Genomic DNA, 230,686 nt, shown 5'->3' on the forward strand with positions numbered 1-230,686 from the left:
ATGATTTTTAGTCGCTGCTGGAAAAACTAAAATAGCCTCTTGATGTTTTTTAATTGCTGCTCTTGTAATCCGTGAGATATTAGGGTTTTTAATGTCAAAGAAAAATTGCGTTAATTCTTCATATAGTTGTTCTTTTGGTGTTGCAGAGGATGGCACTAAATCGTGAATAGCAATTCCTTCCTCTGGCTTAGCAACACGGATAGATTTAATACGCAATTGATTCTTTCCTCTATAGTCATGAATCTCTCCGCCAACACGTACAATGGCTTCCGCATGGTACATCTTTTCATGATCCTCATTCGTATCCCATAGCTTTGCCTCTATATCCCCACTCTTATCTTGTAATATTAGCGACATAAATGGCTTCCCAACGGTTGTAACCCCTTTTGTCGCTTGTTTTATTAATAAAAATTGATCAACTACTTCTCCAACTTGGAGCGTCGTAATCCCTTTCATGTTGACGCCACTCCCCTTTCATTTGCTAATGCTCCTATATCGACAATCTGCTCTTTCTTCCAATAGTTGAGCATTGTGTCATGACAAGTAAAATACAAAATTTGACGTTCATATCCTACTTCTTTCATTAATTGTACCATTTTGTCTGTGCGGTTTCGATCAAAATGGACAAAAGGATCGTCCATAATCATTGGAAATGGAGCAGCGCTCACTAGGGTTTTTGCTAGAGCCATTCGCAATGCAATATAAGCTTGCTCTTTGGTAGCCTGTGACAACTCCACCATTTGATAACGTATTCCTGCAGCATCCTGTGCTACAAAATAACCATCCTCATGAATCGAAATTTTGTCATAGTTTCCTCCTGTTAGTAAACGGAATATAGCATTTACCTCTTCAAGGACATGAGGTAATTTTTCTTCACGAAGACGGAATAGGGTTTCATGAATAGCTGTCGCCACAGCTTTTTTAGTTGCCCACTGCTCAATTAACTGCTGCAATTCCGTTTTCTCCTGCTCAAACTGTTGAAGTAATTGACCATACTTTTCATCATTTAATAGCTGTTCTTTTTCCATTAGCAAAGCAGCACGTTGTTCCAGACATTGATCAATTTCTAGTTGCAATGATTGCTGCTCTTGTTCTAAAGCACATATGCGTTCGCTAACAGAGTCCTCAATCAGATTTTCCTTCTGTTGAAGATCGAGTGAAGATATTTGAGCCTGGACGGTTTGCAATTCAGTCTCAATTTTTCTTCTCTGTTCAAATTGCTCATGCATTTCATAATAAGCCTCTTCATTTTGGATCTTTGCTTCTTTGAATAGCTCGTACATTTCAGCAGTATAACGATCCATTCTTGATTGTCCACCTTCTATTTTTATTTGGACGCTGGCTAGCTGATCTTTTGCATGCTGTGCTTGCTGCTGTTGCTGTTGTGCTTCAAGGTAAGCTGTTCGTAAATGCATATAAATTTCATGTTCATTATAGGCTCCCTCTAAAACCCGTTGAAGCTGCTCATAAATGTTGTTCTTTTCTACCTGCGTTTCTTGCAACAGACTTGAGATACTGTTTCTTTTAGCTGCTAATTCTTGTACACCACGAATACGCATAAATAATTCGGGCATTAGCGATCTGGCTATCGTTCCTTGTAAGCGATAACGCTTTAAAAAATGTTGGAGCGTTTGAGTGGCCTCTTCACTCTCTACCTCCGTTAGTTGAATTTTATATTCAAGAGAAGTATATTGCTGCTCCTTCTCTTTCTGCTGTTCATTGATGTGCAACCAGCGATCTTCATATCTTTGCTTCTTTGCAAGAACTGCTTGTACTGTCAATTCCTCTTGCTCTAACTCCCGTAGGAGGATGTTATGCTCTTTATTAGTAGGTTCATTTGCTTGCTTAACATATCGAATAAACAAAAAAGTTAGCAATGATAAAACTGCTCCAATTAGAATTACAACTATGTTTTTTTCAAATACACCATAAGCAAACGACATGAAGCAAATCAGTAGTACAAGCCAGATAAAGTCATGAGGCTGCTTCTGCTTACTGCGTTGCGATTTGGCAGAACGTAGTTGCTCAAGCCTCCGCTTTTGTTGAGGCCATTGTGCTAAAATATGTTCTTCCTCACTTGTTAATGACTCACGCATTAGCTGTTGCTTTTGTTTGGCTATTGCATCTAATTCTAGGTGTACTTGCTCTAGTGAACGTAGATGAAATTTTAGCTCTTCCTCCGCCTCGTCTAATTTACTTAATTGAAGCTGAAATTGTTGCTCCTGTTGGAGTGAAACTGTTTCGTTCAAAAGATTTTCTTGTGCTTCTTTCTCTGTTACACCTAGTAAACGAAACTGTGCTTCAATTTCTTGTTCGAGCAAAAATAGATCATCCTGTAAATTTTGCTCTTTCACCATTAGCTGATGCCACGTTGCCTCTTTTTGCATAAGGTAAGCCATTTCATTGACCTTTTGCTCATCCACTGTTGCAAGTATTTTCTCCTGCAATATTTGATGCTGCTCCTTTAATTGCATCAGTTGCTGACTTTCATGTAACAGACGATCCTTTACCTGCTCATACCGTCTGATACCCTCTGATGGAAACTGAACATGTTGAAAATTGGTCATTGTCTGTTGCAATGTCTGTTGCTGCTTGAGGAGAGGGAGTGCTTGCTTTTGAATAGTTAATTGCTGCCATTGTTGCTGTTGCCGTTTTTGCGTACCAAATAGCTGTTCTAAATTTTGTTCAAGTAATTGTAATTGCTGTAATTTATCCTCAAAGGTTTGAATCTTCCCCTGTTCCTGTTTAATTGTCCGCTCAAGCTGCTTTAGTTGTTCAATCTTTTGATTAATCAATGGCACTTTACCTGTCTTTTTAAACAGCTCACTAGCCTCTTTATCCATTTTCTTTTCAAGTGCGGATAAATACTGAATACCTGTTGTACCTGAGGCAAGTAGCAAATGGGTTAGCTCCTCTTCAGACATTTTTTCAATACCTTGTAGTTCATGCAGCGAAAAAGAAAAAATGGCTTCAAAGGATACCCTAGAATATCCATATAAAAGCTTTACTAACAACTCATCATGCCCCGTCGTTCCATCCTCTAGGTAGACAGTAACATCACCAGCAGCCTTTCCTTTCACACGTTCAACTGTACATTGACCATAAATAGGGTGTAAAAGTGTCAGCTGACCTCCATATTTCGTTGAAATTTTCGGCTCATATTTGCACTGTATCTGCTGCCTTGTTGGGAAACCAAAAAGCATTTGTAGTATAAACTGCTGTATCGTCGTTTTTCCTGCTTCATTTAATCCATAAAAAATAGTGACACCATCATTTAACGAAATGGAGATATTTTCATGCTTACCAAAGCCATAAATTTGGATTTTCTGTATTGTCAGCATGTAATCACGCCCTTTGAATTTCTTCTGCTAATAATGTCTGTGCACGATGGGTTAAGTTCTCAATATCCTTTTCACTAAGTGGCTCTATCAGCCTCGCACCACCAGCATATTGGTACAAATCTTTTAGAATATCCTTCCATTCATTACTGTTCCATTGTTCCATTAAGCTCACAACGGATTGAGTTGTTGCTGTATGCTCATAAAATCTCGCTGCCTTTTGCAACACCATTTTTTGTACCCAACACATTGGGTCAATACCTTCCTCAGCCTCTCGAATAGTCTCTAACCACGCATCTACTGTTGCATGTTCAAATAAAGCTTCCGTTTGTTCGTCAATATTTTGCAAATGAAGCTCTACTACCGATGCGCCATACTTCTTCCTATTAGCTGTAATAGCTTCTGCACATCTCTTCAATAATTCATTGGCGTGTACCACATTCGTACAATCCACCTCAATGGTGCTATAAACAACAGCAGAGGTAGAGATAAAATCAAGCTCAGTCGATGTTTTGGATAGCGTCACATCATAAAAGCCTTTCATTCCTTGTTCTTTACGATGTCGACTTTGAATATTGCCTGGATAAACAATTGGAGGGTTTTGATGTAAAAGCTGTCGTTTATGAATATGGCCAAGCGCCCAATAATGATAGTTCTTTTCAAGTAACTGTTGTTTTGTAAAAGGGGCATACACATTGTGTGTTGTATTGCCTGCCTCACTGCCATGAAGCATACCAATATGAATGGCATGCTGATCATGTGCAGTTGGATAGCTTTCAATAACGGATTCCTTTAAATGACGTTCAGGATAGCTAAAACCATATATATTCACTTGTTGACCCCGTATTTTTAATTGAACTACACTCGTTTCAGCTGGTAATTCATAGACATTACTTGGTAAAGAAAAGCGTGTCCATGTACCATTTAAATGATCATGATTTCCGTAGCTCACAATGACAGGGATATTGTGTTGAAAAAGCTTCTCCATTGCATCTTGAAATCTTCGTTGTGCTTGCAAGCTACGATTTTCACCATCATAAATATCCCCAACAATTAGTAAAAAATCAGGTTTTTCCTGAATCGCTTTAAGGATAATTTTATCAAACGCTTCAAAAGTGCTTGACCGTATTTTCTTTAAAATGGGTTCGGGTAGACCAAATAAGCCCTTAAATGGACTATCTAAATGTAAATCTGCCATATGGAAAAAACGAATTGCTGACATCCAATCACCTCAAATAGTAGATAATTCTCTCTTTAGTACAAAACCAAAGTAATAATATGTTGTTTATTCAGAACCGAATATTTGTTCTATTTTATCATAACTCATGTTTGATGAAAAATGCTATTACGGAAAAAAACAACATTGCCTTACTTTTTCCACAATTTTCGTAATTTATCAAAAAATTCACTAGTTTTACCGTGAAGTTTATAAATCTTCTATGTATAATAGAAATATATTCAAGTAAAAGGGTGGGGTCTGTATGGAGAATTATCGTTTTACAGCTTTTGAAAAAACAGGGGAAACATTGTTTGATGAAACTTGGACTTTTGAAAATGATGAGGCTGCTAAACTAAATGGACAACAACAAATTGAGGAAAAAGGTGTTGCCGATAAAACTCATCGTCTTGTAAACGCTTCAGGTAAATTAATTTTATTCCATGTTTAGTGGCTAATAAAAGGCACGTAGTCAATGGTTTGCTACGCGCCTTTTATTAATTTTATTTGCCTACAAAGACAGGCGTTCTTTTCTCTACAAATGCATGAATGCCCTCGACATGATCTGTTGTTTTACGCATTGCAGACTGGCCCTCAGCCTCTAATGCTAAGATATTTTCTAGCTGTGGCATATTTTGTGCATGTAGAATTTTTTTCGTTGTAATCATGGAAGAAATCGGGGATGCAAGCATTTTCCCCACCACCTGATCTGCCATTGCAAATACAGTGCCCTCTGGTGCAATATAATCAATTAACCCTGCATCTAATGCTTCTTTTGCTGTTAATACCTTTCCCTCCCATATCATTTGTTTCGCTTTAACAGTACCTACACGCTCCTTCATGAAGAAATGACCGCCCCCATCTGGAATCAGTCCAATTCCAATGAAATTCATAGCAAGTTTACTATTTTCACAGGCTACAATAATATCTGCCCCTAGTGTTAGACTAAATCCTAAACCTGCTGATGCACCATGAACCGCTGCAATCACAATCATTGGTAGCTGATAATATGCCTTCACGATACGTGTCAGATAAACCATTGCCTCATCAATATTCAGTGGTTTGCTTTCATCTAGCATTGCTTTTATATCACCACCCGCAGAAAAGACCTTTCCTTCTCCACGAATAACAAGCACCTGAATATCTTTTTCCTGCTGTAGAGCCTCAAAGCATTCTGCAAGTTCACGCATCATGACATCATCCATTGCATTCATCGCCTGTGGACGATTCAATGTTAAGGTTGCTCGACGCTCTAATTTTTCTAATGTAATCGTTGAAAATTCCATCTCTATAACCCCCAAATATGAATAGTCATTCACTATGTATAATTCGTGTTTTTTTAGAAAACTCCTTCTCTCTAAGCAAAATTGCTCCTGTTATGCTATATTAAAGGACGAATATCGAGATAAAGGTGGTAATGTATTTTGACACAAAAAGACTATCGTGTATTACTTTATTATAAATATATTACGATTGAAGATCCTGAAGCGTTCGCAGAAGAACATTTAGCATTGTGTAAAGAGATAGGGCTTCTTGGTCGTATTTTAGTAGGTTACGAAGGTATTAACGGAACTGTATCAGGTACCATTGAGCAAACAGATGCTTACATGAATCATATGAAGGCAGATGCTCGTTTTAGCGATATGATGTGGAAAATTGATGAGACTGAAGGGCATACCTTTAGAAAAATGCATGTACGTCCTCGTCGAGAAATTGTTCACCTCGGTTTAGAACAGGATATCAATCCGTTAGAAATCACAGGTGATTATTTAACACCTAAAGAATTTATGGAACAGATGCAAGATGACAACACCGTGGTTATCGATGCCCGTAATGACTATGAATATGATCTCGGTCATTTCCGAGGGGCTGTTCGACCAGATATTGAAAACTTCCGTGACCTACCTGCTTGGATGGAGGCGCATAAAGAAGATTTTGCAGATAAAAAAATCTTAACTTATTGTACAGGTGGTATTCGCTGCGAAAAATTCTCTGGTTGGCTAAAACGCGAGGGCTATGGTAAGAGCGTAGGTCAATTACACGGCGGTATTGCTACATATGCGAAGGATCCTGAGGTAAAAGGTCAATTATGGGATGGTCAAATGTTTGTTTTTGACCGCCGTCGAAGTGTACCGATTAATCAGGTGGAACATGTTATTGTTGGGAAGGATTATTTCACCGGGGAGCCTTCTGAACGATACACAAACTGTGCAAACCCAGCGTGTCATAAGTTAATGCTTTGTGAAGAAAAACATGAGGCATTTTACATGCGAAGCTGTTCAGATGATTGTCGCCGTGCAGAACGCAACTTTTTCGTGGAGGAAAACGGTTGGACAAAGGAACAGGTTGAAGAACAAATTGCTAAGATTGCAGAGGTCCAACAATCAAATTGTTAATCCATTTCATAATTTAATCAAGGTGCGCATTGCTGTTGGATTTCTGCTCAAAACTTCAGCATAGTGATCTACTCCAACATTATCAATCCATTTAAAAAGAGCATCGTTCATCAAAACGATGCTCTTCATTCATTTATGCACTTTATCCTTGCCCTAAATAACGCCCTACCTGGCGTCCACTAAATAAACAACCACCAACAAATGTCCCTTCTAAAGCGCGGTAGCCATGGACGCCACCGCCACCGAAACCACTTACTTCACCAGCAGCAAATAACCCAGGAATTGGCTGACCGTCCATGCCCAAAACAGCGCCATTTAAATTTGTTTGTAAGCCACCTAAAGTTTTCCTTGTTAGAATGTTTAAGCGAACAGCAATTAAAGGCCAATTTTTGGTATCTAAAATTTTATGTGGCTTGGCAACACGCACCCATTTATCCCCAATATAATTTCTTGCTCCATGAATAGCGTTTACTTGCAAATCCTTTGTAAACTTATTGTCCATTTCCCGATCTCTTGCCAAGATTTGCTCTTTAATCTTCATGAAATCAAGTAGCTCATTCCCAGCAAGTTTATTCATTCCATCTACAAGTTCCTTTAGATCATGTGCAATCACAAAATCCTCTCCGTGATTTTTAAAAGCTTGGATAGGAGCAGGTGGGCCTGGTAAAATGCGTTTTAGAACATCGCCAATGCTTTTGTTTGTTAAATCTGGGTTTTGCTCCGAGCCAGATAAAGCAAATTCTTTCTCAATAATTTTCTCCGTTAAAATAAACCAGGAATAGTCATAACCTGTTTTTTGAATCGCCTCTAACGTACTGAGTGTATCAAACCCTGGAAAGTTGGGTGCATGAAAACGATTCCCCTCTGCGTCAAACCACAGGGAGGAGGGACCAGGCAATATCCGAATTCCATGGTTGGGCCATATTGGATCCCAATTTCTTAAACCCTCTGTGTAATGCCACATGCGATCACGGTTTACAATGCGTCCCCCAGCATGTTCCGTGATCTCTAGCATTCTTCCGTCAACGTAAGCTGGTACACCACATACCATATTTTTGGGAGGGGTTCCTAATCGAGCCGGCCAATTTTTTCTCACTAAATCAAAATTTGCCCCAATACCACCACTTGCCACAATCACAGCTTTAGCTTCGTAGGAAAATTCACCGATTCCTAATCTCGAACTTTTTTCACCTCGGTTAATAAAGGTTTCAGCTAGCACCGTTCCGCTAATTCCTATAATCTTCCCTTCTTGCTGCACAAATTCATCCACACGATGTCTTGGCTTGAAGTCAATGAATCCTTCTTTCATAGCCTGTTTTACTTTATCTACAAATGGCTTTACAATGCCAGGGCCTGTTCCCCAGACAATATGAAATCTAGGTACTGAATTGCCATGCCCTCCTGCCAATGAGCCTCCCCGCTCTGCCCATCCAACAACAGGAAAAAACTTTATACCTTTTGACTTTAACCAGTCGTATTTTTCACCTGCTGCAAAATCGACATATGCTCTTGCCCATTTATACGCCCAGGAATCCTCATCTTCTAAACGATCAAAGCCTGCAGTTCCTTGCCAATCCTGCCATGAAAGCTCCTTACTATCTTTAATTCCAAGCCTTCTTTGCTCTGGAGAATTTACTAAAAATATTCCTCCAAAAGACCAATATGCCTGTCCTCCAATTGAATTTTCAGGCTCTTGATCTACTAAAAGAACTTTTTTCTTTGCATCGATTAATTCACAAGCTGCGACTAATCCTGCAAGACCAGCACCGACTACTGCAACATCGTACTTCATTCTTACACCCCCAAATCAATCATCCTTAACTAACATTCTTCTCTCACAGTCTGTTTACCTTCTACTTTTTATATTTTTGTCTAAAATGTGACAAACAAAAACGTTCGCTTTCTTAGAACAAATCCATGGATAATTAGCATAAACCCTCTATTTTATTCCATTTAATTCCCATATAATTTTTCATGCTAAAACTACACAGAAACCTGATACTATCGGACTTTTCAAATATCGTTAGCGCTTTCATTGTATTCCCCAAAAAGACGAACGATATAAAAGATTTATATAAATAATATTCGTTTTTAGTTATTTTTCAGACTTTTGAAGTCAGTATTTTTAAAGTTTTTAAGAAATATCGTTGACAAAGGTGAACAATAGGGATTATGATGTTAACAAATTTAATCACAAAAAATATAACGACGGAGACACACTAGTCGCAAGAAAATCCAAAGAGAGCTGATGGTTGGTGCAAATCAGTGATTTCTACGATAATAGTTCCACTCCTGAATAGATAGGCTGAACAACTTAAAAGTAAGCTTATCCGTCTCATGCACGTTACGCATATAGCTAAGACTGCCAGAATAAATTTTCCAGCAGTGATTAAGGGTGGTACCGCGAACCAAAGTTTATACAGCCTTTCGCCCCTTACAACACACTAACTGTGTTTGTAAGGCGTGGAAGGCTTTTTATATTGTCTTCGATTTAGAAAGGAGATTGTTTGTATGCTGTAAGATGTTCGAATTTTACAAATTTCAGACTATCGTAGATAAAGCCATAGCCAATAATGATAAAAAAGGAGCTAATTATAATGACTACTGCAACAAAAACAAGAACTATTAATGTATTTATCGCTGATCCACTAAGTGAGGATGGTATTTTCCCATTACGCCAGGAACAAGATTTAGATTTAAACATTATTGTAGACACAGGTTTAGCACCAGAAGAATTAATCGCTAAAATTGCTGATGTAGATGTATTACTTGTTCGTTCTCAAACAACGGTAACACGTGAAGTAATTGAAGCAGCAAAAAGCTTAAAATTAATTGGTCGTGCTGGTGTTGGTGTCGATAATATTGACCTTGCTGCTGCTACAGAACACGGCATTATCGTGGTAAACGCACCAGATGGTAATACTAATTCAGCTGCCGAACATACAATTGCGATGATGACTTCACTTGCCCGTCATATTCCACAAGCATTTAATACATTAAAAAATGGCAAATGGGATCGCAAATCTTTTGTTGGCGTGGAGCTAAAAAATAAAACTTTAGGCGTTGTAGGTTTTGGTCGAATTGGTGTTGAAGTAGCTTATCGTGCTAAGGGTCAACGTATGAATGTTATGGCATACGATCCTTTCCTAACAGATGAACGTGCCAAAGAATTAGGTGTAACAAAAGCAACGGTTGAAGAAATCTGTGTAGCTGCAGATTTCATTACAGTTCATACACCACTTCTACCTGAAACTCGCAACCTTATTAATAAAGATAAATTTGCGATGATGAAAGATGGCGTACGTATTATTAACTGTGCACGTGGCGGTATCATCAATGAAGACGATTTATATGATGCAATCGTAGCAGGTAAAGTGGCTGGAGCAGCTCTTGATGTATTTGTTTCTGAACCAGCAACAGATCATAAGCTACTGACTTTACCACAAGTTATCGCAACGCCTCACTTAGGAGCATCTACAATCGAGGCACAAGAATCTGTAGCGGTTGATGTATCAAATGACATCATTAAATTTTACAAAACAGGTACTGTAACAAATCCAGTAAACATGCCATCTATACCTAAAGAGCTTCTTGCACAAGTTGAGCCTTTCTTTGAATTAGCTGAAAAACTTGGTTCATTCCTATCACAAGTGACAACAGAGCCAGTCAAAGAAATCAACCTATCTTATGCTGGAGAAGTAGCAAACTATGATGTTCGTCCATTAACTTCAAATGCGTTAAAAGGTTTACTGTCTAAAAATCACGGTAATCATGTCAATGATGTGAATGCTCGTTACTTATCTGAACGTATTGGTATGAAAATTAATGAGCACAAAACAACAACAGCAAAAGGCTTTACTAGCTTAATTACTATTGAAATTATTACTGCTAACGAAACACACACTGTAGCGGGTACACTATTAAACGGTTTAGGTGCACGTATTGTAAAAGTAGAGCACTATGTTGTAGATGTCATTCCACAAGGCCACCTTCTTTACATTAAAAATACTGACAAACCAGGTGCAATTGGCCGTGTAGCAACAAAGCTTGCAGAAAAAGAAATCAATATCGCAACAATGCAGGTTGGTCGTGCGCAGGTTGGTGGTACAGCGGTTATGATGTTAACGGTTGATAATGTTGTAACAGAAGAAGATTTAGTTTTTGTGGCACAGCTTGAAAACATTGATGAGGTAAAAGCCATTAACCTATAATTAATAATAACAAGAAGCAGGGAGTCTCTACTCTCTGCTTTTTATTTTGGGAAAATGATACTTTTCTATGAGTTCTTCGTCTTTAAAGAAAAGGAGGTGTTCAGCTTGAACATAGAAGAAATATTTTACTTACATAATCACACCATTTTTAAATACTTATATTACTTACTAAATGATGAAAAATTAGCGGAGGATTATACACAGGAAACCTTTGTCCGTTATTTGAACCATCACCAAACAATAAAAGAAGGAGCCGATCTCGCTTGGTTGCGGTGCACTGCACGTAACCTTGCCTATGATCATTATCGTCGGAAAAGGATTATTCAGTTTGTCCCTTTTTTACAACAGCATGAAGAACAAGCGTCACCTTCTCCTCATCAATGGCTGATGCAACGAGAAGATGCCAAGATACTGTATCTTGCAATTCGAAAACTAAAAATTACCTATCGTGATGTGATTATTCTGCGCAAAATAGAGGGGCTTTCCATCGAAGAAACCTGCGCTATTCTTGGCTGGAATGAGGGGAAAGTAAAAAACACATTAAAACGAGCACTCATCGCATTAAAAAAACAGCTAGGAGGTGAGATGGATGAAGAATGATAAGAAGACATGGCAACACTTAGATGATTTAATGTTATCTGATCAGCAGGAGAAAAAAATATTACGCAATATGATAGAGCCTTCAGTAATTAATAAACAATTATCAAAAAGTAAATGGAAAATCCCTTCTGTAACATTGCTATTTATAGTAGTTCTTTCTTTATTAATTTTAACTTATGTTCAACGTTCGACTGATTCTTCTACGACAATGGATTCCTCCAAAGCCATCCAACGAGTCTACTTAAAGGAGAATTTGAACAAGGAAACCTTTATAGCAAAGGATTCTTGCCTTTATGTTCCTCAGCAATGCTATGCTCATTCAAAGGCTATCACACAGCTACAACAGAATTGGGACAACGCTTCTCCTATAACAATATCCGCTAGTCAATGGAAAAGTGGTACTATCTATGATATTTTGATTCTCTATAATGACCGTACACAAGAGAAATGGAAGGTACTCAATAACAAGATTTTCTTCAATGTTGAAACCCAGCAAGCCTTTCTGATTGAGGAATCAATTGACTCTCTACGCTATTTTTATGATGAGAAGCGGTCGACGAAACTTATTTTAGGGAACATTTTCATCCTACTTATGCATTTCATCCTATGGATTGCTAAAAAAAGAATGCCTTATACAGAACGTCGCTTTTTCGCTGCAACAGTTGAGCATGCTATTGCCAATGCCATCATGCTCGTGTTGTTTGGAGGTATTTCATTTGGTATCTATCTTGTCCACCATACAATTCATGCAACAATTATTTATGGCCTTTTCTCACTCTACTCCTTTATGCAAATCTATTATCGTAAAAAGGCTGGTGAACCTAAGGGTTACTTAATTGCTAGCGCTCTTGTTCAGCTTTGTATAGCGATAGCTTTTACATGTTTATACCTTGGACTGAATGTCTATTTTTAATAAAAAAATGTACTGACTCCATGAAGGGTCAGTACATTTTTATACTATAGCTTATTTACAAGCTCCAACAACGCTGTCAAAGAGTCCACCTCATAGGTAGGTGTCACAGCCCCGTTGGCGATATTGTTTTCACGATTAATCCATACATTGCGCATTCCCACACGAGATGATCCTAAAATATCAGTATTAAGATTGTCGCCAACCATAATTGCCTCGTCCGCTGTAATACCTGCTTTCTCCATCACATACTCAAAAATAGATGCGTCCGGCTTACCTTTACCAAAGTCACCTGAAATAATAATATGATCAAAATATGGGGCAATTTTTGGTGTGATTTCTAGCTTTAAATTTTGCAAACTTGGTGCGCCATTTGTAAGCAATACAAGCTGATATTTTCCTTTTAATTCATCTAACACTGCAAAAGTATCTTCGTATAAAAATGGCGCTACTTTACGCTCGGCTACAAACCGCTCTCCTAGCTCCTCTCCAAACGCTGTATCTTCAATACCAAGAGCAGCTAACCCTTTTGTCCAAGCCGCTGCACGATAGCTAGGAACAATTTCCTTCATTTTTTGGAAGGAGTCCGTCGAGTCGTCAAACGTTCCCCAAAGTCCTTCAAATGGATTGATACCAATTAATACCGTATAATCATATGTTTCATAACTCTCATATAAAGCACGTGCCTCTCTGCGAACAGCTTCCTCTAGCTCAGTAGGATTCACATTATGTACTGTTGCTGCATAGTCACATGTTTTTTCAAATGCAGTTTTGACTGATTTTTTATCCCATAGTAGTGTATCATCTAAATCAAAAATAATTGTATTTATCGACATTTTTGTCCGCTCCTAGCTCCCGATTAATACTACTATTTTAGCATATTTTCAAAATATTTAGGATAACAATTTAAGTACAATTCCTGTATCTAAAAACAAGCTGTACGTCAAATCTTCACAGCTTGTCATGTATTAATTATTTTTATTTCGTAAACGATTCATTAAACTCTGAAGGTCTGCTCTTTTTTGCTGTGTTTCTTCTTTTAAAATTTCAATATGGTAAATACCATCTTTTTCTTCTATCTGAACACGATCACCTACTTGCACAGGCTTGTTCATGGCTGACTGTGAAATAATGAGTTGTTCCTCTTCTGCTGGAAACTTTAAGAAAACCGCATAGCCATCTTCAATACGGTCCAATGTGTATTTACTCAAGCTCACTTACAAGTTCCCCTTTCTCATTCCGTAATTGCGCAGCATCTCCAGCATTTAACCAAATTTGTTTAGTTGTCCATTTCAAATAATTTTGCCCTTCCCGTGCATTGGTTCCACTAGTAATATAAATCGTTTTCCCTGGCTGTAAAGAAAGATTAGGGAAGTTATAAACTTGATGCCCTTCAATTGAAATAAGCTGCCAATCTTTTAAAGATACTGCGTGTTGTCCACTATTTTTAATTCCTACAATTTCAGTAACAAGATCCTTGCTAACGATTTCAATAGCTGTTGTCGGTTCTTCTTTAGATAGTATATTACCAGTTTCTACACTAGAAGTTTCCTTACCGTTCACCGTATAGTTTACCCCATCTGTGGACACCGTAATCGTTCCTAAATCCGCGGTGGCATATATTTTACTACCAATAGCCTGCAAACGGTCCACAATTTCTGCATGTGGATGTCCATACTTATTATCCTCTCCATAACTTAATATCGTGACCTCTGGTTTTACAGCCTGAATGAACTCCTCTGAGCTACTTGTGTTAGAGCCATGATGTCCAGCTTTTAAAACTGTTGCTTTCACATCATACTGCAACATTTCCTTTTCTAATGCCACTCCCGCATCTCCTGTCAATAAAAAAGAGACATTCCCATAAGTCATTTTTAAGACAATGGAGGCATCGTTATTGTCTGTAGCCTGATCATTGGCATTTAAAACTTTCACATTTACATCCTTATCAAATTCGATATCATCGCCGATTTTTGGCACATGATAAGGAATATTTTTTTCATCGATACGTGTCAGCATCTCTTCAAAGGTTTGCGATGTATGTACTTTTCCCGAATCATAAAATTGCTCAATCGTCATGTTATCTAATACAGGAATAAGCCCTCCAATATGATCAGCATCTGGGTGTGTTGCTACTACAATATCAAGCTTATTTATCCCAAGTTCTTTTAAATAAGAGACAATCTGTTGCCCTGCGCCCTTCACTCCCCCATCTATAAGCATCGTTTTACCACTTGGTGATTCGATCAGTATAGAATCCCCTTGTCCTACATCAATAAAATGAACCTGCATTTCATGACCAGCTGTTACAGGAATTTTCTCTGTCTTGACTGCCTCGTTACAGCCGGCTAATAAAAAAAGACAAAGGAGTAATACCTTTATTATTTTTTTCATCTACTAACTTCCTTTCTATTTTCCTATTATACAAAAAGAGAGCTAGCCATGGGCTGCTCTCCTTTTACTTTAAACAAATATCCACCATAAAATCATCGTAATAATAATAGTCACAAGCCCTTGAAGTAATGTGGCCACCGTTTGGGCTTTATAGGCTTGTGTTACTTCCATACCACTATACTGCGTAATCACCCAAAAGAAGCTATCATTCACATGGCTAACTGTCATTGCTCCTGCACCTATTGCCATCACCACTAATGCTAATGGTACCGCTCCATCAATTCCCAATGTCACAAGCATTGGGGCTACTAAAGTAGATGTAATCACAAGAGCTGTTGTAGAAGAACCTTGAGCCGTTTTCAACGCTGCTGCTACTATAAACGGCACAAGAAGGAATAATGTACCTGAGGCAAACATACCTAAATCCATTTCTTGAAGCATTTCTCCAACACCAGCATTTTTTATAACAGTTCCAAACGAACCACCAGCCCCTGTTATAAGTAAAATTGGTGCTGCTTCTTTTAGACTTTCGCCAATCCAACCTGTTAATGTCGTTTCATTGATTTCAGGTAATAATAAAAAGGCTGCTGCTACACCTAAAAATAAGGCCACTGTTGGAGAACCTAAGAATTTAAAGATGGTATTGAAAGTCGCTTCCGTATCACCAACTAATGCTGCTATAGAACCCAAACCAATTAACACAATCGGCAGAACGATTGGTAAAAATGCTTTAAATGTTGAGGGCATTTTACCAAAGGATTTAATGACTTCCTCATAATCTAATGCCTCTACCTCATCTTCAGGAACGCGAATTTTTGTCGCAACTTTTACTGACCATAGATAACCTACGAATGTCGCTGGTATCGCGACTAATAAACCAATGACAATGACTGTTCCTAAATAATCTGCTGCGCCAATATTTCCTGCTGCTGCAATAGGACCTGGAGTTGGTGGTACTAATACATGCGTCGCAAATAAGCCAGTTGCTAAAGCTACTGCCATAGATGCAATCGTAACATTTGCTCGCTTTGCTAATGATTTTTGCAAGCTGGATAAAATAATAAAGCCAGAATCACAAAATACTGGTATGGATACGATATAGCCAATTAAAGACATCGCTAATTGTGGACGTTTAGGTCCTACAATTCTTAACACTACTTCTGCCATTCGATAAGCAGCACCTGATTTTTCTAATATTAAGCCTATAATAGTACCAGCAATAATGACTAAACCAATACTTGTCATTAAGCCTCCAAATCCAGTATTAATGCTTTCCACTACTGTCAACAATGGCATACCTGAAGCAATTCCAACGAAGAAAGCACTGATTAATAAAGCTAAAAACGGATGAAGCTTTAACTTAGCTGTTCCTAAGACAACAAATAATACCCCTATTAATATAATAATGAACAACATCTAGACATCCCCTTTTGTAAGTAACGCTCTATCATTCTTTTAGTTTTTAACCGAATAAAGTGTGCAGGTTCTTGCATTGCCTGCTGCACATCAATCTCCTCATCTACCAATGACTCAACAACTGTAAAATACGCTTGTAATGCTGCATTTGCCTTGGTATCAATTCCTCCAGACAGCAGCATCGCCTCTACATTCGCTTGCTTTGCAGCTTTTGCTACACCTAATGGTGCCTTACCATGTAATGTTTGAAGATCAGATTTTCCTTCACCCGTTATCACTAACTGTGCTTCTGCTAAATGAGCCTGAAGTTGTACAGCGTCCAGCACAAGGTCAATTCCTGCATGGAAGGTTCCTTTTAAAAAAGCGATTAATGCGCCCCCCATTCCCCCAGCGGCTCCAGCACCTTTATAGTCATGTAATCGTATAGCAAATTGAGCTTCAACAATATCTGCAAAATGCTTTAAACAACGATCAAATTCAGCGACCTGGTGTTTTTGAACACCCTTTTGTGGACCAAAGATGGCAGTGGCTCCTCGTTCACCAATAAGCGGATTATCCACATCACAGGCAATCGTAAATGTTGCTTCTGCTAATCTAGTATCTAGTAGACTCATATCTATGACATCTAATTGCATAAGGTTAGAAACACCAGCCTCAAGTTCCACCCCTTCCGCTGATAATAACCGCACACCTAATGCTTGTAACATACCAGTACCCGCATCATTTGTAGCACTCCCACCAATGCCAATAATAAATTTTCTAAAACCTTGATCAAGTGCGGCTTTAATTAATTGTCCTGTGCCATAAGATGTAGCAAGTTCAGGATTTTTCTCATTTTCTTGTAACAGCATAATACCAGATGCTTGAGCCATCTCTATTACACAGGTTACTTGATCGCCCAGTACACCATATTGAGCCTGGATAGCTCTTCCCAATGGATCAAGCACAGTTGCTGAGCAATATCGGCCATCTGTAGAGGCAATAAGTGAGTGCAGTGTACCTTCACCACCATCTGCCACTGGTAGTATAATTGTTTCAATTGAATGATCCACATCTAAGATTCCTTTTTGCATTGCCTTTGCTACTTCAACTGCTGACAGAGTACCCTTGTAGGAATCTGGACTAATGATAACTTTCATGATATACCTCCACTTATGTCGTCCATTGACATTTACGTAAATTTTCATATCCCTAAGTTAAGCGCTTACAATTTATTATAATGACAATAAATTCAGAAAACATTATAATAGGTGTACAATTTATCTGTCATATAACAGGCTGTTTTTTATGCGAGGTGTATAAACATGTTGACAAAAAAGTTAGCAGAAGACATCGTCCATCAAACGATGTTGCGCTTGCGTCACAATATTAATGTTATCAGCCCAAGTGGAGTCATTTTAGCTTCTGGGGATAAAATGAGGGTGGAAAATATTCATGAAGGTGCACTATACGTAGCACAGACAAAAGAGACTCTAATTATAAATGAGGAAAATATAGCACTTTATCCAAACACAAAACCAGGCATCAATATGCCAATTATGTACCAAGATGAGGTTGTAGGTGTTATAGGTATTACAGGAGATTCAGAGGATATGCTTGAAATTGCTAATCTCGTTCAACTCACAACAGAGATTATGGCCCATCAAGCGATTGTTGAATCTAAAAGCGAATGGCAACGAAAGAATAACGATTACATATTTGAAGCACTCGTTCATGGAAGTAAGCTAGACGGAACCTTAACTGAACGGATTCAGAAATTACCATTTGCTCTTTCTGGCCCTTTTCAGGTGATTTTAGTGAGCTTAAATGAAGCATCCTACGCAGAAAATACAATACCCTTCTTTTTTGAGGATCTATTTTACAAACAGCCTATTCTTGCTGGTCATAGCCAATTACAGGAATACTATATCCTACTAACAAGTTGTATGGAGCAAAATTGCCGTCCTATTATAAAAGCACTGCGTAAGCAGAAGCAGAAACTTCCCTCCCTTCAAATTGGTGTAGGGCCTGTGGTTCAACATTTATCTCAGCTTCCCTATAGCTACCAAGGTGCCAAAACAGCTCTAAAATTTGCTGCAATCAATAATGAATTGACTTTTTTTGAAGATGTCGAGTTATATTCCCTTTTTAAACATCGTGAATCGGAGGAGGTACAAGCATTTTACCGTCGTGTACTCAAAAATTTAGACGCTAAACAATTGGAAACATTACAATCGTTTTTTGATTGTAATTTACAGCTAAAGCATTGTGCTCAGCAATTGAATATTCATCGACATACACTTACTTATCGTTTAAATAAAATAAGGGAATTAACAGGCTATGATCCGCAATACTTTGAGGATGCTGTTCTGCTAAAAATGGCCTGTACATTACGAACACTACAAACAATGAAGGCAATCTGAACAGATCAGATTGCCTTCATCATTAAGCCTTATATAATTCATTTAAAAATTCTATTTTCTTCCCAATAGCCTCTTCAAAGGTCATGATATAGGCAGCAGGATCTTTCGGATTATGGAATTGTGTAATTCTCCCTGTTTCGGGATGAACAAATTTTGAGGATGCCCCACAGCCAATTCCTAAGATTGTCTGCACTTCTTCCATAATAACGATATTATAAATACTTTCTTCTCCCGCTTTACTATAGCCGACATTTTCTAAATTACCTAAAATATTTTTCTGACGATATAAATAGTATGGAACATAATCATTTTCTTTTGTCCAAATTCGTGCCATTTCCATCATTTCAGCTACCGTATCACGGTCGGCTACTTTGTATTTATCCTTATTACGCGTCATCTCTGAAGCACGTTTAAATGATAGCGTATGAACAGTTAAAGACTCTGGCTGCATTTTTGCCGATTCCTCTAATGAATGTTGGAATTCTTCAATCCCTTCATTCGGTAGCCCAATTATAAGATCCATATTGATATTGTTCATACCTGATTCTCTTGCAAGCCAAAACTTATCAATGGTTTCCTGGACTGTGTGATGACGACCAATTGCTTTTAATGTTTCATCAGTATAAGATTGTGGATTTACACTAATACGATCAATACCCCATTTTTTTAGTACTTCTAATTTTTCTGGTGTGATGGTATCAGGTCTTCCTGCTTCAACTGTCACCTCTCGAATTGTTTCAGGGTTAGGGAATGATTCATACATCGTTTGATATAAGGCATCCATTTCATCGGCCTCAATTGAAGTCGGTGTACCACCACCCCAATAAATGGAGGTGATTTTCATATCATTGTCCTTCAGCCATTTGCCCATTTCGCGCAATTCAATATGCAAGCCATCTAAAAAAGTCGTAACACGCCCTTGCTTACGATTACTACCAATCGCATAGGCTGGGAAAGTGCAATATGCACATTTGGTAGGGCAGAATGGAATACCAATATAAACACTGATTTCTTGTCCAATGGCATCAAGATCAGGAATGGTCACTAGTTGTCGGTCCACAATTTCCTTTAATAGTCCAACTTTTTCCTTTGATAAGCGGAAATCTCGAATTAATAGATCAGCAATTTCTTGCTCACTTTTACCTTCTTTTCTAAATTTATGATACAGCTTTGTTGGGCGTACACCCGTTAAAATCCCCCATTGCTGATGCACTCCAGTATGCTGTTCAAGAACATCTAAAAATACATGTGACAATGCACGTTTTATGCGAATATTTAGCTCACGATCTGTTGCTGGGGACTCATATTGAATACTGTACTCATTCGTGTATTGCTTACCATCTACAATCAAGTTTGCTTTTGTAGAAATGGAAAAATCGTCTCCAGTCTGATAGTCAAATGTAGCAGACATATCTGCTCCCATTGGTTCAACCTTCAGCTTGGAATCCTCAAAAAATAAATTCGCAATATGATTTAATACGCGAATCCAATCTTCAGGATATTTTTGATCTATATGAATAATTTTCATTTCGTTTCGCTCTCTTCTTTTATATATTGCAGATTTAAGTTTAACAAATTTTTATGACTATAAGCAAAATAACAATTAGAATCTATAAAATAACAGAATATTCAGTTTAAATATAGACAAACTATTTTTTTGTCATTATAATTTTCAGAAAAGGTGGTGTCGAGAATGTTTATTTTAAAAAATGACAATTATACATCTGTTTCGAGCTTTATTCACCAAGTAGAAGTAGCATTCCACCATTTTGATTTAGAGCGCTGTGACGAAAAAACATTATATGTCACGGTAAAACTTAATTACGGCACACATAAAGTACTATGTGATTTTATTTATATTATTGATCAACAAGAAATCTACGGCGCTATTTCAATTAACAAGCATTATGAAAAGACAAGGGTATTTATTCAACAGCATTTTCAGCAATTTTTATTGTATTCAGATGAAATGGTATTAGCTAAAAACTTCATGAGTACAATATCCTTTAAACAATGTCTCCAACAATTTGCGAAAAAGTATCCAGCCTTTATTTCCTCAAAGAACCATTACGCTCTAGCAATGGCTGAGTAACCACAAATAAAAATAGTATGCCAAGCATTGTTGGCATACTATTTTCTTAATTATTTTAAATATTCATCCACAAATTCAACAGGTACATATGTCTTTGTATTTTTTAAAGTCGGTGCGACTGTTAGTGTACGTAATGCCTTATTATAGCCAAATGTTTTTTCACCGCGAGTAATTGTGTAAGACATATTCCCTTTTGAAAGGATTGCCCCCTTGCCTGTAGAATCCACTTTGAAGCCAAGCTTTTCAGCGATCACACGTAATGGCACCATTTTTGTGCCAGCTACTTCATAAGAATCTGATGCGATAATATTATCAATTTCTTCATTTATTGAATTCTTAGTAGTTGAGGAATCATCGTCCAGTACAATTACTTTAGATGGTGTTGTTTGAGCTGGGATACTTTTAGTAGAGGCCGTATAGAAAACAATCAGATGCTTCTCTGCTAAATCTTTAGCGTCCACCTTTTCACCTTTTTCATTGAATAGCTCTGTTTCTTTCCCAATATTTAATTTTAAAATATCATACGTATTAGTTAAATCTTCAAAGAAATAATCCACTTCTACAAAACCAACTTCTGCTGTTTCAACGATGACAACCTCTGGATTGAATTGTGGTGGATAAATATATTTTTGCGGTTTGTTAGCAAAGGTATAAGCTAATACTTTATCACCCTTTTGTAGCTCCACTTTCTTCCCAGTATTGTCGAACACGAGAGTATCTTTAGTAATTTCTAATACATTTGTTTGCTCGCCTTCTTTTACTGTGTAATATGTAATATTTTCCCCAACACGAACATCTTCCACAGTACCACGAGTATCATTAAAAATGTGTACGGGATCAATTTGTATTTGTGGTACCTCTGCTTCTGTAGATTGCTGCTCATTTGCTGAAGCTACCGGTACAAGGGCACTTCCAAATAATAATGCAGACATAGCTGCAGGTGCTATTTTTTTCATGTTCATAAAATCTCTCCTTATTGTTTGGATTCATAGTAGTAGTAGTTTTAAAATGGAAAAAGTTTCAGTGCAAACCGAGGATTTTATGAGAAAGAGGTGGCAGTATCTACTGCCACCTCTTATTCCTATTCTTTAACAATCTCGCTCAAACCAGTAATATCGATGCCATTTAAAGCTTGAGTAGCAAGGCGATCCGCTTCCGAATTATCCTTACGTGAAACAAGCTGGTATTCGGCTTGAATGTGAAGTTGCTCCAGCTTAGCATCAATTTTATCTGCCCAGCTTGCTAGTTCTTTTTCTAATGCTGGCCATTCCCCATTCAGCTGATTGATGACCACTTGTGAATCTCCTATAATACGCACAGGCAAATGGTGGACATTTAAAAGTTCTAGCTCTACTAAGGCTAAATAAAGCGCTGCATACTCTGCCTCGTTATTTGATTTCAATTCAGACGAAAAGGCATTCCTTCTCAATCGTAAAGGTTTACCATTTTGTTCATAATAAATGGCGCAGCCTAGTCCTGCTTGCCTTGTCCCACGATCAAAACCTCCATCAAAATAGAGCGTAATATTATGAGGCTCTGTATCAATTTCCTTTAAATATGCTTTTAGCTCTTTAAGTGACCAATTTGTATCTTGCCGATCAATACAATGTAGCGATTTTACCCTTCCCGTTCTTTCCATATCCTCTGCAAGTAAAAGTGCTTGAGCTGCAGGCATTTCAGCGGAACGTAAAACTGTTGTTGCTCCTTTTGGTGTTTTATAGGTCCATTCAATGATGACATGCATATTCATAACCTCCCATACTCTTTAACTGGTACATAAAGCAAAAACGTGTACCGACCAATAGCGGATACACGTTTTCCTCTCACTTGTTATATGTGCAATTCCTAGAAAAATTATTCCTTTTTAAATTGCGATTATCACCTATTATTGAATTCCTTCATATAAACCTTGGATAGGTTTTATTAAAATGCGATTTACTTCTTCGATTACTTTACTTACCTTCATTTCTGCCTCAAGCATCGTTGAAATTTTTTCATTTTGCTGTGCAAGCTGTGCCGCTTTTTGTGCATAGACAAGCTCATCCTCCAAAATATCCTCACCAGCTAATTGCTTTTTCTGTAATTCGATTTGGATTTTACGGAAGTTTTTAAAGACATTTAATGCATCTTCGTCATTTTTAACAACTTCAACAGCAGCTTTTAACGCTTCAAATTCTGGAATCTTACGGAAAGTTGCTTCTAGCGCATTAATGTCATTATAAATATTAATCATTCATACAATCTCCTTTTAAATAAAGTAAACAATCAAGCCTTGCACAATCCCAATCAATCCACCAAGCACTGCACCTAATACAGTAATCATTTTAAACTCACGTTTTGAAATACCTAATACAAGCTCCTCTAATTTCTCTACTGGGAATGAATCAACCTGCTCTCGCACAACCTCTTGTAAGTTTAAACGTTTTAGTACATCCTCAAGTTTTTCCTCTGCCTTCACAAAAGCTTTTTCTATAGCTTGTGGAATTACGGTATACTTTGCCCAGTCATTTCCTTCTGGCCAATAATAAGAAATCGGTTGATTTAAACGTTCAGAGATTGCTAATTGTTCTTTCACGTACACTTGTAATTTCGATAAAATGGGGTCAAATTGAACATCTTGCAAAAAGTCCATAGCTGGTCGATCTTTAAGTTTTTCCCATTCCTGTGAAAATATTTTTGTTAGTAATGTTGTTGTTCCTGGTGCTTGTAAAAACTTCACAAGCTCACGTTGAACTTTCCCAACTAATGAAGAGGAATCACCTAAGAACATATTGATCATGCCGCCTAGAGACCCTTTTGATGATAAAAAATCATCAATCATTGCCTTAATCGTCATTTCACCTTCTGGTGATAAAAAATAATCCTCGCCTTTTTCTAAAATGTGCTGAACTGCTACTGGAATTTTAGCATCAATTGTATTTTGGATATCATCTGATAGCAGCGTACGAATTGATTTTGTTGATAGTGTATTCTTTACCGACGAAAATTGTCCCTCAACAATTGCTTCAACCTTCTGTTCAATGGTAGTAGGTAGATGAGCAAACCCAGCTAAGTTTAGCCAATCCTGAATTGTTTTGTCGTTTGTAAAGATTGTTTCTTCAACTTTTGTTTGCACAAAGTGTTCTACTTTGTCTTGAATATCCTTAGAGAAAAACTTTTTTCTAAATGTTTCAGGCGTTAGTAAATAATTAACTACTGTAAGACCCAGCTGTTTAGCTAATTCATCACGTCGTTTGGGTATAAGGCCTGGTGTAAACGGTACACGCCAATTTTTAATATATATCGCTTTATATGGACGAAAAAGCATTTTAATGGCTAAGTGATTTGTAACGCCCCCAATTGCAGCCCCAATGATAGCCATAAAAAGTAATGTCACTATAAAATTATCCATTAGTATCCTCTCATTTCAATTGTATTCAAGATTGGCGTATTTTGTCGCCTTCTGCACTCATTATAGCAGAGCAATGATTTTCAACGAAAGAAATACCCCTTTAGAATTTCAATCTCATCCTATTTACTTCTAGGAAAAGTGAATAGTTGCAAAAATACCTTTATACTTGAATAATATGACTACATACTATAAGAAGCGAGGTTTGATGATGATTCAACATTTCAGTTTTAAACCACTATTTGAAAACACGCAACTACCTGGGTGGTCTATTTCATTTTTTTATCAACGAGAACGATACCAAGCGGAATATTTAAAGGATGGTACGATTGAGTGGATAGGAGCCATTCCATCAGACGAGGAGGTTGTTAAAAAAATGATACATGAACTTATGCTGTTTCATGTATACGATTGAATTTGATAGTCAATTTTTCGTTGTGATCCCGTATAAAAATACCTATATTTACTATTAATAGCACGCCATTTAAGCTAATTATGTTGAATCCTGTTGAAATTTGTATATTTTTCTTATACATTTATGATATCAGCTTAATAGTAAATGTTTTTTATGCAGGGGGCCATTTCAATGAGTAAAGTCACACTTTCGGATGACTTAAATAGCTATAATTCAAAAGCGTTAATTCGTGTAAAAGTAAAAGAATTTTTTTCAGAATTTTCCGCTAAAATATTCGAATTAGTGGATGAAGCGGGTGCTGCTAATAGTAAGAAATTCGAGGAACTTTCTGGCTATAAAAGCGACTTTTACAATGAGTATTGCAGTCAACTAAAGGGCTTCTTTGATTCTTCTACTAGCTCTTTCGGCAAGAAATCGATTAAAACGTTCTATTTAACGTATAATAATAAGAACTATGTTTTAACACAGCAAGGCATAACGGAAAAAGCACCTGTATCTATCGCTCTGTTTACAGGTGAAATACCTTTAAAGGAAACGGTTCATGATGTTGAAAAAGCGTGTTTAAAATTACGCTTCCAGCAAGAATAAATAGGTCAAACATTTAGAAAGGGGGAGTCTCAAATGATGATTGAGACTCCCCCTTTCTATAAAAAATAATTCATTTAAAAAAATCCGCAAGCTAAAGCACTCTTGAGATTTTTGACGTGTCGTATTATATGAGATGCAAAATGCTTATTTCCCTAAACAAACTATCTTTGATCTTTCTAAAGTTAGCATATAGCCATGGTAATTACAATCTTTTGGTATTTGAATCTAGTTGCATTTTTTCAAAAGATCCATGAAAAACAAGTGAAAAAGTTGTTGTCAATATTTGTGTTTTTCTTTTAAATAATTTATGATTGAAACATCCAACAATTTTTTAAATCATAGGAGGTGTACACTTTGTTTACTTCCCTCATTCGGGCGGGAACAAAGGAATTATTTGGACGGAGACATATTGGAGATAACCATTAGGTTGGCGGCATTCGCCCTACTAATTATAATGACTGGATTTTTCGTTGCAACTGAATTTGCAATCGTAAAAGTGAGATCTACCCGCATTGATCAATTGCTCGCGGAAGGGCATAAAAAAGCGAAAAATGCAAAACGTGTTGTTTCAGATTTAGATGAGTACTTATCTGCATGCCAGTTAGGTATTACCATCACTGCACTTGGTTTAGGTTGGTTAGGTGAACCTACATTTGAAATCATTTTACACCCAGTGTTTGAATTTCTAAATTTGAATGGTAGTATTACATCTATCCTTTCATTCATACTTGCATTCTCAATCGTTACGTTTATGCATGTTGTTATTGGGGAATTGGCGCCAAAAACATTAGCCATCCAAAAAGCAGAATTTGTCACATTAAACTTTTCTGGCCCATTAATTATCTTCCACAATATTACGTATCCCATCATTAAGCTATTAAATGGCTCTGCCCGTGGTTTAACAGGTCTTTTCGGCTTAAAAATGATGTCAGAATCAGAAGTTGCTCATACAGAGGAAGAGCTGCGTATGATTTTGTCGGATAGTTTAAAAGGTGGAGAAATTAATAACTCAGAATATGAATATGTTAACAGTATTTTCGAGTTCTCTGATCGTCTTGCAAAAGAAATTATGGTTCCTCGAACTGAAATTGTCGGCATAGAAAAAGAGCTAACAATTAAAGAAGTGTTTGATTTAATGGGTGTTGAGCAATATACTCGTTATCCAATTCTGGATGGAGATAAAGATCATATTATTGGATTAGTTAACATGAAGCATTTATTAACCGCTTACATTAAAGATCCTAAAAATGGTGATAAGCCAGTCATTGATTATATGCAACCTATTATTCGAGTGATGGAAACAACGCAAATTAACGATCTATTACTAAAAATTCAACGTGAACGTATTCATATGGCCATTTTAATGGATGAATATGGCGGAACATCTGGTTTAGTGACGATTGAAGATATTATTGAGGAAATTGTCGGCGATATTCAAGATGAATTTGATGAAGACGAAATCCCGGAAGTACAAGAAATTGCAGAAAATCATTTTATTTTAGATGCTAAGATGCTTCTTGAAAATGTAAATGATATGCTTGGTACTGACATAGAAGATGATGATATTGATACTATCGGTGGTTGGTTCATGACGAAGCGTTTTGATGCAGTCGAAGGTGACAGTATTGAAGAGCAAGGTTTTGAATTTATCGCAAAAGAATTAGATGGTCACCATATTTTATACTTAGAAGTTCTGAAATTACCTAACAGTGATTTATCAAATGAATATGACGCAGTCATTGACTAAAATTGAATTGATTTACCATACTTGTCGTGGTACTATTAGAAGCACGCTTGTATAATCTAGGCTATAAATATGGTCTTTTTTTCACACCTTATATAGGTGGGAGCAACGACTGTAATAAATAGATGAAACGACTCCCTTTTTAAAAGGGGGTCGTTTTCTAATGTCCGAAAGTTTTGCGAGGAGGAAACAAAATGGAGCTCTATACAAATTTACGTCAAGGGGAAAAAGGTGCATGGCTATCCATTGGTACATATCTAATACTAAGCTCTGCTAAGCTTATAATAGGCTACATTGGTACATCTGAGGCCCTAAAAGCAGACGGTTTAAATAACACAACTGATATCATTGCTTCCATCGCGGTACTGGTTGGTTTACGCATTGCCCAAAGGCCACCTGATTCCAACCACCAATACGGACATTTACGAGCTGAGACTGTTGCCTCTTTAGTCGCATCGTTCATTATGCTTGTTGTCGGTCTCCAAGTATTAGTTAGTTCCCTAAAAAGCTTGTGGGAGCCCACTGGTACAACACCTTCACTATTAACAGCCTATGTAGCAATAGGTAGTGCAGTTGTCATGTATTTGGTTTATCGCTATAATTTGGCACTATCAAAGAAAATTAAGAGTGCCGCTGTTAAAGCTGCTGCCTTTGACAATCGCTCTGATGCACTTGTCAGCATCGGTACAGCCATTGGTATTTTTGGAGCCATTTTCGGCTTTCCGATCATTGATTCACTTACAGCTCTCATTGTTGCCTTTTTAATTATTAAAACAGCAGTAGAAATTTTTTGGGAAGCTGTTCAAAGTCTTACAGATGCATTTGATATTGATGAAGTTGAAACGTTATCGGTCTTAATCCGTAACGTGGACGGGGTAATGGAGCTTTTAGACTTTAAAGGACGTGCCCATGGCAATATGTATTTCATCGACGTAACTGTCACAGTAGATCCTTATTTAAATGTCTTTGAAAGTCATCGCATAACCGAAGAAATCGAACATACCATTATGCGTGAAAATCGCTTTTGTCAGGTTCTTGTGCATATTGAGCCATATATCATTCCTCCGCAAAACGAAGAAAAGTCTCCTACCAATTGATTGGTAGGAGACTTTTCTTATTTAATAGCTATATAAATATCCACTTGTGATTCATGTGGATTAGCGCATCGTTCATCATACAGTTCAAAGTCGCCTGTATATGTTCGTTCAACTTTAGAATTTGCAAACCATGCCCAAATCTCTTGCCAAGTTTGGATGACAACTTCAGGCATCGTGCCTTTATCTGATGTAAATACTAGATACTTAGCTGCTGGAATCATTTTAACTACTAAATCTGTTGGAATGTCATCATTATTTACTTCTACTCCTAGTGTAAGAGTATAATTACCATTCACATCCGTTTCATAGTCTGAATACAAACCAAAGACATGGCCATTTTTTCGTTCGGCTATTTGGTCCGTAATATTTTGCTGATAAAAGTGATCCCATAATTGCGGAATTTTAGCTTGCTCTGTTATTTCATTGGCATTACTTGTTTGAGTTGAAATACCCACGATGTTAAATGAGTTTAATTCAACTACTTTTGGTTCTCGCCACTCACATTTTCTCCATCGCTTTAAATTTGGCAAAAAGGAAGTCAGCATATTACGTGCTTCATTTTCTGGCATACCACCTTCCATAAGATGCGGTACACAAATTTCAATCATTTCGTCTACTGTTAACTGGGGTTGTTTAAACTCGCCCCCCTCGTAACAATATGTACAATAATCCTGACTTTTTTCCCCTTCTTTTTCAGTACCCAATAATGCCTCTTCTACTAAAGGCATACCGCAGCTTTGACAATAGCTTTGCATCGTCATTCCACCTTTCGCTTTATTTGTACTTACTATAGCAAAGGAAACCTGACAACTGTCTGTCATCAATTATTTAGATTTTTATATAATTGAACAATTTCTAAAGCTCGTTTTTGAATAATATCTCTTATATAAAGTGGTTCCATAATTTTAATGCGATGCCCAAAGCTTAACAAGAAACCATAAAGCCATTCATCTTCGGGTATAGATATATAAATCATGGATTGTTCATGGTCTATATGTTCTGCACCAAAGGATTCCTCCACTAATGTTGTAATGTCTTTATCAAAAGAAATGACTAAATCGACTACGTTTTGTGGTCGATGCCATTCTTTACCCCAAGGGAGTTCACTTAAATTCACTTCCTTACGCTCAAAGGTAGAATCAGCTTGAAGCAAATGTTTCATTCGCGCAAGCTTAAATAAACGAAAGTCCTTTCTTAATGTACAATAGCCATACAAATACCATATCTTCCCTTTTTGAACAATTGTATGTGGTTCGACTATTCGGCTTGTTTGTTCACCATAAGTAGTAGAATAATGAAAGCTTATGCAACGATTATTCTCTATAGCTGTCTTGAGCGTCGTAATAAGCTCTTTAAAGAGAGCGTTTGGTCCCCATGGACTAAGATCAACAAATAGATGGTCCATCGATTGTTTTACATGATCATCAGCAATACTCGTTATTTTCTCGAGCACGGCTTCAGCGTGGGAATCTTCATAGGTAGTCAAAGCACTTTTAATCGCAATAGAAAGTGACGTGAGCTCATCCTTCGTCAACACTTGCCTATCAACACGATAACCATCGATTAAACTAATGCCACCATTTACACCTTGCTGACTAATAACAGGTACACCAGCACAGCTCAATGTTTCAATATCTCGATAAATGGTACGAATCGAAACATTAAATAACTCTGCTAATTCCTGTGCCTTAACCTTTTTACGGTTGATTAATATCATCGTCATGGTTAGAAGCCTTTCTAATTTCATGGTAAAATCTCCTTTCTTGCCATCCCATTTTTCCTATATATACTTCTATTTTAATTAATAACCTATCTTTTTAAGTATTTTTTAAGTACTTTTTGAGTATTTTTTAAGACAAATGTACTATAATAACGCCTAATTATTGTTACAACAATTATACTATTTTAACAATAAAAGAAAAAACAAGGCTTATTGCCATATGCAACTTTCATTAACAATACTATGTTGTTTCATTTTTGTATAAGAATAGTTTGATTTTAACGCCTAAGCAATTATTTCAATTCTCTTAACACAAACTAAAAAACTTTTTTCTTCTATATAATGAACGGCGAAATTTTCTTTGAATGGATTTGACGCGATGTGATAAACACATCGGGATTCATTGACTCTCACCCGTGAAAGAACTACACCATAAATTGCTTTTTTCTGGCATCAAATTTTTAATAGAAAAGTTGAGTGATTTTCACTTTTCTTGCCCTTCACTATATATAGGAAGCCTTTTCACCCAAAATGAACTAGAGTTTAATGTTTTTAATTTAATTGTATAAAGGAGAGTTTGATGTGATTCGAGCCGTTTTAATAGACAATGAACCGTTAGCTTTACACTATTTTCAAAATAAACTACATGCCTTTCAACAAATACAGGTGATGCAAACCTTTACAAGCGTAGAAGTATTTCTGAATGAACTACCAACTATGGAATTTGAGGCTATCTTTTTAGAAGTAAAACTTCAAGAATTATCAGGACTTGAAGTTGCTGATATTATCAAAACGGAACGTCCGCAAGTCAGTGTAATTTTCATTACCGCCTATCATGAATTTGCATTACAAGCCTATGAAATTGGCAGTCTCGACTATGTATTAAAGCCTATCAGTCATGCCCGTTTAGAAAAAACTGTAGCCCGTATTGAGCATGAATTTTCAATTCAGCAAATGCTTCAACAGGCTACACAAACTGTCTTAACTGTACAATGCTTCGATCAATTTGCCGTCTATAGTAACAATAGTTTAGTGGCATTTAAAACAGAAAAGACAAAAGAATTGTTTGCTTATTTTATTTTGCATCCAAATATACCGATTCATCGAGATTATTTAATTGAAATTCTATGGCCAGATTTAGATTATGTACGAGCCAAATCAAATCTTCATACAGCTCTATCTTATTTAAGGAAAACTCTAAATACAATTGGCTACGAAAACTGTATTGTCTTTTCAAATAAATACTATATCTTCGAAAAGCCAAATATCGTATGTGATTTATACGATTTTCAAAAACTTCATGAGGATTTTTCAAGACTTGAATTTCCTTCTATTTCTTTGATTAATCAATGTCTTTCTATTTATAAGAATGGCTTATTTATTTTTGATGATTATGAATGGTCAACTGCCTATAAAGATAAATTAATGAAATCATACATAGAGCTATTAGAAAAAGGGTTTCAAACAACGGTCTTTTCAGATACTGAAAGAGCTATGGAATTTTTACATGCATTAATAGAGTATGATCCCTATAATGAACAAAAACTTGAGCACTATTTATATACGTTAATACAGGCAGGGCTTCATGAACAGGCACTCAAAATTTTCCAAACATATACGCAAAGACTAGAGGAAGATTTAGCACTAACACCTAGCTCTACATTATTAGAGATATCTAAAAAATTATTTGTTCAACATAAATAATGTAAAAAACGGCGAGTGCTTCTAAGTGAGTAGAAGCTCGCCGTTTATTTATATCCCACTACCTTCAGTTAGCCCGTGCTTAACAGCATACAGTGCTGCCTGTGTACGGTCTTGTACCTGTAGCTTTGTAAAAATATTCGAAATATGGGTTTTCACCGTCTTTTCTGTGACAAATAGTGAGGATGCAATTTCCCGATTACTCTTTCCTTTTGTAAGCTCTGCTAGCACATCCTGCTCACGAGGTGTCAGCGGATTTAATAAATGGGGTGCATTCTGAGACTCCTGGCGATCCATTTCAAGCGTTGACGTTGCTTCAGGATGTAGAGTGTTTTCACCACGCATAATACGACGAATGGATAAGACCAATTCATCTGGCTCAATATCTTTTAACTGATAGCCTGCCGCTCCTGCCTCCATTGCTGGAACCACATGATCTCGATCAGAAAAGCTAGTGAGCATTAAAATTTCTATTTGTGGAAACTTCGCTTTGATGCGTTTAGTCGCCTGGATGCCATCCATTTCAGGCATGACTAAATCCATTAAGATAATATCTGGTTGAATGCTTTCTGCTAATGCAACAGCTTCGTGCCCATTTTTGGCCTCTCCAACAACCTCAATATCCTTTTGTGTCTTTAAGAAAAACAGTAGTCCTCTACGCACCACGTGATGATCGTCTGCAATTAATACACGTATCATGTCCTCTCCCCCTTAATATGGCAAGCGGATTAGCAGCTCCGTACCTTTGCCAATTTCACTTACCCAGTCGGCAGTTCCACCAACTGATTTTGCACGATCCTTGATAGATTGTAAGCCCATTGAAAGCAACTTTGTATTGTTGTCAATGACAAAGCCCCGTCCCTCATCACGAATAACCAACAAAATATCTGTTGATGTAACAGTAATATACAATGCTGCCTCTAATACACCTGCATGGCGACGTACATTATTTAACGCCTCTTGGGCTACGCGAAATAATGTTTCTTCAATACGTGAGGGAAATTGCAATACGCCTGAAACCGTAACATGTAGTTTTAAGCCAAGCATTTCAGCGTATACTTTCATGGCCTCAAGTAAACCATTTTCCAATCCTTTAGGTCGCAATTGCCAAATTAACGCACGCATCTCTGTAAGTGCATCTTGTGTTAAATGCTGAATCTCTTTAAATGTTTCTTTCACTTCGCAATCATCCGTCATTTCAATGCCAGCCCTAGCTGTTAACGTAACCGAGAATAGTAGTTGATTAACTGAATCGTGTAAATCACGAGCTAGGCGATTACGTTCCTTCACAAGCGCCATTTCCTGCTCCTGCTTTGTCAGTAAAATTCGCTTAATAGCTGAACCCATCTGAAAGGCAACTGATTCTAATAAAGCAAGCTCCTCCTCTGAAAAGCGTACTGTATCCTTAGATGCAACATTTAATACGCCAAAACGTTCTTGTCCAGATTGAAGAGGTACTGTCGCATGATGCGTGATTCCTTCATGATCCCCAACATTTGCAGCTATGGCACTTTCAATACGCTGACACTCGATAATATTGGAGGCTTTTTTTAGCTCTTCATTACGATAACGCGATACACACCAACAACCGCCCTTTTTTAAATAATGGCAATTGTTATATTCCAATGCCTCTGGTAGATTTTCATGGACAACTAGTTCTGAACGCCCCTTTGCATCAATAAAAAAAATCCAGCCTGTTTCAAAATTGGTGCCATTTAAAAATTTGATGAGCGCACCTTTTAGCATTGTGACAATTTCAGTTTCTTCATTTAATAGTTCAGCAATCTCTTTTAAAATACTGATATTGGAATGCTCATTCTCCCTCACGAAAACACCTCTTCTTTAGCATTACTATTGTTAATGATACCATTAAGCTATTGAAAGCGTCTGCTTCCACCGTTCATACTTTAGACTGAAATTCATCACATACCTTATTTTGTGTAAGTTGATTTACATATAAAACTAGAACCACTATAATCGAACAAGGACATGGTTTTATGAAGGGAAGATTGAATATGTCTAAAAAAGAAGAAAATGGCTTATTATTTATTTGGATTGTTTCTGCTATAGCAACACTAGGTTCGTTATATTTTTCTGAGATTCGTCATTATGAACCTTGTAAATTATGTTGGATTCAACGTATTTTTATGTACCCAATTGTTATAATGACGACAGTAGCATTTATACAAAAAAATGCACGTATTGCTGTCACAACAGCTGTATTTTCTGTGGTTGGCGGCTGTATTTCACTTTACCATTACGGAATTCAAAAGCTTAGCTATTTAGCTGAAAATGCTCCTTCCTGTGGCGCAGTTTCTTGTACAGGACAATATATTAATTGGTTAGGCTTTATTACTATTCCGTTTTTAGCATTAACTGCATTTATTTTAATCGCAGGGGCAAGCTTTTATTTAATCAAAGCTTCTAAAGCTGCAAAATAATCGGAAGACCGTGTTCTACCTTTGGAATACGGTTTTTTCTACGGAGGAAGATCTATGTTTCATTATGAAATTGCTGAAGATAACTTAAGTGTGGAAGAATTGCTACGTAATCATTGGCGACTCGGTAAAAAACTCGTTCATGAATTGCGTATGGCCAAATCCATCACATTGGCAAATGATGAGCTGGTTCAATGGAATACACCTTTACAAACTGGGACAGTAATCAAATTTACGTTTCCTGTTCCAACTTCTAGCTACAAACCAACACCTGTATGTGCTATTGATGTAGTCTATGAGGATGACCATTGTTTAATCGTATCAAAGCCAAAAGGTATGGCAACACATCCTAATGATGCTCGTGATACACATACATGTATGAACCATGTCATGGCACATATCAAAGAACAGGGTGGCATTTATGCTGAACATGTTCATCGTCTTGATAAAGGGACACAGGGCTTATTACTAGTAGCAAAGCACCCTTTAGCAAAGTCCATTTTCGATCGAATGATTGAGGAAAAAACCATTATTCGTACGTATGCAGCAGAGGTGCAAGGTAATTTACGAACGTCTTCTGGAACGATTGCTGAACCAATTGGCAAAGACAGGCACCATGCCACAAGACGTGTTGTATCCAAAACTGGACAGCATGCTGTAACACACTATGAAGTGGTGGCGCGTTACAAAAATTCCTGTGTCGTTCATCTCATACTTGAGACTGGGCGAACACATCAGATCCGTGTGCATTTAGCCTATATTGGCCATCCAATTATTGGGGATACAATGTATGGTGCACGAGAAACAGTAAGTGATGACTACGAACTACATGCCATTCAATTAGAATTTGACCATCCTTTTTTAAATAAACGTATTATCGTCAAGGACGAGCAATAAGAAAAATCCCGCCTCTATAGGAGTGCGGGATTTATTCTTTTTTTAAAAATCAAATTTAAAATGATCAGGATCTTGTCCAAATCGTTGGTTACGATTTAATGTTGCCATTTTCTCCATTTGATCTTTGGTTAATTCAAAATCAAAAATCTGTGCGTTTTCCTCAATTCGGCTCGGTGTTACGGATTTGGGAATAACGAGTGTATCATTTTGTAAATGCCAACGCAGTACTACCTGAGCAGGGGTTTTATCGATTTCTTTCCCAATCTCAATAATGGTAGGATCAGCAAGTACACCACCACGTCCTAGTGGAGACCATGCAGTAACAGCAATTTGGTGTTTATTACAAAATGCGCTTAATGGCTGCTGTTGCCAATATGGATGTACCTCCACTTGATTCACCATTGGTGCAGTATTTGCCTTAGCCAATATTTTTTCTAAATGATGCTCATGATGATTCGATACACCTGTTGCGCGAATTAATTTTTCATCGTAAAGACGCTCAATAGCTCGATATGTTTCTTCAAATGTTTCAGGGACAGCCCAATGTGTTAAATATAAATCTAGGTAATCCATATTTAAATTCTTTAGCGAAACCTCAAAAGCACGTAATGTTGCATCATATCCTTGGTCATTATTCCATACTTTTGTTGTAACAAAAATATCTTCACGACGAATGCCTGAATGACGAATAGCTTCTCCTACTTCTACCTCATTCCCATATAAGGATGCTGTATCAATAGCTCGATAACCGTATTGAAGTGCTTTATCAATAGCCTGTAATGTTTCCTCACGTTCTGTCATTTTGTAAACACCTAAGCCAAAACGAGGCATTTCTACACCATTTGATAATGTTTTCGTTGATTGTAAATTCAAAAAGCACAACCCCTTTCTTATCCTCGTTCCATTATACAAAAAATTGGATTTAAGAAAAATAAAGCGGCTGGTTTATATACTACTTTTTCTTCTGTTCAACATCTTCCAATTGAATTGGATCAGCGATTCGCTCATCCTCCGCAAGCTCTAGACCATCACGTAAATGCTCCATCTGCTTGCCCAAATCTTTTAATTCTTTCATATCTCTCACCATTGTCCCATTTTCAATATTTGGCACCTTTTTTTCCATACTAATCACCTCACTTTTAGTTTTCCCGATATCAAGCTGTTTGAACCATTTCTGACATATTTTATTCTGCTATGTCGTTTCATTTTTAAAGTAGATAGGCTATACTAAAAAGAGATTTCTTTATAACATGAGGAGGGTTACTTCCATGAAATTATTATTAATCATTGGTGTAACAGTTGCTTTCTTAACAGCTATTTTCACTGCTGGATACGAAGGCGACTACAAAGCTGACAAATAATATCTCAAGAAAATCACTAAGCTTTTCGAAAAGCTTAGTGATTTTCTTTTTTTGTGGAACAATAGAAATACTTGACTTTCCTTTATTTTTAAAATAAACTAACTTACATAAAGTAACTTAATGAAAAAAGATAACTATTTGGAGGTATTCAAAATGCATTTTCATGAAAAACCAAACACCTATGTAACGAATGTTGAAATAAAAGTGAGTGATTTACACCGCTCTTTAACCTTTTATCAAGAAATTATTGGCTTTAAAGTGTTACAACAAGATTCACATAAAGCTATGTTAACTGCCGATGGAGAAACAGCTCTATTAACTCTTGTTCAGCCTAAAACCGTAGAAGATAAGCTTAGCATGACGACAGGACTTTATCACTTCGCCCTATTATTACCTAGTCGACGTGACTTAGCTAATGTTATTTCTCATTTTCACGAAAAAGGTGTGTACCTTGGGGCTTCTGATCATGCTGTAAGTGAAGCACTCTATTTAAATGATCCTGATCATAATGGAATCGAGATTTATGCAGATCGTCCTGAAAGTGAATGGACATGGCATAACAATCAGGTGCATATGGTGACAGAACCACTCAATATTCGTTCTATTTTAGAAGAGGGCGATGGCAACTGGCTTGGTCTGCCTGCTGGCACAGTAATGGGCCATATTCATTTATCGGTCTCTAACTTGGCTGAAGCCGAGCAATTTTATACAAAGGGATTAGGTTATGATATTGTCACACGCTACGGGTCCCAAGCATTATTTATTTCTACAGGCCGTTACCATCATCATATCGGCTTAAATACTTGGCACTCAGAGAATGCACCAAAGCTTGGAAAAAATCAAGTTGGCTTAAAAACGTTCTCATTGCGTTTAGATAACGAAGAACAAGCGGCAACTATGAAAGATAATCTTCGTGGTATAGGTGCACCCGTTACGGAAATCGTCGGAGGGTTCCAAACAGAGGATCCTGCGGGGAATGTTGTGTTATTAAAGTTTTAATATTAAAAAGCAGTTCTCACAAGCGGAGAACTGCTTTTTAATGTAACCCTGGATATCCTTGTTGACGTAATGCCTCATAAATAACAATTGCAGCCGTATTGGACAAATTAAGTGATCGCACATGATCACTTTGTGGAATACGTAAACACATATCTCGGCGTTCATAAGCAAAGTCCTTCGGCAAACCTGTAGTTTCTTTTCCGAACATAAAATAAATATCTCGGTCTTGATCACTAAAATCATTTTTCGTAAACGGCTCATCACTGTATGTTTCGATTAAATAAACATCTCCATTTTTAGAGTACTCTATAAAATCCTCAAGTGAATTATGATAGACAATATTTACACTATGCCAATAATCTAAGCCCGCCCGTTTCAGCATTTTATCATCCGTTGAAAAACCTAGCGGACGAATTAAATGGAGCGATGTATTAGTACCCGCACAGGTACGTGCAATATTCCCCGTATTGGCTGGTATTTCTGGTTGATATAAAACGATATGCAATGGCATAACGACACACTTCCTTATTAAAAAATTCTTTAAGATGACTCTTTAAAAAGTTAACGAAGCCTTCCTCTTTTGGAGCGGATCCGCTCTCAATCATAGGAACTCCAAGCAATTGATTTCATCCCTACATTAAACTGTAGTTAGTCAATTGCTTCTACATCCAATACTACTTAAAAAACTGCAACCCTTTATAAATTTCACTTCGCACTTCTTCGTCCTGCTCTGTAGCTTCTGCTTCATGTAAGGCAGTTTGTGCAGTATCCCCGCCAATCTTACCCAAAGCCCATGCGGCTGTGCCTCGAATGACAGGACGGTCATCTTTATGAAGTAGAGCAATCAAATCTGGTATGGCGGCTTCCTCTTTAAAATGAGCAAGTGCCAAGATGGCATTACGCTGGATAGGCTTTTTTCCACGCCATGAGCCTGAAACATGACCAAATCTCCCCTTAAATTCCCGATTAGTAATCGTTAAAAGCGGTGTCAATAATGGTTTGGCTAGCTCTGGATCTGGTATAAATTCTTCATGAATCCAATTAATTTTCCCTTTATTTTTAGGACATACTGTCTGGCATGTATCACAGCCATAGAGTCGATTACCGATATGACTACGAAACTCATCTGGTAATGTACCCTTCGTTTGAGTCAGAAAAGCAATACAACGCTGTGCATCCAATTGTCCACCTTGAATTAAGGCTCCTGTTGGACAAACATCCAAGCACAGTCGACAATCTCCGCATTCATCCTCCATTGGCTTATCTGGCGCAAATGGAATATTTGTAATGAGCTCTCCTAAATACACATAGGAACCAAATTCAGGCGTTATAATCGAGCAATTTTTTCCGCTCCACCCAATGCCTGCACGTTCAGCTACTGCCCGATCTACAAGGGCTCCTGTATCAACCATTGATTCAATACGTACACCTTTGACATGTTCCTCAAGCCAAGTGGATAATAGCTTTAAACGCTCACGTAATGCTGTATGATAATCGACACCCCATGAAGCACGGCAGAAAATTCCACGTCGCGCACCCCTTTTACCAATTGGTGCATTTTGCATACGTGAAGGGTAAGCCACAGCTATCGCTACAATACTCTCTGCTTCATCTAGTAATTGAAGGGGTTCTGTACGTTTTTGAATATCACTTTCTTCAAATCCAGACTGATAGCCAAGCTCCTGCTGGCGACGCAATCTGTTTTTTAATTCTGTAAAGGGAGCTGCTGTTGTAAAACCTATTTTATCAACACCAATGGACATCGCATATGCCACAAAATCACGTTGTAGGTCGTGTATGTTCATTTTATTTCCAACTCCTTACATGGTACAATATTAGAAATAGATAAAGTAGGTGATGTTCATTGGAAATTTCCATTAACCCAACTCTATTAACACAACATCCCGAGCTAAAAATCGGCATTATTCATTATACCAAAATTGTTGTAGCAGAATCCCCTCAAATGATTAAAGGGCGTATGCAATTGTATCAGGAAAATCTTTTTCTTGAAATGCAGGAACTTCCTGTAACACAGCGTGAGGGGATCGCAGAATGGCGACAAATTTGGAAAAAGCTTGGTGCTGATCCAAATCGCTATCGTCACTCAGCAGAAAGCCTTATGCGTCGAATTAGTAAGCAGAACTATTTAACGCCAATTCATTCAGGTGTTGATTTAAATAATTTCTTTTCACTTCAATATGAAATGCCAATTGGGCTATATGATGTTGCTCAAATCAAAGGGTTTGTAACAATTGATCTTGGTCATGACGAGATTGGTTATGAAGGTTTGAATGGGCGCTTTAACACATTAGAAAATATTCTGTATAGTCGTGATGAGATAGGAGCATTTGGCTCACCTTTTGTTGATTCTAAACGCACAGCTGTCACAGAGGAAACAACTGATGCGTTACATATTTTTTATTTCCGCCCTTCCTTAACAAATGATGCAGCGAATGAACTGCTAGCGTCAGCTGGGAAAATGTTTAATCAAATTCATGGCGGACATTATCAAATCGCAATTATATCAAATGATGTACCATCTATAACACTATAAAAAGGACGTGTTTTCGTGATTAATCTTGCAGAAGCTGTTAAACTAAAAAGTATTTTAGGAAAGAAAACTCAAGAGCTAGTAAACGAACTACATCGCAGTGCCTTTGTAACAGTTGAAAAGGGACAAGCCCCTAAAACAAGTAATCGAGCACTCCCCCTTATTGAAGCTGACTTAGCCCAAGTTCGTCTAGATACTCGTACATTAGACCGCCTCGTTTACGAAGCAAACATCCAAAACACAGTAGACTTTAAAGGTCAAAAGCTAGCACTAGTAGAAGCCATCGAACTAGCAACACAACTTCGTGCCGAGGCTGATATGTGTAAAGATTTCAGTATGCGAGAAAAAGAGAGTGTAAGATTTGGCTATGGCGAAAATACAATGTTATATGAAATTGCTTTGTATGAGCCAGATGAATATAGAGAACGAGCTACAAAGCTTGAAAAAGATGCACATAAGCTATCTAATCTTATTAATTCAAAAAATTACAGTATTCAAATTAACTTTGACGATTCCCGTTATTTCTAGACTCGGGACGGTGAGACTCCAACCCGAGTTGGATGTGCTGTTTTCAAATCTAGCTTTTCAGCTAATTAGTTAAAAACCAATAACAAGTTACCTGTTACTGTATGACCGATGACTAATGACCAACTATAAGCAATGGCCATACTCAAAACAACTTGATTCCATTTGAAAACGCCATCCAGGGCTCTCCTACATTTATGTATGGAGAGCTTTTTTAAGTAGTTCAAAGGGATAATTTGGATGACTAGTTTGCCCCTTTCAAGGACAAAATGGAAGTATCTATAGGAAAGGGGTCATACTATGACACAGCAAGATGATGCAACACATGAGCAAGATATGACATTGACCAACAGACAGGGACATCCAATTACCAACAATCAAAATTTGCGAACAGTCGGTAATCGAGGTCCTGCAACATTGGAAAATTATGATTTTCTAGAAAAAATGAGTCATTTTGACAGAGAGCGAGTTCCAGAACGGGTTGTGCATGCTCGTGGAGCTGGAGCACATGGGTATTTTGAAACCTATGGTGTTGTTGGCAATGAACCTATCTCTAAGTATACACGTGCAAAAGTCTTTCAGGATAAAGGGAAAAAAACACCTGTCTTTGTGCGTTTTTCAACTGTTATACATGGTGGTCACTCCCCAGAAACATTGCGTGATCCCCGCGGTTTTGCAGTAAAGTTTTATACAGAGGATGGCAATTGGGATTTAGTAGGCAATAATTTAAAGATCTTCTTTATTCGTGATGCGCTCAAATTTCCAGATATGATTCATGCTTTTAAGCCTGATCCCATTACTAATATTCAAAACGTTGAACGTTTTTTTGATTTTTGTGCTAGCTCACCAGAAACCTTCCATATGGTAACATTCGTTTACTCTCCTTGGGGGATTCCAGCAAATTATCGTATGATGCAGGGCTCTGGGGTTAATACGTACAAGTGGGTGAATAGTGAAGGCAAGGCAGTCCTTGTCAAATATCATTGGGAACCGCTACAAGGTATTAAAAATTTAACACAAAAAGAAGCAGAGGAAATCCAACAGAAAAATTTCAATCATGCTACACAAGATTTATATGATGCTATCGAACGTGGAGACTTCCCCGAATGGGAGCTACATGTTCAAATTATGGAGGATGGTTCACACCCTGAGCTTGATTTTGATCCATTGGATGATACAAAGCTTTGGCCAAACGATCAATTTCCATGGTATCCAGTTGGCAAAATGGTGTTAAACAAAAACCCTGAAGACTATTTTGCGGAGGTGGAACAGGCTACTTTCGGGACAGGGGTGCTTGTTGATGGCTTAGACTTCTCTGATGATAAAATGTTGCAAGGTCGTACTTTCTCTTATTCTGATACACAACGCCATCGTGTAGGCGCCAACTACTTACAGCTTCCAATTAATGCACCAAAAAAACGTGTAGCGACCAATCAACATGGTGGGCAAATGATGTATAAGCGTGATTTGGCACCTGGACAAAATCCACATATTAATTATGAGCCATCCATGCTGAATGGATTAAAGGAAGCAACACAAGCTGGTAAAGAATATACACCATACATTGAAGGGAACCTTGTTCGTGAATCGATTGATCGTCAAAGTAATACGAAACAGGCTGGTGAAACTTATCGTAACTTTGAACAGTGGGAACGCGAAGAACTTCTTGAAAATTTAATACGTGATCTATCGGTCTGTCATGAGGATATTCAAAATGCCATGATTGCTTTGGCACAAGAAGCCGACGAAGAATATGGTCGCTTACTCAAGGAAGGTTTGCACAACGCTAAAAAAGATTCCTCTGCATCAAAACCACTTGGCAATATCCATGGTGATCAAGCACCTCAAGATGCCATGAATAAAGGACACGACGCTGAGCCATATTGACGAAGCTAAAAAAGACATTACATTTTTTGTAATGTCTTTTACTTTATTGTTCATATGCCTTATACCAATGATAAGGTTGAATTTCCTTTAATGATTTAAATACCAATTCTCCATCTGCATTCGTAATCGCTGCCTTAACATTTTCTCCCCAATAAAAAAGTCTTTCCTGACAGACTCCACAGGGTGTCAGCACTACAAATTTAGATGTTTCATCTTCCCTAGCAACACAAATCGAATGCGTTACTTTTGTATTCAATTTATGTGCCTCTAAAATAGCACCTGTTTCCATACATAATTCAGTAGCAGCATTCATTACCTCGGGTGCGACACTTGTTAAAATTTTCCCATCCGCGGTATATAAGGCTGCAGCTCCTCCCCATCCAGTGGGATATCTTTTTTCTGCTAGTGCAACCGCAGCTTCATACAGTACTTTTTCAATATCCATATTTCCTCTCCCTATCATACATGCACACCTGGTAATATTTTCAACACCTTTTCCTGTGCGTCTAAAATTGCCTCTGTTCCTAATGGAATGGCTATATTCGTTGTTTCATGTCCGAACTTAAAACCTGCCACGACTGGTATTCCTAAATCTGTAAAATACTCCTTCATTAACGAATGAAGTGCTTCTTCATCAGATCCTGTCTGTGTAAATGAACCAATGACGACTCCTGCTAATTGCTCAAATTTCCTTGCTTGTTTTAAATGCTGAAGCATTGAGTCAATAACTGGAATTGTTTCATTTACATCCTCTATTAATAAAATCCTACCTTCAGTTCTTACTTCAAATTTGGTACCTAGTGTGCTGACAAGACGATAGAGATTTCCTCCGATCATTTCACCACGTGTGATGCCCCCAGCAATCGTTGTTAGCGGAGAAATTGCCTCTGTATATTGAATTTCCATAGGGGAAAATAGCTGTAAAAACATTTTTTTTGATAAATCATCCATCTTATTAGCTGACATCAGCATTGGCCCATGAAATGTTACCATATTGGCATACTCATTAATCGCACAATGTAAATATGTAACATCAGAAAAGCCCCAGAAAATCTTAGGATTTTCTTCTATTAAAGCATAATCAATTTTATCAGCAATTCTGGCAGAGCCATAGCCTCCCTTTACACAAAAGATTGCTTTCACTTCTGGGTTTTTTACCATCTCATTAAAATCGGCTAGTCTGATTTCATCACTTCCTGCCAAATATTCATGTTTTGCATGAATCGTATCACCCAGAATATAGCGAAGACCCAATTCGTCCAAAAAAGCTACTGCTTCTCCTAGTTTTTCAGGCTCTACAAGACTTGAAAGTGCAACAACACCGACTAAATCTCCCTTTTGTAAACATGGTACGGTACTTTTCACAGTTATTCCTCCTCTTGTTGTCCTTATTTTAGCATAGCAAAACTTCAGAGGCATTGATTATTGCTATACTGACTGCCTATAATTAACTTTACTATTCAATTAATAAAGGGGTTAAAGCATCTTGAAAATTCCACCATATCTATTATTAGTACTCGCAACTCTTTTATGGGGTGGTAATTTTGTTATTGGACGTGCCGTTAGTGAAGATATTCCTCCCCTAACACTTGCCTTTTTACGCTGGTGCGTCGCATTTATTATCTTTTTTCCCATTGCATTTCACCAATTAAAACGTGAATGGCGGTTACTGAAAAGACATTGGTTTATTGTCATCATTCTTTCATTAACAGGTGTTACAGCATTTAACACACTTGTTTACATTGGATTACATTACACAACGTCCATTAATGCATCTTTAATGAACTCTTCTACGCCCATAATGATTTACATACTTTCCTTTATTTTTTTGAAGGAAAAACTATCAAAATATCAGTTAATAGGGACCGTTCTATCACTGAGTGGAGTTGCCTTTATTATAATGGGTGGCTCTTTTACAAGGATTGTCGATTTTACTTTCAACAAAGGGGATTTAATTGTAATCGCAGCAGTATTATGTTGGAGCATATATTCATTACTCATTAAACAATATGCAACTCGCTTACCAGGGCAGTCTACCTTTCTAGTGACGATTGGACTTGGGGCTATGATGTTATTTCCTTTTTCTCTCTATGAAACACTGTCTAGTGCAACAGCAATTCATTGGGAATGGTCAACCTTTGCTGCTATTTTATATGTTGGTATTTTTGCCTCTATCATTGCTTTTCTCTGCTGGAACAGTGGTGTTATACAGCTGGGAGCGAACAAAGCAAGTATTTATTTAAATTTCATTCCTGTTTTTGCCTCCATTTTCGCTGTTCTTTTTCTAAGTGAAAGATTGCACTCTTTTCAGCTTATAGGTGGACTAGCCGTTGTAGCAGGGGTTATTTTATCAGGAAAAATAAATAAGCAAAGACTTCAATCCTAAGAAGTCTTTGCTTATTTTTGCTAATTCGTACCACCATAAATTACTGTAACATTAGGATGGTTTAATAATTGGCTTGCTGGGAATTCTTCTGTAATATGACCACTTTTCAATTTCTCAATCGCCGCGAGCTTTTTTTCACCAAAGGCAATGAGAACGATTTCCTTTGCTTTCATTATGGAGTGGATGCCCATTGTAATGGCATGTGTTGGTACTTCAGATGGATCATCAAAATAAATAGCATTTTCTGTTCTTGTTGACTCTGTTAGCTCCACAATATTCGTCTTGGCATCAAACGATGCGCCTGGTTCATTAAAAGCAATATGTCCATTTACACCGATTCCTAGAAGCTGTAAATCAATGCCTCCTGCTTCTTCAATGCGCTTATCATATGCAGCACATTCTTCAGCTAAATTGGCTGCCTGTCCATTTGGCAAATAGACATTTTTCGGCTGTATATCCACAAAATTAAATAAATTCTTATGCATAAATGTAAAGTAGCTTGCTGGACTTGATTGCTCAATGCCAACATACTCATCCAAGTTAAAAGTTTGTACTTCCTTAAAAGATAAATGGCCAGCTTGGTGTCGTGCCACTAATTCTTTATACATGCCTACAGGTGATCCACCAGTTGCTAAACCTAAAACACTATCAGGTTTCTCTTGTATTTGTTTTGAGAAAATAGTAGCTGCCACTTCACTCATTTCCTCATATGTATTCACTTCTATCCATTTCATTCTTTATACGATACCTACCTTACCATTAATATTATTAACTAATATGTAAAATATTTCACTTTATAGTAGCTAATATATTAATCTTACTAGTTATTTAGCTATTTTTCTATCATTTCCTACTTCAGTTTATGCGTGTAATCTAAGACTATTTCGGTTATGTTATTAATAAGGAAGTGAGGCGATTTTATGAATGAACAGATTCAGCACTATTTACAGTATATTCAATTTCAAGGAACGTTAGAGCCATCTATTCAACTACTTGGACAACTACAAACTAAACATCTATTAACCATTCCCTATGAAAATTTAGATGTTGCCTTGAATCGTGGTATCTCCTTCGCTATTCCTGATATATTTAAGAAAATAATTATTGATAAACGTGGTGGCAATTGTTTTGAATTAAATATCTTATTCAGCTGGCTTCTACGAGAGCTTGGCTTTTCTGTCACCAATCGTTATGCCCAGTTTTGGCGCAACGTAGCGGAAAATACCCCTCCAGAGGAAATTCCTATGCATCAATTATTACTAGTAAATATGAGTGGACAATACTATATCTCGGATGTAGGTGTCGGTGCATTAGCACCCTGTAAACCAGTGCCACTGATTGCTGGCTATCAACACCGTGAAGGTAAAGAGTTATATAAAATAGATTATGATGAAGCGAATGGTTGGATGCTGTTGGAACAAGCTAAACATAGTTGGCGTTTGCTTTATAGTTTTCACGACGATGCCAATGATGCAAAATTTGCACCACGACTTTCCAAGCAAAAAAATAAAATTGCTATGATTCGAACCATTGGTGGCCGTCATACCATGATGAACAACGAATTTAGAATTTATGAAGGACAATCCTTAACTACTTATACAACAAACACTGAGAAGGAATGGCTGCAAGCTCTACAGCGTTTTTTTCATATCTCTATACAATAATAAGGAAAGCAAGTCCATCGGTGGCTTGCTTTCCTTTCACATTATTCCATTGTCCTATTGAGCAATTCAAACACAACTATGTCATTGTGTAGCTCTTTAACTAAACCTATATCATCTACAAAGTAATAAGTTTTCACTACATCACTAAATTCCGACCTTTTCTCGACTATAACCACGCCCGTATATTGCACATCACCAGCTTGTACCGTACCATCAGTAGATTTTACAGTTACTCGTTCCCCTGCTGAAACCCCTGGATCATCTTCATGTAAAACAACGCCTATTCTAAGCGGGAGTTCTATATATAAATCATAATGTGTGTTAGCTTCACTAGCAATGGCTTGTCCGTATGCACGATCATGACCATATAAAAGCTCATCAGAGATAGTTTGTCCTGTACTTACATTTTTGACTGTCCATACATCATTTTTACCGTCGTGTTGCTGATATTGATAGTTTAAAGTATAACGCTTATTGTCACTTAAAGAATAAAAGGCATACGTATATTCAAATGCGGGATCCCTTAGCAAGTTAGGTTTAGAAAGAGTCATTGCTCTCGCTAAAAACGCTGAGAAATGGGCGCGTGTAACAGGGTCATTAGGTTTAAACGAACCATTCTCATAGCCCCTTACTAAATGATTATGGGCCAGTGTTAAAATTTCTTTATAACCTGGTGTCTGCTTACTCACATCTGTAAAATAATAAGGATCTGAACCTTTTAATTGAAAGGCCCTATTTAGCACAATCGCCATTTCCCCCCTAGTAAGCGGTGCATCTGGATGAAATTTATGGGCAGTATCAAATATACCTTTATTTTGCACAGCCGCAATTTCTTTATAAAATTTATGAGTGGTTGTGACATCTTGATAGTTTGGATTTTGCACATGGATCGTGTTTAATCCTAAAGCACGTGTTAGCATTACAGCTACTTGTGCTTTCGTAATAAAATCATTCGGCTTGAACAAGTTATTCGAATACCCTTTCGCAATATCCTGTTCTACTAAATAATGAATTTCCGTCGTTAATGTATCATCCGTTAGATCGATAAAGCTGGCTGCCTGCACTTCCTTCGGTAATATACCAATTGTTATCAGGATCAAACATACTAGCTTCAATATGTTCTTCACATTATCCCTCCTCCTTCGATTCTATACCCATAAAGACGTACCCATATGCTTAAAATGAAAAAAGCCTCTATTAAAAGAGACTTTATTCGTTATTTTTATATTGAATTAATCCAATCCCTATTCCAGTCGGATCGACCAAATAAGCTAGATAGAAATCATCAAACGCCATTTTGTCACGCAAAATAGTAGCACCATTGTGTTTTGCCTGTGCAATGAATTCGTCAATTGCATCCACTTCAATTTGAATTCTTGTACCATGCGGAAAATCGCTTGGTCCTTTACCAATGCCACCATTAATTCCAGCTTTGTCTTCATTCCCAGTCATAACTGCCCAATAATCCCACTTTGGAGCTGCCACCTCCCAGCCAAACACTTTACTATAAAAAGCTGCCGCTTTCTCCGGTTCCTGACTATTTAATTCAAAGCCAATCACTTTTCCCATACATATACCCCCTCATTTTTAGCATAACAAATAATTCAACAATTAATTGGAATTCCCTTCCTGCAACTTTAGAAATTTGACAATATTCCAACTAAAAAATTTATGTATTTAATTAGTTAGAAAATTATGTATAATCAAATTAGAACGATTGTTCAAATCATTAAAGGAGTACAACATTGAGTAAAAGACGCTATGACAGTGACAAGGCAAAGATTGAGATTATCAAACATGCCATCCAATTATTTTCTCAACATGGCTATAATCAGACATCTGTTGGTGATATTTCGAAAGCCTCTGGTTATAGTAAAGGACATATTTATTATCATTTCGAAAATAAAGAAAAGTTATTTGTGCTTTTGGCGCAGCAATCGATGAAAAATTGGCATGACAAATGGTTGCAACAAGAATCTTCATACACCACATCCACAGATAAATTGTATGGTATGGCCATGCATGTCCTCTATGAGTATCAAACACCCTTACTAAAGTCAGGTCAGGAACTGGCATCTAATCCCAAATCAAGTCCTGATTCAATACAACAGTTATACAATTTAGCTATTACGCCAATGAATACTTATCGAGCAATTCTTCAAGAGGGCATCGACCAAAACGAATTTGTTCATGGCAATGTAGATACATGGACCGTCTTACTTGGCACATGGCTAGGTGGATTATGTCAGCTGACCAATACTCATAACTTGAAATCATTAGAACCACTCTTTCAACAGGCAATAACGATTTTCTTAAAAGAAATTAAAAAAGGTGGGGTTTAAATGAAAGTAGGTTTAATAGGTGATAGCTTAACAGAAGGTCGTCCAGGCGTTTCATTTTATGATCTCTTGAAACATCAATATCCTCATATTTCATTCGATAATCTTGGAAATCCAGGCGAGACGATTAAAAGTTTATTTACTCGCTTGGAAAAAATGCCGCTCCAATCTTCCTATGATCTCCTTATTCTTTGGATAGGCGTCAATGACGTCTATTCAAAATTATTAAAGGTGCAAGCACAGCCTGTGGCGAAGGATCACTTTGAATTCGAAGAGTACTGCCTTAAGGTATTAGAGAAAGCACATGACGCTTCCAAAAATGTTGTATTAGTATCTCCAGCATTAGTAGGAGAAGATCTTCAAAATCCCTCTAACAAAGAAATAACACAATTAACGTCTGTTATGGAGTCTATTTCATTGAAATCTGGCAATGTTTATTTTGTAAATATGCAAAATCTCTTTAAAGAGCATTTAGAACATTTGGAGTGCTCAGGCTTTATTAATACGAATGTAATAAGAGTCCTACTGGATGTTTTATTTTACAAAAGTCCTTTACGTATCGATAAATTATCTCAAAAAAGAGGGCTACATGTAACTTTAGATGGTGTTCATTTGAATAGTAAAGGTGCTGATTTAGTGGCACAGCAATATAGCTCTATCATTGAACTTTATAAAGTCGAAGGAGACAAAATCGGGAGGTCCTAAAGATGAGGAAGATTGCTGTTGTTACTGGCGGTGTTTCAGGGATAGGAAAGGCTATTTGCCAAGAATTAATTGCTCGAGAAATATTTGTCATTATTGCTGATATTCAAGATCATGAGGGTCGTGTGTTAGAAGCAGAGTTAAATAAGGATATCGCCCATGTAAAATTTGTACATTTAAATGTAACCGATTATAAAAATGTAGCTTCTGTCATTCATGATGTATTTGAAGAATTTCACCGTATAGATTACCTGTTTAATAATGCTGGTATCGCTATGTATGGGGAGATGGGTGAAATGACTATTGAGGATTGGAAGGAAATTATGGCCATTAATTTATGGGGTGTCATTTATGGGACTCAAATAGGCTACCCACTTATGAAAAAACAAGGTTTTGGTCATATCGTCAATACCTCCTCTGCTGCAGGGTTAGGACCTTCTCCTTTTTCTACTGCATACGCTACTACCAAACATGCTGTTATAGGACTAACAACCTCTCTACACTATGAGGCTGAGGAATTCGGGATTAAGGTGAGTACTTTATGTCCAACGTTTGTGGATACACCAATTTTCGATAATGCAAAGGCGATTCATATGGATAAATCAATTATCACCAAACAATTAAAGCAGCAAAAAATGATCTCACCTCAGCGAATTGCAAAAATGGCTATAGAGGGTGTTCATCAAAATAAGCCTATCATTTGTCCAATGCCAATGCGCAAAACACTGGATGTTGTTTTTACTATTTTTCCTTTTTTACACAAAGCGTTAATGAGAATGGTTTGTAAAGTGAGTCGTAATGCACGTTTAACCTAATGTTTCACAAGGCTCCCTACTAATGGGAGCCTTGCTTATTTTATAATACGACACCATCGCTCATTTTAATAATACGATCTGTATATGCCAACATTTCTTCGTCATGCGTCACTAATAATGTTGTTATATTTAAAGTTTTTGTTAATGTTCTTAATAACAACATAATCTCTTTAGAGCGCTGTGAATCTAAACTAGCCGTTGGTTCATCAGCAAACAATACTTTCGGTTGATGAATAATAGCACGTGCAATTGCTACACGTTGCTTCTCTCCCCCTGACAAGGAGGAAGGATAGGCAGTTTTACGATGTTCCATTCCAACTAACTCCAATAGCCGATTGACTTCATATTTCTGTTCATTCTTTTTTAATGGAGATTCAGCTACATCTAGCATTAATAGCAATTGTTCCTCCACTGTCAAAAATGGAACAAGGTGAGCAAATTGAAAAACAAAACCGAATTTACTTGCACGTAATTTTCGTACCTGGTCGGTTTTCATCGTCGTAAGATTCTGCTCTTCAAATAACACTTGCCCATCTGTTGCTGGTTGTAGTCCTGCAGCGATCGTTAATAATGTACTTTTCCCAGAGCCAGAAGCACCTACCAATGCTGTAATCTCTCCTTCATTTAAAGAAAGATTGATGCCCTTTAAGATCTCTTCCTCGACTTCACCATTCTTAAACGTTTTTCGTACTTCATCAATTGTAAATAACGTCATGATTAAGCCTCCCCTTGCTGTATTGCTTGTAACGGTTCAATTTTTTTAATTTGCATTCCTGACAAGGTCGCACCAATAAAGCCTATGAGGAGGAATACAACGGATAACTGTGTTGTAGTGCCTATTGTTAAAGTGAATGGCATCCCCTTAGGAGCAACTATATTAAATAGCTGGCTAAGACTGACAGATACCACAAGTGAAAAGATTGTAATAATAGCCATCTGTGTCCAGATCATTTTAAATAGCTTACTTGTTTTTAATCCAATCGCTTTTAAAATGCCATACAAGCCAATTTTTTGCACATTCATCATATAGAAGAAAATAGCAAACAACATCCCACTAATGACAACTAAGAACCATATAATCATATTTAAAGATAATTGCTCCGCATTATAACTAGGGATAGTATTGAGAAACTCTTTATTGCTATATGCTTGCAATCCCTTAATATCATTTGGCTCACTATTTGGTACAAAAATTAATTGTTTATCAGCTACCCGATACATCTCCTGATAAGCCTCTTCACTAATATAAGCAACGGGAGCATGGCTATATTTTTTTTGCTCTACAAAACCTTTTACAATGAACTTTCCACTGTATTGATTATTCGTTAATATATCTCCAACTTGTATTCCTTTATCTTGTAGTGAGCTATCCAAAAGCACCTCGTCTTGATGCACATTGCTAAAAAGTGTAGATTCCGTTGATGTCACAAAGGCTACACTTTGTTGTTTATCATCCTGATCATTTAAAAAGCCCATCTGGATCGAAAAAGCTACTGCCTCTTTTTCTTTACTTATGACTTTCTGTTGCAGGTCGCTATCGATTCTTGAAAGATTAAACGTGCCATCCGCATCCTCAGCCATATAAAATTGTCCCTTCGGTAAATCCTTAATTAAAGCTGCATTATCCTGTGACAGACCATTTGCTAAACCCGAGATAATAAACGTTAAAAAACTAACTAGGAAGATAATGGAGCCCAAGATTAAAAACCGTACTTTATTCTTCTTCATTTCTTTCCAGGCAAGATTCATCACTAACCCCTCCATTTCTTTGATTACTCCTAGCTTAAAATTGTTAAATGAACAGAGCATGAACTAATTGTTAAAATGTAGTGATTATATAAAAAGCCACTCTATAAAGGCATTTTTATCCCATAGAGTGGCATCTTTTTTGAATCTTATTTATCTTTACTTACTAAAATCCCTCGCCTTGAATGAATTGATATTTTTGATTTCTAATCAAGGTCTTAATATTTTATACGAACTGTGAATTTCAATTGTAGTATGAATATAAGATCTAAAAAAACTCTTAAAGAATTTCAATACCTTTTCATCTTCATTTCTTACATCAAAACAAGCATACGGTATATTTAGTTGAATTTGATTTTTAATAACCTCGCCCAGTAAAGGTCTTAAAATATAATGATTTCTTCTATCTTCTTTAATAAAGAGGGAAGTAATAAATAAATGTTCATTATTCACATTTGTACTTAATATCCACCCGATGATTTCCTCTTTGTAGTAAACCAAAAAACTCGTTTGTGGACTAGCTTCACCAAATTGAAAATCCTCTAAGGGTGATAAATGCTTAGGATACCAATCAACATTGCGTAACGACTCCAGTTCCGCTTCATGAATTTGATTCAACGCTTTAACAGAGATGTCTTCTGGAAATGTGTTTTTTTCGATCCATTTTTCTTTGCTCATATCTTTCACATTAATCATAAAGTGAGTTTTGTCTAAAATTGGTGGAGTCCACGATTGCTTTCTTAATGTGTATTTTACATTCGGACTAGTTTCAGGAAAAACATTTGTATATAAAACATTTGCGCCTTTTGCTTTTAGTTCTTTTTCGGCAAACTTTAGTAGTTTTTCTTCTATGTTTTTATTTTTAAACTTATCTCTAACATTTACTGAGTAGACGACGCCCATTCTATCTAACTCTTTGTATTCCGCCAATATTGCTCCGAGAACTTCACTATTTTTATCAACTGAAACGCCTAGGACAAACGAGTCATTGTTTAGGTCATTAAATAAAAAGTCACCTTTAATATTTTTAAAATGCAGTAATACTTCATTAACTTGGGTTTCATTTATTCTTTGGATTAGCATGATTTTTACCTTCTTAATGAAAATAGTCTATTTTATTTGAGGTTTAGTAAAAAAGGGAATGGATCACCTCGATAAGTGATCCATTCCAACTAAGGATTTACTTAAGGTCCCTCATTTCCAGTACCTTTAACACTTTTTATATAAGACGCTGGCTTTTCTGCGGTGGCTTTTATACGAATATGAATATATTGCGAAGTATTAGCTGGAATCTCAATATAAGTAACACCAGTTTTAGTTGTAGCAGTTGACCATTCTGCTGCATTATCTGCTGCATTTGGGTTGCTATCTACAAAATACTCATATGTCTCTTGAGTTTGTAAATTTGATAATTTGGTATACCCAGCAACACCAACCGCTACTGTAGGTTCAGGTGCAGCAGCAGGTTTGATATCATTTAACTCGATTTGCGCTAAATCTTGCACATCATTTGCTGGTTGCCCTCCTGCTGAAGCTATACGAATATGCACAAATTGACCCGCATTTATCGAAATATTATCAATTTCTGTTGTTCCTGATAGGGGTATTAATGTTGCGCCTGCCCAGTCTGTGCTAATAGATGTCGTAGCATTACTATCTATTATATATTCATACGTAACACCATCTGTTAATCCTGTCAGTTTCATTGTTCCTGCATTCGTTCCTTGTGCTTTCATTGCATTAGGTGCAGTAATTGGATTTACAATTGTTAATGGTATATTCGTTATATTTATTGTTTTTGCATCAGAATAGACTGTTTCATTCACAAATTCTTTTTGAGGCTTCGCTTTATTCAAAGCAGCGTCTTTTAAAGAAATATCGTTACCATTTGCACTCATCGTGATGGTTGTATTTTGTTCAATTTTTGATACGGTTGTTGCACCTAACGTGACAGTTACGGTATTTCCTAAAAGTTCAAAGGTATCATCATTAGCAAAAGCAAACGTAGAATTTGTTTGATTACTTAAAGTAAAATCATTCGCTAAATCAATTAGATTAGCCAAACCAAGATTTACATCCTCTGAGAAGATAATCGTTAACTGATCCCCTACATCTACACCGTTAGAACCCTTATCTATGAAGCCTGAACTAATAATAACTGGTGCAGCCTGATCAACTGCTGTCACATGAATCCCAGCTATATTCACTCCATTGATATCTATGATAGATTCATTTGGATTTTGAATAACCTCTGGTGTGAAGTGAGTACCAACCATTGGTTCCACTCTAATTGTAATATATTTGTTTTCACCTTGTGTATATAATGGATTAGGATTACCATTGCTAAGCAGTGGCGTTCTTCCATTTTTGTCTGTTACTTTTATAGATTCTACAGTAAAGCCAGGGACTGTAAATGAATCCTTAGTTACTGTCGTTGGATCAATATTTGCTGAAAATTTTAGGCGAATGGTTTCCATTTTTCCATCTTGTGAGCTGACCCCATCTTTACCATCTATCGTAACCGTTTCTAGCAATGGGTTATTTACTATTGTATTAGCAACTACTTGTCCAATCTTTTTAGCGAGTTTACCTGCTGACGTTCTTTCTACTACAACAACTACCTTACCAGCAGCTGATGAAATTTTACCATCAGGCGGAAGTGTTTCCCAAGAAGATACATCAGCATTTAATGATGGCTTTCCAGCGTCTGCTGCATTCGCATCATCAAAAACTTTAAAAGCAAACTCATTACCTAAATCTACAGGTTCACCAACTGTAATATTTATTTTATCGTTACTGAATGGATCATCCACTGCCGTAACAGCTAATGGGCTTAAAGATCCGATGCTAACTCGTGTTCTTAAACTCTCTGCATATTGAGTACCATTGTCTGTTACTTTTATAATCGCTACATCAATTTCAGACATCCCATTAGCAAAACCAGAGGAAATCGCAATTGATTTTTCACCATTTCCGTCAGGAAGTATACCCCATTCTAATTGATTGCCTGAAACATCGTATACAGAAATCATATAATCACCTATTGGGGAAGGTAGTTTAACTGTCACTTTGTCTGCCCCAGTAGCATTGTCAGTAACAGTAATATCACTAACTGCTGGTGCATTCGGGAAAGTCGTTGGTACTCCTTTTTCGACTCTTGTGCTTTCAGTTTTTCCGTTTTCTGTAACTGTTACATAGACTTTATCAAGTCCTAGAGGAAATCCTCCTAGAATCTCTACTATACTAAGTGCAGTTGACGTTGTTACTGAAAAGCTTCCAAGGATATTTCCATTTGTACTTGCATCATACACTTTAATTAATGAGCCTACTGGTAATGAAGGTAAAGCAATCATATCCTTGCCTGCTGTCGCGTAATTAACCAATTGTATGTGTGAAGGAGCTTGTGATTGATTTGAACTTTGAACATATACCGTCGTTGAAAAACTTGCTGGTATGTTCCCACTTGCTGCATACCGTACTTCATAGTTTCCTGCACCTAAGCCAATAATTTCTGTTGCTAATAAAGGTACATTCGTCCAACTTGTGTCTGTAACTAGTTTATATTGATATTTCTTACTTGCATTTAAACCTGTAATCTTACCATCATTTCCTACTAAAGTTGGAGACACCCCTTGTAAACCCTTTGGTGCTGATGGTGCTACGGGAACTGTTGTATCAATAGACCCGCTACCTGAGTTATCAGATGACGTATCGGATAAATCTGGGTTTTTTGTTCCAGCAATTCGTTCGACATTGCCTTTTACAGAATTATAATTTTGAATTATATCAGCAGGTTTTGAACCTGTTGGAATAACAAGGTTGCCAATTTTGGTTTCTGTTCCTATTGTAACTTTTGTTTCTCTATTAAGTGTTTCAAGATTACTTACTCGACCGATTGTTTGCAGATTTACATTTGCACTTGTCATAAGAGATAGATTAACAATGTCACTTTTACCAGATAATTTAACCTCACCTGTAGTTGTTACTTGTAAAGAAGTTACATTTGAGTTAATGACAACGTCAGTAGCTCCCTGGACAATCAATACTTTAGGAAGCACCACTGAACTTCCAGCAGTTAATATTGCATTGCTATTAACAACAATCTCTCCTACTGTAGATGCTCCAGATGTTTTCGATAGGAAAATAACATCAGCATTTTTATCCACACCCACATCACCCAATTGAAATTCACTGAAAACTACTCTTCCTCTTACTTTAGTTTCATTCGCAGCTATAGGTAAGTTATTCATAGATGCAACCTTTGCTCCAAAAGATTTATATGCATTAGTTTGATTTGCTAGTTGCAAAGTATCATCAATCGTCGTTTTACCTTCCACTTTCAAGAATTCAGAGTAGAAAGAATTCTCAACGCCTTTACCAACATGTAAATCGCCTTTAATGGTGATATTCTTCATTGTGATGTAATCGCTATTTACAATGACAGTAGAATCGATAGTTGCACCTTTTCCATCAAAGACAGCATGATTTACATAGGGGTTATTAGTATCAGTACTTGGTGTACCTTTTGCAGTTAATTCAATAGATTGTATTTGTTCAATTTTATTCTCTTTTATAGTTAGTTTTAAGTTGGCACCTTTTAATGTCGCTAGATTACTCGGATTAATCCATTTCTTTTGATCATCTGAAAGTGTGTATGTACCTTCAGAAGTCACCAGTGTCTCATCTGTAATATTGGAGATCGTCTCATTCAAATGAACAGGAACAGGTGTTATTTTGTTTTCACTACGGTAAATGAACGCTGCTAGTTGTCCACGAGTCACACTTTTATTAGGCGAAAATGTTGTTGGGGTTGTTCCGGATGTGACTTCATTTTCAATCAATACCCCAACATAATTATTAAACCAATCATCTTGACTCACATCTGTAAAGTTTATTTTTTGTTGAGAATTTTCTGATTTTAAATCATAGGCTAATGAGATGATTTTTGCCATCTGTGCTCGATTCACAGGATCATTCGGTCTGTATTCACCTTCAGATCCCACAATAATTCCTTTATCGGCTAATGCAGCAATATATTTATAGAAACTATGCTTTTCAGAGACATCTTTAAATCCTGGGTTCTTAATATTAGTTGTATCTAAATCTAATGCAAGTGCGATGATTTTTGCAGCATGGGCGCGAGTTAAAGGTTCGTTTGGACGGAAAGTACCATCTTCATAGCCACTTATAATATTACGTGCATGTAAACTATTTACTGCTTCATAAAAGTATGCATTTGACTGTACATCTTTGAATTTAGTTGCAGCTGCGTTAGCATTTGGTATCACTGTCACTAAACTACCTACCACAACAGATGCTGTAACTGTAGATGCTATTATCTTGTTAAAATTTTTATTCTTTTTTTTCATAATCTCACATTCTTTCCCTCATTATTGATGGTGACTTATTTACTAATAAATAGTAATTTGCGATATATCTTTTTGTATGTTTTTTTAAATTGGAATATCTCCCTTTCTTATTATAATTCCACAATGGTTTTTGGGTAGTTATTACCAAATATTTTAGATATATCCTTTTTTACTTTCCATTTTAGAGAAATTAGTCTACCTATCATACAAATGTGGTAAAAATATTTTATAATAAATAGTAAAATTAATATATATAAATTTTCAATTAATAGAACAAAAATTTTAGTTCAACTTCATGCATGACCCATACGTTGTGATTGATGTTTTCATGTTTCATTGATACAAAACATTTCTTAATGCCACTTGTTTCTAAGTGAAGGAAGAAACTAAACTCTGTCTTGTCATTTTTTGCTTTTAAGAGGGAAGTACACATTAATTTATCAGTTAACGTTACCATAATGAACCTAGATTATATTAAATAACTTAAGTTTGCTAATACAGCGCAAAATATAGCTGCTGTAAAGGCAAAATATGACCCATTCAGTCCTCCGCTCCTTTATCTATGTTTATATACTTTCTATAATTTTTTACAACAAAAAAAGAACCCCTGATATATCAAGGATTCTTCGTTGTAATTGATACCGGTGGTCGGGGTCGAACCGACACTCCAAAGGAACACGATTTTGAGTCGTGCGCGTCTGCCAATTCCGCCACACCGGCATAATGGAGATAAAAAAAATCGGATAAACCGATTAACAGTTAAAATATGGAGGCGGCAACCGGATTTGAACCGGTGATAAGGGTGTTGCAGACCCGTGCCTTACCACTTGGCTATGCCGCCGTCATACATGGAGCGGAAGACGAGGTTCGAACTCGCGACCCCCACCTTGGCAAGGTGGTGTTCTACCACTGAACTACTTCCGCAAAAATGGCTGGGGTACTAGGATTCGAACCTAGGCATGACGGAATCAAAATCCGTTGCCTTACCGCTTGGCTATACCCCAACAATGGGGCGACTGATGGGAATCGAACCCACGAATGCCGGAACCACAATCCGGTGCGTTAACCACTTCGCCACAATCGCCATTGTATTATGATGTTTATTAATTTTATATGTGATGGGGCGACTGATGGGAATCGAACCCACGAATGCCGGAACCACAATCCGGTGCGTTAACCACTTCGCCACAATCGCCATAAAATTAATTGGCAGGGGCAGTAGGAATCGAACCCACACCAAAGGTTTTGGAGACCTCTATTCTACCGTTGAACTATGCCCCTAAAATAATAAAACTGGTGGAGGGGGACGGATTCGAACCGCCGAACCCTAAGGAGCGGATTTACAGTCCGCCGCGTTTAGCCACTTCGCTACCCCTCCGGGAAAATCTGGTGCCGGCTATAGGAATCGAACCCACGACCTACTGATTACAAGTCAGTTGCTCTACCTGCTGAGCTAAACCGGCAAAAAAACAAGATGGGTCAGGACGGAATCGAACCGCCGACACTTAGAGCTTCAATCTAATGCTCTACCAACTGAGCTACTGACCCATATTTTAAAGTAAATGGCGGTCCCGACCGGGATCGAACCGGCGATCTCCTGCGTGACAGGCAGGCATGTTAACCGCTACACCACGGGACCATTTGGTTGCGGGGGCTGGATTTGAACCAACGACCTTCGGGTTATGAGCCCGACGAGCTACCACTGCTCCACCCCGCGATAATACTATAATGTTGTAAAAATAATGGTGGAGGATGACGGGCTCGAACCGCCGACCCTCTGCTTGTAAGGCAGATGCTCTCCCAGCTGAGCTAATCCTCCATCTGGGTATTGAATTGGTGACCCCTACGGGATTCGAACCCGTGTTACCGCCGTGAAAGGGCGGTGTCTTAACCACTTGACCAAGGGGCCATCGTTTGGAACACATCAAAGTGCTGGCGGAGAGTAAGGGATTTGAACCCTTGAGACAGTGTTAACCGCCTACACGATTTCCAATCGTGCTCCTTCGGCCACTCGGACAACTCTCCAAGAATGGCTCCGAAGGCAGGACTCGAACCTGCGACAACCTGATTAACAGTCAGGTGCTACTACCAACTGAGCTACTTCGGAATAATTTTAGTATATAGCCTAGCGACGTCCTACTCTCACAGGGGGAAGCCCCCAACTACCATCGGCGCTAAAGAGCTTAACTTCCGTGTTCGGTATGGGAACGGGTGTGACCTCTTTGCCATCATCACTAGACTATTTGAAAGACAATACTTATTATAACATATCTTATAAAAATTACAAGTATATTCTAATATTTTATTCTTTCAAAACTGGATAAACGGTGCATTGAATGTTTCAAACTTTTTTGGTTAAGTCCTCGATCGATTAGTATTCGTCAGCTCCATGTGTCACCACACTTCCACCTCGAACCTATCTACCTCATCGTCTTTGAGGGATCTTACTTACTTGCGTAATGGGAAATCTCATCTTGAGGGGGGCTTCATGCTTAGATGCTTTCAGCACTTATCCCGTCCACACATAGCTACCCAGCGATGCCTTTGGCAAGACAACTGGTACACCAGCGGTGTGTCCATCCCGGTCCTCTCGTACTAAGGACAGCTCCTCTCAAATTTCCTACGCCCACGACGGATAGGGACCGAACTGTCTCACGACGTTCTGAACCCAGCTCGCGTACCGCTTTAATGGGCGAACAGCCCAACCCTTGGGACCGACTACAGCCCCAGGATGCGATGAGCCGACATCGAGGTGCCAAACCTCCCCGTCGATGTGGACTCTTGGGGGAGATAAGCCTGTTATCCCCGGGGTAGCTTTTATCCGTTGAGCGATGGCCCTTCCATGCGGAACCACCGGATCACTAAGCCCGTCTTTCGACCCTGCTCGACTTGTAGGTCTCGCAGTCAAGCTCCCTTGTGCCTTTACACTCTACGAATGATTTCCAACCATTCTGAGGGAACCTTTGGGCGCCTCCGTTACCTTTTAGGAGGCGACCGCCCCAGTCAAACTGTCCGCCTGACACTGTCTCCTGCCCCGCTAAGGGGCATGGGTTAGAATTTCAATACAACCAGGGTAGTATCCCACCGACGCCTCCTTCGAAGCTGGCGCTCCGAGATCTCTGGCTCCTACCTATCCTGTACAAGTTGTACCAAAATTCAATATCAGGCTACAGTAAAGCTCCACGGGGTCTTTCCGTCCTGTCGCGGGTAACCTGCATCTTCACAGGTACTATAATTTCACCGAGTCTCTCGTTGAGACAGTGCCCAGATCGTTACGCCTTTCGTGCGGGTCGGAACTTACCCGACAAGGAATTTCGCTACCTTAGGACCGTTATAGTTACGGCCGCCGTTTACTGGGGCTTCAATTCGCAGCTTCGCTTGCGCTAACCACTCCTCTTAACCTTCCAGCACCGGGCAGGCGTCAGCCCCTATACGTCACCTTACGGTTTTGCAGAGACCTGTGTTTTTGCTAAACAGTCGCCTGGGCCTATTCACTGCGGCTCTCATGCGCTTGCACGCTCAAGAGCACCCCTTCTCCCGAAGTTACGGGGTCATTTTGCCGAGTTCCTTAACGAGAGTTCTCTCGCACACCTTAGGATTCTCTCCTCGACTACCTGTGTCGGTTTGCGGTACGGGCACCTCTCACCTCGATAGAGGCTTTTCTTGGCAGTGTGAAATCAGGAACTTCGTCCATACGGACTCGCCATCACAGCTCAACGTTATAGTGTGCGGATTTGCCTACACACACGCCTTACTGCTTGGACGCGCACAACCAACGGCGCGCTTACCCTATCCTACTGCGTCCCCCCATTTCTCAAACGGTGAGGAGGTGGTACAGGAATATCAACCTGTTGTCCATCGCCTACGCCTATCGGCCTCGGCTTAGGTCCCGACTAACCCTGAGCGGACGAGCCTTCCTCAGGAAACCTTAGTCATACGGTGGACGGGATTCTCACCCGTCTTTCGCTACTCATACCGGCATTCTCACTTCTAAGCGCTCCACCAGTCCTTCCGATCTGACTTCAACGCACTTAGAACGCTCTCCTACCACTGACATCGTAGATGTCAATCCACAGCTTCGGTGAATCGTTTAGCCCCGATACATTTTCGGCGCAGCGTCACTCGACCAGTGAGCTATTACGCACTCTTTAAATGATGGCTGCTTCTAAGCCAACATCCTGGTTGTCTGTGCAACGCCACATCCTTTTCCACTTAACGATTACTTTGGGACCTTAGCTGGTGGTCTGGGCTGTTTCCCTTTTGACTGCGGATCTTATCACTCGCAGTCTGACTCCCGTGTATAAATATCTGGCATTCGGAGTTTGTCTGAATTCGGTAAACCGGGATGGCCCCCTAGTCCAAACAGTGCTCTACCTCCAGTATTCTCATCACGAGGCTAGCCCTAAAGCTATTTCGGAGAGAACCAGCTATCTCCAAGTTCGATTGGAATTTCTCCGCTACCCACACCTCATCCCCGCACTTTTCAACGTGCGTGGGTTCGGGCCTCCAGTAAGTGTTACCTCACCTTCACCCTGGACATGGGTAGATCACCTGGTTTCGGGTCTACGACCACGTACTATTTCGCCCTATTCAGACTCGCTTTCGCTGCGGCTCCGCCTTCTAAAGCTTAACCTCGCACGTAATCGTAACTCGCCGGTTCATTCTACAAAAGGCACGCTATCACCCATTAACGGGCTCTAACTACTTGTAGGCACACGGTTTCAGGATCTCTTTCACTCCCCTTCCGGGGTGCTTTTCACCTTTCCCTCACGGTACTGGTTCACTATCGGTCACTAGGTAGTATTTAGCCTTGGGAGATGGTCCTCCCGGATTCCGACGGAATTTCACGTGTTCCGCCGTACTCAGGATCCACTCAGGAGAGAACGAACTTTCGACTACAGGGCTTTTACCTGCTCTGGCGGACCTTTCCAAGTCGCTTCATCTAACTCGCTCTTTTGTAACTCCGTATAGAGTGTCCTACAACCCCAAGAGGCAAGCCTCTTGGTTTGGGCTCTTCCCGTTTCGCTCGCCGCTACTCAGGGAATCGATTTTTCTTTCTCTTCCTCCAGGTACTTAGATGTTTCAGTTCCCTGGGTCTGCCTTCAAGACGCTATGTATTCACGTCAAGATACTACGCGATTAAACGTAGTGGGTTCCCCCATTCGGAAATCTCCGGATCAAAGCTCACTTACAGCTCCCCGAAGCATATCGGTGTTAGTGCCGTCCTTCTTCGGCTCCTAGTGCCAAGGCATTCGCCGTGCGCCCTTAATAACTTAACCAAGTTATTAAGCCTATAAAAAACTTAAAAAATAAATGTGTTTGTTACAATTTCAATGTCGTTTTATCCAGTTTTCAAAGAACAAGTTTTGAAGTGTTTCATTCAGATAGAATGAACCTTCAAAACTGAACGCAAAACGTAATCTTACAAACCCAAGGTTTGTATTCCGAAATAATCCTTAGAAAGGAGGTGATCCAGCCGCACCTTCCGATACGGCTACCTTGTTACGACTTCACCCCAATCATCTATCCCACCTTCGGCGGCTGGCTCCAAAAGGTTACCTCACCGACTTCGGGTGTTACAAACTCTCGTGGTGTGACGGGCGGTGTGTACAAGGCCCGGGAACGTATTCACCGCGGCATGCTGATCCGCGATTACTAGCGATTCCGGCTTCATGTAGGCGAGTTGCAGCCTACAATCCGAACTGAGAACGACTTTATCGGATTAGCTCCCTCTCGCGAGTTGGCAACCGTTTGTATCGTCCATTGTAGCACGTGTGTAGCCCAGGTCATAAGGGGCATGATGATTTGACGTCATCCCCACCTTCCTCCGGTTTGTCACCGGCAGTCACCTTAGAGTGCCCAACTAAATGATGGCAACTAAGATCAAGGGTTGCGCTCGTTGCGGGACTTAACCCAACATCTCACGACACGAGCTGACGACAACCATGCACCACCTGTCACCGTTGCCCCCGAAGGGGAAACTATATCTCTACAGTGGTCAACGGGATGTCAAGACCTGGTAAGGTTCTTCGCGTTGCTTCGAATTAAACCACATGCTCCACCGCTTGTGCGGGCCCCCGTCAATTCCTTTGAGTTTCAGTCTTGCGACCGTACTCCCCAGGCGGAGTGCTTAATGCGTTAGCTGCAGCACTAAGGGGCGGAAACCCCCTAACACTTAGCACTCATCGTTTACGGCGTGGACTACCAGGGTATCTAATCCTGTTTGCTCCCCACGCTTTCGCGCCTCAGCGTCAGTTACAGACCAGAAAGTCGCCTTCGCCACTGGTGTTCCTCCAAATCTCTACGCATTTCACCGCTACACTTGGAATTCCACTTTCCTCTTCTGCACTCAAGTCCCCCAGTTTCCAATGACCCTCCACGGTTGAGCCGTGGGCTTTCACATCAGACTTAAAGGACCGCCTGCGCGCGCTTTACGCCCAATAATTCCGGACAACGCTTGCCACCTACGTATTACCGCGGCTGCTGGCACGTAGTTAGCCGTGGCTTTCTAATAAGGTACCGTCAAGGTACAGCCAGTTACTACTGTACTTGTTCTTCCCTTACAACAGAGTTTTACGATCCGAAAACCTTCTTCACTCACGCGGCGTTGCTCCATCAGGCTTTCGCCCATTGTGGAAGATTCCCTACTGCTGCCTCCCGTAGGAGTCTGGGCCGTGTCTCAGTCCCAGTGTGGCCGATCACCCTCTCAGGTCGGCTACGCATCGTCGCCTTGGTGAGCCGTTACCTCACCAACTAGCTAATGCGCCGCGGGCCCATCCTATAGCGACAGCCGAAACCGTCTTTCAGTCTTTTGCCATGAAGCAAAAGAGATTATTCGGTATTAGCCCCGGTTTCCCGGAGTTATCCCAAACTATAGGGTAGGTTGCCCACGTGTTACTCACCCGTCCGCCGCTAACGTCAAAGGAGCAAGCTCCTTTTCTGTTCGCTCGACTTGCATGTATTAGGCACGCCGCCAGCGTTCGTCCTGAGCCAGGATCAAACTCTCCATAAAAGAAATTTGATTAGCTCAAATTGTTTTGCTGGCATCATGTTTGATGTCCAAAATTTTCGTTTTGTTCACTAGCAAAACTAGCTACTTAAAACTTTATTGATTACGTTTTGCTTGTTCAGTTTTCAAGGTTCATTATTTAAGTCGTTTTTCAGCGACTTCTTTATATTAACATCTCACTCAAAACATGTCAACAACTTTTTAAAAAAGTTTTTTGTGTTTTACTGAGTTATTCGTTTATGTCTTAGCGACAATTAATATAATACAATACTAAGATATTATTCGTCAACTACTTTTCTAAAAAAATATCGAGGTATTTTTTAGATACCTCGATTACAAGCATACTACAGTCATTGTCCCATTTCTAGAGCATCTTTATTTACCTTGTAATGACGGTGAAATATCCTATCATTTTTCGCTGCAATGGGTTCAATTTGAATATAGCCTTTATCCACTAGATACTCAACAAACACTTCTAAATCCACTGAGTAGTTAACAAGTTCATGATGATCATGTAATTCCTGAATAGTCCACATTTCTTTTGTTTGCATGACTTCTAATATATGCTGTGCCCCATCTCGTGTACGAGAGTGGATTAAAAACTCACTTGCTAAAAACAACAATTCTAAGCGCTTTTCTATTGGCTCATTACTTGTCACTAGCTCTTCATACAGCTTATAGATGGCTGGCTCGATTTTTTTCACCTGTGCCCAAACAGTTACTTCAGGATACAGGCCACTATCGATAATAGATAGGCGGCCTAGATGATGTAGGGAATCCACAACGTGATTATAAGCATCTAAGTAACTTCCTTTATCAAAGTATTCTTTCCCCTCCAAATAGCGACGAATTAACTTTGAAAATTGAATACCTGTTTTAATTTTACGACCACTATACGGAAATTCCTGCAATTCTATTTTTAGTTTATGCAGAAATTCATTCCGATCAAATAATACTCTACCGAAGAATATCCAATCAACAACCTTTCTATTTGAACCGATGAGTAACCATTTTCGAATTAATTTCTCCGTAACAGTATGTAGAGCGATTTTATTTCCTTCATATAAGTAATGTTTTGAAAAGACTGGTTGCTCTGCTTCTTTTACGATAATGAGTAAAACCGTATCAAATGTATCTGTAACGTTACTTTGTTCTTCACGCTTTTCCACTAAAATTACGCCTAATGTATTCGACTGACTCGCACGTTCTTGATATATCGGACGCAGTACTTGCTCCATGTTCAGCCCTCCTTTATTTATATAGGTTGTTTTGTTCCGTTAAAAATTCGACATACTCTAAAAGTATTCCTTCTTTCATTCAGTTCAAAGCTAAAATACTTTGCCCTTATATGTTATAGTAGATTTTAGATTGGGAGGCAAGATGAAATATGAAACCTTATAAAAGTAAAATTAATAAAATTCGTTCATTCGCATTAGCACTAATCTTTTTTGGTTTTATTGTCATGTACGGAGGCATTTTCTTTAAAAACAGCCCGATATTAGTTTTAATTTTCATGTCACTAGGTGTTCTTTGTATTATCGGTAGCACAGTTGTATATGCGTGGATCGGATTACTGTCAACAAGAGCTATTCAAGTAGAGTGTCCTAATTGCCATAAACATACAAAGGTTTTAGGCCGAGTAGATATGTGCATGTACTGCAATGAGCCATTAACACTTGATCCTACTCTAGAAGGTAAAGAGTTCGATCAATCCTATAATAAAACAAAAAAATCCTAGCCCTTTTTAAGAGCTAGGATTTTTATTGTACTTTAGCAGTAGCAACTTTACATGATGGACAAGTGCCGTATATCTCTAAGCGATGCGAATGCACATCAAAGCCTGTTACCTGTGATGCAAAATGCTCTATTTCGTCGAGTCCAGGATAATGGAAATCGACGATCTTACCACAGCATTCACAAATCATATGGTAATGATCGTTTGTCACGAAATCAAAGCGACTTGAAGCATCCCCGTAAGTTAGCTCTTTCACAAGACCTACTTCACGAAATACACGCAGGTTGTTATAAACAGTCGCTACACTCATATTAGGGAACTTACCCTCAAGAGCTTTATAAATTTCATCGGCAGTAGGATGTGCCATTGATTGAATTAGATATTCCAAAATAGCATGACGCTGAGGAGTAATACGTACACCAGTTGTTTTCAACGTGTCCAGTGCATCTTGTAAATGCGTTGCAGACATCGTCATGCACCTCTTCCATAAGTATTATTAATTTATAATTGTTATAAATAGTGTATCCAATTCGTACTACTTCGTCAACAATCACACATTGCTTATCCTCAATAAATCAATGGTTTTTTCCTTAATATCCTCTTGATAAATCCATAACATTTTCTAAATCCGTGTCACCCTTTAGCCATTTTGTTAGGCTTGGCTTGAAAATTTCTAAGCTACGCTCAACATAACGAGAAGAATGACTGGATACATGAGGTGATACTATAACATTTGGTAATGTCCATAATGGATTGTCGGATGTCAGAGGCTCCTCTTCAAATACATCTAAAACTGCGTGTCCTATTTGCTTTCTTTCAATCGCTTGAATGAGTACGTTTTCATCAACTAAATTACCTCGACCAAAATTCATGAAGATCGCATTGTTTTTCATCGCAACAAAATGCTCTTCTTTTAATAAATTGGTCGTTTCTGTTGTTTTTGGTAATACAGAAATAACGATATCTGCAAGAGGTAGTGCTTCTTTCAAATTGGTAAAACTAATCATCGTATTCATATAGGCCGCTTCTTTACCAGAGCGATTACAGCCAATTGTTGTAACACCAAAAGCTTGCAATAAACGCCCAACTTCCGAACCAATGGCACCTGGCCCCAAAATAAGTGCCGTACTATCTCGTAATTCCGTTTGTTGCGTTTTTTTCGACCATTCATTTTTCTTTTGCTGCTCATACATCCAAGGCAAAGCTCGTTTAATGGCTAAAATATGAGCAAGAATCGATTCAGCCATGGGCGTTTTATGAATGCCACGAACATTTGAAACTAGAATCCTGCGTTCAATAATAGCCTGAGCTGGCATTTTTTCTATACCTGCCGATGCAACAAAAATCCATTTTAGCTTTGTCGCAGATTGAATACTCTCTTCTGTTAAATCTTCACCATATGTAACTAATACATCCGCTTGTTGAAGCTCTTCATTTGATATGCTCTTTTCAAAGATAAATTCAAGCTGTGGAAATTCTGCTACTAATGGTTCTCGTAAATCTGGTCTAGGTTCAAATGTAAAATAGATTCTCATTGTTTTGCCTCCTGTTCTGCTAAATAAGCATATACTTCTTCAATATGATTTTTCACTCGAACTTTGCGCCAAGCTTTTACAAGCTTCCCCTCAGCATCAATTAAAAACGTTGAACGCTCTATGCCCATATATTCACGTCCATACATTTTCTTTAAAACCCATACATCATAAGCTTCAGCAATAGCATGGTCCTCATCCACTAATAATGAAAATGGCAAACTATGCTTATCAATAAATTTTGTATGCTTGCTTGCGTTATCTGGGCTAACACCCAGAACAACAGCATTTAAATGACTGAAGTCCTCAAACTTATCGCGAAAATCACATGCCTCCGTCGTGCAGCCTGGTGTCATATCCTTTGGGTAAAAGTATAAAATAACATTTTTTCCTTTAAAATCAGCTAAATGCACCATCTCGCCCTTTTCGTTCAATAGAGAAAAATCCGGCGCCTTTTGTCCTTCTAGTAATGTCATACAATCTCCTCCTCTGTAGGTCCTATTTTACTCTAAGTAACAAATCAAGTCATATCCCTTAATTTCTTTGGATTTCTTACACCGATAGGTCTACAATAGATTACGTATAAAAAGTTAGGAGGCAATTCTATGAATCATGCAAAATCTGAAGCAATACATGAAGAGGCATTACAGCATATTGTTGGTGGTGTAAACAGCCCTTCTCGTTCATATAAAGCAGTAGGTGGCGGTTCTCCTGTATCCATGGCGCGAGGAAAAGGCGCTTATTTTTGGGATGTAGATGGCAATCGTTATATCGACTATCTAGCAGCATATGGTCCAATCGTTACTGGTCATGGTCATCCTCATATTGCAAAGGCCATTACGCACGCAGCTGAAAATGGTACATTGTTTGGGACGCCGACTGAATATGAAGTTACTTTCGCAAAAATGTTAAAGGAAGCCATTCCGTCGATGGATAAAGTACGTTTTAACAACTCTGGTACAGAAGCTGTTATGACAACGATTCGTGTGGCACGTGCCTATACAGGACGTACAAAAATCATGAAATTTGCTGGTTGCTACCACGGGCACTTTGATTTAGTATTAGTGGCTGCCGGATCAGGTCCAGCAACATTAGGAACACCAGATTCAGCGGGCGTGACAACTTCGACTGCTGAAGAAGTTATTACTGTACCTTTTAATAACCCTGAAGCCTTTACAGAAGCCATGGATAAATGGGGCGAGGAGATTGCAGCTATTTTAATCGAGCCAATAGTAGGAAACTTCGGTATCGTTGAACCAAAGCCAGGCTTTCTTGAATTAGTACATGCTACAGCAAAGGAAAAAGGGGCCCTAACGATTTATGATGAGGTCATCACGGCCTTCCGCTTCCACTATGGTGGCGCTCAAAATTTACTTGGCCTAACACCTGATCTAACTGCACTTGGTAAAGTTATTGGTGGTGGTTTACCAATCGGTGCATATGGCGGACGTAAAGAGATTATGGATACTGTTGCACCACTCGGCCCAGCATACCAAGCGGGTACGATGGCTGGAAATCCTGCATCTATGCAAGCGGGTATTGCTTGCCTAGAAGTACTACAAACACCAGGTATATATGAGGAAATGGATAGATTAGGCGCAATTTTAGAAGAAGGTATTTTAGCTGCTGCTAAAAAACATGGTGTAACCATCACGTTAAATCGACTTAAAGGAGCGCTTACTATTTACTTTACAGATGTGAAGGTAGAAAACTATGAGCAAGCTGAAAGCTCTGATGGTGAAATATTTGGACGCTTCTTTAAACACATGCTTGAGCAAGGTATTAATCTAGCTCCTTCTAAATATGAAGCATGGTTCTTAACAACTGAGCATACAGAAGCAGATATTCAGGAAACAATTGAAGCAGTAGATATTGCGTTTTCTCAATTATAATCTTGACAAGAAAAAGGCGACTTGCAAGTAGAAGTCGCCTTTTTCTTATTCATCCATGCAAATCTATGTATTTTATGAGCACTTCCTTCTATAATGTAAAGAAGCTAAAAAATATTAGACAGAAAGGACATCTTTATGAAATTAGGTGCCCGTGTATTTAAAACTGGTGTAGCTATCGTATTTGCATTATTTATTGCAGAGTTGTTGAAACTACCTTCACCTGTTTTTGCTGGAATTGCAGCTATTTTTGCTATTCAGCCTTCTATTTATCGTTCTTACCAAACCATTGTGGAGCAAGTACAAGCGAATATTATAGGTGCGACAATTGCCGTCATTTTTGGCTTGCTTTTTGGACACCATGTCGTTGCCATTGGTATAGCTGTCATAATAGCTATCGGTTTAATGTTAAAGTTTAGACTCGAAAAATCACTTTCGCTAGCGTTGGTTTCAGTTGTAGCTATTATGGAATTTCAAGGGGATGACTTTTTAACATTTGGTTTGATACGCTTTGTTACGATATTAGTTGGGGTATTAGCAGCATTTGTCGTAAATCTTGTGTTCTTACCACCTAAATACGAGGTAAAACTATTTCGCAAAATTTATATTTTACAAGATGATATTATTCGTTGGACACGACTGGCTGTACGGCAAGCTTCTGAGCATACATCCACAAAAACAGCATTAAGTAAGTTTAAAAACCGTATGCTACGAGTGGATACGCTGTATGATTTATATAAGGAAGAGCGTAATTACTTTAAAAATAAAAAATATGTCAAAGCTCGCAAACTAGTAGTCTATCGTCAAATGATTTTAACTTCCAAGAAAAGCTTGGAATTGCTACAGCGTTTGCATAATCACGAAAATGAATTAGCTCAGCTCCCTACCCAATTTCATTTAATGATTCAGGAGAGACTTGATTCCTTGCTAACGTACCATGAGCAATTGCTCTTAAAATATACAGGGAAGCTAAAGCCTGAGCATTCGGAGTGGAGTAAAAGCATTGACTATGTCCAACGTAATGAGCTGATGGAAATTTTCATCAAGCAAATCAACTTTGCTCGTGAAGAAGGCGATACGGAGTTTTCTAGCTATCACCTACTCTATATTTTATCGCGTATTTTAGATTATGAGGAAAACTTAGAACATCTTGATACACTTATTGTTTCTTACCAAAGCTATCATGGACATGAAATCAATGTAGAATTTGAAGAAGAATTCATATAGCTAACATTTTGGCGACAGATTACCTTGATTCAGGGGGATTTTGATCACCCATTGAATAAGATAAGTCTGTCGGCTTTTTTTATACAAAAAACCTCCAAGTAGTAATCTACTTAGAGGAAAGGAGCTAAGAACGCAATGTTAGCAATTGTTGCTCTGCTTGTTGGCGTTTGACCGTTTGTTCAGCACGTAAATGCTGATAATTGGCAATGCCTGATACAATAGTATCCCACATTTCTTCAAGAGTCTTGGTAGTGTTGGATTGTTGAGCCATGGCAGTACTTAATTGCACCGCTTCCTTGCTAGCTCCCCCAAATTGCCTCATACGATCTTCAAAGGCAGAGGCTGATTGACTTTGTAATTGTTGACGTCTTTCATTAACTGCATTCATCAAACCCATTTTAAAAACAGGAATGGTTTTAACAAAAGCCCCATTAATTTGTTCCATCAATTCACTGTTACCATTACGTAGCATATCGATTTGAGGGGCTGTGATAATAGCCACCATACGCGATTTTTCTAAATCATCTATTTTTTGCTGGAGCATCTCTGCAATACCTTGCAAACGATTTAGCTCCATTTTCGCCAGCTGATTTCCTGCTTCACTCTGTTTTTCATACATCGGAATCAATGTTGTTTGGACCTCATGAAGCTTCATGTCAGTTGCTACGATATACTTTTCTAGCTCAAGATAGTACATGAGGTCTTCTTGATATAAGCGTGCAAGTACTCGGTTATCCTTTGCTAATTCCTCTTCCATCAGTACAAATTGATAATGGATTTTCTCAATATCTCTCCCCAGTCCATTATATTTCGTAAATAAATCGCCATCATTTTTGGTCTTACGTGCAAACAGCTTTTTAAAAAAGCCCTTTTGCTCTGTAAAATCTTGTTTGTCGAATGTCTGCATAAGGGCTTCAAGCTGCTTAAATAATTCATTTGATTCGAAAGTTGTTGACTGGGTGATGATGGCTAAAATTTGATCTGCAAAAGTAGCTAATTTTGTAGACGGCTCTTTTCCCAAAGCTAATAGCTCTATCTGATTTTTTATATTGATTTGATTGGCAATTTGCCGTACCTCTGCATGATCCCTTAACTGTTCTTTGAAGGCTTCTGCTGTTTCCAGTGTCAGCTGCTTCAGCGTCAACGAGTTATTCGACATTCGTGCCGCCTCCTTCCTATAATCAGAAAAAACGATTAAAGAGTTTTTTTATGATTTTGTCGGGTGCAGTTTTCTGTGGCTTTGGTTCTTCATAGTGCAAGTCAAACAGCATATGCTCTAAACGGTGTACATCATAACTATCCTCTTGCAAATGCTTTTCTAAATCTAGTTGTCCTGTCGGATTATAAAAAACAATATCCACACCAAATCGATTTAAAAAGGCCAATAACGCTATATCTTCACGTGATAAAGCTGGTTGTTGAGGTGCTTGGTATAATACCAGCTTCGGTACCTCTTGGGAATAGTCAAAGCTTTGTAGTAATCTTAGGATCTCCTGTGGAATCATCGACATTTGTTTAAATAAAAATAACTGTAAATCATATAAGGTCTCATTTGGCTGCTGTTTCAACATGGGCTGCTCACAGGAAGTTTTTATCGTGTGTGCAATCGCACGCTGTAGCTCCAATGTTAACTCACCGTATTGCCACCAATCACTTTGCATAATACGCTCTACTGATAGTTCTCCATTTACTAGGCAATGCTTATAGTGAAAGTGAAAATTGGCTCTACTCGTTGGTGCATAGGGGAATTTTTGGACAAAAACAGTTTGCGGATTTGCTAATAACTGATGCATATAATACCAGTATTCTTCCCGTCTGCTCGAAACCCCACTAATTTTGGCAAATATGACTGGAATGACAATCTCATCCCCAATTACTTCAAACTGTGGTCGAACCAAAGCTTTCTCTTTTGCATAAATAAAAATATCATCATATGTCATCCGTAATGTTAAGGAGCGTGGCATAAAATCTTTAAACTGCCAAGGCTTATAGACACCTGATTGCTGATCATGCATTAATTGCTCAAAATGCTGACTAGATCGATATCCAACCGTTGCCTGCCGGTCACGCAACTTATCAGGAAATGGCTGTAAAGTTGTTTGATTGGCATACGCATATGTGATAGAGAAAGTATCATTAGGATCAATCTCAGCAAATTCATCTATTTTAGCTGGATGAAAAATTAACACATCACAACCGAGCTCCATTAATAACAATAAGAAATAGCGCTGACTTAGAGTTGCTTCCCCATACCAAACTACTTTAGGAAAATCGTCTGTTGGTTTCATGGATTTTGTCCATAGAATCCAATGGTTTTTTAGCCATTTCACCATATCAATTAAAAAACGGCGAAAGTCATTTGCTAGTAAACCTAACGATTGCTGTTTTTGAAAGAGCTCTACTACTTTAATGGTTGCTAACTGTAAATGGCGATTCATTACACTGTCATCATGCTTAGGAATTAATTGATAACCATACATCATTGCCACTAAACGATTAATAGATAGACCTTGTGGAGTTTGTTGATGCTGCGAAAGGATTGTTTGTATTGCCTGAAAGTCTTTTGGTTCAATATGTTTATTTAATTCTTCACTTAAAATATGGATGTTAGTGTTCTGTGACAATGTAAATAACGAATTGAAATAATCATCTTCTTCGATTGGTACGCCCAATACACGAACAGCAATTCTACTAAAGCTCACTTGCTGCTCTGTTGTTTCATAAAATGCACGATCCTTTGGTGAATCTTGAAACGCCTGTAGCCAATCATCAGGATGACGCTCCAACACTGATTTAATTGTGATTGTTTGCATACAAACGCACCTCCTAAAAATCATCCTCAGCCTATGCTAAAGCATTCATTTGTCATAGGACGTCTCACCTAATGACAACAAAAATATTTGAACATCTATACGATCGTTTGTTGTGATGCCATCTGTAAAACTGTTTCCAATAAATTCTTTGTAAATGCTTCACCATTGTGAGGCGAGTAAGTTGTATTTTGTAAAAACTTTGGCTGTTTATCCTTTAAGTCTCCATGATTTGGTGTAAAACCTAAATCAGCCATTGCAAGCATGCCATAATCCATAATAGAATCACCTGCTGCTATATGCACATCGTATGTACAGAACTCTTTTATATATTCTATAGCCGCTTCCTTTGTCAGCACCTTGGGCATAAAATACAATTTTTTCCCTTGTAGCAGAACATGCCAACCATGCATATCAAACTCTTGAATCATCGCTTGTAATTCATCGTATGGTAAAATATCAATATCTACATGATGTACATAAAAAAGATCATCTATATAAAGAGATCGTTGTAGCCATGTATCAGATTTAATCGTCTGAAATAGCTTTAGCATATCCATACGAGGGATCGAGGAATCTTCAATACGTCTAGATAATGTTTGTGTCCATTTTTCATATGGCTGACCCTTTTCTACTATTGTACCCCCATTGCTTGTAATTGCAAAAGCAGGGCATAAATCATGAATAAAATGGATTCTTTGATATTGATGTAAAGCTCTTGTCGTAACAGGAACAAATAAAGTATGTTGGTGTACCTGTTGCAATAGGGGTGCTGTTGCCTGTGTCATCATACTCATTGCTGTTTCGTCCTTGTGTTCAACGACGATTGTCTCTGTAGCTGGCGGAAACATCTCCATCATGCGTTTAGAATAAATAAGGGTTCTATCTAAATCAGATGTAAATAATATCATCATATTCTCCTCTATAATTCTTTGATCAAACCACAACATGCATAGGACATATTCGAATACTCTTCAATCAATACATTTTTTTCCTGCGCTAATAATAAAATATGTTTCAATTCATGCATGTACTGTGGATTAATTAAAATCTTCCAAGGTATCCTTCTCAGCAAAACTCTTGTCGTTTCCCCAACACCTGGCTTAATGAAATGTATATTATCAATACCAAAATCTCGTTGAATTATTTGCACGGACTTCATACCCTCCCATGTAATTGGAGAGATTTCTTGCTCTTGAATTTGTTGCACAATTTTACTCTGTACTTGTTCAAAACATGTGACGATACGCTCTATGTACAGATTGGAGACATCTATTGCCTCTAATTCTTTGTAGTATTTTGCACCATGAAAATCGTTTGCATCCATAAACTGCAAATTTAATACCGTTCTACTTACTAATCCAGATACAGTGGAATTTAAACAAGCAGATGGTATTAAAAAATCCTCACGAGTTCCATAAATAGCTGCACAATGGCCAGGATCAGCCAAAACAGCTAAATCGGCACTTAACTGTTCTTGATATCGTAAATTAAACTTTTGGCAGGATTGAATTAATTCATTGGTAATTGCCCCTTTTCCTGTCCAACCATCAATAAATTGCAGACTTCCTAGAGGATGCTGTGTCAAAATATAACGAATTGCCGCTTCATCAAACCCACGACCTCGCAGTATAGAAATGGAGTAATGTGGAACATTCACATGATAATGCATGGCTATATACCGTTTGATTAAAATACCAATGGGTGTACCTGCACGAGCTAAACTCACAAGAATTAAATTTTCTAATCCTCTATTTTCAACGATTTGCTCTGCCACTACTCCAACGGCGATTGCTATTCTTTCTGCATGAACATCTAGCGCTTTGTAAAAAAGATTCATGTAGGTATCCGATGGTTGCTTCTCCACTGGCAGCATTTCCGAATAATGTATACCCGATTGAATGAGTTGTTCACGTTTCTCATTATCCATTTCAAGGAATGCACTTCCAATATCACGCAATAAAAAAATAACGTCCTCTGGTGCATAACTCCCCATTTTATCTGGCCGCAAAGTCGATATCATCGTTCTACCTCCAATTCATGCATACTAATTACATATACTTTGGCGTTAGTGGCTTCTTGTAATGCCTTTACCACACGAGCAACTACCTCTTTACTTGCTATACGTTCCACTATGAAAAAAAGTTCCGTGTAAGACTGGCTTTGAAGATTGTATAAAAAATTAGTGACCCCGTTATTTTCTGGACTTTCAAAGGCTATTTTATCGTTAATCGTATATCCTAAATCATCCGTACAATAGATTGGACTACGAGTAGTTGACTGAAAATAAACATCATTTCCTAAATAAGAGGCAATTTGCATAGGAACATACATGAACTCACCCGTGCCAATAACAAGCGCTGGTCCATTTGTTCTTAGCTCTTGTAATTGCATAGCAATAGCTTGTATCGTTTGCTTTTGGTCAACATGCTGTTTTGACGTGAGCATAAATCTCCCTGTTGCTAGTAAATAGGGGTACTTATTTATTAATCCATTCTCCGCAACAGAACGATAGAATTTGCGATCAACAGATACTTGAATCGGACAAATGTCCATATCTCGTGCAACCTGTGTTAGTAAGTTTGGTTGTGTACTGGTTAAGCTTGGAATGCCTGAACAGCTAAAATTCCCACACATAATGGAGATGAATTCTATAGAGATACCCCATTGTACTTCTAATTGCTTAAAGATTGTTTGCTGCTGTTGGGAACGCCAATCTAAAATAGATAGTACCGCATATTGTCTCACTAAAGGAAATTTCTGTATTAAAGTCTCAATAATATTAATGACCGTATTTCCAGTAGTAATCTCATCATCAATTAACACAATGCGCTTAGCTTGCAGTAAAAATTCTGGTTCCTCCGTATAAATTCTATGGCTTGTCGCATGTGAATGTTCTTCCTCAAACGTAACAAATGGCTCAAAATCGGGCAACACTTCACGTGTTGTGTGGATATACATAGCATTCGAGTGAAAGGCATTAAATACTGCGTGTCCAAGTGCTGTTGCTGTCTCAGCAAAGCCAATAAACAATGTTTCATCCGTTAATTCTAGGGTTCCTTCTATGGATTTTTGTACTACATCCAAATTAGCTCCGTCTTTTAAAGCTTTAACGATAGACGAAGCCATTACCTTTTGTCCCGTAAGTTGCTGCTGATACATCATTGCTAAAAGAGTTCCTGTCAGTAAAGGGATTTGCGGACGGACAGCCAAATGTTTGCCTAGTACCGTGCTTACAAACAAAAATTGTCTCTTCTTATTAATCCGAGCCGCCATTCTAAACAAATCGGTTAGCGCAAAATTATACGGATTGTAGGTAATTTCAATATCAATTGAATAATTCGGTAAAATGCTTAATTTACTCATTTGTTGTTGCATATACACTACCACCTATTTCAGACTGTAATAAAAGTGAGGCAAAATCGACAGATTCATGATAAACACCATAGACATGAGCCTGTTTTAAAATCCGTTGTGCCCATCTCATATGTGGCTTAATTTCATTCATTTTATTAGCATAGTGACTTTTCATAACACCTTTTTGTCCATCATTATTTTCTATAATACTTAGCGCATCTAAGTATTCCTCATACGAAATAGCATACAGGGCATGCACAACACGGATATGGCTCGGATGAATAATTGTTTTTCCCACTATGCCATTTTGTTTATCCATTAAAACTTCTTTCATTAATCCATCTAAACAATCGTCTAATAACGCTTTCCTTGTATCAAGCGCGCCTTTCTCACTAAATGGTGTCACTCTAAGTGCGGGCTTTAATACACGCTGATTATTAAAATACTCCCACACAGGCCCAGAAATAATAAAACCATCTTCCTCACGACCTAAGATATTGACAATATCTGCAATACAATCTCGTATGACACTAATATCATAAATGGTAGAATCCATACGCCTGCGAATTCCGTAAATACCACAAAAATCGGTAGCACCAATTCGTACATTTAATACACGGGCTTTGTATTGATGTAGAACCGCTTTAATGTCTAATAACGCTTCCATGCGAGATTCCTTATATAGTACCTCACGACTTTCTAAAATTGGCATACCATATAAAATTAAATCATTTTCTAAAATGGTTTGTTCAAGCAACTCGAAATAACGGGCACCCTGTTCTGCTGTAAACTTTGGAAAGACATAGCCAGTTAATATTTCTTGCTTTTTCCCTAAAACAGTTGTTAGCCTTTGAAATTGCTCAACATGACGTACTCGAACAAAAAGTAAAGGGAGCTCCTGAAGTAATAGCTGTTTTTGCTGATAGAGTGCATATAATTCACTAATATCCTCTATCAGCTTAGCTTCACAATCTACTAACTCTGCATCTCCAACTGCATCCTCCAAATCAATGACAAGTGATGTGAGTTCCTTATATTTTTGTGATCGGATCAAGCTCACAATCGTAGGCATGGAAGCTGGCATATACAAAGTCGCACCTAGGGCATATGACAAAATATCCGCCGTTTCCCATTTTGTAAACGGCTGTGGCTTCTTATAAAAAATCATCTCTGCTTCTGTTGCAAAATGTTGCATCTAATCCTCTCCCCAGTAACTATGCCTTTTGTGAAAAAAGCACTGTATCAGCCTGTTCCATACAGACTAATACAGTGCCTTGTTTACACTGCTGTTTTCTTCTTCAACTTGTAAATAACAAATGTCAATAAGAATGCAGCTATTAAAATAATAACGAAAATTTCATGCGAAGGATGGTAGCCCCAATATACTAACACACATTTTCAGTGCATTACGATAAGCCCCTGTTACATCTGCTAGTTTAAAAACTGTGCATATGTATTTAATATCTCATTTAATACATCCACATCAGATCCTCCACCATGCACCTACGTCCCATAGTTACTGTAGGCCATATGCATTGATTAAAGCAGCTAGTCCACCCTGGTAACCTGAACCTACTGCAGCAAATTTCCACTCACCATTATGTCGGTACAGCTCACAAAATACTACAGCCGTTTCAATACTGAAATCTTCACCTAAATCGTAACGCAATACTTCTGATCCCGACTCTTCGTTCGTCAATCGTACATAGGCATTTAAGACTTGCCCGAAGTTTTGATGACGTCCCTCGGCATCGTAAATAGTAACCGTCACTACAATTTTTTCTATTTGAGGTGATACTTGCTTTAAGTTGACAAGAATTTTTTCATCATCCCCATCCCCTGCACCTGTACGATTATCTCCCGTATGGACAACAGACTGGTCTGGGCTGGCTAGATTATTATAGAAAATAAAGTCCTGTTCATTACGACATTTACCTGAAGCATCTAGTAAAAATACAGATGCATCCAGGTCAAAGTCTTGTCCACCATCAAATTGCTTTACATCCCATCCTAAACCAATGCCAATGCTATTTAAGCCTGGATCTTGCTTTGTTAAATCAATACGTTGCCCTTTACTTAATTGTATAGCCATTCAAAAATCTCCCTTTCTGTCCAAAGATGAAATTTTAGTTTACACTTAAGCCATAATCATTACATAAAGCAGCTAAGCCACCTTGATAGCCTGCACCAATCGCATTAAATTTCCATTCTCCGTTATGACGATATAATTCCCCTACAACAATAGCTGTTTCAATACTGAAGTCCTCGCCTAAATCATAGCGAATAATTTCTTCGTTGGAAGCAGCATTCATAATACGAATATAGGCATTAGACACCATACCGAAGTTTTGACTGCGAGACTCTGCATCATGAATGGTTACTGTGAAGGCTAGTCGCTGAACATGAGCAGGTACTTGAGTTAATGCCACTTTCACCACTTCATCGTCACCTTCGCCTACACCTGTTAAATTATCGCCTGAATGCTCAACTGAACCATTGCCACCTGTAGTGTTGTTATAAAAAATAAAATCATTTTGATCTGCAACTTTACCTGTATCAGCAAGTAAAAACACAGAGGAGTCTAAGTCAAAATCATGACCACCATCATATTTATTTGTATCCCAGCCTAAACCTACAACCACATTCGTTAGTCCTGGATTTGTTTTAGTTAAATCTACCTTTTGACCTTTTTGTAGTGAAATGCCCATAATTTTTATTCCTCCTATTTAGTCAATTATTTATTGATATCTTCGAACAACGTCGCCAAGCTTTATGTCATTTGTTCCCGTACCAACCGCAGCAAATTTCCATTCGTTATTATGACGGTAAATTTCTCCACATACTAACGTCGTTAAATTCGAATAATTATCAGTTAAATTATAGCGAATTAGTTCGCTTCCTGTCCTGTCATCATACACACGAATATATGCATTATGAATCATACCAAAGTGTTGATTGCGACCTGCCGCATCATAAATGTTTACAACAAACACAAGCTTGTTATATTGCGAAGGTACAGACGATAATTCAATTGTAATTACCTCATCATCACCATCACCATCACCTGTTAAATTATCACCTGAATGTCGAACAGAACCGCAGCTACTTGTTAATTTTCCGAAATAAACAACATCGTCACCCGCTACAACCTTATCATCTTGTAACATTAATACCGAAGCATCACAGTCGATACTTCTGCCACTGCCACTATTTCTGCTAGAAAATAAACCACCTAAAAAGCCGCCACTTTTCTCTTGGCCTACAGGGTCCCACCCTAAACCAACTTTAATTTTATTTAATCCTGCGTTACCCTTTGTTAAATCAACTCTTTGTCCTTTTTGTAAATTAATCCCCAATTCTAACACCCTCCTAAAATATGTATTTCAGTCGAAAGATTTTATGGTAAGCAATAATCTACTAAGCTAAAAGATTTCTACTTAAATCAAGTCTAAAATAACGTGACAAAAAATTCAATTAATGGCTCCGAAAAGGTGTTTTCTCTTATTTTTGAAAGCCCCTCACGTCTTTTTCTATACTATAGAACGTTTTTGTAGTAAAAATGTTCCTTTTATATCCAATGGTCCAAGCAGCTAAAAAAACCTTCTAACTTGTAGAAGGCTATTGTCTTATTTACTAGCTTTTCATTTTTGGATCAAGTGCATCTCGTAGTCCATCACCCATTAGATTAAAGCCTAAAACTGTTAACATAATAGCTAAACCAGGGAAAATCATCGTCCACGGAGCATTTAATAAAAACTTCCGTGCATCCGCTAACATTTTTCCCCATTCTGGTGCTGGAGCTTGAGCCCCTAGCCCAAGGAAACCTAATGCTGCCGCTTCAATAATGGCTGTCGCAATTGCTAGTGTTCCCTGTACAATTATTGGGGTTATGGAATTCGGCAAAATATGGGAAAATAGAATTCGTGCATCACGCATACCAATTGCTTTTGCCGCTACTATATATTCCTCTTCCTTGACACTTAAAACTTTAGAACGGATTAAGCGTCCAAAATTCGGTACGTTAATAATAGCAATAGCGATTAATGCATTTTGTAAAGATGGACCCAGTACTGATACTACTGCAATCGCTAGTAGCATACTAGGGAAAGCTAGCATAATATCAAAAATACGTGAAATTATCGTATCGATCCATTTTCCATAATAACCTGCAATGATGCCAAGTAAACTACCAATTATCACGGACAAAATAACAGAGAAAAAGCCTACCCATAGCGAAATCCTTGCACCGTGAATGATCCTCGAAAAAATATCCCGTCCAAAATCATCAGTTCCAAACCAATGATCAGCGGATGGTGCCAGTAAACGCTTCGTTAAATCTTGTTCATTGATGCCCTGTGGTGCAATGAACGGACCAATGACAGCTAGTATAATAAAAAATATAACAATTCCTGCTCCAACAAGGGATACTTTACTCTTTTTAAAACTACGCCACCCTTCGAGCCATGGACCTACTGCCTTTTCTCGAACTGGTGATACTTCTTTTTTTATATCGATTGCTCCAGTCATCATTGCAACTCCCTTCTATTTGTATTTAATCCGTGGGTCGACTACTGTGTACAGTAAATCCACAATTAAGTTAATCATGATGAAAATAAATGCAACAACGAGAATACCTGATTGAATAACGGGATAATCCCTGAAGCCAATCGCATCATAAATATAACGACCAATTCCTGGCCAACTAAAAATCGTCTCTGTTAAAATGGCACCACCTAGCAGTAATCCAGTTTGTAGACCAATTACCGTTAACACAGGAATAACTGCATTCTTTAATGCATGCTTATAAACAACAATAAACATTTTTTGCCCTTTTGCTCTTGCAGTCCTTACATAATCTGAACGCATAACTTCCAGCATGGAGGACCTTGTGATTCTGGCAATTATAGCCATCGGAATCGTTGCAAGTGCTGCTCCTGGTAATATTAATCGCTTTATGACTTCGATGAATTGATCAAAGCGGCCTTGAATGAGCGTATCCAATAAATAGAAATGGGTTATGGCGGTAATTGGATTTCGCACATCTTCTCGACCAGATGTAGGCAGCCACCCAAGCTTACTACTAAATGTCCATTGCTCCATCAATCCAAGCCAGAACACGGGTACAGATACACCGATTAACGCTATAATCATTGCTGTATAATCAAACCAAGAATTTTGGAACCACGCAGAAATAATGCCAGCATTCACACCAATAACAATCGCAATGATCATTGCAAATAGTGCAAGTTCGGCTGTTGCTGCTAAGTATGGGAAAATTTCTTCTGATACAGGTAGTTTCGTACGTAGGGAGACTCCTAAATCTCCCTGAAAAATACCTGCTAAGTAACTAAAATATTGTGTATACCACGGCTTATCTAATCCTAAACTTGCGTTTAACGCCTCGACCGCCTCTTTTGTTGCCTGTTGTCCTAAAATAACTTGTGCTGGATTTCCAGGAATTGCCCGTATCAACATAAAGACGATAAAAGTCATTCCAAGCAAAACTGGGATTAGTTGAAGTAAACGTCTCCCCATATAGTGAAGCATTTTCATCACCTCTCTATGATTTTCATAATCTACTGTGAAGTCTTTATATACTGTTGAAAGGTTGATCCTTCACTAAACGGTTTTGAATGTTTAGTTGAATTCTTTCATACAGGAAATAATCATTATCTTTACTTGAAAAGAATCTGCGAGATTTCCACGGCTTACCCGCAGAAAAGCAAGCAGATTCATCACATTCCTTTGTTCAATTAAAAATGATGCAATTTACTATTGAATATCTACTGCATCTAAACGGTCAGAGCCAGTAGGATGCGCAATGTAATTTGTAACTTTCTTGTTAGCAGCTAAAATTGGAATAGAGTGAGCAAGTGGAACCCATGGAGCATCCTCAGAAATAATTACTTGAGCTTGCTTATAAAGTTCATTACGCTTGTCTTCATCGATCTCAGTTTGAGCAGCTGTTAATATCTTGTGTAATTCTGGATTATCATAGAACGTATAGTTATTAGAACCAATATTATCGGCGTCTAATAACGTGTATAGGAAGTTATCCGCATCCCCATTATCGCCTGTCCAGCCAAGTAGGAATGCATCCGCTTCACCATTTTGAGCTTTTTCTAAATACGTAGCCCATTCAAATGACACAATTTTAGATTTAATACCTACGTCTTCTAAGTTCTTTTGAATCGCTTCAGCAACTTTTTGTCCGTCTGGCATGTATGGACGTGGTACTGGCATTGCCCATAGCTCAATTTCCTTGCCATCGTAACCTGCTTCAGCAAGTAATGCTTTCGCTTTTTCAGGATCATACGTATAGCCTGTCACTTCATCGTTATAACCAGAAATTACTGGTGGCATTGGGTTTTTCGCTGGCTCAGCTAGCCCTTCATAAAACGCATCCACTAATGCTTGTTTATCAATTGCATAGTTGACTGCTTGACGTACTTTTACATTATCAAAAGGTGGACGTGTAACAGTTAAACCAAGGTAACCAACGTTCATAGATGGACGTTCGATTAACTGTAAATTTGCATCGCCTTCAATTGTTGCTTTATCAGATGGGCTTAAGCCATCAGCTACATCAATATTGCCTGCTAATAAATCATTTAAACGTGCTGAGTTTTCTGGAATAGAACGATAAATTACTTTATCTAATTTAGGATAGCCATCAATATAATAATCCGGGTTTTTCTCAATTGTGATTGCATCATTACGTACCCAGCTAACAAATTTGAATGGACCTGTTCCTACAGGATTTGCAGATAAACCTTCTTCATCTGCTTCAAATGCTGTTGGAGAAGCAATCGCAAATGGAGACATTGCTAAATTCTTCAGGAATGGTGCTTGAGGTTGACTTAACTTAAAGACAACTGTGTAGTCTCCCTCTGCAGTTACTGATTCAATTACTTGCTTGTCACCAACGACAAATTGCGAACTAAAGTAAGGGTGTTTATCTGCACCTGTTTTCCAACGCTCAATATTTTTAACAACAGCCTCAGCATTGAAATCTGTGCCATCATGGAATTTCACACCTTCTTGTAGCTGGAAAGTATACGTTAAACCATCCTCTGATGCCTCCCATGATTTGGCTAAGCCTGGTTGAATTGTTACATCTTGCTCTCCGAAGTTTACAAGTGTTTCATAAATATTAGCTGTCACCGTGAAGGATTCACCGTCTGTAACAACAGCAGGGTCAAGTGCTACAGAATCTCCACCACGACCATACACTAAAATTTTTGGTTCTCCACTGCTAGCTGTATCGCCACCAGTTGAAGTATCTTTACTACCCGTATCCTTAGTATCTGAGCCGCCACAAGCTGCTAAGATTGTCGAGAGAATAAGGAGTAGCATTACACCTAAAGTCCAAAACTTCTTTTTCTTCATCGAATTTCCCCCTATGAGTTTTTATATCATTTAATGTTGGAGTGCCTCGTAAAGATGGCAAGCAACATAATGACCTGGTTTCACTTCTTGCATTTTAGGTACTACCTGTGAGCACTGATCCTTTTTAAACGGACATCTCGTATGGAAAGTACAACCGCTTGGCGGGTTTGATGCACTTGGAATATCTCCAGAAATGATGATCTGTTCCCGTTCAAACGTAGGATCTGGAACAGGAACCGAAGATAAAAGTGCTTGTGTATATGGATGAAGCGGTTCAGCATATAAATCCTCACTCGCTGTCAGCTCAACTAATTTACCTAAATACATAACGCCAACTCGATTACTAATATGACGCACAACCCCTAAATCATGGGAAATAAAAATATAAGTTAGCCTTAAATCCTTTTGCAGCTTTTGCAATAAATTCAAAACCTGTGCCTGGATGGATACATCAAGTGCAGATACTGGCTCGTCCGCAATAATTAAGCGTGGATTGGTCATCAGGGCTCTAGCAATGCCAATACGTTGCCTTTGCCCTCCACTAAATTGATGCGGATAGCGTTTGATATGATATTCATTCAATCCAACAATCTCAAGTAGCTCCAACACTTTTTGTTTTCGCTCTTTGGCATTACCTATCCCATGAACAATAAGAGGCTCCTCTAAAATTTTGCCGATGTTATGGCGAGGATTTAGTGAGGCATAGGGATCCTGAAAAATCATTTGAATATCTCTACGTGCCTTCCTCATTTCATTATTGGATAATTCTGAAATCATTTTGCCTGCGAATTCTATCTTGCCTCCAGTGGGCTCTAGTAAACGCATTAATAAGCGACCCGTTGTGGATTTACCACAGCCTGATTCGCCAACAATTCCTAATGTTTCTCCTTCAAATACTTCAAAGGAAACATCATCTACAGCCTTTACATCCCCGGCATGTGAATTAAGGACTCCTTTTCGAATCGGAAAATATTTTTTTAACCCCTCAACCTTTAATAACGCTTTCGACACGTTGCTCCACCTCCTGCTTTTCTAGTAAAAAACATCTCGATTTATGATTCTCTGCTGCTTCAAATAAAGGTGGTGTTTCCTGTAAACAACGTTCCATTGCATATTGACAGCGTGCTGCAAAACGACAGCCTACCTGAATACTTCCTGGTTTCGGTACACTTCCAGGAATGGAGTATAAATTTTCCTTTTTATAACGCATGTCAGGTACTGATTGAATAAGCCCTTGTGTATAGGGATGTTTAGGATTAGTGAAAATTTCATGAATCGGCGCCTCTTCCACTATTTGTCCTGCATACATAACAATCACTCGCTCACAGGTTTCCGCGACAACCCCCAGATCATGTGTAATTAACAACACAGCTGTATTCAATCGTTTATTTAAGTCTTTCATAAGCTGTAAAATTTGGGCTTGTATTGTAACATCCAATGCAGTTGTAGGCTCATCCGCAATCAATACTTGAGGGTCACAGACAAGTGCCATAGCAATCATCACACGTTGACGCATACCGCCAGACAGCTGATGTGGGTAGTCCTTTAGCAAATCCTCAGCACGTGGTAGACCTACCAATTTCATAATTTCAACCGCTCTTGCAAACGCTTCCTTTTTTGACCATTTTGGATTATGGATTAATATAGCTTCCTTTAACTGGTCACCAATCGTGAACAAAGGGTTTAGCGAAGTCATCGGCTCTTGGAAAATCATTGCAATGTCTTTTCCACGTATTTTTTGCATTTGTTTGTCTGTACATTTAGCAATATTTTTGCCATCTAGCAAAATTTCTCCACCCGTTATTTTACCTGGTGGTGATGGAATTAATCCCATGATGGACAGCGACGTAACACTTTTACCACTTCCCGATTCTCCTACAATCCCTAAAATTTCTCCTTCATGGACAGAAAAATCGATATCGTCTACAGCAGGAATTTGCCCATTATCTGTGAAAAAGGTTGTTTTCAAACCTTTTATTTCTAGTAGTTTTTTCCTCATGTGTAACGCCCCACCCTACCTATATTTTACTTAAATGTATAATAATATTAATAGAATACTATAACTTTCGTTAAATTCCTTATTTTCAGATAATTCTAACTAAAATTCCTTACTCTTTCAATCATTAATATTCTGCAAATTACATAGAATTTCTACAATAATCGCCTTCCATAATAATAAAATCTTATAAAGAGATAATTTTTTACTTTTTTCAAAAAAAAATAGCCTTCCATTTTCGAATAAATGAAAGACTTTTTTTGAAAAAATTTCTTAAACCGTTTAATTTTCGGAAAATTTTAATCTAAGTGCTGTACTTGGAATAAATTATAATATGTCCCTTGACTGTCCATTAACTGTTCATGTGTTCCACTTTCGATTAATTGACCATGATCGATGACGAAAATCTTGTCAGCATGGGTAATTGTAGAAAGACGGTGCGCAATAATAATAGTTGTTCGTTCATGAGCAAGCTTGTCTAATGATTCTTGAATCAGTGCCTCACTTTCCAAATCTAATGCAGAAGTAGCCTCATCCAGGATTAGAATCGGTGGATTTTTTAAAAATACACGCGCAATAGCAACTCGTTGTTTTTGTCCGCCAGAAAGCTTTACTCCTCTTTCTCCAACCTTTGTGTCATAACCATTAGGTAGACTCATAATAAAGTCATGGGCATTTGCCGCTTTCGCGGCTTCGATGACTTGTGCATCTGTTGCATCTGGTCTCCCCATTAAGATATTCTCTTTGACAGAATCACTAAAAAGTATATTATCTTGCAGGACAATACCAATTTGAGATCGTAAAGAATGTAAAGTGACATCCCGTACATCTTTTCCATCAATGGTCACTTGCCCGCTTGTTGTATCATAAAAGCGAGGAATTAAACTGATAATCGTTGACTTACCACCACCACTCATCCCTACAAAGGCAACAGTCTCCCCAGGATTTATCGTTAAATCGATAGCATCTATAATAGGTGAGCCAGTTTCTTCATATTGGAAGGATACATTGTGAAAGCGAACCTGCCCATTTGCACGTGGGAGTTCACCAGCATAGTCCTTATCCTTGACTTCATAAGGCTCGTCTATTAAATCGAACATTCGATCCATTGAAGCGATTGACTGTGTTAAAGTTGTGGACGAGCTAACAAGTCGACGAAGTGGGCCATATAAACGTTCAATATAAGCAATAAAAGCAACCATTGTTCCAACTGAAAGTGACCCATTTATTACTTGATAGCCCGCATAGGCTATAACTAGTAATGGTGCTACATCTGTAATGGTATTCACGACAGCAAATGATTTTGCGTTCCACTTTGTTTGATCAAGCGCTTTTTCTAAAAACTCACCGTTTGCTGAATCGAACAATTTTTGTTCATGCTTTTCTAAAGTAAAGCTTTTAATAATGCTCATACCAGCTACACGTTCATGTAAATAGCTTTGTACACCTGCAAGTGCTTGAGAACGTTTCCGTGTCAAATCTCTCAATTTGCCAAAGAAGTATTTCACACTGAAAGCATAAAATGGAAATGCGATCAACGCTACTAGTGTTAGCTTCACATCCATGGTTAGCATAATGGCAATCGCAATTACAATCGTCGCCAAATCTAACCAAACATTCATTAACCCCGTCATGACAAAGGTTTTTGTTTGTTCAACGTCATTAATTACCCTTGAAATAACATCCCCTGCCCGTGTATTGGCATAATACCTTAAGCTTAAACGCTGTAAATGTGCATAAATTTCCTTACGAATATCAAATAGTACCTTGTTGCTTACGTGTTGTGCAAAATATTGTCGATAATACTCAATAGGTGGACGGATAATAAAGAACACAATAATAGTTCCACCTAGCCAATAAAATAGTTCTTTTGTTTTTTCTACATCTGTTAAGTCATCTGCTGCAATAATATCGTCTAGCACAATCTTAATGAGCAGTGGAATAAATAGTGGAATAGCAAATTTTACTATACCAATGATAATCGTTAAAATAATTTCCCATGTATATGGTTTAACAAAGCGCATATATCGCTTAATGCTTCCCAATTTATCATCACATCCTTACAAAAAGAAACAGACATTCGAAGATGAATGCCCTAAGTATTATAGCAATATTTTGATTAAAATACAGTTATGATGACTTTATAGCGAACTATTTTACCTTTACCTTAACAACACTCTGTCCCCTCCAATAAAAAAACACCTATTAGTTAAACTAATAGGTGTCATGATTGATCATCTGACTGCATATCAAGCTGGAACTTGTAACGATTTGTCCAGACATCGATGAAATCGGGTGCAAATGGTCCTCTTTTTTGTTGAATCCAGCTTATTAATTTATCGACATTGCGCTTTAAAATCTTATCTATGACATCAGGATAAGACATTTCCTTACGATGGAGCTCATATTCATCCTCGTCTAAAAGGGTATAAGACATGTCAGGAAAAACTTTAATATCTAAATCATAGTCGATATATTTAATGGCATTATTATCGAAAACAAATGGTGAGCTTAGATTGCAATAATAATACACACCGTCTTCACGTAGCATACAGATGATGTTAAACCAGTGTTCCGCATGGAAGTAGCAAATAGAGGGCTCTCTCGTTAGCCATGTACGACCATCGGATTCTGTCACAAGTGTCCGTTCATTCGCACCGATTACGATATTTTTCGTTCCTTTTAAAACCATCGTTTCTTGCCAAACACGGTGGATACGGCCATTGTGCTTATAACTATGTATTTGTATCGTTTCTCCTTCTACCGGTAATGCCATTTTGTTAGCCCACCTTTTCGTCTATGCTACCTAAATCTAGCAGTCTCTAGTATATTATAGCAATGTGTACGCGAAAGGTGTAGTTAGAAAACCACAAATTTCACTACGCTATTTTGAATTTGTATAAAATTTAGTCAATTATAAGCGAATTTTATTATAATGTCAGCTTTGATGGGATTTTTTAGTTAATGCCATAGAGAATTTCCTTTTAAGCTGACGATTTACTTACCTAAACAATTTAAAAGGGGCTGTCTTTTTCATCTTTTCGGATTTAAGACAGCCCCTTAGAGGTAAATGCAATTATGCAGTTACAAAGTGTTACTCACCTAAATCTTGGTTAGTTTTTGAGAAACGGCCAGAAGCTGGAGCTTTCTTTTGCTCTGCTTTCGCATTTTGCTTTTGCACTTCATTTACGTCCGTTTCATAACCAAACTCTTCACTTTGACGTTGCATGTTTTTATTCGGTTGGAAATTTTGGTTGTTTTGTTTTTTCATCATTCATTCACCTCCACGCTAGTTATTGTGTACGGAGGTGATGACTTTTATGCTCATGTATCAATGATTTTAAGAAGGTTTTATTTTCCTGCTGTTTGCTTTTTTACTTCATCCCAAATTTTTAGCATAGGCACAGGCATCGGTAAGAGTTCTATTTGCTCACGATTTAGCCAATCACCTAGCTCAGTCGATTCGCATTTTATATAATAGCTATTTAAATGCCAAGTTAAATGTGAAAAAACATGTTTAAATGTAAGTAATTCATGTTTGGCTTGGACAATTACTTTATATTCCATTGTAAAGTTTTCTACCGAAGATTGGCTTGTATCAATCATTGGAAATTGCCATAGATTAGCTAGCAGGCCTTGCTCAGGACGTTGTTGCATTAAAAATTGTCCTTTGTCATTTTCATATACGAGCACATCATATGTGAGATGCTTCATTTTTATCTTTTTTGATTTGACAGGTAATTTTTCTGGTTCTCCCTCATTAAAAGCTGTGCAATACTCTCTGACTGGGCATAATAAACATTTTGGAGAGGTAGGTGTACAAATAAGTGCACCCAGCTCCATTAAGCCCTGGTTAAACGATGAAGCATGATCAGGATCAATTAGTTCCTCAACCGCACTTTCGAAAATTTTCTTCGTTTTGGGAATAGCTATATCTTCATGTATATCAAGCACTCTACTTAGAACCCGCATAACATTACCGTCAACTGCATGTTCAGGCTTATTATAGGCAATACTTAAAATAGCACCTGCAGTATAGGGACCAACACCTTTTAATTTAGATATTTCATGGCGATTGTCAGGTACTATACCACCGTAATTTTCTATAACCTCACGAGCACCTGCTTGTAAATTGCGAGCACGAGAATAATAGCCAAGACCTTCCCAATGCTTTAATAAGTATTCTTGGGGTGCTTCCGCAAGCAAATCTAATGTTGGAAAACTTTCCATAAAGCGATTGTAATAAGGAATAACTGTGTCGACACGTGTCTGTTGTAGCATCACTTCAGATACCCAAATTTTATAAGGATCTGTTGTGTGTCTCCACGGTAAATCACGCTTCTCTGTGTTAAACCAGTCAACTAATGATTGTCGAAATTCTGTTACATATGGGTAATTCACAGTGACCTCCGTTGTTTTTACGATTTAATTTATGATGAAAAGGGTATACAATGAAGAAAAGAATATTCGTGGAAGATCGACAATAATCGTCGCTTACGCACGAGTGTCAGAATATTTCAATATACCTTTTATTATGTTCGAAATAAAGTTGTATGCACATTGTACTCGATTTTAATGCATACTAGGAGTGGATATTTTTGGATTCAGGTACACATTTCGTTATGGGTATTGCCCTTGGCGGTCTTGCATTAGCTGACCCTGTAGTAGCCAATCATTCAATGACTTTTACAGCAGTAATGGCAGGTACAATTATTGGCTCACAAGCTCCAGATGTCGACACTGTGTTAAAACTACGTAATAACGCCATCTATATCAGACATCATCGAGGAATTACACACTCACTACCAGCTGTAGCTATATGGCCTATTTTAATTACAATTGTTTTATCACTGATTTTGCAAGATGTGAATGTGTTACATTTATGGCTTTGGACATTTTTAGCTGTTGCACTTCATGTTTTTGTCGATATTTTTAACGCGTATGGTACACAAGCAATTCGACCTTTCTCTCGAAAATGGGTTGCGTTAGGTGTCATTAATACCTTCGATCCCATCATTTTTACCTTACATTGTGTAGGTATTGTGTTATGGGCATTTGGCACAAATCCAGTATGGACATTCAGTATCATGTACGTGGTTATCGTGATTTACTATATTTTGCGTTTTGCTGTGCAAAAAGCAGTAAAAAACGCGGTGCATCATACTATTCAAGATGAAGAATATGTCATTGTAGCACCTACTATGCGCTTCTTCCACTGGCGAATCGCAGCAAAGTCCAAAACTCATTATTATGTTGGCCGTGCTTATGGAAGGACTGTTAATATTTACGATAAATTCGAAATTAAGCCTTTGCCTAAAACTGCGCTTGTAGATGCTGCAATGAAAGATCCTAACTTAGCTGCATTTGTGTCTTTCTCTCCTATGTATCGATGGGAGATTTCCGAGCTTGAAAACGGCTTAATAGAAGTAAGGTTAATCGATTTGCGTTACCGTAGTGACAATCGCTATCCTTTCGTTGCCGTAGCACATTTAAATGATGCGAATGACATTATTACGTCTTACACAGGCTGGATCTTTACAGAAGATAAGCTCCAGAAAAAACTACAAATTGGTGCGAGTAATTAAGCAGTAAACCCTGACCAATATTGGTCAGGGTTTTTATTATTGTACCATATCATCACTAGCATCTAGTAAATGTATATACTTCGGATTGCGCCCTGCAAAAGCATGTAGTTTATCACCATAGCTAGCAATTAATTGACGAACAAGATTTTCTGTATACTCTGCCCCACGATAATCATACCCTGCTTTCGCGGCAGTTGATTCAAAGTCACTCCATAACAACTCCACCCAAACCTGTGCCCGTCCAACAGACATCTGAGGATTCTTTGCAAGTAACTCTTGTGTTAGTTTCTCAATTTTTTCATCCATTTATTTGCCCACCTTTACTGGTGAAAGGATAGATACTGGTAGTGCCTCTTGGTACTTGTCTCCGCCTAAACGATGACCCCAGGCAAAGCGTCCCTTCAAATAATCTACTTGGAAAAACTCATTATCTGAACCATCAATACGATACATTTCTCCTGGAACGATTGTATCAAGATCCACTAAATAAGCCGCAGCCATTAAAGCTTTGCGTTCATAAACAGCAAACTCATTGATGATTCCTAGCTGTTCTGCCTTTCGAGCTTTCTCTTTTAGAAAAGCAATTTCCTCTCGCAATTCATGTTCAGACATAGCTGCATAATTTTTTTCACTCATTCTTCATTCTCCTTCTCTTCTATAAAACGATCTATTACTTCTAAAGGAAAACCCTTTTGATAGAGCGCCTGTTTAACCTTCATTTTTAGCTCATAACCAGTATACTTCGATACGTACTTTTTCCAAACTTTTTCGCCTTGAGCATCTAGTAGTTGCTGCCAATTGTCATCATCCTGCCCTATCTCAACTTGGCTAAGCACCTCTTCAACAATCGAGAAAGCATACCCTTTTCTTAATAAGTAATCCTGAATTTTGGTCTTAATTTGAGTTGGGGTCTTCTTGCTCTCCGCTCGAACAATTTTCTCTGCCAGTTGCTTCGCCAGTTTTACTTGTTCCTCAAAACTATATGTAGCAAGCACCTCATCCTGCAAGTTTTTCTCAATGCCTTTTTTGATCATGTCTTGTCTAATGGCTCTTGGTCCTTTTTTCATAGTAGCTTTCTTTGTATCAAGAAGAGCCTTTGAATAGTTTTCATCATTAATAAAGCCATAGGATTTTAACTTTTGAATTGCCTCTAACACTACAGCTTCTCCAAACTCTAAGTTGAGCAGTTTTTTCTTAACCTCATGCTCACTTCGCATTTGATATGAAAGGAAGTTTAACCCCTTATTAAATGCCTTACGTATCTCATCTTCATAGGCAATCTCTTGAATTTCGAATTCATCGAGCACTTTTCCCTTTGTTAAACCAAATTGAATGAGAATGGCTTCATCAACTGGAAAAGCATACTCTTCATTTAAATAGATATTATAGCGTTCAGGATTGTTTTTTTGACGTGCAATTTTCGTAATCATACGCATAGCAAACACCTCACTATTATCATTATAGCATTTATTTATAGGGGATCTGACTGTTAGCACGGTTAATTTCCCTATGTTCGCGGGCATTCTTTTCCCTTCCACAGGTAAACTTCCTTCTCTGCAATTAATGCCTAAAGATGTTTACTTTTTGGTTACATGATAAACTTAAAAGTAAGCGTTTTATTCGAGAAAAGAGGTGCTTGTTATGAAAATAGTGATTGCAGGTGGCACTGGCTTTGTTGGAAATGCTCTTATACAGCTATTGCAGCACAACGGACACGACATTTTTGTCTTAACGCGTCATCAGTCAAAGCTAGAAAATGGCGTTCACTATGTTCAATGGCTACATCAGCAGGAGCAAGCTTTGGAAATCTTTGAAGGTGTAGATGCCTTTGTGAATTTAGCAGGTGTTTCATTAAATAATGGTCGTTGGACAAAAAAGCAAAAGAAAGCTATCTATTGGAGCAGAATGAATGCCACATTAGAGATTATAAGTATAATGGACATGCTCACGATAAAACCAAAAGTCCTTGTCAATGCTAGTGCAGTTGGTATATACCCAACTTCCACACAAGCCATCTATGATGAAGATTTTACGGATTACGCAACTGATTTTTTAGGCACTACAGTCCACGATTGGGAGCGACATGCGAAACGAGCAGAAGCATTAGGTATTCGTGTGGCTCTTGCACGTTTTGGTGTCATTTTAGGTAGAAATAGTGGCGCACTTCCACCAATGCTATTGCCCTATCAAATGCATATAGGTGGAACGATTGGCTCTGGAGAGCAATGGCTTTCATGGGTACATATTGAAGATGTAGCACGTGCTATTTATTTCGCTATTACAAATGAAAATATTCATGGACCATTTAATATAACAGCACCGCATCCTATGAAAATGAGGGAATTTGGTCAAACGATTGCTGAAGTCATGGGCAGACGTCATTGGCTGCCTGTTCCTAGCTTTGCGATGCGTTTAGCTCTCGGCGAACAAAGCACACTTGTTTTAGAAGGACAACAAGTGCTACCAACCCTATTAGAACAACAACATTTTATATTTAAATACCCTTATTTAAAGCAAGCACTTGAAAATTTGTTAAAAGCTCAAAATTAGAAAAAATTAAGTTGGATAATTTTTTTAGTAATTACGCATTCTAATGAAAAAGAAAGGATGCGTTTTTATGTGGAAACAACATATTGTTGGTGCGGTAATTGCTACTTTTATTATTGCCGCAGCAATTAGCTTTAATCCATTTTTTGCTGCTGGTTCTGATGAACACCATTGGGGCTTTAAACGTGCTAAAAACGGTGAGCAGGCAGAGGCAGGAGCACAGCTCGATCAGTTACTTGACAAATATGGTGCGATTTATAAAGGGAAGGCAGATAAAAAAATTGCCTATTTAACATTTGATAATGGCTATGAAAACGGCTTTACTGAAAGTATTTTGGATACATTGAAAAAAGAAAATGTACCTGCTACTTTCTTTTTAACAGGCCATTACTTAGACAGTGCAAGCGACTTAGTGAAACGCATGGTGAAGGATGGTCATACTATCGGGAATCACTCCTATGGTCACCCAAATATGGCTCGACTTTCACCAGATGGCATGCGTGCAGAATGGCAAAAGTTCGATGGCAAGTTACGTGAATTGACAGGCATCGATCGTACAACATATGCTCGTCCACCTGAAGGAATTTTTAATGCAAAAGTGCTAGAGGTGGGTAATGCAGAAGGTTATCGCCATATTTTCTGGTCTGTGGCCTTTAAGGATTGGATGAAGGATGAGCGTCGTGGGGCAGATTATGCTTATAATGCACTTATGGAACAACTGCATCCTGGTGCCGTTATTTTAATGCATACCGTAGCACAGGATAATGCGGAAGCATTACCAATGTTTATTGCAGAAGCTAAAAAGCAAGGTTATACGTTCTTATCGCTTGACGATTTAGTATTAGAATATGAAGATTTCCCTGTTGCTTTGCAATCGCCTGCTCCTTCGCTATAATGGGGAGATGACAATATAGAGCAGGGACGTGGAACGTTTGACGCAGCAAACAACAATGACCGTGGGACAAAAATTCCCACTAACAATAAAAAGGCTAGGCATTAATGGTGAAGGTGTAGGCTTTTATAAACGTAATGTGATATTTGTAAAAGGAGCCATTCCTGGTGAAGAGATCACAGCTCAAGTAACAAAAACACAACGTAATTTTGCTGAAGCAGAGATATTAGCCATTCGTAAAGCTTCAAAACATCGTCAGGAAGCACCTTGCCCAGTGTACAATGAGTGCGGGGGCTGCCAGCTTCAGCATATGACCTATGAAAAACAGCTAATAGAAAAGCGAGACATTGTTATACAAGCATTAGAGCGTTATGCCAAACCTTTACTCGAAACAATTGAAGTGAGAAAAACACTTGGCATGGATGATCCTTGGCATTATCGTAATAAAAGCCAATTCCAAGTACGTAAAGAAGGCAAGCGTGTTTACGCAGGTTTATTTGCTGAAGGAAGTAATAAGCTGTTAAACATTAATGATTGCCTTGTTCAGCACCCAATTACTTCCAAAATCACCGTTGCCACTCGAAAAATTTTGCAAAAGCTAAATATCACTATTTACGATGGTCGTACGCTAGATGGTTTAGTGCGTACGATTGTTGTACGTACAGGTATTCGTACCGGGGAGACACAAGTCGTTCTTGTCACAACAAGGAAAGAAATCCCTCATTTAGCTGAATTGATTACACGTATTAAAAAATTGATCCGAGTATTGTATCCATTGCACAAAATATTAACCGTGAAAAAACATCATTAATCTTCGGTGATGAAACTGTTGTACTTGATGGCAAAGAAACCATTCATGAAGAGCTTGGCGAATTGGCCTTTGATTTATCTGCCCGCGCCTTCTTCCAACTAAATCCAAAGCAAACAGTTCATCTTTATGATGAAATTAAAAAGGCTGCTGCTTTAACGGGAAAAGAAACGGTGGTTGATGCATACTGTGGCGTTGGCACAATTGGATTATGGTTAGCGGATAAAGCGAAGGAAGTTCGTGGAATGGATGTCATTCCTGAAAGCATTCAGGATGCTCGTAAAAATGCTCGAAATCATGGCTTCAAGCATACGAAATATGCAGTCGGTACAGCGGAAAGTGTTCTAGCGAAATGGCGTAAGGAAGGATTTACTCCTGATGTGATTACGGTAGATCCACCACGTACAGGACTAGCACCTGAATTTATTCGAACAGTCCTTAAACTAAAACCTAAACGTTTTGTTTATACCTCCTGTAACCCATCCACTTTGGCAAAGGACTTACAACAATTATCTAAGCTTTATCATGTTGAGTATATTCAGCCTGTGGATATGTTCGCACAAACGGCGCAGGTGGAATGCGTTGCAAAACTTGTTTTAAAAAACAAATAGTATGAAAAGGACGTTTCCCTAGGAGACGTCCTTTTTCTAATGCACAGCACAAGCTGCCTGGTGGATGATGGATGGTCGAGAAAAGTCGATACCTTAACCAATAACCCAGGATTTAAATGATTATTAAATGTTAAATTTTCAGCTTTTATTCAAAGAACTTTCAAACGTAAGATTTGTACTTTCACCTTTTACCTTTGAACTTTCAAATCAGTTTAGTTGAAAATTACCATTGGAGTAAGGCATGTTTTACGTTTTAACTCGCACACATGCCTTGAAGCGCGAGCGACTTTTCGTTTTCCATTTTCGCTAGGACATGCAAATCTTTTTAAACTTGTACTTCAATAAAGGTTGTGGCATTCGACTCTGATAAGACAGCGTCCACCTCTGATTCAAATTCTTCAATCCGATTGCTCAATTTCTCAATTTGTTGTTTAACATTTAGGGGATCAATGATTTCAAACTCATTTCTTTTCATAAATGTTTCGGTATGTAATTTGACTTCCTCTGGTGATTGTTTATCTTTATTGCCCAATATGTTAATTAAATAGGTTTCCAGCTTTGCAGGTAATGCATCATTTTCTTTGGCAACCGTATTGATAGCTGAACGATGCTGATGCTGTATAACTTCTAGCAAATTCTTTTCGTATTGAATGGATTGTTTCCGTTCAATTGCCTCCGCTACAGTCATTTCCTCTTTGCCCACCAACACCTTTGTGTTTGCATTGGACTGCACAACTAGTGCTTTTATTTTATTTCGATAGGAAATTAAACCTAGCACTTTATCATAGGATGCTTGCATTTGTTTTTCATATCCAGGAATGTCTACACCATTAATTTTACGATTACTTTTTCGATTAGCTACGACTGCGCTAACCTCATTTGTTGCTGCTTCAATTCGCAGAGTCAGCATTTTTAATTCTGTTAAAGCACGGTGGATAGATAGTTTTTTCATTTCTGCCATGTAAAAACCTCCTTTTTAAGCAAGTGTTCTTTTATTATAAATAGAAAGATGGATAATGTCCAAAAATACCCATTTTCTTTTTTATTGCTTTCATTAGAACATGTCTGTATAATAATTTTCTAGGTGCCAAACCTATGTAACTTGGACGGAACATCCTTGTTACGCAAAAAACGCCATAACAGCACGGATTTGCTGGGCGTTTTTTGTTTTTTGAGCGGGAGATGAGCCCCGCTCTTTTTATTTTGCCATCGTTGGTTGTTGATGCTTGCGGCGTCCAAATATAAATAAAACCATTGCAACGACTAGCAAAAGCATAGCCACAAGTAAAAGAAAGCTATAATTTTTTACACATTCTAAATAAACTCCACCTAAAAATGGACCTGTTAAGCTACCAATACTTAAAGCAATTCCGCAAAGTAAATTCCCCGTAGGCAGTAGCTCCTTTGGTGTCAAATCAGCCATAAATGTAATCCCTAAAGAAAACATCGAGCCAACCAGCGTACCCGTTAAGAAAAATGCGACAGCCACAGCGAATTGTGAATGCTCTAAAAAGCTTGCAATCGCAAAAATAATTGCGCCACCAAATGACCCAATCATCAAAATATTCCTTCTCCCTACTTTATCTCCTAGTGCACCAAGCGGTACTTGCGTTAAAATACCACCAAATGTAAACACAGATAAAATGATAGGAATCATGCCGACTTCAAAGCCCTTGCGTAGTGCATAGACAGGAAACAAGGCATTTAGTGAAGACTCCAGAAAACCATAAACAAATGGACCTAAAAAAGCAATCCACCCAAATACAATAGCCATTTTATACCGTTGCCATCCTCTGGCATTTAAATCACCTGTTAAACGCTCAGGCTTTTCATTTTGTAAGAGAAATACAAAGGACCATGCAAAGAGGCACATTATTGAAGATACGATAAACGGTAGCGCTTCAGCAATTTCAATGAGCTTCACCATAAGTGGCCCAACAGCAAAACCTATGCTAAATGATAAGCCATAAATGGCCATCCCCTTCCCTAAGCTTTTATGATCTGCAGTACTAGTAATCCATGTTTGTGTGGCATAATGCAAGGCATGATCGCCTACGCCAATTAATAAACGAAGGACAAACCAAAAGGTCACACTTTTCCATAGAGGAAATGCAAGTAAAGACGCAAAAACTAGTGCTCCACCAATTAAAATAATCGGTTTATAGCCCCACCTGCGTAAGGGCTGCTCGATAAATGGTGAAATCAGTAATGTTCCTATGTATAAGCCTGTTGCATTCAAGCCATTCAATGCAGAGGATACCCCATCACGTTCAAATATTATTGAAATAAGCGGTAATAGCATCCCTTGTGAAAAGCCTGATATGGATACAATTACTACTAAAATGGTAAATCTTTTTTTGCTGTAATCTGAGAAGTACGTCATTTTTCCCTCCACTATCTAGTCATTCTTCCAAAGAACAGCATACCAAAAAGCCTTAGCGCTCACCACATGTGATTTTACGCTAAGGCTTAACTAATACTTATCCTCATTTAATTGTATAAACACGATTTTCGGCTTTTGAATATTACCGATTACTTGTTTAAACTCCCTCCTTTTCGAGTTAGCGTTGCAGATGACTTTTTCCAATCAGCTCCTTTACTTTATCTTAAAACAACTTTAACATACACCCTCAATATTGTAAATATTCTGTTTATTGTTTTTTTAAAATTAATCTCTTAGTCCTAGGTGTTTCCCTAAACATTGAAATTTAAGCTCAAATCAGCTACGATGAAAGGGATGAAATGAGGTGTACGAATGTCAAAGCCAATCACTGATAAAGAGCAACAAGTAACCTATTTAAAAGAGCGTCTGGAGATGTTTTTAGAAGTATTAGATGCCCTTGATCCTGAAACAGCTGAGTTAGAAGATATTGATCGCTTAATCCAAATGATGGATGATTTAGAGGACAAAATGGAGCAATTTCATGCTCGTGAACAATAATGAATAAAAAACAAGCGAGCATCGTGTGCTCGCTTGTTTTTTAATGGCAATCCCAATTATAAAGTACCTTGCTAAAATCTTTATTCATTAACTCTTCCTCTGTGATAAAGAAATTGCCAACGCCACAATCGCCCCAAAGAATATTGTCGCCGACACTATCAATCTGTAACAGCAAAATGATTGAATCTTTATAATCTCCATATGCTCGAGGATCCTCTTGCGTAAAGAATGGATACCCTCCAATTTTATGACCATCACCAGTCATAGCATCGTAGAAGCTGTCTTCTAATGCTTCGTCATCCTCCAAAGCTGTTAAGATGCTAGCATACTTTTCATTGCTTCTAAAATCATCAATCGACATCGGCTCAACGCCTGTAGTAAAGGATAATGCCATTTCACGCTCGACAGGAAAATATAATTCTTCATCATCTATTTCTATAAAAGAAAAATCTTGAATAAGCTGTGCTTCATCTTGTATAACTTGTTCATGAAATATTACACGAAAGCCTTCTTGATTTTGTCCATTATCAAAATCCATTCCTAAAACATCGTCATAACCATCAATATAAAACTGCAATATTCCCTCTTCTGGGAAATTGGGTAAATGCATAGGAACCTCTGCAAAGTTAATTTGAGCTAATAGCTTTAACGGTTGTCCCTTCATGTTTTTTGGATAGTCCATTCCCAATGGGAAATAAGGATCTCCTGCAAACTTACTTTGAAATAAAGTTGTTTTACTTATTTCCGTATTAACCAATACAACAGGCTTCATTGTCCCTTCTATTAATGGTCTATATTGCTCGAATGCTTCGGGTAATTCAAGTAAAGTTTTAGCAGTCATGCAAGTTCCTCCTAATATTGGATTTATTCTATTTTAGAACAAACGTTCTATAAAATCAATACTCTCCTTCTATATTATTAAAATATGTTTTAATTTAGCGGTCTCAGATAAGGACTCTTTTTTTCATTAGTTGAAAAGAGTATAATGTAACGTGGAAATAATCAATTTTTCTATGGGGGGCAATACCAATGAATCTACAAAATTTGGAGAAAAGTCTTTACGATTTAATTACTGAAACATCTACGAATTTACCTAAGGATGTACGTCGTGCTATTAAAAAAGCAAAAGAAGCTGAGAATGCTGGTACTCGTGCAGCAATGAGCTTAGACACAATTGCAAATAATATTATTATGGCAGAAGATAACGTGTCACCAATTTGTCAGGATACAGGGCTACCAACTTTCAAAATTTATACTCCTGTTGGCGTAAACCAATTAGAAATTAAAGCTGCAATCAAAAAAGCAATCAACGATACAACTGCAGATGCTAAATTACGTCCTAATGCGGTGGATTCATTATCTGGTGCAAACAGTGGTAATAATCTTGGTGATGGTTTGCCAGTAATGAAATTTGAGCAATGGGAAAAAGATTACATTACAATCAAGTTAATTCTCAAAGGTGGCGGCTGTGAAAATAAAAACATTCAATACAGTCTACCATGTGAACTAGAAGGTCTTGGTCGTGCAGGGCGTGACTTAGATGGTATTCGTAAATGTATTTTACACTCTGTATACCAAGCACAAGGTCAAGGGTGTTCTGCTGGTTTCATTGGTGTAGGTATTGGTGGAGACCGTTCTTCGGGCTATGATTTAGCAAAAGAGCAATTATTCCGCCATGTTGAAGATACAAATCCAAATGCAGATCTTGCTAAGTTAGAAGAGTATGTTGTTAAAACGGCTAACACATTTGGTATCGGTACAATGGGCTTCGGTGGTGAAGCAACATTATTAGGCTGTAAAATTGGCGTAATGCACCGTATACCTGCCTCTTTCTATGTATCAGTAGCATATAATTGTTGGGCTTACCGTCGTATGGCTGTGGACATCGATCCTCAAACTGGCGAAATTTTGAATTGGCACTATCAAGAGGGTGAAAAAATTACCTTCAAAGAGAATGAAGTAGCTGCTACAACAGAAGATACAACTACAGATGTAGTAGAACTTACTGCGCCAATTACTGAAGAACAAATTCGTTCATTAAAAGTTGGAGATGTCGTTTCTATTACTGGTCGTATGTATACTGGCCGTGACGCAATCCACCACCATTTAATGAGCCACGATGCACCAGTTGATTTAAATGGACAAGTTATTTATCACTGCGGACCTGTAATGGCTAAGGATGAAGAAGGCAATTGGACAGTGAAAGCTGCTGGCCCAACTACTTCAATTCGTGAGGAGCCTTATCAAGGCGATATCATGAAAAAATTCGGTATCCGTGCTGTTATTGGTAAAGGTGGAATGGGACCAAAAACATTAAAAGCGCTTAATGAGCATGGTGGCGTATACTTGAATGCAATTGGTGGAGCAGCACAATACTATGCGGACTGTATTAAAGGCGTTGATGGTGTTGATTTAATGGAATTCGGTATTCCTGAAGCCATGTGGCACTTAAATGTTGAAAAATTTACAGCAGTTGTAACAATGGATTCACATGGTAACTCACTACATGCAGATGTGGATAAATCATCATTAGAAAAACTTGCTCTGCATGCAGAAAGAGTCTTCTAATTAAATAATAGATAGCAGTAGTAACTCATTTTATTGCACAATTTTGTAAGGCACAGAATATTCCTAGTGAATAGACTGTGCCTTTTTCAATCCTTTCGCAAATTGTTTAAAAATCTCCACCAAACTTCCTACTTTATTTTTATAAATTCCTTTGTTATAATAATTCTAAACAAAAGAGATGGTAATTGAAATCCATTTTCAATTGAATAGCTCAAAACAACGCTAATTTATAAAGGTTTTGATATTGATTTTCATTATCAGGAGGGATAAAGATGGAATACTCTAATCGAGAAAATATAAACATAATTGAGAAAATAAAAGAACATGCAGAATTAATTGCTGCATTAATGGCTGGAATTTTCATCTTACTAGCATGGCGTTTAGACACAAGTGGACAAACAACAGCTTCTGTTCTACTATATTTAATTGCCTTTTGTGTAGGTGGTTTCGCGAAAGCAAAAGAAGGCATTGAAGAAACCATAGAAGAGCGAAAGCTAAATGTTGAGCTGTTGATGGTATTAGCTGCAATTGGCTCAGCTGCAATTGGCTATTGGACAGAGGGGGCCATCCTAATATTTATTTTTGCAGTAAGTGGTGCACTTGAAACTTATGCGATGAATAAAAGTCATCGCGAAATATCTGCACTTATGAATTTACAGCCAGAAGAAGCTTGGTTAGTGCGTGGCGGATTTGAGCCTATGAAAGTATCAGTTTCCACATTACAAATCGGGGATCATTTATTGATTAAACCGGGTGAACGAATTCCAGCAGACGGCATTATTTTTAAAGGCCAATCTTCTATTGATGAGTCAGCTATTAGCGGTGAGCCACTGCCAATCTCAAAAAGCGAAGGAGACGAAGTTTTTGCAGGCACAGTCAACTTAAATGGTGCTATTACTATGGAAATGACAAAGGCGAATTCAGAGACCCTTTTCCAAAAAATTATACAGCTCGTTCAAAGTGCCCAAAGTGAAAAATCTCCCTCTCAACAATTCATCGAAAAATTTGAAGGGACTTATGTAAAATTTGTTTTACTTGGTGTTGCCATTATGATGGTTCTTCCCCACTTCTTACTCGGCTGGGACTGGACAACAACCTTTTACCGAGCAATGGTGTTATTAGTGGTTGCTTCACCTTGTGCACTCGTTGCCTCCATTATGCCTGCAACACTCGCTACTATATCAAATGGTGCAAAAAATGGTGTGCTATTTAAAGGTGGTTTACATTTAGAGCATCTTAGTGTGTTACGTGCATTGGCGGTCGATAAAACAGGTACTTTAACGCAAGGCAAACCAGTTGTTACAGATTTTATTGTCCGTGATGGAGTAGAACGTGAGACGGCTCTAGCAATTCTTGCAGGAATTGAATCTCAATCCAATCATCCCCTTGCCCAAGCGATTACCTCCTATGCTAAGGCTGAAGGAATCGACATACTGCCACAAGCAACAATTGAAGATATTCCTGGCTGGGGTATTAAAGGAACGATTCAAAATGAGGAGTATCAAGTAGGCAAACCAGAGTTTGTTGATGTGCAACTTGCTAACAGTTTTGCAAATAGTGCTGTAACTAAACTTGCAGCAGAGGGAAAAACAGTTATTTTCATTCGCGATCAGCATGGTATTGTTGCATTAACAGCATTAAAAGATACTGTGCGCTCTGAAGCTAAGAAAGCTGTTACATTATTAAAAGAGCTTGGTATTCAAGTGGTGATGCTTACAGGTGACAACGAAAAAACAGCGAAAGTTATCGCGAAGGAGGCTGGCGTTACTGAATACGTCGCAGAATGTCTGCCAGAAACGAAGGTAACTGAAATGAAACGCCTACTTACACAGCATCAATTTGTTGGCATGGTCGGCGACGGTATTAATGATGCCCCTGCATTGGCTACCGCAACTACTGGCATCGCTATGGGTGAAGGCACAGACGTGGCGCTTGAAACAGCGGATGTCGTGCTAATGAAAAATGACTTATCAAAAATCGCCTATGCTGTTCGTTTATCACGTAAAATGCAACGTATTGTGAAACAAAATATTTTCTTTTCTATCGGGGTTATTATCTTATTAATCGCCTCTAACTTTTTACAAGTTGTTGACTTGCCATTAGGCGTAATCGGGCATGAAGGTAGTACAATTCTAGTTATTCTAAATGGTTTACGTATGCTCAATAAAAATGTTTAACATCAAGTAAGCCTCAGCATAATTGAGTCCAGCTTGCTTGAAGCTACTCTTCCTGTGACATGCGCTGTGGCTTTCATTGAATAATTGATGCATTTAATCAGGTAAAATCAAGTAAAATAGCCTCGCTACTCTTTATGAGTTTAGCGAGGCTCTTGTTAATAAATGATCATTTCCTTATCGACGAATTTCCTTTTGAAGTGCTCTTTTCTGCATTGTAGCATTTAATACGCCACCAAAGATTAAAATGATTCCCGTAAAATATAACCAGAGCATTAAAATAATGACGCCACCAATACTACCGTATGTAGCAGAATAATTTGCAAAATTATTAATATAAAAAGAGAAACCATATGTGACTGCTAACCAAGCAAGCGTGGCAAATAACGCTCCTGGCCATACGCCCATTATTTTCAAACGAGGACTTGTATTTGGCACAAACCAGTAGATGCCCATTAATACGATGAAAATCAATAATGGCGGGATTGACCATCTTAATCTATGCCAAACTGATTCAAATTGCTCCTCTATTCCGACGATTGAGAATAGGAAATGTCCAATTTGCTGACCAAAGACTGGTAATAAGAGCGCAACGGCAATAACAATAACGAGAGCGATTGTAAAAACAAGTGATAAACCCCTATCTAATATGCCTGCTCTCCCTTCTGTATCATATGCTTTATTTAAAGCACGAAGTAATGCATTAATGCCTTTAGATGCAGACCAAATAGTACCTAAAACCCCAATGGACAGTAAACTACTGTTGCGATTTGTTAAAATCTCATTCAGTGTATTTTCAATCAGCTTATACACTTCATCAGGTAAGATATTCACTAAAAATGAATAGACCTGAGTGGTTTCTAAGTTAAGATATGGTAATAGCGTCACCAAGAAAATAAGTAAGGGGAAGAACGATAGTAAAAAGAAATAAGCCAATTGTGCAGCAAGCGCAGATATTTCAACTCGCTTGAGCCGACCTATTAAATCTTGGATAAAGCCTTTGGATGTCATAATATCAATCGCTCCCTCCTCTGGAGAAACAAACGATTTTACAAACCCAAAAGCGTTATGCAATGTTGCTTTATTCTTTTCCATACAATTCCTCCTAAAACGACCTTTACTCCTTATGAGGTAAAGTAAAGGCTGATTTCGTATCTTCAATCATTCCCTGTATCGTGGAAGGTAAATCCTTAAATTCATCTACCTTTTCAGCAATTGTGTTGACATTATCTGACACACTTTCACAAAGCACCTTTGCCGCGAGTACTTTTTCCTCTACCAAAACCTGCAATTCTTCTCGATTTGCTGCATAGTATGAGATGGCTTCCTTCATCTTTTTTGTTGAGGCAATTGTTTTTTCTCGTGTAGCACGATCTAACATACTTAATGCTGCTCCTACTGCTGCTCCTGCTACAATAGATGCTAATAATTTACTTTGACCCATATTAAAACCCCCTGCTTGTATAGTTGCATATTCCCTATTATTTCATAAATAAACAGTCTTCTGCACTTATTCTACCCAATAACAGTCTATTTTTAAAGCAATGCCCAAATACGGAGTTGACATTTTTTTTATTCAATGAAATGATATGTGCGAGGATGACGAAAGGTAGGGTAAAAAATGGATTTATCAGTTCCATCTAAAGAAAACGTTATGTATATGGTTGATCAAATGAAGGACAAGCTTCGTATGGTGAATGTCGATGCAATGAAATCAGAAAACTTCGATGAAGCAAATTATGAAGATTTAGTGTATCTATATGAAATGGTTATGAAGAGAGAAACTTTTAGTCCAAGCGAAATGCAAGCGATTGTTGCTGAATTAGGATCTTTACGTAAATAGGTAAAACAAAAAGCTATTAGCTCAAGACATTTGTCTGCTGCTAATAGCTCTTTTATTACGGTGTACTCTTTGTTTCTGAACCATCCTCTGTAACTAATGGTTGAATTAAAACTTCTACACGACGATTCTTTGCGCGTCCTTCGGCTGTGTCATTTGGTGCAATTGCACGATACTCACCGTTTCCTTTTGCACTAAAGCGCGTAGGATCTAACTGGTCATTACTTTCAATAAGAAGATTTAAAAAATTCGTTGCACGCAAAACAGATAGTTCAAAGTTTGATGAGAAATTCGGACCTGCTGGTACATTATCTGTATGACCTGTGATGACAATATTTCGAGCTGGATCAGATACCAGCATAGTTGATAGCTCTTTGGCAATAGGGACATACTCAGGTTTAACTTTTGCCTGCCCTGGGTCAAATAAAATACTATCGCGGATTGTCACTAGTAATCCCTCATCCGTCATTTCTGTGGCAAACTGATCTTCCATTTCATTGACTGCAATAAAATTATCCACACTATCTTTTATTTCAGCTAACTCCTGTTGATCCTTTAAATAGGCAGAGTTTTGCTGTGGCGTTTGGTCGCTATCCGCATTCGGAGTAGGGACTGGTGCAGGTTGCTCTAGAAAACTAGTTCCACCATCAAAGACTTGACTAAAAACTGCCGACATTCTTTCTAGCTTTTCTTGATCGACTGAACTTGAGGCAAACAAAATAATGAACACGGCTAGCAGCAAAGTTAAAATATCTGCGTATGGCACTAACCAAGATTCATCAATATGTTCATCATGCTTTTTCTTCTTAGCTTTCTTTGCCAAGGCCACCCGCCCCGCTTTCACCAGAAATTTGACGACGTTCTTCCATCGTTAAGTATGATGATAGTTTCTGTTCAATTACACGTGGAGCCTCCCCTTCTAATACTGAAAGGATACCCTCAATCATCATTCTCTTTTGTTTTACCTCTAAAGCAGATTTACGTTTTAGCTTGTTCGCAAATGGATGCCATAAAACATACCCTGTAAAGATACCGAGTAATGTAGCCATGAAGGCAGCTGAGATAGCATGTCCTAGCTTTTCGATATCATTCATATCAGCCAATGCGGCGATTAATCCTACTACTGCACCAAGAACCCCTAAAGTAGGTGCATATGTACCTGCTTGTGTAAAAATAGCTGCTCCACTAGTATGTCGCTCTTCCATCGCTTCTACTTCTTCTGTTAAGACATCACGTATGTAATCAGCATTTTGACCATCAATTGCTAATGTAAGGCCATTTTTCAAAAATGGATCTTCAATCTCTGAAGCCTTACTTTCAAGTGCTAATAGCCCTTCGCGACGAGCTAAGTCAGCCCATTGTGAAAACATTTTAATAATCTCTATATCATTTGCTAATTTTGTTTCTTTAAAAAGAATCTTAAATAGCTTCGGCACACGCTTTAACTCCTGCATAGGAAAGGCAATTGTTACTGCGGAAATAGTACCAAAAATGATAATTAGGATAGCTGCAGGGTTATAAAATGCAGATAAACTTACACCCTTCATTACCATCCCTGTTAATAGTGCTACTAAAGCAAGTATTAACCCTATAATTGACGACTTATCCATTCTAGAACCTCCAAATCTACTATCTAATGTTATTTCGTCTTTTTTTCCATATTTTAAATATATATATTCCTAGTATAAATGTATTTCATATATTTTTCGATGTAATTAATGCTTTTTATTCACATTTCGACCATTTTTGATTATATTGAATTAAGAATATTACACTTAACTGTCTTAAATTGAAAGGGGATATGATTTTGTTATTATCGTTTGACACAAAATTACTAAAATATGCCGAGTTAGCGGTGAAAGTAGGAGTAAATATCCAAAAAGATCAGTATCTTTATATAAGCTGTTCGACTGATAACCTAAAACTCGCACAAATAATTACTAAAATTGCCTATAAAAATGGTGCTAAACAAGTTTTTGTCGATATATCCGATGATGAACTTGTACGTGCTCGCTATGAAGGGGCACCAAAAGACTCATTTGATTTCTTCCCACCTTGGAAAGTGAAGGAACGTGAATGGTTAGCTGAACATGGTGCTGCTTTCTTAAGCATTAGCTCACAAAATCCCGATTTATTAAAAGGTATTGAGCGTGATAGAATCATGGCATTCCAAAAAGCATCTGGCCAAGCACTTGCCAACTATTATCAATGGTTACAAGCAGATAAGTTTAGCTGGTCTGTCATTGCTGCTCCATCTAAAGCTTGGGCAGCAAAGGTTTTTCCTCACCTTCCAGAAGAACAGCAAATGGATGCATTATGGGAAGCTATCTTTGCAGCCACACGTATAGACGTTGAAAATCCTGTTGAAGCTTGGCATACACATGATCAGGAATTACATAGAAAAGCTGATTATTTAAATGCAAAGCAATTTAAGTCACTGCACTATACTGCACCAGGCACAGATCTAACAATTGAGCTGCCTCCACACCATGTGTGGACAGGGGGTAGTAGTATAAGTACTCAAGGCCAAACATTTATGGCCAATATGCCAACTGAAGAAATTTTTACAGCACCGTTAAAAACAGGTGTTAATGGTTATGTATCAAGCACTAAGCCTTTAAGCTATGGTGGCAATATTATAGATAATTTCACACTAACATTTAAAGATGGTCGAATCATTGACGTCAAGGCGGAGCAAGGCCAAGAAATTTTAGCTTCTCTTATTGAAACAGATGAAGGTTCTCATTACCTTGGTGAGATAGCATTAGTACCACATCAATCACCTATTTCACAATCCGACCTATTATTTTACAATACATTGTTTGATGAAAATGCATCCAATCATTTTGCCATTGGTAGTGCATATGCTTTTTGCATTGAGGGCGGCAAAGAAATGACTTCTGAGGAACTAAGCGCGCATGGTCTCAATCAAAGCTTGACACATGTAGACTTTATGATTGGTTCTACCAAAATGAATATAGATGGAATAACACATGATGATCAAATAGACCCAATATTCCGTGATGGAAATTGGGCATTCTAAATAATCCATTCCTACTAATAGTATTCTAGGCTAAGTATGTTAAGGTTGTCATAAATTATCCTTAGATTTTCCTAGTAACCTATTGTATAATTGTTTTAGGGAATTTTAGTAGATCATTTAAGTAGAGAGGAGCTCTAATAATGTTCATTACAACTGTTCTTGGCTTTTCAGCAGTTTTATTAATTTCAACGGGATTCTTCATCCACTACCTACAAGTTGGTTTAGATAGCAAGTCTTCAGTAACTGTAGATCCAAAGCCAAACGAAAAATTTTAATGTGTAAAAAACAGCTACTATTTATAGGTAGCTGTTTTTTTATAGCTTACATGTTATTTCATCTACTAAATCGTATGAAACTGCTCCTTTATTGTAAAAATTATCTGAATAAAGTCTTTATTGTTTGCATATTGAAAATTTTGCTCTACAATATTTTTTGTAAGGAAGGGAGCAATATTCATGACAATGTTACAAGATATTCTAGAATTTAACAAAGAGTTTGTACAAGAAAAAAAATATGAGCCATTCATCACTACGAAATATCCTGATAAACGTATTGTTGTTTTATCTTGTATGGATACTCGTCTTGTAGAGCTTTTACCAAAAGCGATGAATTTGCGTAATGGCGATGTAAAAATAGTGAAAAGTGCTGGTGCGTTAGTGAGCCATCCTTTCGGTGCAGTTATGCGTAGTTTATTAGTTGCTGTCTACGGCCTACAAGCTGATGAAGTGTATGTTGTTGGACATTATGACTGTGGTATGAGTGCGGTTGATCCTGACGCCATGCTTAGCGAAATGGTACAACGAGGCATCGATCCAGAAACAATCAAAATGTTGGAATATTCTGGTTTTGATTTGAAAGAATTTTTACGAGGTTTCGGTGATGTAGCAACAAGTGTTAAGAAAAGTGTCGATACAATTCGTAATCATCCATTAATGGTAAAAGACGTACCTGTTCATGGTTTAATAATTGATCCAAATACAGGTCATCTAGATTTAATTGAAGATGGAAATAAACAATAAAATTATTTCTTCATACATTCATAAAAGAGCAAGTGCCTATCCTCTCTATGTGGAAGATAGGCACTTATTTTTCTATTCATCCTCTAAACGTGCATACATATAGTGATCTACCCAATGACCATTGATATACAGTAGCTTTCTTAGCAGACCCTCCTGCTGAAATCCAGCCTTCTCTAATACACGCATGGAGGCATTATTTTGTGTCGATACGTAGGCCTCTACACGATGTAGACCAATTTGTTCAAATGCAAATCGGACCACCATATTCACAGCTTCTGTGACAATGCCCTTTCCAACATAAATCTCATCCATCGCATAGCCAACAAATGCACTCGAGTACGGTAAGCGTTTGACAGCATAAAGTGCAATATGCCCTATTAGATTATTTGTACTATGCTCAAAAATACCAAAAGTAAATTCACGCTTAGACTCCATTAAATAGAGACTTTCTTGAATTTTTTTGTATTGAGCATCGACTGTATAGTATTCAGGTCTTTGCAGTGGCTCGTATATAGACCAAAAGTATTTATTACGGCTTACGAGACCCGTTAAACTTCGTGCATCTTTTTCTTGGAATGTGCGGATGTAGCATTTTTCCCCCTTTATTGTTACCACATTCCCACCCTTTTTTCTTAATAGATTCCAAATTTTAAGCACCATTTCTCCACACTAGCCTTCCAATAAAAATCAATACGTTTCTCTTTGTTTCATTGGCTACAAGCCATAATTGCAAACCCTATTTAATTTCATTGTATGTAAAAAAACAGGCTGCTACAACCAAAACATCTTATGTCTTATTGTCATAGCAGCACAAATCAATTATTTAGTTTTTTGTTCTTTCTTTTTCTCGTTTACTATTTCTAAGCTGGAGGAATCAGCTTCCTCTAGTTGAGTATTGTCTAACACATTTGTTAAATGAAGACCACGTCTTTGAGCCTCTCGTTCAATGTGTGCAATAGTTTCCTGTAGCACCTGAACACGTGCATACTTTTTGTCATCTCCAGCGACTAAGACCCATGGTGCATCTTTTTTATCTGTCTTTTCAAACATCGCATTTGCTGCTTCAATATACTGAGGTGTTTTATCTCGATTGCGCCAATCCTCGGCTGTTAACTTCCAAGATTTATAAGGGTTTTGTTCACGTTCTTTAAAGCGTTTTAATTGCTCCTCATCTGAAACATGAAGCCAGAACTTAATAATTATGTAATCTCCAGCAGTTAAAATCTTCTCGAAATTATTAATTTCTTCATAAGCACGAGACCATTCATCCTTTGTTGCGAATCCTTCGATGCGTTCTACTAGTACGCGGCCATACCACGAGCGATCAAAAATAGCGATTTGCCCATGTTGAGGCAATTTTCTCCAAAATCGTTGTAAATAATTGTAGCGTAATTCATGAGCTTGAGGAGCAGAAATAGGATGTACAACATAACCGCGGGGATCGACACGTTCGATTAATCGTTTAATAGCGCCACCTTTACCAGCTGCATCCATTCCTTCAAATACCAAAATCAAGCCAATCTTGTTTTTTAATAAAAATTGTTGTGCGTTCAACATTTCATATTGGAGTACTTTTAATTTCTTTTTATACATCTTTTTGTCTAGTTCAACAGTTAGATCTAGATTTTTCAAATTTTGTGTCATGAAACTTCACTCCTTTTATTTGGCTATTCTTATTGTACTAAAGAAATATATGGATGCCTATCAGACATGGTAAATTGTAGGTATTAATAGTAAAACAACACGATACATTGTTGGAAATTTCCGTTATAATAAAAAAAGTGACAGTACTATACTTATTTGTCTTTTCCCTATACAATCTAACACGAAGGGAGAGGAAAACATGCCTCGGTTTATCTTGATGACAATCTCTTATCTTGTCTCAATCATCCTAACCTTTTCATCCTTTTTCGTGAACATCAACGGTCAATCTTCGCTAGAAATCGCTAATCGTTTTTCTGTTGTATTTGCACCAGTTAGTGTAAGTCATGTAATTTGGATTATCATTTATTTTTTACTCGGTTATTGGTTAGTTATGAACATGAAAAAGACAACTTTGAAACAGTCTGCGCTTTTTAGTTGCATAAATATATTACAAGCATTGACGATATATGTCTGGCACCATGAGTTATTTATTGTTTCTCTTGGCATTACATTACTCTTAGTCTTGTATTTGTTTATGTTGTATAATACGTACCCTCTTCAGGACAAATCCTTGTTTGGTCGTATTCCTTTCTCTATTTATTTAGCATGGATGACATTTATTTTTATCACAAATACAAGCTTTACGTTAACGGCTTATGGTTGGAACGGCTTTGGTCTTAGTACGCCTCTTTGGGCAGTGATTTTACTTACTTTAGGAGGAGCCATTGCGCTACATATCCGTTTCCATCACTTTGATGTTATGTATCCAAGTGTTTTTATTTGGGCTTATATTGGAATCGCCATACATAATGGTTTTGATGAGCTACTTGTCACTACAGCCGCTTTATTTTTATGCGGTGTTCTCTTTGTTGGCATTTTATTTATTAAAAAAAATCCTGCCTACCAAAAATAAATTGGTTAGCAGGATTTTTTCATTACATCCTATTCTTCGTCTAATGACGTTAAGATAATTGGTTTATCTTTTGTTACAATGACTGAATGTTCGATTTGAGCTACAAGTGATTTATCAGGCGTCACGAATGTCCAGCCATCACCTGCTTCGACGATATGCTCTGCCTTTGCTGAGATAAATGGCTCAACCGCAAGGACCATACCTTCTTTCATAATAGTAGAATCCCATGCATCGTAATAATTTAAAATATGATTTGGTTCATCATGTAAAGATTGACCTAAGCCATGACCTGTTAAATTCATAATAACAGTTAACCCATTAACATTTGCCTCGCGCTCAACAGCTTTGCCAATTTGATTTAATTTAGATCCAGCCTTTACCTTTGTCATTGCTCGATCAAAGGCACTTTTAGCAACACGGCAAAGTTTTTCTTTGTCCTCATAGCCATCACCCACAACAAATGAAATACCTGTGTCAGCAAAATAGCCATTTAAAGAGCCTGAAACATCAATATTTACGATATCTCCCTCTTGAATAACACGCTTTCCTGGAATACCATGTGCTACTTCTTCATTGACGCTAATACATGTATACCCTGGAAAATCATATTCTCCCTTTGGTCCTGAAATAGCGCCAGCCTCTGCAAACATGCGACCAGCAATTTCATCAAGCTCAAGTGTTGTAACACCTGGTTTTGTGGCAGCTTTCATTGCTTCGCGAATTTCAGCACAAATGCGTCCTATTTTTTTAAAAGCTTCAATCTCTTCTTGCGTTTTTACAATCATGTATAACGTCCCTTTCATCTAATATCTATTCTTTAATATAACATAACTTTTTATGCGTATAACGATAAACGCTTTAAATATTGTATGCTTTCCTACTTTGCAAAGTGCTAAAAGAGTTATTCACGACAAAAAAGTCCCTCCACTCATGTGAAGGGACTAGCATTAAGCTTTTCTTTGCATTAATTGGGGAGCGGCTGTGAATAAAAGAACACCAACGATAGCCGTTAAAATGGTTGCTGGTAGCATATATGTACCATTGTAGATGATGGAATAGATCCATGCATTTTGGTCACCCGCATATTCGGCAAAAAATACAGCACCAGCAATTGTATGTGCTGTGTATCGTAAGAAGCCTGCAAAAACGGTACCTATGATTATATAAAGTGCCATTTTTGTTTTGTTCATATGTTTAGCAGCGTCTAACACTGGTCCACGTACAACCGCCGCTAATCCTACAACAGTAAAAGCAACGCCATAATCTAGTAATCCTTGTAGCCAGTGCACGATATAAGAACCAAACATTGTTTGCATAACACCCACAAGTAGTCCCGTAGTAAGACCAGCTACTAAGCCCCAGCGAAATGCTATTAACATAATCGGTACCATAACAAGACTAACTGAGCCGCCTTGTGCCCATACTTTAAAGGAAACCTGATCCAGTACGAGACCTATCGCTGCAAAAATCGCAATCTCCACTAGCATTAATAGTCTTTTTTTGTCCATACATATTCTCTCCTTTGTTCCGATGTAGGATACAAGAGCAGGAATAGAAAAGCGCTGATATGTCTCTTTCTGACACCTTTTTCCTTTAAGGACGAAAAAAAGATGTCAGGACAGAGCCTCACATCGTACAAGTGTCGGTTTCTATCCACATCCCTACGCAAGCGTTAACTTACAGGTTCGAAGAGTCAAGGCATTACGTGCCCAGTCTCAGCTGACATCATCAGCTCCCCTTGTGGTCGTTACATCTGAATTTATTTGAACACTCTCATTGTACGCAAAGGATTGAAGGATTACAACCTTCCATACATCATTTTTTTGAAACTTTGCTGTTTTTCATGCGTAAATATTTAAAAAGGAGGTACAACTATGGAGAATCAAAAAATTTTAGCTGCCTTTAGTTATCTTAGTATTTTCTTCGCCCCTTTTATCGTTCCATTAATTGTATATTTCGTGACAAAAGACAGTGATGTAAAAAGCCATTCGATTCGTGCACTTGTCTCTCATTTAATACCCTTTGTTTTTGGCATTCTATTCTTTGTTGTCTTTGTTTTTTCTACATTTAGTTTAGATCCAACCTCCAGTAACAAGACAGTGATGATTATTTGGTTTGCTTCATTCGCCATCTATGCTCTCGTCTCACTCGGTATTGTGATTTGGAATATAATTCAGGCTGTTCGTGTTATCCGTTAATGTTTTATTTTTAAGTGAAACAGGTAGTAGTAATTGTAAAAGGAGCTGTTTTGGGATGAAAGTATCAAACGTTGTAAAAACTGCCGTTAAGTTAGCACCTATTGTTATTCCTATCGTAAAAAAAGTAATGGCTGCAAAAAAGGGCACAACGCCTACAACCACAACTCGAAAAAAATAAAACGAAGGCGTATTCCTTTTAGAAATACGCCTTCGTTTTATTTCACTTCAAAATGGGTTTGACTATGGCCATTTAATGTTTTTTCCACATGTAAAACTGCTGGCATCGCAGATTTCAATTCAGGTACATGCGAAATAACGCCAATCATACGACCAGAATCCTGCAAATCAATTAATGTATCGATTGCTTTATTTAGTGATTCCTCATCAAGCGAGCCAAAGCCCTCATCAATAAACATCGTTTCAATATGAATATTACCTTGGTAGCTTTGAATCACATCTGCCATCCCCAATGCAAGGCTCAACGAAGCATTAAACTTTTCGCCACCTGATAAAGTTTTGACATCTCGTAATTGATCTGTATAAGCATCATAAACATCAAGACCAAGGCCACTTTGCTTCGCATGCTTTTCTAATCTATCTGAACGTCTAAGCTCAAATTGACCGTTTGATAAATGATACAGACGTATATTTGCGGCTTCTGTAATTTGATCTAAGTAGTTAATTTGTATATAACGCTCAAAGGATAGCTTTTTCGAATTTTGTCCATTTAATAATCCATAGAGCTCCTTTACTCTTCCTGCTTCTTGTTCAAGTAAATGAAGCTCTTTCGCTATTTCTTCCACCCTTTCACTAAAGCCTTGGCATGCTTGTATAAAGCCATTCATCTGTTGCAAACGTTTAAATGCTTCCTCATAGGAAATTCGCTGCTGTTCTACTCTTGCTTCCATCGCCTCTAAATCTTGCTTCTCTTTTCCTTGAAGGTATGTAGCCCCTTCGGTAATCTGAATTTGCAACGTGTGTACTTGTAAAGCATAGTCGCTACATGCTTTTCGAAGTGCATCCAATTGTATGGTACTCCGTTTAGCAGTTGCATAAGCCTCATAGCTTTCGAAACCTATTTCTTGCATATCTGCTGAAAATTGCTGAAGCTTTTCATTCATTTTAAGCTGTAATTCCTCAAAGGACTGTTTGGCAATTTCTACAGTTAGTGTTGCATTGCTAGCTGCTTCCTTTGCTGCATGCAAATTTTCTTGACTCACTTGCCAACTTTTTTGAAGCTCTTCTTTCTGTTTACTAACTTCATTAAGTTGTTGCTTTAATTGCTGTAAAGTTGGTAAATTAGGGGGCATCTGCTTAAGTTGTTCGTCTACAACCGCTTGTAATTTTGTCCATTCTTTTATCTGCTCTGCTAAATATTGCTCTAGCTTCATATGCTTATTTCGTAGCTGCTCTATTCGGTCATGCTGATGCTTTATTTTTAATCGCACATCAGCTAATTGATGTTGAATAATTTTTAATGCAGCAATCTCTTGTTCCACTTCATGTAAAGTAGCGGTGATCTGTGGTTGGTCTTCTTGTTTAATATGTTGAGCCTCGAGTTGTCGCCATGTATCTTGAAGAAGTTGCTGCGCTGATGCTAAAAATGCCTCTTTCTCCAAATACTTACGCTCGTCTGATGATGCCTTCGCTCTTAATGCTTCCACTTGAGCAAGCTCAATAACTTCCAGTTGCTCATTGTGTGCTTTCTGATGTGTCATACTACCACAAACAGGACAGGGTTCTCCTTCCTTCAGTTGTTCTGCTAAAATACTAGCTTGACTCGCCAGCCATCGTTGCTGCAAAAGTTGAAGAGACTCTTTACTTTCTTGATAGAGACTTTCTGAAGCAACTACATCCTGCTTAGCTAAATCTACGGCATGTTTATATTTATCCGCTTGCTTGATTAAAGCAACCTGTTCCCGTAGTTTCGGTAATTGTTCTAAATAGCTTTCATAGGGTTCAACCTGTTTTTCATAGCCTTCTAATGATTGAGAAAAATGCTGTAATTGCTCTTGTTCATTTTCCAAAAGTTTGACGTTATCATTTACTGCTCGTTTTGCATTTTCAGCATATTGCTCCGCTATTTGCAGCTGCTGTATATTGTTTTCATAGGCTTCAAATTTCGGTAATAGCGCTAACATCTGCATTTCCTGCTGTAAGATTTGCTGTCGTTCAGATTCTTTAGCCTGCTCTATCTCATTTTTTTCTTGTGCTTCTTGCAACTTTTCTTGTGACTGCTGTTGCTTAACCTTTGCTTGTTGAAATGCTATCTCTTTAACATTCAGTTCAGCACGTAAATCCTTGCATTGTTGTTCGAGCAGCACAAGTCGCTCTGCTTGTTCTGCTAAAGCAATCTCCTTCTCCTTTGCTTGGTATAAATCCTGCTGTTGTAAAAGCATTTGCAGCCGTTGCTGTCGATTAGCTTGTTCATCAAATTGCTCATTTAGCGTTTTTGCTAAGCGATAATATTCCTGCTCTTTTTGATGAAGGCTATATGCTTCTTCATAGTATGACTGTTCATCTTCTCCACATTTCTTATAGTAGCTAAGCTCCTCATCAAGTGCCTCTGTCAGTTGATGTAAATTTTCGGTATTATCAGCAATCAATGTAAATAAAGCGGAAGAACGTTGTGGTAAGGCGCCCACAATTTGACCTAGTAAATGTTCCTTTAATTGTTTGGCACGCTCAAGATCACTTTCTGCTTCTTTACGCTTGGCATCAAGCTTTTTCGCCATGACACCGAAACGATCTGTTTTAAATATTTTCCGTAAAATTACTTCTTTATTTGTTGAATCAGAGGTTAATAGTTTTCTAAATTCACCTTGAGGTAGCATGATAATTTGGCTAAATTGATCTTTTGTGAGACCTATGATTTCCTGCACTTTCTTATCGACTTCAAGCGTTTGCTGTTTCTCTACAATGCTATAATCTAGCTTTCCGTCTTTTACTTCTGCTAGCTCTATTTTCTTTCCAGTAACCGTTTTATTTTTTTCTTTAATATGACCTGGCTGTCGTACTATTTGATAGACCTTTCCATGCATTTCAAAGACGAGTTCTACAGCTGTATAAACTTCATCATGTGCAAAGCCGCTTCTTAGTAAAGCTGTATCCTGCCGGTCCTCCCCACTACCTGATCCGTAAAGAGCATAGAAAATAGCATCGAAAATGGTTGTTTTACCAGCACCAGTTTTTCCAGAAATGGCAAACAATCGATGCTCCCCTAGCTCTTGAAAATCAATTACTTCCGTGTCTTTATATGGACCAAACGCTGTAATTGTTAACTTTAAAGGCTTCATTTTACAGTCTCTCGCTCCTCATCTAATAACTCCTGTAACATCTCTGTGAATAGGCGTTCCGTATCTTCATCAGGCTGAATGCCAATAATATTGGTGAAGAATGAACGGAATAAATCAATATCTTCTAGTTTTTCAGCTTCTACTATTTGTAGTTCACGTGGCATATCTTGTCTTAGTACCTTCCGCTCCACATGCATAGCGTGCGGAAATACACTACGAATACGTTCCATCGGTGAAGTCACAGATATTTTATCCGTCAATCTAACAAATACATAATCCTCACTTGGTGTGAGCGTTAATAACTCCTCTAATTGACTTTCTACTACTCGTAGATCTCTTCTTGGCACAAGCTTTCTTTTACTTACTGTGGTGTTACCTTGCTCATCTAATTCGATGATTAAAAATCCTTTCTCATGTAAATGCTCAGATAACGAGTACTTTAAGATAGAGCCTGCATAGCGTATGGTTTCGTTTAAAACAAAATGTGCCTTATGTAAGTGCCCAAGCGCCGTATAGTGAAAAGGTTTGAATAAAGCTGCATTCACACAATCTGAGCCTCCAATGGAAAGGGGTCGCTCGGAATCACTAGTATTTGCTTCCTCCTCACCATACTTCGTCACAAAGGCATGTCCAACAAAAACATGACGCTTACTTGTGTCCATGTCTTCCGTGATATACTCAATAATTTTTTGCATGGCGTCTTGATGAGAACGGATTGATTCATCTTCAAAGATGTTACGAATAGCAGCTGGCTCTGCATAGGGCACTAGGTGAAAATGTACTTCCCCATGTTGATCATTCAAAACAATAGGGGCATGATTTTTTGTAAATTGGCCCTTAATATATAAACCACTATCACTCATTAAACGGCTACCAAAATTTAAACGACCTGCACTATCATGATTTCCCGCCACTGCTAGAACAGGAATCTTCTTCTCTAATACTATTTTCGCTAATACATCATTTAGTAAATTAACTGCCTCAATAGGAGGCATCGAACGATCATATAAATCACCTGCGATGATAATTACATCTGGTTTTTCCTCATCAATCGCTTGTATAAATTGTTGAAGAATATAATGTTGATCTTCTGTCATATAGACACCTTGAACAAGCTTTCCTAAATGCCAATCTGCTGTATGAAATATTTTCATTCTAGTACCTCCTAGTCTTCTCTATATTTTAGCATGACTATTCCCAATCTAGTGAACACTAAAGGTTTAGTAGTTCTAGCCAAAACTGGTTTTCATAGAAAAAAGCATCTTATAAGTAAGATGCCTTAGATACCTGCTATTTAGATGTATTTGATAAATGCCTTATATCCCGGGAATCCCTGAATTACGTAAGTCATACGAGGAGATTGATGTTGTGTCACATTTTGCTTCTGAGGTTTCGCTGATGATTGTTGCTTTAGGATTTCCTCAAATGACTTGGGATTTGGCTTTGGCAATTCTGCTGAAGAGATGTTTAAAGCATCACTACCACTATAAACTTGTAAAAATGAGTTAGCCATTTGTCGATAGCCTTCAATATTTGGATGAACATCAGCACTATTTGGTAAGTAGTTGGTTGCATTCAATCCAAAGGCATCATAGACATTTATATAAGCTGCGCCTGCTATCTCTGCTTGTTGTTGTAAAATCGTATTTAATCTAACTAGCTGGGCATTGGTTCCTTCTTTTTGCGTCGGATGAACTGTTGGATAAGCAAAATAATACCCTATAACATAGATTTTTGCTTTAGGCGCACGTTCTTCTAATTCATCCAAAATCGATAGCATATTTTTTCTTGCCAAATTTAAAGCGTAATCTGCCTGAAGCTGTGAAAAAGCTAAGGTCCCTGCATTTGGGTTTACCTGGACAAGACGTAATAAATCATTAGCCCCTGCCGAAACTGTAATAAGCGTCGCATTTGCTAATAAATTTTGCGCTTCCTCAGATTGTATTCGTTCTAATACATCTGTCGTAGTAAAGCCAGGAAAAGCAAGTTCTTTTGTATAAAATGATAATTGACCAATCGAACTTAATTTCATGGCAATCAAATCACTATACCCTACATCAATTTCTTTGTAGGGTGTTTGACCTGCTGCTAAGGAATCGCCAATAGCCACATAGGTTTCTGTTTGAGCAAAAGCAGATGAAACCCAAATTGTCATGAATACTATTGTCATACCTATCAAGCTACAAAATCGTTTCATCTGCTTCCCTCTTTTCTTATTGACTAAAAATTTAAAATGCCCAGCTACCCTTGCGGAAAATTGGCTCAACCGTACCATCTGGTAAAATACCATCGATGTCCATTTCACCACTGCCAATCATGAAGTCTTCGTGTGTCACAGAAATATTGGCACCCAATGCTTCAAGTTGACCGTTTTCTAGGTCTCTACCACCCTCTAAGCAAGTCGGATATGCCTCACCAATAGCTAAATGGTTTGAAGCATTTTCATCAAACAGCGTATTAAAATATAAAATTTCCGACGCTGAAATTGGTGACTCGTGAGGGACAAGTGCTACTTCACCTAAGTAGCTTGAGCCTTCATCCACTTGAATAAGCTCTTGCAATAAATCATGTCCTACTTCAGCCTCTGCCTTAATAATTTTGCCCTCTTCAAATGTTAATTTAAAGCCATCGATGATATTGCCCTGATAGACTAATGGCTTCGTATTACTAACATAACCGTTTACACCTTGTTTCATTGGCAGTGTATAAACTTCTTCTGTTGGCATATTGGCCACAAAGACATTATCTTCTGGTGTTTTACTACCACCAGTTAGCCATTTATGTTGTGGTGCTAAAGCGATTGTTAAATCTGTACCAGGTGCTGTATAGTGAAGCTTTGCATACTTTTTATTATTTAAAAGCTGTGCACGAGATTCTAAATTAGCTACATGCTGACGCCAATTATCAACGGCATTGCCTTCTCCAATATGAACCGTTTTAAAGATAGCTTCCCATAATGCAGGTACTTGCTGCTCCTCTGTTAATTGAGGGAAAACCTTTGATGCCCATTTAGCTGAAGGAACTGCTACGATGGACCAAGCAATTAAATCCTTCATGACTGCATTGCGATAGTTTTTCAATGCTGCCCCTGATACTTTTTGATGTGTTGCTAGTCTGTCTGCTGGAATTCCTGTTAGCTTATCAGGATCTGCTGCATCAATCCATAATAGAGCTCCTTTACGTTCAATCAGTTCATCACGCATTTTCACAACCCATTCAGGGAAGCGATTAAATTCCTCATCGGATGCATGCTCAAAATAAGCACGATCCAATTCATCATCGGAAAAGTTTACATGAACACGGCCTGCTCCAGCCTTGTAAGCCTCTTTTACAACTAAACGGGCAAAATCTAAAGCATCCACAGATGTATTGACTAATAAGTACTGACCTGGTTGGATATTCACACCCACTTTTACTGCAAGCTCTGCATATGCCTGTAATTTCTCTTCAAATGTCATACTATTTCCCTCGCTTCTGTCCAATTGTTTTAGAATTACCTTCAATCAGCTCGCCATCATGCCATATTTTTTGCACAGGCTTGCCCGGAATTTCCCTTGTCCATTTTTTATAGGTTTTTTCATCACGATAAGATAATAAGGTTAATACTTCACCATCAGCTCCAGCACGCCCAGTACGACCAGAACGATGCAAATACTGTTCAATAGTTCGTGGGACATCAACATGAATAACATGTGTTAAACCAGCAATATCTAAACCACGAGCTGCAATATCTGTTGCAATTAAAATACGCGCATCTCCTTTACGGAATGCATCTAACGCTTTTTTACGTTCTTCTTTCTTCATATCAGAATGGAGCGTGACAATCGGTGCTGAACGGTATTGTAGTTTTGTTTCCTTCATTAATAATTGATCGATATTATTAACAAAAGCCAACGCTCTTAAACCCTCTGTATGGGAAAGTCGGCGCAGGAAATCCGTTTTATCACGTTCTTCTACCTTCACAAAAGAATGGACAACTTTACCGACCTTTAACATGTCCTCAGGCTTAATTTTAAAACGCAGTGGCTCAAACATCATACGACTTGCCACTAATTCAATTTCCTCTGTAATCGTAGCCGACACAACAACAACTTGTCGGCCATAGGCAGAACCTTCGATAAAGGATTTGATAACAACACGGTATTCACGACTTAGTAATTGATCACATTCATCTAAAATAACTGTTTCGACTTCTTTGAGTTTTAATTTTCCTGCTCGTGCTAATTCGTTTAAACGACCAGGTGTGCCAACAACAATCGTTGGCTTTTTCTTCAACTTTTCAATTTGACGAGCAGAATTGGCACCACCAATCAGCTGTTGAACAATAATGTCTGTTCCAGCTGTCCACTCACGAATAACTTCTACGATTTGCATAGCGAGCTCTTGCGAGGGAGCTACGATCAGTCCTTGTGTTTGCTTTTTTGCCCCATTCACTTTATTTAATAATGGTAAGACATATGCTAACGTTTTACCTGATCCTGTTGGTGATTCCGCCACAATATCTTTGCCTTCAAGCATAGCTGGTATCATTTCATCTTGAATTTTCATGGGTGTTTCAAAGTTCCATTTTGCTTGTAGTTCTTCTTTTAATAAATTTATGACTGACATGTTATTTCCCACCTTCTATCTACTTGACACTAGTTTAACACACTCCGTAGGTTCCTACTTTATATGTACGTAAGCAATTTTCTAATCGTTTCAAGAGAACATTGCTTCCTTTCATAAAAAATCTGCTTCACTCAACACGGAAAGTAAGCCTGTCCACAACTCTTTCAAGAATTGTAGCTTACCCGTGAAAAGCAAGCAGATTCTTTTCAATTCAACTAATCGACTAATTCATAACCACAAGCTAAAATGGCACATTCAGCTAAAACGATTAATGAATCAATATAAATGTCACTTAGCTTTAAATCTCTGTTTACAACAGATAGCTCTGTACAACCTAATACAATTCGATCACAATTTAGTGCTAGCATCGCCTCTTCTATCGGTTGCCAATCTTCTAGCGTAACATCCTTCCCAGCCTTGACATAATCATAAATGATCGACATCACATAGGATCTCATTTCATTATCTGGAACAACTGGTGTAATACCAAACTCCTCAAGTGCTTCCTGATACATCCGTGATGTTAACGTGCCTGTTGTTGCTAAAATACCTACTCGCTTTGCTCCTAAATCAGCAGCACGCTTTGCTGTTTCGCGAATCATATGCACGACAGGTATAGGAGAACCCTCTTCAATTTCTTGATAAAACGTATGCGCCGTATTACATGGGATCGCTATTATGTCTGCTCCTACCGAAGCTAGTTTTTTTGCATCCTCAATAATGACTGGAACTGGATTGTCCTTTGTATTATCTAAAATAAAGGCCGTACGGTCAGGAATATTTGTATCATTATCAATAATGGTATGTAAATGATCCTGATCTTTTTGTGCTTTCGTACGTCTTACAATCATTTCTCCTATAAACATTGTTGCAAGTGGACCAACGCCACCAATTATACCTAAAGTTTGTTTTTTCATGTGTTAGACAGACCTTTGTTATTAAAATATTTCTTATAGCTACGATAAAAGCTTAAATTATCAAGCGTGACATTCAACCAACGTTTTGCATTCATATCCTTATAATTAAAAATAGAATCTGTAGCCATACCTTGACGAATTAAACTTTTCGCCTCCATTACTAGTTGTTCATTTTGAACATATTTGAACAGCACACCATTCGGTACAATTGTCCAAAGATGCTTGTTCCTCACATATGTTAGTTGTTGTTTACTTCCTCGAACATAATCGTTCGCTACATACTGCATTAAATTAAAGCCACTGGCCGTCACATAATAATTGGAAAGTTCATTATGTAATTCAATACTCAACAATTTATATTGACCATCACGATCATCATATTTCATATCAAATGTGGCAAAGCCTTGGAATTGTATCGCTTCAAGGAATAGCTTAACATTATCCATTAATTCCTGATGATAGGTTGTCATAATCGCTACATAACGTCCTATCCCTTCTGGAGAATGCTCTTCTAAAATAGGGTTTCCTACGGCAAGAAGTTTTGCCTTCCCATCTTGTCCTATATATGCATTAACAACACGCATGTTAGCATCTTCACCTGGTATATATTGTTGAATCATCAGATCATCACGATAAGCTGATTCTTTATAGATAGCACGTAATATACTGTCCTTTTCGTCCTTATCATATGCAATATATACTTTTTTCTTACCAGGAAAAATACAAGTAGCATATTTTGTCATATTCATGGGCTTAATGACAACTGGATAATCAAATGGCATGTTGTAGTCTTCATAATCATTCACCGTGCATACATGTGTAGCAGGGTATTGAAAACCAAATTGTGCACATAGCTCATACATGCTTTCACGAGTTAAAAGTTGATGCGCAAGTGTGGCGTCTACATAGGGAACTAGAAAATTCTCTGCTAACTCTTCTTTGTGTTCTACGATTCTTTTGACATAAAATTCATCACAGGCTAATAGCAGTAATTTTTTGTCTCGGAACTCCTCCGCTATGGCTTTTAGGGCGGTCACAAATCTTTCTTCGATATGAAGTCGCGGTATCTCACGAAAAGTCCATAAATCACTTTGTTGAATTTTTTCCATGTTCGTATGGTTTAGTGCAAGTGGCTTCACACCATAGGCTTCGTAAAATGCTCGGGCCATGCCATAAGCATTCATTTCATCTCCAAGTAAAACAGGTAAAAAAACGTGCTCAATGGCCATTCTACTCAACTCACTTTTACTTTTTTATTAGTGTAACATACTAATGATTTATAGCTTATTTATGAACAGCTACAGCTTGTTTGCCTAATTCCTGATAACTTTTGAAAAATTGATCGACATTGTAAGTAACATACCCTTTTAAAGGATCCATTACGACTACCTTATCACCTAAATGTCCCGTTAAGACGACTGCATGTAAGTTCATAAAAGCATCATGTCGAGTCGTTTCCCCTGTATAAATCCAGCCTCTTTCTGCTTTTCGTTTAGGCTTTGATAAATCTAGCGTTACCCATGTCACGACAGGAATACCTTCACGCACAAGCTGTAAAATGTCATCCTGTGAGGCGTTACTCATATTTTTGACATGTAAGTCAGCTTGTTTATCTGTAATAACTGCCTCAGCTGCTTTGACAATTGGAGCAGCAAAAACATACATGCCACGAGCTTTATCACGAGGATTACCTGCAAAAGCTTCATTGGGATTTGGTCCAAAACGTTGATTGCCTACTGTTCGTATTTCTTGCTTTGGTAAATACTTGTCAGTCATTTCGAGTTTTGACACATTCATTCCAAAATAATTTAATACGGCTGTAAGTGAAGTAATTTCACAGCCATGTGGCAGCTCGGGGTTTTGCATGACAACAGGGACATCTAACTCCTGATCGTCTCTTAAAAAGTGTGTTTGCAATCGATAATAGGGCTTTGTTGTATCGTAAGTGAAATTCTCGATTGTTGTATACCCATTATTTGTCGTACTATTTTCAAGTGTCGTTGCCGCAATTGCATATTCTCTCCCTGCCTTTAGCTTCGAAAATATAGCTTCTCCCTCTTCTGAACCAATCGCTTCTTCCACTACATCACCTGTTTGTACATCTGTAACCGTAAGGAAAAGATTTGGAATAGGTGCCCCGCTATTAAATTCTACTGTTAAAACCGTTAATTGATTTTTTTGTTCAGCATCTTGCCAAGAAAATGGCTGACAGCCTGAAAGTAACATAATAATCAAAATGCCAATAAGTAAAAGGCGTTTATACCCCGTCCACAAGACAAATTCCGCTCCTATTCTAAGGCGAAGAGCAGCCTCTTCGCCATTCTCATTATTCAATTTGTCGTAGACTCTATTATACGATACTTTCATAGCCGTTCCTATTTTATCTTCATTTAGTAACTATTTTTTGTACTAATAGCGAGTTACACAAGACAGTGAACCCCAAAAATCTGGATAGCAATTATGTCAAAGGATAATTGAACTGTCTTAAATTGTTGTCACTTTCGGCCGTAATGTATGCTTTAGTACCTTCCCAGAGGCATTTCGTGGCAATTCTATTAAAAATTCAATTTCATAAGGTACTTTGTATTTGGCAAGTCGTGTTTGACAATAGGATAGTATCGAATTTTCATCAAGAGACTTCCCTTCCTTTAATACAACAAATGCTTTTGGTACTTCTCCATATACTTCATGTGGCAATCCAACCACTGCTGCTTCTAAAATTTCCGGCATTTGATATAGAACTTCTTCTATTTCGATGGGATAAATATTTTCTCCACCACGAATAATCATATCTTTTTTTCGATCTACAATATATAAATAGCCTTCCTCATCAAAGCGTCCTAAATCGCCTGAGTACAGCCAGCCATCCCTCATCGCTCTTGCTGTTTCCTCTGGATTGCGTAAATAGCCCTTCATTACTTGTGGTCCTCTTACGCATATTTCGCCCACCTCTCCAGCTGGTACGGTCTTTCCTTCACTATCAACTACGCAAACCTCTGTCTGTGCTAATGGTTTTCCAACTGAGCCAATTTTCGTCAATGCATCCGTATCTAATAAAGAGGTAGCTGCAGGTGAATTTTCAGTTTGACCATAAAGATTTTGAACCTTTACATTTGGAAATGCTTCTTTCACTTGCTTTACAAGCTCATAAGGCATCGGGGCAGCACCGTAACATAATAAACGTAAATGATTAAAGCTATGTTCCTTGAATCCAGGAGTATTTAATATAATGGTATACATAGATGGAACACCAAAGAAAATTGTCGCCTCAGTAGCTACAATTTGAGCTAACGTTTTAGTTGGTGAAAATGCTTCTTCAATGACCACTGTTCCCCCTCTATAAAACATAGGCATAGCAAATACATGAAGACCTGCACAATGAAACAAAGGCGTACAAATAAACATTTTGTCATTGCTAGACATATTCATAGAAGAAGACCAAATATCTGCTGTAGCCACGATATTCTGATGCGTTAGCATGACGCCTTTGGGTTTACCTGTTGTTCCCGACGTATACATGACCACTGCCGTATCGTCAGCCTCTAATTGCACAATTTTTCTAGCACGATTATCATATTCAATTATGTTTTTCATTTCTTGAAATCCGATTGTATGTTGGAATGAATAAGAAACGTCCTCTAATACCTCTGTTAATCTTTCATCAAAAATTAAGCCCCTTGCTTGTGAATGATTAAAAATAAAATCAACCTCAGGGGCTGCTAATTTAGTGTTAATTGGCATCACAATAAATCCAGCTAATTGGACACCTAAATATGCGATTAAAAATAAATCTGAATTGAGCGTATATAGGGCAATCACATCATCCTTTTTAAAATCTTGTTCCTGCAAGTAAGTCGCAAATCTTTCTACACGTTGGTAAAAATCATGATAGTTTATTGCCTTTCCATCATACAATGTTGCAATTGCATTTGGTTGCTGCCCTGCATAGTCTTCCAGAATATCTGTCATAAACTTCGTCATTATAAGCCCTCCATACTTTCATTTTATTATTATTGAATAAACAAGAATGGGAAACTATTAAACTTCTTAAAATTCTGAAAATTACGATTATATTTTATCAAGCAATGTATTTCTTGGCAATTTTTCCACACATTCAAAATATGTAGTTGAAGTAACGAAATATTCTTAGACATTTTACTTTTCTAGTAATTTCTATTAGGTGTATGATACTTGTACGATTATTATTAGGAAAGGCCGGGTTTAAATGCTTTATGCACTTTTAGGAGATTTACATTCTAATATAGAAGACACTAAAGCTGTTCTAGCTCATATTCAACAAACAGCAGAGGAAGCAACAATCATTGGGTTAGGGGATTTATATGAATGCACTGTTAGTAAGAAAAAGGCACAAACCATATCTGGCTTACCTTTGCAAAAGGCGGCCATAGTAGAAAGTGAATTTGAAAAACTGCTAACCTTCCCCTCTATTCGAGGCAATCAAGAAGAACGTATTACTCAGGTCACTGGCATTGAACGTTTTAAAGCTTTACCAGAGACAATAGAGATTGATGGAGCCACCCTTATGCACGGACATCAATTTAGGTGGAATGTAAGCTGGCAACCGACTTTCCCACACTTTCAAAAACCATTATTTTTCTTCGGGCATAGTCACGAATCAGGTCTTTATCATCAACAAAAAAAGCTGCCGATTCGTATTCGCTACGGGCAACCAATTGCGTTACAAGACAAACAATATGGTGTGAATGTAGGCTCTGTTATCAATCACCGTGAATGGTGTCTTTATGATAGCCAAAAGCGTACAGTGACATTTATGTGTGTTCCACCTATTAATCTATAAAAGAGCAAGCTAGTATGTAGACTAGCTTGCTTTCCATTTTTAATGAATATATTGCTTTTTCTCACTCAATAAAATTTCCTTTAACTCTTTTAATTTTTCAATTACAACATACGATTCATCCGTAATTTCTTTCAGGTATTTTTCAGCGCCCGTTTTATTGCCTACATTGTACTCACGCACTGCTTTTTTTGCTATATCATGCACGTGAATAAATGGTTTTTCTAACTCTGCGTAGACACGCTCATCACCTAACAGTTTCTTTCCTGTGCCGTAGTACCATTCGCCAAGGCGTGATTCTTTTGGAGACCCTACATCCTGCTCCGTCATCGTTTCAAAGCCTAGTAGCAAATTGTAGATTTTCCATCTCCACAATAGGTGATCGGTAATAGCTAATTCAATAATATCCTCTTGGCTAATAATAAAGTTTTTAGAAATTGTTGTGGATCGGTATCCATCAATCATTTTACTTAATTTATAAATGGCGGAGCCCATATCAAAAACGATTACCTTACTTTTTTGCATGCTCTCTGTAATTGTATGGTTACGTTCAGAAATAGTAGTAGCAGATTGTGCCTGTACCTTTGTCGTTGTAGCTATTTCCTCAAAGCGCGCCCCCTGCTGCTGTAAGTTTTTATTTAGCTCAGCTAGCGTCTGTGATATATATAAGGTATCTGTAACACCTTGATGTAAATCTTGGGAAAATTGAGTCGTCAATGAACTAATATTATGGGTAATATGAAGTAACTCCTGTATATCTGTATGTATAGATTTGACAGATGTACTTGTATCATCAGCAAGTTTCCGAACTTCCTCTGCAACAACCGCAAAACCTTTTCCTGCTTCTCCAGCACGAGCGGCCTCTATTGATGCATTTAAAGCCAACAAATTTGTTTGATCTGCTATTTTTTTTATTAATTCCATTAATTTCGCTACACTATTTACACGCTCAACTAAACGCCTAATATCTTCCTGCATTGATTTATGGCCTTCATCGGTTGTCTGTAAAATAGATGATACTTGTTGTAATGATTCCAAATCCTGATTTAATTTTTTAAAGGCATGTTTTGTTTGATCTGAAATATCACCCACTGATGTGGCAATTTCTTCAATACTTTCGTCTAACTCATGCATTAATTGATCTGCTGCAACAATCTCCTGTTGCTGAATCTCCTGAAATTCAATCAGTTCCTTAATGGTATCTAACTGTGTATTATAAGTAATTATTTCACCTAATCCATTTACTACAGATCCTGCTTGAATTTCAATATAGGTCTCCAAAATAATTTGTTGATCAATTGTTACTAAGCTATCGTAAGACAATAAAACATCCAGCATTTTTTCTTCATCACGAGATAGTTCTTTGACAATAAGTGGAATGATTAATTGATTAATCAATGTATAGGCAGATATCATCCAATTCGGTAGTACACCAATTCTTGCATGAACATAAGCAATTTTACGACGCTTAAAGACATAATCTAAATCTAATTCATCATCAAATAAGCTAATAAAATGTGTATCAAATAATCCTTTTAAGCGCTCTACTGTTGAATGTGTATTGATGACATGATTAAACTCTGGGATTTCCAGTAGACGAGCATAAAAATTATCGAGTATATGCTGTCGATTATTCTCATAAATTTTACGTAAAAACCCAACAGATTCTCTTCTAATTCTAGATAAAGCAAGGAAATCCAATTTTTCTTTAAAGCGTTCATTTGTTTCGATGTCTGAATTTTTCGTAGCCGAAAAATAATCATAACTTTGATTAATCTTCTTCCTTTTGAACATAGCTCCCACTCCTAGTTGTATTCAAGTAAAATAAAATTACCAATATTTTAAAGCCAATTATAGATTTCTCTTCATTACCTTCAACTAATAAAACATATATATTTTACCAACAATAGAATGACAAAAATAGATTCTCATTTAATTCTTTACACTTTATTATTTTTTCGTCCACTTTATTGACAATTTCTTATTTTCTTAGTTAAACACTGTCTTTACGCAGAAAAAGCGCTAAAATCCTGATTGATTTAGCGCCTTCTTCCCATATAAACTTCTCGTTAGTGCTAGCACTCGCAATCGCAATTTTGTAAACTATCCAGTAGCTTTTCCATGGCTTCTAGTTGCTCACACAGCGTTTGAATCATGCAACGTAGGATTGGAATTAACTCTTGACAGATGCAGAATCTAAGCACATTTTGTGCCAGTCGTATACCACCCTGATGATGGACAATCATTTCCCGAAGATAATTGATATTAATGCTATTAGAGACTGGTGGAGCACACATTGCATTGAACATAGCTTCTGTAATTTCTTTGTAAGCACACATATACTCGTATAATTCATACTCTGAATTTTGTACGACACAACATCGATTTTGTATCGCTTCAAGACTCTCAACCATTTCTGTATGTGTGCGAATGATTTCTAAGGCGAGATTTTGCACAGGTATATTCGTTGTATAACGTAAAACATTTTCAGACATTTGTATTGCTGCAACTTGATGAGGGATGATTTGCTTAATAAAATTTTCTGAGATACTACAAGTAATGGTTACATAGGTCATACCCTGCATCATTTTTTTGAGGATTCGCTGATATTCCTCTAAATATGCCTTTGTCACATTACTGAGTTCAATTGGTTTAGCCATTAGACACACTCCTTTCAGAGTAATGTATGCCTGCTAGGTTGTTGTGCGATAGACAATTGTACCAATTGCTCAATTTTTACCAACCTTTATCATCGTAAAAAACTATACTTCCTCTTTCTTATATGTAGCTATGCATGTTGAACAAATGCATAGATTTGGCTCTCTTTGCACTGTAGTTAACAGGGTTTCTGGAATTCTAACTGTCATACACCAGCACTCTTTTTCACCTTTTGCCACGCCACAATGGTTTTCGCCTCCGCATAATGGACATTTCATTTCTCCAGTTGACATGCTTTCACAACTCCTTTATTTTTCATCATTGTAAAATAAAAAGGGAAGAGCACTCAATACCTTGCTCCTCCCAAAACTTTAATGTTGATGCTTGTGTATATCTTGTTTTACCTCTTCAATGTCAGTGTCACTATAAATAAATGTTCCACGTCCGCCACTTTTTGCTAGCAGGGCCTTCACTTCATTATAGGATAATCCTGCCTCTGCATTTTTTTGCTTCACTTCGTTAATATTTGTGCCTGCAGATGTAAACTGGATGTCTTTTTCACGATTCATCATTTTTACCTCCTATAATTCATCTGGCTGCATTTCAATTAATTCGTCGCCTTCTCTTTTTACACGCTTATTGAGTTCCTCTATCGGAATGGCATCTACAGTTTGCATATCCTCATGCAGATCGAAAAGACTAATCGTATCTGATTCAACCATGTCAGGCTTGTCCTTACTATTTAAATTCATGAACATTTTCTTTTCATGTGGTATTTTTTCGATGTCCATTCTGTCACACTCCTTTTCCTATAATGTGTGTAATGCTGAACAGATTATGTGTCTTTCTCTTTCGCACTTTTATCAATTCGATAATACTCAGCTATTTGAATAACTCGTACATGTTTTGTGTGCAGTTCATGGTATATCCCCCTACTATCCGTAAAGGAAATATATTGATCACGTTCATTTTTCACTAATTTTTCTGCCTCTTGTTGCGATTCAATAAAAATGAATCTTCGTACATAATGTACCTCATCAAAAAAATACGTAATTTTAAATTCCTTCATCTTTATGCCCCTTAATCCTGCAATGTCACCGCTTATTCTGTCCAGAAACTGAAAAACCTTGCATTCCTAAAATTACATAAAACATATGATGCATATAGTAGAGCAATAAACCTTTGCATTGGAGGGAACAATAATTGATTCATACTGTCAAAGCTGGTGAAACCCTTACTCAAATTTCTCAAGATTACCGTACATCTTTGGCATCCATTCTCGCTGCTAATCCAGGAATTCAGCCTGATCATCTTTTCATGGGTCAACAAATCGTCATCCCTGGCTTGCCTGAGCCCGACACAATTCCTTACCGTATTGAGATATCTACCAACAATCGCTGGCTCCGTTTATATAGAGACAATATCCTTCAAAAACAATACCCAATTGCAGTTGGACGCATGCTTCACGAAACACCAGTAGGTAGTTTTATGATCATCAATAAAGCGCCAAACCCTGGTGGTCCTTTTGGCACGATGTGGATGAGTCTTTCTAAACAACACTACGGAATTCATGGCACAAATGATCCTAGCTCTATTGGGCATGCTGTTTCACATGGGTGTATCCGCATGCAAAATCGAGATGTTGAAGAGCTAGCCAGTATTGTGCCAATAGGTACAGAAGTAGTGATTCATCCCTAACTTAAAAGGCTATCTAGTTAGTTTAGATAGCCTCTTGTTTTACTTATCTTGTTCTCTAGCCTGTGCGAGCTTCGTTAAATAGTATTGCTCCTCACGCCACATATGGTCCGCCATAGGAGCTGTAAATGAACCTAGCACCTCTGCACTTAGCTCCATTTCTTCTAGCTCTCTTAAAAATGTTTTAAATAATGTCATTTCAAGCTCAACATCTTTACTAAAGCGTTTTAAAGCAGGAAAGGAATTCATATTCGTACGTAAATAGCCTGTTAATTCAACAGCCTTTAAATAAAATTGCTCAAAGTGTTGAGCAAACTCATGGCTCTTTTGCTTCAAACGCTTCTCAACACCATCTAAATCATCATTAATAATGCCTGCATGACCGGAGGCATCTAAAAGCCAAACTAAATGATGATGAAGCTCATGAAAAATAGGTGGTGCTTCTTCTTTTTTTAAATAACCCAGCACATTTTGATATTCTTCTAATTCATTAACCATATGATTGACAAACGTAGGCGTTAAATGAATCCCAATATCCCCCAATAGTTGATGTCTGAGTAGATGAAGCTTGAACTGCTTAAATTGCTCAACATTGTCGTCCACGGACACTGAAAAGGATACAGCATTTGAATCATCGAGTGAAGGGACATAGGTAAGTAACTGCGAGAATTGATAAATATACATATGGGCTCTTTGAATATCTTCTTCTTCTGAGGGATAAAGGGCGTCATGAATAAATTGAGCGTGGTTTTGCATGATTTCTAGCCAAAATCTATGCTCGAAAATGGCATGTTGCACAAAATTTGACAAAGGTCTACCTCCTCTTATCTTGATTTTAGAGAAATAAACTAAAAAACTTCCCTCGAGCTGTCTTTGCTTTCTGTTATCTCCCCATTCTATTCTTCGTGCTATACAATTAGTCTTACTGTAAATTTCGTATAGGATGAAATACTAAAAGCTATACTACCTATGGCAAAACCATTTAGATGGCTTTATTTAAAACTATAGGAGGGAAATACGTTGTCAACAAGTAAACAGCTATTATCCATATTCGCCCTAGGTGGGATAAATGAAATTGGTAAAAATATGTATGTAGTACAATATGCAGATGACATAATTATTATTGATTGTGGAGCAAAATTTCCAGATGAAACCCTGCTCGGAATTGATTTAATCATTCCTGATATTACATTTTTACTTGATAATAAGGAGAAAATTAAGGCATTAATTGTCACACATGGACATGAGGATCATATTGGTGGAATTCCCTATTTATTAAAAAAATTAAACGTCCCTGTGTATGCTACCCGATTCACCCTCGGACTTATTGAGTTAAAGCTTAAGGAACATAAACTTTTAAGAGAAACGGATTTAATTGAAATTCATGCTGATTCAGCACTACATTTAGGACAAATCGATATTAGTTTCTTTAGAACCAATCATAGTATACCCGATTGTTTAGGAATCGTTTTAGCTACCCCTGAAGGAAATGTTGTCCATACGGGAGACTTTAAATTTGATCTAACGCCCGTTAACAATCAGTTTGCTGATATTCATAAAATGGCTGAAATCGGTTCAAAGGGTGTGCTTGTCCTTATTTCAGAAAGTACAAATGCAGAAAGACCAGGTTTGACCCCTTCTGAGCAACTTGTAGGGCATCATATCGAGGAAGCCTTTTTACATGCTGAACGAAAAGTAATCATCTCAACCTTTGCTTCAAATGTTAATCGCATCCAACAAATCGTACATGCTGCAATTGCCACCAATAGGAAGCTAGCTTTAGTAGGGCGTAGCATGGTCAATGTCGTTGATGTCGCGATTGAACGAGGTTATTTATTTGTACCAGAAGATCTGTTAATTGATGCACGAGAGGTCAAATACCTCCCACCAGAAGAGGTCGTGGTCCTCTGCACAGGTAGCCAAGGTGAGCCTCTAGCTGCACTAGCAAGAATAGCAAATGGTAATCATCGTGAAATTAAGGTTTTACCAGACGATACAGTCATTCTTGCGGCTTCACCAATCCCAGGTAATGAAAAGGGCGTTTCTCGCATTGTAGACAATTTATTTCAGCTTGGTGCTAAGGTTATTTATGGTTCTTCAAGTCATACAGGTATGCATGTATCAGGACATGGTCATCAAGAGGACTTGAAACTTATGCTGACGTTTATGAAGCCTAAATTCTTCATCCCTATTCATGGTGAGTATCGTATGTTACATCAACATCGTTTATTAGCAGAATCTATTGGCGTTCAAAAGGGACATACATTTATTATGAAAAATGGTGATGTAGTTGATATTGAAAATTCAAAGGCAAGGCAGACACGGAAAATTCCTGCTGGGGATACCTATGTTGATGGGATTGGCATTGGTGAGGTGGAAGGTATTGTCCTCCGTGATCGCAAGCAACTTTCAGAAGACGGAATGCTTGTTATTGTGTTGACACTCAATAAAGCTGACGGAGCTTTTATTTCAGAACCCGATACCATTTCACGTGGTTTTGTTTATGCTAAAGATTTCGAGGCACTGTTAACTAAAGTCAATGTGCTTACCAAAGAAATCGTCAATGAGCTTCAAGAAGAGGGCAGACAGCAAATACATGTCCTTCGCCGAGAAATTAAAAGAGCTGTTGGACAATATTTATTTACCCAAACAAAAAGAAAGCCCATGATTTTACCAATTATTATTGAAATTTAACAAGTCGGTGCAAGGATTGCCCAATCCATTTGCACCGACTTATGTTAATTGCTCAACCTTTGAAAGGAATCATTTAAGAAATCTCCATTATAAACCTTATGTAACATATCAGCATATAAATATTGGAGCTGTTCAAAGCTATGATGTAAGTTTTTTGAATGCTGATTTACTTGTTTTGATACATTATCGAAATACTGTGGAAGTTTTTCTACCGCTGTGACTAAAGAATCTTTATTCATTAATAAATGTTGAATAGCGTTTAATAGTTGAGCTGCTCTATGCTGTATATCAAGAGGCGGTAATTCAATTATTAAACGAAGGATATGACGCCTCTCTTTATTTATTTGATACCATTTAAAAAAGTGAAATAAATAGTCACTAACAACAATGGATTCATTTGGAATAATGGCAATGATATCATGACCGATGCACACAGCTTTTTTACATTGATAAATAATGGTTTCCTTTAAATTTAATTTGTTGAGAAGAATGCTTTTTGCAGGTACCAGTGACAAATTTAATGAATCAACCGTGTGATCAATCTTTGGCACTTGACTAGCATCATCATCTACCAATAATTTCAATAGTGTTGCTTTGGTGATAAAAGGAGTACCTTCCCTAGTAAAACATTGATCGTTCACAATTAAATGACCAATTTGGACTTTTGCTATTTCTTCTAAAAAAAACTGCTTCACCATGTATGAACCCTCCAATCCTCTGTCCCAATTAATACCCTAAATACAATCTTCATTAACGCATACCTAGTTATTTATTTAGGTCATTTGTCTGGATAAAAGTATTACTCTAAAGATTGTACCATTTTAATGTAACTTTTTCTCTATTATACCACTATAATAGTATAGTCATTTCCATTGTTTTTCACTAGCTTTTAACATAGAGGTGAATCATATGTCAGATTTTTTAAAGCTAGTAGGTGAACAACTTCGGATTATTCGATTATCTAAAGGACTTAGCCAAGAAGAAGTGGCTGAAAGAACAGGGAAGTTAGGTTTCAGTAAAGGAAGAGTTTCCAATATTGAGCATGGACAATCTAATATTACCTTAAGTACTTTGGAAACAATCATGAAGGCATTAGACATTACCCCTGAGGAGCTATTTAATTTTCAAAAATTATCTGGCGTTACTGATATTGAGGAGAAAAACCTCATGCTAGACATTCATCGCTCATTATTAAGAGAACGAAATTTAGACGAGGTAAAATATGTAGTTCGTATAACGAAGGATTTTTTAGATACGATTGATTCTCAATCAAAGAAAAACAGCTCTAACGGTCAATGACCATTGGAGCTGCTTTTTTATTTCAAAGTAACTTTTAGTAGCTACATACCAAACTTTTGACGATAGCCACATTTTCTACATAATTCTTCCACAGCTTCTCTTCTTGAGAAGCCTTCAACAATCTTATTGGCACGCTCCCCTTCTACAATGTCGGAGAAGGATTTTTCATGTACATTTCCTAAATTAATGACACCTTCCCCATCCAAACAGCAAGGTACTACGGTACCATCCACCAATATAGCTGCTTGACTACGCAGTGCATGGCAAAAACCCTTACCTTCATCCTCTGGCTCTAGGAGACTTGGCCATCTAAACTCATGATCCTGATTTAAATATACATGAGGCGCAATTTTTACCCCTTTACCAGGTTCTACTTTTTCTTCTATACGATAATCAAGATGATACTCATTTTCTAATATTTCTAAAGTCTCGCGGTTGCGACGAGCTGCAACATCCGAAACATGATCCTGTTGTAGATTCCATAAACGATAGGAAATAATCGTATTGTATTCCCTAGAATCTCGCACAAAATCCAATATATCCTCTAAATATTTTTCACGATTTTCAGAGCCTTCATGCCCATCAAAGCTATGCAACGAGAAATTAATTTGACGTAATGCTGGCTTTCCTAATATTTTCTCGCGATTTTTTTTGATTAGCGTACCATTCGTTGTAATATTGACTTTGAATCCTTTTGCATGGGCAGCGTCTAATAGCTGATCAATTCTTGGATGTAGTAATGGCTCTCCTTTCACATGCAAATAAATATATTTTGTATGTGGACGAATTTCATCTAATATTTTATTAAATTGTTCGACTTTTATAAGCCCCTTTGCACGCGCTGTAGGTGGACAAAAACTACATGCTAAATTACAAACACTCGTAATTTCTATATAAACCTTTTTAAATGTTCTCAATGTTGCTTCTCCGTTCCCATTCACTAAATAATCAAATCTCATTCATTTTAACAAATTTATTGGATAGATAGCAAAAATCGTTGAGCTTCCCTCTGGACACTCCTACCTTTTCTCTAGGTAACATGGCTACACGTACAGGTGGGTTCAAGAAGCGCTAATATCTTAATAGTAATAGGAAAGGAAGGGAGGAGAAACGATGTCTGGTTTTAATTCTAAAAAATTTTATGGACCTGACGAACCTGAGCAGGAATCCTCTAACAAACAAGGGAAAAATCATATAACAATAAACTTCACATTCAATATAGGAAATACAGATTTTCACTTTGAGCAACGTGCAGAAGGCGGAGGCCAAATCAATCATGATGTAGGCACAAATGCCAACCAAGGTGGACAAAATGCTAGTAACGGTAGTCACACACGCAACGTCAATTCGCAATTTGCTGACGGTAATGGAAGAAGTGGTATTGCTGGTAATAATAATGACGAAGCTGGTGGGCAACAAGGCATTAAAGTACGGGATAGTCTTGTCATTGAAAGTGATATTCATTCATCCTCTAACCATAGTGAAAGTAATGAAGAAACTGATGTATTAACTGAAGAAGATGAGTAGATTGGTTTCAAAAAGATCATGTCAGTAGCAAAAAAAAGGCCATTTTACACGAAGAGGCTCTGTGCTCTGCCACTGGAAAGCAAGTAGCCTGCAACCGATTGTTGACCTTTCAAAAAAAATACTATTGATGGTTTTGTTTTTTGACACGATGAAAAAACTTCTATCTGCTTGATGGTACCCTCAACAGATAGAAGTTTTTTTATTATACATTGCGTTTATAATTTTTTGTGCCGTCATATGAATAGAGCATCGGCTTTTTATCGACATAGGTTTCTAAATGAACAGGACGTCCCCATAGCTGGTAAATATAAGGTAATACATTTTCTAAATAGTGTGGATCTAACTCCATCCCTTCATAGCCATGAACTAAATATAGCTCGCCATTCCGCAAATAATCGCCATTTTTTACAACAATATATGGGAAGCCTCCGTTTACACGCATGGATACGAGTTGATCGCGAACTATCTCATGATCCTTATCCGTTATACGGTATTCATTCCCTTTCTTTTGGAACAAGTACAAATCTTCACGCTTCGCTAAATCCTTTGTTAAATAGTTTCGAATAAAGGAAATATCTGATTCTACCTCTCTTACCTCAAAAATCTTTTCACGTCCCGTATTTGGCAAAATACCTAACCGTTTCATTTCCTCGGTAGGATTATTATAGCGATTTTCAATATCCTCGAAAATTTTAATCCCAAGATAATATGGATTAATCGATGTTTTGGAGGGCTGCACAACCCCCGCATTTAATTTGGCATATTCGATAGTTTCAGCAGTAGTTAACTTTAGCTCCCGCATGATTCGTTGATGCCAGAATGAGGCCCAACCCTCGTTCATTATTTTAGTCTCTAATTGAGGCCAAAAATAAAGCATTTCCTCTCGCATCATTGTTAATATATCTCGTTGCCAGTCTTCCAATTCACGGCTATGTTCCTCTAAGAATAACAACAGGTCCTTTTCTGGCTGAGGAGGAAATTGCTTTAATCTGCGTCGAATTGGTTTATAAACTTTTTCTTTTTCTTCTATACTCCATAAATCATCATACGGTGATTTTGTTGGTGGTTTTTCCTCCTCAAGCTCATCCTCCTCACTCCAGGATAGCTTCGGTCTTAAAATTGATGGATCAATATGTTCTTGAATAGCTAAAACAGCATCTAAAAACTGCTCCACCTCATCCTTGCCATACTCTCTCTCATAGCCAGCTATTCGCTCCGCAGTTGCGGTCATACTTTCTACCATATCTCTTCTTGTATTAGAAAAACGTATATTATTTTTGAAGAAATCGCAGTGTGCTAGAACATGGGCAATAATCAATTTATTTTGGGTTAAAGTATTGGTATCGAGTAAAAATGCATAGCAAGGATTTGAATTAATGACAAGCTCATAAATCTGACTAAGTCCTAAATCATATTGAAGCTTCATTTTATGAAATTGTTTTCCAAAGCTCCAATGGGAAAAGCGCGTGGGCATACCGTAGGCGCCAAATGTATAAATAATATCTGCTGGACAAATTTCATAACGCATTGGATAAAAATCTAAGCCAAAGCTTGAGGCAATTTCGGTAATTTCATCTATTGCACGATGAAGCTCTTTTGTGTCCATTTTACGCCCCCTCCTTTGAACGTGGTGCTGAGGATACTTCCATGTTACTCTTCACTTTTCTTGAAAAAGCTCTTTAAGGCGTCATACACATCGCCTTTTTTTCTCAGAATATGGTATCTGAATTTAGGATCATCAATTTTTTTATACGTATACATAAGCGTTGAGAAACGGTTATGCTGATTCACCTCACCATAGCCAAACATGCTGGATACATCCATTAACTCTCCTACTAACTTCAAGCACTTTTCATTGTCCATCGATATATTTTCACCATCTGAAAAATGGACAGGATAAATATTGTAGCGAGACGGATGATATTTATCCTGAATTAATTCCAATGCCTTTTTATAAGCTGAAGAACAAATGGTTCCACCACTTTCGCCCTTTGTAAAAAACTCCTCTTCTGTGACAACCTTTGCCTCAGTATGATGAGCAATAAATTCAATTTCTACTGTTTCATATTTTGACCGTAAAAACTTCGTCATCCAAAAGAAGAAGCTTCTCGCACAATATTTTTCAAATGCGCCCATTGAGCCACTTGTATCCATCATGGCGAGCACTACTGCTTTGGATTCTGGCTTCTCCACTTCATCCCATGTTTTAAAACGTAAATCGTCATTGTGGATTGGCGTTATTTCTGCTTTCCCATGCATCGCATTGCGCTTTAATGCATTTAAAATGGTACGCTTTTTATCGACATTACCCATGAGTCCTTTTTTACGAATATCATTAAACTCTATTTTTTCTGTTTTAATATCTGCCTTTTCTTTTTGCTGTAAATTAGGTAACTCTAGTTCATGAAATAAAACATTTTGAATTTCCTCAATACTGACTTCCGCTTCATAATAATCTTGGCCAGGCTTGTCACCCGCTTCTTTTCCTTTACCTGGAGCCTGATTGGCCTTACTGCCATCCCGCGCTACTACATCTCCAACACTACTATCCCCTTGTCCCTGCCCTACATGCTTAGAGTTATCATAGTTATATCGAATTTTATATTCATCAAGTGACCGAATTGGTATCTTAATAACCTCGCGACCATTGGACATCACAATACTTTCTTCGCTAACTAAATCAGGTAAATTATTTTTAATCGCATCTTTCACTTTTTCCATATGGCGTTGTTGGTCCTGGTGCCCTTTACGATGGAGGGACCAATTTTCCTGAGAAATGACAAAGCGTTTATTTTCGTGTTCAGTCATTTTTATCCTCACCCATCTATCAAATTCGCTTTTTCTATACTATGCTTGTGAGCTAAATTTTTGAACTTTTTTCATAAAATCAATTGTATATTTATCAATCACGCCTCAAACGTCCAGATTTTTTTCGACCATGCTCTAAAGTATCTCTTCAAAGTCTCGGACATCTTCTCCTCCTGATAATAAAAGGAGTGCCCTAAAAATGGGACACTCCTATCTTAATTGGAACAATGAACATCAAGTTATCGATTGAGTAAACTTCCTACATACTGTAGCAACTCATTTGCTGATGTTGTATTATAGCCATGTTCATCAACAAGCCTTGCCACAACCTCATTAATCTTCTTCAGTTGAGATTCATCTGGCATTTTAGAAGAAGTAGTAATTTTAACGATATCTTTTAAATCTGCAAATAATTTCTTCTGAATGGCCTCTCGCAATCTTTCATGAGAATTATAATCAAAACGTTTACCTTTTCGTGCATAGGCAGAAATTCGAATGAGAATCTCTTCACGGAATGCCTTTTTAGCATTTTCTGAAATGCCAATTTGCTCCTCAATCGAGCGCATTAATTTTTCATCTGGATTCATTTCTTCCCCAGTAAGTGGATCATAAATTTTATTTTTATTACAGAATGCCTCTACATTATCAAGGTAGTTATTCATCAATGTTTTTGCCGATTCCTCATAGGAGTACACAAAAGCCTTTTGTACTTCATTTTTAGCAATCTCATCATATTCTCTACGAGCAACCGCAATGTAATTCATGTATTTTTCACGATCCTCTTGAGAAATCGATGCATGCTGATCTAACCCATCCTTCAATGCTCGTAAAACGTCTAATGCATTTATCGATGGTATCTCTTTGCGGATAATAGCAGAAGAAATACGGTTAATAATATAGCGTGGATCAATACCGTTCATGCCTTCATTCGGGAACTCTTTCTTCAGCTCCTCTAAGTCAACGGAATTAAATCCCTCCACATTTTCTCCGTCGTACAAGCGCATTTTTTTAATTAGATCCACACCTTGTTTTTTCGGAACTTCCAAACGAGTGAGAACCGAAAAGATTGCTGCGGCCTTTAAAGCATGCGGTGCAATATGGACATGGGACATATCGCTCTCTTTTATCATCTTTTCATAAATATGCTCTTCCTGACTAACTTTGAGGTTGTAGGGAATTGGCATAACGATAATTCGAGAATGTAATGCCTCATTCTTTTTGTTCGAAATAAATGAACGATACTCTGTTTCATTTGTATGAGCAACGATTAACTCATCTGCACTAATTAAAGCAAATCTTCCTGCTTTGAAATTTCCTTCCTGCGTTAATGATAATAAATTCCATAAGAATTTTTCATCTAGTTTTAGCATCTCCTGGAATTCCATCATTCCTCTATTGGCCTTATTCAGCTCCCCATCAAAGCGGTAAGCACGAGGATCCGACTCTGAACCAAATTCACCAATTGTAGAAAAATCAATACTTCCTGTTAAATCTGCAATATCCTGTGATTTAGGGTCTGATGGTGTAAATGTCCCTATACCCACACGTTTATCTTCTGAAAAAGTAATACGTTCAATCATTACATTTTCAATGCGTCCATCGTATTCCTTTTCAAGACGCATTGTATTTAAAGGCGATAAACTTCCTTCAATTCTAATCCCATATTCCTCAAAGAACTCATTACGCAAATGATGTGGAATTAAATGGAGCGGATCTTCATGCATTGGACATCCCTTAATTGCGTAAACTGCACCTTCATCAGTTCGCGAATATTGCTCTAATCCGCGTTTTAGTAAGGTAACGATAGTTGATTTACCACCACTAACTGGTCCCATTAATAATAAAATACGTTTTCTAACATCTAACCTGCGTGCTGCTGGATGGAAATATTCCTCCACCAGTCTTTCAATTGCTGTTTCAAGCCCAAAAATTTCTTGTCCGAAAAATTTGTACATTTTTTGCCCATCGCGTTCCTCTACACCAGAACTTTTTATCATATTGTAGACGCGTGAATGGGCTGTTTGAGCAACTTCAGGTCTTTCCCTAATGATGTTTAAATAATCTGCAAATGTCCCTTCCCACTTCAGCCTGTTTTCTTCTTCGCGATAGTTTTTCACTTTATCTAAAATGTTAATAGCCTTCCCTCCATTCAGGGCTTGATTTATAACATAGTATGAAGTTAATGGCATGATGATACCATTACTTTTTCTTTGATGAAGTTTCTTCTTATTATTTCTATTTTTGGGGGCAAAAAAATTGCCGATATATCAACTGTTTTCATACATAGAACCTTACTGAATGAAGATAAAAATTTCGGTTATTCTAACGTTAGAAAGGAGGTCCATCATTGCATCGCCATTTTATATTTCTTTTCACATTTTTATTTTTAGGGATTATGCTGTACCCTTCTGCCTCTTTTGCAAAGGAGGATCTTACAGAAGAAGAAATTTTACAGCAGCGTATGTCCTATTATGTACAATTCGATGAATTACTCATTCCATGGCATTTTTTAGCTGCTATCGATCAGTATGAGAGAAACCTACAATCAGTTCGTAAAGACATCCCTAAACGAGAAGGCTATTTGGCTATCCAATTTTCTGATGAATACTGGTCAGGTGCATTAAATCCTGTAAAGGAAGACACTTCTCCTGAGACAATTAGCTATTTCGGAGGAATGGGCCTTGACGGTAATCATGATGGAATCGCTAGTCCAAAGGATGATGAGGATGTCATTTTTTCGATGGCTAGTTATTTAGGGAAATTTGGAACAACAGATGAGGATTTTAAATTAGCATTATGGGAATATTACGGAAGCGAAGAAGCAGTCAATCAAATATTTACCATCTCCACATTGTACAGACATTTTAAAACTATAGAACTTGATGCACATACCTTCCCGCTAAATATCCGCTCTGATTACAGTTACAGGGGCACTTGGGGCGCCAATCGTGGTTGGGGTGGACGCCGTATTCATGAGGGAACTGATATTTTTGCCAGCTATGGAACGCCTGTATTATCTACCTCTTATGGAATAGTGGAGGTAAAAGGATGGAATCAATTTGGTGGCTGGCGTATTGGTATTCGCGACAATCATAATTCCTACCACTATTATGCCCACCTCGGTAGCTATCATAAGGAAATTGAAGTAGGTACAATTGTTAAACCTGGTACTGTTCTTGGCTATGTCGGAAGCTCTGGATATGGGAAAGAAGGTACATCGGGCAAATTCCCTCCACATCTCCATTATGGTATTTATAAATTTAATGGAAAAACTGAATGGGCTTTTGACCCTTATCCTTCCCTTCTACAGTGGGAACGCCAGGCGAAAAATCAAAAACAATAGAGAATCCTTTACTTATGGCACTTGAAGCATTTTGCTTCAGGTGTATTTTCTTACTATATAGGAAATTCTACATAAACATATAAATTAGTTGTTAGACATCTATATATATTTAACTATAAATAAAAGGAAAATAATTATATCATTGTACTAAGAAACTATTTTTAAATATTTCTACCGAAAGGCTTATTAATACGCATAATTAGTTATAAAATAATACTTGTGTTGAAAAAATTTCTCAATGAGATAGTAAAGGGATGGGAAAATGAAAGGCATTATCAAGTTTAAAACACTTAAAACACGAATTTTAAGTGCATTTATTCTTTTGTTAGTTTTAGTAGTTAGCTTTACAACCTACACTTACAATTCCAATACAAATATGGAAAAACAAGCAAAAGATTTAGTGAAAGAAGATTTAGTTGTTTTAGATGCAAGTAAAAATTTAGCACTCTCTATGAGTGTCCGTCTATCTGCAGCGTTAAATTATGTGTTGACAGGCGACGAAAAATACAAAGAATCATTTGATGAGTATCGCAAAATGGCTGAGGAAAATAATGCTATTCTAGACAAATATGAAAAATCAGATGAACGCGATCAACTTGTAGCAATCGCTCGTGATTGGAGTACCCTTGTCAATACAGAGGTATTTGATATCTACCAAAAGGGCAATAAAGAATTAGCTTTAGAAAATTTAATGGATACACATGAACTCGTAACGAAAGTGCGATATGGTTACGAAAAACTGGCAGATGAACGCGCTAAAGCCATTACAGATGTCGGTAATGATGTTGTATCAACTAGCTCTGAGAATCGAACAATTGGTATCGTCTTTAGCTTGATTCTAACTATAGCTGGTATTCTAATTGCCATTATCACAGCCAGTACCATCTCTAAACCTGTTACAGTAGTAGCCGACCGGATGAAAGAATTAGCAGATGGAAATTTGCAACTAGAGCCTCTGCCTGTAAAAGCCCGAGATGAAATTGGAACATTAATGGTAGCAGCCAATGACATGAACGAAAAATTAAAACAAACGATCCAGTCTATCTACTCGGTTTCTGAAACAGTAGCAGCTAGTAGTGAAGAACTTGCTCAATCATCGAATGAGGTACAAGCAGGTACTGAGCAAATTACAGTAACGATGCAAGAGCTGGCATCTGGTACAGAAACACAAGCATCTACCACAGGTGATTTGGCAGAAACAATGACAGCATTTAAGCGTAGCATTCATGAAACTACACAAGAGGGCATTGAATTAAGCGAACATTCTAGTCATGTTCAAAAATTAACGGTTTCAGGGAAAAGTTTAATGGTGCAATCTACCAAACAAATGGCTACAATCAATGAAATTGTATTAGACTCTGTGAAAAAGGTAGAAAATTTAAATGAACAGTCTGCTGAAATATCCAAGCTTGTGTCAGTTATCGATGATATTTCAAACCAAACAAATTTACTTGCATTAAATGCAGCAATCGAAGCAGCACGAGCAGGTGAGCATGGCAAGGGCTTTGCTGTTGTGGCAGATGAAGTCAGAAAGCTTGCTGAGCAAGTACAGTTCTCTGTCACGGATATTGCAACAATTGTCCAGCGTATTCAAGGTGAAACTGGCAATGTAACATCTGCCCTTCAGACTGGCTATGAGGAAGTAAAAAGAGGAACCACACAGCTCGATGAAACTAATGAAACATTTGAAAAAATTTCTGATGCTGTTGGGGATATGATAGTTAATATTTCAACGATTACAACGAATTTAAATCAGCTTGCTCAAAATTCGGAAACCATTAATGCTTCTATTGATGATATGGCCTCCATTTCACAGGAATCCGCTGCTGGCGTTGAGCAAACAACAGCAACTGTTGAGGAAACCGCCGCTACAATGGATGAAATCGCTAGAAGTGCAAATCAGCTTGCTGGAATGGCCGAAGAGTTAAATACGCAGCTACAGCAATTTAAAATTTAATCATCTAAACAACAAAGGCTATCTCAAATTTTTCTATTTTGAGATAGCCTTCTCTCTTATTGCCAATGACTTATTGGCACTCGTTCCAGTTCATGACGTTTAATAATAACACTTATCTTTTGAAACCATTTCTCACAAAGCTCTATGGCTTCTTTATAGTCATCCTCCTCTTTTGATATGGGATCTTCACTATTATCCATGAACATATATTCTTGAATAGGCTCTGATAAATGATCTACTACTAACTTTAGCGATAGCTGTGAAATTGTATCTTCTTCTACCTCCTCTTCTTCTATTTCATCTGCTTCAGCAAGTAAGGAACCACTCATTAGATGATTCTTTGTTCTAACCGTAAATACTTCATCTTCCATGATGGCAACCTCATATATTCTGTTAAATGGAACCTCTATAATTTTTAGTTCTTCGTCTAAAGCTTCTCTTCGGGCAAAAATAAGCATGTTTGTCTGTTCATTTAACAGTAAAGCATTTAAAGCATCATTGGAAACTGTACATTGTGTATGAGGAATAGCCATTATCTCCTCCTCACTAGCTTCCGTCATGGCTGTCAAAGTTTGTATGGCAATATAACGCTCTTTTAAATAACGGATACTCCCTAGACCGACTAAAGCCAGCCCGATTAAAAAAAATAGTTGCTTAATAATGACTAATTCAATGGCATTTGCTAGATAAAGATAGACAATCCCTAATAAAATGAAGAAAATATTTTTCATCCAATTCCCGCCTTTATCAAGATAATCACTAGAAAAATTCAGATGATGTACTAGCAATAGTATTCTTGATTCTATCTTTTCATTCTAATAAAAAACACGAATTCATTGAACTTTACAATGAATCCGTGCTTTTGCTTTTAACGACCAATTAGCTCTTCTTTACTACTTACGTCGTCTAATGTTTTATCTTTTTCTATTTTATGCATCTCAAGAACATGCTCAGATGGCGGAACGAGTATGCTCACCACGACAATTGTGATACCAGTTATAACAACACCTGAAAATACAGGAGCCTGCCATAATTCATTTAATAGACCTATGAAGCCTTCTGATTGGATTGTCAGACTAGGTACGAATGTTAGTGATGTCACAATGTAATAAACTAAGCCAACGGAAATACTTGCCCAAACTGCTGGTGTACTGACACGTTTCCAAAATGGTCCTAAAACGATTGGCCAGAATATTGTTACGAATATAATATCCCAAGCTAAATAAGCTAAATCAATTACTTTTTGGAAACTTACAGCTAGCACTAAACCTAATAAAGCACTAGCTAGAATAATAGATCGCGAAAATCTTAATAGCTTCTTAGGATCAGGATTGTGATTAATAAAATCTAAATAAATATTCTTTGTCACAATCCCTGAAGTCGCTACATAACATGCAGCTACTGTAGACATCCCCATGGCTGCCATGGCTGTTAAGAAAATAGCTGCTAATAAAGGAGGAAAATAACCTTGTGCAAAGGTAAGCATCAATGTTTCTGGGTTTGTGCTTTCAGGATAAATAGACTTAAAGGCTTCCCCTAGCATCCCTGGAATCCAGCTAATTGCAATGACAATAATACCAGCAATAATCATGCTTCTTTGTGCCACCCGTGGACTTTTTGCAGCAGCTACCCTCTGCCCAAGGTCAACTGCAGGGATATCTCCAAGTGCTAGTACAAGATACAAAGTCCAGAATTCTGCTCCTGCCTTCTCAAATAATGTACTGATATTCCACCACTCGGGATTAAATGTAACGTCTGGATAGTAAAACAAAATAAAAATGGTAATACCCAAAATACCTGCCACTGCAAGCGCACCTTGTACGATTTCAGTATAGGCTACTGCCCATAAACCACCAATAACTGAATAAATAGCCGTTAGCGATACAAATAGAAGCGCCGCAGGTATAAAATCAATTTGCAACAATTGCTGAATAATATACGTTCCACCAACTGTTAACGCCGCTGCATTAAAAACTCCAAAAGCAATTGCCATAACAACCCCTGTATAGGCTCCTAGCTTTTTACTGCCATAGCGTAAACCGTAGTAATCTGCTAATGTCCAGCCCTTTAAACGTCGTAATGGCTTTGTCCAAATGAGTGCTCCAAGAATCATACAAGTCCCTAAACCACCCATTGTTGCCGAACCTTCAAAGCCACCACTTGTATAGCCAGAGCCTACCGCTGCAAAAAAGAAGGGAGCTGCTAATAATGCAGCGACTAAACTACCCGTGACAACGGATAAAGGCATGCTCCAGCCAGCAACAATTAAATCCTCGGCTGTGTTGACACGCTTATAGCCTTTATAGCCAATATAATAGATAAATAATAAGTATAAGCAAAAGATAATAATATTTAACATTATTTACTCCTTCGTTTTCCATTAACCGTTCATTACGACCCCACCATTTGGCGTTAAAATTTGACCTGTATAGAAGTCAGCATGATTAGAGGCTAAAAATAATACACTTTTCGCAATTTCTTCTGGTTGTGCTAAACGTTTTAATGGATATTTTGCGGATTCTTCCTCCACATAGTTATCGCCAAACTCTTGTAGAATGTCCGTAAATGTTCCACTAGGAGCAACTGCATTGACAAGTATAGAAGGTGCTAATTCTCTTGCTAAAGCCTTTGTAAAAGCATTAATAGCACCCTTTGCAGCTGAATAATGCGTGAATTCTTCACAACCCAAGCTACCAATATCAGATGAAATATTGATGATTTTTCCTGTATTACGTTCCTTCATTCTTTTTGCTGCTTCACGGCAATTATAGAAACAGCCATATAAATGAACTTTAATCATACGATCCCACTGCTCATCCGTTAAATCTGTAATGCTGGAACCCTGTGCAAATCCAGCGTTATTTACAAGAATATCAAGATTCCCGAGATGCTCGTCCATAAATTGATGCATCGCTTGTACTTCTTGAGAGTTAGAAACATCTGCGTGGAATATTAAAGCTTTCACACCCAACTTTTCTGCTTCTGCACGTACAGCTTCTGCCTCTTGCTCATCCCCAATATAATTAATTAAAATATTGGCTCCATGTTGCGCAAAGCCTAAAGCAATTGCTTTACCGATTCCTTTACTAGAGCCTGTAATTAAAACATTTTTTCCTGTAAAATTAATGTCCATTATGATCATTCTCCAATTTGAATTTTGCCACTAGACCTTGCAGCTCTTCTGCTGTTTTGCCCAGTGATGAAGAGGCATCCTTTACTTCCTGCATGGTAGATAATTGCTCTTGTGTAGAATTCGAGACATTTGAAGAGAACTCTGCTGACTGCTCTGCAGATTGTTTAATATTATTAACAGATGCCGCCACTTCTTCTGAGGATGCAGAAATTTGTTGTGAGGCTGCTGAAATTTCACGTATTTGGCTAGCTACTTCTTCTGAGGAAGTAAGAATTTCTTTAAAGATTTCGCCTACTTCATTGGTAAATGCCATCCCTACCTTAACATCCTCTTTACCTTTCTCCATAACCGTGATAGAAGCGTTTGAATCAGACTGAATAGAACTAATTAAATTGTAAATTTCTGTTGCTGATTGAGAGGATTGTTCAGCTAAGCGTCTCACTTCATCCGCAACAACGGCAAAGCCTTTACCGTGTTCACCTGCTCGTGCCGCTTCGATCGCAGCATTTAAAGCTAATAGATTTGTTTGATCAGCTATAGCAGTAATTAAGCTAACAATTTCACTTATTTTTTTAGTATTAACATGTAGTCCATTAATGGTTGTCCCTATTTGTTCAACAGAATCATTAATTAACTCCATTTGAGCAATAACTTGTTGTACAACTTCATTGCCTCGTTCAGAAGCCTGTGATGCTGAAATAGAGGATTCCGCAGCTACATTTGCAGAATCAGCAATTTGCTGAATACCTGTTGCAGTTTCTTCCATAGCAGCAGCTGTTTCCTCTGTCATGGTCATCGAGGCCTCAGCATTTTGTGTAATTTGATTCATGTCTAGTGCAATATTTGTTGAGCTGTTATAAGTTTCACCAGCATGTACCGTTAATTGATTGGCTGCTGAAGAAACGTGATTGGATGTATTGCGTATGTTTAAAATAATATGTTGCAAATTAGCCACCATTGTACGAATGGATTCAGATAATTTACCAATTTCATCCTTTGATGTCTCTAAATCCACATCTATTAATTCACCATTTGCCACTTGATTGGCAACGTTCACTACTTTTTTCAGTGGCTTTAATAGTCGATCTATAATTATGTAAACTAAAACTAATAAAATTAAAATGCCGATAATGGCAATGACAATTTGCTTAATCACACTTGTTTTAATAATCGTATTGATATAATCAGCGGAGTAATCAATCCCTAATAGGGCAATCAGTTGGCCATTATCATCTTTAATAGGACTAAAAACCGTTCTCCAAGAACCAAAAGGATCCTCGAAAATATCAGTTACCTCTGTACTATTATTTTCAATAGCTAATTTTGCTGTTTCTACATGTTCATCCGCTAAATCAGTAAAAATTTCACCGGCTTCATATACTTCATTTAGATTAGAGGTATAGCCAATTGGATTGACGCCACCCTCATCCTTGACATCCCAAATATAACTCCAGCTCATAATACCTTGCTGGTCCTGAATCATATCAAGTTGCTTTTGGATCTTTGTAAACTTTGCGTTTGTTTCCCCTTTTTCGGACAGCAAATCTTTTACTTCATCACTGTCTAAGTTCATAGCTGTTAATAAACCAACACTTTTTAATTCTTGCTCCAAATCCACATTCATCCGATTATTCAATTCACTAATACTTTGCGTCGTAATAATAGCGATAAGCAGTAATACAACGATAGAGACTGTTAGTAAAAGCTTATTTTTTAATGATGTGTTTTTTAACAACTTCATTTCCCCTTTTCCTCCTTTGAACTTTACTTGCAAAAAAATGCCTATTTCAAAAGAAATAGGCATAAAAGAACAAAAACTAGAATGAGAATGATACAACTAGCACTCTTTTGCAACCCAGCCGCCATAGCATTTATTGCCTTAGACCTGTAGCTTTGCGTCTTTACTTTTCAGTAAATTTGCCTATATTTCCCTACCAAAATTAACACAGTAGGTAAAAGTAGTCAATGCTCTCTACTTAAAACATACATATTTTATACTAGCTGTTCCTTCATTAATAATTATATAAATTACTTAATTATGATTCATCTATTGAACAAAATAAAACAGCTACAACCTCAATTAGCGTTGTAGCTGTCCACTTTCAATTCACTTACCCCTAAGTGTTTGAATAAATTATACGTTTTGTGTGACAAGTAATACGGAAGGTATAAAGGATAACGCAAACATAGCGATATACCATACGGAAGTACGACGTAATGAAAAGCGTACTTTTTTTCGTTCCGCATAAAAAATATCTAACATAACTGCAACAATAAAAGGCATTGTAATACATGCAATAGCTACTAATAAGATGTCAAAATAAATCATACAAGCACCCCTTTGTCTGTGAACATTTTTCATCTTTTTTGTGAACATTTTGTGATAATTTTATTGTACACAATTTCGTCACAAATTGTCAACGAGTTTTAAAGAAAAAAATGGCACTTTATGATTGATATCCATTGTGCATTATGCTCTATATTTATATGTTAGGCCCCTTAAAAAATTTCGTACGAATGAATCGCCACACTCTTTATAATTACGATGACTTGGATTTCTTAAAATAGCACCTAATTCACCTTTTGTAACTTTAATGCCGCCGTCATATAAAATCTCAAGCATCTCCTCAGTTGTTAAAGCTAAAGCAATTTTTACTTTCTTTAGCAGCATATTATTTGGGCTTTCTTTACCTGACACAGGTAAAGGTCCAACAGCCTGTCCTTCTCTTGGTTTCTGAGGCCCGCGTTTAAAAGTAATTAATCCATTTAAAAATGCCTCTAACATTTTATTATTACATTTGATGTATTCCTCTGGCGCTTCTTCCTCATCATTAATCTTAATCAGCATATTTAATACTTCTTCCTTTGTATAATCCATGCCACCAAGTTTAAAAATTTCTACCATATCTACATTTTTTATATCGAACGCATAGCGTAAACGAATTAAGATATCATTATTTGTCATTATATTTCCTCCTTTAATTAACCTTATATAGTAAAGAGCCAGGCTTAATTATAACAGAGAGTTTGCTGATTATTGCTAGCTTTCCACAAGTTGTTGTTGTTAGCAAATAGCGTGTGCATTTCCTACTTTTTAAATGTATGAAAAATTTAATCGCAACCATTCTAAGGTCAAGGAGGTGAGAACAATGGCTAACAATAACCGCAGTTCAAATAAACTTCTAGTACCTGGAGTACATGAGGCTGTCAATCAAATGAAATATGAAATTGCACAAGAGTTTGGCGTTCAGCTTGGGCCAGAAGCATCTTCTCGCGCAAATGGTTCCGTTGGAGGAGAGATTACAAAACGCCTTGTTGAAATCGCTGAAAAACGTTCAAAAGGTTTATTATAATTAAATACTAATAAGAAAAGAACGAATCCCATTTACATAATTGGAATTCGTTCTTTCGTGCTCTATAAAATTATGCTGTTTGCAATTCCTTCCCTGAGCTCTTAAGCGTTAGCATAACGATAAAGGAAATACAATACAGTGCTGCTAAGTAAATCATCACGACAGTCATATCGTAGCTTTGTAAAATAAAGCCTACAAAGATTGGTGAAAACCCACCTATAGCTCGTCCAAAGTTAAAAATGGTGTTTGTTGCTGTACTGCGAATTTGTACTGGATAAAAGCTACTAATTAATGCACCATACCCTGCAAACATTCCATTAGAGAAGAATCCTACAACCGCACCGCCTACTAATATCGCTACTGCACCTGTTGCAAACGAGTAAAAGAATACAGCACATGCAGAGGCTACTAAAAAGATCCCGAATGTTCGCTTTGCACCAAAACGATCCATAAATCTGCCAAACGTCAGCATTCCAATGATCATGCCAACTGCGGTACTAATTGTCCACAATGCTGAGCTTGAAACCGATAAACCTTGCGATTTCTGTAACATCGAAGGTAGCCAAATCATTAGACCATTATAGCCTGCAATTTGAACAGTAGCCATTAGAATTAGGGAGAGTGTTGTCATGGTGATACGAGGTGAAGCAAATAATTGTGCTAATTTCCCGTTCTCTTGCTTATTATTTTGTTGTTTCTGCGCTGCTAACCATTCTGGTGATTCATCAATATTTTTACGTACGATAAAGGCGAAAATAACTGGTAGTAATCCTACAAAGAATAATGCACGCCACCCTAAAGTTGGTAAAATAATAGCACTTAATAAAGCGGCTAAAATTACTCCATATTGTGCACCTACACTGACATAAGAGGATGCTCTGCCTTGTTTATTCTTTGGCCAAGCCTCCGCCACAAGCGCCATCCCAATACCATATTCTCCGCCAGCACCTAAACCAGCGATAAATCTATAAACATAAACTTGTTCAATACTTGTTGCTACTCCTGTTAAGGCCGTTCCGATGGCAAACAAAATAATCGTATACGTAAACACTTTTACTCGACCATATTTATCTGCTAATACACCGAAAATAATACCACCCAGTAGCATCCCAATATTCGTGATAGATGAAATCAATCCACCTGTTGCAAGATCAATATTAAATTCTGCAATAATCATTGTCATAGCAAAGGAAATAAACATAATGTCCATTCCTTCTAGCGTTAGCCCTGCCACTGAAGCAACCACGGTTTTTTTACGATAATCCATTCTTTTTAGCCTCCATTTTCTAGTTGTCGATCTCTTTTAGTGAATGGATTATAGCTGTCTTGTCCATTCTCTTTTGAAGCCTCACGGGACTTCCTTTAAAAGAGGAGTACGGAACAATAATAAAAGCCCTTCCGTCACAGAGGACAAAAGGGCATGACAAAGCAAAGATATTAGCTTAAAAATATCACATAGCCCTTTTCAGCCTCTCTGGACCGTATTAAAGGATTTATATATCGTTCATTTATACCGTTCTACATTCTATAAGATTACGGAAGAAAAAGCAATGGTCGAATAGTGGAAATTCAACACGGTATTTCTATAAAGTTTTGAGCAAACTGATAAATTAGATTGGCAGGTACAGCCAAATTAAGGTTTTGACCATCATCGAAGCCTGCTGTAATCAGACCAACCAATCGCCCATGCATATCCAATAAAGCACCACCTGAACTGCCATTTGATATAGCGGCTGTAAATTGAATCATAGACATTTGCCGAATATCACGAAAACCCGAAACAATCCCATCAGAAACTGAGTTAAACAATCCTAACGGACTGCCAATCGCCACAATTTTTTGCCCTCGAACTAATTGTCCATCCATTTTTACAGGTAAAGGATGGCTTATTCTGTCTACCTTCAAAATAGCCAAATCATGCATATCATGATATTTCACAAATTGATGGGTAATATACTCGTTGGTATCATTTTCATAGAGCACAGAATAATATTTTCCACCACCCACAACATGCAGATTTGTTAAAATATATCCATCTTGGTGGAGAATGACACCAGAGCCATAGCATAAAACCTTGTCATCCTCCCCGAAGGTCTTAATCATCACAACAGATGTGGCTAAGGAGGCTAATTGCTCATAGCTCCACTCCTCCGTCGCATTCGTTTTTTGAGCAGGAATGTTCAATTGTCTTGAAGTACTTTTAATAGGCAATGTTATTTCTTTTTCATAGAAATGTCGACACATATGTAAGGTAGATGACGCTTCTATTATAGGGTACAAATTGGCAATATCTCCTTTGGGATTCATGTAACAAATATCGCACCCCAGTGACGATAAGAAATATAAAAATAGTAATTCATGCTGCGTAATGTCACCTATAAAAATAATTTTGGGGGAAGTTGGATTTTCCTCCGAAAAAATTTGTGGTAAATAATAATCCATCCAATACAAAAATTTAACTGCAAAATTTTTTAACAACGTTTCATTAGGATAAGGCTGATTTTCTTTAAATAGTTGAATCATCTGTTTAAAGCTTAGCTTTTTTGTCCATTCAAGTTGATCACTCGCTAATTTACTGCACAAAGATAGCTTATACAGTAATTGCGGGTTTTCAGCAGTAGTCTGCCACATTCTCCAACTTTCCGACAATCTATCTACATCTTCCTTATTACGAATGACCTCAAGCTTATGCAGTCGTAAATAAAAAATGCTTTGCTTTGAGAAATACTCCTCCATTTTTAGAATCTCATCTTTATAAAAATCTACAGAATCAGGTATACCGATATATCGTAGAAAAACAACTTCCTTCGTAAGAGAATGTTTGTTGTGATTAATTTGCATAAACTCCTGAAAAGTATTTGCTGATTTATTGTATTTAATTTTTAACGGTCTAGTTGTCACAATCATCTTCATACAACTCCTATAAGCTCTTCATTACATATAATGGTACTTATATACAATTCTCTGATGTTTCTCTAAATCCTCTATTGATTGCAAACAAAAAAGCCCGACTCTATAAAGAATTGGACGTAGCTTTGGAATAAAGATTTAGAATAACAACTCCCAATGTTTTCTAGTTGTTCATTAGTATTCCATTAGTTGTTAATGCCACTCTAACATAATTAAAAACTAAAAAGATGTTTTATCCATTCAATTTAGTGGAATAGATTGAATGTGAACATATATAGGAGGGATCAATAATGACAGTCAAATTGACAGTAGAAAACGTAGTACAGGCGAAACAAGAAGTGGAGAAATTAGAAGCGCAAGGATATCTTCGAGATAACATTTACATCTTTGCGCACTATGAAGAACGTGAAGATGATATTAACGAAGCACTCGGGACAGAAGAAGCTGGCATTAGCGAGCAAGGGTTCCTGACTTCTATGAAGAACCTGGTGAATTCCCGTGGAGATGAACTCCGCAACAAGTTAGCTTCTGTCGGATTAAGTGAATCGGAAGCTGCTCAATTCGAGAAGGAACTGGATACAGGTAAATTGGTCATAGTTGCCAATGAGTAAAAACAAACCCGGGAATCCAATCCCGGGTTTGTTTCATTTTACACCTTCGTCTCTGTATTCAAGATAGCCTTTCAACTATTGTCAATGATCTGCTCGAGGAAATTTTCTTCTTCTTCATTAAAGAGTCTTCTTTAGCAATATGGTCCTATTCATAAAGAATGACACTTTTCCTTATTACGGAAAAGCACCCGATAATGGAATAACTAAATATGATTTCCATCAGATTATTATTTCTCCCAAATTAATACTGCACGTTCTAAAACTGAATACCAAGAATCCTTTCCTCCAGGAACCATCTCTTCTGAATCAAATTCCACATAATATACCGCATCGTTATTTCCACTTTCAGGTAGAACAAAGGTATCTTCTTGTCCAAGCCTCTTTTCATCATCAATCAGGTTTCTCGAAGGCGAATCAGCCACTGTTTTTGTATAATAAATAAAACTCACAATCTTTTTCTCTCCATCAATTTCAATTCCCATAGGAAACGTTCCGTGAACACCTGCACGGCTTTTGCCATAATATTGGGAAACCAACTGATGATCATTTTGTCTTTCGATTTTGATCAAATCTTCCGAATAAGAAATAACCGTTTCATAATAGAAAACAGACAAATAGGTCCCTAATAAAATAAGTGCCGTTATGAAAACCGAAGTAATGGAAATGATCACTTTTTTCTTACGCCATTTTTTACTGATCTCTTTAAATTGAAAAGCCTTATTTTCTGCCGGGATATAAAGTTCCTGTTTCATGGTTTCATATTCTTTTTGACATTTTTCACAATGCTGTAAATGTTCGTCTACCATTTCTTTTGTATCTTCACTAACTACCTCATCAACATACAGAGGTAAAACATCTTGAATAATTGTGCATTTAATCTCTTTCATAATTCATCGCCTCCATATACTCGATAATTTGTTTTCTCGCTCTGTAAAAGGTAACCCTTGCCCACCCTGCACTTTTTCCAAAAAGACGTCCTATCTTTTCAAAAGGTAATTCTCCAAAAGTACGTAATGAAAAGACCTCCTTATATGGCTCATTCATCGAGTGAAGAAACTGATGAACCATGAAGGCATCTTCTTCATTCATCAAATGCTTTACAATTTGCACTTCCATACTTGATTCTTCTACTGCACCTGAATCTACTTGTCGTTTCTTTCTTTTGTAGTGTGAGAAATATGTATTTTTCGCAATTGTAAAAAGCCATGCTCGAATATCCTTAGAACCATCAAATTTTTTTATTGCTTTTAATGCCTTAAAAAATGCTTCTTGTGTTATTTCCTCGGCTATGCGCTCATCGTGACTTAATGATAGGATATATAAATAAACTTCTTTAAAGTATTCCTGATAGATTTCCTCAAAGTCCACCTATTTTCACCCCTTTCACTTATATAACTCTTAGAATTTAATTACGTTACAAAAATATGTTATTTTCGATTACCAATCTACAAATGATTCAGGGGCAATATTGTTATTTTCACAAACATAAAAACAAGAGCCCCCTAGCATCTGACAAAACCTCAATAGCGACAAATTGAAAGGAGCAAAGAAAGGGAAATCTCATCCCAAAATCTTTGCTCCTATTTCTACTGTTATTTACTTGACTTTATTGGTAGTTCCATCATTTCATTGTCATTCAATATTGTTTGATTCAAAGTTGTCCAGTAATACACGCACTTCATCCGTTGATTTTGTGTTCATCAATTGACTTCTTAATTCACCAGCTCCTCTGAATCCTTTGACATAAATTTTGAAGAAGCGATGAAGTCCTGTGATGGAACGTGGTAGTTCTTCCGCGTATTGATCTTGAAGATCGAGCTGCAGTCTTAAAAGATTAAGATACTCTTTACTGCTATGCTCTTTTGGCTCTTTTTCAAAAGCAAAAGGATTTTTAAAAATACCTCGTCCAATCATCACGCCATCAATCCCGTATTGTTCAGCTAGTTGGAGTCCCGTTTGACGGTCAGGAATATCTCCATTGATCGTCAGTAGCGTATTAGGTGCAATACGGTCACGAAGTTTTTTGATTTCCGGAATAAGCTCCCAATGCGCATCTACTAGGCTCATTTCCTTTCTTGTTCGTAGATGAATCGAAAGGTTCGCAATATCCTGCTTTAATATATGCGTTAGCCAATCCTCCCACTCATTTACATCCTTGTAGCCAAGCCGTGTTTTCACGCTAACAGGCAGTCCGCCCGCTTTTGCTGCTTGAATTAATTCTGCGGCCACATCTGGTCGGAGAATAAGGCCACTCCCCTTCCCTCTTGATGCTACATTCGGTACAGGGCAGCCCATGTTAATATCAATGCCTTTAAAACCTAGCTCTGCCATCCCAATACTCATTTCACGGAAATATTCGGGATTATCTCCCCAAATATGTGCCACCATTGGCTGCTCATCTTCTGTAAAGAGCAAACGACCGTGCACACTTTTCTTTCCCTCTGGATGACAGTAGCTATCCGAATTTGTAAACTCAGTAAAAAACACATCTGGTCGACCTGCTTCACTTACAACGTGACGAAACACAACATCTGTCACATCTTCCATCGGTGCCAATACAAAAAATGGTCGTGGTAAATCACGCCAAAAATTATCTATCATGTTAATTCCAAATCCTCTCACTATGGATAAAACTCCATGCTCTCAGTTAAAAATTATAAAGTCAAATGTTACATTTATCTCATTAGCTAATGTAAAAATCAACAATGTTTATTTTAACGAAAATCAGTCCTAAATGGTATTTTAACAAACAAAAAAGTAGATGGTATAGATTGTTTCTACCTCATCTACTTTATTATACCTAATTTTCATTTTTATATTTTTTCGAATGGATCCATTTGTGAGGTGGATTTAAACAAAATAGATAATATGACTGCAATACTATCGGGTGGAACTCAAATATTTACTTTCTATATTTGAGCTCTGCCGTTATCTTCTTGCATCTGTTTATTATACTGTACCTCTGGTTTCTCTGGTTTTTTCGACCAATAGGTAGCGAGAATCGGACCAGAAATATTATGCCAAACAGCCCCAAGTACACTAGGTAGGGCCGCTAAGGGACCGAAGTGGGCAGTGGCTAACGCTACACCCAGACCAGAGTTCTGCATTCCAACTTCAATTGAAATAGCTCTTCGATTGCTTTCATCAAGGCCTAATACACGGGCTGTTATATAACCAAATAACAATCCGAATGCGTTATGAAGCACTACAGCTGCAAAAATAATGGAGCCTGCCGAAGCGATGGTATCGACATTACCAGCAACAACAGCAGATACAATAATCATAATAGCAACTACTGAAATAAGAGGAATCACATTAATACTTTTTTCTACGATTTGAGGAACAACTCTTCTGATAATAATCCCTAGGATAATAGGGATAATAATTACTTGAATAATTGAAGTAAACATTGCTATTGGATCAACTGGCATCCATTTACCTGCAAGTAATAATAGGATGATTGGTGTGGCAATTGGAGCTAATAATGTCGAAAAGGATGTCATTGTGATGGACAAAGGTACATTTCCTTTAGCTAAATACACCATGACGTTTGAAGCAGTTCCACCAGGTACAGATCCAAGAAGGACTAGCCCTGCAGCTAATTCTGCTGGCAAGTTCATTATATAAGCAATTAAAAAAGTGGAAAGTGGCATGATAACATATTGAGCACATACACCAATAATGACTGGTACTGGATTCGTGATAACCAATTTAAAATCAACTGCTTTTAACGTCAGACCCATGCCAAACATAACAATGCCTAGCAAAATCGTGATATACCCGCCAAATATTAAAAAGGGTTCTGGAGCTATAAAGGCAATAACAGCAATACAAATAACCCATATAGCAAAGTATTTTCCAGCAATCGTACTAATCGCTTCTAAAATTTTCATATTTCCACTCCCTATATTTTTATTTTCAATATTTTATTCGGATTGAAAAGTGTGTCAGGGTCAAGTGCTTGTTTAATCTTTTCCATCACTAGAAGTGCTTTACCGTGTTCTTTCTCTTGATATTTCTGCTTACCAATGCCCACACCATGTTCTCCTGTGCAAGTTCCTCCTCGTTCCAGTGCATACATCACAATCAACTCATTTAATTCATCAGCTTTCTTTATTTCCTTTGGATCATTCATATCAATCATTAATAGTACATGGAAATTTCCATCACCAACATGTCCAACAACCCCACCTGTAAGCGCTAACATATCAAGTGCTTCTCTTGCATGTTCAATAGCACCTGCTAACTCGGATATCGGTAAGCAAACATCGGTTACCATTAGTTTTTTTCCTGGATGTCCATGGACATAGGCGTAAGCTAAATTATGGCGAGCTTCCCATAGTTGATTTCGGGCTGCATTATCCATCTCAAATTCAATATTTTTGCAATTATGAGCCGCTACAATCTCTTTCATAAATTCTACATCCTGCCTTAAGCCAGCCTCATTTCCCTCAAATTCCAAAAATAAGGTTGGTTGTTCTTCATAAGCTGTTTGACTATACAAGTTCACTTGTTTCATTGAAGGTTCATCTACAAGTTCAACTCTTGCAATGGGAATTGCCGCTTGTAGAATACTCACAACACCTTCCACAGCATCATTCACTGTTTCGAAGGACGCTCTAGCAGCCATGACACATTCAGGAATACCATAAACTCTTAACGTCAACTCAGTAAAACAACCAAGTGTTCCCTCTGACCCAACAAATAGACCGTTTAAATGATAGCCCGATGAAGATTTTTCTGCTAAATTCCCTGTATGAATCACTGTTCCATCTGACAGAACAACCTCTAAATCTCGAACTTGATCGCGCATAGTTCCATATTTAACAGATGTTGTCCCACTAGCATTTGTTGCGGCCATTCCTCCAATTGTCGCATCTGCTCCTGGGTCTACGGAGAAAAATAATCCATATTTCTTCAACTCTTTATTCAATTGAGAACGTGTCACCCCTGGTTGAACTTTCACAAGAAAGTCCTTCTCTCTAACTTCTACTATTTTGTTCATGAGTGAAAAATCAATTGTTATCCCATGATTATAAGGAATCACATGTCCTTCTAAGCTTGTTCCTCTTCCAAATGGCACTATTGGTACTTTGTATTGATTTGCTATGTTCATTATCTTACTCACTTCTTCTGTCTTTGTCGGAAATACCACAATATCGGGTAGACAGGCACTATGATAGGATTCATCACTGCTATGCTGTTCTAAAATCGTTTGATTGATTGTCACTTCAATTTCTGGAAGAACACTTCGTAGGGCCATCACTAATTCTTCATTTGTAGTAATCATTTTTTCCTTCCCCTTTTGCTCTCATAGTATTTGGATGGTTTAATTAATAATTTTATATGTCATACCAATTTTCTATATTCTTAAAATTGGTCCAACCTTTTTACATTGTACTAAATATTCAGAAAATATCAACTATTATTTTTTTTCGTAAATTGATAAACATGCTGTATTTCTGTATGATTAAAGCGTTTATAGTACTATGTATTTAAGGTGGTGAGATAGGTAATGCCTCAACCAAAGAAAAAAGCGTATCAAGTAATTGTTGATCAAATAAAGGAATATTTTTTAAATGGTGAATTACAGCCTGGGGATAAACTCCCGACAGAAAGAGAATTAGCAAGTCGTTTTAATGTCAGTCGAACATCGGTAAGAGAGGCACTTCGAAAGCTTGAAATAAAGGGATTTATTGAAATTAAACAAGGCAGTGGTAGCTTTATTAAAACAGCAGAGTCCCATACTTTAGGTGAAGAACTTTCCTCTACAATTATTAATACTGAAAAAAAATTAATTTATGAAATGTTGGAGCTTCGCCAAGCACTTGAAGTGGAGTGTGCCTTTTTAGCTTCACGACGAGCTACTTCTGTAGACTTAGAACGAATTAGCCAAGCATTAGACATGATGGATCAAGGTAAAAATGATGTAGAATTAGGAATTCAAGCAGACCTAAGTTTCCATCATAATATTGTACTCGCTTCACATAACTCTATATTTTTACAATTATTTCAAACCCTTAGTGAGCATATGCAAGACACAATCCGAGCTACCCGCAGACAACGCTTGGAAGATTCGGAACGAATGCAAGAGACTATTGATGAACATAAAAAAATTTACTTAGCCATCGCCTCTGGAGATGCGAACCAAGCTAAGCAACTCATGGAAAACCATATCACGCAAATAAGACGAGAATTGACAGAGTCACTTTTAAGTCATATTGGAGAAAAAAACAATTAAAACTAGAGATACACAATTATATATAGTTTATAAGTGATGAGATGTTCTGAATGGTTTTTGTCAGTGGGAATTGGCTCAATTAGTGAATGTTACAGATGGAAGAAATTACATCGAAAAAAACTCGGATTCGTATTTGATCGAATCCGAGTTTTTATTGATTTTAACTAAATTCCGTCCTAAAACGGTAATTTTTATATTGTATAGATGAGTTTAGTAATGTGTTACACATTTAACTTAAGCCATGCCACGGCTTCACAATGTGTGGAGTGCGGGAACATATCCACTGGCTGGATTTCCTGCGTTTGATAGCCGCCATCCTCTAAAATGCGAAGATCGCGTGCTAGTGTGGCTGGGTTACAGGATACGTAGACCACTCGTTTTGGTCGTTGCTCTAGAATAGTAGTTAGCAGTGCTTCATCGCAGCCTTTGCGCGGTGGATCAACTACTAGTACGTCTGCTTCCTTGCCTTCTTTATACCATCTTGGGATAACTTCCTCTGCTGGGCCTGCCTCAAAATAAGTATTTGTAAAACCATTAAGCAGTGCGTTGCGTTTGGCATCTTCAATCGCTTGTGGGACAATTTCCACGCCCATGACAGCCTTTGCTTTTTGAGCAAGGAATAAAGAAATCGTACCAATTCCACAATACGCATCAATGACACGTTCATCTCCCTGTAAGTCAGCATAATCTAGTGCTTGCTTGTAGAGGACCTCTGTTTGCTCTGGGTTGACTTGATAGAAAGAACGAGCAGAGATTTCAAAACGTACATTACCGATAGTATCAATAATAACGTCTTTACCCCAAAGGTTGATTGTGTCATCACCAAAAATAACATTGGTTTTCTCACTATTCACATTTTGCATAATTGATGTAACGTTTGGCACTAGCTTTTGGATTACTGCAATAGCTGCCTCTTTTTGTGGGAACTTTTTCTTTTTCGTTACAAGGACAACCATGACTTCTCCTGTTGCTCGTGCTTTACGGATAACGACATGACGCAACATGCCTTCATGTGTATGCTCATTGTAAGAGCGAACACCTAACGTTGCTAATTCCTTTTTCAAGCCTGCAAGAATAGCATCTGCTTCTCCTGTTTGAATTAAACAGCGATCCATATCCACAATGCTATGCGTTTTTGTTTTATAAAAGCCTGCAATCGCTTGTCCTGCTTCATTTTCAGAGAAAGGAATTTGTGCTTTATTACGGTAGTGCCAAGGTTCTTTCATACCTTTTACTGGGTGAACAGGTGCATGAATTTTACCAATCCGCTGCATCACATTGCGCACCATATTTTCTTTCCATTTTAGCTGCCCCTCATAGGATAAATGCTGTAATTGACAGCCGCCACACTGCTTGAAGTAATCACATGGAGCTTCAACACGGTCTGGAGATGGCTTGATAATATCTATTACCTTTGCAAAGCCATAGTTTTTTAATGTTTTTAACACATGGATTTCGGCCGTTTCGTTTGGCAGTGCGCCTTGTATGAATAGTGGATAACCTTCAACCTTTGCGACACCATTGCCATCATGCGTTAGATCTTCTATATAAACTGAAAGTCGTTCATTTTTTTTCACGGGTGCTGACATTCGTACATCCTCCATTTCAATCTCCTTATTGTAGCATGTGTTGGCGAATGAAAAAAGAACAAGACTTGGCTGTTGCGCGTCTCTGCTAATTAACTTGAAAAAAGAGTCGCTATTCGCGACTCTTTTCCTGCTCTTTTGTAATATGATAATCCCTTGGTGCCCACCAAAATGCACACAAGATCCCAAGAATGACGACAATAAAAGGTGCATAAAAAATTAAAAAACTTTGCATATGTGCTTTCCTCCTATGCGTGATTGTCTTCTTTTCCTGTCACATATTTTTTATTGAATAAGAATAGTTTCATCAATAAATAAAGTGAAGGAAGAAGAAGACACAGTCCTAAAATAAATGCGATAACTAAAGCGATCGCCATTTGTGTGCTTGTAAAGCTATCGTAAATGGTTAAATACGGATACAGTAGGTATGGATATTGAGCAATTCCATAAGCAAAGAAGGCTACGGCAAATTGAGCAATCAGGAGCCCAACTGCAAGTCCGTACTTTTTACGCATGGCAATGAGTACGACTGTGACAATAAATAAGACAGCTGAAATCGCAAACATCCACCATAAATTTACCATATGACTGTAGCTCTCTGGGTTGATGGATTTCATTTCATACATAATGCCAAGCGCACTAATCATTAGCGGTGCTGCCCACACAAGAGCATATTTTCTCATTAGTTTCGTTGCTTCGCTATCATTTGCTTTATGCGCGTACCATGTTAAAAATACGGCAGAAATATACAATACCGCAGCGATACTTAGTACCACAATGCTCCAAGCAAATGGACTTGTATATAAAGTCCAGTAGTTCAGCACAGGCTGCCCATCAATTACATCAACATAGCCTCCACCAGCAATGGCAAAGACAACGGATAAAGAAGCGGGAATTAATAAACCTGCTACACCATATGTCAGTGTATATCCGATATGGCCTCGTGTACCATACGATTCAAAGGCATAGTAGGAGCCTCGAATTGCCAATAGTACAAGCGAAATACTAACGGGCACAAGTAAAATCGTTCCGTAATAAAAAGCGGTTTGCGGGAAAAAACCTACGATTCCTACAAAGAAGAATACTAAAAAGACATTGGTAACTTCCCAAACAGGCGATAAATAACGTTTAATAATATTTGTTAAAATATGATTTTTTCCAATAAGTAGGCTGTATGCATTAAAGAAGCCAGCACCAAAATCGATTGATGCGACTATGACATAGCCAAATAGGAATATCCATAATACTGAAATACCTAAAATCTCTAACGTCATAGGATGTCACCGCCTTTTTCAGAGTGGCGATCTTCAATCTCGCGTTCGATTGGGTTCTTTTTAAACATTCTTACCAATACGACAATACTTCCCACTGCTAATACTGCATAGACTCCTGCGAATAAAAGCAGCATTAAATCCACATGGTCGCTCGTCGTAGCTCCCTCAGGTGTACGCATTAGTCCATAAAGTATCCATGGTTGACGTCCAACTTCGGCAAGCCACCAACCTGCTTCAATCGCGATAATTGATAGTGGTCCTCCCGCTACGATAATCCATCTATACCATCGTGTATGAATAAACTGCCAGCCCCGTGCTTTCCCTACAACATAAAGTAATGAAACTAGCATCATAAACATACCAATGGAAACCATGATATCAAAGAGATAGTGAATATAGAGTGGTGGTAGATCCTCTTCCTCAAATTGATCTAAGCCGATTACCTCTGCATTAGGATTAAAATGTGCAAGAATGCTTAAAGCATACGGAATTTTGATAGCATATTTAACTTCTTCTCCATCTAAGACACCAAATAATACAAGAGACGCCTTACCTTCTGTTTCAAAATGCCATTCTGCTGCTGCTAGTTTTTCGGGTTGATATTCAGCTAAGTATTTTCCTGAAAAATCTCCAATCACAACGGCTGCTATGGAGAAAATCAAGCCAATTTTCATTAGTAAAAGTAGTGATTTTTTATGGTATACATGCTTCGAGCCTTTTAACATTCTAAATCCTGCAATAGCTGCTAGCACAAATGCCGATGTCATGTACGCTGTCACAAGTACATGTGCAACCTTCGTTGGCATGGCGGGGTTAAACATTGCAAGAAAAGGTTGAATATTAACAAGTTCTCCGTCTACGATATCAAATCCTCTTGGTGCGTTCATAAAAGCATTAACGATTGTGATAAAGACTGCCGACATCGATGCTCCGACAGCAACAGGGATTAACAGAAGCATATGCTTTTTCTGACTATCAAAGCGATCCCAAGTATATAAATAGATGCCCAAGAATATCGCCTCAAAGAAAAATGCAAACGTTTCCATAAAAAGTGGTAACGCAATTGTTTGACCAGCGAGTTGCATAAAATTAGGCCACAATAATGATAGTTGTAAGCCGATTGCGGTTCCAGTTACCACGCCGACTGCTACAGTAATGACAAAACCACGGGCCCAACGTCTTGCCATTAAGATATAATGTTCATCATTCTTTTTATACCCAGTCCATTGAGCAATCATAATCATTAACGGGACACCCACACCAATTGTTGCATAAATAATATGGAACGATAATGTTAACTCCGTTAATGCTCGGCTCCAATAGACCGCTGATTCATTAATCATCTCATTGCCCCCTTAACTTCCAAATATTCTTCCAAGAATAGAAAGTAGCATAATGATTGCAACACCAAAGCTTAGCCATATAAGCTTCTTTTCTTGTGACTTATACAAAGGCAACACTTCCTTTCCCTTATCCATACCCCCATTTTCCACTATTCCAACGAAAAAAACCTTAATAACGGACCGAAACTTCAGTCTATTATTAAGGTTTCAAATTTTGTTCAAGTAATATACGCACATTTGCCAAACATTTTTCTAATTTCATTCACATTCTTACTTCTAAAGCTTAGTTTATGGGATTTAGCCAGTTTTATTCTAATGATGGAATTTTAATTTGGAGCGGCCTCTCCTTCTTTGAGAGCACTTCAAGCAATCAAAAAAATACAAAATAAAGCTCATCCACAATAAAATCGGATGAGCTTTTCGGGTTCATTAAATACGGTCTTCCTCTCGAATATCTGCGAGTGGAACAAAGATTTCGATGTGACGCTTTAGGTTTTCAAATGTAGCAGGAGCGTCTCCGCCATATTCGCCATCGAGGTTAAGGTGGACCTCATTTTCTGTAGTAACTTTGACAACGCTAGCTTTTTTGTAGATGACACGATCATCATTTAAATGTTCGCCTCTTAGTGCCATGGCTGCTAGTTGAATAAATTCAGGAAGACTTACCTTCTTTAGCACTATTAAAGTAAAGTAACCATCATTAATGCTTGCATCAGGAGCTAGTTTTTCAAAGCCGCCTACTGAATTCGTTAACCCACATAGGAACATCATAGCGTCGCCATCAAATACTTCGCCATCATATTCAATGCGCATATGTGAGGCTTTGATGGATGGAATCATCTCAACTGCCTTTACATAATAGGCTAACTGACCAAGCATTGTTTTCATTTTGCTTGGTACTTCGTATGTTAGCTCTGTAATACGTCCGCCAGCAGCAATATTGATGAAATAGCGTTCGCCATTTAAGAGACCAACATCCACTGGCAATGTGTCGCCTTGAATAATAATGTCTACTGCCTCTTCAATATTTCGAGGGATATGCACGGCACGGGCAAAATCATTTGTAGTGCCCATTGGAATTAGACCAACTTTCGGACGGTTTTCAAATGGACTTACACCTGAAACAACTTCATTTAATGTGCCATCTCCACCAACTGCGATGATGATATCAAAACCGCGTTCTACCGCATTTTTTGCTGCAAGCGTTGCATCGCCTTCACATGTTGTTGCGTGACAGGATGTCTCATAGCCTGCTACCTCTAGTTTTTCCAACACCTCTGGTAGATGTTTCTTAAACACTTCGCGTCCAGATGTAGGATTATAAATGATTCTTGCTCGTTTCATAACATACCTTCCTGCTTCATAAGATTCTACTTCATTCAACGATTTGTACGTTGAAATGTTGCAATACTCTTGTTATTTTTGTAATGCTTCTGTTACTTGCTTCTTAAAGTCCTCATAAACAAATGTCCAATATGTTTGATTGGAGATATTTTCTTCACGAATTTCTGCATAAAGAGCCTTTTGTGCCTCTTCAAATGTTGGATCTTCTTTATCTGGTAAGCTTGCTCGTTTCGTTACGACGAACTCTTGTAATTCTGGTGCGCGTGGTCCCCATTTTCCAATCACTTCTCCAGCATCATCTAATAAGAGATAAATTGGAATTGCACGACCACCGTTTGTTAAATAACGATCAATTAGTTCTGTATCAGCATCACGGAAAACGGTACGCATATCTAATCCTGCCACTTCAGCAATACGGCGAATAATTGGATTATTTAACATTGCGTCTCCGCACCAATCCTCTGTAATCGTTAAAATTTTAGGTTGTTTTTCTTTTAATAACTCAATAAAATCCTCGTTTGTTGGTACTTCAAAGCCATCATAAATACGAAAGCTTTCTTCTTTTAACGTCGTCATGTTCTCCATATATTGCTGTATTGATATAGCTTCATTAAAATACTGTTGTTCTGTTTTCATTGGCTCGTCCCCCTTATTACTGTCTATTCTATATTTTGCTATGAATACTCTTTTTAAACAACTATTAAGTTTCGCAAAATGCAAATTTGTTACATTTTTGAAAATTAATAGCCGAGGGAGCAATGAAGCTCTCTCGGCTATTATGTTACAACGAGTATTATCGTTTGGCAATTTCTTGTTGTAATAATTTATTAACCATTGGTGGGTTAGCTTGACCTTTTGTTGCCTTCATAATTTGACCAACTAAGAAGCCAATCGCACGGTCTTTACCATTTTTGAAGTCCTCGATAGATTGAGCATTGTTATCTAAAACTTCTGTTACGATTGCTAGTAATGCACCTTCATCAGAAATTTGCACTAAGCCTTTTGCTTTCACAATATCTTGTGCAGATCCGCCATTTTCTACCAATTCAGCAAATACTTTTTTACCGATCTTAGAAGAAATTGTACCGTCTGTGATTAATTTCACCATTTCAGCAAGGTTTTCTGGTGTTAATGCAGTATCTTTTAGATCTTTTTGCTCTGCGTTTAAATAAGCAGAAACATCTCCCATTAACCAGTTAGCAGAAAGCTTAGCATCTGCCCCATTTGCTACCATTGCCTCAAAGAAGTCTGAGATCTCTTTAGAGATAACAAGAACTCCAGCATCATAAGGTGTTAAGCCTAGTTCTTCAACATAGCGTTTTTTACGAGCATCTGGAAGCTCAGGAATTTCAGATTTCACACGCTCTAACCATGCATCATCAATTGAAAGACGAACTAAGTCTGGCTCTGGGAAGTAACGGTAATCGTCTGTTCCCTCTTTAACACGCATTAAAATTGTTTTACCTGTTTTTTCATCAAAACGACGTGTTTCTTGCTCAATCACACCACCAGATAATAATACATCTGCTTGACGTAATTCTTCATGCTCTAAACCACGACGAACATAGTTGAAGGAGTTCAGGTTTTTAAGCTCTGTTTTTGTACCAAATTCTTCTTGACCATAAGGGCGAATAGAAATATTGGCATCACAACGTAATGAGCCTTCTTCCATCTTACAATCAGATACGTCAGTATATTGAATAATCGATTTTAATTTTTCGAGATATGCATATGCTTCGTTTGGTGTACGAATATCTGGCTCAGAAACGATTTCAACAAGCGGTGTTCCTTGACGGTTAAAGTCAACTAGTGAATGGTCACCAGCATGTGAAAGCTTACCAGCATCTTCTTCCATATGAAGACGTGTGATACCGATACGTTTTGTATAGCCATCTACTTCAATATCAATCCAACCATTTTTACCGATTGGCTTATCGAATTGTGAAATTTGATAAGCTTTCGGATTATCTGGATAGAAGTAGTTTTTACGGTCAAACTTTGTTTCTTGTTCGATTTCCATATTGAGTGCAAGCGCTGCACGCATAGCGAAATCTACTACATTTTTGTTCAGGACTGGTAGGACCCCAGGATAGCCTAAATCGATTACTGTTGTATTTGTATTTGGTTCAGCACCAAAGTGAGCTGGTGCTGGTGAGAAGATTTTTGAGTTAGTCTTCAACTCAACGTGTACTTCTAAACCAATGACTGTTTCAAAGTTCATGTTATTTTCCCTCCCACATTTGAGGAACTTCTTTATGGAACTCAGTTGCTTGTTCAAAAGCATGAGCCACACGGTAAATAGTTGCTTCATCGAAATATTTACCAATTATTTGTAAACCTAATGGTAGGCCGTTTTCAAAGCCACAAGGAATTGAAATCGCTGGTACACCTGCTAAGTTCATCGGGATTGTTAAAATATCATTTGCATACATTGTCATTGGATCATCAACATTTTCACCAATCTTGAATGCTGGTGTTGGAGCTGTTGGTCCAATGATAACATCAAAGTCTTCAAATACTTTATCGTAGTCTGCTTTGATCAATGTACGTGCTTGTTGTGCTTTTTTGTAGTACGCATCATACGTACCTGCACTTAGTGAATAAGTACCTAGCATGATACGTCGTTTTACTTCATCACCAAAGCCTTGTGCACGTGTTTCTTTATAAAGGTCCATTAAATTTGTAACGTTTTCTGCACGGAAACCATAGCGGATACCATCAAAACGAGATAAGTTAGAAGACGCTTCAGATGAAGAAAGGATATAGTACGCAGCTAGTGCATATTTCGAGTGAGGAAGTGATACCTCTTCTACAGTAGCACCTAAGCCTTTTAATACCTCTAATGCCGCAAGCACTGATTGACGAGCTGCTTCACCAACTCCTTCACCAAGGAATTCTTTTGGCACAGCGATACGTAAGCCCTTAACATCACCAGTAAGAGCTGCAGCGTAATTTGGCACCTCAACATTCGCAGAAGTCGAATCATTTGGATCTAACCCAGCGATAGCTTCTAGTAATAGCGCATTATCTTCAACATTGCGAGTAATTGGTCCAATTTGATCTAGAGAAGATGCGAATGCAACGAGACCAAAACGAGATACACGACCATATGTAGGTTTCATCCCTACAACACCACAGTAAGCTGCAGGTTGACGGATTGAACCACCTGTATCTGATCCAAGAGAGAATGGTACTTCACCAGCTGCTACAGCTGCTGCAGATGCACCTGAAGAACCTCCTGGTACGTGGTTTAAGTTCCATGGATTTTTTGTTGTTTTATAGTATGAGTTTTCGTTTGAAGAACCCATTGCAAATTCGTCCATATTTAATTTACCAACTGTAATCATGCCAGCTTCACGTAGCTTGTTGACAACAGTTGCATCATAGATTGGCATAAAGCCTTCTAGAATTTTAGAGGCACATGTTGTTTCTAAGCCTTCTGTTACGATGTTGTCTTTCACACCGATCGGTAGACCGAATAATGGTCCACGCTTTTCAAATGGTACTTTATCCATTTCAGCAGCTTGAGCAGTTGCTTTTTCTTCGTTTGAAGCAAGGAATGCTTGTACATCGCCATCAAGCTTTGCAATACGCTCGTATGCTTCTTTCGTTAAGTCAGCGATTGATAAGTTACCCGCTTTAATTTCTGCTTGTAACTCCTTAGCTGAACGTTCAAATAGCGTCATGAGGAATCCTCCTATGTTTTAGTATTACATGATAGCTGGTACTTTTACTTGACCATCTTCTTGTTCTTTTACGTTTAACATCATTACTTCGCGGTCTAAACCTTTTACTGCTACGTCTTCACGCATTACATTCACTAATGGTAAAACGTGCGTTGTTGGTTCAACATTTGTTGTATCCAGTTCATTTAACTGCTCCGCAAAGTCTGTAATTTTACCAAGCTGTTCAGCAAATTTCTCTGCTTCTTCTTCTGTAATTGCAAGACGTGCTAAATTTGCCACGTGCTTTACTTCTTCTTTTGTTAATTTAGCCATTTTTCACACCTCCGAATACTTGTTCAATTCATTGTTTTTATTGATAACAATAGGGTTGAATAAAGTTAACCATGCCAATAATCATAACATTTTTCATTTTAAAAATCACAACTTTCACTAAAAATATAGAAACTTTCACTACTATAACAAAGTGTTGTCTCTATCATCCTGTTGTGTTCCTCTATTTCAATCCATTACCATAAAAAATATAGTCAGCACAAAGGCTGACTATATTAATCATAAACATGCACGTAAGGGTCCTTGTCATTGGCCTTTTTGATGATTAATGCCTCAGGACCATTCACTGAAGTAACACTTACTTCCACATGAATATTATCAAATTGATTGATTAAAATCCCTGTTAAATATTGCGTAAATCCTATTATCTCTGCTTTGCCGAAAAATTGGATTGGGATTTCAATCGAAAGGTTTTGTATTTGTTTATTACGATAGAAACCAGTTCCGATCACACTTGTATAGTTAGAAAAATATTTATCAACATCTTGTTTGAAGTTCTTGAAGTTATTGTTGACATCTCGGTATACATCTTGTGAATCATCTGTTGGGAACAAGACGTAATTTTCATCTATACCTTCCCAATCAGCGATGCTGTTCTGCCCAGCTTTTGCTACACCATAGCTAAAGTATGTCCCTGGAATAATTTGATTACGGGCTTGTTGCTTAAACAGACCGACCACAATCGGTACATCCTTTAACTCTTCACGTGAACGTAAACGAGAAACGATTTCAGCAGCCATTTTTTTGCCCTGCTCAATAAGAGTAGACTCTGAAATTGGTTCCTCGTAATATTCGCCATACTGTTCTTTTTGATAGTAATAGATAGAATTTAAGGCAAGACCGATTGAAATCCCACCTAGTTTCACTTTATTATCCTTCGTTTTTGTTAAGTAGTTTTGCTCTACAATATGGGATAAATAAACTGGAGCCTTTGTTGCTCGCTCCTCAGGTGTCATTGTGTCTGTTGTCGGTGGATTTAATCCATCCTCTGTTTGTGAACTACGAGCAAGCCAAGAGCTTACTGTACTTTCAGCTAAATATTGACCTTCTTGGAAGTAGTAGTTTTCTGTGTCGAACTCATTTTGAGATAAACGCATTAAACCTGATTCAACTTCCTTCATATCATATTTCGTATAAATGTTAGATACCACTAGACCTCTACTTGCACTCTCTTTATAAGGGATAAGCGTCTTATAATAAGATTCATCAATTTGTATGCTTGGGATAATTGTTGTTTCAGCTTTTTCTTTCTGTTGCGTTTCCTGTGTAAGCTCTGTCTCCTTCTTGTCAGAAGGCACACAGCCGACTAGCATTGCAGCAGCTACGATTGCTGGAATGAGTCGAAAAGACTTCATTATTTAGTGCTCCTTTACTAATAGTCAATTTTAGGTCGACGAAACTACTCGACGCCTTGTTGTAACGGTTGTGCACTCAACATTGCCTCCTATTCATAAAAGGGAGGATATTATGCACTTATTAAATGAGATTAAGTTGTTCAATTAAGTTATCTTCAGTCCAAACTTCGATACCCAATTGCTCAGCCTTTGTTAGTTTAGAGCCTGCATCCGCACCTGCGATCACTAGATCTGTTTTTTTGCTGACACTACCCGTGACTGTACCACCTAACTCTTCTATTTTCGCTTTTGCTTCGTTGCGTGTCAATTGCTCAAGTTTACCAGTTAAGACAATTGTTTTACCTGCAAAAGGACTATCACCTATCGCTACTTCTACTTTTTTACCTTTGTATGTCATATTCACGCCTGCATCAGCAAGACGCTTAATGACTGCTCGTGCATCTTCATTTGAGAAATACTCCACTAACGATGAAGCCATTTTATCTCCAATTTCATAAATTGCTACAAGCTGCTCCTCTGTCGCAGCCATCACTGCTTCCATTGAACCAAATTCCTCTGATACGATTTTGGCTGCTTTTTCACCAACATGACGAATTCCTAGTCCAATTAATAAACGCTCCATCGAATTTTCCTTCGATGCTTGAATGGCATTTACTAAATTAGTTGCTGATTTTTCGCCCATACGCTCCAATTCCACAAGCTGCTCTGCCGTTAAATGATACAGGTCAGAAACATCATGTATTAAATCTGCACGTAATAATTGCTCCACTACTTTATCCCCAAGACCGTCAATATTCATCGCGTTTCGAGAAACAAAATATTTTATGCTTTCTGCAATTTGCGCAAAGCAGGCAGGATTTACACAGCGCAGGGCAACTTCGCCTTCAATCCGAATCAATTCACTATCACAAACAGGGCAATTTTTTGGCATGACAAAAGGGACTGAATCTTCAGGACGTTGTTCTATTAGCACACCCACAACTTGAGGAATAATGTCACCAGCTTTTCGAATAATAACTGTATCGCCAAGACGAATATCCTTATCTCGAATTAAATCTTCATTGTGTAAAGAAGCACGTTGAACCGTCGTTCCTGCTACTTGTACGGGAGTTAAAATCGCCGTAGGAGTAACAACACCTGTACGACCTACTGTTAAATCAATATCAAGTAACGTTGTAACAACTTCCTCTGCGGGAAATTTGTAGGCAATCGCCCAGCGTGGACTCTTTGCTGTATAACCTAGTTCATCTTGCTGAGCATAACGGTCAACTTTAATAACAATTCCGTCAATCTCGTAAGCTAATTTTGGACGATTTTCTGTCCAATGTTCTATAAAGGCCATTACCTCTTCAATAGTAGAGCATCGTTGGCGTTCTTTATTGGAAGGGAAGCCTAAGCCTTCTAAATAATCAAGCATTTCTGCATGACCGTCGATACCATATACTTCACCGTCTCCGCCAATGGCATAGATAAACGTTGATAATTGGCGACTGGCCGCAATTTTAGGGTCTAACTGACGTAATGAGCCAGCAGCAGCATTCCGTGGATTAGCAAACAACTCCTCACCATTGTCTGCACGTTGGGCATTTAAGTTTTCAAAGGATTTTTTTGGCATATACGCCTCACCACGTACTTCAATCGTAATGGGTTCCTTTAAACGAAGGGGAATCGCACGGATTGTCTTTAAATTGGCGGTAATATCTTCTCCTACCACACCATCTCCTCTTGTAGCCCCTTGTACAAACATGCCATTTTCATATTTTAATGAAATAGCTAAACCATCTATTTTCAGCTCACATACATATGAAAATTGATCTCCGATAGCCTGACGCACTTTACGATCGAATTCTCGTAAATCCGCTTCATGAAAAGCATTTGAAAGACTAAGCATTGGGTAATCATGCGTCACTTTTTTAAAACCTTCTACCACAGCTCCACCAACACGCTGCGTAGGAGAATCGGGGTAAATAAGGGATGGGTTCGCTTCTTCTAATGCAATCAGTTCCTGTAATAGCTGGTCATAGACACTGTCTGCTACGACAGGTTTATCTAACACATAATAGGCATAACCATATTCATGCAGTAATTTATTTAACTCCGCTATACGCTGTTCTATTTCGTTCATTTACGTTCCTCCGCTTACGCTTTTTCAATCGGTGCAAATTGAGCAAGTAATCGCTTTATACCAATTGGTTGTGGGAATGCGATATCAAGCTCTGTACTATCACCTTCACCTTTTACACTAACAACCATACCTGTTCCCCATTTTTTATGAATCGCCTTATCTCCAGCTTTCCATCCAAATTGATCTCCCCCCGTTGCTTGTAAACGTGCTGTGGCAGGTTGTGTTTGCTGAATAGCACCCAGCGTACGCTTTTGATGGCCACCGGTTGAACGATTGTTAGTAGCAAATGGTACTGTTGATGTTGTCCCTGCCTTAGAAATTGACTCTGTAATATCTTGAGAAATTTCACCTAAAAATCGGGATGCATTATTAAAGCTTGAACGACCAAAAATCGTACGGCTTTGGGCACATGTTAAATATAGACGTTCCTCAGCACGGGTCACACCTACGTACATAAGGCGGCGTTCCTCTTCCATTTCATCTTGATCGTCTAGTGAGCGGGAATGTGGGAAGATGTTTTCCTCCATACCGATTATAAAGACAACTGGGAACTCTAAACCTTTAGCTGCATGCATCGTCATTAAAATAATATTGCCTTTAGATGCATCCTCCTTGTCGAGCGCATCAATATCAGCTATAAGGGCTAAATCTGTTAAAAAGGCAATTAAGCTTTTATCATCACTACGCTCTTCAAAAGCCTTTGTGACAGATAAAAACTCTTCAATATTTTCTAAACGGCTTTCTGCTTCAATTGTTTTTTCGTTTTGTAACATTGCTCGATAACCCGATTTATCAATAACTTGCTCCACAATTTCAGTGACAGATAGATATTCCTGCATTTGTGTAAAGCCTTTAATCATGGCATAAAATTGCTCAGCCGAATTTGCTGCTTTCCCTGATAATCCCATGAAAACAAGATCATTCATCGCATCAAAAATCGAACGATCCTGATCTATCGCATAACGTGCCATTTTTTCAAAGGAAGTTGCACCAATACTGCGCTTTGGCTCATTAATAATACGTGCTAGTGATAAATCATCATCATTATTAGCAATAAGTCGTAAATATGCTAGTAAGTCCTTTATCTCTTTTCGATCATAGAACTTTGTTCCGCCTACTATTTGATAGGCCATATTGGACTTAACAAGTACTTCCTCCATTACACGAGATTGAGCGTTTGTACGATATAAAATAGCAAAGTCATCAAATGAACGATTTTCTTTTTCAATTAACTGTTGAATCGTTTGTACAACAAATTGCGCTTCCTCCTGCTCGTTATAAGCTTTATATAGTGCAATCTTTTCACCTTCTGAATTTTCTGTGCGTAATTCTTTTGGGTAACGTGTTGTATTATTTTGAATGACGTCATTGGCTGCCTGTAGGATGCGTTTAGTTGAACGATAATTTTGCTCTAGCATAATCACCTTTGCAGTTGGATAATCCTTTTCGAAGGATAGGATATTCCCAATATCTGCACCACGCCAACGATAGATAGACTGATCGGAATCACCTACAACACAAATATTTTTAAATTTCTTTGCTAGTAACTGTACAAGTAAATACTGAGATTTATTGGTATCTTGATATTCATCAACATGAATATATTGAAATTTATTTTGATAATATTCAAGCACTTCAGGTACACGTTTAAACAACGTAATCGTCGTCATAATCAAATCATCAAAATCAAGGGATTGGTTGCGGCGTAATCTTTTCTCATAGCCTTTATAGACACGTGCAACTGTTTGTTCATAAGGATTCTTATCATTCATTTGGCCTGCGTAATCATCCGCTGCTATACACTCGTTTTTTGCTGCACTAATAGCATTTAAAATTGCTCGTGGCTCAAAACGTTTTGGATCAATATTTTCTTCCTTCATCACATTTTTGATGACTGAAAGCTGATCCGTAGAATCTAAAATAGAGAAATTACGAGAAATGCCTAGTTGATCGATATTACGACGTAAAATTCTTACACACATAGAGTGGAAAGTAGAAACCCACATACTATCGCCCGTACCATTACCAAGAATGCCATCAATACGTTCACGCATTTCTCGTGCTGCTTTATTTGTAAATGTAATCGCTAAAATTTTAGAAGGATATACTTCCTTTTCGATAACTAGATAAGCAATACGATGTGTTAAAACTCGTGTTTTTCCTGACCCAGCACCTGCCATAATGAGTAATGGTCCTTCAGTTGTTTTAACTGCTCTTTCTTGTTCAGGATTCATGCCTGCTAGTAAATTTTTTGTTAACTGTTCCATTTCGCACCGCCTTACAAACATTTGTTCTAAAATTATAACGTATTTTTAACAGCCTTAACAGTCGCAAGTGCAGCTTTTAAATCTTCGTAAATAATATTTCCAACTACTACCGTATCTGCAACGCGTGCCATTTCCTCTGCTTGCTTTACAGATGTTATGCCACCACCGTAAAAGAGTTTGGTATGCTTCAGTTCGTTTTTCACAGCACTAACTACCTCTAGATTGCCATACATTCCACTGTACTCTAAATAAAAAACAGGCAGTTTAAAGAAATTCTCTGCCATGCGTGCATAAGCTACCACGTCATCAATCGTTAAATCTGTTTTCGCACCCGTTACATTGGCTACTTTACAATCAGGATTTAAAATACAATATCCTTCCGCTACTAATTCATCCCATACCATAATATCGCCGTATTCTTTAATAGCCTCATGATGTAAATTTTTAATCCATTTTGGATCATCACTATTTAATACCGTTGGGATGAAATAATAGTCGTAACCTGGTGTTACCGCATCGATCGTAGAAATTTCAAGTGCTATCGGCACCTCAAAACGACGCACTCGAACAAGTAAATCTAATACCCCATCCAACGTTACATTATCTGTTCCCCCGACCAAAATAACATCTGTCCCAGACTCGCAAATTTTTTCTAATGCTTCATCGGAAATGTCCTTCGCTGGATCTAGCTTGAACACATGTCTCCATTCTAAATAATCCATCTATGTTTACCACCTATCATTTTCTATCTATTCGTTTACAAGTATAGCTTATGATTCACGACAAAAAAATGAAAAAGACCGAGTAGAACTTCTACTCAGCCTTTTTTCTGACTATTCTTTTGGTGCTTGGAATGGTTTTTCATCTGGATACAAACGACCTAACATTTCATCATATGTATCATTCCCATAATCGAAGCAGCGACGCACGCGCGAAATAGTTGCAGTACTTGCCCCTGTTTCCTTTTTAATGGATTCGTAGGTTTTCTTTAATCGTAATAAATGTGCAACCTCAAAGCGTTGTGCCAACGATTGAATTTCACTAATCGTACATAAATCATCAAAAAACTTATAGCATTCCTCGATGTCCTTCAACTCTAACACTGCTTTAAATAATTGATCTGTTTGATGCCCCCGAATTTTTTCGATTTGCATACAATTTTCCTCCCTTTAAGGCTGCGTTTTCACCATTGCTTGTAACCCTGGCGAAGATGGTACGAAATGAACCCACGACTTTCCTGGTACAAGCTTTACAGGATCCCCTGTTTGCTCTACAGCCATTGGTATTCCATTAACATTAGCCCATTTGACTTCCCTCAAATAGCCATTTTGAAATACATACGCATTTCCACCAGACGTTAAATCAATTGCTTGGCGACCAATATCATCAATTGTTTGGTGATCCATTTCGAAAAATAGAACATTTGCTAATGACACTGTTTCGCCTGTTAACATATCTTTTGTGTCCACGCTAGCCGATTGTCGTTCATAGTGATTCGTTTGATGATTATACACATACGCGTTATGGAAATCTTCATTATTTCCGTAATAAATGTCAACTTGACTTGTTTCAATACCTATTTTACCACGTTCATCTGGTTCATAAAAAGCCTGAAGTACTTTTTCACTGTAATTCATTGAAGCGCCTACCATTTCAGCACCTTTTAGAATGTTTTCTGATGTAATATAGGAATTGTGTGGTGCAACGCGGTCGTTAGAACGTTTAAACAGAATACCATCATAAGCCATACCGTTGATATTGTCGACGATACGATGATCAAGCATTGTTTTCGCCTCTGGACTATAGCCATGTGCTACATAAAAGGCATCAAATCCCTTGGCCATATCGATAAAATAAGAGCGTGCACTACGAACTGGTCCAATATTTTCAGGCAGTTCACTTTGGTATACTGCTAAAAAGCGTGTCACATTACCTTCTGCAAGCATTTCATAAATGATATCCGCCGCAGCTAAGCCTGATTGTGGACGTGCCGCTGGATGATTATTAATGGTTACGATAATTGGTCGCTGTGTAATTTCTTCTTGTATAGCCTCCCCAGTAAGTGGTGCAACAAATGCTGGTTGTTGCACAGGCTCCTCCACTACTGCTTCTTCCTCTACAATTGGTTCATCATCCTCTTTGACTTTTGGTGTATCCTTTGAACATCCCCCGATTACCAAAGCACTAAATGCAAAAGCAATCCATAATTTTTTCGATTTGAACACAAGCATATCTCTCCTTTGAACAATTACAATATTTGTAATTGTTTAAACAACTGAAACACTTTCATGAATTAGCGCATAACAGCAGGTAATAATAACTTATTCTTCATCACATCGAAAATTCCTTGTGGTGTTATACGAATATATGGTAAATGAGTAGATTGTAAAAATAATAATGTATAAATGGCATCTCCTAATTGATAGCCTCTATCTGCTAAAGCTTGTTTTAAAGCCTTTTCTTTCTCTGTTAAAGTGAATACATCTCCATCATATAAAAGTCCACCAATTGTTAATGGTATGTCCGCTATAACTTCTCCTTTTTCGACGAGAACAATACCACCATTCATTGCCTTCATTTCTTCGAAGGCTTTAATCATATCGTCTTTATTTTTTCCAATTAACAATATGTCACCCGTGTTGGAATAAGAGGATGCAAAGCCTTGGACATCCGTTGCAAATCCTTTAATCATTGTATTTACATGCCAGTTGCCTTTTCGGTTAATGAGCATTAAATAACACTCATCATGATTTGCCAATGGCCCTTCTTTCGTAATTAAAGAATTATAAGGCTTTGTAATCACATCATTAACTAATTGAATCCCAAACGGCATAGAAAACTGGAAATCCTGTGAATCTAATGAGAAATCTAAATCTAAAGCTGGGATGGCAGAATAATCAATTGTCGCCATTCTATGCACACGATCTCCATTACGCTTCAACCAGACACCCTTTGATAAAACACTTTCTGGAACAGGATGATATTCATCTTGTAAAATATTGAGTGAAGCAAAACGCCCTGTTGCGATAAAACCATGTAAATTAGACATGTTGTAATAACGTGCTACATTATAGGAAGCCATTTGATAAGCATCAATAGGAGATACCCCTGCATCTAAAGCTACTTGAATGCATTTATCCATCACACCATCCTCATGGAATGAAGGAGTTGAACCGTCTGTTGTTATCATTAAATGATCAAAGATTGGAAGCTCTTTTTCTACTATTCCTTTTAGTAGATGTGGTAAATCTGGTCGTATGGAAGAATGACGTAAAGTTACAGCATAGCCCTGCATAATACGACGCTCTACCTCTTCTACTGTCATTGCCTCATGATCACCATCAGCACCGAGCAGTTTCATTCGTGCCAATGTTCTTTCTGAAGCTCCAGGGAAATGACCTTCAATTTTTTTTCCCAGTCCCTTAGCCATTTGCATACGATAAAGCATTTGATCGTCGCCATGCAACAGCTTAGGCCAGCCTGTCAACTCTCCACCAAGTAAGACATCACTTCGCTCTAACCACTCTACTATAGAAGTATTAGAGAAAACCTCTTCTTCTTGCTCCAATTCAGTTTGTGAGTCAAAGCGAGTCCACCAATAAAAAGAAAAAGGTAGCTTTTTCAAACTCTCTAAAATTGAAAACGCTTTCTTATTTTCTAAATTTAAAACAAAGCTTAAATTATCCGAAATAAAAGTTGTTGTCCCAAGCTGACCACAAAAATCTGCAAATGACTGTGGATGATAAAGCTGGAATGGGTGTACATGTGGCTCAATATAGCCAGGTACGATTGTTTTTCCTGTACAATCCACCACTTCTGTTCCTTCTAATAAAGGAGGCATTCTGTCACCAGCATAGACAATGCGATCTCCCAAAATCCAAATGTTCCCTACTATGAATTGCTTTAACATACTATGCAAATAACGTGCATTCTTCAGAACGATATCTGGTGCCTTTTTCCCATCGATTACTGCTAATTGTTGACGTATTTTTGTTATTTTCCATACTGGATCCATGCTATTCGCTCCTTCCTAAATTACGTAATTTTTCATTGTGTAAATCCAACTTGAAATCACATACTACTACTGCATAATCGCATATTTTCATAAAAATTATGCTTTATGCAATCATCTTGTTTCAATCGTAACACAGCACTTTCATAAAGCAAAGTGCACCTCGCTTATTTTTTCCACAATGACTAAAGGAGGAAGTAATGATGATGCAGCAAGCAAATTTAAGCGAAAAGAACGCATTTTGTCGTTTTGCCATGGGGACAAGTTTAACCGCATTTGGTATCGCTAAAGTTTCTAGAAATCCTAATTGTACAAAAGGTCGATTAATGATTGCATTAGGTGCCATGAAAATGGCTGAGGGACTTTTTAAATATTGTCCAACGAAAGCAGTTTTAAGCTCCAATATGCAGAATGCCATGAACACCTCTATGCAAAGTATGTTCAGCGGGCAAAATTCTATGTCTACTGAACAAATCGATAAGCTCATGAAGGATTTTTCCTCTGCTATAGCTGGTAATTCTTCAGGTTCACAAGCTACTGCTTCAAAACAATCTAACACCAGCACTTCAACTCAAAATTCCTCAAATAGTAGCGATTCTTCAACGAATAAAGCTCAGAATCCTTCTTAGTCAAAGGAGCCGTCCCAATCTATTATTGAGACGGCTCTTACCTCTTACGTTTTGAAACAACAAGAGGTTTCAAAAGACGATAAAAAATATTTAGTGAAAATAATAATTACTTAAACGTACGCCAGCCAATATCTTTACGGAAGAAAAAGTGATCCCATGTTTCCGTTGCAATACCTTCATAAACCTTTTCCTGTGCTTCTTGTAAAGTAGCTGCTTTTGCACCAACTAACAGTACACGTCCTCCATTACCAACGAATTGACCGTCTACTAATTTTGTACCTGCATGGAAAACTGCATGTGATGTCGAAAGTGCCTCTAAATTCGGTAATACCTTACCTTTTTCAACGTCTCCTGGGTAACCCTCTGCTGCAATGACTACACCAAGCATTGCTTCTTCTGACCATTGTAAATCAAAAGGCTGTTCATCCATTAACGCCATCATAAATGCACCAAAATCTGAAACCATACGTGGCAATACAACTTGCGTTTCAGGATCACCAAAACGAGCATTAAACTCTATGACCTGAGGACCTTTATTCGTTAAAATTAACCCTGCGTATAAAATACCTGTAAAGGAAGCACCATCTGCCTCCATCCCTTTAACAGTTGGTTCTACAATAGTTTGAAATGCAATATCTACTACCTCTTGTGGGATTTGTGGTACTGGTGAATAAGCACCCATACCTCCTGTGTTTGGTCCTTTATCACCGTCATAAGCTCGTTTATGATCTTGTGCAATAACCATTGGATAAATTTGTCCTTTGTGCACAAAAGACATAAAGGAGAATTCTTCACCGTCTAAAAATTCCTCAACGACAACACGTGAAGAGGATTCACCAAAACGTTGGTTTCCAATCATATCCTCTACAGCTTCAATCGCTTCTTCCTCTGTCATTGCCACAACGACGCCCTTACCAGCCGCTAAACCATCAGCCTTAATGACAATAGGCGCCCCTTGTTCTTTAATATACGCTATTGCTTTTTCTGCTTCAGTAAATGTTTCATGTGCTGCTGTAGGAATATTGTATTTATTCATAATTTCTTTCGCATAGGATTTACTGCTTTCTATTTGAGCAGCAACTTTTGTAGGACCAAAAATACGTAAACCTCTAGCTGTAAAGAAATCGACAATGCCTTCAGCAAGCGGCTGTTCTGGGCCAACAAATGTTAATGCAATATCATTTTCCTTGGCAAATTGAGCGAGACCTGCGAAATCCATTGTATCAATAGCAACAACTTCTACTTCGCCTCGCATCCCATCATTTCCTGGCGCTACGAATACGTTGTTCACTGATGGAGAGATGCTAAATTGTTTAGCGATTGCATGCTCACGGCCACCGCTTCCGATTACTAATACATTCATTTTAGAGAATCCTCCTCTTTGTAAGTAAAACCGAGATGAACCAACATCTCGGTCTGTTTAGATTTCTATATAATTCTACAATTAATGTTTAAAATGACGTACGCCTGTGAATACCATCGCAATGCCGTATTCATTTGCTTTATCAATGGAATCTTGATCTTTAATGGAACCACCTGGTTGAATAATTGCTGTAATTCCTGCAGCTGCTGCCGCCTCCACAGTATCGCTCATTGGGAAAAATGCATCCGATGCTAATGCAGCACCTTTCGCTTTTTCTCCAGCTTGTTCAAAGGCAATTTTAGCTGCACCTACACGATTCATTTGCCCTGCACCAACCCCAAGTGTCATTTGAGAATCTGTTACAACAATCGCATTGGATTTCACATGTTTGACAACAGACCAACCAAGTTGCAATGCTTCCCATTCTTGCTCTGTTGGTTCACGATCTGTCACCACTTTAATATCCGCATTGCCAAAGCCATAACGATCTGGCTCCTGTACAAGAAGGCCACCCTCAACTGATACTACATTGAATGAATCTTGTTTCGCTTGCTCGAAAGGAATTGTTAGTAAGCGGATATTTTTCTTTTTCGTTAAAATATCTAATGCTTCTTGTGAGAAAGCAGGTGCAATAATAATCTCTAGGAAAATATGACTTAGCTTCTCAGCAGTTGCTGCATCCACTTCCATATTTAATGCGATAATACCGCCAAAAATAGATGTTGGATCTGCTTCATATGCTTTATCGAATGCTGCCTCTAACGTGACACCAGTGCCAACACCACATGGATTCATATGTTTCACCGCTACAGCAGCTGGCATTTCAAATTCTTTTACAATTTGCAATGCTGCATTACCATCTTGAATATTATTGTAGGATAACTCTTTACCATGTAATTGTGTAGCATAAGCTAATGAAAAGTCAGAGCCAAGACGCTTTTGGTAGAAGGCCGCTTTTTGGTGAGGGTTTTCGCCATAGCGTAAATTTTGCTTTAATTCATATGTCATCGTTAAGCTCTCTGGGAACTCTTCTTCAGTCAGGTAGTTCGAAATATAAGAATCATAAGCGGCTGTGTGACGGAAAACTTTCGCAGCTAGTTTACGACGTGTTTCAATTGTTGTGGCACCGTCTGCTTTAAGTTCCTCTAATACTGTTGCATAGTCATTGCTGTCCACGATTACTGTTACATATTGATGGTTTTTTGCAGCAGAACGTAACATTGTTGGACCACCGATATCAATGTTTTCAATTGCATCATCCCAAGTTACATTAGGCTTTGAAATTGTTTCAACAAACGGATAGAGATTCACACAAACAATTTCAATTGGTTCAATTCCATGCTCATTCATCTGTGCTTGATGAGAGACATCATCAAACTTTCCTAATAGACCACCGTGAATCATTGGGTTTAAAGTTTTCACACGACCATCTAAAATTTCAGGAAACTTCGTTACTTCATCTACTGCTGTTACAGCTACCGCATTATCCTGTAACATTTTTTTTGTACCGCCAGTTGATAAAATTTCATAACCTAATGCTACTAATTCCTTTGCAAATTCTAAAATACCATCTTTATTGGAAACACTGATTAATGCACGTTTTGTCACAACAATATCCTCCTAATTTTTATCGTGCTGTCCACGACTGACTTGCTTCAATAGATTAATAGAGTTAGGTCTTACTTGTTGAGTAGGATTCTCGACCTAACTCCCTCTTCAGTTACTGTAATAATTGCTGTAATGCCTTTGTATATAATAAATGCTCTTGTTTGTGAATTTCAGCTTCTGTTGCCTCGCGATTTCCTTCAATGACAGGTACCGCTGCCTGAGCGATAATTGGTCCAGTATCCATTCCTTCATCAACAAAATGCACTGTTACACCTGTTATTTTCACACCATGATTAATGGCTTGTCCAATAGCGTCCTTTCCAGGAAAGGCAGGCAATAGGGACGGGTGAATATTAACAATTCGCTGTGGAAAGGCTGCCAATAATACGTCACTGATTAAACGCATATACCCAGCAAGCACAATCCATTTCACATCGCACTCATGTAAAGCTTCGATAATAGCTGTCTCATATGCTGACTTTGAGACAAACTCTTTTGGATTCAATGCTAACACTGGAATCCCAAAGTTTTCAGCACGTGTTACTACAAATGCTCCAGGCTTATCTGTGACCACTAGTGCGACCTTTGCATGGAGTTCACCACGTTCAATGGCCTCTTGAATGGCTTGAAAATTGCTACCGCTACCTGACGCGAACACGGCTATTTTTGTTGGTGCAGTCATTACACTAAACTCCCATCATGTGAGCCATTAAATACTACTCCGTCACCTTTAATAACACGTCCGATTGTATAAGCCTTTTCACCATTTGCTTCAACTGCATCGATTACTTTATCAGCTTCAGTTTCTGGCACAGCTATTACAAATCCAATACCCATGTTAAACACATTATATAAATCTTTATCTTCTAGCTGACCTTTCTCTTTTAGGAATTCAAAGATACGTAATACAGGCCAAGAACCTAAGTCGATTTCCGTTGCTAGTCCCTCTGGCATCATGCGTGGTAGATTTTCATAGAAACCGCCACCTGTAACATGTGCACAGCCATGTACATCTGCTGCCTTTAAAGCTGCTAGCACAGGTTTAGCATATAGCTTTGTTGGCACTAGAAGCGCCTCACCGATTGGGCCTAGATCTTCATAGCCTTCTACAATAGCATCCACAGCATATTGATGATCTGCAAAGACAATTTTACGCACTAAAGAATAACCGTTTGAATGTACACCACTTGATGCAATTCCAATAAGTACATCGCCTTCTACGATTTCTTCACCTGTCACGATAGCAGACTTTTCACACGCGCCTACTGCAAAGCCAGCTAGATCATATTCATCTTCTTCATAAAGACCAGGCATTTCCGCAGTTTCTCCACCTATTAGAGCCGCACCTGATTGCACACAGCCATCTGCAACACCTTTGACAATTTGTTCGATTTTTGCAGGCTCTGCTTTTCCAAGAGCTACGTAATCTAAAAAGTACAGCGGTTCTGCTCCTTGAGCAACAATATCATTTACACACATTGCTACACAGTCCACACCGATTGTATCGTGCTTGTCTACCATGAAGGCTAGCTTTAGCTTTGTTCCAACACCATCTGTCCCCGAAATAAGAACAGGTTCTTTAAGATTCAGTTCTGACAAGTCAAACATGCCACCAAAACCACCAAATGTCCCCATTACACCTAGACGGTTCGTACGTTCAACATGAGACTTCATTCGTTTTACGGCTTCATAGCCCGCTTCAATATTTACACCTGCTTGTTCATATGCCTTTGACACGCAGAGTTCCTCCTTATCATCCAAGTCGCCTAAGTTTCCTAGATAGAAATGACTGTAAGACACTAATTTGTTGCGATGTTGTTCTTAACGTAATAATTCTTTTTCATGTGGCAAAATCGTATCCGGAAAAATCTCTGTTGGATATTTGCCTGTAAAGCATGCAAGACAAAGTCCTCGGTTTTCATCTTCGTATGGTCGTGCAATTGTTTCTACCATCCCCTCAACAGAAAGGAATGTCAGAGAATCTGCACCAATTGCTTCACGAATTTCATCTACATTATGACTAGAAGCAATTAGTTCTTCATGCGTTGATGTATCAATGCCATAATAACAAGGGTTTGTCATCGGCGGTGATGAAATCACAACATGAACTTCCGCTGCACCAGCATCTTTTAGCATTTTGACAATGCGACGAGATGTTGTACCACGAACGATAGAATCATCAACCATTACTACTTTTTTTCCTTTTACGACTTGAACAACAGGTGAAAGTTTCATTTTCACACCACGTTCACGTAGCTCCTGTGTCGGCTGAATAAACGTACGACCAACATAACGGTTTTTAATAAGACCTAATTCATAAGGGATTCCACTTTCTTCTGCAAAACCAATCGCTGCGGAAATACTTGAATCAGGAACACCTGTTACAACATCTGCTTCAATATGCGCACACTCACGAGCAAGCTGTTTACCCATACGTTTTCGTGCCATATGAACGTTAATACCATCAATATCCGAATCAGGACGTGCTAAATAAACATATTCCATCGCACACATCGAACGTTTATCCATATCAGCAAAACGATCTGATTTTACGCCCTCATCATTAATAATGATTAATTCACCTGGTTCTACCGAACGAACGAATTCTGCACCAATTAAATCGAATGCACAAGTTTCAGAAGCTACCACCCAGCCATCTCCTAGCTTTCCAAGAGATAATGGACGTAAACCATGTGGATCACGTGCAACAAGCATTTCATCCTTTGTCATAATTAAGAAAGAATAGGCACCCTTTAAAAGAGATAGGGCATTTTTCACCTTCGCACGGAATGGTGAATGCGAACTTTTCTTAATAAGATGCGCCAACACTTCTGTATCAGAGCTAGAGTGGAAAATGCTACCTTGTCGCTCTAGATATTGCTTTAAATGTGTCGCATTGACTAAGTTACCGTTATGGGCAATTGAAAGGCTACCAGTTGAGGAGTGGAATAATAATGGCTGTACATTTTCAATACCGCCACCACCAGCAGTCGTATAACGAACATGCGCAATAGCTGCTTTGCCGTTCACTGCTTTTAATTTATCTTCGTTGAAAACATCATTAACTAGTCCTTCGCCTTTCACCGCGCGAAGATGCTGTCCGTCTGAAACGACAATTCCAGCGCCTTCTTGTCCACGGTGTTGAAGAGCATGAAGCCCGTAATAGCTAAGGTGTGCTGGATTTGGGTTACCCCAAATACCAAACACCCCACATTCTTCGTTTAAGCCTCTGAGTTCAGCAAGCATGGGATTGCTCCTTTCCAATTAGAACGGAATTCCTCCACTGTACCTTCTACAAGCACACCTTTGTCCCCGTTTATTTTCACAAGTGCATCGTTTGTTACGACACCAATTTTTTGAGCATCTTTCATGATTTCTACAAATGCTGCAGCATTTTCTTCTTTAACTGTGACAACAAAACGAGATTGACTCTCACTGAATAGCGCAGTTGTTGCAGAGCCTGTTAATGTTACATCCACACCAAGACCGTTAGCGCCAAATGTTGTTTCAGCAATCGCCACAGCTAGACCTCCCTCTGCTACATCATGCGCAGATTGAACAAGGCCTGCTTTAATCGCCTTTAATAAAGCTTGCTGACGTGTCGCTTCAACCTCTAAATCAATAGCTGGCGCTTTCCCTGAAATAACACCATTATTTAAAAGTTTTTGAAGCTCTGAACCGCCAAATTCTGTTTTTGTCTCACCAATAACAAAGACAAGATCTCCTGCTGCCTTTACATCCTGTGTCGTTACATGTGCTAAGTCTTCAATAAGACCAACCATACCAATTGTTGGCGTTGGATACACCGCTTCGCCTGAACGCTCATTATAAAGAGAAACGTTACCTCCGATTACTGGAGCATTTAATGCCGTACAAGCTGCCGAAATACCATCTGCAGATTTTTCAATTTGCCAGAAGATTTCTGGTTTCTCTGGATTACCAAAGTTTAAGCAGTCTGTAATCGCAAGTGGCGTGCCACCAGTTGCCACGATATTACGAGCTGCTTCGGCTACTGCGATAGCACCACCCACTTCTGGATCTAAATAGATATAACGTGAGTTACAGTCTGTTGTCATTGCCAACCCTTTATTTGTGCCACGTACTCGAATAACAGCAGCGTCAGAGCCTGGTTTAACAACTGTTGATGTACGTACCTGATAATCATATTGATCGTATACCCATTCTTTAGAAGCAATTGTCGGTGCTTTTAATAAAGCAATTAGTGTTTCTTTGTAATCAGTCACAGCAGGTTCAGTGTTTTCGATTGCTTGGAACTGAGCATAGTATGCAGGTTCTGCAGATGGTTTATGATAAACAGGTGCATCTTCTGCTAATGCGTCTGCAGGTACCTCTGCAACTACTTGTCCTTTGTGTAGCAGACGAAGCATTTTATCATCTGTAACGCGACCAATCGCTACTGCATCTAAATCGTATTTATCGAAAATCGCTTTAATTTCATCTTCGCGACCTTTTTTCACAACTAAAAGCATACGTTCTTGAGACTCAGACAACATCATTTCATACGCTGACATTCCTGTTTCACGCTGAGGCACTAAGTCTAAGTTCATTTCTACACCAGAACCAGCCTTTGAAGCCATTTCTGCTGAAGAAGAAGTAAGACCAGCTGCACCCATATCTTGAATACCAACTAGAGCATCCGATTTTACAACCTCTAAACAAGCTTCAAGTAAAAGCTTCTCCATAAATGGATCTCCAACTTGTACTGCTGGACGTTGGTTTTCTGATTCCTCAGTTAATTCCTCAGAGGCGAATGTTGCACCATGAATACCATCACGGCCTGTTTTCGCTCCAACATACATCACTGTATTACCTACACCAGCAGCAATGCCTCGTTGAATATCTTTATGATCAATTAAACCGACACACATAGCATTCACTAGAGGATTACCTTCATAGCAAGGATCAAATTGAATTTCGCCACCTACTGTTGGGATTCCGATACAGTTACCATATCCTGCGATTCCCGCTACTACTTCTTCAAATAGATATTTACCACGTGCTGACTTTAATTCACCAAAGCGTAATGAGTTTAACATAGCGATTGGACGTGCACCCATTGAGAAAACGTCACGGATAATACCACCGACACCCGTTGCAGCCCCTTGATAAGGTTCAATTGCAGATGGATGGTTATGCGATTCCATTTTAAACACTACTGCTTGTTCGTCACCAATATCAACAATACCTGCACCTTCACCTGGTCCTTGTAATACCTGTGGACCTTTAGTAGGGAATTTACGTAGTACTGGCTTTGAATTTTTGTACGAGCAGTGTTCAGACCACATTACTGAGAAAAGACCTGTCTCTGTCCAGTTAGGTAGACGTCCTAAAATACCTTCTACCATTGCAAATTCTTCGTCTGACATCCCCATTCCAGCGTATAGCTTCTCATCTTTAATCTGCTGTGCTGTTGGCTCAAACTTAGTTGTTGACATGATTTTCCCTCCACTGCTTCACGATTGATTTAAATACTGCTAGACCGTCTGCGCCGCCCACCAGTGCATCAACAGCTCGCTCTGGGTGTGGCATCATCCCTAATACATTGCCGCGCTCGTTTATAATCCCTGCGATATCTTCTAAAGAACCGTTTGGATTGTCACCTGAGTATGTGAATACGATTTGATTATTATCTTTTAGTGATTGTAAAGTTTCCTCGTCACAGTAGTAGTTACCTTCACCATGTGCGATTGGAATATTGATGATTTGACCTTGCTCATATTGATTTGTGAATAATGTATTGTTGTTTTCAACTTTAAGCTGCACTGTACGGCACATAAATTTTAAGTTTTTATTGCGCAATAAAGCTCCTGGCAATAAACCTGCTTCCGTTAGGATTTGGAAGCCATTACATACACCTAATACAGGTTTACCAGCATCTGCTGCCTTCTTAACTTCTGTCATAATATTAGATTGATTAGCCATTGCACCACAACGAAGATAATCTCCATAGGAGAATCCTCCAGGTACTAATACACCATCAAAACCACTTAGATCTGTTGCTGTATGCCATACATATTCTACTTCTTCACCTAGCTCGTCTTTAATCGCATGATACATATCGATGTCACAGTTTGACCCAGGGAATACGAGTACTGCGAATTTCATGATTAAATAGCCTCCTCGACTTCGTAACGGTAGTCTTCAATTACAACGTTCGTTAAAACCTTTTCACACATTTCTTTTACTAGAGTATCAATGTCACGTTCTGAATCTTTAATTGATAGTTCAAGATATTTACCGATACGTAAATCTTCTACTTCACCGTAGCCCATCTTAGCTAAAGAACCTTGTACTGCAGAGCCTTGAGGATCAAGAATACTCTCACGTAATGTTACATAGATTTTTACTTTTTTCATTGTTATTTGCCTCCGAGTCTAGAAAGTATAATAGTATAAACTTCAGTTAAATTACCAAGGTCACGACGAAAAACATCTTTGTCTAACTTTTGCTTCGTTGTTGCATCCCAAAGTCGGCATGTATCTGGTGAAATTTCATCTGCCAATAATACATGACCATCCATATCACGGCCGAACTCTAATTTAAAATCAATCAATGTCACATTGACATCTGCAAAGATCGGCTGTAGCACTTTGTTAACGGCTAATGCACCATCATAAATAGCTGTTACTTCAGTTGGTGTGGCAAGTTCAAGAACATCAATATGTTCTGTCGTAATAAGTGGGTCGCCTAAATCATCGTCTTTATAATAAAATTCAACGATTGGTCGTTTTAAAGGTGTCCCTTCTTCAAGACCTAGACGCTTTGCTAAACTTCCAGCAGCAATATTACGAACAACTACCTCAATCGGAATAATTTCTACTTTTTTTACAAGTTGTTGTGTATCGGATAATCGTTTTACGAAATGTGACGCAATTCCGTTAGCTTGTAATTTTTCGAAAATTAATGAAGTAATGCGATTATTTAAAATGCCCTTACCTTCAATTTCCTCTTTCTTTTCACCATTGAATGCTGTTGCACTATCCTTGTACTCAACAAGTAGCACATTTGGCTCCTCTGTTGTGAACAATTTTTTTGCTTTACCTTCATACAAAAGTTGACCTTTAGTCATTTCGTTTTCCCCCTGATATTATGAGATACGCTTGTAATAATGTTCAGAATTGAACCGTATCTCTACGATTCAACTCTGAAACTTTTACTGGTGGCTCTAACATTTATTATTAGATGGCTAAATAAATATTAGTTAAGTCCTAGTCGTTCAAAAATCATATCAACATGCTGTAAGTGGTAGTTGTAATCAAAACAATCATCCAACTCTTCTTTTGTTAAATAAGATGTGATTTTTTCACTTGCATCGACTAATGTACGGAACTGAACTTGCTCGTCCCAAGCCTGCATTGCTAAAGGTTGTACTGTATCATAAGCTTCTTCACGTACTAGTCCTTTATCAATCAATGCTAGTAAGATGCGTTGAGAATAAATAAGACCAAATGTACGATCCATATTACGTTTCATGTTCTCAGGGAATACTGTTAAGTTTTTCACAATATTACCGAAGCGATTTAGCATATAGTTAAGAGTAATTGTTGCATCCGGTAAAATAACACGCTCTGCAGATGAATGTGAAATATCACGCTCATGCCATAATGCTACATTTTCATAAGCAGTCACCATATAACCTCGCATTAAACGAGACATACCAACCATGTTTTCAGAACCGATTGGATTACGCTTATGTGGCATTGCAGATGATCCTTTTTGTCCTTTTGCAAAAGCTTCTTCCACTTCACGTGTTTCAGATTTCTGTAGTCCACGAATTTCTGTTGCGAATTTTTCAATTGAAGTAGCGATTAAAGCTAATGCACCTAAATACTGAGCATGGCGATCACGCTGTAAAGTTTGTGTGGAGATCGGTGATGCTGCAAGTCCTAATTTATCGCAAACATATTGCTCAACACGAGGATCGATATTGGCATATGTTCCAACAGCTCCAGACATTTTTCCTGTTTCAATTACTTTGGCAGCTGCTTCAAAACGTTCAAGGTTACGCTTCATTTCCTCATACCATAAACCAAGTTTCAAACCGAAAGTTGTTGGTTCAGCATGAACACCATGTGTGCGTCCCATCATAACTGTATGTTTATGTTCTTTTGCCTTAGTAGCAATAATATCAATGAAATTTACTATATCTTTTCGTAAAATATCATTTGCTTGTTTGATTAAATAAGAAAGTGCTGTATCTACTACGTCCGTAGAAGTTAAACCATAATGTACCCATTTGCGCTCTTCTCCAAGTGTTTCAGAAACAGCACGAGTAAAGGCTACAACGTCATGACGAGTTTCTTGTTCAATTTCTAATATACGATTCACATCAAATGAAGCATTTTCGCGAATTTTAGCAACATCCTCTTTAGGGATATCTCCTAACTCTGCCCATGCTTCACAAGCTAAAATTTCAACCTCTAGCCAAGCTTGGTATTTATTTTGTTCTGTCCAAATTGCGCCCATTTCGGGTCTTGTGTAACGTTCAATCATCGCGTATCTCCTTCTATTCTGACCAAATGCCAGAACTCTCGATTTGTTGTAGTGTAGCTTCTAAGTCTTTTGTCATAATCGTCACATGGCCCATTTTACGGTTGACCTTAGCTTCAGCTTTCCCATAAAGATGTATGGACCATTCAGGATATTTAGCAATTGAGTTACTGAGTGGCACGACATGCTGCCCTAATACATTGACCATAATGGATGGTGCCCATAGTTGTGGCTTACGTAACGGCCATCCACAAACAGCACGAATATGCTGATGGAATTGTGAAACATTACATGCTTCAATTGAATAGTGACCAGAATTATGAGGTCTTGGTGCTAATTCATTGATAACAATACTACCATCTTCTAATACAAACATTTCTACCGCTAGCGTTCCTACTAAATGTAAATAATCTGCAATTTTCAAAGCTTCTCGTTCTGCAGCTTGAGCTGTGCTTTCAGTTATGCGAGCAGGTACTATTGTCTCGTGAAGAATATGATGAACATGAATGTTCTCTCCAACTGGCTGACAATACGATTCACCATGACCATTTCTTTGAACAATGACCGATACTTCCTTTACGAAAGGAACAAATCCTTCTGCAATACATTGCGAATGCGTGAATAATTCTTTCGCTAAAGGCAAATCTTCAGTTGATTTTAAAAGCTGCTGTCCCTTGCCATCATAACCACCTCTTGCTGTTTTGACTATACAAGGATAACCAATCGAATCAATATTGGCTACTAATTCTTCATAAGTTTTTGCAACAATATATGGTGCTACTGGGCAACCAGCTTTCACAATAGCTTCTTTCTCTGTTATACGGTTTTGTGTAATACGTACCAACTCTGCTCCTTGAGGAACATAAGCCATTTGTGATAAACGCTTTAAGCCTTCATAATCAATATTTTCAAATTCATATGTGATAATATCACTTACTTCTGCAAGTTCTTCTAAAGCAGCTTCATCATCATATGGAGCTACAATGCGAATATCTGCTACCTGCCCACAAGGTGAGTCCATTGCTGGTTCAAGAACAGCCACTTTAAAACCTGACTCCTTTGCAGCAAGTGCCATCATTCGACCAAGTTGCCCTCCGCCTATAATGCCTATCGTTTGTCCAGGATAAATAATCTTCGTCACACTAAGTCACCTGTACTTTCTAATACTTGCTGCTTTGTTGCTTCACGTCTAGCATCTAATTTATTAGCAAGCTCCGCATCTGTTGTTGACAAAATTTGAGCTGCAAGTAACCCTGCATTAGTCGCTCCTGCTTTGCCAATCGCTACAGTAGCTACAGGTACGCCACCAGGCATTTGAACGATGGATAATAGTGAATCAAGTCCATTAAGTGCACGGGATTGAACTGGTACACCGATGACAGGTAATGTTGTTTTAGCTGCCACCATTCCTGGTAAATGTGCAGCACCGCCTGCTCCAGCAATAATTACTTGTATTCCTCGCTCGCGAGCTGCCTCTGCATATTCAAACATTAAATCAGGTGTACGATGTGCTGATACAACTTTCTTTTCGTACGGTACTTGTAATTCATCTAAAATATCACATGCATGTTTCATTGTTTCCCAGTCACTTGAACTACCCATAATGACACCGATTTTCGGATTCATAAATTGTCGCTCCTTTTAAACGATAGAAAAATGATCAATTATTTATTGTGCTAGCCTCTATTTTGAATAGCTACTGCAATTCTTATTTACAAAGAAAATCCCCAAATAAACTACTCTCTACCAGTACACGTGAAAGCAGTTTACTTGAGGATTATTCGGACAAGATCGTCTCCATGTACATAGCTGTACAAAGACCTTCTCACCTTACGCCAAAAGTGCTTTCCCGCATAGTCCAGCATTTACGGTGCCGGGTAGAGACACTAGAGCCAATCCTCTAGCATATATGTGGGATCTATTTGTTTTTCCTTCTCACATTTTAACAAGGGATTGTCTTATCGTCAATCCAAAAATGCGAACATTTTTTATTAGGTGAAAAAAAACGTTCGGTTTTTAGTCAAAATCATTCGATATCTTGAGCAGGTATACCTTTAAACTGAATTTTTTGGCGCAAATAAGCTGGCTCACCATCTACGATATGAAAAAGTGGCTCTTCTTTTCGTCCTATGACCATAAAGCCATCTTTCCGCATTCTTGCCAAGCAATCCTCGATTGACTCGTTTTCCTGTACCTCATACCAAATTTGCTTTTTTCCCAACTTTTTCTTCCTTTCATTTGTACATATTCATTCACAACCAATTTGTAATTCATTATACCTTTTGTTGCTTACAGAAGTATGTAAGAACTTAAATAAATAGAAAAAACTGCAGAATTCCTCTCCGCAGTTTTGATGAATGCTCATGGAACAAAAAATGCCTTTAAATAGATACAAAAAAATAATAGCAGTAGGAACAAATGAAGGACAACAAGAACCATACGATATCCTTTGATGCCAAATAGGGCACTGGTGATGCCTAAACCACCTAAAATAAACGGCATAAACATATTTACACGATAGAGAAATGTAAAAAAGTTTCCATACCATTTGGTTGAATCATAGCCAAACATAAAGAATATAAGTAGTAGACTTGAGATCGAAATCGCAGAAAAAATGTTCTGCCTCATTTTGATTCCTCCATTATTAAATCCAGAATGTATCTAGGCGAAAGAAATTTCCTTTAAATCCACTTGTAAATATTAAATATATTATAGCATTTTATGAATAGTTCACAAAATAAAAAAAAGCCATGGAATACATCCATGACTTTTTAATTGCCTAGCGACGTCCTACTCTCACAGGGGGAAGCCCCCAACTACCATCGGCGCTAAAGAGCTTAACTTCCGTGTTCGGTATGGGAACGGGTGTGACCTCTTTGCCATCATCACTAGACTATGGTCGACCTTCCATACACGGCGTATTGCTGTGTCTAGAAGCTCTCTTTTTTTGTTGAAAGATTTGTTCTTTCAAAACTGGATAAACGGCGCATTGATTGTTTCAAACGTTTTGGTTAAGTCCTCGATCTATTAGTATTCGTCAGCTCCATGTGTCACCACACTTCCACCTCGAACCTATCTACCTCATCGTCTTTGAGGGATCTTACTTACTTGCGTAATGGGAAATCTCATCTTGAGGGGGGCTTCATGCTTAGATGCTTTCAGCACTTATCCCGTCCACACATAGCTACCCAGCGATGCCTTTGGCAAGACAACTGGTACACCAGCGGTGTGTCCATCCCGGTCCTCTCGTACTAAGGACAGCTCCTCTCAAATTTCCTACGCCCACGACGGATAGGGACCGAACTGTCTCACGACGTTCTGAACCCAGCTCGCGTACCGCTTTAATGGGCGAACAGCCCAACCCTTGGGACCGACTACAGCCCCAGGATGCGATGAGCCGACATCGAGGTGCCAAACCTCCCCGTCGATGTGGACTCTTGGGGGAGATAAGCCTGTTATCCCCGGGGTAGCTTTTATCCGTTGAGCGATGGCCCTTCCATGCGGAACCACCGGATCACTAAGCCCGTCTTTCGACCCTGCTCGACTTGTAGGTCTCGCAGTCAAGCTCCCTTGTGCCTTTACACTCTACGAATGATTTCCAACCATTCTGAGGGAACCTTTGGGCGCCTCCGTTACCTTTTAGGAGGCGACCGCCCCAGTCAAACTGTCCGCCTGACACTGTCTCCTGCCCCGCTAAGGGGCATGGGTTAGAATTTCAATACAACCAGGGTAGTATCCCACCGACGCCTCCTTCGAAGCTGGCGCTCCGAGATCTCTGGCTCCTACCTATCCTGTACAAGTTGTACCAAAATTCAATATCAGGCTACAGTAAAGCTCCACGGGGTCTTTCCGTCCTGTCGCGGGTAACCTGCATCTTCACAGGTACTATAATTTCACCGAGTCTCTCGTTGAGACAGTGCCCAGATCGTTACGCCTTTCGTGCGGGTCGGAACTTACCCGACAAGGAATTTCGCTACCTTAGGACCGTTATAGTTACGGCCGCCGTTTACTGGGGCTTCAATTCGCAGCTTCGCTTGCGCTAACCACTCCTCTTAACCTTCCAGCACCGGGCAGGCGTCAGCCCCTATACGTCACCTTACGGTTTTGCAGAGACCTGTGTTTTTGCTAAACAGTCGCCTGGGCCTATTCACTGCGGCTCTCATGCGCTTGCACGCTCAAGAGCACCCCTTCTCCCGAAGTTACGGGGTCATTTTGCCGAGTTCCTTAACGAGAGTTCTCTCGCACACCTTAGGATTCTCTCCTCGACTACCTGTGTCGGTTTGCGGTACGGGCACCTCTCACCTCGATAGAGGCTTTTCTTGGCAGTGTGAAATCAGGAACTTCGTCCATACGGACTCGCCATCACAGCTCAACGTTACAGTGTGCGGATTTGCCTACACACACGCCTTACTGCTTGGACGCGCACAACCAACGGCGCGCTTACCCTATCCTACTGCGTCCCCCCATTTCTCAAACGGTGAGGAGGTGGTACAGGAATATCAACCTGTTGTCCATCGCCTACGCCTATCGGCCTCGGCTTAGGTCCCGACTAACCCTGAGCGGACGAGCCTTCCTCAGGAAACCTTAGTCATACGGTGGACGGGATTCTCACCCGTCTTTCGCTACTCATACCGGCATTCTCACTTCTAAGCGCTCCACCAGTCCTTCCGATCTGACTTCAACGCACTTAGAACGCTCTCCTACCACTGACATCGTAGATGTCAATCCACAGCTTCGGTGAATCGTTTAGCCCCGATACATTTTCGGCGCAGCGTCACTCGACCAGTGAGCTATTACGCACTCTTTAAATGATGGCTGCTTCTAAGCCAACATCCTGGTTGTCTGTGCAACGCCACATCCTTTTCCACTTAACGATTACTTTGGGACCTTAGCTGGTGGTCTGGGCTGTTTCCCTTTTGACTACGGATCTTATCACTCGCAGTCTGACTCCCGTGTATAAATATCTGGCATTCGGAGTTTGTCTGAATTCGGTAAACCGGGATGGCCCCCTAGTCCAAACAGTGCTCTACCTCCAGTATTCTCATCACGAGGCTAGCCCTAAAGCTATTTCGGAGAGAACCAGCTATCTCCAAGTTCGATTGGAATTTCTCCGCTACCCACACCTCATCCCCGCACTTTTCAACGTGCGTGGGTTCGGGCCTCCAGTAAGTGTTACCTCACCTTCACCCTGGACATGGGTAGATCACCTGGTTTCGGGTCTACGACCACGTACTATTTCGCCCTATTCAGACTCGCTTTCGCTGCGGCTCCGCCTTCTAAAGCTTAACCTTGCACGTAATCGTAACTCGCCGGTTCATTCTACAAAAGGCACGCTATCACCCATTAACGGGCTCTAACTACTTGTAGGCACACGGTTTCAGGATCTCTTTCACTCCCCTTCCGGGGTGCTTTTCACCTTTCCCTCACGGTACTGGTTCACTATCGGTCACTAGGTAGTATTTAGCCTTGGGAGATGGTCCTCCCGGATTCCGACGGAATTTCACGTGTTCCGCCGTACTCAGGATCCACTCAGGAGAGAACGAACTTTCGACTACAGGGCTTTTACCTGCTCTGGCGGACCTTTCCAAGTCGCTTCATCTAACTCGCTCTTTTGTAACTCCGTATAGAGTGTCCTACAACCCCAAGAGGCAAGCCTCTTGGTTTGGGCTCTTCCCGTTTCGCTCGCCGCTACTCAGGGAATCGATTTTTCTTTCTCTTCCTCCAGGTACTTAGATGTTTCAGTTCCCTGGGTCTGCCTTCAAGACGCTATGTATTCACGTCAAGATACTACGCGATTAAACGTAGTGGGTTCCCCCATTCGGAAATCTCCGGATCAAAGCTCACTTACAGCTCCCCGAAGCATATCGGTGTTAGTGCCGTCCTTCTTCGGCTCCTAGTGCCAAGGCATTCGCCGTGCGCCCTTAATAACTTAACCAAGTTATTAAGCCTATAAAAAACTTAAAAAATAAATGTGTTTGTTACAATTTCAATGTCGTTTTATCCAGTTTTCAAAGAACAAGTTTTGAAGTGTTTCATTCAGAAGAATGAACCTTCAAAACTGAACGCAAAACGTAATCTTACAAACCCAAGGTTTGTATTCCGAAATAATCCTTAGAAAGGAGGTGATCCAGCCGCACCTTCCGATACGGCTACCTTGTTACGACTTCACCCCAATCATCTATCCCACCTTCGGCGGCTGGCTCCAAAAGGTTACCTCACCGACTTCGGGTGTTACAAACTCTCGTGGTGTGACGGGCGGTGTGTACAAGGCCCGGGAACGTATTCACCGCGGCATGCTGATCCGCGATTACTAGCGATTCCGGCTTCATGTAGGCGAGTTGCAGCCTACAATCCGAACTGAGAACGACTTTATCGGATTAGCTCCCTCTCGCGAGTTGGCAACCGTTTGTATCGTCCATTGTAGCACGTGTGTAGCCCAGGTCATAAGGGGCATGATGATTTGACGTCATCCCCACCTTCCTCCGGTTTGTCACCGGCAGTCACCTTAGAGTGCCCAACTAAATGATGGCAACTAAGATCAAGGGTTGCGCTCGTTGCGGGACTTAACCCAACATCTCACGACACGAGCTGACGACAACCATGCACCACCTGTCACCGTTGCCCCCGAAGGGGAAACTATATCTCTACAGTGGTCAACGGGATGTCAAGACCTGGTAAGGTTCTTCGCGTTGCTTCGAATTAAACCACATGCTCCACCGCTTGTGCGGGCCCCCGTCAATTCCTTTGAGTTTCAGTCTTGCGACCGTACTCCCCAGGCGGAGTGCTTAATGCGTTAGCTGCAGCACTAAGGGGCGGAAACCCCCTAACACTTAGCACTCATCGTTTACGGCGTGGACTACCAGGGTATCTAATCCTGTTTGCTCCCCACGCTTTCGCGCCTCAGCGTCAGTTACAGACCAGAAAGTCGCCTTCGCCACTGGTGTTCCTCCAAATCTCTACGCATTTCACCGCTACACTTGGAATTCCACTTTCCTCTTCTGCACTCAAGTCCCCCAGTTTCCAATGACCCTCCACGGTTGAGCCGTGGGCTTTCACATCAGACTTAAAGGACCGCCTGCGCGCGCTTTACGCCCAATAATTCCGGACAACGCTTGCCACCTACGTATTACCGCGGCTGCTGGCACGTAGTTAGCCGTGGCTTTCTAATAAGGTACCGTCAAGGTACAGCCAGTTACTACTGTACTTGTTCTTCCCTTACAACAGAGTTTTACGATCCGAAAACCTTCTTCACTCACGCGGCGTTGCTCCATCAGGCTTTCGCCCATTGTGGAAGATTCCCTACTGCTGCCTCCCGTAGGAGTCTGGGCCGTGTCTCAGTCCCAGTGTGGCCGATCACCCTCTCAGGTCGGCTACGCATCGTCGCCTTGGTGAGCCGTTACCTCACCAACTAGCTAATGCGCCGCGGGCCCATCCTATAGCGACAGCCGAAACCGTCTTTCAGTCTTTCACCATGAAGTAAAAGAGATTATTCGGTATTAGCCCCGGTTTCCCGGAGTTATCCCAAACTATAGGGTAGGTTGCCCACGTGTTACTCACCCGTCCGCCGCTAACGTCAAAGGAGCAAGCTCCTTTTCTGTTCGCTCGACTTGCATGTATTAGGCACGCCGCCAGCGTTCGTCCTGAGCCAGGATCAAACTCTCCATAAAAAGAAATTTGATTAGCTCAAATTGTTTTGCTAGCATCATGTTTGATGTCCAAAATTGTGTTTCGTTCACTAATAAAACTAGCTACTTAAAACTTTATTGATTACGTTTTGCTTGTTCAGTTTTCAAGGTTCATTTACTAGTTACAGTAAGTAACTTTTTATAATTTAACATAATGTTAAGTCGTTGTCAACTGTTTATGTTAATATTTTTTAAGTTGTTCGTTTATTTCGTAACAACGTGTTTAAATATATCATCATAAATTTAAGTTTGCAAGTGTTTCATTAAAGTAAAACTATTCGCATTATTTAAAACCGAGTTTCTTCTATATAAATGTAAAAATAATAACTTCTTTTATTTTGGATCAACTCAATAAAAACACCTTTAATTGTTAGCAACTTACTAACAATTAAAGGTGTCTGTTTAACTAACGTACCCAAATAAAGTATGCAAGGAAAACAAAGAATAGACCATACATCATTGGGTGAATTTCTTTTTTACGACCTGCTAATAACATTGTAATTGGGTAGAATACAAAGCCGATTGCAATACCAGTAGCAATTGAATAACCAAGTGGCATCATTAATACTGTAAAGAATGCAGGTACTGCTATTTCGAATTTGTCCCAATCAATTAAGCGTAAGGACGATACCATTAGTACCCCTACGATTACTAAAGCTGGAGCAGTAACTGCTGGTGTTACCACTGCAAGTAATGGTGAGAAGAATAATGCAACTAAGAACAGTACTGCTGTTACGACTGCTGAAAATCCTGAACGAGCGCCTGCAGCAACTCCAGAAGTTGACTCTACGTACGCTGTTGTTGTTGACGTACCAAATAAAGAACCGATAGTTGTTGCTAGTGCATCTGCCATTAAGGCACGTCCTGCACGCGGTAATTTATTATCTTTTACTAAACCTGCTTGTGTCGCTACAGCCATTAAAGTACCAGCTGTATCAAAGAAATCAACAAACAAGAATGTTAACACTACTACTAAAAACTTCACGTTAAATAATGTACCGAAGTCACCAAGTGGTTCTAGTGCTACCATGAATGTAGAATCTACACTTGGAATAGCTGATACAACGGCTGTCGGAGGATCAATGATACCTGTGATCATCCCAATAACTGCAGTAATCACCATCCCTAAGAAAATACCGATACTGCGCAATTTAATAATAAGAATAACTGAAAGAATAATTCCGAATACCGCTAATAATGTAGCGCCTGTGAAACTTCCTAAAGTGACTAAAGTAGCTGGGCTATCGACAATGATCCCTGCTCCTTGTAAACCAACAAAAGTTATAAATAAACCAATACCTGCAGAAACTGCATATTTAAGTTGTACTGGTATAGCATTAATAACAGTTTCGCGGATACCAGTTAAAGATAAAATAATAAAGATAATCCCTGAGAAGAACACGCCTGTTAAACCAGTTTGCCACGGAATACCGTATGCTCCGACTACAGTAAATGCAAAGAATGCATTTAACCCCATCCCAGGAGCAAGTGAAATCGGGAACTTAGCGAAAATCCCCATAATCAAAGAACCGACTGCTGCTGCTAATGCTGTTGCTACGAAAACAGCACCTTTATCCATTCCTGCATTTTCTAGAATACCTGGGTTAACAGCTAGAATATATGCCATTGCAAGGAAGGTTGTAATACCGCCTATTATTTCGCGGCGATAATTAGTTCCTAATTCATCGAACATGAAATATTTTTTCATTATCAAAAAATCCTCCGTGTGGTCGTCTTCAATATCGAAAACAAAAAAGACACGCTGACTACTCTACTAGTCGCATGTCTACGATATATTTCATCACAATTAGTGTGTGAAACAAATTAGTGTTTATACATTTATGTATAAACCTATATCGTAGTCAAGTTATTTACGGTAACTTGGTAGAAACTCACGGGCCTTATCCCCGACATTATACGACGACGTATTTAATTTACATTCGTAATATATCATTTCGTTTTTTAGATTTCAACCCTATTTCCGAACATTTTTCTAAAAAGAAATGCGAAAGTTCGTGTAAAATTCTTATTTAATGTTCAGGTTCTATTAAATGTATTACTAAAGAGGCTTTGTACTGAACATTTCAGCAATTAGTTTAAAGAAAAAATCCCCTAGAAATTCTAGAGGATCCTTCTTTTGAACGTATGTTTTAACTCATCACTTTACTTTGCAAGACTTGAATTCTTTTTTCTAATTTTTCTTTCCAATCTTCTGCTAATGCATCTACTGCTTGTATTTGTTTCATAGCGATTGCATCATTGTTTTTGAAGTACACTTCATTGCAATACAAAACAGAGATACGTGCAGGATGCTTTTCTACAAGCTCAATTGTTGAATCTGCACAGATTGTCCCTTCTTCAAGTACACGCGCAAGGAAACCCGTATAGCCTGTTTCGATTAAACGTTTGAGTAATGTGTTTGCCTCGGTATATCTATCAATCGTACTACATGGAATACGTCCCTGTGTAATTTGAATGACAGCATCTCCAATTTTATAAATATCACCAATACACACATCTGCTTCTAACATATTTGTTACGGTTAAATTTTCGCCAAATGCAGCAACGGGTAACGTTTTTCCAAGTTCCTGTTCCCATTGTATGTAATGCTCCGCAGGATATAAACAAACTGCTCGATCAGGGCCACCGTGATGTTTTTTATCTGCCACATCATCCCCTTCAAAGCCTTGAGAGGACAAATAAACTTCTTGCACTCGTTGCTTTTCAATCCCTGTAATCATTGAACGTCCTTTACTATCAACCAATTCTTTTGGCATCCCAACCGTTAATGTATGAATCATTGGTTTATTTTTCTCCATTTAAATCCCCCCTAATCTGAATAGTATAATTTCTTGTGCATTCATTTAGTTTACTACATACAACACTTTACCAGCAATTTTTGCAGTTGAGATACTTCATTAAGCCATAAATTCAAAGGAAATAAATCAAAAAAGCCCTAAAAACCTCTCAGGGCTTTTAGGGCTTTTGCTATTATTCCCACTCAATCGTTGCTGGTGGCTTAGATGTAATATCATACAGCACGCGGTTCACGTGTTTTACTTCGTTTACAAGACGGACGGAGATTTTCTCTAGTACATCCCAAGGAATACGTGCCCAGTCAGAAGTCATACCGTCGATAGATGTAACGGCACGGATACCGATTGCATAGTCATACGTACGAGCATCGCCCATTACACCTACTGAACGGATATCAGGTAATACCGTAAAATATTGCCAAATGTCACGATCAAGTCCAGCTTTTGCGATTTCTTCACGTAGAATGAAATCAGATTCGCGAACGATTTCTAATTTTTCTTCTGTTACTTCACCAAGCACACGGATACCTAATCCAGGACCTGGGAACGGTTGACGCCAAACGATTTTTTCGTCTAGTCCAAGCTCTAAGCCTAGCGCACGTACTTCATCTTTAAATAAAGTTTTCAGTGGCTCAATTAGTTGGAATTGCATATCTTCAGGAAGACCACCAACATTATGGTGTGATTTGATTGTTTGTGCAGTTGAAGTACCAGATTCAATAATATCTGTGTAAAGAGTTCCTTGTGCTAAGAAATCCATACCTTCAAGCTTAGATGCCTCTTCATCAAACACATAAATGAATTCATTACCGATAATTTTACGTTTTTTCTCTGGATCAGAAACCCCAGCAAGTTTGTCCATGAATCGTTTACGTGCATCAATTTTAATAAGATTCATGTCAAAGTCTTCTGTGAATGTTTTCATTACTTGTTCAACTTCGCCTTTACGGTTTAAGTTGTGGTCTACGAACATACAAGTTAATTGATCGCCTATTGCTTTATGGATTAACACCGCTACCACTGATGAGTCTACACCACCAGAAAGTGCACATAATACTTTTTTATCGCCAACGATTTCACGAATTTTTGCAATTTCAAGCTCAATGAAGTTTGCCATTGACCAATCGCCTTTCGCTTCACAGATGTCGAATACGAATTGACGTAATAGATCATTACCATATACAGAGTGACGTACTTCTGGATGGAATTGTACAGCATATAGTTTACGTTCAACGTTTGCCATTGCAGCAATCGGACAAGATGCACTAGTTGCGATGACTTCAAATCCAGCTGGAACTTCTGTTACATGGTCACCATGGCTCATCCAAACGATTTGTTCTGTAGGTAATTCACCAAATAATTTGTTTGGTGTTGTTACTTGAATTTCGGCTTTACCATACTCGCGTGTTTCAGCACCTTCAACTTTACCGCCGTTTGTATGGGCCATTAATTGCATACCATAGCAAATACCTAAAATCGGTAAACCTAATTCGAAGATAGCTGGATCCACATGAAAAGCATTTTCATCATAAACAGAGTTTGGACCACCTGAGAAAATAATACCTGTTGCGTTCATATCTTTAATTTCTTCTGCAGTTACCGTATGTGGATGTAATTCACTGAAAACACCAAATTCACGAATACGACGTGTAATTAATTGGTTAAATTGGCTACCGAAGTCTAGTACAACGATTTTTTCTTGCTCTTTTAATAAAGGGCTAGCTGTCAAAATTTCCACCTCTTCTATTATTTTTAAAGGATTTTTCATGTGTTCAAAGAAAAACGCGAAGAAAGTAAAAAAACTTTCTACGCGTTCATAAGCTCTAGAATATTGATAAAGGCGAATGCGTAGCAAAGTAAAGTGATTTACTATACTTTTCACCTAACGAAAACATCCGCCTTCATAGAGAAATCATTTAAGGTGATTTCGTAGAAACATCCGAACCCTATTATCGAACTTATATGAAAGCAATCCTTGCATTTAATTTTTTTCATTTTACTCTTTGTCTACGTTAAAATCAACTGATAGTGCGATTGATTAAATATTCCCAACTTTCTTTCAGCTTCACAAAATCAACATCTTCTTTGTCTTTCCCATAAATATGTTGCTCGTAGACTACCGTCAGCTTTTGCATTTCATCTGTTTCTAATGCTGAATCTACACGCTCTGCGAATGCACTTAACGTTTCTCCATCTTTTCTGCGCAAACCAATACGAGATAATTGCTTCAGTAAAACATGGTAGGAAGAATCGAAATTTGACCAATCCGCTACTTTTTTACGGTATGCTCGAACATGCATCTTAGGAATCCACGTTTTACGCTGTAAGAATAAAGAAATACCTGTGATTATTAATAATACAACAATTATCACCCAAACATAGGCAAACTTTTTCATCCATAACCACATTGCATCAAAGCTAAATGTTGATTTTGTCTGTTCCTTCTCGGTTACCTGTTCTTGCGGTTGTGGCTGCTCGGGTTTTCGTTCTGGCTGCGCCACTTCCTCCTCATCAGACGCATCTAACGGAATATCATAATCGATGTTAACATTCCCAGAAAAGCCGATTGTAGGCTCAAACTCCATCCATCCCGTTCCAGGTATAAAAGCTTCTACCCATGAGTGCGCATTGTCATTCGTGATGCGATATTCGCGTAATCCATCTGACACAGGTCCTGCAGTCCCAGGTGCAAAGCCTTTCACCCATCTAGCTGGGATTCCTACTGAGCGTAAAAGTACCACCATTGAAGTGGAGAAATTATCACAATACCCAACTTTTGTATCGAACAAAAATTGATCGACATAATCCTGATTTTCACCAGGAATGGCAGCTTGCGTTTTATCGTACTTAAAACCATTTGTTCTAAAATAACTTTCTACAGCCTTAATTTGTTCATAAACCGTATCTTTCTTTTGCGTTATTTCAGACGCTAAGTCCCTTACACGCTGAGGAAGTTGGTTAGGTAACTGCAAAAATCGATCAAAGGAAGAATCCATTGTTTCAAGTGTTGCTGGATATGACAATTGGAGCTGCTCCATACTATAAACAGGCTCACTATAAGACAATGAATAGTTTGATAATGATTTCGATTCCCCTACCTGTTGTTCTATATTCATTCTTTCAGTCTGCTCATCTTGAATAAATAAAGTGGAATCTTGAGCCGAAACAGAAAGCATACCATATGTTTGAATTAAAAATGGCATTGGAACAGCAATATCTAATTGAATCTGACGTTCACTTTCGGGCGGCCCTACTTGTAAAGAAGTCAGAATAGGTGTATTTGACTCATAAACATTTTTCCCAAAGTTCCCCTCTGAAACAATCCAACCTTTTGACGTATACGTATCTTTTGTTTCAATACGCCAATAATGACGATCACGGGAAGAGGCAGTGAATATTAAAGTATTATCTCCTTGGAACGGACCACCTAACTGACTATCATCCTGGCTATAACCAACTGATTTTTGACCATTTCCATTTCCGTCTTGTCCAGTAACCCCTTGGATAAACGGCACCGGATCTGCCCATGTTGGCCCAGTCTTTGGTAAAAAGTATGCTACAGAACTAACGAGTAATACAGATACTAGCATGGGAATAACAATTTTCCATTTTTCCATTACCGTACTTGTAGTTTCTACTTGAAGCCATAGGCGCTTGACAAAAAGAACACCTGTCATGATTAATCCTAAAACAACAACTTTTACAATTGCCGCTTTACCATCATAGTCACTAAATGTATCCAAAGTAGCAATAAAGAATACGGTCATGGCAAAGAAGTAGAATATATTTTTTCGCACCGAAACCCAATGGTGAATTAAATAGACCAGCATCCAAATCAATACAAGAAATAACACTGTTCTGAAAACATCTGAAACCTGTCCAAAGTCACCTGTTAAAATCGTGGCCATGTTCCCTCTCCATTCGGCCAATAAAAAAGGCAATGTATCACCAGATAATACAGGACTAGGGCTATAGATAAAAACGACAAACCAGGTAATATAACCAAACTTCACTAATCCTGATAGTAAAGGATGTACGCGGAAAAGACTTAGCGCTAAAGACATACCGATAAACACTAAGAAAAAATGCATCCCACCTGTATTCGTTAATTGCATAATGGGAATAAGCCATTCACGCAAAATGAAAAATACAATAACATAAGCTATGGCTAATTCTAAAAATTCTCCTAATGATTGCTTCACGGTCTTATCACCTCCGTGAATAAATGATAGAAATCTGCTGGATTTACATAAATAACTTGTATATGTTTATACCGCATCGCAAGCTCAGATTGCACTGGTGGCTGCTTTGCCACTACAAAACAAATACAGCTTTTCACTATATTCGCAAGAGTATGTAGGGATTCATCTGAAACATCACTTGTCACATAAAGCAGTGTTGCAATTTGCTTAAAGGCTTGTTGGTCATGAAATCGAAACTTGACATTCTCTGTAGGTTTTATCGCAGCTAAATGATACATGACTTGATCTAAATGCTTGTCACCCTGTATAGCTGGGAATACTTTCGTCATTGCTCCAGCAGAAATAAATGTTAAATCTCCTCGTTCCTGAACGATCATTTGTAGCATTGAAGCTACTAACTCCACTTTTTCTTCAAACATCGAGGATTTTGTAGCGTCTAGCACTAACATTAGTTCAGATGATTGTCGATCCTCAAATTCCTTAGACTGTAACTTTTGTGTACGTGCAAATGATTTCCAATGAATCCATGAAAAACGATCTCCTGGAACGTACTCTCTTAATCCAACAGCCATCGATGTGTCCTTCACAATAGAGTATGGTGACATCATCGGGCCAACATCATATTTTGTTTGAAGCGCAGCATATTTCATCTTTTGTACTCTTGGGTAAACTAAAATAGTTTGGTCCTTTTCTGCTACGACAACCTTTTTAGCCCAGCCAAAAAAATCATAGAAAACAATTGTAACACCTAGGTAGCGATGTTCACCACGTGGCATATTTTCCAATTCATATTGCCAGCTAAAGGTCTTTTTAAATCCAACGAACTTAATGGCATTCGCATTTTGTATTTTAGCTTGCACTAATCCCTCACTATCCACAAGTTCCTCCATTACGATATAGGCAAATGGAAAACGTGTTTTACGTTCTATCGTAATAAGCACCTTCGCTGATTGACCTCGTTCTATATGAATCGGATCAATCTTGCGTTCGATTAGTAAAATATCTTCTCTAACGACAAAGAAAATGAATGCATATACTAAAAATGGGCTAACCGTAAAAAATACAAACCAGCTCACAAACCCACCTTGGAACATTGCATAACAAAATGTTACGATCATCAAGAAAGCGATTAATAGGAAATGTTTACTTTTTTCTACAAAAGCTTTCCATTGCCTCATTGTTCTGCAAACCTCTTTGTCGGAACTGGTGTTTTAGCAATGATCCGCTGGATAATTTCGTCTGCTGTCACGTTATCATAGCGTGCATCTGGTTTTAAAACTAAACGATGGTTAAAAACAAATGGCACTAAATATTGAACATCATCAGGGGTAACATAGCTTCGTCCTTTTAAAAATGCGTAAGCTTGAGAAGCTTTCATTAGCGCTATTGTGGCACGTGGACTCACACCTAAATAGACATAATTATTTTCTCTTGTTAGGGTAGCAAGCTCCACCATATAATTTTTAACAGAATCTTCTACATACACACCTTGAACAAGTTCCTGTAATTCGATTAATTGCGCTACCGATAATACTGCTTCGATTTTTTCAATGGCTTTACCATTCTCAGCTCTTCGTAAAATTTCAACCTCTTGCCCCCTAGATGGATAGCCCATTTTTATCTTTAAGAGAAATCGATCTAGTTGTGCTTCAGGTAAAGGATAGGTACCTTCATGTTCAATCGGATTTTGTGTAGCCATCACAAAAAATGGCTGATTGATCATCAGCGTTTTCCCATCAATTGTAACAGAAGCCTCTTCCATCCCCTCTAACAACGCTGATTGAGTTTTCGGAGACGTTCGGTTAATTTCATCGGCTAATACAACATCCCCCATGATTGGTCCTGGACGAAATTCAAACTCCATTGTCTTGGGATTATAAATAGAAATACCGACTACATCTGATGGCAATAGATCTGGTGTAAATTGAATACGCTTAAATTGTGCATCAAACGATTTTGCAAGTGCTCGCACCATCATTGTCTTTCCTACTCCAGGTACATCCTCCAATAAAACGTGTCCCCTTGCTAATAATGCGACAATACTGAGCTCAGCAACTTCTCTTTTACCAATCATTACTTTTTCTATATTTTCTAAAACATTCTGTATTTGAGCATTCATTAATCGAAAAGCCTCCCATTCCATCAAGCAATTGTGTGAATTGCAAGCAAACTTAATCTAAGCATAGCGAAATCTGTCTTGTAAAACAATTATCTGAAACTTCTACTTCCTACGAACATTCATAAAAAAGGCTTGTTTGATAACATCCAAACAAGCCTAATCCTTATTATATAACGTCATTAACCATTAGAATGTTACAAATTCAATCTTTTTAACCATATTTCTTCTAAAGATGTAGAATTTTCTTGCAAGAAAATTTCAGATATCGCCCCAGAAATGATAATTTCACCTTCATGTAAAACTAATACATCATCTGCTATTTCTTCAGCAAAAGATAGCAAATGAGTAGAGAAGATAACGGTATTGCCTTTTTTCTTCTCCTCCAGCATCATGTTTTTCAACTGTGCTATCCAAAAGGGATCTAGACCATTCGTTGGCTCATCTAAAATTAACAATGACCCGCTACCAAGTAAGCTCTGGGCTAAGTTTAGCCGTTGGAGCATCCCTTTGGAAAAGTGTTTAGCTCTTTGCTTCCGAACATCCCACAAGGAAACACGCTTCAGTACATTCTCTTGCTCATATTTATCTACTTGTTTTAAAGATGCCAACAGCTCTAATATTTCAGCTGCAGTTAGCATAGTTGGAAAGTTTACATCATCAGGCATAAAACGGATTGTTTGTGGTTGATGCCATATTATTTCACCAGATTGCTGTTTCTCTTGACCCGTTAACAAACGAATCAAAGTACTCTTTCCAGCCCCGTTTCCTCCAACCAATGCAAGAATTCGACCAGCTTGCAGCTGAAAGGAGGCTTCTTTTAATCCTCTATCATTTTCATAAACCTTAGCTACATTTTTTCCCTCTAACAGAATCATCGCCGCTCCCCCTCCTTTAACAGCTTCGTAGCAAGCATTAACGGTAGTACAATCCAGAGTATTGTTATTATTCCATACACCACCTGACCAAGCGGTGATAAGTAAAACCTCGTTACATCATAAAAGGCTGGACCCAGCACACTAGCTTGATTACTAAATATAAAATAGCCGAAGCGCAGCCATTCTACTGGATTAATATGTATCGTTATGATGATGAGCTTTTGTAAAAGATGCCCTGAAACAACTGCACCTATCGCCATTAAAGCATAAGAAATGAGCAATAAAAGAAAGGACCATACTACAAGTGATAATGCAAGTGCAAATAATCTTGTTTTTGCAAATACCCCTAGCAAGATTCCTAAAGACACAAAGATAATAATACATAATAGCGTAAGAATAACTAAAACAATTGGTAACCGTACCCCACCTAGTAACCCACCTACGGTTAATACAAAACCAAATGCCACTACTATTACTAATAAAAACGCAAGTACCGTAGCTACATATTTGCCTGTAATATATTGCTTCCGCTTCATAGGGTATGTTTTTAATAACGATAACCAACCTGATTCTATATCACCAGCTATACTCATACTACCAATGGTGAGGATAAATAGCGGCAGCAGAAATAATAACACACTTAAAAATGATGCAGTTTGACGTGTAAAGCCTTCAATATCTGGTAAAGCCATTTGTTGAATGACGACTATGGCAACGAAAACAAACGTAAACAGAAAGGCTACTAATTGCATCCATCGACTTCTTAAAATCTGCTTCAGCTCTATTTTTACAAACATCACTCATGAATCCCCCAATTCAATGTCAGCAAATCACGATAGGCAAATAGTTGACCTTCTTCTTCATCATTCATCCATTCTTTGGCTTCGTCTTTTGTAGCAAATGCAATAACACCATAGTTCATCGGCGTCCAATAATTTTTGTTGTACACATAAATCGCTTTATAAACGTCAATCCATTCATTCGTTGCTTTATTTTTAATATAGGCTGCTCCCACTTCACCATCGCCATTTAGCTCAATGTAATCCATTAAGCATCCAATATCATCAAAAGTCTCATAGTCTCCATTTTTCAAAACAATTTGCCCTGCGTATTCATTATGAACAATACTCATATTACAAACTTTACAAACATCTGTTTCACTATTGATTTCACGTGGATGGTATGCTTTTTCACCACAGCCTCCTAAAATAACGCCACATATAATTACTATCATTATCCATCTAGTCACACTCGTATCCCCCTTTTCCAAAGCCATAAACTTCCCATAAACACGATAAAACCAATCACTAATTGTAAGATATTTAATGAAAACTCTATCTCTTTCATATTGCTCAGTAATTTTGGTTCATTATCTACCAGTAGATTTCGTTCTGTTTTATTAATCTGTTGATCTAGTGACGTCAGGATAACAACGCTTGGTGATGCCACAAAAAATTGATAAACTGGTTGTCTCACCATCCATTGTCCAAAACTCGACACAGCCACATATGGAATATCTCCAAAACCATCACCTGTAACATCTAGCCCTGTATAATCATCATAAAAATTATGAATTAAACGTAATCCTCGATTGTCTGACCTTGCTGTTAATATATTGCCTGTAAACTGATTATTCATAATGATTGAACGCTCATCGACTTTTGTACCTTCTAATGCAGTTTGATTCATCTGAAAGCGATTTTCTTGTATTTGAATCACTGAACTCTTCTGCAACGCTACCCCTACACGATTATGCAGAAAGCTATTTTCTCTTACCATTGCCTTCAGTGTGTCATACATCATAAGTCCATAACTATTGAAGCCATTATGAGCACTAATTGTATTACTACTTATTTCTAAATTAGTAGTCATCATCACCATAAGACCTGTAACATTTTGTAAATATGTATTGAACAACACCTTCACATTACTTGAATACATAAAATGTGTTCCATAACGGCTATTTGTTACCTTGTTTCGCTGTACATCTATTCGCATCCCTTCTTCAACATATATACCATCCTGGACTTGTTCGATCGTATTTTGATCGATCACGACATCTTCACTTTTAAAAACCGCAATTCCATTTCCTTTTTCAGCAAAGTGAGATTCATTTCCAATGATCCTATTTTCTAAAATTCGAATATGCCTTGATTGTTGAAGATGTATACCAACTCGGATATCTTTTAGTTCAATAGCTCTTAGCACTAAATTCTCCGCCTCATTAGCAACAATTCCTTTATTTTTTGCTGTTATCCTTATATTTTCTATGGAAACATTCGATACATGTTCAATTTTTAATACAGGTTCATCATTTTGAGCATAAAGCTCAGTCCCTTTTTGTCCATACAGTTTGATCGGTTTCTTCACCGTGAAATTCCCTTGGTAACGACCAGCAGGAATATGAATACTATCTCCAGCTTTTGCTTGATCGATAGCATATTGAATATCAAATTCTGCATACGCCGTTTGACTTGCCATGAGAAAAAATAAAAAGAACAACATGATTTGCTTCATCACTTTCCACCTCCTTATTCAGCAAGAAAAGACTAGAGGATTTCCCCTAGTCTATGATTTAATGACCGTGCCCTTCTTGATTCATCTCATTCGAATGCATAGAACCGGATGCATCTTTTTCATCCTCAGCCTTTTTTTGCATCATTTTCTTACGTCTCTCCAATGCATCATCTTTAATTTTTTGTAGTTCCTCCACATAAGCTTTCGAATTTTCTTGCATATATTTATCTGCTTCAGCCTTGTCCACGAAATAAATATAGCCCCAGTTCATCGGAGATTTCAGCTCTGTTTTTATAATTGTTACATCTTCAATCTTTGCCCAATCTTTCGACACAAAATCACGTACAAATTTTTCGTTTTTTTCTTCATTAGCAACCTCTGCATTTAATAAACAGCCAATATCGTCATAAAAAGCGATTGTTCCATCTTCTTTTATTGCCTGTGCTGAAAATACACCCATATCATGGTCTTTCATATAAACTTTCATATTACACATTTCACAAGTTGTCTCTTCTTCTGGCTCTTGTAACCGTGTATCTACTAATGAAGCAACTTGCACGGTTTCTGATTCATTTTTCGTAACTTCTTGCTCAATTTCCGTTTCTTCTACCTGTTTTTTTTCGCTACCACAAGCTGCAAGTACAAATAATAATATTAGTGCAGGTAACCATAATTTTTTCACAACTTTATCCTCCAAGTTTAGTTTTTTGTTGCCACCTCCTACATTACAGATTAGTTGTGAAATTAGTTAAAAATCGCTGTGAAGAAATGGAAAAATTACCTTGAACATTCCATGAACATCTTCACTTCAAATATTTTGAATTTAGTACTTTCATTTACTTCCCCTCAAAAATAAAAACTCTCCACACTGATGTGGAGAGTTTGGCTTATATGGAAGAACGGTAACTATTGAGACGCTTCTTTTGTTTGTTTAAACGACTGAGCTTTAATGCCGTCTCATTTAATTCACGGCGAATTTCCAAATCACTAGCGCTATCTATATGGATAGGTGTAATCGGTTGCTGCTGTTGTGAATTAACAGAAATAGTTGTTGAATTGTACGTCTTCTCTTTATTTTTTTGTAATCTATTCCGAAATTGCTTTTGTGGATTTTGCCCAAAGTTATGGCTGAGATCACCAGCATGTAAATACTGTTGTTCCTGCCGAAAAACACTACTTGTCGTTGCACTCACTCTAGAAGTCCTCATAAAAAGTTACCCTCCCCTACATTTTATTATCCTTATAGGTAATTATATCGACATTATATGCTGACAATTAACAACATAGAACCATAATACATAAAAAAAGAGCGAAAAGAGCTATTTTTAAAAGTGAAACCACTTTCTTTATAACCCTTTTCGCTCATCTTACTTCCAAAAATCATCAAATATTGTAATTGGCATATGACGTTTATGTTGGGAACGCAAATAATACCCTTCTAATCTTTGGCGAGGTTCTTCTGGAATTTCTTTCCCCTCTAAATAATCATCTATTTGATCATACGACACACCTAGCGCCACTTCGTCTGGCAATGAGGGACGATCTTCTTCTAAGTCTGCTGTAGGCACCTTTTTATAAAGATGCTCAGGGCATTGAAGTTCTGCTAACAATTGCTTTCCTTGTCGTTTATTTAAACGAAAGATCGGCATTAAGTCTGCTCCACCATCCCCGAACTTTGTATAGAAGCCTGTAATAGCTTCCGCAGCATGATCTGTTCCTAATACAACCGCTCCATTCATTGCAGCAATTGAATATTGGACCTTCATACGCTCACGAGCCTTTTCATTCCCTTTCACAAAGTCATTCAGCTCAACCCCCGCATTTGTTAGAGCTCTCACACTAGCATCCACTGCGTCTTTTATATTTACTGTATAAACCTTCGTTGGCTTTATATAATCAATGGCATCTTGGCAATCCTGTTCATCAGCTTGTACGCCATATGGTAATCGTACAGCGAAAAACGAATACTTCATTTCTCCCTCTTCTGCATTTAATTCATCAATAGCCAACTGCGCTAGTTTTCCTGTTAATGTTGAATCTTGACCACCAGAAATACCAAGAACAAAACCTTTTACAAAACTATAGCGTTTTGCATATTCCTTTAAAAAATCAATTGATTTACGTATTTCCCTCTGTACATCAATGTTAGGCAGTACGCGTAATTCCTCAATAATTTGTTGCTGTAAAGTCATTGCACCCGTCACTCCTTTTTACATTCGTTTAACCATCGCATGCACTTCTTCAATATTACGCATCTTATTATCCCAGCATTTTTGACTGAGATCGACCGGATATTCTTCAGGATTCATCGCACGCTTATATTCATCCCACAACAGCTCTAAATTCTCCGCCGCGTAATCACGCATTTCCTCTAATGTAGGGTTTTGATAATTGATCGCTCCATTTTTAATAACATGCTGATGTAAATTTTTTGCTTCAAAATTTGTGACAAACTTTGAGACAAACGTATGAATCGGATGGAACATTTTGATACGTTCCTCAGCTTGAGGATTTTCATCGTGCATTGTGATGTAGTCTCCTTCTGCCTTTCCATTCTTTTTATCGATAATACGATAGACATTTTTCAAGCCTGGCGTTGATACCTTTTCCGCATTAGCTGAGATTTTTATTGTATCTTCAAGTTGCCCTTCGCTATTCTCGATAGCCACCATTTTATATACTGCACCTAACGCAGGCTGGTCGTAAGCTGTAATAAGCTTTGTACCAATTCCCCAAACATCCACTTTTGCTCCTTGAGCTTTTAAATTTAAGATGGTGTATTCATCTAAATCGTTTGAGACAATGATTTTGGCATCATGGAAGCCTGCAGCATCCAACATACGACGAGCTTCTTTTGATAAGAAAGCAATATCGCCGCTATCTAAGCGTATGCCAATAAAGTTAATTTTGTCTCCTAGCTCTTTAGCTACTTTAATTGCAGTTGGCACCCCTGATTTCAATGTATTATAAGTATCTACCAAAAACACACAATCGCGATGACGTTTTGCATAAGCATGGAATGCATCGTAATCATTTTTATAAGCTTGTACTAATGCATGGGCATGTGTACCAGAGACAGGAATTTTAAAAAGTTTACCTGCTCGAACATTACTTGTGGAAGCAAAACCACCGATAAACGCGGCACGTGTTCCCCAAATAGCAGCATCCATCTCTTGTGCACGCCTTGTACCAAATTCCATCGCCACTTCATTTTTAATAATTTGCTTGATACGGCTAGCCTTTGTAGCAATTAATGTTTGATAGTTAACAATATTAAGTAAGGCTGTTTCAATTAGCTGCGCCTCTACTAATGGAGCTTCAATTCGGACGATTGGTTCATTAGCGAAAACCAGTTCCCCTTCTACCATGGAATACATTTCTCCAGTAAATCGGATGTTCTTTAAATACTGGATAAAGTCATCTTTATAACCTACTTCATCACGTAAATACGCAATATCCGATTCACTAAAATGAAAATCACGTAGATAATCAAGCATTCGCTCTAACCCAGCAAATATGGCATAGCCATTACCAAAAGGTAATTTTCTAAAATACAATTCAAAAACCGCTTTTTTATTATGTATGCCATCCGCCCAGTAGGATTCTGCCATATTGATTTGATATAAGTCTGTGTGTAGCGCTAAGCTATCATCTGCATAGTTCGATCTCAAAAGAAACCCCTTCTTCCGCTTTGATAATTAGTCCTAGTATACACTATATACCCAAATTCTTGCGTATTACATTCCCTCTTGTAGATGTTAGGTTTTCTAACATAAATAGTCAGAAAATTTAGAACCGTACACATTTTAGACACAAATTTTAGTACCGCTTTCATTCCCTTTATAAAAACCTTTTTTCTAAAATACTTCGAGACTAGAAATATTCTATGTAAACTAACCTCACATAGAATTCAAAAAAACAATTGCACTGTTTTTAATACCGTTTTAACATGTAAATTAAATTTACGCAAGGAGCTGGTACTCATGAAAAAAATTGAAGCAATCATTCGTCCTGAAGTTTTTGGAGCTGTTCGGGATGGTCTTGCACAGGAAGGAATTGCAGGGTTAAGCGTTTCTGAAATCGCTGGTTGTGGTCGTCAGCTAGGTCGAACAGGACTCTTCCGCGGCAATACGTATGAAATTGAATTTTTACCTAAATTAAAATTAGAAATGATTGTAGACGATGGCAAAGTTGATGCCATTGTAGAGATTTTATTGCGTGAAGCAGCAACCGGTAAAGTTGGGGACGGGAAGATTTTCATTTATCCAGTAGAACAAGCAATTCGTATCCGAACAAAAGAAGTCGGATCGATTGCAGTAGAATAAAGGGGGCGATATAGATGGATGAAGTACTATTATCTGTTAATTTAATTTGGGTGATGCTTGGCACTATTTTAGTATTCTTTATGCATGCAGGTTTTGCTATGGTTGAGGCTGGATTTACCCGCTCAAAAAATGCAGTCAATATCATCATGAAGAATTTTCTTACCATTTCTCTTGGTGGAATCGTCTATTTTTTATGTGGCTATGCCATTATGTTCGGAGACTCAGTAGGTGGCATTTTCGGCACAAGTGGCTTTGCTTTAAAAGGAGTAGATGATCTTTCTTTCTTTATCTTCCAAACGATGTTTGCTGCAACTGGAGCAACTATTTTATCGGGGGCTGTTGCAGAACGTACTAATATTTTCGCTTATGTTGGAGTTATTATACTTATGTCTTTAGTTGTTTATCCTGTAGTAGGCCACTGGGTTTGGAGTGGTCAAGGTTGGTTAACAGATTTAGGTTTTGTTGATTTTGCTGGCTCGACCGTTGTCCACTTAACAGGGGCTGTTGCAGCATTTGTCGCAGCAGTTATGGTCGGACCTCGACTAGGCAAATATGAAAATGGGCGAGTAAATATTATTACAGGACACAGCATTCCATTAGGTGCATTAGGCGTATTTTTACTTTGGTTTGGTTGGTTCGGCTTCAATGGCGCTTCTACATTAGCAGCTGATCCAGAGCTAGTTCCTAGTGTTATTGCTAATACGTTTTTTGCAGCTGCAGCTGGTGTCGTTGCCACTGCTTTCTATACAAAATTTCGATACGGACATATCGATGGCTCTCTTACATTAAATGGTGCATTAGCTGGGCTTGTAGGGATTACTGCTGGTGCAGCGAATGTCAGCATTTTTGGCTCACTTATCATTGGTTTAATTGCTGCCCCTTTACTTGTGGAAGGTGTACGCTTCCTGGAGTGGAAGCTAAAAGTTGATGATCCTGTTGGAGCAATTGCTGTTCATGGTATTTGTGGTATTTGGGGAACACTGGCAGTTGGCCTCTTTGATATTGGTGGGCAAGGCTTATTTTATGGTGGGGGTTTTGGTCTATTAGGTATTCAAGCAATCGGCGTTATTGCAACTATTGCTTGGGTTAGTGTATCTGTAGCTGCAGGTTTATTGATCATCAAAGCATTTGTCCCATTACGAGTAACAGCTGAAGAAGAAATTGCTGGATTAGATGTAATGGAACACGGAACGCCTGCCTACGAATACCAAGATATTTTCAAAAGCTCCGCTGTACGAGGCGAAACCTTCGCTCATCGTTTAACACATTTCGGTAAAACGCAGAACAATGTTCAAGAAGAACAACATGTATAGCTAGTTCATCTGCTCCTTTATCTTTGGATAATGGGGCAGATTTCTTTTGGTGCACTCCTACATGTGAAACTGTTCGTTTACAGAGAAAGAAGGTTACTTTGTTTGAAGTGATCCAATCCATAGAAAAAGCGCTCTTTCCATTATTTCGCAAGAGACTAACATTTACCGCTTCACTCGTTCTATTCCTTCTCTAACTCAAGTAAAAATTGTTTCATAGCTAAGCCGCTTCTGAAGCCTGTTAATTGACCATTTTTGCCAATAACCCGATGACATGGAATAATTGCCAGGATTGGGTTTGCTCCAATAGCAGTCCCCACCGCTCGAACCGCTTTGGGATTACCAATGCGTTGAGCAATATTTCCATAAGTTGTTGTTGTACCATAGGGTAATTCTTTTAATGCATCCCACACTGCTAATTGAAATGCTGTCCCTTTCACATGGATTGAAAGATTAAATTCAATAAGTTCCTTCTTAAAATAGGCTGTTAACTGCTCTTTATATGGGAGCAACTTTTCTGAATTCTCTTCAAAACAATATCCTTTAAATGGTTTTATAGCCCACTCCTTTACTTCATCGAATGGTGCATTTGGTGTACCTATATAAACAAGTCCTTTTCTGAAGCCACAACATACATATCGCCTTGTGCATATGTTAATGTATCGAAATACAATATTTCCATTCCCAAATCCCCTTCTTTCTTTTATTTCAACACCATCTTCCAGTCATTTCATGCTACAGTTATTTTACTGACTAAAGTAAAGGAGTTTCAATAGATGAATATGTTATATGAACCTGCCATTCACTTTCAACAAGTTCATTTTTCAGTAAATGACAAAATGATATTAAAGTCAATTACTGGGTCATTTCCGAAAGGGCAAATCACCACTCTCGTTGGCCCCTCTGGCGCTGGTAAAACAACATTACTTAAATTATGTAATGGCCTTCTCTCACCATCAAATGGGCATATACTCGTCGATAATCAACCTATTTCTACATATGATCCAACAGCTTTAAGAAGGCATGTTGGTATTGCTTTACAGGCAGCTCCTATGATAGCAGGTACAGTGTTAGAGAATCTCGCACTTCCCCGTACACTGCAAGGACAAATACTTTTGCAGCAGGAGGCTATTCAATATTTAGAGGACGTTGGGTTAAACGACAGCTTCCTGCATCAATCTACAAATGATCTATCAGGCGGACAACGTCAAAAGGTATCCATCGCTCGAACACTTATCAATAAATCCTCTATTTTATTATTAGACGAAATAACGTCTGCCTTGGATCGTCAATCCGTACAGGATATTGAAAAATTGATTGTCACCATTAACAAAAAATACAATGTTACCATGATTTGGATTACCCATAATTTGCAACAAGCGCTAACGATTGGTCACTATACATGGGTTATGATGAATGGGGAGCTCGTTGAAACTGGTAAAAGTTCATTACTCGATGCACCAACAAATCCACGTGTTGCCGAGTTTGTACAGGGGGTAAACAAATGACATATACAGCCTTATCACTGACATTAATTTTTGTTTGTATCCCTTTACTATTATCCAAAATATTAAAATTAGACCTTGAAAAAGATACGCTTATTGCAACATTACGCTCCATCATTCAATTGCTTGCTGTCGGCTATATATTAAAGGTTGTGTTTGATGCAAATAGTTATAGCTATATTTTACTGATGGTAGCACTAATGATTATCGTAGCCACGTTAAATGCACGAAAAAAAGGAGCAGATATTAAAGGAATCACCTGGAAGATAGCACTGACTCTTGTCATGATAGAAATAATTACACAAGGTGTTTTGCTAGGCTTTCATATTGTTCCAGCAACCGCTCAGTATATCATTCCCATTAGCGGGATGCTAATTGGTAATTCCATGGTGCTATCCATTTTATTCTTAAATCGTTTTACAGCTGAAATTATTAACCATAAGGATCAAATGGAACTAATACTATCCCTGGGTGGCACACCAAAACAGGCTATTCATCGCCAATTAATTAATGCCATAAAAGCTAGTATGATTCCTACGATTGAGAGTCAAAAAACAATCGGGCTAGTACAGTTACCAGGTATGATGAGTGGTCAAATTATTGGGGGAGCCGACCCTATTCATGCAGTCCAATTTCAACTTTTAATTATCTTTGCTCTCTTAACTACTGCAACATTATCCAGCGTTATGATTGGCTTTTTAAGTTATCCTGCACTATTTAATGAACGTATGCAATTACTCGAAATGAAATAATTGTTAGGCTGAATGTAATATAGTTTAAAAAATTTATGTTATACTAAAAAGAAAATGCAGTTAGGAGAATGACCATGTTATTACGCGATTTTTTCATCCACTTATCTGAGAACCAACTATTAAATAGTGCTGCAAAGAAATATGGCCTAAAATTAGGAGCACAAAGTGTAGTAGCTGGTACAAATATCGAAGAAACAATTGCAAGCATCAAAGAACTAAATGCACATAATATTTCTTGTACAGTAGATAACCTAGGTGAATTTGTTTCAAGTAAAGAAGAAGCGACTGCTGCTAAAGAAAAAATCCTTACTGTGATCGAAGCTATTCACGAAAATGGTGTAGCGGCACATATTTCATTAAAGCCATCTCAATTAGGCTTAGATATTGATGTTGATTTTTGTTATGACAATCTGTATGAGATTGTAGAAAAAGCCGCTTCATACGATATCTTTGTTAACTTTGATATGGAAGACTATGGACGTCTACAAACTTCCTTCGATATGGTGGAAGAATTATCGAAAACATTTAATAATGTTGGTACAGTCATCCAATCATACTTTTACCGTGCAAAAGATGATATTGAAAAATTTAAGGACTACCGTTTACGTATCGTAAAAGGTGCTTATAAAGAGCCAGTTGAAGTAGCCTATCAAGATAAATTAGATATTGATTTAAACTTTATTGAGTTGATTGAATATCACCTACTAAATGGTAAATTTACATCAATCGCAACTCACGATCACAATATTATTGCGCACGTAAAACGCTTTGTAGCTGATCATAATATTCCGCTTGATAAATTTGAATTCCAAATGCTATATGGTTTCCGTACAGATATGCAAAAAGAACTTGCAAAAGAGGGCTATAACTTCTGTGTGTACGTTCCATTCGGTGAAGATTGGTACGGCTATTTCATGCGCCGTTTAGCTGAGCGTCCTCAAAACCTTAATCTTGTCACAAAACAAGTATTTACGAAAAAAACGAATACTGTTCTTGCAGTAGCAGCAGGTGCATTCGTTCTTGGCCGTTTAACTAAACGTAATAAGTAAAAAAAGAGAACCTTTTCGCTTATGATGCGAAAAGGTTCTCTTTTTATTTATTCCATCCTTTTTCTTTAAAGCGTGCAATGGCCTCAATTCGATTGCCGACGTTTAGTTTTTCTAAAATCGTCGAAATATAGTTACGAACTGTGCCAGCAGACAAAAACAGCTCAGCAGCAATTTCCTTTGTCGTCTTGCCCTCTGCTACAAGTGTCAGAACTTGACTCTCTCGCTCCGTTAAAGGATTCTCACTATCATCTTCATAGACAAAATCAACGAGCTCTGGCGCATAAATGCGTTTACCGTCCATGATTGTACGGATTGCGCTCACTAACTCCTCTATCGGGCTATCCTTTAATAAATAGCCTCTGACACTCGCTTTTCTAGCACGTTCGAAATAACCAGGTCTAGCAAATGTAGTTAAAATAATGACTTTACAACCTGAGCCAGTGCTATGCATTTCTTCTGCTGCATCTAGTCCCGTTTTCACGGGCATTTCAATATCCATAATACAAATATCAGGCTGATGCTCTTCCACAAGCATCAATGCTTCCTCACCATTTTTTGCTAAGCCAACAACCTCCATATCCTCCTCCATACTAAGTAAAGAGCGAAGCGCGCCTAATAGCATCCCCTGATCTTCAGCAATCACAATTCGTATCATGTCACAATCCTCTTTTCTATATGTTCTTCAGATTGTCTTTGACATTCTGATGCGTAATAGCTACTGGGATAGTTACCGTTAATGTGGTGCCCTCAACACTTTCAATTTTGAAGGACCCATTAATAAACTCTAAACGTTCCCGCATTCCTTTCAATCCATTACCAGTTCTCCAGGCTTGTTTTTTTGTAATGCCCTGTCCGTTATCTCGCACTACTAAATAAACTTCTTTAAAATTTTGATGGAAAGCAATTTCACATTTTGTTGCTCCACTATGTTTGACAACATTATTAACCGCCTCTTTTAAGCACATAGATAAAACATTCTCTACAAGTGGTGGAACTTGCAGTGCGTTTTTATCCCCTTCAAAGACAAACTCCATTTCAGCTGCCTTTAGTATTTGTGAAATACGCATGATCTCATCTTCAAATTTTGCAGTACGCATATCTGAAACTAATTCCCGAACCTCTTTTAAAGCAATACTAGCCGTCTGGCGTATATCCTTAATCTCAATCAAGGCCTGCTGGGGATCTCTTTCAATCAGCCTAGAAGCTAGATCACTCTTCAAACCAATCATGGACAATTTTTGTCCTAATGTATCATGCAAATCTCGAGCTATTCTTTGTCGTTCTTCAAAAACAATTAACTCAGCAATACGTTCATTGGCTGTTTCTAACTGTCCCTCTAAATTTTCACGTTTATTTTTGGAATAAAGCGTTAGCGGTAAAAGGACGACAGCTAAAATTGTTAATACAACGAAAGGCAACTGCGATAAAAATAGGTTGAGCTCTACAAAGAATCCAGCGCCAGTTGAAATAACTGTAAAGCCAATATGTAGACCATACATAATATAAAAGCCGACGGGTCTTCGGATATTGCCAATAAAAAATGCTGTGAAAATGGACAAATAGACATAGCCATACAAGATGGTCATAATAATGTTTATGACCATTTCAAAGCTAATCCACATATAAACTAAACCGCTTTTCGAATTCATGGCAAATCGATAGAAGATAAAATAGAGCATTAAAAATGTAATGCCTATCGAAATTTCGATGTAAGAAGATTTCCTAAAAATGAAGAAAAACGGTAGGAAACAAAAAATTATCCACAAATATACACTGAGCATCGGACTATTCGGAATAATACTATGCCATTTCCTCAACATAATCTCACGCTCTTTCCTACTTTTCCCTTATTATAACAAGAAAATTAAATTTATGCCTGTACATGCTTTGACCCATATTCTTCTCTTTACATAAAACAGCCATCTCTCTTGCAGAGATGGCTGTTATCAACTAAGCGGCAATACTGCCTCTTGCTTTACGTTTTATAATTTCATTTACTTCTTTAAACGTTACAAATTTACCTTGATCTTCATCATATAACTTGTAACGTAGTGATTCTAAACTCGTACGTAAAGTAATCGTTGTTGCCATGTGTAATGGCGGTGTCTCATTGTGTGCCTTTTCAAGATTATAATTAGGTACACGAGGAGCTAAGTGATGAACATGATGGAAACCAATATTCCCTGTTACCCATTGTAAAAGTTTTGGCAATTTATAATAGGAGCTTCCTTCAACTGCGGCTTTCACATAATCCCACTCTGAATCGTGTTCAAAATAAGAATCTTCATACGTGTGCTGGATATAAAATAACCAAATTCCTAAAGAACCTGCAATAAATAAAGTAACGCCTTGCACTAATAAAAACGCTTGCCAGCCCATGAAGAAAATTAAAGCGGCACAAATTCCCACAATGACAATATTCGTTAAAATTGTATTGAGACGTTCCTTCTTCTTCGCATCCTTACGATTAAAACGATTTAAGACAAGAACCATATAAAGTGGGCCTAATCCAAACATCACAAATGGATTACGATAGAAGCGGTACCATAGACGTTGCCCTTTTGAGGCTTGCATATATTCTTCAACTGTCATCATATCAATATCACCGATACCACGCTTGTCTAAGTTTGAGCTTGTTGCATGGTGAATTGTATGTTCACGTTTCCATTTTTCATAAGGGAATGATGTTAGCACCCCAGTAAAAAATCCAACCCAGTCGTTTGCCTTTTTACTTTTGAAAAATGAGCCGTGTGTACAATCATGAAAAATAATAAAAGTCCGTACGACAAAACCTGCTGAAATAGCACTTAAGCCGACTGTTAGCCAAGGTGATACATCCACTAACAAGTAACCAGCCACCCATAATGCAATTAACGGTACAATTGTATTTATAATCTGAAAAACACTTTTACGCGTATCTGATTTGGCAAATGGCGCTACATCTTGGCGTAACTTTTTTGTTTTTTCTTTAATAGTTGCCATCTTTTACTCCCTCGTTTCTTTTTTTCTTATGACCTCATCATAAAACAAGAATACAAGTCAGTAACAGACGCAAACATCACAAAAAGGATATGACATTTGTCATATCCTTTTATGATTTCGGTCCAGTCAAATGAAGTTGATAGAACACAAGGTCTAGCCATTGTTCAAATTTATAGCCTGCATTTTTAATGGTTCCTGCATATTCAAAGCCTAATTTTTCATGTGCTTTAATACTACCAATGTTTTCTCCATCAATACCAGCAACAAGCGTTTTGACACCATTTTCTTCAGCGATCGCTATCAGCTTGTTCATGAGCTTTGTCGCAATCCCTTTTTGATAATGTTCTTTATGCACATAGACAGAGTGCTCCATTGTATATTTATAACCTGGGTAAGGACGGAATTGACTATAGGTAGCAAAGCCAGTGACAAGCCCATTATCCTCAAATACAAGTAAAGGATTATCTAATGCTTGTTGCTCCCTAAACCACTGTACTTTTTCATCTAAAGTTTGTATTTCGTATCGATAGACAGCCTTGCTTGTTAAAATAATATCATTATAGATAACCAAAACCTCGGGAATATCTCTTTCTTCCATGAATCGTATCATTCTGCTCACTTCCCTTAACCAAATTGTTTTCTTCTATAAAGAAACAGAGATAGACAGTCATTGAATAGACTATCTATCTCCTCTTATTTTATGCCTTAAACATTGAAGTAGCGAGCATCAGGATGAGCAAAAACGATTGCAGATACAGATGCTTCAGGCTCCATCATAAAGCCTTCTGTAAGATGGACACCAATATCCTCAGGTTTTAATAGGCCGAATAGTTTCTCTTGATCCTCCAAGTTAGGACATGCAGGATATCCGAATGAAAAGCGTTGACCTTGATATTTTGCAGCAAAACGATCTCTCATAGTGAAATCTGTTGCATCAGGGAAGCCCCATTGGTCACGAATTTCCTGATGCATACGTTCAGCAAAGCCCTCTGCTAATTCTAAAGCAGTCGATTGCAAGGCATGACTTTCAAGAAATTTCCCAGCCTCTTTTAACTGGCGTGCTTTAGCCATAACTCCTTGACCTGCTGTAACAACCATGAGTGCAATATAGTCCATTTCACCGCTCTCTACCGTTTTTAAGAAATCTGCAAGACATAAAAATGGTTCAACCTGCTGACGAGGGAAGGTAAAACGTTCAATTTCTGTCTTACTATCAGCAGGATCATACACAACGACATCATCACCATCTGCTTGAGCAGGGAAAAATTGATACAAACCTGATGGCTTTAATAGATCACTTTTTAAATAATCATCTACTAAATCCTTGAGCTCTGTTGCTCTTGAATCGCCCGCATCAAGCAATTGCTGAACTTGCCCTTTCAAGCCTAGATGGTGTCCCAGTAATGTACGCATATTAACATAAGGGTATAAATGAGATACAGAATAGTCTTTTTTCACATGACGTCGTAAATCCGCTGGTAAAAATACTGGCGCTCCTTTTACTGTTCGTGCAGGCTTTATTGTTACCTCTTTTGACGGACGAGCAGCTCGTTTTTCATCGGCCGCTAAACGTTTTTGACGGGATTCTTCAATTTCTGCTAAGAAATTTTCACGTGTCCCTTCACCCATTAATAGATTCGCTTGCTCTAAGCCTTGCATAGCATCCTTTGCATAAATAACAGGACCACCATATTCATCTGCAATTTTTGTTTCAGTAAAACGACGTGAAAGTGCAGCACCACCAACTAAAATAGGAACATCAATTCCCGCCTCTTTAAAATCCTGAGCAGTAATGACCATCTGTTGCGCTGATTTTACGAGTAAACCTGACAGCCCAATAAAATCAGGTTTTTCCTTACGAATTGCTTCAATCAATTGGGCAGGGGTTACTTTAATGCCCAAATCGACTACCTTATAGCCATTATTACTTAATATAATATCAACAAGGTTTTTCCCAATATCGTGAACATCACCTTTTACTGTAGCAAGTACCATTTTCCCTTTTCCAGCACTCTCTTCATCCTTCTCCATGAATTGCTCTAAATGAGCAACTGCGGCCTTCATCACACCTGCTGATTGTAAAACCTCTGCTACAATGAGTTGATTATCATTAAATAATCGACCTACCTCAGCCATGCCCTCCATTAAAGGACCATTAATTATATCAAGTGGCGCCTCGAAGATTTCTCGTGCAGCGTCTAAATCCTCAATTAGCCCTTCTTTTGTACCTTCTAATATATAGTAAGCTAAACGACCTTCAACCGTTTTTGGAATATCAGCTTCCGTTTTTTCCTTCTTTTTATCTCGATAAAAATCTGTAAACACTGCTAATGTTTCATCATTTGTATTAAAGAGCAGGTCATTTGCGAGTTTGATTTCCTCTTCAGGGATGGATGCATAACGCTCCAATTTCTCTGTATTAACAATGGCATAATCTAAGCCCGCCTGTGTACAATGATAGAGATAAACAGCATTCAGTACTTCACGACCAACAGGTGGTAAGCCAAATGAGATATTACTTACGCCAAGTACAGTCAATGTCTGCGGCAATTTTTCTTTGATGAGACGAATACCTTCAATTGTTTCTAGCGCTGAACCAATATACTGCTCATCCCCAGTTCCTACAGGGAACATTAATGGGTCGAAAATGATATCCTCTGGTGCAATCCCCCATTTTTCCGTTAAAAGTTGATAGGAGCGCTCGGCAATTTCGAGCTTTCGATGACGGTCAACCGCCATCCCCTTTTCATCTATCGTTCCAACAACTAATGATGCACCATATTTTTTCACGAGTGGTAATACTGCATCAAATCGTTCTTCACCATCCTCTAAATTAATAGAGTTAATGATGGCTTTCCCTTGTGAAAACTTTAATGCTTCCTCAATTACTTTTTCATCAGTTGAGTCAATCACAAGAGGCACCTTAACTTTTTTTACAACCTCCTGCATAAATCCGCGCATATCGGCTAATTCATCGCGATCAGGGTTGGCTAAACAAATATCAATAACATGTGCACCATTTTTGACTTGAGCACGTGCAATCTCTGCGGCCTCCTCAAATTTCCCGTCAATGATTAAATTCTTAAATTTACGAGAGCCGATTACATTTGTTCTCTCCCCAATAAATAACGGACGCATAGAATCGTCATACAATAACGGTTCAATTCCTGATACCGCATGACCATGTGTTTTTTCTGGTAATTGACGAGGTTTTTCATCTTTTAAGATCTCACGAATAGCTGCAATATGAGCGGGTGTCGTCCCACAACATCCACCTACAATATTAAGCCAACCCTTTTCTGCAAAGCCTTTTAATTTTTGCGATAGCGATTCTGGTGATTCATGATAACACCCTTCTTCATCTGGTAAGCCAGCATTTGGGTAACAGCTAATATAGCCTGTTGAAAGCTCTGCTAATGAACGAATGTGATCCGTCATAAACTCAGGTCCCGTCGCACAGTTTAGGCCAACTGATAATGGTTTAATATGCTCGATCGAAATATAAAAGGCATCAATTGTTTGCCCTGCAAGCGTTGTACCCATCGGTTCTATTGTTCCTGAAATCATGACAGGTAGCTCTTTTCCCGTTGATGCAAAAGCGCGCTTTACACCAAGTGTGCCTGCTTTGACATTGAGCATATCCTGACTTGTTTCTAATAACAAAACGTCGGCTCCTGCCTCAATTAAAGCTTTTGCCTGTACATAAAAATTTTCCTCTAGCTCTTCAAATGTAATACCACCTGTTACTGATAACGTTTTTGTTGTTGGCCCCATAGCCCCTGCAACAAAACGTGGCCAATCCGATGTCGAATAACGATCAACTGCTTGGCGAGCAATTTCCACTGCACGCTTATTAATTTCTTCTGCTTTTGTGCCAAGATCATATTCATTTAACACAAGAGGCGTCCCACCAAATGTATTTGTACAAATAATATCTGCGCCTGCCTCTAAGTATTTATGGTGAATTTTTTCAATGACATCTGGTCTAGTAAGCACAAGATTTTCATTACAGCCATCAAGTTCCTCGCCACCAAAATCCTCTGCTGATAAATTTTCATTTTGTAGCATTGTTCCCATTGCGCCATCAAGAATTAAAATACGTTTCTCTAGTTGCTCTTCAATCGAGTGCTTAGCCATGTATACTTACTCCTTTTTTCTGTTCATCCAATTGCTCTATATATTTCATCAACTCTAGTGTCACGTCGTAACGTAAAAA

The 230,686-nt window shown here is 38.1% G+C and carries 207 protein-coding genes, 16 tRNA genes, 6 rRNA genes, 2 pseudogenes, 5 riboswitches and 1 other annotated feature (2 of these 237 cut by a window edge); of the genes and pseudogenes, 56 read left to right on the forward strand and 175 right to left on the reverse strand.

The genetic code is table 11. From position 1 onward, the window contains the following. The 3 genes in view from yhaM to HXV90_RS19260 are tightly spaced (at most 4 nt apart) and all read right to left on the reverse strand, a layout consistent with a single transcriptional unit that may run on beyond the window. A protein-coding gene (gene yhaM, locus HXV90_RS19250) for a 3'-5' exoribonuclease YhaM (protein WP_048391758.1) crosses the window boundary here: on the reverse strand, window positions 1-456 show its beginning. Its footprint begins 480 nt before the window's first position; the window shows 456 of its 936 coding nt (coding positions 1-456); it begins with the start codon at window positions 454-456; its stop codon lies off the left edge, out of view. Then, window positions 453-3,341, reverse strand: a complete 2,889-nt coding sequence (locus HXV90_RS19255) for an ATP-binding protein (protein WP_269897826.1) — start codon at window positions 3,339-3,341, stop codon at window positions 453-455. The genes yhaM and HXV90_RS19255 overlap by 4 nt, the downstream gene beginning before the upstream one ends. A gap of 4 nt (window positions 3,342-3,345) precedes the next feature. Continuing rightward, window positions 3,346-4,560: a metallophosphoesterase family protein gene (locus HXV90_RS19260; protein ID WP_269897827.1), complete on the reverse strand. Its 1,215-nt coding sequence runs from the start codon at window positions 4,558-4,560 to the stop codon at window positions 3,346-3,348. A 259-nt stretch (window positions 4,561-4,819) separates the two neighbouring features. On the opposite strand from HXV90_RS19260, the gene HXV90_RS19265 reads away from it, so the two are divergent. Beyond that, entirely contained in the window at window positions 4,820-5,005 is a 186-nt protein-coding gene (locus tag HXV90_RS19265) for a YhzD family protein (RefSeq protein ID WP_036075853.1), read from the forward strand. A gap of 52 nt (window positions 5,006-5,057) precedes the next feature. On the opposite strand, the gene HXV90_RS19270 is transcribed toward HXV90_RS19265, so the two are convergent. Next, window positions 5,058-5,840 carry an enoyl-CoA hydratase gene (locus HXV90_RS19270; RefSeq protein ID WP_048391764.1) on the reverse strand — a complete coding sequence of 261 codons (783 nt, stop codon included), beginning with the start codon at window positions 5,838-5,840 and terminating at the stop codon, window positions 5,058-5,060. 138 nt (window positions 5,841-5,978) lie between these two features. Between HXV90_RS19270 and trhO the strand changes: the two genes are divergently transcribed. Then, window positions 5,979-6,950 carry an oxygen-dependent tRNA uridine(34) hydroxylase TrhO gene (trhO, locus tag HXV90_RS19275; RefSeq protein WP_066037074.1) on the forward strand — a complete coding sequence of 324 codons (972 nt, stop codon included), beginning with the start codon at window positions 5,979-5,981 and terminating at the stop codon, window positions 6,948-6,950. 142 nt (window positions 6,951-7,092) lie between these two features. Here the strand turns inward: trhO and HXV90_RS19280 are convergent, their stop codons facing one another. After that, complete coding sequence (locus tag HXV90_RS19280) at window positions 7,093-8,742, reverse strand: FAD-binding dehydrogenase (RefSeq protein ID WP_269897828.1); 1,650 nt, start codon at window positions 8,740-8,742, stop codon at window positions 7,093-7,095. Window positions 8,743-9,146: 404 nt separating this feature from the next. Further along, window positions 9,147-9,388: a binding site (T-box leader), on the forward strand. Between the two features lie 159 nt (window positions 9,389-9,547). On the opposite strand from HXV90_RS19280, the gene serA reads away from it, so the two are divergent. The 3 genes from serA (at window position 9,548) to HXV90_RS19295 (ending at window position 12,674) form a co-directional block, all read left to right on the forward strand. Then, on the forward strand, window positions 9,548-11,161 hold the full coding sequence (serA, locus tag HXV90_RS19285) for a phosphoglycerate dehydrogenase (RefSeq protein WP_269897829.1): 1,614 nt from the start codon (window positions 9,548-9,550) through the stop codon (window positions 11,159-11,161). Between the two features lie 96 nt (window positions 11,162-11,257). Beyond that, window positions 11,258-11,761 carry an RNA polymerase sigma factor gene (locus HXV90_RS19290; RefSeq protein WP_233732853.1) on the forward strand — a complete coding sequence of 168 codons (504 nt, stop codon included), beginning with the start codon at window positions 11,258-11,260 and terminating at the stop codon, window positions 11,759-11,761. Then, window positions 11,751-12,674 carry a hypothetical protein gene (locus HXV90_RS19295; protein WP_269897830.1) on the forward strand — a complete coding sequence of 308 codons (924 nt, stop codon included), beginning with the start codon at window positions 11,751-11,753 and terminating at the stop codon, window positions 12,672-12,674. The genes HXV90_RS19290 and HXV90_RS19295 overlap by 11 nt, the downstream gene beginning before the upstream one ends. A 44-nt stretch (window positions 12,675-12,718) precedes the next feature. On the opposite strand, the gene HXV90_RS19300 is transcribed toward HXV90_RS19295, so the two are convergent. From HXV90_RS19300 to HXV90_RS19320, 5 genes are all read right to left on the reverse strand, one after another. Continuing rightward, the gene (locus tag HXV90_RS19300) at window positions 12,719-13,507 is read right to left on the reverse strand and encodes an HAD family hydrolase (RefSeq protein ID WP_269897831.1); all 789 of its coding nucleotides are present in this window, start codon (window positions 13,505-13,507) and stop codon (window positions 12,719-12,721) included. 132 nt (window positions 13,508-13,639) lie between these two features. Further along, window positions 13,640-13,888 carry a DUF3006 domain-containing protein gene (locus HXV90_RS19305; protein WP_048391776.1) on the reverse strand — a complete coding sequence of 83 codons (249 nt, stop codon included), beginning with the start codon at window positions 13,886-13,888 and terminating at the stop codon, window positions 13,640-13,642. Continuing rightward, window positions 13,875-15,065, reverse strand: a complete 1,191-nt coding sequence (locus tag HXV90_RS19310; RefSeq protein WP_048391779.1) for an MBL fold metallo-hydrolase — start codon at window positions 15,063-15,065, stop codon at window positions 13,875-13,877. Before HXV90_RS19310 ends, HXV90_RS19305 begins: the two co-directional genes overlap by 14 nt. A gap of 69 nt (window positions 15,066-15,134) precedes the next feature. After that, the gene (locus HXV90_RS19315; RefSeq protein ID WP_048391781.1) at window positions 15,135-16,481 is read right to left on the reverse strand and encodes a GntP family permease; all 1,347 of its coding nucleotides are present in this window, start codon (window positions 16,479-16,481) and stop codon (window positions 15,135-15,137) included. Next, window positions 16,460-17,620, reverse strand: a complete 1,161-nt coding sequence (locus HXV90_RS19320; protein ID WP_269897832.1) for a glycerate kinase — start codon at window positions 17,618-17,620, stop codon at window positions 16,460-16,462. The genes HXV90_RS19315 and HXV90_RS19320 overlap by 22 nt, the downstream gene beginning before the upstream one ends. Window positions 17,621-17,785: 165 nt before the next feature. Here HXV90_RS19320 and HXV90_RS19325 point away from each other — a divergent pair, with 165 nt between their 5' ends. Next, window positions 17,786-18,883: a CdaR family transcriptional regulator gene (locus HXV90_RS19325; RefSeq protein ID WP_048391786.1), complete on the forward strand. Its 1,098-nt coding sequence runs from the start codon at window positions 17,786-17,788 to the stop codon at window positions 18,881-18,883. A gap of 22 nt (window positions 18,884-18,905) precedes the next feature. Here HXV90_RS19325 and HXV90_RS19330 read toward each other — a convergent pair whose 3' ends face one another. Next, on the reverse strand, window positions 18,906-20,411 hold the full coding sequence (locus HXV90_RS19330; protein ID WP_259949878.1) for a coproporphyrinogen III oxidase: 1,506 nt from the start codon (window positions 20,409-20,411) through the stop codon (window positions 18,906-18,908). Between the two features lie 165 nt (window positions 20,412-20,576). Between HXV90_RS19330 and HXV90_RS19335 the strand changes: the two genes are divergently transcribed. Beyond that, window positions 20,577-20,975, forward strand: coding sequence for a hypothetical protein (locus HXV90_RS19335; RefSeq protein ID WP_054548655.1), 399 nt, complete (start codon window positions 20,577-20,579; stop codon window positions 20,973-20,975). Window positions 20,976-21,025: 50 nt separating this feature from the next. Here HXV90_RS19335 and HXV90_RS19340 read toward each other — a convergent pair whose 3' ends face one another. The 4 genes from HXV90_RS19340 to HXV90_RS19355 form a co-directional block, all read right to left on the reverse strand. Next, window positions 21,026-21,937, reverse strand: coding sequence for a copper amine oxidase N-terminal domain-containing protein (locus HXV90_RS19340; protein ID WP_269897833.1), 912 nt, complete (start codon window positions 21,935-21,937; stop codon window positions 21,026-21,028). 119 nt (window positions 21,938-22,056) lie between these two features. After that, a complete protein-coding gene (locus HXV90_RS19345; RefSeq protein WP_112116644.1) occupies window positions 22,057-22,719 on the reverse strand; it encodes a ribonuclease H family protein in 663 nt (220 codons plus the stop codon). Window positions 22,720-22,860: 141 nt separating this feature from the next. Continuing rightward, window positions 22,861-23,208 carry a YlbF family regulator gene (locus HXV90_RS19350; protein ID WP_112116645.1) on the reverse strand — a complete coding sequence of 116 codons (348 nt, stop codon included), beginning with the start codon at window positions 23,206-23,208 and terminating at the stop codon, window positions 22,861-22,863. A 15-nt stretch (window positions 23,209-23,223) separates the two neighbouring features. After that, complete coding sequence (locus tag HXV90_RS19355) at window positions 23,224-24,366, reverse strand: DUF445 domain-containing protein (RefSeq protein ID WP_048391791.1); 1,143 nt, start codon at window positions 24,364-24,366, stop codon at window positions 23,224-23,226. A 208-nt stretch (window positions 24,367-24,574) separates the two neighbouring features. Here HXV90_RS19355 and HXV90_RS19360 point away from each other — a divergent pair, with 208 nt between their 5' ends. From HXV90_RS19360 to HXV90_RS19375, 4 genes are all read left to right on the forward strand, one after another. Then, complete coding sequence (locus HXV90_RS19360; RefSeq protein WP_048391848.1) at window positions 24,575-24,778, forward strand: YheE family protein; 204 nt, start codon at window positions 24,575-24,577, stop codon at window positions 24,776-24,778. A gap of 171 nt (window positions 24,779-24,949) precedes the next feature. Further along, window positions 24,950-25,366, forward strand: a complete 417-nt coding sequence (locus HXV90_RS19365; protein ID WP_269897834.1) for a hypothetical protein — start codon at window positions 24,950-24,952, stop codon at window positions 25,364-25,366. 454 nt (window positions 25,367-25,820) lie between these two features. Further along, the gene (locus HXV90_RS19370) at window positions 25,821-27,113 is read left to right on the forward strand and encodes a hemolysin family protein (RefSeq protein WP_231595601.1); all 1,293 of its coding nucleotides are present in this window, start codon (window positions 25,821-25,823) and stop codon (window positions 27,111-27,113) included. A gap of 191 nt (window positions 27,114-27,304) precedes the next feature. Continuing rightward, window positions 27,305-28,207, forward strand: coding sequence for a cation diffusion facilitator family transporter (locus HXV90_RS19375; RefSeq protein WP_269897835.1), 903 nt, complete (start codon window positions 27,305-27,307; stop codon window positions 28,205-28,207). Window positions 28,208-28,224: 17 nt separating this feature from the next. On the opposite strand, the gene HXV90_RS19380 is transcribed toward HXV90_RS19375, so the two are convergent. Then, on the reverse strand, window positions 28,225-28,962 hold the full coding sequence (locus HXV90_RS19380) for an effector binding domain-containing protein (RefSeq protein WP_269897836.1): 738 nt from the start codon (window positions 28,960-28,962) through the stop codon (window positions 28,225-28,227). 65 nt (window positions 28,963-29,027) lie between these two features. Beyond that, window positions 29,028-29,954 carry a helix-turn-helix transcriptional regulator gene (locus HXV90_RS19385; RefSeq protein WP_048391799.1) on the reverse strand — a complete coding sequence of 309 codons (927 nt, stop codon included), beginning with the start codon at window positions 29,952-29,954 and terminating at the stop codon, window positions 29,028-29,030. Between the two features lie 555 nt (window positions 29,955-30,509). Between HXV90_RS19385 and HXV90_RS19390 the strand changes: the two genes are divergently transcribed. Further along, on the forward strand, window positions 30,510-31,631 hold the full coding sequence (locus HXV90_RS19390; protein WP_269897837.1) for a response regulator: 1,122 nt from the start codon (window positions 30,510-30,512) through the stop codon (window positions 31,629-31,631). Window positions 31,632-31,679: 48 nt separating this feature from the next. On the opposite strand, the gene HXV90_RS19395 is transcribed toward HXV90_RS19390, so the two are convergent. Both HXV90_RS19395 and HXV90_RS19400 read right to left on the reverse strand, forming a co-directional pair. Then, window positions 31,680-32,327: a response regulator gene (locus tag HXV90_RS19395; protein ID WP_054548661.1), complete on the reverse strand. Its 648-nt coding sequence runs from the start codon at window positions 32,325-32,327 to the stop codon at window positions 31,680-31,682. Between the two features lie 12 nt (window positions 32,328-32,339). Further along, a complete protein-coding gene (locus HXV90_RS19400) occupies window positions 32,340-33,455 on the reverse strand; it encodes a GAF domain-containing sensor histidine kinase (RefSeq protein ID WP_054548662.1) in 1,116 nt (371 codons plus the stop codon). Between the two features lie 188 nt (window positions 33,456-33,643). Here HXV90_RS19400 and HXV90_RS19405 point away from each other — a divergent pair, with 188 nt between their 5' ends. After that, a complete protein-coding gene (locus HXV90_RS19405; protein WP_103118813.1) occupies window positions 33,644-34,069 on the forward strand; it encodes a disulfide formation protein C in 426 nt (141 codons plus the stop codon). A 54-nt stretch (window positions 34,070-34,123) separates the two neighbouring features. Further along, complete coding sequence (locus HXV90_RS19410) at window positions 34,124-34,963, forward strand: RluA family pseudouridine synthase (RefSeq protein WP_269897838.1); 840 nt, start codon at window positions 34,124-34,126, stop codon at window positions 34,961-34,963. A gap of 42 nt (window positions 34,964-35,005) precedes the next feature. Here the strand turns inward: HXV90_RS19410 and HXV90_RS19415 are convergent, their stop codons facing one another. Next, the gene (locus HXV90_RS19415) at window positions 35,006-35,836 is read right to left on the reverse strand and encodes an aldo/keto reductase (protein WP_269897839.1); all 831 of its coding nucleotides are present in this window, start codon (window positions 35,834-35,836) and stop codon (window positions 35,006-35,008) included. Window positions 35,837-35,915: 79 nt separating this feature from the next. Further along, on the reverse strand, window positions 35,916-36,086 hold the full coding sequence (locus HXV90_RS19420) for a hypothetical protein (RefSeq protein ID WP_004230831.1): 171 nt from the start codon (window positions 36,084-36,086) through the stop codon (window positions 35,916-35,918). Window positions 36,087-36,477: 391 nt separating this feature from the next. Here HXV90_RS19420 and HXV90_RS19425 point away from each other — a divergent pair, with 391 nt between their 5' ends. Continuing rightward, window positions 36,478-37,323, forward strand: coding sequence for a VOC family protein (locus tag HXV90_RS19425; protein ID WP_054548665.1), 846 nt, complete (start codon window positions 36,478-36,480; stop codon window positions 37,321-37,323). A 37-nt stretch (window positions 37,324-37,360) separates the two neighbouring features. Here the strand turns inward: HXV90_RS19425 and trmL are convergent, their stop codons facing one another. Continuing rightward, complete coding sequence (gene trmL, locus HXV90_RS19430; protein WP_269897840.1) at window positions 37,361-37,834, reverse strand: tRNA (uridine(34)/cytosine(34)/5-carboxymethylaminomethyluridine(34)-2'-O)-methyltransferase TrmL; 474 nt, start codon at window positions 37,832-37,834, stop codon at window positions 37,361-37,363. 163 nt (window positions 37,835-37,997) lie between these two features. Beyond that, window positions 37,998-39,128 (reverse strand): tRNA epoxyqueuosine(34) reductase QueG, encoded by a 1,131-nt coding sequence (gene queG, locus HXV90_RS19435; RefSeq protein ID WP_103118816.1) that lies wholly within the window; start codon window positions 39,126-39,128, stop codon window positions 37,998-38,000. Between the two features lie 59 nt (window positions 39,129-39,187). On the opposite strand from queG, the gene HXV90_RS19440 reads away from it, so the two are divergent. From HXV90_RS19440 to HXV90_RS19450, 3 genes are all read left to right on the forward strand, one after another. After that, window positions 39,188-39,877, forward strand: coding sequence for a B3/B4 domain-containing protein (locus HXV90_RS19440; protein ID WP_269897841.1), 690 nt, complete (start codon window positions 39,188-39,190; stop codon window positions 39,875-39,877). Between the two features lie 15 nt (window positions 39,878-39,892). Further along, window positions 39,893-40,402: a hypothetical protein gene (locus HXV90_RS19445; protein WP_048391820.1), complete on the forward strand. Its 510-nt coding sequence runs from the start codon at window positions 39,893-39,895 to the stop codon at window positions 40,400-40,402. 297 nt (window positions 40,403-40,699) lie between these two features. After that, entirely contained in the window at window positions 40,700-42,286 is a 1,587-nt protein-coding gene (locus HXV90_RS19450) for a catalase (protein ID WP_048391822.1), read from the forward strand. 43 nt (window positions 42,287-42,329) lie between these two features. Here the strand turns inward: HXV90_RS19450 and HXV90_RS19455 are convergent, their stop codons facing one another. Both HXV90_RS19455 and HXV90_RS19460 read right to left on the reverse strand, forming a co-directional pair. Continuing rightward, a complete protein-coding gene (locus HXV90_RS19455) occupies window positions 42,330-42,731 on the reverse strand; it encodes a cytidine deaminase (protein ID WP_269897842.1) in 402 nt (133 codons plus the stop codon). 14 nt (window positions 42,732-42,745) lie between these two features. Beyond that, window positions 42,746-43,651 carry a S66 peptidase family protein gene (locus HXV90_RS19460; protein ID WP_269897843.1) on the reverse strand — a complete coding sequence of 302 codons (906 nt, stop codon included), beginning with the start codon at window positions 43,649-43,651 and terminating at the stop codon, window positions 42,746-42,748. Window positions 43,652-43,772: 121 nt separating this feature from the next. Here HXV90_RS19460 and HXV90_RS19465 point away from each other — a divergent pair, with 121 nt between their 5' ends. After that, window positions 43,773-44,672, forward strand: a complete 900-nt coding sequence (locus HXV90_RS19465) for a DMT family transporter (RefSeq protein ID WP_269897844.1) — start codon at window positions 43,773-43,775, stop codon at window positions 44,670-44,672. A gap of 20 nt (window positions 44,673-44,692) precedes the next feature. On the opposite strand, the gene nagB is transcribed toward HXV90_RS19465, so the two are convergent. Further along, window positions 44,693-45,406 carry a glucosamine-6-phosphate deaminase gene (gene nagB, locus HXV90_RS19470; protein WP_269897845.1) on the reverse strand — a complete coding sequence of 238 codons (714 nt, stop codon included), beginning with the start codon at window positions 45,404-45,406 and terminating at the stop codon, window positions 44,693-44,695. Between the two features lie 186 nt (window positions 45,407-45,592). On the opposite strand from nagB, the gene HXV90_RS19475 reads away from it, so the two are divergent. After that, window positions 45,593-46,336, forward strand: coding sequence for an arylamine N-acetyltransferase family protein (locus HXV90_RS19475; protein WP_269897846.1), 744 nt, complete (start codon window positions 45,593-45,595; stop codon window positions 46,334-46,336). A gap of 41 nt (window positions 46,337-46,377) precedes the next feature. Here HXV90_RS19475 and HXV90_RS19480 read toward each other — a convergent pair whose 3' ends face one another. Further along, window positions 46,378-47,463, reverse strand: a complete 1,086-nt coding sequence (locus tag HXV90_RS19480) for an S-layer homology domain-containing protein (RefSeq protein ID WP_269897847.1) — start codon at window positions 47,461-47,463, stop codon at window positions 46,378-46,380. Between the two features lie 82 nt (window positions 47,464-47,545). Next, entirely contained in the window at window positions 47,546-47,905 is a 360-nt protein-coding gene (locus HXV90_RS19485; RefSeq protein ID WP_269897848.1) for a VOC family protein, read from the reverse strand. 176 nt (window positions 47,906-48,081) lie between these two features. Between HXV90_RS19485 and HXV90_RS19490 the strand changes: the two genes are divergently transcribed. The 3 genes from HXV90_RS19490 to HXV90_RS19500 are packed head-to-tail and all read left to right on the forward strand — an operon-like array spanning window position 48,082 to window position 50,192. Continuing rightward, entirely contained in the window at window positions 48,082-48,678 is a 597-nt protein-coding gene (locus tag HXV90_RS19490; RefSeq protein ID WP_269897849.1) for a TetR/AcrR family transcriptional regulator, read from the forward strand. Next, window positions 48,679-49,380, forward strand: coding sequence for an SGNH/GDSL hydrolase family protein (locus HXV90_RS19495; RefSeq protein WP_269897850.1), 702 nt, complete (start codon window positions 48,679-48,681; stop codon window positions 49,378-49,380). A gap of 2 nt (window positions 49,381-49,382) precedes the next feature. Further along, entirely contained in the window at window positions 49,383-50,192 is an 810-nt protein-coding gene (locus HXV90_RS19500; RefSeq protein ID WP_103118824.1) for an SDR family NAD(P)-dependent oxidoreductase, read from the forward strand. A 40-nt stretch (window positions 50,193-50,232) separates the two neighbouring features. Here HXV90_RS19500 and HXV90_RS19505 read toward each other — a convergent pair whose 3' ends face one another. From HXV90_RS19505 to HXV90_RS19620, 24 genes are all read right to left on the reverse strand, one after another. Continuing rightward, window positions 50,233-50,907, reverse strand: coding sequence for an ABC transporter ATP-binding protein (locus tag HXV90_RS19505; RefSeq protein WP_048391842.1), 675 nt, complete (start codon window positions 50,905-50,907; stop codon window positions 50,233-50,235). A gap of 2 nt (window positions 50,908-50,909) precedes the next feature. Next, window positions 50,910-51,941 (reverse strand): ABC transporter permease, encoded by a 1,032-nt coding sequence (locus HXV90_RS19510; protein WP_048391852.1) that lies wholly within the window; start codon window positions 51,939-51,941, stop codon window positions 50,910-50,912. Between the two features lie 207 nt (window positions 51,942-52,148). Continuing rightward, window positions 52,149-53,021 (reverse strand): GNAT family N-acetyltransferase, encoded by an 873-nt coding sequence (locus tag HXV90_RS19515; RefSeq protein WP_269897851.1) that lies wholly within the window; start codon window positions 53,019-53,021, stop codon window positions 52,149-52,151. 101 nt (window positions 53,022-53,122) lie between these two features. Next, window positions 53,123-57,307, reverse strand: a complete 4,185-nt coding sequence (locus HXV90_RS19520; protein ID WP_269897852.1) for an S-layer homology domain-containing protein — start codon at window positions 57,305-57,307, stop codon at window positions 53,123-53,125. 639 nt (window positions 57,308-57,946) lie between these two features. After that, window positions 57,947-58,027: transfer RNA gene (locus HXV90_RS19525), tRNA-Leu, on the reverse strand. 47 nt (window positions 58,028-58,074) lie between these two features. Next, a tRNA-Cys gene (locus tag HXV90_RS19530) sits at window positions 58,075-58,148 on the reverse strand. A gap of 8 nt (window positions 58,149-58,156) precedes the next feature. Continuing rightward, window positions 58,157-58,231: transfer RNA gene (locus HXV90_RS19535), tRNA-Gly, on the reverse strand. Between the two features lie 5 nt (window positions 58,232-58,236). Beyond that, window positions 58,237-58,311, reverse strand: a tRNA-Gln gene (locus HXV90_RS19540). A gap of 4 nt (window positions 58,312-58,315) precedes the next feature. After that, a tRNA-His gene (locus HXV90_RS19545) sits at window positions 58,316-58,391 on the reverse strand. A gap of 35 nt (window positions 58,392-58,426) precedes the next feature. Next, window positions 58,427-58,502 (reverse strand) — tRNA-His (locus HXV90_RS19550). Between the two features lie 12 nt (window positions 58,503-58,514). Beyond that, window positions 58,515-58,588, reverse strand: a tRNA-Trp gene (locus HXV90_RS19555). A gap of 13 nt (window positions 58,589-58,601) precedes the next feature. Next, a tRNA-Tyr gene (locus tag HXV90_RS19560) sits at window positions 58,602-58,685 on the reverse strand. 9 nt (window positions 58,686-58,694) lie between these two features. Beyond that, a tRNA-Thr gene (locus tag HXV90_RS19565) sits at window positions 58,695-58,770 on the reverse strand. Between the two features lie 12 nt (window positions 58,771-58,782). Beyond that, window positions 58,783-58,855 (reverse strand) — tRNA-Phe (locus HXV90_RS19570). A gap of 15 nt (window positions 58,856-58,870) precedes the next feature. Beyond that, window positions 58,871-58,946: transfer RNA gene (locus tag HXV90_RS19575), tRNA-Asp, on the reverse strand. Window positions 58,947-58,949: 3 nt separating this feature from the next. Further along, a tRNA-Met gene (locus HXV90_RS19580) sits at window positions 58,950-59,024 on the reverse strand. A 26-nt stretch (window positions 59,025-59,050) separates the two neighbouring features. Further along, window positions 59,051-59,126 (reverse strand) — tRNA-Val (locus HXV90_RS19585). A gap of 15 nt (window positions 59,127-59,141) precedes the next feature. Beyond that, window positions 59,142-59,216 (reverse strand) — tRNA-Glu (locus HXV90_RS19590). 24 nt (window positions 59,217-59,240) lie between these two features. After that, window positions 59,241-59,332 (reverse strand) — tRNA-Ser (locus tag HXV90_RS19595). A gap of 5 nt (window positions 59,333-59,337) precedes the next feature. Next, window positions 59,338-59,414: transfer RNA gene (locus HXV90_RS19600), tRNA-Asn, on the reverse strand. Between the two features lie 16 nt (window positions 59,415-59,430). After that, window positions 59,431-59,546: ribosomal RNA gene (gene rrf, locus HXV90_RS19605) — 5S ribosomal RNA — on the reverse strand. Between the two features lie 112 nt (window positions 59,547-59,658). Next, a 23S ribosomal RNA gene (locus tag HXV90_RS19610) occupies window positions 59,659-62,586 on the reverse strand. 181 nt (window positions 62,587-62,767) lie between these two features. After that, window positions 62,768-64,319 (reverse strand): 16S ribosomal RNA (locus tag HXV90_RS19615). Together the 16S, 23S and 5S rRNA genes with 16 tRNA genes alongside form the textbook arrangement of a ribosomal RNA operon. Before the next feature lie 347 nt (window positions 64,320-64,666). Next, complete coding sequence (locus tag HXV90_RS19620) at window positions 64,667-65,554, reverse strand: nucleotidyltransferase-like protein (protein ID WP_016994017.1); 888 nt, start codon at window positions 65,552-65,554, stop codon at window positions 64,667-64,669. 149 nt (window positions 65,555-65,703) lie between these two features. On the opposite strand from HXV90_RS19620, the gene HXV90_RS19625 reads away from it, so the two are divergent. Then, window positions 65,704-66,054 (forward strand): YgzB family protein, encoded by a 351-nt coding sequence (locus tag HXV90_RS19625; RefSeq protein ID WP_048394737.1) that lies wholly within the window; start codon window positions 65,704-65,706, stop codon window positions 66,052-66,054. 22 nt (window positions 66,055-66,076) lie between these two features. Here HXV90_RS19625 and perR read toward each other — a convergent pair whose 3' ends face one another. The 3 genes from perR to bcp all read right to left on the reverse strand — a co-directional run bounded on the left by perR (window position 66,077) and on the right by bcp (window position 68,059). Further along, window positions 66,077-66,520, reverse strand: a complete 444-nt coding sequence (gene perR, locus HXV90_RS19630) for a peroxide-responsive transcriptional repressor PerR (RefSeq protein ID WP_004230508.1) — start codon at window positions 66,518-66,520, stop codon at window positions 66,077-66,079. 121 nt (window positions 66,521-66,641) lie between these two features. After that, window positions 66,642-67,586, reverse strand: coding sequence for a D-2-hydroxyacid dehydrogenase (locus tag HXV90_RS19635; protein ID WP_112116663.1), 945 nt, complete (start codon window positions 67,584-67,586; stop codon window positions 66,642-66,644). Then, on the reverse strand, window positions 67,583-68,059 hold the full coding sequence (gene bcp / locus HXV90_RS19640) for a thioredoxin-dependent thiol peroxidase (RefSeq protein WP_269897853.1): 477 nt from the start codon (window positions 68,057-68,059) through the stop codon (window positions 67,583-67,585). The genes HXV90_RS19635 and bcp overlap by 4 nt, the downstream gene beginning before the upstream one ends. A gap of 129 nt (window positions 68,060-68,188) precedes the next feature. Here bcp and HXV90_RS19645 point away from each other — a divergent pair, with 129 nt between their 5' ends. Further along, window positions 68,189-69,475 carry a glutamate-1-semialdehyde 2,1-aminomutase gene (locus HXV90_RS19645; RefSeq protein WP_269897854.1) on the forward strand — a complete coding sequence of 429 codons (1,287 nt, stop codon included), beginning with the start codon at window positions 68,189-68,191 and terminating at the stop codon, window positions 69,473-69,475. A 135-nt stretch (window positions 69,476-69,610) separates the two neighbouring features. Next, on the forward strand, window positions 69,611-70,699 hold the full coding sequence (locus HXV90_RS19650) for an FUSC family protein (protein ID WP_048394747.1): 1,089 nt from the start codon (window positions 69,611-69,613) through the stop codon (window positions 70,697-70,699). Between the two features lie 124 nt (window positions 70,700-70,823). Here the strand turns inward: HXV90_RS19650 and HXV90_RS19655 are convergent, their stop codons facing one another. From HXV90_RS19655 to mutY, 18 genes are all read right to left on the reverse strand, one after another. Beyond that, window positions 70,824-71,858, reverse strand: a complete 1,035-nt coding sequence (locus tag HXV90_RS19655; protein WP_048394749.1) for a toxic anion resistance protein — start codon at window positions 71,856-71,858, stop codon at window positions 70,824-70,826. 22 nt (window positions 71,859-71,880) lie between these two features. Next, a complete protein-coding gene (locus HXV90_RS19660) occupies window positions 71,881-73,512 on the reverse strand; it encodes a YceG family protein (RefSeq protein WP_269897855.1) in 1,632 nt (543 codons plus the stop codon). 95 nt (window positions 73,513-73,607) lie between these two features. Further along, complete coding sequence (locus HXV90_RS19665; protein WP_269897856.1) at window positions 73,608-74,423, reverse strand: hypothetical protein; 816 nt, start codon at window positions 74,421-74,423, stop codon at window positions 73,608-73,610. Window positions 74,424-74,431: 8 nt separating this feature from the next. Beyond that, window positions 74,432-75,532 (reverse strand): cysteine protease StiP family protein, encoded by a 1,101-nt coding sequence (locus HXV90_RS19670; RefSeq protein ID WP_269897857.1) that lies wholly within the window; start codon window positions 75,530-75,532, stop codon window positions 74,432-74,434. Beyond that, a complete protein-coding gene (locus HXV90_RS19675; protein ID WP_269897858.1) occupies window positions 75,529-76,887 on the reverse strand; it encodes a phosphoribosyltransferase family protein in 1,359 nt (452 codons plus the stop codon). Before HXV90_RS19675 ends, HXV90_RS19670 begins: the two co-directional genes overlap by 4 nt. Beyond that, window positions 76,868-78,061, reverse strand: coding sequence for an HpcH/HpaI aldolase/citrate lyase family protein (locus tag HXV90_RS19680; protein ID WP_103118831.1), 1,194 nt, complete (start codon window positions 78,059-78,061; stop codon window positions 76,868-76,870). Before HXV90_RS19680 ends, HXV90_RS19675 begins: the two co-directional genes overlap by 20 nt. A 321-nt stretch (window positions 78,062-78,382) precedes the next feature. Then, window positions 78,383-78,958, reverse strand: coding sequence for a TerD family protein (locus HXV90_RS19685; protein WP_016994007.1), 576 nt, complete (start codon window positions 78,956-78,958; stop codon window positions 78,383-78,385). A gap of 34 nt (window positions 78,959-78,992) precedes the next feature. After that, window positions 78,993-79,574 carry a TerD family protein gene (locus tag HXV90_RS19690; protein ID WP_048394760.1) on the reverse strand — a complete coding sequence of 194 codons (582 nt, stop codon included), beginning with the start codon at window positions 79,572-79,574 and terminating at the stop codon, window positions 78,993-78,995. Window positions 79,575-79,604: 30 nt separating this feature from the next. Next, window positions 79,605-80,222, reverse strand: a complete 618-nt coding sequence (locus HXV90_RS19695; RefSeq protein WP_048394762.1) for a TerD family protein — start codon at window positions 80,220-80,222, stop codon at window positions 79,605-79,607. Between the two features lie 277 nt (window positions 80,223-80,499). Further along, a complete protein-coding gene (gene nikC / locus HXV90_RS19700; protein ID WP_054549024.1) occupies window positions 80,500-81,396 on the reverse strand; it encodes a nickel transporter permease in 897 nt (298 codons plus the stop codon). Between the two features lie 12 nt (window positions 81,397-81,408). Beyond that, window positions 81,409-82,413 carry an ABC transporter permease gene (locus HXV90_RS19705; RefSeq protein ID WP_269897859.1) on the reverse strand — a complete coding sequence of 335 codons (1,005 nt, stop codon included), beginning with the start codon at window positions 82,411-82,413 and terminating at the stop codon, window positions 81,409-81,411. A 225-nt stretch (window positions 82,414-82,638) separates the two neighbouring features. Continuing rightward, window positions 82,639-84,255 (reverse strand): ABC transporter substrate-binding protein, encoded by a 1,617-nt coding sequence (locus tag HXV90_RS19710; RefSeq protein WP_112116671.1) that lies wholly within the window; start codon window positions 84,253-84,255, stop codon window positions 82,639-82,641. A gap of 30 nt (window positions 84,256-84,285) precedes the next feature. Continuing rightward, window positions 84,286-85,266 carry an ABC transporter ATP-binding protein gene (locus HXV90_RS19715; RefSeq protein WP_112116672.1) on the reverse strand — a complete coding sequence of 327 codons (981 nt, stop codon included), beginning with the start codon at window positions 85,264-85,266 and terminating at the stop codon, window positions 84,286-84,288. Beyond that, window positions 85,241-86,254, reverse strand: a complete 1,014-nt coding sequence (locus tag HXV90_RS19720) for an ABC transporter ATP-binding protein (protein ID WP_103118833.1) — start codon at window positions 86,252-86,254, stop codon at window positions 85,241-85,243. The genes HXV90_RS19715 and HXV90_RS19720 overlap by 26 nt, the downstream gene beginning before the upstream one ends. A gap of 296 nt (window positions 86,255-86,550) precedes the next feature. After that, window positions 86,551-88,296 carry an ABC transporter ATP-binding protein gene (locus HXV90_RS19725; RefSeq protein ID WP_048394775.1) on the reverse strand — a complete coding sequence of 582 codons (1,746 nt, stop codon included), beginning with the start codon at window positions 88,294-88,296 and terminating at the stop codon, window positions 86,551-86,553. Window positions 88,297-88,475: 179 nt separating this feature from the next. Next, a complete protein-coding gene (gene ntdP, locus HXV90_RS19730; protein WP_004230486.1) occupies window positions 88,476-89,027 on the reverse strand; it encodes a nucleoside tri-diphosphate phosphatase in 552 nt (183 codons plus the stop codon). Window positions 89,028-89,345: 318 nt separating this feature from the next. Continuing rightward, a complete protein-coding gene (locus tag HXV90_RS19735) occupies window positions 89,346-89,525 on the reverse strand; it encodes a gamma-type small acid-soluble spore protein (RefSeq protein ID WP_004230485.1) in 180 nt (59 codons plus the stop codon). A gap of 77 nt (window positions 89,526-89,602) precedes the next feature. Continuing rightward, window positions 89,603-90,652, reverse strand: coding sequence for an A/G-specific adenine glycosylase (gene mutY, locus HXV90_RS19740; protein WP_048394777.1), 1,050 nt, complete (start codon window positions 90,650-90,652; stop codon window positions 89,603-89,605). Window positions 90,653-90,849: 197 nt separating this feature from the next. Here mutY and HXV90_RS19745 point away from each other — a divergent pair, with 197 nt between their 5' ends. After that, window positions 90,850-91,836 carry a metal-dependent hydrolase gene (locus HXV90_RS19745; RefSeq protein ID WP_054549020.1) on the forward strand — a complete coding sequence of 329 codons (987 nt, stop codon included), beginning with the start codon at window positions 90,850-90,852 and terminating at the stop codon, window positions 91,834-91,836. Window positions 91,837-91,872: 36 nt separating this feature from the next. Here the strand turns inward: HXV90_RS19745 and HXV90_RS19750 are convergent, their stop codons facing one another. Genes HXV90_RS19750 through recX form a run of 3 tightly spaced genes read right to left on the reverse strand, consistent with a single transcriptional unit; the run spans window position 91,873 to window position 93,272 of the window. Then, on the reverse strand, window positions 91,873-92,142 hold the full coding sequence (locus tag HXV90_RS19750) for a YfhJ family protein (protein WP_048394780.1): 270 nt from the start codon (window positions 92,140-92,142) through the stop codon (window positions 91,873-91,875). Continuing rightward, window positions 92,143-92,472 (reverse strand): YfhH family protein, encoded by a 330-nt coding sequence (locus HXV90_RS19755; protein WP_036076977.1) that lies wholly within the window; start codon window positions 92,470-92,472, stop codon window positions 92,143-92,145. It lies immediately after the preceding gene. Next, a complete protein-coding gene (gene recX, locus HXV90_RS19760) occupies window positions 92,469-93,272 on the reverse strand; it encodes a recombination regulator RecX (RefSeq protein WP_269899050.1) in 804 nt (267 codons plus the stop codon). Before recX ends, HXV90_RS19755 begins: the two co-directional genes overlap by 4 nt. A 205-nt stretch (window positions 93,273-93,477) precedes the next feature. Between recX and HXV90_RS19765 the strand changes: the two genes are divergently transcribed. The 3 genes and pseudogenes from HXV90_RS19765 (at window position 93,478) to rlmD (HXV90_RS19775) (ending at window position 96,694) form a co-directional block, all read left to right on the forward strand. Then, window positions 93,478-94,386, forward strand: a complete 909-nt coding sequence (locus HXV90_RS19765) for a TIGR01777 family oxidoreductase (protein ID WP_112116675.1) — start codon at window positions 93,478-93,480, stop codon at window positions 94,384-94,386. A gap of 67 nt (window positions 94,387-94,453) precedes the next feature. After that, window positions 94,454-95,278 carry a polysaccharide deacetylase family protein gene (locus HXV90_RS19770; RefSeq protein WP_269897860.1) on the forward strand — a complete coding sequence of 275 codons (825 nt, stop codon included), beginning with the start codon at window positions 94,454-94,456 and terminating at the stop codon, window positions 95,276-95,278. A gap of 37 nt (window positions 95,279-95,315) precedes the next feature. After that, a pseudogene (gene rlmD / locus HXV90_RS19775) lies at window positions 95,316-96,694 on the forward strand (23S rRNA (uracil(1939)-C(5))-methyltransferase RlmD). Window positions 96,695-97,019: 325 nt separating this feature from the next. Here rlmD (HXV90_RS19775) and HXV90_RS19780 read toward each other — a convergent pair. Beyond that, window positions 97,020-97,655: a hypothetical protein gene (locus tag HXV90_RS19780; protein ID WP_269897861.1), complete on the reverse strand. Its 636-nt coding sequence runs from the start codon at window positions 97,653-97,655 to the stop codon at window positions 97,020-97,022. A gap of 237 nt (window positions 97,656-97,892) precedes the next feature. Further along, complete coding sequence (locus tag HXV90_RS19785; protein WP_112116677.1) at window positions 97,893-99,077, reverse strand: MFS transporter; 1,185 nt, start codon at window positions 99,075-99,077, stop codon at window positions 97,893-97,895. A 372-nt stretch (window positions 99,078-99,449) separates the two neighbouring features. On the opposite strand from HXV90_RS19785, the gene HXV90_RS19790 reads away from it, so the two are divergent. Then, window positions 99,450-99,635, forward strand: coding sequence for an SE1561 family protein (locus HXV90_RS19790; protein ID WP_016995373.1), 186 nt, complete (start codon window positions 99,450-99,452; stop codon window positions 99,633-99,635). Window positions 99,636-99,675: 40 nt separating this feature from the next. Here the strand turns inward: HXV90_RS19790 and HXV90_RS19795 are convergent, their stop codons facing one another. Beyond that, entirely contained in the window at window positions 99,676-100,476 is an 801-nt protein-coding gene (locus HXV90_RS19795; protein ID WP_115674534.1) for a YwqG family protein, read from the reverse strand. 188 nt (window positions 100,477-100,664) lie between these two features. Between HXV90_RS19795 and HXV90_RS19800 the strand changes: the two genes are divergently transcribed. Both HXV90_RS19800 and HXV90_RS19805 read left to right on the forward strand, forming a co-directional pair. Beyond that, window positions 100,665-102,203: a fumarate hydratase gene (locus tag HXV90_RS19800; RefSeq protein WP_048394791.1), complete on the forward strand. Its 1,539-nt coding sequence runs from the start codon at window positions 100,665-100,667 to the stop codon at window positions 102,201-102,203. A 272-nt stretch (window positions 102,204-102,475) separates the two neighbouring features. Next, window positions 102,476-104,380, forward strand: a complete 1,905-nt coding sequence (locus tag HXV90_RS19805) for a heavy metal translocating P-type ATPase (protein WP_269897862.1) — start codon at window positions 102,476-102,478, stop codon at window positions 104,378-104,380. Between the two features lie 174 nt (window positions 104,381-104,554). On the opposite strand, the gene HXV90_RS19810 is transcribed toward HXV90_RS19805, so the two are convergent. Together HXV90_RS19810 and HXV90_RS19815 are read right to left on the reverse strand one after the other, a co-directional pair. After that, the gene (locus HXV90_RS19810; RefSeq protein ID WP_004225576.1) at window positions 104,555-105,472 is read right to left on the reverse strand and encodes a YihY/virulence factor BrkB family protein; all 918 of its coding nucleotides are present in this window, start codon (window positions 105,470-105,472) and stop codon (window positions 104,555-104,557) included. 22 nt (window positions 105,473-105,494) lie between these two features. Next, on the reverse strand, window positions 105,495-105,821 hold the full coding sequence (locus HXV90_RS19815; protein WP_115674536.1) for a YtxH domain-containing protein: 327 nt from the start codon (window positions 105,819-105,821) through the stop codon (window positions 105,495-105,497). 177 nt (window positions 105,822-105,998) lie between these two features. On the opposite strand from HXV90_RS19815, the gene HXV90_RS19820 reads away from it, so the two are divergent. Further along, the gene (locus HXV90_RS19820; RefSeq protein WP_004225580.1) at window positions 105,999-106,220 is read left to right on the forward strand and encodes a DUF1128 domain-containing protein; all 222 of its coding nucleotides are present in this window, start codon (window positions 105,999-106,001) and stop codon (window positions 106,218-106,220) included. A 55-nt stretch (window positions 106,221-106,275) separates the two neighbouring features. Here HXV90_RS19820 and motB read toward each other — a convergent pair whose 3' ends face one another. Both motB and motA read right to left on the reverse strand, forming a co-directional pair. Continuing rightward, window positions 106,276-107,040, reverse strand: a complete 765-nt coding sequence (gene motB / locus HXV90_RS19825) for a flagellar motor protein MotB (RefSeq protein ID WP_115674537.1) — start codon at window positions 107,038-107,040, stop codon at window positions 106,276-106,278. Continuing rightward, window positions 107,024-107,827 carry a flagellar motor stator protein MotA gene (motA, locus tag HXV90_RS19830; protein ID WP_004225583.1) on the reverse strand — a complete coding sequence of 268 codons (804 nt, stop codon included), beginning with the start codon at window positions 107,825-107,827 and terminating at the stop codon, window positions 107,024-107,026. Before motA ends, motB begins: the two co-directional genes overlap by 17 nt. A 191-nt stretch (window positions 107,828-108,018) precedes the next feature. Here motA and HXV90_RS19835 point away from each other — a divergent pair, with 191 nt between their 5' ends. From HXV90_RS19835 to HXV90_RS19845, 3 genes are all read left to right on the forward strand, one after another. Next, window positions 108,019-109,260, forward strand: coding sequence for an aminopeptidase (locus HXV90_RS19835; RefSeq protein WP_269897863.1), 1,242 nt, complete (start codon window positions 108,019-108,021; stop codon window positions 109,258-109,260). 140 nt (window positions 109,261-109,400) lie between these two features. Then, entirely contained in the window at window positions 109,401-109,535 is a 135-nt protein-coding gene (locus HXV90_RS19840; RefSeq protein ID WP_004225590.1) for a hypothetical protein, read from the forward strand. Between the two features lie 180 nt (window positions 109,536-109,715). Next, a complete protein-coding gene (locus tag HXV90_RS19845; RefSeq protein ID WP_004225593.1) occupies window positions 109,716-110,279 on the forward strand; it encodes a beta-class carbonic anhydrase in 564 nt (187 codons plus the stop codon). A gap of 72 nt (window positions 110,280-110,351) precedes the next feature. On the opposite strand, the gene HXV90_RS19850 is transcribed toward HXV90_RS19845, so the two are convergent. Together HXV90_RS19850 and HXV90_RS19855 are read right to left on the reverse strand one after the other, a co-directional pair. Next, window positions 110,352-110,939, reverse strand: coding sequence for a GNAT family N-acetyltransferase (locus HXV90_RS19850; protein WP_054549012.1), 588 nt, complete (start codon window positions 110,937-110,939; stop codon window positions 110,352-110,354). Window positions 110,940-111,098: 159 nt separating this feature from the next. After that, window positions 111,099-111,923, reverse strand: a complete 825-nt coding sequence (locus HXV90_RS19855) for a polyphosphate kinase 2 family protein (protein WP_269897864.1) — start codon at window positions 111,921-111,923, stop codon at window positions 111,099-111,101. A 199-nt stretch (window positions 111,924-112,122) separates the two neighbouring features. Here HXV90_RS19855 and HXV90_RS19860 point away from each other — a divergent pair, with 199 nt between their 5' ends. Beyond that, the gene (locus HXV90_RS19860) at window positions 112,123-112,836 is read left to right on the forward strand and encodes a hypothetical protein (RefSeq protein ID WP_048394805.1); all 714 of its coding nucleotides are present in this window, start codon (window positions 112,123-112,125) and stop codon (window positions 112,834-112,836) included. Between the two features lie 29 nt (window positions 112,837-112,865). Here the strand turns inward: HXV90_RS19860 and map are convergent, their stop codons facing one another. Both map and thiT read right to left on the reverse strand, forming a co-directional pair. Further along, the gene (gene map, locus HXV90_RS19865; protein ID WP_269897865.1) at window positions 112,866-113,621 is read right to left on the reverse strand and encodes a type I methionyl aminopeptidase; all 756 of its coding nucleotides are present in this window, start codon (window positions 113,619-113,621) and stop codon (window positions 112,866-112,868) included. A 162-nt stretch (window positions 113,622-113,783) separates the two neighbouring features. Next, window positions 113,784-114,344, reverse strand: a complete 561-nt coding sequence (gene thiT / locus HXV90_RS19870) for an energy-coupled thiamine transporter ThiT (RefSeq protein ID WP_036076950.1) — start codon at window positions 114,342-114,344, stop codon at window positions 113,784-113,786. Window positions 114,345-114,477: 133 nt separating this feature from the next. Next, window positions 114,478-114,585: riboswitch (TPP riboswitch) on the reverse strand. Window positions 114,586-114,710: 125 nt separating this feature from the next. Between thiT and HXV90_RS19875 the strand changes: the two genes are divergently transcribed. Beyond that, window positions 114,711-115,034: a magnetosome magnetite crystal formation protein family gene (locus HXV90_RS19875; RefSeq protein WP_257962108.1), complete on the forward strand. Its 324-nt coding sequence runs from the start codon at window positions 114,711-114,713 to the stop codon at window positions 115,032-115,034. Between the two features lie 55 nt (window positions 115,035-115,089). Then, on the forward strand, window positions 115,090-115,212 hold the full coding sequence (locus tag HXV90_RS19880) for a hypothetical protein (protein WP_004225603.1): 123 nt from the start codon (window positions 115,090-115,092) through the stop codon (window positions 115,210-115,212). A 37-nt stretch (window positions 115,213-115,249) separates the two neighbouring features. Here the strand turns inward: HXV90_RS19880 and HXV90_RS19885 are convergent, their stop codons facing one another. The 9 genes from HXV90_RS19885 to HXV90_RS19925 all read right to left on the reverse strand — a co-directional run bounded on the left by HXV90_RS19885 (window position 115,250) and on the right by HXV90_RS19925 (window position 127,836). Beyond that, window positions 115,250-118,330: an AAA family ATPase gene (locus HXV90_RS19885; protein ID WP_269897866.1), complete on the reverse strand. Its 3,081-nt coding sequence runs from the start codon at window positions 118,328-118,330 to the stop codon at window positions 115,250-115,252. Next, window positions 118,327-119,484 carry an exonuclease SbcCD subunit D gene (locus tag HXV90_RS19890; RefSeq protein WP_269897867.1) on the reverse strand — a complete coding sequence of 386 codons (1,158 nt, stop codon included), beginning with the start codon at window positions 119,482-119,484 and terminating at the stop codon, window positions 118,327-118,329. Before HXV90_RS19890 ends, HXV90_RS19885 begins: the two co-directional genes overlap by 4 nt. Before the next feature lie 140 nt (window positions 119,485-119,624). Further along, window positions 119,625-120,527 carry an SGNH/GDSL hydrolase family protein gene (locus HXV90_RS19895; protein ID WP_269897868.1) on the reverse strand — a complete coding sequence of 301 codons (903 nt, stop codon included), beginning with the start codon at window positions 120,525-120,527 and terminating at the stop codon, window positions 119,625-119,627. Between the two features lie 31 nt (window positions 120,528-120,558). Then, window positions 120,559-121,788: an aminopeptidase gene (locus HXV90_RS19900; protein WP_269897869.1), complete on the reverse strand. Its 1,230-nt coding sequence runs from the start codon at window positions 121,786-121,788 to the stop codon at window positions 120,559-120,561. 1 nt (window position 121,789) lies between these two features. Continuing rightward, window positions 121,790-122,938, reverse strand: coding sequence for a DEAD/DEAH box helicase (locus tag HXV90_RS19905; protein ID WP_269897870.1), 1,149 nt, complete (start codon window positions 122,936-122,938; stop codon window positions 121,790-121,792). 215 nt (window positions 122,939-123,153) lie between these two features. Next, window positions 123,154-123,855, reverse strand: coding sequence for a cysteate racemase (locus HXV90_RS19910; RefSeq protein WP_103118843.1), 702 nt, complete (start codon window positions 123,853-123,855; stop codon window positions 123,154-123,156). Then, on the reverse strand, window positions 123,852-125,084 hold the full coding sequence (locus HXV90_RS19915; protein ID WP_269897871.1) for a carboxylate--amine ligase: 1,233 nt from the start codon (window positions 125,082-125,084) through the stop codon (window positions 123,852-123,854). Before HXV90_RS19915 ends, HXV90_RS19910 begins: the two co-directional genes overlap by 4 nt. Window positions 125,085-125,139: 55 nt before the next feature. After that, window positions 125,140-126,222: a C39 family peptidase gene (locus tag HXV90_RS19920; protein WP_269897872.1), complete on the reverse strand. Its 1,083-nt coding sequence runs from the start codon at window positions 126,220-126,222 to the stop codon at window positions 125,140-125,142. Window positions 126,223-126,339: 117 nt separating this feature from the next. Continuing rightward, window positions 126,340-127,836 (reverse strand): class I adenylate-forming enzyme family protein, encoded by a 1,497-nt coding sequence (locus tag HXV90_RS19925; RefSeq protein WP_269897873.1) that lies wholly within the window; start codon window positions 127,834-127,836, stop codon window positions 126,340-126,342. A 244-nt stretch (window positions 127,837-128,080) separates the two neighbouring features. On the opposite strand from HXV90_RS19925, the gene HXV90_RS19930 reads away from it, so the two are divergent. Further along, complete coding sequence (locus HXV90_RS19930; RefSeq protein WP_048394823.1) at window positions 128,081-128,674, forward strand: metallophosphoesterase family protein; 594 nt, start codon at window positions 128,081-128,083, stop codon at window positions 128,672-128,674. A 39-nt stretch (window positions 128,675-128,713) separates the two neighbouring features. Here the strand turns inward: HXV90_RS19930 and HXV90_RS19935 are convergent, their stop codons facing one another. The 6 genes from HXV90_RS19935 to HXV90_RS19960 form a co-directional block, all read right to left on the reverse strand. Further along, a complete protein-coding gene (locus HXV90_RS19935; protein ID WP_269897874.1) occupies window positions 128,714-130,465 on the reverse strand; it encodes a methyl-accepting chemotaxis protein in 1,752 nt (583 codons plus the stop codon). Between the two features lie 281 nt (window positions 130,466-130,746). Further along, on the reverse strand, window positions 130,747-131,331 hold the full coding sequence (locus HXV90_RS19940; RefSeq protein ID WP_004225628.1) for a DUF305 domain-containing protein: 585 nt from the start codon (window positions 131,329-131,331) through the stop codon (window positions 130,747-130,749). Between the two features lie 102 nt (window positions 131,332-131,433). Continuing rightward, a complete protein-coding gene (locus HXV90_RS19945) occupies window positions 131,434-131,622 on the reverse strand; it encodes a cysteine-rich CWC family protein (RefSeq protein ID WP_269897875.1) in 189 nt (62 codons plus the stop codon). Between the two features lie 78 nt (window positions 131,623-131,700). Then, entirely contained in the window at window positions 131,701-131,898 is a 198-nt protein-coding gene (locus HXV90_RS19950) for a gamma-type small acid-soluble spore protein (RefSeq protein WP_269899051.1), read from the reverse strand. 12 nt (window positions 131,899-131,910) lie between these two features. Continuing rightward, window positions 131,911-132,120 carry a hypothetical protein gene (locus HXV90_RS19955; RefSeq protein WP_004225632.1) on the reverse strand — a complete coding sequence of 70 codons (210 nt, stop codon included), beginning with the start codon at window positions 132,118-132,120 and terminating at the stop codon, window positions 131,911-131,913. Window positions 132,121-132,164: 44 nt separating this feature from the next. Then, window positions 132,165-132,398, reverse strand: a complete 234-nt coding sequence (locus HXV90_RS19960; RefSeq protein ID WP_269897876.1) for a hypothetical protein — start codon at window positions 132,396-132,398, stop codon at window positions 132,165-132,167. 134 nt (window positions 132,399-132,532) lie between these two features. On the opposite strand from HXV90_RS19960, the gene HXV90_RS19965 reads away from it, so the two are divergent. Further along, window positions 132,533-133,027 (forward strand): L,D-transpeptidase family protein, encoded by a 495-nt coding sequence (locus HXV90_RS19965; protein WP_048394827.1) that lies wholly within the window; start codon window positions 132,533-132,535, stop codon window positions 133,025-133,027. Window positions 133,028-133,066: 39 nt separating this feature from the next. On the opposite strand, the gene HXV90_RS19970 is transcribed toward HXV90_RS19965, so the two are convergent. After that, window positions 133,067-133,834: a DUF2935 domain-containing protein gene (locus HXV90_RS19970; RefSeq protein WP_269897877.1), complete on the reverse strand. Its 768-nt coding sequence runs from the start codon at window positions 133,832-133,834 to the stop codon at window positions 133,067-133,069. Window positions 133,835-134,044: 210 nt separating this feature from the next. On the opposite strand from HXV90_RS19970, the gene HXV90_RS19975 reads away from it, so the two are divergent. Next, window positions 134,045-135,718, forward strand: a complete 1,674-nt coding sequence (locus HXV90_RS19975; protein WP_048394832.1) for a ribonuclease J — start codon at window positions 134,045-134,047, stop codon at window positions 135,716-135,718. A gap of 44 nt (window positions 135,719-135,762) precedes the next feature. On the opposite strand, the gene HXV90_RS19980 is transcribed toward HXV90_RS19975, so the two are convergent. Next, complete coding sequence (locus tag HXV90_RS19980) at window positions 135,763-136,416, reverse strand: restriction endonuclease subunit S domain-containing protein (RefSeq protein WP_048394834.1); 654 nt, start codon at window positions 136,414-136,416, stop codon at window positions 135,763-135,765. A gap of 211 nt (window positions 136,417-136,627) precedes the next feature. On the opposite strand from HXV90_RS19980, the gene HXV90_RS19985 reads away from it, so the two are divergent. After that, window positions 136,628-137,017, forward strand: coding sequence for a helix-turn-helix domain-containing protein (locus HXV90_RS19985; protein WP_004225641.1), 390 nt, complete (start codon window positions 136,628-136,630; stop codon window positions 137,015-137,017). A 41-nt stretch (window positions 137,018-137,058) separates the two neighbouring features. On the opposite strand, the gene HXV90_RS19990 is transcribed toward HXV90_RS19985, so the two are convergent. Continuing rightward, window positions 137,059-137,934, reverse strand: coding sequence for a radical SAM/SPASM domain-containing protein (locus tag HXV90_RS19990; RefSeq protein WP_048394836.1), 876 nt, complete (start codon window positions 137,932-137,934; stop codon window positions 137,059-137,061). Between the two features lie 196 nt (window positions 137,935-138,130). Here HXV90_RS19990 and HXV90_RS19995 point away from each other — a divergent pair, with 196 nt between their 5' ends. Continuing rightward, window positions 138,131-138,544 (forward strand): hypothetical protein, encoded by a 414-nt coding sequence (locus HXV90_RS19995; protein WP_048394838.1) that lies wholly within the window; start codon window positions 138,131-138,133, stop codon window positions 138,542-138,544. A 202-nt stretch (window positions 138,545-138,746) separates the two neighbouring features. Here HXV90_RS19995 and HXV90_RS20000 read toward each other — a convergent pair whose 3' ends face one another. The 3 genes from HXV90_RS20000 to HXV90_RS20010 form a co-directional block, all read right to left on the reverse strand. Further along, window positions 138,747-140,150: a SpoVR family protein gene (locus HXV90_RS20000; protein WP_269897878.1), complete on the reverse strand. Its 1,404-nt coding sequence runs from the start codon at window positions 140,148-140,150 to the stop codon at window positions 138,747-138,749. A gap of 44 nt (window positions 140,151-140,194) precedes the next feature. Then, window positions 140,195-141,352 (reverse strand): sporulation protein YhbH, encoded by a 1,158-nt coding sequence (gene yhbH / locus HXV90_RS20005; RefSeq protein WP_048394843.1) that lies wholly within the window; start codon window positions 141,350-141,352, stop codon window positions 140,195-140,197. Window positions 141,353-141,591: 239 nt separating this feature from the next. After that, window positions 141,592-143,487 (reverse strand): PrkA family serine protein kinase, encoded by a 1,896-nt coding sequence (locus HXV90_RS20010; protein WP_039884612.1) that lies wholly within the window; start codon window positions 143,485-143,487, stop codon window positions 141,592-141,594. A gap of 212 nt (window positions 143,488-143,699) precedes the next feature. Here HXV90_RS20010 and HXV90_RS20015 point away from each other — a divergent pair, with 212 nt between their 5' ends. Beyond that, window positions 143,700-144,695 (forward strand): M23 family metallopeptidase, encoded by a 996-nt coding sequence (locus HXV90_RS20015; protein WP_081010945.1) that lies wholly within the window; start codon window positions 143,700-143,702, stop codon window positions 144,693-144,695. A 262-nt stretch (window positions 144,696-144,957) separates the two neighbouring features. After that, window positions 144,958-146,652, forward strand: a complete 1,695-nt coding sequence (locus HXV90_RS20020) for a methyl-accepting chemotaxis protein (protein WP_269897879.1) — start codon at window positions 144,958-144,960, stop codon at window positions 146,650-146,652. 56 nt (window positions 146,653-146,708) lie between these two features. Here HXV90_RS20020 and HXV90_RS20025 read toward each other — a convergent pair whose 3' ends face one another. From HXV90_RS20025 to HXV90_RS20050, 6 genes are all read right to left on the reverse strand, one after another. Further along, on the reverse strand, window positions 146,709-147,383 hold the full coding sequence (locus tag HXV90_RS20025; protein WP_054548995.1) for a hypothetical protein: 675 nt from the start codon (window positions 147,381-147,383) through the stop codon (window positions 146,709-146,711). A gap of 137 nt (window positions 147,384-147,520) precedes the next feature. Further along, window positions 147,521-149,011: a sodium:solute symporter family protein gene (locus HXV90_RS20030; RefSeq protein ID WP_048394850.1), complete on the reverse strand. Its 1,491-nt coding sequence runs from the start codon at window positions 149,009-149,011 to the stop codon at window positions 147,521-147,523. A gap of 21 nt (window positions 149,012-149,032) precedes the next feature. Continuing rightward, a complete protein-coding gene (locus HXV90_RS20035; RefSeq protein WP_009374257.1) occupies window positions 149,033-149,785 on the reverse strand; it encodes an SDR family NAD(P)-dependent oxidoreductase in 753 nt (250 codons plus the stop codon). After that, entirely contained in the window at window positions 149,775-151,526 is a 1,752-nt protein-coding gene (locus tag HXV90_RS20040; protein WP_009374258.1) for a methyl-accepting chemotaxis protein, read from the reverse strand. The genes HXV90_RS20035 and HXV90_RS20040 overlap by 11 nt, the downstream gene beginning before the upstream one ends. A 105-nt stretch (window positions 151,527-151,631) precedes the next feature. Beyond that, a riboswitch (cyclic di-GMP riboswitch) is annotated at window positions 151,632-151,717 on the reverse strand. 202 nt (window positions 151,718-151,919) lie between these two features. After that, window positions 151,920-152,114 (reverse strand): hypothetical protein, encoded by a 195-nt coding sequence (locus HXV90_RS20045; protein ID WP_004225659.1) that lies wholly within the window; start codon window positions 152,112-152,114, stop codon window positions 151,920-151,922. Window positions 152,115-152,255: 141 nt separating this feature from the next. After that, window positions 152,256-152,750 carry a YehS family protein gene (locus tag HXV90_RS20050; protein ID WP_103118849.1) on the reverse strand — a complete coding sequence of 165 codons (495 nt, stop codon included), beginning with the start codon at window positions 152,748-152,750 and terminating at the stop codon, window positions 152,256-152,258. Window positions 152,751-152,934: 184 nt separating this feature from the next. Between HXV90_RS20050 and HXV90_RS20055 the strand changes: the two genes are divergently transcribed. Continuing rightward, entirely contained in the window at window positions 152,935-153,138 is a 204-nt protein-coding gene (locus HXV90_RS20055; RefSeq protein ID WP_004225662.1) for an alpha/beta-type small acid-soluble spore protein, read from the forward strand. A 70-nt stretch (window positions 153,139-153,208) separates the two neighbouring features. On the opposite strand, the gene HXV90_RS20060 is transcribed toward HXV90_RS20055, so the two are convergent. Beyond that, a complete protein-coding gene (locus HXV90_RS20060) occupies window positions 153,209-154,405 on the reverse strand; it encodes an MFS transporter (RefSeq protein ID WP_004225665.1) in 1,197 nt (398 codons plus the stop codon). Between the two features lie 302 nt (window positions 154,406-154,707). Further along, window positions 154,708-156,045, reverse strand: coding sequence for a trypsin-like peptidase domain-containing protein (locus HXV90_RS20065; protein ID WP_269897880.1), 1,338 nt, complete (start codon window positions 156,043-156,045; stop codon window positions 154,708-154,710). Between the two features lie 293 nt (window positions 156,046-156,338). Here HXV90_RS20065 and HXV90_RS20070 point away from each other — a divergent pair, with 293 nt between their 5' ends. After that, window positions 156,339-156,659: a YflT domain-containing protein gene (locus HXV90_RS20070; RefSeq protein WP_269897881.1), complete on the forward strand. Its 321-nt coding sequence runs from the start codon at window positions 156,339-156,341 to the stop codon at window positions 156,657-156,659. Between the two features lie 227 nt (window positions 156,660-156,886). On the opposite strand, the gene HXV90_RS20075 is transcribed toward HXV90_RS20070, so the two are convergent. From HXV90_RS20075 to HXV90_RS20095, 5 genes are all read right to left on the reverse strand, one after another. Continuing rightward, window positions 156,887-157,546: a zf-HC2 domain-containing protein gene (locus tag HXV90_RS20075; RefSeq protein ID WP_269897882.1), complete on the reverse strand. Its 660-nt coding sequence runs from the start codon at window positions 157,544-157,546 to the stop codon at window positions 156,887-156,889. Then, window positions 157,533-158,027 carry an RNA polymerase sigma factor gene (locus HXV90_RS20080; RefSeq protein WP_054548990.1) on the reverse strand — a complete coding sequence of 165 codons (495 nt, stop codon included), beginning with the start codon at window positions 158,025-158,027 and terminating at the stop codon, window positions 157,533-157,535. The genes HXV90_RS20075 and HXV90_RS20080 overlap by 14 nt, the downstream gene beginning before the upstream one ends. 264 nt (window positions 158,028-158,291) lie before the next feature. Then, window positions 158,292-159,260, reverse strand: coding sequence for a tRNA dihydrouridine synthase (locus HXV90_RS20085; RefSeq protein WP_048394862.1), 969 nt, complete (start codon window positions 159,258-159,260; stop codon window positions 158,292-158,294). 308 nt (window positions 159,261-159,568) lie between these two features. Then, window positions 159,569-160,552, reverse strand: coding sequence for a bile acid:sodium symporter family protein (locus HXV90_RS20090; protein WP_269897883.1), 984 nt, complete (start codon window positions 160,550-160,552; stop codon window positions 159,569-159,571). A gap of 11 nt (window positions 160,553-160,563) precedes the next feature. After that, window positions 160,564-161,949 carry an FAD-binding oxidoreductase gene (locus tag HXV90_RS20095; protein WP_112116704.1) on the reverse strand — a complete coding sequence of 462 codons (1,386 nt, stop codon included), beginning with the start codon at window positions 161,947-161,949 and terminating at the stop codon, window positions 160,564-160,566. A gap of 225 nt (window positions 161,950-162,174) precedes the next feature. Here HXV90_RS20095 and HXV90_RS20100 point away from each other — a divergent pair, with 225 nt between their 5' ends. Beyond that, complete coding sequence (locus tag HXV90_RS20100; RefSeq protein ID WP_269897884.1) at window positions 162,175-162,900, forward strand: FadR/GntR family transcriptional regulator; 726 nt, start codon at window positions 162,175-162,177, stop codon at window positions 162,898-162,900. A gap of 221 nt (window positions 162,901-163,121) precedes the next feature. On the opposite strand, the gene rlmD (HXV90_RS20105) is transcribed toward HXV90_RS20100, so the two are convergent. From rlmD (HXV90_RS20105) to HXV90_RS20180, 16 genes are all read right to left on the reverse strand, one after another. Next, window positions 163,122-164,489 carry a 23S rRNA (uracil(1939)-C(5))-methyltransferase RlmD gene (gene rlmD, locus HXV90_RS20105; RefSeq protein ID WP_054549033.1) on the reverse strand — a complete coding sequence of 456 codons (1,368 nt, stop codon included), beginning with the start codon at window positions 164,487-164,489 and terminating at the stop codon, window positions 163,122-163,124. Window positions 164,490-164,598: 109 nt separating this feature from the next. Then, a complete protein-coding gene (gene cydS / locus HXV90_RS20110; RefSeq protein WP_004225690.1) occupies window positions 164,599-164,721 on the reverse strand; it encodes a cytochrome bd oxidase small subunit CydS family protein in 123 nt (40 codons plus the stop codon). Window positions 164,722-164,734: 13 nt separating this feature from the next. Continuing rightward, window positions 164,735-165,760, reverse strand: coding sequence for a cytochrome d ubiquinol oxidase subunit II (locus tag HXV90_RS20115; protein WP_004225693.1), 1,026 nt, complete (start codon window positions 165,758-165,760; stop codon window positions 164,735-164,737). Next, window positions 165,757-167,103 (reverse strand): cytochrome ubiquinol oxidase subunit I, encoded by a 1,347-nt coding sequence (locus HXV90_RS20120; protein ID WP_269897885.1) that lies wholly within the window; start codon window positions 167,101-167,103, stop codon window positions 165,757-165,759. The genes HXV90_RS20115 and HXV90_RS20120 overlap by 4 nt, the downstream gene beginning before the upstream one ends. 429 nt (window positions 167,104-167,532) lie before the next feature. Next, window positions 167,533-168,447 carry a diacylglycerol kinase gene (locus HXV90_RS20125; protein ID WP_004225701.1) on the reverse strand — a complete coding sequence of 305 codons (915 nt, stop codon included), beginning with the start codon at window positions 168,445-168,447 and terminating at the stop codon, window positions 167,533-167,535. 72 nt (window positions 168,448-168,519) lie between these two features. Then, on the reverse strand, window positions 168,520-169,083 hold the full coding sequence (locus tag HXV90_RS20130; RefSeq protein ID WP_269897886.1) for a thioredoxin family protein: 564 nt from the start codon (window positions 169,081-169,083) through the stop codon (window positions 168,520-168,522). A gap of 157 nt (window positions 169,084-169,240) precedes the next feature. After that, a complete protein-coding gene (gene gatB, locus HXV90_RS20135; protein WP_048394874.1) occupies window positions 169,241-170,668 on the reverse strand; it encodes an Asp-tRNA(Asn)/Glu-tRNA(Gln) amidotransferase subunit GatB in 1,428 nt (475 codons plus the stop codon). Window position 170,669: 1 nt separating this feature from the next. Beyond that, a complete protein-coding gene (gene gatA, locus HXV90_RS20140; RefSeq protein ID WP_004225706.1) occupies window positions 170,670-172,133 on the reverse strand; it encodes an Asp-tRNA(Asn)/Glu-tRNA(Gln) amidotransferase subunit GatA in 1,464 nt (487 codons plus the stop codon). 24 nt (window positions 172,134-172,157) lie between these two features. Further along, window positions 172,158-172,445 carry an Asp-tRNA(Asn)/Glu-tRNA(Gln) amidotransferase subunit GatC gene (gene gatC, locus HXV90_RS20145; protein ID WP_004225708.1) on the reverse strand — a complete coding sequence of 96 codons (288 nt, stop codon included), beginning with the start codon at window positions 172,443-172,445 and terminating at the stop codon, window positions 172,158-172,160. A gap of 233 nt (window positions 172,446-172,678) precedes the next feature. After that, complete coding sequence (locus HXV90_RS20150) at window positions 172,679-173,818, reverse strand: CamS family sex pheromone protein (RefSeq protein ID WP_048394876.1); 1,140 nt, start codon at window positions 173,816-173,818, stop codon at window positions 172,679-172,681. Between the two features lie 121 nt (window positions 173,819-173,939). Further along, on the reverse strand, window positions 173,940-175,943 hold the full coding sequence (gene ligA, locus HXV90_RS20155) for an NAD-dependent DNA ligase LigA (RefSeq protein WP_269897887.1): 2,004 nt from the start codon (window positions 175,941-175,943) through the stop codon (window positions 173,940-173,942). A 14-nt stretch (window positions 175,944-175,957) separates the two neighbouring features. Then, window positions 175,958-178,210, reverse strand: coding sequence for a DNA helicase PcrA (gene pcrA, locus HXV90_RS20160; RefSeq protein WP_269897888.1), 2,253 nt, complete (start codon window positions 178,208-178,210; stop codon window positions 175,958-175,960). Window positions 178,211-178,242: 32 nt separating this feature from the next. Further along, a complete protein-coding gene (locus HXV90_RS20165; protein ID WP_269897889.1) occupies window positions 178,243-178,932 on the reverse strand; it encodes a heptaprenylglyceryl phosphate synthase in 690 nt (229 codons plus the stop codon). A gap of 111 nt (window positions 178,933-179,043) precedes the next feature. Then, on the reverse strand, window positions 179,044-179,364 hold the full coding sequence (locus HXV90_RS20170) for a YerC/YecD family TrpR-related protein (RefSeq protein WP_004225717.1): 321 nt from the start codon (window positions 179,362-179,364) through the stop codon (window positions 179,044-179,046). 15 nt (window positions 179,365-179,379) lie between these two features. Further along, window positions 179,380-180,435, reverse strand: coding sequence for a DUF3048 domain-containing protein (locus HXV90_RS20175; protein ID WP_333474108.1), 1,056 nt, complete (start codon window positions 180,433-180,435; stop codon window positions 179,380-179,382). A gap of 68 nt (window positions 180,436-180,503) precedes the next feature. Then, window positions 180,504-182,225, reverse strand: coding sequence for an adenine deaminase C-terminal domain-containing protein (locus HXV90_RS20180; protein WP_269897891.1), 1,722 nt, complete (start codon window positions 182,223-182,225; stop codon window positions 180,504-180,506). A gap of 197 nt (window positions 182,226-182,422) precedes the next feature. On the opposite strand from HXV90_RS20180, the gene HXV90_RS20185 reads away from it, so the two are divergent. Next, window positions 182,423-182,851, forward strand: coding sequence for a YgaP-like transmembrane domain (locus tag HXV90_RS20185; RefSeq protein WP_269897892.1), 429 nt, complete (start codon window positions 182,423-182,425; stop codon window positions 182,849-182,851). A gap of 106 nt (window positions 182,852-182,957) precedes the next feature. Here HXV90_RS20185 and purD read toward each other — a convergent pair whose 3' ends face one another. From purD to HXV90_RS20340, 31 genes are all read right to left on the reverse strand, one after another. After that, the gene (gene purD, locus HXV90_RS20190) at window positions 182,958-184,214 is read right to left on the reverse strand and encodes a phosphoribosylamine--glycine ligase (protein ID WP_257962133.1); all 1,257 of its coding nucleotides are present in this window, start codon (window positions 184,212-184,214) and stop codon (window positions 182,958-182,960) included. An 81-nt stretch (window positions 184,215-184,295) separates the two neighbouring features. Then, the gene (gene purH, locus HXV90_RS20195; RefSeq protein ID WP_066038207.1) at window positions 184,296-185,822 is read right to left on the reverse strand and encodes a bifunctional phosphoribosylaminoimidazolecarboxamide formyltransferase/IMP cyclohydrolase; all 1,527 of its coding nucleotides are present in this window, start codon (window positions 185,820-185,822) and stop codon (window positions 184,296-184,298) included. A 112-nt stretch (window positions 185,823-185,934) separates the two neighbouring features. Beyond that, window positions 185,935-186,504 carry a phosphoribosylglycinamide formyltransferase gene (gene purN, locus HXV90_RS20200; protein WP_004225729.1) on the reverse strand — a complete coding sequence of 190 codons (570 nt, stop codon included), beginning with the start codon at window positions 186,502-186,504 and terminating at the stop codon, window positions 185,935-185,937. After that, window positions 186,504-187,559, reverse strand: a complete 1,056-nt coding sequence (gene purM / locus HXV90_RS20205) for a phosphoribosylformylglycinamidine cyclo-ligase (protein WP_269897893.1) — start codon at window positions 187,557-187,559, stop codon at window positions 186,504-186,506. The genes purN and purM overlap by 1 nt, the downstream gene beginning before the upstream one ends. A gap of 84 nt (window positions 187,560-187,643) precedes the next feature. Then, complete coding sequence (gene purF, locus HXV90_RS20210; protein WP_004225733.1) at window positions 187,644-189,068, reverse strand: amidophosphoribosyltransferase; 1,425 nt, start codon at window positions 189,066-189,068, stop codon at window positions 187,644-187,646. Next, window positions 189,044-191,278 carry a phosphoribosylformylglycinamidine synthase subunit PurL gene (gene purL, locus HXV90_RS20215; RefSeq protein ID WP_048394894.1) on the reverse strand — a complete coding sequence of 745 codons (2,235 nt, stop codon included), beginning with the start codon at window positions 191,276-191,278 and terminating at the stop codon, window positions 189,044-189,046. Before purL ends, purF begins: the two co-directional genes overlap by 25 nt. Next, the gene (gene purQ, locus HXV90_RS20220; RefSeq protein ID WP_048394895.1) at window positions 191,265-191,948 is read right to left on the reverse strand and encodes a phosphoribosylformylglycinamidine synthase subunit PurQ; all 684 of its coding nucleotides are present in this window, start codon (window positions 191,946-191,948) and stop codon (window positions 191,265-191,267) included. The genes purL and purQ overlap by 14 nt, the downstream gene beginning before the upstream one ends. A 2-nt stretch (window positions 191,949-191,950) precedes the next feature. Beyond that, window positions 191,951-192,199 carry a phosphoribosylformylglycinamidine synthase subunit PurS gene (gene purS / locus HXV90_RS20225; RefSeq protein WP_004225741.1) on the reverse strand — a complete coding sequence of 83 codons (249 nt, stop codon included), beginning with the start codon at window positions 192,197-192,199 and terminating at the stop codon, window positions 191,951-191,953. Between the two features lie 2 nt (window positions 192,200-192,201). After that, on the reverse strand, window positions 192,202-192,912 hold the full coding sequence (gene purC / locus HXV90_RS20230) for a phosphoribosylaminoimidazolesuccinocarboxamide synthase (protein WP_048394896.1): 711 nt from the start codon (window positions 192,910-192,912) through the stop codon (window positions 192,202-192,204). Between the two features lie 128 nt (window positions 192,913-193,040). Next, window positions 193,041-194,336, reverse strand: coding sequence for an adenylosuccinate lyase (gene purB, locus HXV90_RS20235; protein ID WP_004225746.1), 1,296 nt, complete (start codon window positions 194,334-194,336; stop codon window positions 193,041-193,043). A 13-nt stretch (window positions 194,337-194,349) separates the two neighbouring features. Beyond that, entirely contained in the window at window positions 194,350-195,474 is a 1,125-nt protein-coding gene (gene purK / locus HXV90_RS20240) for a 5-(carboxyamino)imidazole ribonucleotide synthase (RefSeq protein ID WP_004225748.1), read from the reverse strand. After that, window positions 195,471-195,959, reverse strand: coding sequence for a 5-(carboxyamino)imidazole ribonucleotide mutase (purE, locus tag HXV90_RS20245; protein ID WP_004225751.1), 489 nt, complete (start codon window positions 195,957-195,959; stop codon window positions 195,471-195,473). The genes purK and purE overlap by 4 nt, the downstream gene beginning before the upstream one ends. 208 nt (window positions 195,960-196,167) lie before the next feature. Beyond that, a riboswitch (purine riboswitch) is annotated at window positions 196,168-196,266 on the reverse strand. Between the two features lie 93 nt (window positions 196,267-196,359). Further along, window positions 196,360-196,554, reverse strand: a complete 195-nt coding sequence (locus HXV90_RS20250; RefSeq protein WP_036076850.1) for an NETI motif-containing protein — start codon at window positions 196,552-196,554, stop codon at window positions 196,360-196,362. Between the two features lie 140 nt (window positions 196,555-196,694). Continuing rightward, window positions 196,695-196,961, reverse strand: a complete 267-nt coding sequence (locus HXV90_RS20255; RefSeq protein ID WP_066038204.1) for a hypothetical protein — start codon at window positions 196,959-196,961, stop codon at window positions 196,695-196,697. A 149-nt stretch (window positions 196,962-197,110) separates the two neighbouring features. Next, a 5S ribosomal RNA gene (gene rrf, locus HXV90_RS20260) occupies window positions 197,111-197,226 on the reverse strand. A 114-nt stretch (window positions 197,227-197,340) separates the two neighbouring features. Continuing rightward, window positions 197,341-200,268, reverse strand: a 23S ribosomal RNA gene (locus HXV90_RS20265). A gap of 180 nt (window positions 200,269-200,448) precedes the next feature. Then, a 16S ribosomal RNA gene (locus tag HXV90_RS20270) occupies window positions 200,449-202,000 on the reverse strand. 424 nt (window positions 202,001-202,424) lie between these two features. Continuing rightward, entirely contained in the window at window positions 202,425-203,726 is a 1,302-nt protein-coding gene (locus HXV90_RS20275; RefSeq protein WP_004230532.1) for an NCS2 family permease, read from the reverse strand. Window positions 203,727-203,857: 131 nt separating this feature from the next. Continuing rightward, a riboswitch (purine riboswitch) is annotated at window positions 203,858-203,959 on the reverse strand. A 209-nt stretch (window positions 203,960-204,168) separates the two neighbouring features. Further along, complete coding sequence (locus tag HXV90_RS20280; protein WP_103118861.1) at window positions 204,169-204,837, reverse strand: MOSC domain-containing protein; 669 nt, start codon at window positions 204,835-204,837, stop codon at window positions 204,169-204,171. Window positions 204,838-205,009: 172 nt separating this feature from the next. Next, on the reverse strand, window positions 205,010-206,563 hold the full coding sequence (guaA, locus tag HXV90_RS20285; RefSeq protein ID WP_036076059.1) for a glutamine-hydrolyzing GMP synthase: 1,554 nt from the start codon (window positions 206,561-206,563) through the stop codon (window positions 205,010-205,012). Window positions 206,564-206,718: 155 nt separating this feature from the next. Further along, a riboswitch (purine riboswitch) is annotated at window positions 206,719-206,820 on the reverse strand. 32 nt (window positions 206,821-206,852) lie between these two features. Next, window positions 206,853-209,036, reverse strand: coding sequence for a DUF4129 domain-containing transglutaminase family protein (locus HXV90_RS20290; RefSeq protein WP_257962262.1), 2,184 nt, complete (start codon window positions 209,034-209,036; stop codon window positions 206,853-206,855). Further along, complete coding sequence (locus HXV90_RS20295; RefSeq protein WP_269897894.1) at window positions 209,033-210,214, reverse strand: DUF58 domain-containing protein; 1,182 nt, start codon at window positions 210,212-210,214, stop codon at window positions 209,033-209,035. Before HXV90_RS20295 ends, HXV90_RS20290 begins: the two co-directional genes overlap by 4 nt. Beyond that, window positions 210,211-211,155 (reverse strand): AAA family ATPase, encoded by a 945-nt coding sequence (locus tag HXV90_RS20300; protein ID WP_048395021.1) that lies wholly within the window; start codon window positions 211,153-211,155, stop codon window positions 210,211-210,213. The genes HXV90_RS20295 and HXV90_RS20300 overlap by 4 nt, the downstream gene beginning before the upstream one ends. Before the next feature lie 194 nt (window positions 211,156-211,349). After that, complete coding sequence (locus HXV90_RS20305) at window positions 211,350-212,030, reverse strand: ABC transporter ATP-binding protein (RefSeq protein WP_053075732.1); 681 nt, start codon at window positions 212,028-212,030, stop codon at window positions 211,350-211,352. Further along, window positions 212,027-212,827: an ABC transporter permease gene (locus HXV90_RS20310; protein WP_066038122.1), complete on the reverse strand. Its 801-nt coding sequence runs from the start codon at window positions 212,825-212,827 to the stop codon at window positions 212,027-212,029. The genes HXV90_RS20305 and HXV90_RS20310 overlap by 4 nt, the downstream gene beginning before the upstream one ends. Further along, window positions 212,827-213,279 carry a nitrous oxide reductase accessory protein NosL gene (locus HXV90_RS20315; protein ID WP_233436264.1) on the reverse strand — a complete coding sequence of 151 codons (453 nt, stop codon included), beginning with the start codon at window positions 213,277-213,279 and terminating at the stop codon, window positions 212,827-212,829. The genes HXV90_RS20310 and HXV90_RS20315 overlap by 1 nt, the downstream gene beginning before the upstream one ends. Further along, window positions 213,276-214,547, reverse strand: a complete 1,272-nt coding sequence (locus HXV90_RS20320) for a right-handed parallel beta-helix repeat-containing protein (RefSeq protein WP_269897895.1) — start codon at window positions 214,545-214,547, stop codon at window positions 213,276-213,278. Before HXV90_RS20320 ends, HXV90_RS20315 begins: the two co-directional genes overlap by 4 nt. 58 nt (window positions 214,548-214,605) lie before the next feature. Next, on the reverse strand, window positions 214,606-215,229 hold the full coding sequence (locus HXV90_RS20325; protein WP_054548895.1) for a nitrous oxide reductase accessory protein NosL: 624 nt from the start codon (window positions 215,227-215,229) through the stop codon (window positions 214,606-214,608). A 205-nt stretch (window positions 215,230-215,434) separates the two neighbouring features. Next, a complete protein-coding gene (locus HXV90_RS20330) occupies window positions 215,435-215,755 on the reverse strand; it encodes a hypothetical protein (protein WP_048395004.1) in 321 nt (106 codons plus the stop codon). A 159-nt stretch (window positions 215,756-215,914) separates the two neighbouring features. Further along, complete coding sequence (gene nadE, locus HXV90_RS20335) at window positions 215,915-216,739, reverse strand: NAD(+) synthase (RefSeq protein WP_048395002.1); 825 nt, start codon at window positions 216,737-216,739, stop codon at window positions 215,915-215,917. An 18-nt stretch (window positions 216,740-216,757) separates the two neighbouring features. Then, on the reverse strand, window positions 216,758-218,218 hold the full coding sequence (locus tag HXV90_RS20340; protein ID WP_082148178.1) for a nicotinate phosphoribosyltransferase: 1,461 nt from the start codon (window positions 218,216-218,218) through the stop codon (window positions 216,758-216,760). A gap of 312 nt (window positions 218,219-218,530) precedes the next feature. Between HXV90_RS20340 and HXV90_RS20345 the strand changes: the two genes are divergently transcribed. Continuing rightward, window positions 218,531-218,872 carry a P-II family nitrogen regulator gene (locus HXV90_RS20345; protein ID WP_016995352.1) on the forward strand — a complete coding sequence of 114 codons (342 nt, stop codon included), beginning with the start codon at window positions 218,531-218,533 and terminating at the stop codon, window positions 218,870-218,872. 14 nt (window positions 218,873-218,886) lie between these two features. Next, window positions 218,887-220,185: an ammonium transporter gene (locus tag HXV90_RS20350; RefSeq protein WP_269897896.1), complete on the forward strand. Its 1,299-nt coding sequence runs from the start codon at window positions 218,887-218,889 to the stop codon at window positions 220,183-220,185. Window positions 220,186-220,364: 179 nt separating this feature from the next. On the opposite strand, the pseudogene HXV90_RS20355 reads toward HXV90_RS20350, so the two are convergent. Beyond that, window positions 220,365-220,864, reverse strand: a pseudogene (locus HXV90_RS20355) (methylated-DNA--[protein]-cysteine S-methyltransferase). A gap of 94 nt (window positions 220,865-220,958) precedes the next feature. On the opposite strand from HXV90_RS20355, the gene HXV90_RS20360 reads away from it, so the two are divergent. The 3 genes from HXV90_RS20360 to HXV90_RS20370 all read left to right on the forward strand — a co-directional run bounded on the left by HXV90_RS20360 (window position 220,959) and on the right by HXV90_RS20370 (window position 223,488). Then, window positions 220,959-221,690, forward strand: coding sequence for an ABC transporter ATP-binding protein (locus tag HXV90_RS20360; RefSeq protein ID WP_269897897.1), 732 nt, complete (start codon window positions 220,959-220,961; stop codon window positions 221,688-221,690). Continuing rightward, window positions 221,687-222,439, forward strand: a complete 753-nt coding sequence (locus tag HXV90_RS20365; protein WP_269897898.1) for an ABC transporter permease — start codon at window positions 221,687-221,689, stop codon at window positions 222,437-222,439. Before HXV90_RS20360 ends, HXV90_RS20365 begins: the two co-directional genes overlap by 4 nt. Before the next feature lie 74 nt (window positions 222,440-222,513). Continuing rightward, window positions 222,514-223,488: a proline dehydrogenase family protein gene (locus HXV90_RS20370; protein WP_048394992.1), complete on the forward strand. Its 975-nt coding sequence runs from the start codon at window positions 222,514-222,516 to the stop codon at window positions 223,486-223,488. Window positions 223,489-223,531: 43 nt separating this feature from the next. Here HXV90_RS20370 and HXV90_RS20375 read toward each other — a convergent pair whose 3' ends face one another. From HXV90_RS20375 to HXV90_RS20400, 6 genes are all read right to left on the reverse strand, one after another. Then, window positions 223,532-224,143, reverse strand: coding sequence for a response regulator transcription factor (locus HXV90_RS20375; RefSeq protein WP_048394990.1), 612 nt, complete (start codon window positions 224,141-224,143; stop codon window positions 223,532-223,534). Window positions 224,144-224,159: 16 nt separating this feature from the next. Then, window positions 224,160-225,308, reverse strand: a complete 1,149-nt coding sequence (locus HXV90_RS20380; RefSeq protein WP_009374109.1) for a sensor histidine kinase — start codon at window positions 225,306-225,308, stop codon at window positions 224,160-224,162. A 130-nt stretch (window positions 225,309-225,438) separates the two neighbouring features. Then, window positions 225,439-226,470 (reverse strand): Delta(5) desaturase DesA, encoded by a 1,032-nt coding sequence (locus HXV90_RS20385; RefSeq protein ID WP_054548858.1) that lies wholly within the window; start codon window positions 226,468-226,470, stop codon window positions 225,439-225,441. Between the two features lie 109 nt (window positions 226,471-226,579). Next, on the reverse strand, window positions 226,580-227,080 hold the full coding sequence (locus HXV90_RS20390) for a GNAT family N-acetyltransferase (RefSeq protein ID WP_269897899.1): 501 nt from the start codon (window positions 227,078-227,080) through the stop codon (window positions 226,580-226,582). Between the two features lie 95 nt (window positions 227,081-227,175). Further along, window positions 227,176-230,607 carry a methionine synthase gene (gene metH / locus HXV90_RS20395; protein ID WP_269897900.1) on the reverse strand — a complete coding sequence of 1,144 codons (3,432 nt, stop codon included), beginning with the start codon at window positions 230,605-230,607 and terminating at the stop codon, window positions 227,176-227,178. After that, on the reverse strand, window positions 230,600-230,686 hold the end of the coding sequence (locus HXV90_RS20400; RefSeq protein ID WP_066038151.1) for a bifunctional homocysteine S-methyltransferase/methylenetetrahydrofolate reductase. The gene runs 1,761 nt beyond the window's last position; only the last 87 of its 1,848 coding nucleotides appear in the window; its start codon lies off the right edge, out of view; its stop codon occupies window positions 230,600-230,602. The genes metH and HXV90_RS20400 overlap by 8 nt, the downstream gene beginning before the upstream one ends.

It is taken from the genome of Lysinibacillus sp. JK80, from assembly GCF_027557635.1.
GTDB lineage: Bacteria > Bacillota > Bacilli > Bacillales_A > Planococcaceae > Lysinibacillus > Lysinibacillus capsici.

Coding starts and splice junctions, on each gene's coding strand:
- HXV90_RS19255 (WP_269897826.1), bottom strand. CDS start 3,341: ATGCTGACAATACAGAAAATCCAAATTTATGGCTTTGGTAAGCATGAA.
- HXV90_RS19800 (WP_048394791.1), top strand. CDS start 100,665: ATGAATCTACAAAATTTGGAGAAAAGTCTTTACGATTTAATTACTGAA.
- HXV90_RS20365 (WP_269897898.1), top strand. CDS start 221,687: ATGACATATACAGCCTTATCACTGACATTAATTTTTGTTTGTATCCCT.
- HXV90_RS19835 (WP_269897863.1), top strand. CDS start 108,019: ATGATTTTGTTATTATCGTTTGACACAAAATTACTAAAATATGCCGAG.
- nikC (WP_054549024.1), bottom strand. CDS start 81,396: ATGATGACTGGAGCAATCGATATAAAAAAAGAAGTATCACCAGTTCGA.
- HXV90_RS19345 (WP_112116644.1), bottom strand. CDS start 22,719: ATGCATGTCATCATTGAATGGACCTATAAAACACCAAAAGGAGCAACA.
- HXV90_RS20385 (WP_054548858.1), bottom strand. CDS start 226,470: ATGGCAACTATTAAAGAAAAAACAAAAAAGTTACGCCAAGATGTAGCG.
- HXV90_RS20275 (WP_004230532.1), bottom strand. CDS start 203,726: ATGAAAAAATATTTCATGTTCGATGAATTAGGAACTAATTATCGCCGC.
- HXV90_RS19720 (WP_103118833.1), bottom strand. CDS start 86,254: ATGAGGAAAAAACTACTAGAAATAAAAGGTTTGAAAACAACCTTTTTC.
- HXV90_RS19820 (WP_004225580.1), top strand. CDS start 105,999: ATGGATTTATCAGTTCCATCTAAAGAAAACGTTATGTATATGGTTGAT.
- HXV90_RS20055 (WP_004225662.1), top strand. CDS start 152,935: ATGGCTAACAATAACCGCAGTTCAAATAAACTTCTAGTACCTGGAGTA.
- HXV90_RS19420 (WP_004230831.1), bottom strand. CDS start 36,086: ATGGAAAAAAAGGTGCCAAATATTGAAAATGGGACAATGGTGAGAGAT.
- HXV90_RS19930 (WP_048394823.1), top strand. CDS start 128,081: ATGCTTTATGCACTTTTAGGAGATTTACATTCTAATATAGAAGACACT.
- HXV90_RS20020 (WP_269897879.1), top strand. CDS start 144,958: ATGAAAGGCATTATCAAGTTTAAAACACTTAAAACACGAATTTTAAGT.
- HXV90_RS20300 (WP_048395021.1), bottom strand. CDS start 211,155: ATGAATGCTCAAATACAGAATGTTTTAGAAAATATAGAAAAAGTAATG.
- HXV90_RS19670 (WP_269897857.1), bottom strand. CDS start 75,532: ATGATATCGACTTTGCGGCCAGATAAAATGGGGAGTTATGCACCAGAG.
- HXV90_RS19980 (WP_048394834.1), bottom strand. CDS start 136,416: ATGGTGAAGCAGTTTTTTTTAGAAGAAATAGCAAAAGTCCAAATTGGT.
- HXV90_RS19950 (WP_269899051.1), bottom strand. CDS start 131,898: ATGAATCGTGAAAAAGACATCCAGTTTACATCTGCAGGCACAAATATT.
- HXV90_RS19780 (WP_269897861.1), bottom strand. CDS start 97,655: ATGGCAGAAATGAAAAAACTATCTATCCACCGTGCTTTAACAGAATTA.
- HXV90_RS20255 (WP_066038204.1), bottom strand. CDS start 196,961: ATGAGGCAGAACATTTTTTCTGCGATTTCGATCTCAAGTCTACTACTT.
- HXV90_RS19495 (WP_269897850.1), top strand. CDS start 48,679: ATGAAAGTAGGTTTAATAGGTGATAGCTTAACAGAAGGTCGTCCAGGC.
- purF (WP_004225733.1), bottom strand. CDS start 189,068: ATGCTTGCTGAACTCAGAGGCTTAAACGAAGAATGTGGGGTGTTTGGT.
- gatA (WP_004225706.1), bottom strand. CDS start 172,133: ATGACGCTATTTGAACGTTCAGCTAAGGAGTTACAAGCAGAAATTAAA.
- HXV90_RS20360 (WP_269897897.1), top strand. CDS start 220,959: ATGAATATGTTATATGAACCTGCCATTCACTTTCAACAAGTTCATTTT.
- HXV90_RS19765 (WP_112116675.1), top strand. CDS start 93,478: ATGAAAATAGTGATTGCAGGTGGCACTGGCTTTGTTGGAAATGCTCTT.
- HXV90_RS19915 (WP_269897871.1), bottom strand. CDS start 125,084: ATGGCCATTGAGCACGTTTTTTTACCTGTTTTACTTGGAGATGAAATG.
- HXV90_RS19840 (WP_004225590.1), top strand. CDS start 109,401: ATGTTCATTACAACTGTTCTTGGCTTTTCAGCAGTTTTATTAATTTCA.
- HXV90_RS20025 (WP_054548995.1), bottom strand. CDS start 147,383: ATGAAAAATATTTTCTTCATTTTATTAGGGATTGTCTATCTTTATCTA.
- purD (WP_257962133.1), bottom strand. CDS start 184,214: ATGAATGTATTAGTAATCGGAAGCGGTGGCCGTGAGCATGCAATCGCT.
- trmL (WP_269897840.1), bottom strand. CDS start 37,834: ATGCCATTGCATATCGTTTTATATCAACCAGAAATACCAGCCAATACG.
- HXV90_RS20045 (WP_004225659.1), bottom strand. CDS start 152,114: ATGATTTATTTTGACATCTTATTAGTAGCTATTGCATGTATTACAATG.
- HXV90_RS19395 (WP_054548661.1), bottom strand. CDS start 32,327: ATGATACGTGTATTAATTGCAGACGATCATCACGTGGTGCGTAGAGGA.
- HXV90_RS19365 (WP_269897834.1), top strand. CDS start 24,950: ATGAGTAAAGTCACACTTTCGGATGACTTAAATAGCTATAATTCAAAA.
- HXV90_RS19815 (WP_115674536.1), bottom strand. CDS start 105,821: ATGGGTCAAAGTAAATTATTAGCATCTATTGTAGCAGGAGCAGCAGTA.
- HXV90_RS19755 (WP_036076977.1), bottom strand. CDS start 92,472: ATGAGTGAAAAAAATTATGCAGCTATGTCTGAACATGAATTGCGAGAG.
- HXV90_RS20305 (WP_053075732.1), bottom strand. CDS start 212,030: ATGATTCTGTTAGAGGGAAAAAATGTAGCTAAGGTTTATGAAAATGAT.
- HXV90_RS19785 (WP_112116677.1), bottom strand. CDS start 99,077: ATGACGTACTTCTCAGATTACAGCAAAAAAAGATTTACCATTTTAGTA.
- HXV90_RS19625 (WP_048394737.1), top strand. CDS start 65,704: ATGAAACCTTATAAAAGTAAAATTAATAAAATTCGTTCATTCGCATTA.
- cydS (WP_004225690.1), bottom strand. CDS start 164,721: ATGCAAAGTTTTTTAATTTTTTATGCACCTTTTATTGTCGTCATTCTT.
- HXV90_RS19330 (WP_259949878.1), bottom strand. CDS start 20,411: ATGAAAATTATTCATATAGATCAAAAATATCCTGAAGATTGGATTCGC.
- HXV90_RS19485 (WP_269897848.1), bottom strand. CDS start 47,905: ATGGGAAAAGTGATTGGCTTTGAATTAAATAGTCAGGAACCGGAGAAA.
- HXV90_RS19875 (WP_257962108.1), top strand. CDS start 114,711: ATGGAGAATCAAAAAATTTTAGCTGCCTTTAGTTATCTTAGTATTTTC.
- HXV90_RS20295 (WP_269897894.1), bottom strand. CDS start 210,214: ATGAGGCAATGGAAAGCTTTTGTAGAAAAAAGTAAACATTTCCTATTA.
- HXV90_RS19795 (WP_115674534.1), bottom strand. CDS start 100,476: ATGACTGCTAAAACTTTACTTGAATTACCCGAAGCATTCGAGCAATAT.
- HXV90_RS20095 (WP_112116704.1), bottom strand. CDS start 161,949: ATGATTACTACAAATGAAGAATTAGTGATGGCCCTACGAAGTGTTCTT.
- purB (WP_004225746.1), bottom strand. CDS start 194,336: ATGATTGAACGTTACACAAGACCCGAAATGGGCGCAATTTGGACAGAA.
- HXV90_RS19455 (WP_269897842.1), bottom strand. CDS start 42,731: ATGGATATTGAAAAAGTACTGTATGAAGCTGCGGTTGCACTAGCAGAA.
- metH (WP_269897900.1), bottom strand. CDS start 230,607: ATGGCTAAGCACTCGATTGAAGAGCAACTAGAGAAACGTATTTTAATT.
- HXV90_RS20310 (WP_066038122.1), bottom strand. CDS start 212,827: ATGTTTGTAAAAATAGAGCTGAAGCAGATTTTAAGAAGTCGATGGATG.
- HXV90_RS19405 (WP_103118813.1), top strand. CDS start 33,644: ATGTCTAAAAAAGAAGAAAATGGCTTATTATTTATTTGGATTGTTTCT.
- HXV90_RS19680 (WP_103118831.1), bottom strand. CDS start 78,061: ATGCAACATTTTGCAACAGAAGCAGAGATGATTTTTTATAAGAAGCCA.
- HXV90_RS20090 (WP_269897883.1), bottom strand. CDS start 160,552: ATGAAAATTTTAGAAGCGATTAGTACGATTGCTGGAAAATACTTTGCT.
- HXV90_RS19675 (WP_269897858.1), bottom strand. CDS start 76,887: ATGCAACAACAAATGAGTAAATTAAGCATTTTACCGAATTATTCAATT.
- HXV90_RS19905 (WP_269897870.1), bottom strand. CDS start 122,938: ATGTCAGTCATAAATTTATTAAAAGAAGAACTACAAGCAAAATGGAAC.
- HXV90_RS19985 (WP_004225641.1), top strand. CDS start 136,628: ATGTCAGATTTTTTAAAGCTAGTAGGTGAACAACTTCGGATTATTCGA.
- HXV90_RS19805 (WP_269897862.1), top strand. CDS start 102,476: ATGGAATACTCTAATCGAGAAAATATAAACATAATTGAGAAAATAAAA.
- HXV90_RS19750 (WP_048394780.1), bottom strand. CDS start 92,142: ATGGATGAAAAAATTGAGAAACTAACACAAGAGTTACTTGCAAAGAAT.
- HXV90_RS19450 (WP_048391822.1), top strand. CDS start 40,700: ATGACACAGCAAGATGATGCAACACATGAGCAAGATATGACATTGACC.
- HXV90_RS20320 (WP_269897895.1), bottom strand. CDS start 214,547: ATGAAGCAAATCATGTTGTTCTTTTTATTTTTTCTCATGGCAAGTCAA.
- HXV90_RS19340 (WP_269897833.1), bottom strand. CDS start 21,937: ATGAACATGAAAAAAATAGCACCTGCAGCTATGTCTGCATTATTATTT.
- gatB (WP_048394874.1), bottom strand. CDS start 170,668: ATGAACTTTGAAACAGTCATTGGTTTAGAAGTACACGTTGAGTTGAAG.
- nagB (WP_269897845.1), bottom strand. CDS start 45,406: ATGAAATGGATAGAAGTGAATACATATGAGGAAATGAGTGAAGTGGCA.
- HXV90_RS19635 (WP_112116663.1), bottom strand. CDS start 67,586: ATGAGAATCTATTTTACATTTGAACCTAGACCAGATTTACGAGAACCA.
- HXV90_RS20375 (WP_048394990.1), bottom strand. CDS start 224,143: ATGATACGAATTGTGATTGCTGAAGATCAGGGGATGCTATTAGGCGCG.
- HXV90_RS19880 (WP_004225603.1), top strand. CDS start 115,090: ATGAAAGTATCAAACGTTGTAAAAACTGCCGTTAAGTTAGCACCTATT.
- HXV90_RS20040 (WP_009374258.1), bottom strand. CDS start 151,526: ATGAAGTTGTTAAAAAACACATCATTAAAAAATAAGCTTTTACTAACA.
- HXV90_RS19620 (WP_016994017.1), bottom strand. CDS start 65,554: ATGGAGCAAGTACTGCGTCCGATATATCAAGAACGTGCGAGTCAGTCG.
- HXV90_RS20150 (WP_048394876.1), bottom strand. CDS start 173,818: ATGAAGTCTTTTCGACTCATTCCAGCAATCGTAGCTGCTGCAATGCTA.
- HXV90_RS20330 (WP_048395004.1), bottom strand. CDS start 215,755: ATGAGGACTTCTAGAGTGAGTGCAACGACAAGTAGTGTTTTTCGGCAG.
- yhbH (WP_048394843.1), bottom strand. CDS start 141,352: ATGACTGAACACGAAAATAAACGCTTTGTCATTTCTCAGGAAAATTGG.
- HXV90_RS19710 (WP_112116671.1), bottom strand. CDS start 84,255: ATGAAGAAAAAGAAGTTTTGGACTTTAGGTGTAATGCTACTCCTTATT.
- HXV90_RS19650 (WP_048394747.1), top strand. CDS start 69,611: ATGAAATTAGGTGCCCGTGTATTTAAAACTGGTGTAGCTATCGTATTT.
- HXV90_RS19890 (WP_269897867.1), bottom strand. CDS start 119,484: ATGAAAATATTTCATACAGCAGATTGGCATTTAGGAAAGCTTGTTCAA.
- HXV90_RS20070 (WP_269897881.1), top strand. CDS start 156,339: ATGACAGTCAAATTGACAGTAGAAAACGTAGTACAGGCGAAACAAGAA.
- HXV90_RS20060 (WP_004225665.1), bottom strand. CDS start 154,405: ATGGATTATCGTAAAAAAACCGTGGTTGCTTCAGTGGCAGGGCTAACG.
- HXV90_RS20050 (WP_103118849.1), bottom strand. CDS start 152,750: ATGACAAATAATGATATCTTAATTCGTTTACGCTATGCGTTCGATATA.
- HXV90_RS19770 (WP_269897860.1), top strand. CDS start 94,454: ATGTGGAAACAACATATTGTTGGTGCGGTAATTGCTACTTTTATTATT.
- HXV90_RS20085 (WP_048394862.1), bottom strand. CDS start 159,260: ATGATAGATAATTTTTGGCGTGATTTACCACGACCATTTTTTGTATTG.
- HXV90_RS20120 (WP_269897885.1), bottom strand. CDS start 167,103: ATGATTAATGAATCAGCGGTCTATTGGAGCCGAGCATTAACGGAGTTA.
- HXV90_RS20370 (WP_048394992.1), top strand. CDS start 222,514: ATGTTATTACGCGATTTTTTCATCCACTTATCTGAGAACCAACTATTA.
- HXV90_RS19910 (WP_103118843.1), bottom strand. CDS start 123,855: ATGAAAAAACAAACTTTAGGTATAATTGGTGGCGTTGGTCCACTTGCA.
- HXV90_RS19295 (WP_269897830.1), top strand. CDS start 11,751: ATGAAGAATGATAAGAAGACATGGCAACACTTAGATGATTTAATGTTA.
- ligA (WP_269897887.1), bottom strand. CDS start 175,943: ATGAACGAAATAGAACAGCGTATAGCGGAGTTAAATAAATTACTGCAT.
- HXV90_RS20115 (WP_004225693.1), bottom strand. CDS start 165,760: ATGACGTTAGAGATTTTAGGTATTTCAGTATTATGGATATTCCTATTT.
- ntdP (WP_004230486.1), bottom strand. CDS start 89,027: ATGGCATTACCGGTAGAAGGAGAAACGATACAAATACATAGTTATAAG.
- HXV90_RS19380 (WP_269897836.1), bottom strand. CDS start 28,962: ATGCAAAGCTATTGTCAAAGCTGCGGTATGCCTTTAGTAGAAGAGGCA.
- HXV90_RS19325 (WP_048391786.1), top strand. CDS start 17,786: ATGTTGACAAAAAAGTTAGCAGAAGACATCGTCCATCAAACGATGTTG.
- HXV90_RS19410 (WP_269897838.1), top strand. CDS start 34,124: ATGTTTCATTATGAAATTGCTGAAGATAACTTAAGTGTGGAAGAATTG.
- HXV90_RS20185 (WP_269897892.1), top strand. CDS start 182,423: ATGATGATGCAGCAAGCAAATTTAAGCGAAAAGAACGCATTTTGTCGT.
- HXV90_RS19790 (WP_016995373.1), top strand. CDS start 99,450: ATGTCAAAGCCAATCACTGATAAAGAGCAACAAGTAACCTATTTAAAA.
- HXV90_RS20350 (WP_269897896.1), top strand. CDS start 218,887: ATGGATGAAGTACTATTATCTGTTAATTTAATTTGGGTGATGCTTGGC.
- purQ (WP_048394895.1), bottom strand. CDS start 191,948: ATGAAATTCGCAGTACTCGTATTCCCTGGGTCAAACTGTGACATCGAT.
- bcp (WP_269897853.1), bottom strand. CDS start 68,059: ATGACATTACTAGAAGGACAAAAGGCGCCGGATTTTTCTCTATTGAAC.
- map (WP_269897865.1), bottom strand. CDS start 113,621: ATGATTGTAAAAACGCAAGAAGAGATTGAAGCTTTTAAAAAAATAGGA.
- HXV90_RS19320 (WP_269897832.1), bottom strand. CDS start 17,620: ATGAAAGTTATCATTAGTCCAGATTCCTACAAGGGTACTCTGTCAGCA.
- perR (WP_004230508.1), bottom strand. CDS start 66,520: ATGTCTGCAACGCATTTACAAGATGCACTGGACACGTTGAAAACAACT.
- HXV90_RS20030 (WP_048394850.1), bottom strand. CDS start 149,011: ATGTTAAATATTATTATCTTTTGCTTATACTTATTATTTATCTATTAT.
- HXV90_RS19925 (WP_269897873.1), bottom strand. CDS start 127,836: ATGACGAAGTTTATGACAGATATTCTGGAAGACTATGCAGGGCAGCAA.
- HXV90_RS19515 (WP_269897851.1), bottom strand. CDS start 53,021: ATGCTAATCCAAAGAATAAATGAAACCCAAGTTAATGAAGTATTACTG.
- HXV90_RS19945 (WP_269897875.1), bottom strand. CDS start 131,622: ATGTCAACTGGAGAAATGAAATGTCCATTATGCGGAGGCGAAAACCAT.
- HXV90_RS20130 (WP_269897886.1), bottom strand. CDS start 169,083: ATGAAAACAGAACAACAGTATTTTAATGAAGCTATATCAATACAGCAA.
- HXV90_RS19705 (WP_269897859.1), bottom strand. CDS start 82,413: ATGCTTCACTATATGGGGAGACGTTTACTTCAACTAATCCCAGTTTTG.
- HXV90_RS19335 (WP_054548655.1), top strand. CDS start 20,577: ATGTTTATTTTAAAAAATGACAATTATACATCTGTTTCGAGCTTTATT.
- HXV90_RS20065 (WP_269897880.1), bottom strand. CDS start 156,045: ATGATTGTGACAACTAGACCGTTAAAAATTAAATACAATAAATCAGCA.
- HXV90_RS19370 (WP_231595601.1), top strand. CDS start 25,821: ATGACTGGATTTTTCGTTGCAACTGAATTTGCAATCGTAAAAGTGAGA.
- HXV90_RS19310 (WP_048391779.1), bottom strand. CDS start 15,065: ATGAAAAAAATAATAAAGGTATTACTCCTTTGTCTTTTTTTATTAGCC.
- purN (WP_004225729.1), bottom strand. CDS start 186,504: ATGACTGCACCAACAAAAATAGCCGTGTTCGCGTCAGGTAGCGGTAGC.
- HXV90_RS19655 (WP_048394749.1), bottom strand. CDS start 71,858: ATGTCGAATAACTCGTTGACGCTGAAGCAGCTGACACTGGAAACAGCA.
- HXV90_RS19935 (WP_269897874.1), bottom strand. CDS start 130,465: ATGTTCAAAAGGAAGAAGATTAATCAAAGTTATGATTATTTTTCGGCT.
- HXV90_RS19810 (WP_004225576.1), bottom strand. CDS start 105,472: ATGGAAAAGAATAAAGCAACATTGCATAACGCTTTTGGGTTTGTAAAA.
- purS (WP_004225741.1), bottom strand. CDS start 192,199: ATGAAAAAAGTAAAAATCTATGTAACATTACGTGAGAGTATTCTTGAT.
- HXV90_RS19350 (WP_112116645.1), bottom strand. CDS start 23,208: ATGATTAATATTTATAATGACATTAATGCGCTAGAAGCAACTTTCCGT.
- HXV90_RS19685 (WP_016994007.1), bottom strand. CDS start 78,958: ATGGCTATACAATTAAGTAAAGGGCAACGTATTGATTTAACAAAGCAA.
- thiT (WP_036076950.1), bottom strand. CDS start 114,344: ATGGACAAAAAAAGACTATTAATGCTAGTGGAGATTGCGATTTTTGCA.
- purE (WP_004225751.1), bottom strand. CDS start 195,959: ATGAATCCGAAAATCGGTGTCATTATGGGTAGTTCAAGTGACTGGGAA.
- pcrA (WP_269897888.1), bottom strand. CDS start 178,210: ATGGAACAGTTAACAAAAAATTTACTAGCAGGCATGAATCCTGAACAA.
- HXV90_RS19995 (WP_048394838.1), top strand. CDS start 138,131: ATGTCTGGTTTTAATTCTAAAAAATTTTATGGACCTGACGAACCTGAG.
- HXV90_RS19690 (WP_048394760.1), bottom strand. CDS start 79,574: ATGGGCATTTCACTACAAAAAGGTCAAAAGGTAGATTTAACTAAAACA.
- HXV90_RS19660 (WP_269897855.1), bottom strand. CDS start 73,512: ATGCAAACAATCACAATTAAATCAGTGTTGGAGCGTCATCCTGATGAT.
- HXV90_RS19895 (WP_269897868.1), bottom strand. CDS start 120,527: ATGAAACGATTTTGTAGCTTGATAGGTATGACAATAGTATTCATGACA.
- HXV90_RS19475 (WP_269897846.1), top strand. CDS start 45,593: ATGAATGAACAGATTCAGCACTATTTACAGTATATTCAATTTCAAGGA.
- HXV90_RS20170 (WP_004225717.1), bottom strand. CDS start 179,364: ATGCAAATCGAAAAAATTCGGGGGCATCAAACAGATCAATTATTTAAA.
- HXV90_RS19520 (WP_269897852.1), bottom strand. CDS start 57,307: ATGAAAAAAAAGAATAAAAATTTTAACAAGATAATAGCATCTACAGTT.
- HXV90_RS19315 (WP_048391781.1), bottom strand. CDS start 16,481: ATGTTGTTCATTATTATATTAATAGGGGTATTATTTGTTGTCTTAGGA.
- HXV90_RS19505 (WP_048391842.1), bottom strand. CDS start 50,907: ATGACGTTATTTACAATTGATGAAGTACGAAAAACGTTTAAGAATGGT.
- HXV90_RS19300 (WP_269897831.1), bottom strand. CDS start 13,507: ATGTCGATAAATACAATTATTTTTGATTTAGATGATACACTACTATGG.
- HXV90_RS19375 (WP_269897835.1), top strand. CDS start 27,305: ATGGAGCTCTATACAAATTTACGTCAAGGGGAAAAAGGTGCATGGCTA.
- HXV90_RS19960 (WP_269897876.1), bottom strand. CDS start 132,398: ATGAAGGAATTTAAAATTACGTATTTTTTTGATGAGGTACATTATGTA.
- HXV90_RS19360 (WP_048391848.1), top strand. CDS start 24,575: ATGATTCAACATTTCAGTTTTAAACCACTATTTGAAAACACGCAACTA.
- HXV90_RS20165 (WP_269897889.1), bottom strand. CDS start 178,932: ATGGATTATTTAGAATGGAGACATGTGTTCAAGCTAGATCCAGCGAAG.
- HXV90_RS20380 (WP_009374109.1), bottom strand. CDS start 225,308: ATGTTGAGGAAATGGCATAGTATTATTCCGAATAGTCCGATGCTCAGT.
- HXV90_RS19955 (WP_004225632.1), bottom strand. CDS start 132,120: ATGGACATCGAAAAAATACCACATGAAAAGAAAATGTTCATGAATTTA.
- purL (WP_048394894.1), bottom strand. CDS start 191,278: ATGTCAACAACTAAGTTTGAGCCAACAGCACAGCAGATTAAAGATGAG.
- HXV90_RS19940 (WP_004225628.1), bottom strand. CDS start 131,331: ATGGCTAAACCAATTGAACTCAGTAATGTGACAAAGGCATATTTAGAG.
- HXV90_RS19900 (WP_269897869.1), bottom strand. CDS start 121,788: ATGACATTTGAAGAGAAATTACAGGCATATGCAGAGCTTGCAGTAAAA.
- HXV90_RS19845 (WP_004225593.1), top strand. CDS start 109,716: ATGACAATGTTACAAGATATTCTAGAATTTAACAAAGAGTTTGTACAA.
- HXV90_RS20075 (WP_269897882.1), bottom strand. CDS start 157,546: ATGAAAGAGATTAAATGCACAATTATTCAAGATGTTTTACCTCTGTAT.
- queG (WP_103118816.1), bottom strand. CDS start 39,128: ATGAACATACACGACCTACAACGTGATTTTGTGGCATATGCGATGTCC.
- HXV90_RS19855 (WP_269897864.1), bottom strand. CDS start 111,923: ATGACACAAAATTTGAAAAATCTAGATCTAACTGTTGAACTAGACAAA.
- HXV90_RS19860 (WP_048394805.1), top strand. CDS start 112,123: ATGCCTCGGTTTATCTTGATGACAATCTCTTATCTTGTCTCAATCATC.
- HXV90_RS19510 (WP_048391852.1), bottom strand. CDS start 51,941: ATGAATCTTGCCTGGAAAGAAATGAAGAAGAATAAAGTACGGTTTTTA.
- rlmD (WP_054549033.1), bottom strand. CDS start 164,489: ATGTCAGCACCCGTGAAAAAAAATGAACGACTTTCAGTTTATATAGAA.
- HXV90_RS20345 (WP_016995352.1), top strand. CDS start 218,531: ATGAAAAAAATTGAAGCAATCATTCGTCCTGAAGTTTTTGGAGCTGTT.
- HXV90_RS19735 (WP_004230485.1), bottom strand. CDS start 89,525: ATGATGAAAAAACAAAACAACCAAAATTTCCAACCGAATAAAAACATG.
- HXV90_RS19500 (WP_103118824.1), top strand. CDS start 49,383: ATGAGGAAGATTGCTGTTGTTACTGGCGGTGTTTCAGGGATAGGAAAG.
- recX (WP_269899050.1), bottom strand. CDS start 93,272: ATGCGTATGATTACGAAAATTGCACGTCAAAAAAACAATCCTGAACGC.
- HXV90_RS19920 (WP_269897872.1), bottom strand. CDS start 126,222: ATGAAAGTATCGTATAATAGAGTCTACGACAAATTGAATAATGAGAAT.
- HXV90_RS19425 (WP_054548665.1), top strand. CDS start 36,478: ATGCATTTTCATGAAAAACCAAACACCTATGTAACGAATGTTGAAATA.
- HXV90_RS19355 (WP_048391791.1), bottom strand. CDS start 24,366: ATGGATAATTTTATAGTGACATTACTTTTTATGGCTATCATTGGGGCT.
- gatC (WP_004225708.1), bottom strand. CDS start 172,445: ATGGCTAAATTAACAAAAGAAGAAGTAAAGCACGTGGCAAATTTAGCA.
- HXV90_RS19265 (WP_036075853.1), top strand. CDS start 4,820: ATGGAGAATTATCGTTTTACAGCTTTTGAAAAAACAGGGGAAACATTG.
- HXV90_RS19850 (WP_054549012.1), bottom strand. CDS start 110,939: ATGGTGCTTAAAATTTGGAATCTATTAAGAAAAAAGGGTGGGAATGTG.
- HXV90_RS19885 (WP_269897866.1), bottom strand. CDS start 118,330: ATGAAGCCTTTAAAGTTAACAATTACAGCGTTTGGTCCATATAAAGAC.
- HXV90_RS19385 (WP_048391799.1), bottom strand. CDS start 29,954: ATGAAATTAGAAAGGCTTCTAACCATGACGATGATATTAATCAACCGT.
- HXV90_RS20100 (WP_269897884.1), top strand. CDS start 162,175: ATGCCTCAACCAAAGAAAAAAGCGTATCAAGTAATTGTTGATCAAATA.
- HXV90_RS20180 (WP_269897891.1), bottom strand. CDS start 182,225: ATGGATCCAGTATGGAAAATAACAAAAATACGTCAACAATTAGCAGTA.
- HXV90_RS19665 (WP_269897856.1), bottom strand. CDS start 74,423: ATGATGATATTATTTACATCTGATTTAGATAGAACCCTTATTTATTCT.
- HXV90_RS19645 (WP_269897854.1), top strand. CDS start 68,189: ATGAATCATGCAAAATCTGAAGCAATACATGAAGAGGCATTACAGCAT.
- HXV90_RS20125 (WP_004225701.1), bottom strand. CDS start 168,447: ATGAAACGAGCAAGAATCATTTATAATCCTACATCTGGACGCGAAGTG.
- motA (WP_004225583.1), bottom strand. CDS start 107,827: ATGGATAAGTCGTCAATTATAGGGTTAATACTTGCTTTAGTAGCACTA.
- HXV90_RS20390 (WP_269897899.1), bottom strand. CDS start 227,080: ATGATACGATTCATGGAAGAAAGAGATATTCCCGAGGTTTTGGTTATC.
- serA (WP_269897829.1), top strand. CDS start 9,548: ATGACTACTGCAACAAAAACAAGAACTATTAATGTATTTATCGCTGAT.
- nadE (WP_048395002.1), bottom strand. CDS start 216,739: ATGACTTTACAGCAACAAATTATTGAGGAATTACGCGTACTGCCTAAC.
- HXV90_RS20280 (WP_103118861.1), bottom strand. CDS start 204,837: ATGGAGAAAAATAAACCAATGATTCATACATTAACGGTTGGGATGCCA.
- HXV90_RS19260 (WP_269897827.1), bottom strand. CDS start 4,560: ATGTCAGCAATTCGTTTTTTCCATATGGCAGATTTACATTTAGATAGT.
- HXV90_RS20035 (WP_009374257.1), bottom strand. CDS start 149,785: ATGGACATTAATTTTACAGGAAAAAATGTTTTAATTACAGGCTCTAGT.
- HXV90_RS20000 (WP_269897878.1), bottom strand. CDS start 140,150: ATGGACACAAAAGAGCTTCATCGTGCAATAGATGAAATTACCGAAATT.
- HXV90_RS19270 (WP_048391764.1), bottom strand. CDS start 5,840: ATGGAATTTTCAACGATTACATTAGAAAAATTAGAGCGTCGAGCAACC.
- HXV90_RS19280 (WP_269897828.1), bottom strand. CDS start 8,742: ATGAAGTACGATGTTGCAGTAGTCGGTGCTGGTCTTGCAGGATTAGTC.
- purC (WP_048394896.1), bottom strand. CDS start 192,912: ATGACTAAAGGTCAACTTTTGTATGAAGGTAAAGCAAAAAAATTGTTC.